Raw genomic sequence first — 230686 nt, forward strand, 5'->3', positions numbered from 1 at the left:
CACCCGCTGGCTCGCCCGTCCGGCCAGCTCGCGGGCCACCGCGCCGATCTGGGCGGCCAGTCGCCCCGTGCGCCGCTGGTAGCGTTCGAGCACCCCTGTGACCTGCTCACGGAAGGTCCGACGCGGGCACTCGGCGTTCTCACACCGCAGACGCCGAACCCGCACCTTCGCGACCACCGGCCGCGCGTCGACCGACACATCGGCCACTGTCCGCTCGCAGAAAGCGTGGACCCTCTCAGCGGCGGTCCCGCAATCAGGGCAGCTCACTGGCCGATCCACCGTCATCGCCTGGATCAGAATGTGATCACCCAGGTCAACCACGCGTTTAAGATCCAGATCAGACAGTCCTGAGAAGACGATTCGTCCGATTTCACTGCTATTACACCAGATCCATCATTCCAGACCACGCTCAGTTACCACCGGATTTGCGACAGAGCCAGTTTATTTGTGGGCCAAGGTGATTGGTTTTGATCGTACTATTACTCGGTTTGGTCAGTGACGCGGTCGCCGAAGTACACGGCGAACTGCTGGAGGGCGCGTTTCCAGCCGGCGGTCTTGCCGACCACGTTCGGGCGGTTCTTGCGGCGGTCGCGGATGACCAGGTAGAGCACTTTCAACGCGGCCTGGTCGGACGGGAAGTGGCCGCGGCGGCGCACGGCCTGACGGAAGCGGGCGTTCATCGATTCGATCATGTTCGTCGTGTAGATGACCCGGCGAATCTCGGGTGGGAAGGCCAGGAACGGTGTGAACTGTTCCCAGGCGTTCTCCCAGGTCTTGACGATCATGGGGTACCGCTCGCCCCAGTCGGTCTTGAATGCCGCGAACTGGCGTTCGGCGGCATCGACCGTCGGGGTGGTGTAGATCGTCCTGAGCGCCTTCGAGATCGGCCCCCAGTGCTGCTTCGCCGCGTATCGCAACGAGGCCCTGACCAGATGGACCACGCACAGCTGGACGATCGCTTGCGGCCAGATCTCACCGATCGACTCCGGCAGGCCTTTGAGGCCATCACAGCAGACGACCAGGACGTCTTCGACGCCGCGGTTGCGCAGCTCGGCCAGGACTCCCATCCAGTGCTTGGCGCCCTCGCCGCCGTCGCCGACCCACAGGCTCAGCACGTCCCGCTCGCCATCCAGGCTGATGCCCACGGCGACATAGACCGGGCGAGACGCGACAGCGCCATCGCGGATCTTGACGTAGATGCAGTCGATCATGACCACCGCGTACACCCGGTCGAGTGGCCGGTTGCGCCACTCGTCGAGTTCGGCGGCCACCGCGTCGGTGATCTTGGAGACCGTCTCGCGCGAGACCTCGGCGCCGTAGATCTCGGCCAGGTGCGCCCGGATCTCGCCGGTGGTCAGTCCTTTGGCGTACAGGCTCACCACGGCCTCGTCGAACCCGCCGATGCGGCGTGCATGCTTGGGCACGATCTTGGGTTCGAACTCGCCGGCCCGATCGCGGGGAACGTCGAGTTCGACCGGGCCCACGCCGGTCTGCACGGTCTTCTTCGAGGTGCCATTGCGGTGATTGCCGTCCCCGGCCGCCGCCGCACCGGCACGGTCGCCCTTCGCATAGCCCAAGTGCTCGGTCATCTCGGCCTCGAGCGCGGCCTGGACGACGTTTCTGGTCACGGCGGCGAGCAGCCCGTCCGGGCCAGTCAGCTCCAAGCCCTCGGCCCGGGCCCTTTCGACCAGCTCCTCGGCGATCCGAACGTCCAGGCCACCAGCGGCAGTGGTCTCGGACTCGATCATGTTGTCGTTCAAAGTAATCCTCTCCCGGCTGAAGCAGCAGACTACTTCAACCTGTCTGGATCACCTTGACCCCCAAAGTTTCTGACAGTCCCGATCCTGTGATCGGAATCGGGGGTGTTTTTGCAGGTCAGGGGGTGGAGCGGGCGACGAGAATCGAACTCGCGTCATTGGTTTGGAAGACCATGGTGGTTACCCTAGACTACCTGCGAGAACGCCTAGTACTCCAGTTGTAAGTTCGGGTTTCATGCAGTCAGGGTGAGTTGTCGCTGGTAGTGGAGCTGTTTCGCGGTGGCTTGGTGGCGGCGTCGCCACCTCGACCAGCGGAGCCGGTGCCGCCAGTCCAGGTCGGGCGTGCTCGCGCTGACCAGGAGGTGCCGTATTTCGTTGCAGGTCAACGGGATCATGGCCGGCTCGTGGGGGCCGGTTTCGCGGGCGCGGGCGCGGGTGGGGGCGAGGAAGGCGTAGGCGAGCATCGCGAGGGTGACCCACCGGTGCCAGGAGGTCCAGGTCCTCACCTGGTGCTCGTCGAGTCCGGCCGGTTCCTTGGCGCCTTGGAAGGTCTCCTCGATCCTCCAACGCCTCCCGGCGACGGTGACCAGCGTCTGGAGCGGGACCGGCGCGGGGGTCCAGGTCAGGTAGTAGGCGAGCTCGCCGGTGCGTCGGTTGCGGCGCGCCAGCAGATGCGCGTGCCCCTCGACCTGGTCGACCAGGTCGATCCATGCCCAGTCATAGAGCCGCCTCCCTTTCGCGCCGTTCCCGGCCGAGCGGGCCTGCCAGGCGATACCGGCCTGCTCGACCGCCCCGGCGGCAGTGGTCCTGCCCGCCTCCACGGTGACCGGGGTGGTGGCCGCGACGGCCAGAACATAGGACAGGCCACGGGCCCGGAGTCGTCCTCGCAGCTCAGGGTTGATGCCGTAGACCTCATCGCCGACGGCGAAGTCGGCGGTGACGCCCGCATCGAGCGCGGCCTCGATCATGTCCCCGGCAAGCTCGGGCTTGGTGGCGAAGACGACCTGCTCGGGCACCCCGGCCGATGCGCAGCGTCCGGGGTCGTCAGTCCAAGACTTCGGCAGGTAGAGCCGGACATCGACCGCCGCGTGCCCGGCCGCGGTCGCGAAGGCGAGGTACACCGCCACCTGGCAGTTCTCGATCCGGCCCGCCGTCCCCGAGTACTGCCGCTGCACCCCGACCGTCGCCTCGCCCTTCTTGAGATCGCCGGTCTCGTCCACGGCCAGGATCCGCAGGCCCGATTCGGCGCTCAGACGCTCGCATGCCCAGGCGCGGATATCGGATCGGACCCGCTCGTCGTCCCAGGCCGCGCGGGCGAGCAGGTGCTGGAACCGCCACGGCCCGGCCTCGCCGGCGTGTTCGGCCAGCGTCCAGCAGTTGCGCCGTTCCAGATGCGCCATCATCGCCTGCGCCAGGCGTTTCGCGTTCCGTCTGGTCTCGATCCGCCGGAACGCCGGAGCCAGACGCGTCCACAGCGCGTCCAGATCCGATCGCCAGCGGCCCACCTCTACACTCGTCTCAACGGTCGTCGTGCTCTTCAGTTGCCTCACAACAACAATGATCACGGCGGCCGTCCCACGTCCAACACCGGCATCCCCGCAGCTCACACCATGAACTCTCACTGGAGTACTAGAGCGGTCGCGAACCCGCCTGGTAGCGGTTGGAGAGGCCAAGGTGTCCAATCGTTGGCCCGAGGTCTTCGGCAGCCTTTGTGTGATCACATCAGAAATCGAAGGATCGACGGGTACAAGGCGATGCATTCACCTTCGAACTGAACGCATTCGAGCTGGGCGACCGAATGTGCCTTGGGTTGCCTGGTCGTCGACAATCGACGCGCTTGCCCTGCCTGATCTCGGACGTTCACCGAAGTCACATAGAAGCGTATCTACTTTCGTCCCTCCATGTCTCCCGGGTAGAGAATCGGCCAAGTGATTCACCGGTCAAATCATGGTAAATAGACCAGTATACGCAAATGCCATATATCAACCAGTCTTCTGATATTCCCAGAGACGCAACCTCCTATGGAGATCGATCGTGTCTATTCCAAGTCTCTGCACCTTCGCTTACCCCAAGGGAACTGAATGAACGACCTCACCCCCCGAGGCCTCTGTCTGACCAACCGAGGCCGAATCAGGTCTACCTCCAGTCCGACGCTGAAGACAGGCACCTGGCGTGCCTCACGGTGCGTCGCCACCGTCGCGGTGTCGGTTTCCGCTCGACACGATGGCTCCGGCCAGTCCTACCGGCTCACTCCTGGCTACCAGACCCGGGCCTACGCTCGTCGAGGCAACGTCGCCGAATCCTCGACCGCTCACCTGTGCGTCACTGCGGACCCACCTGCGAAGAGGGTGACCGAGTCCAATCTCTGCCTTCGCACCGAAACCAGCCGTAATGGGTCGGCCGCAGCCCCAGCCGTTCCGCAGCGACCAGTCGGCCTCAGTGTCCGCGTCTTTTCGCCGACCGCTACCGGAGTCGTTCGATGACGGCCCGCGGTGAACACGCCGCCGTCAGTCTCGAAGGCGACCTGATCTCGCATGAACTGCTCCGCCGTATCGAGACGGGTCGGGAACTGGACGGCGTGAAACCCGCCGACTACGGCGCGGTCGGTCGCCGGAGCGTCTCCGACGAGGCGGAACGGTCCTGGGACTACCTCAAGACCGCGTGGACCGACCTCCGGGGAACGATTTCGGCCGCAGACAGGCCGATCGACACGACCGGCGCGGCGCGGCGGTTGTGGATCGAACCGCTGTTGGCCGAACTCGGCTTCGGCCGTCCGGCATTGACCGGCGGCGGCATCGACTCCGACGACGGTCAGAAGCGCTTCCGGATCGCTCACCAGTGGACGCATGTCCCAATTCACATGGTTGACTGGGGGATCGGGCTGGAGGACCGGCATGCCGGACGGCCGGCGCCGCACTCGGTGCTGCAGGAGTGCCTGAATTCGACGGATCAGCGCCTGTGGGGGATAGTCACCAACGGCCGCGTGGTTCGTTTGCTCCGCGACTCGACGGCCATCGCCGGGACCGCGTACGTGGAGTTCGATCTCGAGACCATCTTCGATCATGAGCTGGTCAACGAGTTCATTCTGCTCTACAGGTTGTTCCACGTCTCCCGGTTCGAGGTCGCCGAGGATGCTCCGCCGTCGAGCTGTTGGCTTGAGAAGTGGCGGGCCAGCGCCATCCAGATCGGCATTCGAGCGCGCGACCAGATGAGGGATGGCGTCAGGGACGCCATCACCACCCTCGGCACCGGCTTCCTGAGCCACCCGGCGAACGGCCGCCTGATCGACGATCTCGACGCCGAACGGTTCCACCGGGCCCTGCTGAGGACGATCTACCGGCTGCTGTTCTGGTTCGTCGCGGAGGACAAGGGTTTGCTGCACCCCCAGGACGCGGCGGCATCGGCCAAGGAGCGTTATCGGAGGTACTACTCGTCGGCCAGGCTGCGGGCGCATGCAAGGCGACGCCGGGGGACGACCCACGGCGATCTGTACCAGGGGTTGAAGCTCGTGCTCGACGCGCTCGGCAGCGAGGATGGGCAGCCGAAGCTCGCACTTCCCGGTTTGGGCGGGATCTTCGAGGCCACCGAGGCCGATGAGGTTCTGGACGGCCTCCACCTGGCGAATCAGGACCTACTTCGGGCAGTGCGAGCGCTGGCGGTCTTGCGGGACAAGAAGACGCAGCGAAACCGGGTGATCGACCACCGTCATCTCGAAGCCGAGGAACTGGGGTCGGTGTACGAGTCGCTCCTGGAGCTGGTGCCGAAGTACAGCCCAGTGGAGAGGCGGTTCGAGCTGGCCGAGCTGGCCGGTAACCAGCGAAAATCCTCGGGGACCTATTACACCCCCGCGAACCTCATCGAGCGCCTGCTCGACATGGCGCTGGACCCGGTCATCGATGCGGCCGTGAAGCGCGGCGAAGCGAGAGTCGAGTCCGATCCGACTATCGCTGTCGCGGAGGAGCTGCTGAAGCTGAAGGTCTGTGACCCTGCATGTGGGAGCGCTCACATCCTTGTGGCCGCGGCACGGCGAATCGCCAAGCGGCTGGCAGCGGTCAGAGAGCGAAACCCTGAGCCGACCCCGAGGGCGCTGAGGTCGGCTCTCCGGGAGGTGATCGGCCGATGCGTCTACGGCGTCGACATCAACCCGATGGCCGTCGAGTTGGCGAAGGTCGCGCTGTGGATGGAGTCGCTGGAGCCGGGGAAGGCTCTCGACTTCCTTGACGCGCATATCAAGAGCGGCAACTCGCTCATCGGTGCCCGCCCGGTGCTCATGGCCGGGGGCATCCCGGATGCGGCGTGGAACCCGATTGAAGGGGATGACAAGACCGCCGCTCGGGAGTTGAAGAAGCGGAACAGGAAGGAACGGGAGAGTCGTGAGCGCGGGGCCGAACGCCTCGACGGGCTCTTCGAGCTGGAGTGCGGGACCGCCCGGTCGAATGTGGTTCTGGGGAGGCGTACTCGCCAGATCCTGGAGGCGCCGTCGGAGAGCGTACGGGACGCGAAGCGAAAGCGGGCCGCTTACCGGCGGCTGCTGACGCTTGGCGAGTACGAGAAGGAGCGGCTTCTCGCGGATACGTGGTGTGCAGCGTTCTTCTGGAAGAAGGAGCCGGGTTCTGATCTCAGTCTCGCCCCTACGGAAGGAACCTACCGGGAGCTTGAGCGGGCCGGATTCGACAACCTGATCGGACAGGCCATCGCGGAGAAGTCGGCGGTGCTGCGGGACGCCAATCGCTTCTTCCACTGGCACTTGGAGTTTCCCGAGGTCTTTCTTACTGACCAGGGCGAGACCGCCAACGGGCTCACCGGGTGGGCCGGCGGCTTCGACGCCGTTCTCGCCAATCCTCCTTGGGACAAGCTCGAATTCGAGGACAAAAAGTACTTCAGTGTCGCTGCCCCAGAGATCGCCGAGATCTCAGGACGCGCTCGGAAGCAGAGGATCGCGGAGTGGGAGCTTCGGAGCCCATCGGGCAGCGCTCAGTATCGCGCGGCGATCCGCAAGGTCAAGGGTACGTTTCAGTTCGCCAGTGCCTCGGGATCATTTCCGCTGTGCCAGAAAGGGCTCACTGTCCCGGGGGTCAACTCGCTCAACACTGACCAGCTGTTCGCCGAGCTGTTCCGTGATCTCGGATCGAGCGGTTCGTGGGTGGGATGCATCGTCCCGAGCAACATCGCCACCGGAGCCGGAGCGCAGTATCTCTTCGCGGATCTCACGGGCAGTGGGTCGCTGGTCAGTATCTTCGATTTTGAGAACGCCCAGAGGAAGTTCTTTCCCGGGGCGGATTCTCGAGTGAAATTCTGCCTCCTGACCGCTACCGGCCGGGGATCACGTGCTGAAGAGACAAGATTCGCCTTCTTTCTCAACGAGGTCGACCAGATCGACGACGCCCGGCGCGTTTACAGCCTCACGCCAGAGGAGCTGCACCTGATCAGTCCGAACACCGGAACGCTCCCGATCTTCCGTGATCCGCGGGATGCCCGTATCACAGCCGAGATCTTCAAACGTGTCCCGGTGTTCTGGAACGAGACGGTCGCGGACGGCAACCCTTGGGGTGTCCGATTCAAGAACCTCTTCAACATGACCGATGACTCGGATCTCTTTCAGGGAAGGGAACGGCTGGAAACTGAAGGCTGGTCACTTCGAGGCAACGTCTACGAACTCGGTGGTAAAGCGATGCTGCCGCTTTATGAAGCCAAGATGGTCGACTTCTTTGACCACCGAACTGCGGATGTAGTGAAGAGCGACACAGCGCTCAAACGGCAGAATCAGCCGAGGTACCTCTCAGCCGCGGAGAAACGTGATCCGGAAAGAAGCGCACAGCCTTTGAGCTGGATAGCGCAAGAATTCGTGGAAGACGAGCTTGATAGAGCCGGTTGGGATAGCGGTTGGATCGCGGGATGGTGCGATGTCACGAGTGCCACGAATGAACGCACGGCGATCCCCTGCTTGATACCGCGAACCGCCGCCGGACACACGTTCCCTGTGATGCTTCCAAGGAGTTCCGCTCGTGAGACGGGAGCGTTGATTGCAGAGCAGAGCTCGTATGTATTCGACTACGTGAGTCGGCAAAAGGTAAGCGATGCGCACATGAAGCTGTTTATCTGGAAGCAGCTTCCTGTGCACCCGCCCGAGATTCTGGCCGGTTGCGACAGCTTCCTGATGCCTCGCGTATCCGAGCTGGTGTATACGGCCGCTGACATGAGGCCGTTCGCCGAAGATCTTGGCGATCAAGGTGAACCGTTCGTCTGGGATGCGGAGCGGCGGTCGGTGATGCGAGCGGAATTGGACGCGCTTTTCTTTCACCTCTACGAAGTTGAGCGGGAAGATGTCGACTACATCATGGAGACGTTCCCCATTGTCAGGAAGAAGGATATCGCCCAGTTTGGAAGCTTTCGGACCAAGGAGCTGACCCTTGAGGCATACGACCAGATGGCGGCGGCGGGGATCTCGGCCGCAAACCCGCCTCTCGACGGTGAGGACTTCGTCTCGCGCTTGGCGCCACCGCCCGGACATGGCCCCCGCCATGCTCCTCGGGTGTGCTGACGGCCATTTCACCTGGTGTGCCGCCGCCTGCGGTGCGGCGCTCGCGAAAAGTTCCTTCGCGCTCGGCTGTGAACCCCATGTCCATCGCCCTGCAATGAAGGTGTGTACTATGTTCACACCAATACGACGAGAATGGGTCTGACGCCTGCTCACGTGGTGAGATCGTCACTGGCTACAGTGATGCCGTTACGGTTTGCGATGGATGTGGAGGACACGTGGCCCGCAACACCCCTGATGTTATCGGCGGCCGATTCGAGCTCCGTCGGCCTCTTGGATCGGGAATGTCCGAGGTCTACGAGGCCGTCGACCTCGAGGCCGCGCCGGATGCGCCCGACCGCGAGGTGGCACTCAAACTCATCACCCTAGACCACGTGCGGACCACGGCCGCCACGCCGAGATTCAACCGGCTCGTCGAGCGGTTCCAGCGCGAGATCGACATCATGAGCCGCATCGACCATCCAGGCGTGCCGCGCTTCATCGGCTCCGGCCACGACGACGCACGCAACCAGCCGTACCTGGCCATGCAGCTCCTCCACGGACCCACGCTCGCCGAGGTCATCGCCGAGGGCGGGGCACTGCCGGTGCGGGCGGTCGCGGGCATCGCGGGCCAGATCGCCGATGTCCTCGCCGTCTCCCACGCGGCCGACGTCCTGCACCGCGACCTCAAACCCGCCAACGTGATCCTCGAAGACGACGGCCGCGCGATGGTCCTCGATTTCGGCGTCGGCCTGCTCATCGGCCCCGACGCCCCCGCGCGTCTCACCTCGACCGGCACGGCTGTGGGGACCCACAAGTACATGTCGCCCGAGCAGGCGACCGGAGGCGAGCTCACCGTGAGCAGCGACCTCTACAACCTCGGCTGCCTGCTGTACGAGCTCCTGTCGGGCACTCCTCCGTTCCCCGAGGGGACCGACCATCAGATCCTCCTCGCCCACGTCCAGCGGGAACCGTCCGGCCTGGAACTCATGCGCGGCGACCTGCCGGGGGCGCTGGCCTCCCTCGTGGACGCTCTCCTCGAAAAGGATCCCAAGGACCGTCCACCGAACGCTCGCTCGGTCGCCGACCGGTTGCGCGCCATCGCGTACGCCGCCCCAGTCGAACCCCTGCCCGCATCGCTCTGCCACGGCGACCCGGCCGAGGTCCTCGGGCCACCCGAGTCGCCCGGCGAGGCGTCGGCGCGCCTTCCCGAAGCGCACCCATCCGCAGCGGCCGACGAATCGGAGCAGCCGATGAACGTCTTCGAGATCCACCGGAAGCTGATCGACGAATACCAGCGCTTCACCTCCGGCGGCGTGATCATCGACGACCCGAGGATCAAGCAGTTCATCGAGCGGGACATGAGCGACGGCACGCAGTGGCCGCACCCGTTCGTCGCCCTCAACCCCTTCTTCGAACCCGGAGGCCGGGTCGACGAGCTCGCCGCCGAAGGGCTGCTCCACCCCGAGTGCGCGAACATCTTCCAGACCGGCAAGCCCGAAGGCGCCCCCGCCTGCGACGGTGACCCCATCGTCCTGCACCGCCATCAGCGCGACGCCATCGAAGCGGCGAAGCGCGGGGAATCCTACGTGCTCACCACCGGCACCGGCTCGGGCAAGTCCCTGGCCTACATCGTCCCGATCGTCGACAAGGTCCTGCGCGAGCGCGACGCCGATCCGGGGCGCCGCGGCATCCGCGCCATCGTCGTCTATCCCATGAACGCGCTCGCCAACAGCCAGAAGCAGGAGCTCGAGAAGTTCCTCAGCCACGGCTACCCCGCCGACGGCGAGCCGGTCACCTTCGCCCGCTACACCGGCCAGGAGTCCGAAAGCGAACGCGAGAAGATCCGCAAGCACCCGCCCGACATCCTCCTGACCAACTACGTCATGCTGGAGCTCCTCCTCACCCGCCCCGAGGAGCGGCGGAAGGTCATCGGCGCCGCCGACGGGCTCCAGTTCCTGGTCTTCGACGAGCTCCACACCTACCGGGGCCGCCAAGGCGCGGACGTCGCCTGGCTCATCCGCCGCGTCCGCAAGGCGTGCGACGCCCCCGACGTCCAGTGCATCGGCACCTCGGCGACCATGGCCACCGAAGGCACCCGCGCCGAGCAGCGCCGCGAGGTCGCCAAGGTCGCCGCCCAACTGTTCGGCCTCGAACGGGAGCCGACGATCATCGGCGAGACCCTGGTGCGGGCCTGCACCGGCGACCCCGACGCCGTCAGCGCCGGACGCATCGCCGCGCCCGCCGCCCCGGCCCGATACCAGGACCTCGCCGCCGACCCGCTCGCCTCCTGGATCGAGCAGCGATTCGGCCTGCGCACCGACGAGACCGGGGACCTGGTGCGCCAGGAGCCGACGACGGTCGAAGACGCCGCCGACGCGCTGGCCGAGCAGACCGGCGTCGACGCCGAAGCCTGCAAATCCGCGATCCGCAAGACCCTCCTGGCCGGCTCCGCCGCCCGCCATCCCCAGACCGGTCGACCGCTGTTCGCGTTCCGACTCCACCAGTTCATCTCCAAAGGCGACCACGTCTACACGACCGCCGAAGACGAGCTGACCCGCCGGTTCACCCGCAACTACCAGATCGAGCTCCCCGGCACCGCCGACGTCTTCGGCCGCGGCAAACGCCTGTACCCGCTCGCGTTCTGCCGCGACTGCGGTCAGGAGTACCTGACCGTCATCCGCACCACCGACACCCGCACCGGCCGCGCCGAGTACCGGGCGCGCATCGACAACGACCTGGTGGAGGACGACCACGTCCAGACCGGCTACCTCTACATCGACACCGAGCGGCCCTGGAGCGCGGACAAGACCGAGCTCATCGAGCACGATCGCCTCCCCGACTCCTGGCTGGAGACCGACGCCTCGGGCAACCGGCTCCTTGCCAAGTCCAAGATGGGCCAGGTGCCGCAAGCCGTCCAGGTGGACCCGACCGGCATGGAAGGCTCCGGCGTCGACGCCGCGTTCATCCGCGGCCGGTTCCAGTTCTGCCTCGCCTGCGGCATCACCTACGAAGGCGCCCGCGGCAAGGACTTCGGCCGCCTCGCCGCGTTCAACCAGGAAGGGCGCTCGTCGGCGACCTCGGTCGTCTCCACCAACATCCTCGAGTCGCTCCGCTCGACGAGCCTGTCGGACCGGGCGAAGAAGCTGCTGGCGTTCGTCGACAACCGGCAGGACGCGGCGCTCCAGGCCGGGCACCTCAACGACTTCGCCCGCGTCGTCCAACTGCGCGGCGCCCTCTACCGGGCCTTGAAGCACACCCCCGACGGTCTCGATGATGAGTCGGTGGCTGCCGCAGTGGTCGCCGAGATGGGCTTGGGCACAGGGGAATACGCCAAGCCGGGCCTGCGCCCGCAGATGGCCGCCCAGGCCCGCCGCACCTTCGAAGAGGTCGTGAACCTCCACCTCCACGTGGACCTGCGCCGCGGCTGGCGGGTCACCATGCCGAACCTGGAGCAGACCGGCCAGCTCATCGTCGACTACTTCGACCTCGATGAGATCGCCAAGGACGACTGGGGCTCCTCGCTGCTGGCGGCCGTCGACACCGCCACGCGCCGCGACCTCCTCAAGACCCTCCTCGACGCGATGCGCCGTTCCCTCGCCATCGACGCCGACTGCCTCGACCTCGAAGCGTTCGACAGACTCCAACGCGGCAGCCGGAACCGCCTGGCCGAAGCCTGGCAGCTCGACGAGACCGAGGACCAGCCCGAGCAGACCACCGTCTATCCGATGGCCGAACCCAAAGGAACCGACAAGACCTGCGTGTTCATGTCGGGCCGCAGCAAGATGGGCCGCTACATCGGCAAACGGCTCGGACAGGTCCACGGCCGCCTGTCCATCGACGACCGCCTCCGAGCCATCGCCGAGATGCTCACGAGACTCGCCGAAGCCGGGCTGCTGACCGAAGTGCCGCCTCCGCCGAAGGGGCGCAGGCCCGGCCGGGGCCCGCGCCGCCCCGACGCGACCGGCTACCGGGTGAACGCCGCCGCCTTCCTCTGGAAGGCCGGCGACGGCCGCAAAGGCATCGACGACCCGCTCAACGTCAGCCGCAAGAGCGGCGAAGGCCCGCCTCCGCACACCTACTTCAGGGACCTCTACGGATCCGAAGAGGCCGCGCTCACCAATCTCCGGGCCAAGGAGCACACCGCGCAGGTCAGCCCGGCCGAACGGCAGGTCCGCGAGGAGCTGTTCCGCTCTGCCGAGCTGCCGCTGCTGTACTGCTCGCCGACCATGGAACTCGGCGTCGACATCGCCGAGCTCAACGCGGTCATGATGCGCAACGTCCCGCCCACGCCCGCCAACTACGCGCAGCGGTCCGGCCGCGCCGGGCGCAGCGGCCAGCAGGCGCTCGTGGTCACCTACTGCGCCACCGGCAACAGCCACGATCAGTACTACTTCGACCGCCGCGACCAGATGGCCGCGGGCGCGGTCACGCCTCCGCGCATCGACCTGTGCAACCAGGACCTCATCGCCGCGCACCTCCACGCCATCTGGCTGTCCCAGCTCGACGATCTCCAACTCGGCAAGGCCGTCGACAAACTGGTGGACACCACTGCGCTCGAAGGCGACCGGCCCGACCTCGACGCCCCGATGCCGCTTTACGACCACGTCAAGGACGCGATCGGCTCGAAAGGGGCTCAGGGGCGCACGCTCGCCATCGCCGGTGGGCTCCTGGCCGAACTCGAGGACGAGCTCAAGCTGACGACCTGGTGGGACCCGGACTGGGCGGCCGACACGGTCCGGCGGATTCCCGACGACTTCAACGCCGCATTCGACCGGTGGCGCACTCTCTACCAGGCCGCCAAGACCGAACGAGAAGAGCAGCACCGCCGCCAGGACGACACCAGTTTGACCCAACGCGACCGTAAGCACGCCGAACGCCGCCGCTGGGACGCCGAGGCGCAATTGCGACTGCTGCGCAATGACACCGGCGACGACTTCAACCTCGGCGCCGACTTCTACCCGCACCGCTACCTCGCCAGCGAGGGTTTCCTGCCCGGATACTCCTTCCCGAGACTCCCGCTGGCCGCCTACATCCCGAGCCGATCCGGCGCCGGACAGGATGGTGACTATCTCCAGCGCGCCCGCTTCATCGCCGTCCGCGAGTTCGGGCCCGGCGCCCTCATCTACCACGAAGGACGCCGCTACCAGGTCAAGCGCATCCAGTTGCCGCCCAACAAGGGCGGAGAGCTGCCGCTCACGGTCTCGCGTCGCTGCCCGGACTGCGGCTGCGGACACGAGGAGGCCGAGAACGCCGACGTGTGCAAGATGTGCGACAGGGGCCTCTCGGACGTCTACGACCGGAAGAACCTGCTGGAGCTGCGAACCGTCTACACCCAGCGCCGCCAGCGGATCACCTCAGACGAGGAGGAGCGGCAGCGGGCCGGCTACCTCCTGGAGACCTCGTACCGCTTCAACGAGAAGGGGACGCGCGGCGGCCGGAACGAATCGGACATCCGTCTGGGAGACGAGAAGCTCGGCCGGATCACCTACGGGGACGCCGCGACCGTCCGCGTCGCCAACCGCCGCCGCCGGATCGCCGACAAGGACGATCCGGACGGCTACTTCCTCGATCCCTCGGTCGGCGAATGGATCAGCAAGCGAGACGCCGAGGAAGCGGTCACCGACGCCTCCGAACTCGCCGACGGCGACGAGGAGACCCGCCTCAAGGTCCGCGTGGTGCCCTATGTCGAGGACACCCGCAACATCGCCGTCCTCAAGCTCGACGACGCCATCGACCCTGACCGGGCGCTGTCGCTGATGTACGCCCTCGAACGCGGCATCGAAGCGGTCTTCCAGCTCGAGGACAGCGAACTGGCCAGCGAACTGCCCACCGGCGACGACGCCCCGACCCAGTACCTGCTCTTCGTCGAGTCCGCCGAAGGCGGCGCCGGCGTCCTCCGCCAGGTCCAGAGCGAGCCCGGAAACCTGGCCCGCGTGGCCCGTCAGGCCTTGGAGATCTGCCACTTCGACCCGGACACCGGCGAGGACCTGCGCAGCGACGACTGCGCCAAGGGCTGCTACAAGTGCCTGCTGTCGTACGGCAACCAGATCGTCCACGACCGCATCGACCGCCACAGCGTCAAAGACGACCTGATGCGCCTCGCCCGGGCCGAAGTCCTGTCCGCGGGCATCGGGAAGTCCCGCACCGACGAGCACCGCCGCCTCGAACAGGGCGCCGACTCCAGCCTCGAACGCGACGTGCTCGCCATGCTCAAGTCCGAGGGCTACCGGCTGCCGGACCGGACCCAGGTCCTCATCAGCGAGGCCCACGCCAGGCCTGACTTCGTCTACGACCTGCGTGACGGCACCTATGCCGTCTTCGTCGACGGACCGGTCCACGACCGCGCCGACGTCGCCCTGCGCGACGCCGAAGCCGAGGAACGCCTGATCGAGGCCGGCTGGATGGTCCTCCGGATCCGCTACGACGAGGACTGGCATGATGTGATCGCCCGCCACCGGAACGTCTTCGGACCCGGCCGATCCAAGTCGGCCGACGACCGTGAGGAACGCCAATGACCGACATCGCCCCCGGCAGTCTCGTCACCACCCGCGGCCGCGACTGGGTCGTCCTGCCCGAGTCCGAGACGGACATGCTCGTCCTGCGACCACTCGGCGGCTCCGACGACGACATCGCCGCGATCTTCCCCGAACTCGAAGGCGTCGAACCGGCCAGCTTCCCGCCGCCGGACCTCGACGACCTCGGCGACGCCGCCTCGGCCTCCCTGCTGCGCACCGCCATGCAGGTCGGCTTCCGCTCCTCGGCCGGGCCGTTCCGGTCGCTCGCCCAGATCGCCGTCGAACCGCGCGCCTACCAGCTCGTGCCGCTGCTCATGGCATTGCGCCAGCAGACGACCCGGCTGCTCATCGGCGACGACGTCGGCATCGGCAAGACCATCGAGGCCGGACTCATCGCCGCCGAACTCCTCGCCTCCGGCGAAGCCAAGGGCCTGGCCGTGCTCTGCTCGCCCGCCCTGGCCGAGCAGTGGCAGGACGAGCTGCGCCTCAAGTTCGGCATCGATGCCGAACTCGTCCTCGCCTCCACAGTCGCCAAACTCGAGCGCGGCCTCGAATCCGGGGAGTCCCTGTTCGACCGCTACCCCAACATCGTCGTCTCCACCGACTTCATCAAGTCCCCGCGCCACCGCGACCTGTTCATCCGCCACTGCCCCGACCTGGTCATCGTCGACGAGGCGCACACCTGCGTCGCCACCGACGACCGCACCGGCAAGGGCCAGCAGCTCCGCTACGAACTGCTGCAACGCCTCGCTGCCGACACCGACCGCCACCTGGTACTGCTCACCGCGACCCCGCACAGCGGCAAGGCCACCGGCTTCCGCAACCTCCTCGGCCTGCTCGACCCGAGCCTGGAGAACGTCGACCTCAAGACCGACGCCGGACGCCGCCGCCTGGCCCGGTACTTCGTGCAGCGTCGCCGCGTCGACATCCGCCGCTACCTCGACCAGGACACCTCCTTTCCCTCCGACCGGGAATTCCGCGAGCAGACCTACCAGCTCACCCCCGCCTACCGGGCGCTGCTCGACGACGCCCTGGCCTACGCGAGAGGCAGACTCACCGCCTCATCCGGCCTGGAACACCGCAAAGCGTGGTGGTCCGCGCTCGCGATGCTGCGCTCGATCGTCTCCTCGCCGCGCGCCGCCGCCCAAACGTGCGCCTCCCGCTCCCGCACCGCCCAGGCCGCGACCATCGACGAGGCCGACGCGCTCGGCCGACCCATTTCCTACGACTTCACCGACGCCGACCGCATCGAAGGGGTCGACGTCTCTCCCGGTGCGGTCGACGACGACCAGGCCGCCGTGCTCGAATCGCTCCGGAAGCAGGCAGAGGCCCTTGAAGGCCCCGAACACGACGCGAAACTCAAAGCCCTCACCAAGCAGCTCAAGTCCCTGCTCAAGGACGGCTACAACCCGATCGTGTTCTGCAAGTACATCGGCACCGCCGACTACGTGGCCGAACAGCTCACCGACTCGCTCGGAAAGAAAGTCCACGTCAAATCCGTCACCGGCACCATCTCCCCGCAGCAGCGCGTCGACCGCATCGAAGCGTTCGCCGCGCTCGCCGCCGAAGACTCCGACGCCCGCCGGGTCCTGGTCGCCACCGACTGCCTCTCCGAAGGCGTGAACCTCCAGCACCATTTCGACGCCGTCGTCCACTACGACCTCGCCTGGAACCCGACTCGCCACGACCAGCGGGAAGGCCGCGTCGACCGGTTCGGGCAGACGACCGACCGCGTCAAGGTCGTCACCGTCTACGGCAAGGACAACGGCGTTGACGGCAAGGTCTTGGAAGTGCTCATCAAGAAGCACCGCCAGATCTACGAGACCCTCGGCTACCGTGTCTCGGTCCCCGACGAGACCTCTTCGGCCGTCACCAACGCCGTCGTCGAATGGGTCCTCATGCGCGGCTCGGGACCCGGCCAGGAGCAGCCGCTGCTCGACGGCATCCTGGAGATCGAAACCGAAGTCGAGCAGGCATGGCAGTCCGCCGCCGAACGCGAGAAGTCCGCCAGGACCCGCTACGCGCAGGAACCCATCCGCACCGACGAGGTCGCCAACGAGCTCGCCGCCGTCCGCGACGCGCTCGGCGCGGCCGACGACATCGCCCCGTTCACCAGACGCGCATTGCACTCCCTCCGCGCCCTGATCACCGAGACGGGTGACGGCTTCCGGGCGGACGTGTCCACCACCCCGGTCGGACTGCGCGACGCGCTCGCCGCCGCACTCGGCGGCGAAGCCGTCGACGGCGGAAAGCCGATCACGTTCCGCACCCAGCCCGCGGTCGCCCGAGGCGAGGCGGCCCTCGTCCGCACCGACCCGGCCGTGGCCGCGACCGCCGACTTCATCCTCAACGGCGCCCTCGACGACACCATCGACCCGTCCGATCGCCCGGCCCGCCGACTCGGCGTCATGCGCACCGCCGACGTCGCCAAGCGCACCACGCTGCTGCTGGCGCGCTTCCGGTTCCAACTGCGGATGCCAGGACGCCACGGCACCCGCCACCTGGTGGCCGAAGACGCCAGGCTCCTCGCCTTCGAAGGCTCGCCGACGAACCCGACCTGGCTCGACGACCAGGTGACCGCCGCGCTCCTGAGCGCCGCACCGGCCGCCAACACCGCCCCCGAGTTCGCCCGCAACGCCGCGAAACTCATCCTCGACGGCCTGCCCGAACTCGACGACCACCTGGACGCCACCGCCGACCGGCTCGCCGAGCGACTGGCCGAATCCCACCAGCGCGTCCGCGCCGAGACCGGCCGCAGGGAGTCGGCCACGCTGGCGGTCACGCCGCAGCGCCCCGCCGACCTTCTCGGCGTCTACGTCTACCTGCCCGTTCCCACCGGAGCCGCCTGATGCCGACCCGCAGCGACTACACTGCCGTCACCCTCGAAGGCGACCTCATCGCCCCCGGGCTGCTCGACCGCATCGCCACCGGCATCGACCTCGACGGCGCCAAGCCCGCCCACTACGGCGCGGTCGGCCGCCGCAGCGTCGCAGACGAAGCCGAACGCGCCTGGGACTATCTCAAGACCGCCTGGTTCGATCTGCGCGAGACCATCCCAGCCTCGGACCGGCCCTCCGACCCGACCGGCACGGCGCGGCGCTCGTGGATCGAGCCGCTGTTCGCCGAACTGGGATTCGGGCGGCTCGCGACCACCGGCGGCGGCATCGCCTCCGACGACGGCCAGAAGCGCTTCGCGATCAGCCACCAGTGGACGCACGTGCCGATCCACATCGACGACTGGGGAACCGGCCTCGAAGACCGCCACGCCGGGCGCCCCGCCCCGCACTCGCTGGTGCAGGAATGCCTTAACACCACCGACAAGCACCTGTGGGGCATCGTCACCAACGGACGGCAGGTGCGACTGCTGCGCGACTCCACGGCGATCGCCGGGACCGCTTATGTCGAGTTCGACCTGGAGACGATCTTCGACAACGAGCTGGTGAACGAGTTCATCCTGCTCTACCGGCTCCTGCACGTCTCCCGCTTCGCCGTCGACGACGGCGCCCCGCCTTCGGCGTGCTGGCTCGAGAAGTGGCGCACCACCGCCATCCAGGCCGGGGTGCGCGCTCTCGACCAGATGAAGACGGGAGTCCGGGATGCCATCACCCTGCTCGGCACCGGATACCTGAGCCACCCAGCGAACGGACACCTCATCGGCAGCCTCGACTCCGAGCAGTTCCACCGGGCACTGCTGCGCTTGACGTACAGGCTGCTGTTCCTGTTCGTCGCCGAGGACAAGGAGCTGTTGCACCCGTACGACGCCGATGAGAAGGCCAAGGAGCGCTACCGCAAGTACTACTCATCTGCGAGGCTGCGGGCTCACGCCAGGCGCAGACGCGGAACGACGCACGGCGACCTGTACCAGGGGCTCAAACTTGTGCTCGATGCCTTGGGAAGCGAAGAGGGGCAACCGAAACTGGCGCTGCCAGGGCTTGGCGGTATCTTCGACCACACCGAGACTGACGAGATCCTGGACGGCTTGCGTCTCTCGAACGAGTACCTGCTGCGGGCTGTCCGTGCGCTGTCGGTAGTGCGCGATAGGAAGACCCGGCGGAATCGGGTAATCGACTACCGACACTTGGACGCCGAGGAACTCGGATCGGTGTATGAGTCGCTGCTGGAACTGGTGCCGAAGTACAGCGTGGCGGAGCGACGATTCGAGCTGGTGGAACTGGCCGGGAACCAGCGCAAGACCACCGGTTCGTACTACACGCCGTCGAACCTCATCGAGCGTTTGCTGGACACCACGATTGACCCCGTGATCGACGCGGCCGTGAAGCGAGGGGAGGAACGAGGCGGAGCCGAACCGGCGCAGGCCATCGAGAAGGAACTGCTGGGGCTGACCGTCTGCGACCCGGCCTGCGGGTCCGGCCACTTCCTGGTGGCGGCGGCGAGGAGGATCGCCAAGCGTCTTGCGGCCGTGAGGGAACAGAACCCCGAGCCGACGCCGAAGGCGGTGAAGGCCGCGCTGCGTGAGGTGGTCGGCAAGTGCATCTATGGCGTCGACATCAACCCGATGGCGGTTGAATTGGCGAAGGTCGCGCTCTGGATGGAGGCATTGGAGCCGGGCAAGGCGCTCGGCTTCCTCGATGCGCACGTCAAGTGCGGTAACTCACTAATCGGTGCCTACCCGGCTCTGATGGCTAAAGGCATACCCGACGAAGCATGGGACCCGATCGAGGGCGACGATAAGGCCACGGCACGGAAGCTGAAGAAACGCAACAAGGACGAGCGGACGAAGCGAGAACACGGTGGGGAGCGCCTTTCAGGGTTTTTCGAGCTGGAGGCGGGGGTGACACACTCGAACGCCGCCTTGGCAAAGCGAATCAGCGCGATCCTCGCAGCACCGGCAGACGGCCTCGGCGACGTCAGGCGGCAGGCCCGCGAGTATGAGCGATTTCAGGAGTCGCCGGAGTACCGGAAAGAACGGTCGCTCGCCGACATGTGGTGCGCGGTCTTCTTCTGGCCCAAGGAGGCGGGAGAAAGCCAGGAGCTTGCGCCCACGGACGGCACCTATTGGGAGCTGGAAGACGCGGGATTCGATAGTCTGGTTGGTCAGGCGATCGCGCGGCACGCCGCTGAAATCGGGGCCGCGAACCGGTTCTTCCATTGGCATCTGGAGTTCCCTGAAGTGTTCCGGACGGGATCCGGAACTAATGCCAACTCATCCGCCGGCTGGGTCGGAGGTTTCGACGCCGTTGTGGGCAACCCGCCTTGGGAACGGATCAAGCTTCAGGAGCAGGAGTTCTTCGCTACGCGCGATGCGGCGATCGCTGAAGCACCGAATGCTGCCGCACGGAAGCGATTGATCGCGCAACTCGAAGAGCTGAGTCCGCGGTTGTATGCGAGTTTCCAAGCAGCCAAGCGTGAATCATCGGGCAGCGCCCACTTCCTCAAGGTCTCTGGTCGGTTCCCGTTCACGGCCACCGGCGACATCAACACGTACAGCGTCTTCGCGGAGACCGATCGAACGATCACCGGTCCACGCGGGCGAACCGGAGTGATTGTCCCGACCGGTATCGCCACAGACGCCACCACGCAGCGGTTCTTCAGAGACTTGGTCGAAACCAGGGCGCTCGCAGCGCTGTACGATTTCGAGAACGCCGCGCCGGTTTTCGCTGATGTCCATCGCTCCTTCAAGTTCTGCCTGCTGTCGATGGCGGGTTCGGCCGCGAGCGAGGAGGAGGCACGGTTTGGCTTCTTCCTCCACGACCCGGCAGAACTCGATGACGCAGGGAAGACCTTCAACCTCAGCCCAGACGAGATCCTGCTGCTCAACCCAAACACGGGCACTTGCCCAGTGTTCCGCAGCCGACGAGATGCTGAGATAACTCTTGCTGTATACCGTCGGCTGCCAGTTCTAGTGCGCAATAAAGGTGCGGATCCAAGCACTTGGAAGATTTCTTACCACTCAAGGCTTTTTCATATGGCCGAAGACTCTCACTTGTTCAGAACGAGCCGTGAACTTCTCGAGGGCAATTGGGAGGATTGCGATCGCTTCTTCGGGAAGGATCCCGAACGTATGCTGCCACTATATGAAGGTAAAATGCTGCACCATTTCGACAATCACTGGGCGACGTACGAACCTGGCGGACGAACTCGTGATATTTCGATACATGAGAAGGAAGACCCGTCCGTCGTAGTCCGGCCACGGTATTGGGTATCGGAGCAAGCCATCGATACTGGAAATCGTGATAGCCGTGGCAATCCGGTCCTCGAGCCCGGCGTATCTGAGCGGCTTCGGGCGAAAGGTTGGCATCGAGAGTGGCTTCTAGGAATGCGGAAGGTGTGCCGCGCAACGGACGAGAGAACCCTGATTTGCTTTCTCTTTCCGAAGGGAGCGGTAGGGGATTCTACAACGTTGATGTTTCCGCTAATTGATAGTGGGCACGGCGGTCTATATGCGGCACTAAGCTCTTTTGTGCTGGATTATATTCTCAGGCAGAAAATCGGGGGTACCAATATCGGACCATACCAGTTGAATCAACTTCCGGTGCCAGATCGCAAGCAGATGCTTGCGCACGAGAGCTTTCTGTATGGCCGAGTACTGGAGCTTGTGTTCAGCTCGTATGACATGAGGCCATTTGCAGTGGACATGGGGGATGAAGGAAGAGCCCCATTTGTGTGGGATGAGGAGCGGCGGTTCTTCATGCGCGCGGAACTTGATGCTCTGTTCTTCCATCTCTATGGGATCGAGCGTGACGATGTTGACTACATCATGGAGACGTTCCCGATCGTCAAGCGCAAGGACATCGCGAAGTTTGGCAGCTACCGAACTAAGGAGTTGATACTTGAGATCTATGACCAGATGGCAGCCGCTGGTGTGTCGGCCGAGAATCCGCCTGTCGATGGGGAGAACTTCTTCTCTCGGTTGACCCCGCCTCCAGGCCAAGGGCCGCGCCACCCGGCTCGTCAGCAGTGACACTGGTTGCGGTGTGTTGGCTCGGCGACTCGGTAGGCGGGTGAACGACTCACCGTGACGTACCGACCGGTCCCGCGAATCGCTGATGTCGGATTGGCGACAGAACTGGGGTTACGGTTCGACTTACGAGCGTTCGTTTGTCGGAAACGCCGTCTCAGTGGTTGTGTCGTGTGTAGTGCTTCTGTCACCATGCGTGTCATGAGCGTGAACCCGTTCCTCACCAGCATCCAGATCGCCCGTCTGCTCGTGCAGTACCGCAAGCGTGCCAAGTACACCCACAAACGGGCAGCAGACGAGCTTGGGATGAGCGTTTCCAAGATCCGAGACCTCGAACATGCCCGCGCTCCTCACGTCAAGTGGGTCGACATGCTCGGCTTCGCCCGCATCTACGGTCTTAGCCCTGAGGAGCAGGAGAACCTGGTCCGGCTCGCTGAAGCTTCAGACACACCGGACATGTTCCACTCGCTCAAGATTCCCTCGGCGTTCTACACCTTCCTCCAAATGGAGCTCACCGCATCCAAGATCATGATCTGCGAGTCAGAGCTGGTTACCGGCCTGTTCCAGACCGAGGACTACAACGACGCCATCCGAGACGACAACGCCCCCAGCCGTAAGGGACCGGCAGGCGCGGCCGGATTCCGGCAGGATCGACAGCGGCAGTTCATGGATCGGCCATGGTTGCCGGAGATCGTCTACCTGAGCTCGGAGGCGGCACTGCGCCGACAAGTCGGCGGTCCTGAGGTCATGGCGAAGCAGGTCGAACACCTCAAGCAGCTCGACCGGGACTTCTCGCTGTTCAAGTTTTTGGTCGTTCCTTTCGAGGCCGGATCGTACCCTTGTGCGGGGACCGCCTTCCGGATCTTCGAGTTCGAGGGCGGGGAGTTCCCCAAGACGGTGTACCTAGAATCGTTGGAAGGGGCTCGTTACCTGGAGGTGCCTGAGATGGTGGTTTCCTTCCAGAACGACTTCGAAGAGTCCGTCAAGAAGGCCATACCGATTAAGGATTTCGATCTGTGAACACAACAGCGAAGTGGCGCAAGTCCAGCCGGTCCGGCAACGGCGACGCTGGCAGCGACTGCGTTGAGGCCCGTGCCACCGAGGCCGGGTTCCAGGTTCGCGACTCCAAGCTCTCCGAGGACTCCCCGGTCTTCGGCCTGTCGCAGGACGACTTCGTCGCCCTGCTGGAGAACGCGAAACGCTGAACCGGCGATCGGCCCCCACACCTCCCGGTGCTGACAACCCGAGCGGGTGCCCGAGGGCCGGGTAACACAGGCAACCAACGGCAGGAGCCGCAAGCGCCAAGTATCCGACAAACCGCATCGATTCAACGGCCGTCGAGACTCGTGAAACACGGGTCCCGCCGGCCGTGGCTTATCCCCGCCACGCCTCACCCAGTGAGACCGCCTCAGCTCCGGTGCCAATGGTCGACACCTCTCGACGATACTGCTCAAGGCTCTTGCTGAACCTGGCCCCTTTGTGCATAGTGCTCTGTTGAGCCGGATTAAATACCAGTTCAAAGGCTTGGAATCATCACCTGGCTCCCTTACGGTCAAGAGGTCGGCGCGCGGTGGGGCGCGTCGATTCGGCGGGAGGGAGCGGCTCGGCGCTGCCGTTGGTGGGGCTCCCTTCCGCCGATCTCGATCGACTCGAACGGAGCCATCTCATGCCGACCACGGAGTCACCGACCGACCCGGCGATCATTCGCCTCGGCCAAATCGACATCGAAGGCCGCCGCGCCGCCGTCACCTGGCCCGGCCTGGGCGACGGCGTGGCCATCGACTTCCTCGACCTACGCTCCCGCTTCGGCGTCGTGGCGGGGCTCGACCGCGACCCGCGGTTGCACCTCGAACCCTGCCACGCCTCCCTGGTCGACCTCGAAGGCCGAATGCTCATCCTCGAACAGGTCGCCGCGCTCTGGATCCGGCACGCCCTGGCCTCGACCCCGGCGGCCCTGCGCTCGAAGGCGCGCCGATGAACCGCCGCCCGACGCCGTCACCGGTCCGCACCGAAGGCCGGCACCGATGGGGGAACACCGTGATCGAAGGCCGCGCCGTCCGCTTCTGGGCCGACCTCCGCAACGGCCGCGTCGTCGTCCAGCTCGACGTCCCCGAACCCACTGACGTGGGTGTGGTCGTCGCAATCGGACCGGAGCCGTCCAGGCCGCTCCTGCTCGTCAACCCGCAGCAACGGCCCTGGGCCGGCACCACCGAGGCCCGAGCCGCCCTGCTGAGCGCGGCCGTCACCTACTACCGCACTGTGGAGGCACGAGCATGAGCACCGATCCGAAGATCCCGCACGAACTCGGCCGGTTCGCCTTCGCGAAGTCGTTGACCTTCACCGTCTTCGGCGACGATCCGCACCACCCGGACCGCGTCACGGTCATGTTGGACGACGGCGTCCAGGAGCCCTACGAGATCCTGGCCGTAGAGTCCCTCGACAGATTCACCCCACCGCCGGTCGCGACCTGGCGCGACGGCTGGATCGCGCCGACCGACTCGTGGACGAGGATCGTCTACGGCAACACCATCGGCGTCATCCGCCAGGCTCGCGCCCGCCTCAATCGAACCTGAACCCGAACAGCCCGCCGCTCTCGTCGGCGTCGGTCAGTCTTGGCTTGAGCAGGTACGGGTCAGGGTTGAATCCCCACTCGCGGCCCTTGTCGAGCACATCCGAGTTGATCGGCACGATGTACTGCAAGCCTTCGGCCTCAGCCACCTCGGCGGCGAGCCGCAGACCGAACGCCACCTGGCGCTGATCGACGCCATCGAAGAGGCGACCGTCATGGACCAGGAAGTCCGGCCCGCGTCCGCCACGATGCGCCATGACCGTACACACGAGGTCGAAGCACAGCATCCGCATGTTCCCGATGCCGTTGCTCTCGTCGTTCTCGATGTGCGGCCGGATCTCCAGATTCTTCGCGCCCTCCTTGATCGTCAGGAAGGCCTCTCGGCTGTCCGAGTAGATCCGGCGGGCGTAGTCGGTGAACAAGTGCGACGCCTCGGAGATGTAGGTGTCGCGGGTGCGGAGGTCGTCGTGGGCGCGGCGCTTCAGCTCCAAGAGCTCGCGCTGCACCTCGTCCTGGATGTTCCGGATACGGTCGAGCAGGTCGGTCTGTTCTCGCAGCGACCTCAGTTGCTCCTCCTTCGAGGCGAGCGAATGCTGGAGCATCTGCAGGCCCTGCAAAGCGCCGCCTTGGTTGAGCCTCCGCAGGATCACCGAACGCTCCTCGTCGCACTCCTCGCGTCGACGGCGCCGCTGCTCGATCCGTCGGCGGGTCTCCTGGAGCTCGTCTCGGAGGAACCGCTGACGGTTGTCGGCGATGACCCGGTGGAACTGCTCCACCTCGTCGTAGCGGCGCTGGACCTCACGGGGCAGCGCCACGCCGAGCTCCTGGAACGCCGTCGGCAGGTAGTCGTCCGAGGGGTGTCGCTCGCGTTCGAGCGAGTCGTGGATGTCGGCTTCGTTGCGCTGGTCGATCTCGTCTTCGCGGGCCAGGCGCTCAATCTCGGTCGTCAGCTCGTCGGCCTGGTTCTTGAGGCGCTCGAACTCGGGGATGACCTGGAATTGCGCTATCTGACCCTGCAACTGCTCGATCTCGTGGCCGAGCAGGCGGGCCCTGCCCTCGATCGTGGCCTGGTCCCCGACGACCTCGCCCAGGTCGAGGCCCTTCAGCGCCTGCTTCAGGGCCGTCACCGAGCTCTGCTTCTCGGCCAGCGCCCGGTACTGGTCGATGAGCTTCGCGTCGAGTCCAAGCAGATAGGCCAGATGCGTCGAGAAGACGGTCTGCTTGATCGCCTTGGTGGAGAACTTGAGCGGGTCCTGGAAGCCACCGTCGCGTTCGCGGCGGATCGCATAGCTCAGCAGGTTGCGTACCGACAACCCCTCGACATCGAGACTCTGCGGATACAGCTCCCGTTGTAGTGCGGACTTCCAGTCGTCCAGACCCGTTATGCCGTGGAATTCCCGGCCTTCAAGCGGCGGAGCGATCTGCACGCGCTTGGCGCCACCACGGCGTCTGACTTCCAGTGCCCCACCGGGTGTGCTCCAGTCCAGTGTCAAGCTGAAGACCATGGAACGGAACACCTCGCGGGAGCAGAGGTGTTTTGCGGCGTTCGCCCCGAGCAGGAAATGCAGGACTTCGATGAGACTGGTCTTGCCGGTGCCGTTGCGGCTGTCGGTCGACTGCGATCGCTGAGTTCGCTCGGCGACGATGAGGTTCATGCCGGGCCTGAACTCGAAGTCCTTGAATTCGGGGTAGTCGGCGCTGAGTCTTTGGAGCATCAGCGCTTCCCGGTGAGACGCAATGTACGGCCGTCGAAGCCCACAAGCCCGAGCGCGTACAGCATGTCGAGTGCGAGCTGGAACCAGCCGAAGGTGATCGGCTGGTCGAAGCCGTTGGCCTCGCGCCACTCTCTGAGCCGGGCCCACGTCTCGGAGACCGTCCGTGGGGCATCGAGCTGAAGGCTGATCTGTGCGGCCACCGACAGCAGGGCTCGCTGCGGGCTGACCGAGCGGTTCGGCAGGAGCATGGGGTCAGCCTCCCCTCATGGCGAAATCAGCAGGCGGATTCTCGAAGATGTGGCAGCGTTCAAGGAAGTACGCCAGGACGATATATGAGGCAAGGTGGTGCTCGGCAGAGGTGGCGCTGCCCGTCACGTAGATTCTCAAGTTCTCCACGATCTTGTTCGGGACCAAGCCGTCAGACCGGAGGCGCCTGTAGCGCGAGCCGAGTGCCTCGGCGGCCAACGGGTCGCGGTGGAGCGCGTAGTAGTCCCGAACCATGCTCGTGTGCTTCCATGATTTCTGCAACCACCGACGCTCCAAACCCGTGATCTCGTTGAAGTCGAGCTTCTCGGGGTTCGGCAGAGGGAGACTTCCCATGTCGTCGGGATCGAGCTCGCTGACGGGCTCCGCGAGATTCTCAAGGAGGTCGGCGACCTCGGTGATGCCGACGCGAGAGAGCAGTACCGCGTCCATGTCGCGCCCGATGACGCGCTCCTGCTGGTGCTGCTCCAGGTCGAGGAAGAGCGTTGTGAGGTGGCCCCGCCCCCAGTTGGTGATCTTGATCGACGGCTGAGCCAGCGCGGCTTGCGCGATCGCGTGAGTGAGGTCGGGGTGTGAGCCTCCGGCGTCGTTGTGCACGAAGACGAACTCGGAGAACTCGCCTGGGCGCTGACGACACGCGCTCTCGAAGTCCTTGCGGAACTTGGCGATGGCCTTGTAGGGGTCGGCGGTGGTCGAGCCGTAGCAGGCGTAGAGCTTGCCGCTCCAGTAGTCCAGACCGTCGGCCCCGTGATCGGCCGACAGACGCACGGGTGCGAAGCCGGGCTCGGCATAGGTCATCAAGCGGCCGAAGAGCACCTCGAACGACGTGTCGGTGGTCGTATCCAGCGTGGTGTGGAACAGCCTTTCTGCGAGAAGGTCGTAGTTCGCTTGACCGGCCATGAGAGACTCCAAACGCGCGGGGGTAGCGTGCTCAACCGGATGCGGAAAGTAATCCCATTGTGGCATGGGGGTTCTGGGCTGTCCAGCGCAAGAATCGGGGCGCCACGGCTTCAGCCTTGGGTGCGGAACGGGTGAATGCGGGAGCCATCGGCCCTTGCCCGGTCAGTCGCTCTCGCGGATCGAGGCGACCGTGATGTGCGTGGCGGGCCGACCGGATTCATCGACGCCGCGGCCGATGTAGTGAACTGCGACGTATCCGGGCACGGTGATGACGAGTTCGTCCTGCTTGCCGGGGTTCGCGTTGGGTTTGGCAGTGACGCCTGCGTTCTCGGAGGGATTCGGCATGCCTCCGAGTATCGCCGTGCCGGTGCCATGACTGTCATGAAGGTCGCTGCTTTCCGTCCCCCGTTCGGGCGACTTCTGGACCTCGGCTGTCACCAGCACCGCGCCGCACGCTCCTTCTGTTGAGCGTGCCGATCAACGCAAGGAGAGTCCAATGGCACCAACCAACACCCCAGCCAAAGCCTCCAAGCCCGAGAACCCGACCGAACCCGCCTCGGTCGTCCAATCCCGAATCAGTGAGGAGGCCGATCCCGAGTCGAACGAGACCGAACCGTTCTGTGTGCGGTGCGAGAGGACCGGCACCGTCCTCGATCGTGATGCCCATGTCGATGGGGCGCTCAGTTGCTCCATCCATGACAGAGATTCGTGGGATTCCTGTCGGCAGATCTTCGGGCCTCACTGCCCGCCATGGTGTGCGATCGACCACATTGGAAAGGACGGCAACGCGATCAAGGAAGGGATGTGGTTCCACTGCTCGGAAGGCTTGGACATGGTCGTCAAGTCAAACGATGGCGCGAGAGCTTCGAACACGGTCCATGTGGACGTATGCGCCTGCGAACACATCGGGGAGGGCATTGAGTCGGTGGACATTTTCCTGGACAACACCATCATGACCTCGACACAGGCCGAGCACCTCGCTTCGGTGCTGAACGCCACGGTTCTGCTCGCCTCCATGTCACGGCCCGCTTCCGATAACAAGTGAATAGGCCGCAACGGCCGGTCATGACGGCGGCTTCAGCGCCATGACCGGCCGGTTGCCGGCAAAGTCCAACCGAGAGGGCCGCTAGACCTTGGTGAGACTCCGCGCCATGCTGCGGATCTCCAGCAGCGACGCGCACAGCTCGCCTTCACATCTCCTCGTCGCGAGGCGGTACGTCGAGGGCCGCTTCCACTTGCTGTCGTGGAGCTCCTTCCGTACGCGCTCGAATTCGCGGTCCCATTCGGTCCAGTCGCGAAGCACCTGCTCCAGGTTGTCGTCCCACGCGAAGAGGCGGTCACCGAGGCGGCCTGCGGGGAAGTCCTGCCGCGCGGTGACCCGGTGATACCTCTGAAGATTGACGTTCTCCCTCCGCGCCTTGTTCTCTTCGGCGACCGCTTCCTCCTCTGCTTTGGGTGTTCCCTTCTTTCGGATCCGGTCGGCGTTGCCTCGGTCGGAGTCGAAGACGGTCATGGCCGGAATGCCGAGGTCGTCCAAGATTGCCTGCGCCAGAATGAGGTTCGACTTCCCATAGGCGTTGATCACGGAGACGCCGAACTTGAAGAGCGGGCCCGCCGTCTCCGTCGACGCCTCCTCGATGACCGCCTTGTCGGTCTCTCCCTCCACCAGAACGACGCCTTCGGAGAAGAAGCCCTCGGCGAACTGCTCGGTGAGCAGCGTGTGGAGCTGGACCTCGATCTGGTCGCGCTCCATGTAGTCGCCGACTCGCTTGAACACCGCGTCAGGGAGCGCCGTCCTGACACGGCTCGCGCAGCTCACGTTCTCGTCCGCGCGCGGTCGGCAGATGCGACGTACCTCCTCGAACCGCAGCGGATCCACGAAGATCGGGCTGTGCGTCGCGAAGACCACCGTGGAGTCGGAGTCGCCGACCTCGGTCGCCCGCCGAAGCGACCAGGCGAGCTGGCGGGACTGCACGTTGCTCTGGTGCGTCTCGGGCTCCTCCAACGCCAGCATGACGGACGGCCCGCCGCTTTGCCGCCCGGCGGACGAGGCGAGCAGCTTCAGGGCGCTGAGCATGACCGTGCGCTGGAAGCCGTGCCCTTGGCGGTCGATGGGGACGTCGATGGTCCCGTCGTCGACCCGCACCTCGATCTTGATGTCCGGTTCTTGCTGGAGCACTCCGGGACGAAGCTTGATCGCATGGCCGGAGCGGAACTCGGCCATCTCATTGCTCAGTCTGGTGCTGATCTCCTCCATCTGCGGCCCGAGGTATTTCTCCACGATCGTGCTGGAGCTGCGATGGGCTCCGGTCATCACGCCGAGCACTTTCTCCGTGGCGGGGGAGCGATCGATCCGCTCGGTCAACCGGCTCAGGATCGTCCTCCTGGTCTCCTTGAGCTGATCGCGGGTGCGGAGGTCGGCGCTGACGAACACGTAGTCGAACCGCCGCCTGAGCTTCCCCTTCGCGATCAGTTCAGTGGCTCTGACCGGTGTCCTGGTGAGCTCCCCGGGATGAGCCAGCTCCCAGTCCCGCAATGAACGGTCCACCTTGGGCGCCGTACCGGCATCGGGGAGACCGAGATCCGGATGCGTCTGCTGAAACTGCTGATACGCCTTCTTCTTTCCGTCCGGAGTCTGCTGGCCGCGGACGTACTCGAACGGCTCGTACGCCATGGCCATGCAAGTGGTCTCCTCCGCGCTGTGGGACCAGGTGCGCCGGAGCGTGAGCGCCTTGCCGTCGTCTGACAGGAGGCGTTCGTCGATCGCCTCGCGATCCTGCTCGTCGAGGTCCGCGAACCGGAGCTCCACCGAGATCGCCGGGTCGTCCTCCTTCGTGTATCGGCAGACGTCCTCGTTGCTCAGATCGCCGGGAGAGCCGTTGAGGCACCAGTCGATCGCTCGCAGCACCGTGGACTTGCCGGCGTCATTGGGACCGATGAGGACGGTGACCTTGTCGAAGTGGATCTCCAGGTCTTGGATGCAGCGGAAGTTGCGGATGTGGACGGCGCTGAGTCGCATCGGCGGACTCTCCTCCCGAGAGGTGGATCAATGCGGGCAAGGTAGCAAGATTTGTGTGTATATAGTGAACCCAGGTTGTGTGATAATGTTTCCCATCACAGGGCGGAATTGCTGCATGCGGGAGGGCAAAGGCGTTGGCGCAGTTCATAGCCGTCGAAGCCCGTCCGGGGCTCGGAGGAGAGGAGCGGTTGGCCGTCGTCACCCGGCTGCTCTCGCGATACGCGGACGCTGCGGGAGGTGTCACCGAACGCGTCCTGACCGGGGTGGCCGAACTGTGCGGCCTCTCGGGAGCCGAGATCGCGACACTGCGGCGCCGCGTGACCGTGGTGCCCGAAGAGGCCGGTCGTTACGAAGCAGCCATCGCGGCGGCCCACCGGGTCATGGACGGAGACCGGCGCCGCAGCCGGCCCGACAGGCGCATCCTGACCGCCGAGGAAGAGGTCGGCCTCAGCATCCTGCTGCGCGGCGGCTCCGAACAGATCCAGATCGAACCCACCAGTGAGGAGCTGTCGAGCCTGCCGCCCGGAGATGTCCGTCGGCGGGCCCTGGACTGCCTCGTGCTCCACAACCAGAAGCTCGTCCACGCCATCTTGAAGTCCTATTCGCACGACTACCCGGCGCTCGGCTACGACGACCTCGCCCAAGAAGGCATGGGCGGCCTCATGAGGGCCGCACGGAAGTTCGACCCCACCCTCGGCAACAAGTTCTCGACCTATGCGACCTGGTGGATACGCCAGTCGATCGAGCGCGCCGTCCACGACAAGGCGCGAACCATCCGCATCCCCGTCCACGCGGCCGAAGACCTCTCGAAGCTCCGCCGCGCCGAGCGACGCCTCGGCCGGGACGGCCACGAACCCGACGTGGCCGAACTCGCGGCCGCCTGCGGCTGGACCGTCGCCAAAGCGGAGGAGGTGCGGCGATTCGACTGGTCGGTGGTCTCGATGGACAAGCCGGTCTCTGACGGCGCCACCCTCGGTGAACTCGTCGGCGAATGGCACACCGACACCGGTGCCGACATCCCGGCGATCGCCAACGCTGAAGCCGAGCGTATTCGACGACTGCTCAGGCTCTACCCGAAACGCGACGAGGCGATCCTGACCCGGAACCTCGGCCTGTTCGACGGCCACGAAGAGACCCTCGACCGGCTCGGCCGAGCCTTCGGCGTCACGCGGGAACGCATCCGCCAGATCAAGGGCTCGGCCCTCAAGAAGCTCCGGAAGGCATACCAGGAATCGCCTGGGAATCCGCACGCCGCGCTCCAACTCCAGCTCGCCAAATCACGCACCGCGAAACCCCGAAAGACCGACCGGAACCGGAAGGACCCCTGTTGAACCCCAGAGACGAACTCACCGAATACCTGCGGCGGCAACTCATCGGGCCCGCCTACGGCGAGCAGGAGACCATCGAGGGGCCGCCGGACAGCCGCTACCTCATGGGCACCCTCTACCCGCAGGACGCCGACCTCCACACCCAACTCGACCGGGCCGCCGAGGTGCTCGACGGCCTCGGAGCCGAACCCGGCCAGGACGACGTCGATCCCGCGACCGACCCCCTCCCCGAATCGAACGTCTGGCTACCCTCGTCCATCGGCATCAGCTTCTACACCGACGCCGAGGATCTCGAGGTCCGCTGCGGCGCGGCCCGATACCGGATCGAGAAGGGGCGTTCACGGCGCTGGCACCGCGAGTCCCTACCTGAGGAGACTTACAAGATCGGTCCCGGGACCTCCCTGCTCGACGTGCTCGGACAGCGCGGCGAGCTCCGCATCGTGCGGCGCCCGTGCGGGTCCGGCGAACTGATCACCGTCTCCCTGGTCAACAGCGCGATCACCGCCGACGGCAAAGACCACTGGGACGACATGCTCTTCCAAGTCACACTCGACGTCGACATCATCGAGGGTCGGCTCCTCGAGTACCCCTCCGCTCGGCTGGTCAGCACCGACCCCGAGGAACACGAGCTCCGGCTCCAGTACCGGCACGTCCGCACCTACGCCGTCGGCAACGGATGCGCCGTCGAGGAACGACCGAACGCCCTCGGCTCCGTCACCGGTCTCTCGGCGACCTTCATGCCCCAGGCGGACGTGCCCGCCGTCCGAGCCGCCGGCGCCGAGAGCCCGGTGCTCGACATCGCCCACCTCGCCGACCCCGCGGTGCCCCTGACGCAGTTGCGTGCCGAACTCGAAGGCTTCGCCGCGTTCTATCGGGACTGGTACCGATGGCAGCGGAAAGCCGACATTCCACCATGGGGCAAAGAAGCGGCCGGGCGCATCCTCGACCGCATCGGCCGGGCCGTGGATCGGATCGAGTCCGGCGTCCGGACCCTCTGCGATCCCTCCAGGCCCGAGGTCCTGCGGGCATTCCGGCTGGCCAACCGCGCCATGGCACTCCAGATGCGGCACAGCAGGGACGACCTCGGCGGAAGCCTGCGCGACCGCACCGAACCGGTCGAACTCGAACCGGAGATCGACGGCGACGCCGCATGGTACCCGTTCCAGCTCGCATTCGTCCTGCTCGCCCTCGACGGCACCGTCGACCCCGGCCACCCCGACCGCGGCGTCACCGATCTGATCTGGTTCCCCACCGGCGGCGGCAAGACCGAGGCGTACCTGCTTCTCGCAGCCTTCACCATGCTGCTGCGGCGAGGCCGACCCGATGGCGGCGGGACCGCCGTCCTCAGCCGCTACACGCTCAGCCTGCTCACCACGCAGCAGTTCCAGCGGACCGCGGCCACGGTCTGCGCGCTCGAGGCCCTCCGCCGGGACGACCCCGCCGTGCTCGGCGACGACGAGTTCTCCTTGGGGCTGTGGGTCGGCGAGCAGACCACCCCGAACACCTACGAACACGCCCGCGAGGCGTTCCACGGCGAACGCAACGCGGTGCAACCCGAGGGACGCTTCATCCTCGACCGCTGCCCGTGGTGCGGCACCAGGATCATGCCCGCGTACCGCTCCGACGACGACCGCGACTACGGCGTGCGAGCCGGAGCGGACTCGTGCGAGTTCTTCTGCCCGAGGACGGAGTGCCGCTTCCACGACCGGCTGCCAATCGCCGTCGTCGACCAGGACCTCTACCGAGAGCCGCCGACCTTCCTGCTCGGCACTGTCGACAAGTTCGCCCGCCTCGCCTGGGAGCACGAGGCCGGGAAGCTGTTCGGGGCCGGAACCGGCAACGCGCCGCCGTCCCTGGTGATCCAGGACGAACTCCACCTGCTGACCGGACCGCTCGGCACCACCGTGGGCCTGTACGAGGCGGCGGTCATGGGGCTGTGCTCGTCGGGAGGCACGCCGCCGAAAGTCGTCGCCTCCACCGCCACGATCCGGCGCGCGGGGGACCAGGTCCGGTCGCTGTACGGCTCCGACGTCCAGCTCTTCCCACCCGCCGGCCTCGACGCCCGGGACTCCTACTTCGCGGTCGAGGACACCGACACGAAGGCACAGGGCCACAAGCCCGGCCGCCGCTACCTGGGAGTCATGGCGCCCGGCCACACCGCCGGTCGAGCCACCGTCGCGATCGCCGCCGCGATGCTCCAAGGCGCCGCCGAGCTCCCTACCGCCCACCGCGACGACTACTGGACCCTCGTCGGCTACCACCAGAGCCTGCGCGAACTCGGACGCACCGTGACCGCGGCCTCCGACGAGATCCCGGCCGAGCTCCGCGGGCTCGCCGAGCACGGGGCCGGGCGAGAACTGCACGAATCGGCGGTCGAGGAGCTGTCCAGCCGCCGCGACCGGTACGAGCAGCCGGGCATCCTCGACCGGCTCTCCAAACCGTGGGACGACCCCCGGGCCGTCTCGTTCCTGCCCTGCACCAACATGCTCTCGGTCGGCGTTGACGTGGGCCGCTTGGCGCTCATGCTCATGCTCGGCCAGCCCAAGACGACCTCGGAGTACATCCAGGCCACCAGCCGCGTCGGCCGCGACCGCGTGCCCGGCCTGGTCCTGACCTTCCTCAACGCCACGCGGCCGCGCGACCGCTCGCACTATGAGTCCTTCGGCGTCTACCACCGCTCGCTCTACCGGCAGGTCGAGCCGACCAGCCTCACCCCCTGGTCGGTGCCTTCGCGCCTGCGGGCCCTGCACGCCGCACTGGTGACACTGGTCCGCCACCGGCTCGGCATGACCGAGGACGAGCAGGCCGGCGAGATCATCGAGCGGATGGACGAGGCGAAGCTGCTCGCGGCCGAGATAGCCGGATGGGCCGCGCAGTCCAGTCCCGACGACGCCGCCGCCGTCCGGACACATCTCGACGATCTGCTCGCCGCCTGGGCCGCCGAAGCGCACCGGGCCCGCGAGGAGGGCCGGAAACTCTACTACCACAGCAAGACCAAGCAGCACCGGAGGCTGCTCAAAGACTTCGAGCAGCCGCTCGGACTCTGGGAAACGCCGCATTCGATGCGCAATGTGGACCGAGAATGCCGAGTCGACGTGATGGAAGGATTCTGGAAATGACCCGCATGCTGCGAGTGAGGCAGTCCCAGACCGTCGTGCCGTTCGGCGTCGGCGCGGTCATCGACATCAACGGCGAGTCCTTCGTCGCCGCCGGAACCGAGCACTGGCCGCGGCCCAAGGAGCCCAACGAGGTCCAGGCGCCGCGCCTGGCCCGGCGCCTGGGCGTCGCCCGGTTCTACGCCGCCCCGCCCACACTCAACGAACGCTTCGATTCCCAGATGACCAAGGGAGCACCCTATGTGCGCTTCCCCGGCTGGCTCTTCTGCCGCGCCTGCCGCCGCATGGTCCGCTGGAGCATCCGCGACGAGACGCCCGGTGTGGCCCCGCAATGCCGTGAATGCCCGGGGACACCGGTCCTGTCGCCCATGCGGTGGGTCCAGATCTGCCGCGACGGCCACCTGAGTGACGTCGACTGGCGCTGGTGGGCACACTGGGACACCGCAACCGGCGCGCCCGTTCGATGCCCGAACCCCAAAGGGCCGCTCAGCTTCACCGTGACCGAAGGCAGGTTCGGTCTCGAAGCGCTCGACATCGCATGCAAGGCGACCGGATGCGGCGCGAAACGGAACCTGCTGGGCATCCTCGGTCGCAGCGGGATGCGCTGCCTCGGCCGCAACCCCTGGGAATACGACGCCGAACCGTGCGACCAGCGAACCTTCGTCGTGCAGCGAAACGCCGGCAACCTCTACTACCCGACCGTCCATTCGGCACTCGACATCCCCGAAGCAGCGGGCCGAGACGTGGGTCCGCATCCGCTCGCCGACAAGGTCCGCGGCCACGACCTGTGGATTCACCTATGCGGCCTGACCAATCCGGGTGGCGTCACCGCACTGCGGGCGACCCTCAGCGCCCAGACCGGCGCCCCCGAGGACCTCATCGACGAACTCCTGGTGCAGGAACGGGGAGAGCTGGCGGCCGACCGCACCCCGAAATCGCCGGCGGACGCGCCGCCCGACTTCAGCCGCGAGGAATGGGCCGCCTTCACCGCAGCCAAGCCCAGGCTCAGCCGCGACTTCGACATCGAGGCCACGGCCTTGGGGCTCGATGCGGCAACAGCACCGATGTGGAGCGAGCTCGACCGCCGCATCGGCCGGGTGGTGCTGGCGAACCGGCTCCGAGAGGTGCGCGTCCTCTCCGGATTCAGCCGGTTCTCCCCGGAATCCAGGCAGGTGCCGGTGAACAGCGCCCGCAGAAGCACCTGGCTGCCGGCGGTCGAAGTCTTCGGCGAGGGGGTGTTCCTCTCGCTCGATCCGGGGCTGCTCGCCGACTGGGAGACCGATCGGGAGGTGAGGAAGCGGGTCGCGTCGATGAGCGAAGACCTCGAACGCTCCTTCCAGATCACCAGGTTGCAGGCCGCCGCGGGACGCTCCTTGGCACCCCGGTTCATCCTGCTGCACACCCTCGCCCACCTCCTGATCCGGACCCTGTCCTTCGAGTCCGGCTATACGACCGCCAGCCTCAGGGAACGGATCTACGGCAGGGCCGAGCAGGGGCAGCACGGCCTGCTGATCTACACCGCGGCCGGCGACGCCGAAGGCACCCTCGGCGGGCTCGTCCGCCAGGGCGAACCGCCGCGTCTGGCCGAGACGCTGCTGCGCACCGTCGAATCCGCCGCCTGGTGCTCGTCCGACCCGCTGTGCCTCGAGCACACCGGGCAAGGCTACGAACGACTCAACCGCGCCGCCTGCCATGCCTGCGTGCTCCTGCCCGAGACCAGCTGCGAGACGGGAAACACCCTGCTCGACCGCTCGCTGCTCATCGGCGGCAACGGCGTACCCGGATTCTTCGAGGGCTTCGCCGACCTCGCCCGAGACGCAGCCGCGCGAGCCGTGGAGTGAAACATGATCCCCCGCCACCTCGACCTCACCGAGCAGCAACGCGGAGTGCTCGACGATCTCAAGTTCGACCGGAACCACCTGGTGACCGGTCCTCCCGGCTGCGGCAAGTCCACGCTCGCGCTGCATTGGACACTCATGGTCGCCATGACCGGAGCAGACGTATTGCTGCTGACCCGCTCGCGCCCGCTGGCCAGATACCTCGAGATCCGTCTGCGCCGGCTCTCCGACCGATCCGGCGTCCGGGCCGCGACGGCACACGAATGGCTCAAGAAGCAGTTCGACTTCGCGTACACCGAAAGCGAGGACGGGTGGCCCGATTGGGACGAGCTCTCCGAGAAAGCGGAGCGGCGAGCGGCGAGATCACGACCGGCGATGGTGATCGACGAGGGACAGGACCTTCCCCCGGAGTTCTACCGCCTTGCCAGATCCCGCAGCTCGACGATCACGGTGTTCGCCGACGAATGCCAGCCACTCGGCGCACGCCAGTCGACACTCGGCGAGATCACGGAACGGATCGATGCGGACGAGCCGATCGTGCTCGGCGGAGGCGAACGGGTCCCGATCGCCTCCGCCGAGTTGCTCGCCTGGCTCGGCATGGTGGAACTGCCCGACAGCGCGCCCGCCGTCGGGGTCCGGCCGCGGATCCACGCCGTCGGCGACGCCGGTGGGCTGGCCGACCTCATCGTCGACCTCCATCGTCACCGCCGGTCCAAGCGTCTGGGCATCGTGTTCGCGACCGCGGCCGGCCAAGAGCAGATGGAGGCCGAACTGCGGCGCCGCGGACGCCATCTCAACCCGCAGAGCTACCGTTCGCAGCCCGGTAGGCCATGCGGGATCGACACCGCACGCCCGGGCCTGTTCCTGTTCAACCGCCGCAGCGTCAAGGGACTCGAATTCGATGCCGTGGTCATCGCCGACACGCATCTCGACTCCGCGAAGGACCCGACGGACGCAGGACTGCGCCTGACCTACTCGATGCTCGCCGCCAGGACCCTCGGCGAGCTGCACCTCTGCTACCAGGGAAACCGGGAACCGCCGCTCCTCGCCCGTATGCCCGAATCGGTCGCCGAGAGGCGGACCAGTGCCGCGAACCGTGCATTGGCCTAGGATTCGGACTGCTGACATGGAAAGAGAGGCCGACATGGACTCCGTAGAGGTGAGTTCGGCAGACATCGCCAGGCTGGCCGGGGTGCGACCCACCGCCGTCAGCAACTGGCGCCGCCGCCACGACGACTTCCCCGCCCCGATCGGCGGCACCGAGAAGAGCCCCCGGTTCAGCCTCGACGAGGTGCTCGCGTGGCTCTCCCAGCAGGGAAAGACCGTCGAAGTCGGTTCTCAGCGCGAGTTCGAGCAGGCGGTCAGCGCCGCCGCGGCGACCACCCCGCTGGCCGAAACCCTGCGCAACGCCCTGTTCGCCTTGCTCGACCACGCAAGCGACACGAAGACCGATGAGCGGGGCTGGCGGGAACGGCTGGAGGTCTCCGCCGACCGGCTTGCGGCAAAGCACCCGGGCCTACCCGGTGCGGCTGAGATCGGCACCGTCGACGCCGCACAGGCGACGATGCTCAATGCGGCGATCGAGGCCGCTGCGGGCCTGCCGGTCGCCGACTTGGCCGTCGAACTCTACGATCAGATCGTCGACAGGCGCCTCGGCAAAGGCGACACGGCCACACCGAGCGAACTCGCCAAGCTGATGGTCGCATTGGCCGATCCCGGAGGCGGACCCCTGTGCGATCTGGCCTGCGGGGCCGGCTCGATCCTCGTCGCCGCTGCCGAGCGCGGCTGCCGCGAGGTGCTCGGCATGGAGATCAACCCGGCGCGGGCGCAACTGGCCGCCCTGCGGCTGGACTCAGGAGGCCCCGAATCCCCGGTCCGGTCGCAGCTCACCAACGACGGAGCCCTGGGCTCCGACCCGTTCGGCGCCGCGAGCGCGGCCGCTGTCGCCACCTACCCGCCCTTCAACGACCGCAATTGGGCCCAAGGCATCCCTGAGGACGAACCGTGGTGGCACTACGGGATCCCCTCCGGCAGAGAGTCCGAACTCGCATGGTTGCAGCGGGCGCTGTTCCAGTTGCGACCGGACGGCACTGCGGTCCTGGTCATGCCCCCGGCCGCCGCCGCACGCCCCTCCGGCCGGCGGATCAGGCGGCGGCTGCTGAGCGACGGCGTCATCCACGCGGTCTTCGCACTGCCACGAGGCAGCCTCTACGGCACTGCGCTCGCGCCGCATCTGTGGCTGCTGCGCCCCGTCTCCGGGACGTCCGCGACCCATTCGGCCCTCATGGCGGACTTCAGTGCGCATGTCACCGACAACCAGCGACCGGACTGGGACCGAATCGAGGCCGACGCCGTCGCCGCCTGGTCCGCCTACCGCCGTGGCGAAACCGCTTCCCGAGACGACACCACCGTCGTCTCCGCCATGGAACTGCTCGAAGGTAATGTCGACCTGACCCCCGGCAGGTATCTGCCGCTGCGGTTCGGCGATGCCGATCTTCATGAACCCGAGCGACGCCGTTCCGAGACCACCGCCCTGCTCGATCGGCTCGCCGACCGGATCGCCGGTCTGCCCGGCGAGCTTCCCGGCCTCAAGGACTCGGTGCGCTGGGCGACGATCGAGACGCTCGAGCAGAACGACGAGGTCAGCCTCCATCGCGGTCTGCCGGTGCTCCGCGAGCCGAGACCGGGAGCCGAAGCGATCAGAGTCGTGCGCGCCCACCGCGCGGCCGACGAGGAATTCGCCGATGTGGAGCCGGGCCAACACGTGCCCCGGGTCCGGGCGGGCGACTTGCTGGCGTCCGTGATCGGCGAACGCGTCTCGGTGCGGCAGACGACAGAGGACGACCTCGACGCCGCACCGGCCTGGGGGACGGTCATCATCCGCACCGATCCCCGGCGGATCGACCCGGCGTTCCTGGCCGGGTTCCTGGCGGGGACGCTAGCTGAGCAGCAGCTCTCACGCGCCTCCTCCTCGCTGGGCGTCAACTCGATACGGGACCTGCGGAGGATTCGCGTCGCATTGCCCGGCATCGACGACCAGCGCCGCTACGCCGGGCTCTTCACGGCACTCGCCGACATCGCCGCCGACTCGTCCTCATTGGCGAGGCGGGCGGAAGCATTGACGCGAGGATGGAGGGACAGCGCGTGGGCCGTCATCGCCGCCCGGACGGACCCCGCAGCGTGACGACGGCACGGCAATGCGCTCACGGATCGGTATGGTGGAGAGCCGACCCTGCCGAACTCCTCGCGTGAATGGGGTGTCCGTGTCCGACAATGCCGACGTCGCCCTCTATCTTCCCAAGCAGCTCAACCGGCGGCTGCGCAAGCTGCCGCCGGAGATTCGGGAGTCGACCACCGGTTTCCTCGCGAAATTCAGCGAGGACTTCCGCCGCAACGCCATCCACCTCGAACCGATCAAGCAGGTCAAGGACCGCAGGCTTCGCACGGCCCGGCTGAACCAGGCCTGGCGGGCGATTCTGCTGCAGGCCGACGACCACGAGTTCGTGCTGCTCGATGTCGCGCCGCACGACGAAGCCTATCGGCGGATCAAGGTCATCAGCTGGGGCGTCAACCCGACGTTCGCGAACTTCGAAGTCAGCTACCTGGACGAGCTCGAGCAGTCCCCACTTGCTGATCGCGGGCCGACGGCGTCCCATGCGCACCCTGGAATCCTGGACCCGTACACCGACGCACAGCTCACTGAACTCGGCATTCGCCCCGAGTTGCTGCCCGCGTTGCGGCCGTTGAACTCCGAGGACGAGGTGCTGGCACTGGCCGAGGGCCTGGACGACCGGATCGCGCAGATCGTCGTCGACCTCGCCACCGGAGTCGACTACGACACCGTCATGGACCAGATCACCCGACCCGGCGCCTCCCGCGACGACATCGACGTCAGCGACATCGCCGCGGCCTTGAAGAACCCCGCATCGCAAGTCACCTCCACTGATGCGGCCGTCGCCCGGATGCTCGACGCCGGATTCGAGGCATGGCAGCTCTTCCTCCACCCCGAGCAGCAGAAGATCGTCGACCGCATCTACAACGGCCCTGCCCGAGTCACCGGGGGGCCGGGAACCGGCAAGACCGTCGTCGCCCTGCACCGGACCGCCCGGCTCGCCCGGAACCTGCCGGTCGGCAGCGAGGGCCGGATCCTTCTGACCACCTACAACAAGCGTCTGAAGTCAGACCTGGAGCGCCGCCTGGCGAAACTGCTCGATCCCGAAGTGCTCGCCCGCATCGATGTGGACAACATCGACCGGCTCGCGCTCGAGATCGCCACGGAGCTGACCGGGGAGCGGCGGCGACCCGTCTGGAACGACGAGGAGCTGCGCGAGCTCTGGCAGCGGGTCCTCGACGAGGCGGGCGAGCCCGACTTCAAGGCCGGGTTCATGCTCGACGAGTGGCGGCAGGTGATCCTGGCCGGGTTCATCACCTCCAAGACCGTTTACTTGGCCGCCGAGCGGCCCGGACGCGGCACCCGCCTCGGCAAGGCGCAGCGGGCCCGCGTATGGGACCTGGTCGAGCGCTACCAGTCGCGGTTGACCGCCGAGGGCATCTGGTCCGGGGAGCAGATCTGCATGGCCGCCGCGCTCGCCGAAGGCGCCCGCGCTTGGACCGGGCGGCGCCGCTACCGCCACATCGTCGTCGACGAGGCCCAGGACCTGTCCGCGGTACACTGGCGGTTGCTGAGGACACTGTGTCCGGAGACTGCCGACGACCTCTTCATAGCGGGGGACAACTTCCAGCGGATTTACCGGGCGCCGCTGCCGATGGCTCCGCTGGGCATCGACATCCAAGGCCGGTCCCGCAACCTCACCCTGAGTTACAGAACCACTCGCGAGATCCTGGGCAGGGCCATGACGCTCATGTCGGGAGCCGAACCCGATGCCTTTGATGAGCATGCGACCGACCTCGCCGGCTACCGGTCGGTCCTCAGCGGAGCCGAGCCTCGATTCATCGCCACCCCTGATGAGCGAACCGAGACACGAGCGGTCGTCGACCAGGTCATGGCCTGGGTCGACGATGGAGCGGAGCCGAACTCGATCGGGGTGTGCATGCCGAACACCAGGGCCATCCCGGGCTACGTCGCGGCGTTGGAAGCGGCGGGCATCTCCGCTCTGGAAGTGCGGGACGAGCTGCCCTCCGAGGAAGCCGTCCATGTCACGACCATCAACGGCCTGAAAGGCACTGAGTACCATCGCGTGGCGCTCACCGGAGTCGGGGCTGACCGATTTCCGCGCCGGTTTGCCACCAAGCTCGCAGGCACCGACTCGGTCGCCTACGCGCAAGCGCTCGAACGGGAGCGGAACCTCCTGTTCGTCGCCCTCACCCGTGCTTGCCGAGAGCTGACCGTGGTCTGGTCTGGCGAACCGAGTCCTCTGTTGCCCCGGCGATGATATGCATGGCCTCTCTGAGGCGAACCTGCAGCTCATCACCAGTCCCATCTGCATTCACCAGGAGGCAAAGGGCAGCCTCGGGTGGAAATTGAATCCCGGACGGCAGGCGCTGCTTGCCCTGAGGCTGCCGGTCGACCTGTGGGACGCTTGCCCGCGCAGGCTGCGGGGGCTGTTGCCCGACTCCACCTGTGCCGAAACCGACCATGTCAACGATCTGTGTCGCCCTGCTTTGGGCTCTCTACCGATGTGAAAGGCATTGGTTGCTGAGACCAATGGCCCGGGCTCAGGGTCGGCGGGGGGGGGGCTAGAGCGCCGGTTGTGGGGGCGGATTTGCGGTCTGTCCACATAGACAGGGTCGAAATTTCCGCCACAAACCAGCCACAGAATTCACTACCGCCCTGGTCACTACTGTCCGATTACCTGGGCGGTTACCCTGACTACCAAAACACCCCCGGTTCGATCCTGTGATCGGAACCGGGGGTATTCTTGCAGGTCATTGGCTTGAGCGGGCGACGAGAATCGAACTCGCGTCATTGGTTTGGAAGACCAAGGCTTTACCATTAAGCTACGCCCGCAGTGGTCGCCTGTGGCGGACCGGGAACGAGTTTAGCGTGTGGGCGTTTGTGCCTGCAAGCAGGTGGGTCAGGTGATGTGGGCCAGGACGCTTCTCAGGGCGTCGGGGCCGGTGAAGGTGTGGACCTGCCAGCCTCGTTCGGCCGCCGCGGCGGTGTTCTCGCGGTTGTCGTCGATGAAGAGGAGCTGGTGGGGAGCCGCGGCGAGGGCGGTGTGGAGGCGCTCCTCGACTTGTCTGTAGGCGGCGGGGTCCGGTTTGCGGGCCTTCAGGCGGCAGGCGAAGTAGCGGTGGCGGAACCATTCGGCGGCCTCGGGGAAGCGCTCGTCGAAGTAGTCGGCGAACAGCGGGCCGTTGTTGGAGAAGATCGCGAGAGGTAGTCCCGCGGCGGACATCGTCTCCAGGGTTTCGTGGGCGAGGGTGAACGCCGAGGTCCATAGGTTGCTGAGTGTTTCGGTGGTGCCTTCGAATCCGGTCATGTCCGCGACTTGGTCGCGGATCTGGTCGGGGGTGAACTCGCCGGCTTCGCATCTTGTTTCGAAGCCCGAGGTGAACAGGCGTTCCTCCAGTTCACCGCGCTCCAGACCCGTTTGTTCGGCCAAGAGGTCGAAGCGGTGCTCGGGGTCGAACTCGAACAGGACCGAGCCGATGTCGGTCACGATGACGCGGATGCCGTCGGCCAAAGGAGCCCCCTTGCTGGAGATAGGCCCTACAGCATAACCCGGGTCGTCTCACTTTTTGGGAAGGACACTTTCCAGTCCGCCGCGGAGGTGACCCAGGAAGGCGGGGTCGGTGTAGGCCGACTCGTCGTGGCCCAGAGCCGTGTAGAAGCACCGGCCGGTCTCCAGCCTGCGGTGCCACGCGAGGGGGTGGGGATCGCCCATCGCCAGGTCAGCGGTGTCGTAGGAGTCCTCGTCGACCTCGAGGAGGACTTCGCTGTCGACGGGGCGCTCGTCGAAGCTGTACCACTCGTCGGTCCAGTGCCACTCTTTCGGCAGGTGGGCCGTGGAGGGGTGCGCATTGACGACTTTGATGCGACCCGGGGTGCAGCCCGGGGGATGGCCGATGAAGCGGGCGCCGACCAGTTCGCGGTAATAAGGCCACGAGACCTCGGCGTTGGCGGCGTTGTGGACGCCCATCCAGCCGCCCCCGCCGGTCACGTAGTCGGCCAGCGCCGCTCGGCCGAGCTCGTCGAGCACGTCGCCCGAGGTCGACAGCCACACGACCGCGTCGAACTCGGCGAGCTGTGAAGGGTTGTAGACGTCGGCGTCCTCGGTGTGCTCGGCGCGGTACCCCAGGTCGGTGGCGATGGTTTCGAATGCCTCCACGCCGGCGGGGATCGAGGCGTGCCGGAAACCGGTGGTCTTGGTGAACAGCAGGATCGCAGGGGATGACATCGGTGTCGCTCCGGTTCCGGGTCGGTGAAGGGTTCCTGGACAGCGGTTGCTCGGCGTAGTTTACGACGCCGCGTCCCGCCTTCCCCAGTCTGCACTCACAGTGACCCCCGGCGATATCTGCCACACCCGCCGGGGTGCGCCGCCCGCGACGACCTAGACTCGGTCCGAGCGGGGGTGGATGCTGTCCTGTCGTCGGGCTTGAAGCCCGCCGGGACCGGGAACCCCTGCGTTGACGCACCAATGAAGCGAACTTGATCTAGGAGCACGTCTGTGAAGAGCACTGTCGAGACCCTGAGCCCGACCAGGGTGCGGCTGTCGGTCGAGGTGCCGTTCGAGGAGCTGGCGCCGTACATCAACGAGGCGTACAAGTCGGTCGGGCAGCAGATCCGCGTCCCCGGTTTCCGTCCCGGCAAGGCGCCCCGCCCGGTCATCGACCAGCGCGTCGGCCGCGAGTCGGTCTACGCCCAGGCCATGGACCCGGCGGTGCAGGCCAACCTGAACAAGGCCGTCACCGACAACGACGTGAACGCGCTGGGCCGCCCGGAGCTGACCGATGTCAAGCCGATCGAAGAGGGCAAGCCGTTCGAGTTCGTCGTCGAGACCGACGTGACGCCCGAGTACGAGCTCCCCGACTTCGCGACGCTGAAGGTCACCGTCGAGGCCGACGACGTCTCCGAGGAGGACATCGACGCGGACCTGGAGTCCCAGCGCCTGCGCTTCTCCTCGCTCAAGACCGTCGAGCGCGCCGCCGCCGAGGGCGACTTCGTCGTGATCGACCTCAAGGCCACTCAGAACGGTGAAGAGGTCGAGGGCGGCTCGGTCACCGGCATGAGCCACGAGGTCGGCTCGGGCAACCTGCTCGACGGCCTGGACGAGGCCCTGGTCGGCATGAGCGCCGAGGACGAGAAGACCATCCAGTCGACCCTCTCGGGCGAGCAGGAGGGCGAGACCGCCGACGTGGAGGTCCGCGTCCAGCAGGTCAAGGAGCGCGAGCTGCCCGAGCTCGACGACGAGTTCGCCGAGATGTCGAGCCCGTACGACACGCTCGAGGAGCTGCGCGACGCCACCCGCGAGCGCCTGGAGCAGCAGGCCGTGGCCGGCAAGGCCACCGAGGCCCGCTCGAAGACCCTCGACGCGCTCATCGAGGCCGTCGACCTGCCGCTGCCGGAGAAGACCGTCGAGGAAGAGATCGAGCACACCCGCGGTCACCTCGAGGAGCAGGTCGTGCAGATGGCCGGGAGCTTCGAGGAGTACCTGGCGGCGATCGAGAAGACCGCCGAGGAGTTCGAGGCGGACCTGCGGGGGGACGTCGAGTCGAACCTGCGCCAGTCGATCATCCTGGGCCGCATCGCCCGCGAGAAGGAGGTCGAGGTCTCCGGCGAGCTCATGACCTCCGAGGTCGTGCGCCAGGCGCAGCAGCGCGGCGTCCCGCAGGAGCAGTTCCAGCAGTTCGTCGACCAGCTGCGCGAGAACGGCGGCCTCCAGCAGATCGCCTCGCAGCTGCGCCAGCAGCTGGCGCTCGAGGAGGTCGTCAAGGCCGCGACGATCGTCGACGGCAAGGGCAACGAGCTGACCGAGGACGACCTGTTCCCCGGCCGCGCCGAGGCCGAAGCCGCCGAGGAGGAGTCCACCGAGGAGTAGTCTCCGACCGGATTCGTCTGGGGCCCATCGCGAAAGCGGTGGGCCCCATTTCGTCGCGCTCCCGAAGGAAATTTTCACTACTGACGGGTAGAGATGCAATTCACCATCATCTATGGTAAGCATCTAAGCTCTTCGATGAAGTAGACGACCGCACTCGGGAGTGCCCATATGATCCCCCGTCTCCGTCCCGCGGGTCAGCAGTCTGTTCGCTCAAACGCGCAGCGGTATTGCCTTGCCGCGGTGCTCGCCATTGCCGCCTTGTCGTGGCCGAGCGGCGCCGCCGCGCAGGACGATGCGGCCGGTGAGGAAATACAGTTCGAATACGGCATCGACGGCGTCTCCTGGTATTGGAGCCGCCAGATCGACGAGACGCTCGAACTGGGACAGGTGGTGCAGCCCATCGAGCTGCCCAACCCGCAGGCGGCGACGACCATGCCCGTCGCCGTCGAGTTCGGCGAGGCCTCGAAAGTCGCTGCGCTCCAGTTCAACCTGGCCGAGCGCGGCGTCCCCGAGGGCGCGACCGTCACCGACTTCACCCTGACCGTCGCCGAGGGCGACGACGCGGGCGACTCGCCCACCTTCAACCCCGCCCAGCACCTCGTCCAGGCCTGCCCGATCACCGAGGCGTGGAGTTCCGGAGAGGCCGAGATGTGGGACGTCCGGCCCCCCGTAGGCGACGATTGCGTCAAAGGGGAAAGGGCCGAACCCGACCCCGAAGCGGTGGCCGAGGCCGAAGGCCTCGAAGACTTTCAGGTGCCACTTCCGACATGGACATTCGATCTCTCCGAATCGGCCAAAGACTGGGCCCTCGACCCATTCGCCAATTACGGCGTCATGTTCATGCCGGTCCTCGACGACGCCACTCCGATCGACCTGTGGCAGGTCAACCTGAAGCTGCCGCTGCGCGACGCCAGCGAGACCCCCACCGACGAGTACGAGGCCACCGTCGACCGGCTCAGCGCCACCTTCGCCTACGAGCCGCCGACGGCGACCGCCCCGACCGAACCGGCCGGCGGCACCGGCGGCGACCTCTCCGGCGGCGCGACCGGCGGCTCCTCCGGAGGAGGCGGCGGAGGCGGAGGCGGCGGTTCGACCGGCGCCGACCCCGAACCCGAGGCGGACGAAGCGGCCTCCACCGAGGCGATCACCCCGGCCGCCTTCGAACCCGTCGAACCCCGCATGCCCTGGTACGTGTGGACCCTGATCCCCGCCGCCCTCGTCGGCGCCTACCTCCTGCACACCCTCATGGGCACCACCACCGCGGCGACCACCGGCGGGGGCGCGATCGACCGCATCCGGGCCCACAACCTCGCGCGGCGCGGCTGGGCCCTGCCCGTCCCCGCCGGGCTCCTCGCGCGACTGACCGGACGCGGCGACCGGGAGGCCGGATGATGCGTGCTCTCGCGCGGCGCCGCGCGGCCGTCGTCCTGCCGGCCGCGCTCGTCCTCCTCGTGTCCGCCTGCGGCCAGTACGACGGCGTCCACGACCAGTTCGTCGCCGAAGGCGGCTCCAACCCCGGCGTCGACTCCGGCACCGATGACGGCACCGCCGGCACTACCGGCAACGGAGGCACGGACGGCACGACCGGCGACGGCACCGACGGCTCGGGAAGCGGCGGCTCAGGAGACGGCGGCGGCTCCGGCGCCGACTCGGGCGGCGACGGCACCGTCGGCAACGGCGACACCACCGGCGTCACCGACGACACCATCACCATCGGCATCCACGCGCCCCTGACCGGCGCGGCCCCGCTCCGGCAGGACTCCTTCGAGACCGGCAAGGACCTGTACTGGCAGTACGGGAACGACGGCGGGCCCGTCGAGATCTACGGCCGCACCGTCGAGACCGTCTTCGCCGACGACCAGTACCGGCCCTCCACCGCCCGCCAGGTCTGCCAGACCATGGCCGAGGAGCAGGAGGCCTTCGCGCTCATCGGCGCCGGAGGCACCGACCAGATCCAGGCCTGCGCCCAGTACGCCGCCAGCGAGGGCGTCCCGTACCTGTCGACCGGCGTCACCGAGACCGGCATGGGCTCGCTCGACACCTACTTCGCCGCTTCTATGACCTACCGCCAGCAGGCGCCGATGCTGGCCGACTACATCAGGAACGAGCTGGGCGTCACCGACGCCTCCCGCGTCGCCGCCGTCATCACCAACACCCCGAACTTCGACGACGCCGTCTCGGGCTTCACCGACGCCTTCCCCGGCGTCGAGGTCTTCCGCCCCGACAAGAACGAGCGCGGCTCGTCATCGGCGGGGAACCTGTGCACCGGCACCGCCAAGAACTACGACGTCGTGTTCGTGCTGACCGCCCCCACCTTCTACCTGGAGATGGCCGCCGCCGCGGCCTGCCGCCCCACCTACGTGGGCGTCGGGGTCAGCATGGGCCTGGACCAGGTGGCCTCCACCGGGTGCAGCATCGGCGGCGGCACCGAGAACGCCCGCTTCTTCAACCCCACGCCCGCCTTCGCCGACGCGGGGGACTACGACCCCGAGTTCCTGGCCGCCGCCGACGCCGCGGGAATCGAACCGGACGACGTGGTCTGGATGATGTGGGGCCAGTCCAAGGTCCTCCACCAGATGCTCGAGAAAGCGGGGGAGCACCTCGACCGCGGCGCCTTCCTCAACGCCGTCTCCGGCTCGACGTTCAGCACCGGCGTCTTCCCCGATCTCGACTACGGCAACGGCCGCTTCGGCGCCACGCAGGTCAGCGTCCTGCGCAACGTCTGCGACGGCGGCGGCCACTACGTGACCGACTACGCGTTCGTGAGCAGCTTTTGAAAGGGCACGGCTAAGTGGGCGCCTTCTTCGCACTGGGCCTGTTCCAAGGCGCGGTCTACGGCCTTTTGGCCGTCGGCATCGTCCTGGTCTACAAGGCCAAACGGGTCTTCAACTTCGCCCAAGGCGAGTTCGGCGGCGTCGCCGCGTTCTGCGCCTTCTACCTCACCGTCTCCCTCGGCCTGCCCTACTGGATCGGCGTCGTGGGCGGCCTGGCCGCGGCCGTCGCCATGGGCCTCGCGGTCGAGCGGGTCATCGTCCGGCCCCTGGAGTCCTCGTCGCGGACCATCATGCTCGTCGCGCTCGTCGGCGTCGCCCTGTTCGCCATCGCGGTCACCGTCCTCGTGGCCCGGCCGATCCCGCGCGTCATGCCGCCGATCGTCGAAGGCGGGACGGTCGACATCCTCGGCGCGGCCATCCTGCCCCAGCAGCTGATCCTCCTCGCCGTCCTCGCGGTCCTGGCCGCGGCCATGGCCTGGTTCTTCAGGACCGACCTCGGCCTGGCCGTCCTCGCCTCCTCCCAGGACCTGCGGGCGGCCCAGGTGGTGGGCATCGGTCCCACCGCGGTCTCGCGCCTGGTCTGGGGCATGGCGGCCCTGCTCGGCGGCGTCGCCGGGCTCCTGTACGCGCCGGTCGGGATCTTCACGCCCGGCTTCATGACCTTCACGATGCTCGTGCCCGCCTTCGCCGCCGCCGTCCTCGGCGGCATGACGAGCCTGCCCGGCGCGTTCATCGGCGGGCTGGCCATCGGCGTGGTCCAGAACCTCGGCATCTACCTGCTCGGGCAGCAGCTCGCGGTGCCGGGCGCGGCCGAACTCAGCGTCTTCGCGCTGCTCGTGCTCGTCCTCCTCATCCGCCCGCAGGGCCTATTCGGGAAGGAAGCCTGATATGGCGACGGCAACCCTCGTCCTCACCCGGGTCCGCATCCGCGGCCGCATCGGCCTGGTCCTGCGCGTCGCGCTCGTCCTCGCCGCCCTCGCCCTGGTGGCCTACCCGCTGCTCTACGGCGGCGACGTCTGGGCCCAGCGCATCAGCCGCGCGGCCATCTACGCGATCATCGGCCTGTCGATCAACACGCTCACCGGCCACGCCGGGCAGATCTCCCTCGGCCACCAGGCGTTCGTCGGCATCGGCGCGTTCTTCGCGGCCTTCACGGCCTCCCGGCTCGGCGCGCCCCTCGGCTTCGGCCTGGCCGCCGCCGCGCTCGCCGGGACCGTGACGGCCCTGCTCGTCGGCATGGTCGCCCTGCGCGTCACCGGCCTCTACCTCGCGCTGGTGACCCTCGCGTTCGGCCTGACCGCCGAGACCACGATCTTCAACTGGCGCGAGTTCACCGGCGGCGGCGCCGGGGCCTTCGCCCCCCGGCCCGCGCTGGTCGAGACCGACTTCGCCTACGCGGTCCTGTGCCTGGGCGTGCTCGCGCTGGTCCTCTACGCCGACTGGCGCCTGGTCTCGACCAAGGCAGGCCGCGCCCTGGCCGCGGTCCGCAACGACGAGGACATCGCCGCCACCCTCGGCGTCAACGTCACCGGCTACAAGCTCGGGGCGTTCTGCCTCTCGGGGCTGATCGCCGGGCTCGCCGGCGGCCTGTTCGCGTACTGGAACCAGGTCGTCCAGGCCCTCGACTTCGAGTTCCAGGTGGCGCTCGTGTGGGTGCTCATGACCGTCGTCGGCGGCCTGCGTTCGCGCCTGGGTGTCGTCATCGCCTCCTCGTTCTTCGCGCTGCTGCCGCTGACGCTGCCGAACTTCCTCTCGGGCCTGCCCTGGCAGCCGCCGTTCCTCAACGAGGCCGTCTACCACGTCCTGCCGCCGTTCATCGTCGTCGTCATGCTCCTGGTCGTCCTCCGGTTCTTCCCCGGCGGCCTCGGCCAGCTCCTGGCGCCGGTGACCGGACCGGCGACCCGCGGCAGCAAAGGAGCGAGGCGATGAAGCGCACCGGACGCCAACTGCTCAAGGTCGAGGGCCTCGGGCTCCGCTTCGGCGGCCTCCAGGTCCTCGACGACCTGTCGCTGACCGTCGGCGAGGGCCGGATCGTCGGCCTCATCGGCCCCAACGGCGCGGGCAAGACCTCCTGCTTCAACTGCCTGACCGGCGTCTACCGGCCGCAGCAGGGCCGCGTCTTCTTCGACGGCCGCGAGGTCTCGCGCCTGCCGACCCACCGCCGCGCCCGGCTCGGCATGGCCCGCACCTGGCAGAACCTCGGCGTCATCGAGTCGCTGACCGTCACCGAGAACGTCATGCTCGCCCAGCACCAGCGCACCGGCTACTCGGCGCTCGCCGGGCTCCTCGGCCTGGCCGGGACGTGGGGCCGCGAGAGGGAACTGCGCCGCGACGCCGATGAGATCATCGACTACTTCGGACTCGCCGACGTCGCCGACGAACGCGTCGGCGAGCTGCCCTACGGCGTCCGCAAGACCTGCGACATGGCCATGGCCCTGGCCTCGGACCCGAAGCTGCTCCTGCTCGACGAGCCCGCCTCCGGCCTGAGCCCGGAGGAGGCGCTCGGCCTGGCCGACACGCTGCGCGAGCTGCGCGACCGGCTGCGGCTGACCATCCTCATGATCGAGCACCACGTGCCGCTGGTGGCCGAGGTGTGCGACCACGTCTACGTCCTCGACTTCGGGCGGCTGCTCACCGAGGGCGGCCCCGAGGAGATCCAGCGCCACCCCGAAGTGATCACCGCCTACCTGGGAGGCAGCCATGGCACTGCTTGAGGTCGCGGACCTGCGAGCCGGATACGGCTCGGTGCCGGTGCTCCACGGGGTCACCATGAGCGTCGAAGAGGGCTCGAACGCGGTCCTCTTGGGCCTCAACGGCGCGGGGAAGTCGACCACGCTCATGGCGCTCGCGGGGCTGCTGCCGGTCGCCGGCGGCGAGATCCGCTACGACGGCAGGCCGCTGACCGGCCCGCCCGCCGCGCGCGTGCGGGACGGCATCGTCCTGGTCCCCGAGGGGCGGCACGTCTTCCCGGCACTGACGGTGCGGCAGAACCTGCGCCTGGGCGCGTGGACGATCCGCCGCGACTCGCGCCGGGTGCGCCGGAACCTCGTCGACGTCCACTCGATCTTCCCGCGCCTCGAGGAGCGCGCCGACCAGCCCGCCGGGACGCTCTCGGGCGGCGAGCAGCAGATGCTGGCGATCGGCCGCGGCCTCATGGCCGGGCCGCGCCTGCTGCTCATCGACGAGGCCTCGCTGGGCCTCTCGCCCAAGCTCACCGAGCAGGTCTTCGAGGCCGTGCGGCTGATCAACGGGCGCGGCGTGACGGTCCTGATGGTGGAGCAGAACGCCGGTGTGCTCGCGCAGGCCGACACCGCGTTCGTGATGCAGCAGGGCCGCATCACGGTCACGGGCTCGGGCGCGCAGACGCTGGAGGACGAGGCGGTCCGGGCGGCCTACTTCGGGTCCTGAACGGCCTCGGCGCGCTCGCGCTCCGCTTCCCCGACCGCCGCCTCGGCCTCTTCGGCGGCGGCCTTGAACAGCTCGGCGGCGCGCTGGGCGGTGCGCTCGCCCGCGTCGAGGACGGCCGCGGCGAGGACGAGGGTGGAGCCGACGATGATCAGGCCGAGACCGGCGGCGCCGCCCGAGAGGACGTAGGGCAGCTGGCAGTCGACGCAGGCGACCTCGGCCATGCCCATCCAGCCGAAGGTGATGACCGCTCCTCCGGCGAGCCAGAAGAGCATGCCGACGAGGCGCAGACGCGTCGTGGGGGAACCGGACACAATTCACTCCATTGTGATATGAGAATTATTCTGGTCGCATTGCCGCGAGGTAACCAAAGCTATCAATATACCGATGCGATGTGACAGGCGCCATAGCCCGTCGGCGCGGCAGCCGACCCCCGGCCCGGCTGATCCCCGCCGGGCCGAGCGCGTCGGAGGCCGCCCCGCGCGGCCGCGGCCACGCCGACTGCTGCCGTCGTTCCGGACGACGCGTCCGCTCTGCGCCGCCGCGGCGCGGTGCGGCGAGGAGTGCTTCGGCGGCGGCTGGTTCGTGTCCGCTCCGCGCGGCCGAGCCGCGGCGCAGACCGGCCCGTCGCACACCGAGTGCGAGGCCCGCGCGGGGGTACACCAGAGGATGGATCCCGGGCCGCCCGTCCGGCTCCGCTGGAAGCGAACACGGAGCCCAGGCGCGTCCGATCGTCGCCGCGACGGGTTAAGGTCTGGGAGGTAACCGCAAAGCCCAGTGCATATCGCCGAGACAGAATGAAGGTGCAAGCTATGGAGCATTCGATTCCATTCTCCTCGCAGCTGGAGAGGAACGTCTTCCTCCCCTCCGCCAGGCGCGGCGGCGGCCAGGGCTCGCCCGGCCTGGACGACATGGTGTTCGACCGCCTGCTCCAGGAGCGGGTGATCTTCCTCGGATCCGAGGTCAACTCCGAGATCGCCAACCGTCTGTGCGCGCAGCTCATCCTGCTCGAAGCCGAAGACCCCGAGCGCGACATCAAGCTCTACATCAACTCGCCCGGCGGCTCGGTGTACGACGGCATGGCCATCTACGACACCATGCAGTACATCAAGAACGACGTCGCCACCGTCGCCATGGGCATGGCCGCCTCCATGGGCCAGCTGCTCCTGTGCGCCGGCACCGCCGGGAAGCGCTACGCCCTGCCCCACGCCCGGATCATGATGCACCAGCCCTCGGGCGGCATCGGCGGCACGGCCTCCGACGTGGCGATCCTGGCCGAGCAGATGCTCTACACCAAGCAGATGTTCCAGGAGCGCGTCGCCCACCACACCGGGCGCACCGTCGAGGAGATCGAGACCGACTCCGACCGCGACCGCTGGTTCACCGCCTCCGAGGCGAAGGACTACGGCTTCATCGACCACGTGGTCCAGCGGGTGACCGAGCTCCCCGCCGAGGCCCAGTAGAGAACGAGGGGAAGCATCACGAACATGGATTACCGCATGCCGTCCGGCCACGCCCAGCACCAGCCGCAGGCCCGCTACATCGTCCCGTCGTTCACCGAGAAGACCTCGTACGGGGTCAAGGAGATGAACCCGTACAACAAGATGTTCGAGGACCGGATCATCTTCCTCGGGTCTCCGGTCGACGACACCTCGGCCAACGACATCATGAGCCAGCTGATCGTCCTCGAGGGCAACGACCCCGAGCGCGACATCATCATGTACATCAACTCGCCCGGCGGCTCGCTGACGGCGCTCATGGCCATCTACGACACGATGCAGTACGTGCGTCCCGACATCCAGACCGTGTGCATGGGCCAGGCCGCTTCGGCCGCCGCCGTGCTCCTGGCCGCCGGGACGCCCGGGAAGCGCACCGCGCTGCCGAACTCGCGCGTGATCATCCACCAGCCCGCCACCGAGGGCACCTTCGGACAGGCGTCCGACATGGAGATCCAGGCCCGCGAGATCATGCGCATGCGCGAGCAGCTGGAGAAGGTCCTCGCCCGCCACACCGGCCAGGACCTGACGCAGGTGCGCAAGGACATCGAGCGCGACAAGATCTTCACCGCCGAGGAGGCCGTGGCCTACGGCTTGGTCGACAACGTGCTGAACTACCGCAAGAAGAACGCGCTGCCCGCCGAAGCGGCGGCCTGAGCTCCAACTCAATAGAGAAGGAGGCGCGACGCGCCGGCGGACCACCCGCGGAGCCGTCGGTCCGCCGCGCCTCCGCATCACGGCCTGGCCGGCAACCGCGGCTCGCCAAGCGGGCACGGATTGCAACTCACGGCTCGCGGGCCGGCGGCCGTGCCCGAATCGCGGTTTGCGAGCTCGCAGCCGGGGTAATGCACGGCTCGCAAGCGTCGCCGCTGAGTTCCGGCACGGCTCGCAAGCTCGCCGTGATGGAACCTCGTCTCTGGACGATCGCTTCACTTTGTCGTCCGCCCGGGGTACCGTGGCGCTGGCACCGAGAGGACCGCTTGCCACGGCCCCCGCGGCGCCGGAACGCCGAAGCGCCGGACGGCCCGCAGCCGTCGCCGTGGGTGGCGTTCAGGCCACAAATACGAAATAATCGATTGAGACACCGGTTCGTCCAGAATCAACCGAGCGCACAAGACAACCTCATCCCCGCAAGCAGCCTCGGCGGCTTGCAGGCCGTACATGGGACTCGCCAAGGAAGGGAGCTACTGCGATGGCGCCACGCCTCGGAGACAGCGAGATCTTGAAGTGCTCGTTCTGCTCGAAGTCGCAACGGCAGGTCAGGAAGCTGATCGCGGGACCGAACAACGTCTACATCTGCGACGAGTGCATCGATCTGTGCAACGAGATCATCGAAGAGGAGTTCGCGGAGGCGGCCGACGTGGCCTGGGAGGATCTCCCCAAGCCCAAGGAGGTCGTCGAGTTCCTCGACCAGTGGGTCATCGGACAGGACGACGCCAAGCGCTCCCTGGCGGTCGCGGTCTACAACCACTACAAGCGCGTCCAGCTCGACGAGCTGGGCTCCACGAAGGCCGGCGTCGAGCACGTCGAGCTCCAGAAGTCGAACATCCTCCTCGTCGGCCCCACCGGCTCGGGCAAGACCCACCTCGCCCAGACCCTCGCCAGAATGCTCGACGTGCCGTTCGCGATCGCCGACGCCACTGCCCTGACCGAGGCCGGCTATGTCGGCGAGGACGTCGAGAACATCCTCCTCAAACTCATCCAGGCCGCCGACTTCGACGTCAAGCGCGCCGAGAACGGCATCATCTACATCGACGAGATCGACAAGGCCGGCAGGAAGGCCGACAACCCCTCGATCACGCGCGACGTCTCAGGTGAAGGCGTGCAGCAGGCGCTGCTGAAGATCCTGGAGGGCACCGTCGCCTCGGTGCCGCCGCAGGGCGGGCGCAAGCACCCCCACCAGGAGCACATCCAGATCGACACGACGAACATCCTGTTCATCTGCGGCGGGGCGTTCGCCGGGATCGAAGAGATCATCAAGAACCGGATCGGCAAGCGCACGGTGGGCTTCACCGCGCCGCTGCGGTCGGTCGAGGACGACGCCGCCGACGCGCTCGTCTCCCAGGTCATGCCCGACGACCTGCTGAAGTACGGGCTCATTCCCGAGATGGTCGGGCGGTTGCCGGTGCTGACGACCGTGAACCACCTCGACAAGGCGGCGCTGCTGCGGATCCTCACCGAGCCGAAGAACGCGCTGGTGAAGCAGTATCAGCGCCTGCTCGAGCTCGACGGCGTGGAGCTGGAGTTCGCCGAGGACGCGCTGGAGCCGATCGTGGAGTCGGCGATGCTGCGCGGCACCGGCGCGCGCGGGCTGCGGGCGATCCTCGAGGAGGTGCTGCAGCCGGTGATGTTCGAGATCCCGTCGCGGGCCGACGAGGTGGCGAAGGTGCGGATCACCGCGGACGTGGTGCGCCGCAATGTCAATCCCACCCTGGTGCCGAGAACGAAATCGACTCCGCGCCGCACGCCGCGCACCCGTCGAGAGAAGTCGGCCTGACTCCGCTCAGGTGGGAGGCGGCACGCACCCCGCGCCGCCCACCGCCGATGCGGCGAAGCGCCACCCCACGCGCCGACGGCCGTGAACGCTCGGTCGGTTCGGCCGGGAACCCCGCGCCCCGCATGACGTGTCTCGTTGATCTGCCGAAACGCCACCTGACGAGTCGACGGCCGGGAGCACTCGACCTTGAGCTCTGCGAGGCGTGCCCGCCGAACCGCGAAACGCCGCCCCACGAGCGGTCCGGTCTCGAGCGCTCGGAACATCGGGAGAGGCCAACGCCGCTGCGGCGGCGCTGGCGCAGTGACCATCGCGGCGCGGTGCGATCGGCGGATGCGTTTCAGCGGAGCGCGCACGAAAAAGGGCCGGGCGTCGCCCGGCCCCTCGATGTCGTCTGCTCAGTCCTCTTTTCGCTCGTCGTCGCGCAGCTGGCGGTCGAGGTCCCGCAGGAAGTCCGGGTCGTCGTCCGGTGCGACCGGCCCGCGCGGCCGCCTCGGGCCGCCGCCCGCGCCGCCGTTCGGCCGTCCTCGTCCCTGTTGCCGGCCTTCGGGTCTGGCGCGGCCCGTCAGGAACCACAGCACCGCGCCGGCGACCGGCAGGAGCACGATGATCAGCACCCACCAGGGGCGCGAGAGCCGCCGGGGCGCCCGCTCGCCGCCGAGGCAATCGGCCACTGCGGCGATGAGCAGCGCCAAGTGGACGAGGAACAGGAAGACCGCAACCCGGATCATGTCCCAATCATGCCTGTCCGACTCGGCTGGGACAACAACGGCTCGGTGAGTTACTCGTTAGTAACTTCGTAAGATATAGTTCAGGTCAGTACGCACCTACCCTGCGGAGGTTGTCGATGAACATCGTGGTTCTGGTCAAGCAAGTCCCCGACTCGGGGCTCGTGAGACAGCTGGACGCCCAGTTGCGGGTCGACCGCAACGGCGCCAACAACGTCATGGGGGAGCTCGACGAATACGCCGTCGAAGCCGCCCTCCAGCTCAAGGAGGCCCACGGCGGCGAGGTCACCGTCCTCACCCTCGGCCCCGACCAGGCGACCGAAACCGTCCGCAAGACGCTCGCCATGGGCGCCGACAAGGCCGTCCACGTCAGCGACGAGGCCGTAGCCGGCTCCGACGCCCTCGCCACCTCCAAGATCCTGGCCGCCGCGCTCGGCCGCCTCGAATGGGACCTCGTCATCGCCGGTGCCGAGTCCACCGACTCCGGCATGGGCGTCATGCCCCACCTGCTCGCGGCCCGCACCGGTGCCGCGGCCGCCACCGGCGCCCGCAAGATCGAGATCGACGGCGACGCCATCACAGTGGAGCACCAGCGGGACGACGGCTACGACGTCCTCACCGCGGCCCTGCCCGCGATCGTCTCCGTCTGGGACACCATCAACACGCCGCGCTACCCCTCGCTCAAGGGCATCATGGCCGCCAAGCGCAAGACCGTCGAGACGCTCACCGTGGCCGACCTCGGCATCGACCCGGGCGAAGTCGGCGCGGGAGCCGCCACCACCGAGGTCCTCACCGCCACCGACCGGCCCGAGCGCACCGCCGGCCAGATCGTCACCGATGAGGGCGAGGGCGGACGCCGCCTCGCCGAGTTCCTCGCCGCCGAGAAGTTCATCTAGGAGACCGCCATGGCTGACATCCTCGTCTACGTCCCCGAGGCCGGCAAGCACGCCGCCGAGGTCCTCACGCTCGCCCGCTCCCTCGGCGACGTCACCGCGATCGCCTTCGACGACCGGTCCGCCTCGCTGGCAAGCGAATACGGCGCCGCCAAGGTCTACCGCGCGAGCGCCGAAGGCGCCGACGACCACTTCGTCGACCCGAAGGCGGCCGTCCTGACCGACCTCGCCCGCAAGGCCGAACCGGACGCGTTCCTGCTGCCGAGCACCGACGAGGGCAAGGCGCTGGCCGCGCGCCTCGCCGTCGCCCTCGACAACGGCTTCCTGACCGACGTGACCGGCCTGGACGCCGAGGGCACCGCCACGCAGGAGATCTTCGCCGGTGCCACCGTCACGACCTCGAAGGTCACCAAGGGCTTCACGCTCGCCACGGTCAAGGCCGGGGCCGCCGCCGCCGAGCCCGCCCCGAGCGAGCCGGTCGTGGAGACCGTCGAGGCCGAGACCGCCGAGGCCGACAAGCGCGTCCGCGTCGTCGAGCGCGTCGACGAGCCCGCGGGCGACCGCCCCGGCCTGTCCGAGGCCGACGTGGTCGTCTCCGGCGGCCGCGGCGTCGGCTCGGCGGAGGACTTCGCGCTCATCGAGCGCGTCGCCGACGCGCTCGGCGGCGCCGTGGGCGCCTCCCGCGCGGCGACCGACGCCGGGTACTACCCGCACAAGTTCCAGGTCGGGCAGACCGGCACCACGGTCAGCCCGCAGCTGTACGTCGCCGCCGGGATCTCCGGCGCGATCCAGCACCGGGCCGGGATGCAGACCTCCAAGGTCATCGTCGCGGTCAACAAGGACGCCGACGCCCCGATCTTCGGCATGGCCGACTTCGGCGTCGTCGGCGACCTGTTCGCGGTGCTCCCGCAGGTCCTCGAAGAGGCCGAGAAGCGCAAGTAACCGATGCCGCGGCGGCTCGCGCGCCTGACCAGGCGCGCGAGCCGCCGCTGCCGTGTCCGCGGACGGGACGCGGGCCACACGGCCCGTCATTCGGCCGAGGCGACGGTGCGTTACGCTTCGAGGCAGCCGCTCGTTATGAGAAACCTACAGATGATGTTGGAGGAATCCGCAATGGCCGCCCCAGCAGCCGCGCTTCCCGCGCCCAGGGTCCTTGCCGACCTGCTCCCTGCCGCCTCGCGTGCGAGCGCGATCGCCCGCGACGCCGTCCTCGTCCTCGCCGGTGCCGGCCTCGTCGGCGCCTCGGCCCAGGTCGCGTTCACGATCCCGCAGATCAGCCCGGTGCCGTTCGTCCTGACGACCTTCACCGTGCTGCTCCTCGGCGCCGCCTACGGCCCGCTGCGCGCCGGGCTCGCCATGGCCGTCTACCTCGCCGCGGGCGTGGCGGGCATGCCGTGGTTCACCGACGGCACCTCCGGCTACGCGATGCCCAGTTTCGGCTACATCCCCGGCTTCCTCGTCGCGGCCGTCGTGGTCGGCTGGCTCGCCGGTCGCGGCGGCGACCGGACCGTGCCGCGCACGATCGGCCTCATGGTCCTCGGCAACGTCATCATGTACGCCTTCGGCGTCCCCTACCTGGCCTTCGCGGCGGACATGGACGCCGTGACCGCCATCGAGAAGGGCGTGCTCCCGTACCTGGCGGGCGACTTCGTCAAGCTCCTCGCCGCCGCGGCGCTCCTGCCCGGCGCCTGGTGGGCGGTCAACCGCTTCCGCTCCGAAGAGCGCTAGCGCGCGGCGACAGGGGCGCCTCCGGTCTCCGGAGGCGCCCCTGTCCGCGTGTCTCAGGCGTCCCAGCCGATGCCCAGCGCGCCCGGCCTCGGCACCGGCTCGGCCAGCGCCACCGTCCGCCCCGGCCCCAGCTGCAGATCCCCGGTCTCGCGCTTCTCGCGCTGGAGCGAGGACTGCGCGAACCGGTAGACCCGCCTGGGGACCGCGTCGGGGGAGAAGCGGACCTGGAGCGAGTAGTGGTCCACCGGGTAGCGGAACGCGTTGCCGTGCCCGGTCGAGACCCCGCCGTCGCCCTGCACGACGATCTCGAACAGGTGCGTCGCCCCGCGCGGCAGCGGCTGGTCGAAGACGATCTCGGCCAGCGCCACCGGCGCGTCGGGGTGGCGCAGCACGTTGGGGACCGTGCAGTCGCGAACCGGCTTGAACTCGATGTCGTCGATGTCGCAGCCCTTGTCGCCCCGGTAGAGCAGGATGTAGCGGTCGACGTCGTCGCGCCGGGCCCGCACGAGCATCGACAGCTCGAACACCGACTCCTGGAACCGGGAGTCGACGTGGACGATGACCTGCTGGCTCATGATGTCGAGGGTGTGCTCGCGCGAGGCCGGGACCTGGTCGCACAGTTCGCGCACCGCATCGCCGCCGAGGACCGCGTCGGGGCGGGGGAGCTGGCCGCGGATCGACCTGGGCCCCCTGGCCCGCTTGGGGCCGAGCAGCGCCCGCAGCGAACCGGCGGGCAGTTCGAGGAGGTCTTCGAGTGCGGTGACGGCCGCGAGCGACTCGGCGCGCTCGGGACGGGAGCGGCCGGACTGCCAGTAGCTGAGGCTGGTCGTGGACACGGTGATGCCGCGCGTCGAGAGCCGGTGGCGGATCCGGTCGAGGCCGAGACCGCTGGACTGGATGGCGACACGCAGGGCAGTGTGGAACGGCCCTGCGCGCAACGCTTCGGCGAGTTCGGGCGACATCGGCACACTTCCTTCAAGGGCCCGGTCTTTAAAAGACCTGGCGTGGGAAAGACCCGGCCTTCGGGGGTATGGAGACTCCGTGACCGAAAAGGTTACGAAGATTTGTCAGATTCTATCCTGAGCACGCCATGTTCATTTACGGCTCCGCGAGCGTCGCCGTGGGTGCCCATTTACGGCTCCGCGGCCGGAGCTGTAGGTATGCGCTTGCTGCTCCGCGGGCCTCCCCGTGAAGACGCCTCCACGCCCCCGTGTGCTCCGGCACTCGCGCGCCGTCTCACTCTGGTCGGACAGCCCGATCCGCGCCGTAGACTGGAGGAGCCATGGCCTATCTCGATCACGCCGCGACCACGCCGATGCTGCCCCGAGCACTCGACGCCTACGTGCGGACCGCACGCGAACTCGGCAACGCCTCCTCCCTCCACGCCTCCGGGCGCGCCGCCCGCCGCACCGTCGAAGAGGCCCGAGAACGCATCGGCGACGCCCTCGGCGCCAAACCCAGCGAGGTCGTCTTCACCGGCTCGGGCACCGAGGCCGACAACCTCGCCGTCAAGGGCCTCCACTGGGCCCGCCGCGCGCCCGGCCGCGACCGCATCGTCACCACCGCCATCGAGCACCACGCCGTCGCCGACGCCGTCGCCTGGCTCGGCGACCACGAGCGCGCCGACGTCACCGAGCTCCCCGTCGACAAGCTCGGCCGCGTCCGCGTCGACGCCCTCGCCGAACTGCTCGACGAGCACCCCGACGCGATCACCGTCATCACCTGCATGTGGGCCAACAACGAGGTGGGCACCCTCCAGCCCGTCGAGGAGATCGTCGCCCTCGCCGCGCCGCACGGCATCCCCGTCCACACCGACGCCGTCCAGGCCGTCGGCCACACGCCCGTCGACTTCGCCGCCTGCGGCGCCGACGCCCTGACCCTCTCGGGCCACAAGCTCGGCGGCCCCGCCGGCATCGGCGCGCTCCTGCTGCGCCGCGACACCAAGCTCACGCCGCTGCTCCACGGCGGCGGCCAGGAACGCGAGATCCGCTCCGGCACCCTCGACGTGCCCGGCATCGCCGCGCTCGCCGAGGCCGTCGCCCACGCCGTCAGCACCGAGGAGGCCGAGTCGCGGCGCCTGGCCGTGCTGCGCGACCAGCTCGTCGCGCGCGTCCGCGAGGCCGCGCCCGACGCGGTCTACAACGGCGACCCCGAGCACCGCCTGCCCGGCAACGCCCACTTCTCCTTCCCCGGCTGCGAGGGCGACGCTCTGCTCATGCTCCTCGACGCCGCCGGTGTCGAATGCGCCACAGGTTCGGCCTGCTCGGCCGGGATCGCCCAGCCCTCCCACGTGCTCCTCGCGATGGGCACCGGCGAGGACGACGCCCGCTCCTCCCTGCGGTTCACCCTCGGCTGGTCCACCACCGAGGCCGACGTCGAGGCCCTCGCCGCATCACTCCCCGAAGCGGTAGAGCGCGCGCGAAACGCCGGCTTGGCGTGACGAGGCACGCCAACCACTCTCAAACCCGGAATTGGAAGACTGCCAGCTAAGGTTGGGGGCGTGAAACTGCGAGTACTGGCCGCCATGAGCGGCGGAGTCGACTCGGCGGTCGCCGCCGCGCGGGCCGTCGAGGCCGGGCACGACGTCACCGGCGTCCACCTGGCGCTGTCCAAGAATCCCCAGACCTACCGGACCGGGGCCCGCGGCTGCTGCACCATCGAGGACTCCCGCGACGCCCGCCGCGCCGCCGACGTCATCGGCATCCCCTTCTACGTGTGGGACATGGCCGAGCGCTTCCACGAGGACGTCGTCGAGGACTTCTACGCCGAGTACGCGGCCGGGCGCACCCCGAACCCGTGCCTGCGCTGCAACGAGAAGATCAAGTTCGCCGCCGTCCTGGACCGGGCCGTCGCGCTCGGCTTCGACGCCGTCGCCACCGGCCACTACGCCCGCAAGGGCGACGACGGCCTGCTGCGCCGCGCCGTCGACCCCGGCAAGGACCAGTCCTACGTCCTGGCCGTCCTCACGCCCCAGCAGCTGGCCCACTCGATGTTCCCGCTCGGCGACACGCCCAAGGGCGAGGTCCGCATCGAGGCCGAGGAGCGCGGCCTGGCCGTGGCCCGCAAGCCCGACAGCCACGACATCTGCTTCATCGCCGACGGCGACACCTCCGGATTCCTCAAGAACCGGCTCGGCTCGCAGGACGGCGACATCGTCGACGCCGCCACCGGCGAGGTCCTCGGCAACCACGACGGCGCCCACCAGTTCACCGTCGGCCAGCGCCACGGCCTCGGCCTCAAGCGGCCCGCCGCCGACGGCAGGCCCCGCTACGTCCTGTCGATCACGCCGGTCGACAACCGCGTCGAGGTCGGCCCCCGCGAGGCGCTGCGCATCGACCGCATCCGCACCGGCGCTCCCGTCTGGCTCGGCCCCGAGCGCACCGACGCGTTCGAGTGCGAGGTGCAGCTGCGCGCCCACGGCGAGGTCTACCCGGCCACCGTCACCGCCGACGCAGGCGGCCTGACCGCGAAGCTCCACAAGCCCGCCTACGGCGTCGCCGCCGGGCAGGCCCTCGTCGTCTACGACCCCGACGCCTCGGACGGCGACGCCGTCCTGTGTTCCGGCACCATCGACGCCACCACTGCCGTTGAGGCCGCCGGTGTCTGACCAGGAGCTCCCCGCCGGGGTGGCCACCGGCGTCGGCTCGCTGCCGGGCCTCGACATCGACGAGGCCGTCCGCACCGTCTTCGGCGAGTTGCCGGACTGGCCCTACCTGCCCGAACTGCCCGCGCGCGGCCTCGGCGCCGACATGATCGGGCGCGGCGCGGCCCTCCTCGAAGGGCTCCCGGTGCAGTGGTGGGCCTCGGGCTGGCAGATCGCCGACCTGCCGGGACGCGACGCCCGCCGCGCCGCCGACTTCCTCGAACGCGACCTCGACGCGCTCCACGCCGTCGCCGACACCACCGATGGGCCCGTGCGGCTCACCGCCGTCGGCCCCTGGACGCTCGCGGCGAACCTGTGGCGGCGCACCGGCGGGGCGATGATCGCCGACCACGGCGCATCCGCCGATATCGCGGGCGCCCTCACCGAAGGGCTCCGCAACCTCGCCACCGCCGCGCAGGCGCGCCTGCCGAAGGCGCGACTGTCGATCCAGCTCGACGAGCCCGCGCTCCCGGCCGCGCTGGCCGGACGCGTCCACACCGAGTCCGGCCTGGACTTCTACCGCCGCGTCCCGCCAGAGGTCGCCCGCGACCGGCTGCGGGAGGTGGTCGACGGCGTCGGCGTGCCGGTCGTCGTCCACTGCTGCGCCGCCGACGTGCCGCTGCGGCTCCTCGCCGAGGCGGGCGTGCGCGCGGTGTCGCTGGACCTGACGCTGCTCGACCTCGACGACGTGCCGGCAGTGGACGCCTTCGGTGAGTACCTGGACGGTGCCTTCTCCAACAGTGGCGGCGAGCTGATCGCGGGCGTCGTGCCCGCCACCGGCGCGGCCCGCCCTGACCTCGCCGAGCGGGCCGCGGGTCGGATCACCGGCCTGTGGAACCGGCTCGGGCTCGACCCCGAGCGCCTGCCCGAGCAGGTGAGCGTCTCCACGACCTGCGGCATGGCCGGGGCGAGCCCGGCCTACGCGCGGGCCGCGATGGAGGCCTGCCGCGAAGCCGCGAGGCGCCTCCACGGCTGAGGGCGGCTACGGCGTGCCGGTGGCATCCATCCTCTCGCGGGCGCGTGCGTTGAACTCGTCGGTGGAGTTCAGGTGCGGGAAGGGCTCGTCGGGGACGGGCAGGCCCAGCGCCTCGCACAGCGGGCCCCAGCCCGCCCCGGTGTGGAACTCGACGAGCCGCTCGGCGGGGACGGTCGCGCGGACTCGCTCGTGGTACCGGTCGTACGCCGCCTCGACGGCCGCCGCGTCGTCCATCGCGGCGTCCCCGAAGACGCGGGCCCACAGGCCGTGGACCATCGCGACCCACCGGTCGCCGCCGGGGGTGTCCAGGTGGTCGAACCGGTTGAGGATGGTGTTGTTCATGCTGGTCCACCACGTGTCGAAGCTGTCTCTTCTGGACAGCACGACGACGGCGTCCGGGTAGTGGTCGGCGAGCTCGCCGTAGAAGGCCGAGGACGGCCAGTCGACGGCGGCGGCGTAGCCCTCGAAGAGCGCGTCCCAGTCCGGGAAGTCGCCCGCGGCGGCGGCGCTGAAGGCCGGGACGTCGATCTCCGGGCGCCCGAAGACCTCCGCCATGTGATGGCAGGGCTCGCCGAGCAGGGTTTCGAGCGCGTTCTTGAGCGTCATGGTTCCGGTGCGCGGGAGTCCCGCGCCGATTACACGCAACATAGCCTGAAAGTATTCGGCCGCAACGGCTCCGGCAAGTTGATCATGGACTGTCGTCTATGGTCTGCTCTGTCGGAGATGCCCCGTTGCGGCCTTACTCCAGGTTATTATGGTCGTCGTATCAGTGATGTGACATTGGGCATTCGATCAGGCAAGCTCTTGATAAAGGGTGCGCAGCTGATCGGCGAGACCCGCGCAGACCTCCCGGGCGCCCTCGTCGGTCGGGCCCGCCATGATGCTCACCCCGTACACCAGGTCCTCCTCGACGAACGAGTACTTGAGCTCCGGGTACGTCTCGCTGTTGGAGACCGCGGTGAACCCCTCCGCGCCATCCAGATCGGCGACCGTGTAATGACTGCGCTCGCGGTCGTCGCGGTCCTCGGCCAGGACGGCCTGCGCCCCCTCGGAATCCGACCACTGCTTGACCTCCATGCGCAGGTAGCTGGCGCCAGAGCCGTAGTAGGCGCATTCGAGATAGGCGTAGGGCGTCTCATCGTCGGCGAGCTCGGCGCCGAAGACCCCTCCGGTCTGGTGCGCCTCGTCCGGCATGACGCCGTAATCGCCCTTGGCAGAGGTTCCGAACAGCTCCTCGGCGGCGGTCAGATCGAGCAGATCGCAGGTGTCCCAATGGAAGTAGCCCGCACCGGCCGCCGGTCCGGTGTCGGTGGCCGGCGCAGTCGGCTCCTCGCTCCGGTCCGGCTCCGTGTACGGATCCTGCTGCGAATCCAGCGGATCATCGGACCCGTACTCGTCGATGCCGTCGATGCTGTCGAGGTGGACGCATTCGGCTCCGACGGCGTTCGTGTGCGTTTCGGCCAGCCCGTGGCCGTGCCCCCACCCGTAGTTCCACGCCAGCGCGGGCCGGTCGTCGTCCCCCCAGTCGGCGCGGTCGAAGACGCACTCGCGTTCGTCGTCGGGCAGCTCGGCCAGCGCGTCCGCGGCGTCGGCCGACAGCCCGGCCGCGTAGTACGGGTCGAACTTCCCCGTCTCCTCGAAGCGGTCCACGTTGTACCCGGCGATGAACCCGTCCGGGTTGATCGCCGCCAGGCCCAAGAGCACCGCCGCGCCCGAGCCGAGGATCGCCCGCGGCAGCCACGTCGCGCGCAGCTTCCAGCAGCACACCAGGACCAGCACGAACAGGATCGCCAGCCAGATCTCGACGGTGAACACCCACAGCCGCAGCCGCGTCAGCCCGAACGACTCGAAGTAGCGGCTCATGCGGAACATCGCCGAGGCCACGATCGCCAGCGACATCACGCACAGCGCGCCCAGCAGGATCCTGGCGACCCACCGGTCGGCCCGCTCCCGCCTCGGCGCCTTCCACGCGGCCACCGCGATGACCCCGAGCGCGAGCACCGCGACCACGCTCAACTGCCAGAACCCGCTCCTGGCGTACTCGGCCATCGTCAGGCCCGCGGTCTCCATGACGTACTCGTCGCCGCCGAACAGCACCCGCGCCTGGAGCGCGATGAACGCCGCGAACAGCAGGTTCAGCGCCCCCAGCGGCACCGCGACCTCGAAGCGCGAGGCCGGCTTCGGCTCGTCCGGCTCCTCGGGGTCGTAGCGGGGCTTCGCGATCGACACGTACGCCCACAGCAGGACCAGCCCGAACAGTATGACCGTCAGCACGGTGCGCCAGAACAGCGAGAACAGGTTGATCTCGGGCACCAGGTCCGCCACGATCGCGGCGAAGTTCGAGTCGGCCGCGACGAACAGGCCGCCGAAGACCACCAGCAGGCCCACCGTGATCGCGACGACCCGCAGGTTGCGCATCGCGTTGCCCGTCTCGGTCGGGCGCCGGTAGCCCCGGTTCGCCCACCGGAACGCACCGGCCAGGCCGCCGAGGTACCCGAAGGCCGCCGAGGCGATCCCGGAGAACCGGGAGTGCGGCGCGAGGACCAGCGGCGTCAGCAGCAGCGCGGTGAACGCGCACAGCGTCACGATCCAGCCCGCGTCGCGGACGGCCGCGACCGACCACAGGCCCGCCACCAGGACGGCCCCGGGGATGCGGACGGACAGCGCCTCCCGGCCGCCCACCAGCAGCGGCACGACCGTCATCGCGAGGCCGGTGAGCGCCAGGCCGATCCCGACGCCCTCGCTGTGGAACGCGGCCCAGCCGCCGAACAGCGCCACCACCGCGCAGGCGAGGGTGATGTACTGCGGCGCACCGGCCTCGGGGATCCGCCACCGCTTGCTCGGGACCCTGACCGCCACCGGGTAACCGAGGATCTGGACCTGTCCTGTGTACGGGTGGTACCCGTACTGCAGCGCCTGGGGTGGCGGTGCCATCGGCTGGGGTGCCATCGGCGGCGGCTGCGGCGCCATCGGCTGCGGCTGCTGCGGTGGTGGCGGTGGCGGCGCCGCCCGCTCGGTATCCGCCGGTGCCGCCTCTCGGGGTGTCGCTTCCGCAGTCGGTTCATCGACCGGACGCCCCTCGGCGTCCTCCGGCGTCTGCGGCGCGGGGGATTCTTCGTCAGTGCTCATGCGAAGCCTTCTCGTCGGAGGATCAGAAGAATAACGCATACCGGCTCGTCCGCGGCTGCCCCGCATGTGAACCGCCACCTCAACGCCGGGAATACCGCCCACAGTGGTGCAATCGAGTCACGGCTCCGCGCCGCTCTCACTCGGTGTGCCCGAGCCGATCCTGTGGTTCACTGGAGTCGTGGTGGCAGGCGACGACACAGGGCCGAGCATGCTCGGCAACCGGCTCAACTGGCTGCGCGCCGGAGTGCTCGGCGCGAACGACGGCATCGTGTCCACCGCTGGGATCGTCATCGGCGTCGCGGGAGCGACCACCGACCGCGCCACGATCATGGTCTCGGGCCTCGCGGGCCTCGTCGCCGGTGCCCTGTCCATGGCGGGCGGCGAGTACACCTCGGTCTCCACCCAGCGCGACACCGAGGCGACCCTCGTCGACGCCACGCAGCGGGAGCTGGCCGAGAACCCCGAGGCCGCCGAGGGCGAGCTGGCCGAGAGCCTGGAGTCCAGGGGCCTGTCGGCGCCGACGGCGCGCCTGGTCGCCCGCGAGCTGTCCGAGCGCGACCCGCTCCGGGCCCACTCCCAGGTCGAGTTCGGCCTCGACCCCGACGACCTCACCAGCCCCTGGCAGGCGGCGCTGTCGTCGTTCGTGAGCTTCACCTGCGGGGCGCTGCTGCCGCTGGTGGCGATCGGCCTGCTGGGGCCGGGCGTCCGCGTCCTCGGCTGCGCGCTCGCGGTGGTCGCGGCGCTGGCGCTGACCGGCTACACCTCGGCCGTGCTCGGCGGGGCCCCGCGCCTGCGCGCGACGCTGCGCGTCATGGCCGTCGGCGCGGCCACGATGGCGATCACGTACTCGGCCGGCTCCCTCTTCGGGATCGCCACCGGCTAGGGAGCCAGGTGCTGCACCGGCATCGTCAGGTACCGGTCGATGGTCGGCCCGATGGTCTCGGCGAGCTCTTCGACGCCGAGCGAGGCGATCGGTTCGAGCTTGAGGATGTAGCGGGCCACCACGAGCCCGAATATCTGGGAGGCGATGAAGCCCGCGCGGACGCGGAGGTTGTCGACCTCGCCGCCGAGGACCTCCTCGATGGTCTTGACGATCCGGTGCTCGAACATCTGCTTCATGATGAACGAGCTCGCCGGCCTGGACAGGCTGGTGCGGACGACCGCGATGAGCTTGTCCGAGTGCGGCCCGTCCCAGACGGCGACGAACGCGCGCATGAGCCGCTCTCCCGCGTCCTCCACACTGCCGCCGCGCAGCACGGCCGCGACTTCGGGAGCGGGGTCCAGCGGCAGCTCGACGGCGGCGAGGAACAGGTCGTCCTTCGAGCCGAAGTAGTGGTGGATCAGCGAGGGGTCGACGCCGGCCTGGGCGGCGATGCGCCGCATGCTGACCGACTCGTACCCCTCGTCCGCGAACATGGCGCGGGCGGCGGCCAGGATCTCCGCCCTCGTGTCGGGCTTGCCTGACCGCCGTCCGCTTCGCTTGGCTCTGACCACAGGCGGAGCCTAACCGGTCCGCCGTCGCAGCGTGGCGGCTCCGAGCACGGTTGCGACGACGACCGCACCGGCCACGATGCCGAGGTCGCCCCACAGCTCGGCGGTGAGCTCCGAGGACGTCTGCACCTGCTGGAGTGCCTTGACGGAGTAGGTGAGCGGCAGCGCGTCGGAGACGCCCTGGAGCCACCCGGCCATCTCCTCGCGCGGCCAGATCAGTCCGCACAGGAAGATCTGCGGGACGATGAGCACCGGCATGAACTGGACGGCCTGGAACTCGGTGGCGGCGAACGCGGAGACGAGCAGGCCCAGCGCCATGCCGAACACGGAGGTGACGATCGCGATGAAGGCGACCATCCAGGCCGAGCCGACGGTGTCGAGGTCGAGCCACAGGTAGGCCACGGCGGCGGCGACGCCGGTCTGCGCGGCGGCGCAGACCCCGAAGGCGATGGCGTAGCCGCCGACGAGGTCCATCTTGGCCGTCGGGGTGGTCATCAGCCGCTCCAGTGTCCCGGCCGTGCGCTCGCGCTGCATCGTGATCGAGGTCAGCAGGAACATGATCGTGAACGGGAAGACGGCCAGCAGGATGAGCCCGACGCGGTCGAACATCTGCGGCGAGGCGTCCATGATGGCGCTGATGAGCGCGATGATGAGCGCCGGGACGGCGAGGATGAGGGCGATGGTGCGCTTGTCGTTGAGCAGCTGGCGCAGGATCCGCGCGGCGGTGATGAACGTGATGCGAAGCGACATGTCAGCTGGTCCTCTCCAGTTCGCGGATGAGGTGGAGGAACGCGTCCTCCAGGTTGTCGGTGCCGGTGGACGCGCGCAGCTGGGCGGGCGTGTCGTCGGCGATGAACCGGCCCTCGCGCACCAGCAGGAGCCGGTCGCAGCGGTCGGCCTCGTCCATGACGTGGCTGGAGACGAGGAGGGTGCGCCCGGCGGACGCGAGGTCGCGGAACTGGCTCCACAGCTCTTCGCGGATGACCGGGTCGAGTCCGACGGTCGGCTCGTCGAGGACCAGGACCTCGGGCTCGCACACCAGCGCGCACGCCAGCGAGGTGCGGGTCTTCTGGCCGCCGGAGAGGTTCCCGGCCAGCTGGTTCGCGTGGTCGTGCATGCCGACGGCGTCGATGGCGGACATCGCCTCCTTGCGGCTGCGGCCGTACAGCGAGGCGAAGTAGGCCACGTTGGACTTGACGCTGAGGTCGGGGTAGATCGAGGCGTCCTGGGTGACGTAGGCGACGCGATTGCGCAGGGGCTTGGACCCGGCGGGCTCGCCCAGGACGGTGACGGTGCCGGACTTGACCTTCTGGGTGCCGACGATGGACCGGATGAGGGTGGTCTTGCCCGAGCCCGACGGGCCGAGCAGCCCGGTGACCGACCCGGCCGGAATGGCGGTGGAGACGTCGAGCAGCACCGTCCGGCCGCCGCGCTCGACGACCAGGTGCTCCACGACGACGGCTGGGTTGTCGGGTGGCATGGGAGCCTCCAATAATTCAACGACTGATGAATTCAATCTACCACAAGAATTCACCGATCAATGAATTATCCTGGGTCAAATCCGGCCGAGCGGTGATGCGGAGCCGTTATTCATTCGTTTCGATACGCTGCCGTATTGCCCGTACGCTTAAGCGCGATTGTCCACAAACGAATCTAGAACGGATGGCTGCGCCAAGATGACGCAACTTGATGAGATGGTGTCCGGAGCGAAGCGGTTGCTGGTGGTGGGCGGGGTCGGCCTGTTCGCCGCCTTCGGGCTCGCCGCCTGCGGTGCTGAAGAGGACGGCGGCGACGGGTCCGCCGGGACCTCGGAGTCGACCGCCGCCGAGGAGACCGAGGCCGCCGAGGACGCCGCCGGTGACGCCGCCGCGGCGTCCTACGGGGACGGCACCGCCCCCGAGGCTCCGCTGGAGCCCGGTGCCAGCGCCGAGATCGGCGACTGGTCCGTCGCGCTCGGGGAGGTCGTCGTCGACGCCGCCGACGTGATCGCCGAGGTCGATCCGACCAACACCGCGCCCGCCGAGGGCAACATCTTCATCATGATCGAACTCCAGGCCACCTACAACGGCGCCGACGCCGGCGACCCTTACATGGACCTGGCCTGGAGCGCCTGGGACGGCAGCGCTGACGTGGGAGAGGAGCCGTTCCTGCTCGCGCCCGAGGACCTGTCGCTGGTCGGGAACGTCGCCTCCGGCGAGACGGCCTCGGGGAACGTCGTGATCGAGGCTCCCGAAGGCGATTACTCGACCGTGGCGGTCGGCGAGCTCATGGGCGACCAGTTCTACTTCGCCATCGGTTAGACGGAAAGATCCGGCCGCGTGACGGGACGGGTGTCTCGCGGCCGGATCTTCTGGTCGCCGGTCTGGAGGTCCGGCGGTCGGGAGGCGTGTTGTCCGAGTGTGGGCTCAGGAGGATGCCTTCCAGACGAGGGGGTGGCTCGCGGAGAACTTTCCCGTGTGAGATGAGGGCTTGATCTCTTGACACCGGATCTCTTGACACCAGTTGAGGAGACGTCTTCCGCAAGCCCGATCTCTCAAGAACTTGCGCCTGGTTTTATGGGGCATAGAGCCTTTCGAGGTCGATCAGTGCCAGATCGGGGCGGTGCTCGGCGGTTGTTCGCAGCTCTGGGGTGAAGCCGGTGCGGGAGAAGACGCCGAGCACTGCGTCATCGCTGCGGTATTCGGTGGCGGCGATCAGCGCTTTGATGTGCTCGAGTCGTTCGAGCGCGCGGATGCCGGGCCGGTGCACGGTCGCCTTGGCCTCCCCGATGAACGTGATCTGCTTGCCGTCCATTGCCAGCACATCGATCTCGTGTTTGGCTCTGCCGGTTCGATCGTGGACGTTCGCCGTGCCGATCGCGCCGAAACCCTCGGGGCGGCCCAGTTCATCCGGCGCGAACCGGTGCACCCATTCTCGGCAGAGCTCCTCGAGGTGCGGCCCGAGGATCTGCGACAGGAAGGTGTGCCGCATGCCCTGCCATACCTGCTCGGACCGGCCCAAGTCGAGCTGCCCGAGCCGCGGAGCGGTGATGAGCCGGTCGAAGCGGATGATCGGGTCGCACACGGTGAGCGTGCCCCTGCCCCGCAGGAGATCGGTGTTCTCCGAGAGATAGCCGGCCGCCTTGAGCGTCCTGACCAAGGGCCGCACCGCATCCTTGCTGCGTCCGGTGACGGCCCCGATCTTGGACAGAGAAGTGGAGCCGTGCGCGATCGCGCCGAGCACGTCGTAGTAGGCGGAGCGGTCGCTGATGCGGGGGTCTTCGCGAAGCAGGTAGTCGACCTCGGCAGTGGTGAAGATGCCCAAACCCTTGCTCAGCAGCGTCTGGGGAATCCACTGCTCGAACTCCGCGGCGGTCTGCGGTGTCCGGTCGATCAGCCGCCGGTAGCCGGGATAGCCGCCGACGCAGGCGTGGACCTTCAGGGCGGTCTCGGGATCGGCGATGCCCCACAGGCTTCGAGCCTGCCGGTAATCCAGCGGGCCGAGTTGCAGGTCCACCGTCGCCCGGCCCCGCAACGGTTTGGTGCCGGAGAGCAGATCGCGCATGACGCTCAGCGCCGATCCGCACAGCAGGATCCGCCCACCGGGGCCTTCCCCTCGCTGTGACCGGTCGTAGAGAAGCTGGAGCAGTCCCGGCAGCTCGGGGGCCTTTGCCAGCGCGTACGGGAATTCGTCGATGACCACGAGCGGTGGCCGGCCCGGTGCCGCGACCCGCTCGGCCACCTCCAGTGCGCTGGTGAGCAGCTCCTCCCACGTGCCGGGCTCGGCGATCAGCCCTCCCAGGCCGCCATGAGCCGCGATGGCCGACGCGAAGCGAGTTCTCGCCGCCAGGTCGCCCTCGTCCTGCACGCACATGTGGTAAAGCCCGTCCACTGCCTTGCAGGCCGCTGTCAGCAGGAAGGTCTTGCCCACCCGTCGACGGCCCGAGACGATCCCGATCTGGAGGGTGCTTTCGCCGTCGGCGCGGAGCAAGCGTTCCAGCACGTGCCACTCGAGATCTCTGCCGATGACTTCGTCGGGTTTCTTCATGCGTCCTCCAGGGTTTCGTGCACCGCTGCTACCGCGAAATTCGTGTAATTGAAAGTACACGATAATCGTGTAATTCTGCCTACACGATACTCTCGCCGCTTGAACGATCGGGACAGAGAGATCCGGCCGCGTGACGGGACGTGTGTCATGCGGCCGGATCTTCTGGTCGCCGGTCTGGAGGTCCGGCGGTCGGGAGGCGTGTTGTCCGAGTGTGGGCTCAGGGGGTCACAGCACGCCGTTGTCCCAGGGGCCCCAGATGGCGATGGTGCGGCCCGGTTCTAGGGTCGGGTCGGCCGGGTCGCCCTCGGTGGCGCCCTGGAGGTCGATGAACAGGACCTTTCCGTCGGGGGAGAACGTCGCCCCGCACCATTCGGTGCCCCCCTCGTGGTACACGAACGGGAAGACCTCGCCCGAGCGGGTCAGCCCGCGCACTGCCGGGAGGTCGCGGCCGGTGTCCTCGCACAGCAGCAGGTTCCCGCTCGGAGTGACGGTGATGCTGTCCGGGCAGGACAGCAGTGCGGCGTCGGGCGACTCGAAGACGAGCCGCAGGCGGCCCTCGCCCGGGGTGTACTCCCAGATCTGGCCCTCGCCCTCGTCGCCGCCGGAGGTCGAGGCGATGTAGACCGCGCCGTCGCCCCACCAGCAGCCCTCCAGGCGCCCGAACACGGCCGCGCCGCGGGCCCAGCCCTGGTTGAACACCGCCAGCGGCACCGCCTCGGCGTCGGCGGGGTCGGCGTCGTCGATGTCCACCCACTCGACCGGGATGGACTTCCGGGTCCGCTGGCCGGTGCGGGTGTCGTGGTTCCATTCGCCGACGACCTTCAGCATCTGCAGCCGCCCGCCCGCGGCGAGCTCGCCGGGGACGTTCGGCAGGAACCGGTAGAACCCGGCGGTGCTCTGGTCCTCGGTCTCGTACACGATCCCGGTGCCCGGGTCGACCGCGACGGCCTCGTGCACGAACCGGCCCATCGCCTTCAGCGGCACCGGCGCGACCTCCCGCGTCGCGCCGGAGGGCACCTCGAAGACGTAGCCGTGCTCGGCGCCCCAGCCCGCTGCGGTCCCCGCCGTGGTCTCCTCGCACGAGAGCCATGAACCCCACGGCGTCGGCCCGCCCGCGCAGTTCGCGATCGTGCCCGACAGGGACTGCCACGCCCGCTCGAACACCGGCGCCCCTCGCTCCCAGCGGATCAGCATCGTGGTGGTGCCGCCGCCGCCCAGCGGGTCGTAGCGGTCGTCCGCTCCTCCCGAGGGCACCGCCTCGCCGGGGCCGGAGCGCTCCTCATGGTTGCGGACGATGCGCCACACGTCCGGCTCGCCGGTGGCGAAGCAGGCCATCGCGTCGTGCCCGAGCGGCACCGTGTTGCCGTCCGGCATGCGGCCGCCCGCCGTCGAGAACACCCTGAAGTCGAACCCCTCGGGCAACCACAGGCGCTGCTCGAAGCCCGACTCGGGGTCGGTGCGGGTCAGCTCGCGCAACTCGCCGTAGCCGCCGTTGTCGGCGCAGGCCTTGTCCTTGCCGCCCTCCTTCGCGGAGGCGGCGCGGATGGTCATGCCCTCCATGGCCGCGACGGCGAAGCGGTCGCGCGCTCCGCGGCGCGGGCGGCGGTTCGGGCGGGCCTGCTTGCTCGGTGAACGAAGTTGACTGGTCAAGAGCGTGCTCCTTCGGCGAGCCCGGTTGCGTCGCTGTCAGTTCGAATGTTCCCGACCGCAGGGGAGGGCAAGGGAAGCGGAACATGAACGGCAGTTGACCACCTGCATAAGCCTTCACCGCCTCCGGAATGTCGGACCAAGCTGCCACAATAGGTCCCGTGAGCACCGAAGACACCGATTTCGACAAAGACCGCGCACGCCACGAGGCTTTGTCCTCCGAGATCACCGAGCACCGCCGCCGCTACTACGTGGACAATGAGCCGACGGTCTCCGACGCCCAGTTCGACGAGCTCATGCACGAGTTGGTCGACATCGAGACCCGCCGTCCCGAGCTGAAGAGCTCCGACTCGCCCACCGAGCAGGTCGGCACGTTCTCCGAGGCGTTCACCCCCGTGCGGCACCTGGAGAAGATGCTCAGCCTCCAGGACGTCTTCAGCGAGGAGGAGGTCCGGCTCTGGGCCGAGCGGGTGTCGGAGGAGGCCGCGGGGGCCCAGTACCTGTGCGAGCTCAAGATCGACGGCCTCGCCGTCGACCTCGTCTATGAGCGCGGCCAACTCGTCCGCGCCGCCACCCGAGGCGACGGCACCACCGGCGAGGACGTCTCGGCGAACGTCGCCACCATCGCCGCCGTCCCTCAGCGGCTGCGGGCCGCCGAGGGCTTCGACGTGCCCGAGCTGCTCGAGGTCCGCGGCGAGGTCTACTTCCCCAGCGCCGACTTCGAGAAGCTCAACGAGGCCCAGGTCGCCGCGGGCAAGGCGCCTTTCGCGAACCCGCGCAACGCCGCCGCCGGATCGCTGCGCCAGAAGGACCCGGCCAAGACCGCCGAGCGCCCCTTGAGCTTCATCTCCCACGGCCTGGGCGCGCTGCGCGGCTTCCGGCCCGAGTCCCAGTCCCACTCCTACGCCGCCCTGGAGGCGTGGGGCCTGCCCACGAGCCCCTACTGGCGCGTGGTCGACACCATGGACGAGGTCTTCGGCTACCTCCACGAATTCGGCGCCAAGCGCCACGAGCTGGTCCACGAGATCGACGGCGTCGTCGTCAAGCTCGACGACATCGCCTCGCAGCGCCGCCTCGGGGCCACCTCTCGCACGCCCCGCTGGGCCGTCGCCTACAAGTTCGCGCCCGAGGAGGTCAACACCAAGCTCCTCGACATCAAGGTCTCCATCGGCCGCACGGGCCGCGCCACCCCCTACGCGGTGCTCGACCCCGTCCGCGTGGCCGGGTCCGAGGTCGAGTTCGCCACGCTTCACAACGCCGACCAGGTCAAGGCCAAGGGCGTCAAGATCGGCGACACCGTCGTCGTGCGCAAGGCCGGGGACGTCATCCCCGAGGTCGTCGCGCCCGTCGACGCCGCCCGCGACGGCTCCGAGCGCGACTTCGCCATGCCCGAGACCTGCCCCGAGTGCGGCTCGACCCTCGCGCCGGCCTCCGAAGGCGACGTCGACCTGCGCTGCCCCAACGCCCGCTCCTGCCCCGCGCAGCTGCGCGAGCGCCTGTTCTACCTCGCCGGCCGCCACTGCTTCGACGTCGACCGCATGGGCTACATCGCCTGCACCGCCCTGGTCCAGCCCCTGGAGGCCGAGCCGGTCCTCAAGGACGAGGGCGGCGTGTTCGACCTGAACATGGACGAGCTGAAGCCGATCAGGGTCGTCGTCCGCGATCCCGATTCGGGGCTGCCGAAGGTCGACAAGAAGACCGGCAAGGACAAGATCGCCACGCCCTTCGCCAAGCAGCCGCACAAGAAGACCGGGGTGATCGATCCGCGCAAGAACGCCGAGGAGATGCTCCAGAACCTCAAGAAGGCCAGGTCGCAGCCGCTGTGGCGGGTCCTCAACGCCCTGTCCATCCGCCATGTCGGGCCCGTCTCGGCCCAGGCCCTCGCCGAGCACTTCGGCGATCTCGACCGCATCATCGAGGCCGATGAGGCCGAGATGGCCGACGTCGACGGCGTCGGGCCCATCATCGCCGCCGCGGTCAAGGACTGGTTCGCCGTCGAGTGGCACCGCGAGATCATCGAGCGCTGGCGGGCCGCGGGCGTGCGCATGCGGGACGAGGCGCCCTCCGGTGCCGACGCCGTGGCCAAGACCCTCGTCGGCGCCACCGTCGTCATCACCGGCGCGATCCCCGACCACACGCGCGAGAGCGCCGCCGCGGCGGTCAAGGCCCGCGGCGGGAAGGTCACCGCCTCGGTCTCGAAGAAGACCAGCGCCGTCGTCGCGGGCGACAAGCCAGGCTCGAAATATGAAAAGGCGGTCGAATTGGGCGTCCGTGTGGTGCCGGGCGAGGAGTTCGAACGGATGCTCGAGGCGGGCCTGAGTGAAGGTGTCGAGTCCGATCCTGAATGATCACAAATGAATAACGATCCGTATTCCCCACCAGGGGTGCCCTCGTTACAACAAGGCAGAGTCATTGCGTGGAATCGTCCCGCACCGCTACGCCGGGTCATCTCGTCTCGCCCCGCGCGGCCGCCAGGCGTGTGCGCGCCGGGGCCGAAGCCGCCGCGAACGAGTGGATAACGGTTTCTGTCACGGGCATGTCGCGCCTGGTCATAACTGTGCCGCATGCGCTCCCGGCGTTGTCTGGGAGCGAAATTCGCGATATGACAGAGGAGTCGGTCACGGCCGTCCAACGGTGATTCTGGCGCGTCACCGTCCAAAGCCGTGGCAGTGGGAGGAGCGATATGGCCACGACGCTCATGCGCAACACTGCGCCTCGAGAGCATCCGGGCCGGTATTACGGCTACCTGGCAACGGTGGCCGTGTGCTCGATCGTGGCCGCCGTCCTGACGGCGGCCTACGCGGGCAGTCCCGATACCGGGTGGTTCAGCGTGCCCTTCGCGCTGTGGCTCACCGCCGGCCTCGCCCTCGTCGCCGAACTCCGCCCCGCCCGCTGGGCCGGACTGCGCATGTCGCCGATCGCGATGGTCTCCCTGACCTACGTCTACGCCACCATGGTCACCTGGGGCTTCCTGCCCGCGCTCATCATCCAGTGCGCGGCCATGACGATCCTGTTCGCGCAGCTCGGCTCGTCGGTGTGGCGCTCGGCGTTCAACCTCTCCCAGATGGGCATCGCCCTGTGCGCCGCCTGGTGGACGTGGACGGTGATCTCCGGCGGCGGCCCGTGGGACTCCACCCCGGCGCAGATCATCGGCCTCCTCGCCGCCGGAATGGTCTGGAGCGTCGTCTCCACCTCCCACGTGGCCACCGCGATGAAGTTCCGCGTCGGCGGCTCCTGGCCCGGCCACTTCTGGGACTGGTTCAGAAGCGAGTGGGCCCTGCGCCTGACCCTGACCGCGATCTCGCCGCTGCTGGCGATCGCCGCCACCACCTCCTGGTGGCTGGTGGCCGTCTCCGCCATCCCCATCTTCAGCGTCTACCGCATCCTCCAGACCGCCGCCGCCCGCGAACGCGAGGCCGAGCGCGACCCCCTCACCGGCCTGCTCAACCGCAAGGGCTTCCAGCAGGCCGTCGAGCGCAAGCTCGTCGACGCCGAGGAGACCGGCACCGACGTCGCCGTCTTGATCCTCGACCTCGACCGCTTCGCCGACGTCAACTCGGCGCTCGGCCACGACGTCGGCGACAAGCTCCTGATGGAGCTCGCCGACCGCTTCCTCGCCGACAAGCCCCCCGGCAAGGCCATCGCCCGCCTCGGCGGCGACGAGTTCGCGTTCGTCTGGGCCGAGCTCGACGGCATGACCGACCCGCTCGAATGCGCCCGCGAGATCCGCGCCAGGCTCGACAAGGCCATCGTCCTCGACGACGTCTCCATCGAGGTCGACGGCTCGGTCGGCGTCGCCGTCTTCCCCCACGACGGCCGCGACTACCAGACGCTGTTCCGCCACGCCGACATCGCCATGGACGAGTCGAAGAAGCGCGCCGCCACCTACGCCCGCTACGCGCCCGAGTTCGACCACCACTCGCCCGAGCGGCTCATGCTCCTGGGCGACCTGCGCCGCGCCCTCGACCGCGCCGACGCGCCCGGCGTGAACCTCTACTACCAGCCGCAGGTGTGCCTCAGGACCGGCGAGGTCGTCGGCGCCGAGGCGCTGCTGCGCTACCACCACCCCGAGCGCGGCATGGTCAACCCGGCCGAGATCATCGCCACCGCCGAGCACTCCTCGGTGATGCGGATGCTCACCGAACGCGTCATCGACATCGCGCTGCGCCAGCTCAGGCGCTGGAACGACGCCGGATTCCAGCTGCGCATGGCCGTCAACGTCAGCGTGCGCGACCTCCAGTCCCCCGAGTTCGCCGACTACCTCACCGACCGGATCGAGACCTACGGCGTGGACGCCTCCCGCCTCCAGCTGGAGATCACCGAGAGCGCCCTCATGGCCGACGCCAGGCGCGTGGTCGACAACGTCCAGCGCCTCTCCGACCTCGGTCTGGGCATCAGCCTCGACGACTTCGGGACGGGCTTCTCGTCCATGCAGCACCTGCGGCGGCTGCCGGTCACCGAGATCAAGATCGACAAGACGTTCGTGACCAACCTGATCGAGCGCGCCGACAACGCCGCGATCGTCTCCATCACCATCGACCTGGGGCGGGCACTGGACGTCGGCGTCGTCGCCGAGGGCGTCGAGGACGAGAAGGTCCGCCAGCAGCTGGAGGACTGGGGCTGCGGACTCGCGCAGGGCTGGCACTTCGCCAAGCCGATGAGCGCCGACGACTTCGACCGCTGGCTCGCCCAGCACCGCGCCACCGCCGACCACTGACCGACCCCGCTGGGCCACATAGGAACCCTCGTTTGCCCAGCGCATGAGCCGGGCGAGGGCACGAGGATCGCTCGCACTTGTCGTACCCGTGTGGAATCGTATCGGTATGAACGACGTGCTCAAGTCCTTCGAGCCGCACCGCCGCGAGCTGTGCGCCTACGCCTACCGGATGCTCGGATCGTCCTTCGAGGCCGAGGACGCGGTCCAGGAGACCTTCACGCGCGCCTGGAAGTCCTACGAATCCTTCGAGGGCCGCTCGAGCCTGCGCTCGTGGCTGTACCGCATCGCCACCAACGTGTGCCTGGACATGCTCAAGGGCCCGCAGCGCCGCGCCCGCCCCATGGACCTGGCCCCCGCCTCCGACGCCGGGACGCCGCTGCCCGCTCCCGAACCCGACTACGTGTGGGTCGAGCCGATTCCCGACTCGATGGCCTTCGGCGCCGACCCCGCCCAGCACGCCGAGGCCAAGGACTCGCTGCGCCTGGCGTTCGTCGCCGCCGTCCAGCACCTGCCCGCCAAGCAGCGTGCCGTGATGCTCATGCGCGAAGTGCTCCGCTTCTCCGCGGCCGAGACCGCCGAGACCCTCGAGATCAGCCCCGCGTCGGTCAACAGCGCCCTCCAGCGGGCCAAGGCCACCATGGCGAAGGTCCGGCCCACCCCCGCCGACGAGTACACGGTCGACGACGCCGACCTCAAACGCCTCGTCGACGGCTACGTCACCGCGTTCGAGTCCTATGACATGAAGGCGCTGACCGCCCTGCTGCACGAGGACGTGGCCCTGTCCATGCCGCCGTTCCCGATGTGGTTCCGCGGCCCCGGCAGCGTCGTCGAGTTCATGCTCGGCCCCGGCTCGGCCTGCCGCGACTCGAAGCTCGTCCCCGTCGGCGCCAACGGCATGCCCGCGTTCGGCCACTACAAGCCGAGCGAGGAGCCGGGCGTGTGGGAGCCGTGGTCGGTCACCGTCCTGGAGACCGAGGGAGGCCGCATCACCGGCCTGAACTACTTCCTCGACACCGCCACGCTCTTCCCGCTGTTCGGCCTCCCCGGCGAACTGCGCGAGGGCGCCTGAGAGCCGGGCCGACGACGAGACGGCCGCCCCGCTCGGGGCGGCCGTCTCGCGTCCTGGGTCTCCTGCGAAGGCTCGTCTCAGGCGGCGCCCGAGTAATCCATGAAGAACGGCTCCCATTGGTGGCCGTCGAGGTCCTGGAAGGCCCGGCCGTGCATGCCGACCTCGGACTCCTGCGCCCGCTTCTGCTCGTTGAACTCCTCGGTGCCGCCGGCCTTGACCGCGGCCTCGGTCAGCTCGTCGACGGCCTCCCTGCTCTCCAGCGACAGCGCGTACAGCGCGCCGGTCGCGGCGACGGTGTCGGCGATCGGCCGCTTGGTGAACGTGGCGTAGAAGTCCTTGCTCAGCAGCATCAGGCAGATGTTGTCGTCGACGACCACGCAGGCGGCGTTCGCGTCGGTGAAGGCCTGGTTGATCGACCAGCCGATCGCCTCATAGAACTGCTTGGAGCGGTCCAGGTCCGCCACCGGAAGGTTCAGGAAGATCATCTTGCCGCCCATGCTCGGCACCTCTCTCGTATCGTTGCTTCACCAGTACTGACGAGCGCCGCTTCGCGGATTCATCGCTTCCGGCGGGTTTTCCTTCCGACCGCCTCGCAGCGACTCCTTCGACCGCCCCGAGCGCTTCCCCTCGACCGCCGGCCAGTGCTGTCCCTCGACCGCCCCGGCCAGTGCTGTCCCTCGACCGCCGGCCAGTGCTGTCCCTCGACCGCCGGTCGACCGCTCGCCGACCGCTCACCGCAGGCCCGGCGCAGAAACCGGACGCCCGGCGACATGCGTTACATCGACACTTCTCACTGGCAGGCCGGGGCCTTACCTTCTTCGTAATGCACGTCACCGTGCGGTCGGGCGCGGGACGCGCGACCGGCACGGCACCCCCTTCAAGGAGGAAGGCCCGATGACTACGACCCCGATGCGCGACGGCCCACCGCCCCCGGTCACCGACGACGACCTCGCCGCCATGTACGACGACCCCCGCTTCACCGAGCTCAAACGCCGCCTGTTCCGATTCATCGTCCCCGCCACCATCGGGTTCTTCGCCTGGTACCTGCTGTACGCCCTCCTGTCCGCCTACGCCCGCGACTTCATGGGCACCGTCCTGTTCGGCAACATCAACGTCGCCCTGGTGTTCGGCCTGCTGCAGTTCGTCTCCACCTTCGGCATCGCCTGGGCCTACTCGCGCCACACCGCGCGCGAATTCGACCCCCAGGCCGCCGAGCTCCACGACGAGCTCCACTACGGCGAGGAGGACGCCCGATGAACCTCCTCGCACAGCAGACCGAGACCGGCCGCACCCTCACCCTCGTGCTCTTCCTGCTCATGGTCGTGGCCACCATCGTCATCACCATCTGGGCCAGGAACCACACGCGCGACGCCACCGACTTCCACTCCGGCGGCCGCGGCTTCAAGTCCTGGCAGAACGGCTTCGCGATCGCCTCCGACTACATGTCGGCCGCCTCGTTCCTCGGCATCGCCGGCATCATCGCCCTGTCCGGCTACGACGGCTTCCTGTACTCCATCGGCTTCCTCGTCGCCTGGCTCGTGGCGCTGCTCCTCGTCGCCGAGATGCTCCGCAACTCCGGCCGGTTCACCATGGCCGACGTCCTCTCATTCCGGATGCGCCAGCGGCCCGTCCGCACCGCCGCCGCCGTCTCCACCATGAGCGTCTCCATCTTCTACCTGCTCGCCCAGATGGTCGGCGCCGGAGCCCTCATCGCACTCCTGCTGGGCATCAAGGAGGGCGAGACCTTCCTCGGCATGAACGCCGAGGTCGCCAGCAACGTCGGCATCGTCTTCGTCGGCCTGCTCATGATCGTCTACGTCGCGCTCGGCGGCATGAAGGGCACCACCTGGGTCCAGATCTTCCAGGCCATCGTGCTGCTCGGCGGCGCGGCCCTGCTCGCCGTGCTCGTCCTCGCCGAATACAACTTCAACCTCTCCTCGCTGCTCGGCGATGCCGCCGACGCCTCCGGCATCGGCGCCGGATTCCTCGAACCGGGCCAGCGCTACGGCGTCGACGTGCCCGGCGACGCCATGCAGACGCTGTGGAACAAGCTCGACTTCATCAGCCTCGCCCTCGCCCTGGTCCTGGGCACCGCGGGCCTGCCCCACGTCCTCATCCGCTTCTACACCGTCCCCGACGCCAGGACCGCCCGCAAGTCCATCAACTGGGGCATCGGCCTCATCGGCTCGTTCTACCTGCTCACCCTGGTGCTCGGCTTCGGCGCCGCCGCCATCGTCGGCGCGGAGGCGATCACCGCGCAGAACGCCGCAGGCAACACCGCGGCGCCCCAACTGGCGCAGGTGGTCGGCGACAACCTCGGCGGCTCCACCGCGGGTGCCGTCATGCTCGCCATCATCGCCTCGGCCGCGTTCGCGGCGATCCTGTCGACCGTGGCGGGACTGGTCATCGCCTCGTCCTCGTCACTGGCGCACGACCTGTACAACAGCGTCATCCGGCGCGGCGCCGCCACCGACCGCGAAGAGGTCGCCGTCGCCAAGATCGCCGCGATCGGCGTCGGCGTCGTCTCGATCGTCCTGGCGATCTTCGCCCAGAGCCTCAACGTCGCCTTCCTGGTCGCGCTGGCCTTCGCCATCGCCGCCTCGGCGAACCTGCCCACCCTGCTGCTGAGCCTGTTCTGGAAGCGGTTCAACACGGCCGGCGCGGTGGCGGGCATCTACGGCGGCCTCATCGCCGCCGTCGGACTGGTGGTCTTCTCACCGGTCTTCTCGAGCACACCCAATTCGCTGCTCGGCGAAGGGGTCGACATCGCCTGGTTCCCGATGTCGAACCCCGGCTTGGTGTCCATCCCGCTGGGGCTCGTCTGCGCCGTGGTCGGTACGTGGACGTCCCCCGAGTCGAGGCCCGACAGATTCGCAACTCTCCAAGTGAGGGCCTTGACGGGTGCCGGCTCCGAGCGAGCCGTCAGGCACTGAGTCCACTCAGGCGGGGAGGGCCAACCCTCGGCCCTCCCCGCCCCTTTATGTGCCCCACGTTACAGTTGGCTGGTGATCGCGAGATCCCCCCACCAGCAGCTGCGCCGCCGCGGCTCGAACGCGGCGACGCTGGCCGCCTTGCGACTCACCCGCCAGATCGGCGAGGCCCTCGCCGACGGCCTCCACGGCAAGCACGCCGACGACGCCGCCCGCCGCCTCGCCCGCCTCCTCGGCGCCGACGCCGTCGCCCTCGCCGACGGCGACCGCATCCTCGCCGCCTGGGGCCGCCTCGACCCCGCCGCCACCGCCCAGATCCTCGCCGAGGCCCTCGACGAACTCGACACCGTGACCGACCCGCCCCTCAGAGCCGCGCCCCTCATCGTCTCCGACGACCTCGCCGGAGGCCTCATCGTCGCCGGGGACGTCACCGACGCCGAGGTCGCCGAGGCCGCGCTCCTCGTCGCCACCGCCCTCGACCACGCCGACCTCGCCCGCGCCCGCGAGCGCATCGCCGCCGCCGACCTGCGCACCCTCCGCGCCCAGATCTCGCCCCACTTCATGCACAACGCGCTCGCCGCCATCTCGGCCCACACCCGCACCGACCCCGAGCGCGCCCGCGAGCTCCTCTCCGACTTCTCCGACTACCTGCGCTACTCCTTCGCCGCCACCGGCGACTACGCCACCGTCGCCGACGAGCTCCAGGCCGTCCAGACCTACCTCGAACTCCAGCGGGCCCGCTTCGACGACCGCCTCGACATGACCGTCCAGATAGCGCCGGAGGTGCTCCCCGTCGCCATCCCCTTCCTCGTCGTGCAGCCCATCGTCGAGAACGCCATCCGCCACGGCTTCGAATCGCGGCCCGGCGTCGGCCACATCGCCGTCCGCGGCTTCTCCGAAGGCCCGCTGTGCGTCATCGAGGTCGAGGACGACGGCGACGGCATGGACCCCGAACACGCCAAGGCCGTCCTCACCGGCACCAGCGGCACCAACGGCACCGGCGGCATCGGCCTGGCCAACGTCGACCGGCGCCTGCGGGCCGTCTACGGCCCCGAATACGGCCTCCTGCTCGACACCGCCCCCGGCGCGGGCACCAAGGCCACCGTCCGCATACCCCGCTACGCCCGAGGAGTCATCGCCCAGTGAAACGCCTCCGCGTCCTCGTCGTCGAGGACGAGCCCTCCACCCGCGCCGAACTCGCCGGCCAGCTCGCCGAGCAGGCCGCCGTCGGCGACGTCGTCTGCGCCGACGGCGGCAGCGAGGCCGTCCGCCTCCTCGGCTCCGGCAGCTTCGACGCGGCCTTCCTCGACATCGCCATGCCCGGCATCGACGGCATGGACGTCGCCCGCGTCCTCACCCGCCTCACCGACGCCCCCGCCATCGTCTTCGTCACCGCCTACGACAACCACGCCGTCGAGGCCTTCGGGCTCGGCGCCGTCGACTACCTCCTCAAGCCCTTCCGCCCCGAACGCCTCGCCGAGGCCGTCGCCCGCATCGACCACCACCGCTCCGGGCCCGCCTCCACCGGGGAGAAGGCCGACGACCTCGCCGTCGTCCAGGTCGAACTCGCCGGGCGCACCGTCTTCATCCGCCGCGACGACATCGCCTACGCCGAGGCCCACGGCGACTACGTCCGCCTCCACATCGGACCCGAATCGCGGCCGCCCGCGGCGCACCGCCCCGGCCCGGCCGGGCGCGAATCGGTGCTCCTGCGCCAGTCCCTCACCTACCTCGAACAGGTCTGGGACGCCGCCGGATTCGTCCGCGCCCACCGCTCCTACCTCGTCAACCTCGCCGCCATCACCGAACTGCGCGTCACCTCCACCGCCGGACTCGTCGCGCTCACCGGCGCGGGCGAGGTCCCCGTCAGCCGCCGCCACTCGCGCCTGCTGCGCGAACGCCTCCTCCAGGCCGCCAGGAGCAACGACCGGAGCCGCCCCTGAACCCGCGCCGCCCGGCGGCGCCCGACCCCGACCGGAGTGAACGCCGATGAACCAACGGGTCCGCATCACCAGCCCTCAGACCCGCCTGGCGCTCAGGCGCCGGACCGACGCCATGCGGCCCGGCGGCCGCCGCGCCGGCAGGCCTCCGATCGCCTCCACCGCCATCGACATCGACGCCGCCGAACGCGCCCTCCGCAGGCAACGGCGCCTCGCCGTCCGCACCGTCCTCTCCCTCGGCGGCGCCCTCGCCGCGCTCCTCGTCGCCGCCGACCTCGCCGCCGGGCGCCTCGGCTGGGCCGTCCTGTTCTTCGCGCCCTACCCCGTCCTGCTCGCCCTCGCCGCCGTCCACGTGCGGCGCGCCGAACGCATCGAATCGGACTCCTGATGCTCGGCCTCGCCTCGATCAGCCTCGTCCTCGCCGCCAGCATCGTCATCGGCGTGTGGGGCGTCAAGGCCGCGCGCTCCACGCCGGATTTCCTCGTCGCCTCCCGGCGCATCGTCCCCGGATGGAACGCCCTGGCCATCGCGGGGGAGTACGTCTCGGCCGCCTCCGTCCTCGGCCTGGCCGGGCTGCTGGTCAAGAACGGCGTCGGCGCCATGTGGTACGCCGTCGGCTTCACCGCCGGGTACGTCCTCGTCGCCGCCCTCGTCGCCGGGCCCATGCGACGCAGCGGCGCCTACACCGTGCCCGACTTCGCCGAGTACCGCCTCGGCTCGCCCCGCATCAGGCGCATGTGCGGCCTCGTCGTCCTCGTCATCATGCTGCTCTACCTCATCCCGCAGTTCAAGGCCGCGGGCGTCGTCCTCGAACTGGTCAGCGGCATTCCCTACTGGATCGGCGTGGTCGGCGCCGGGCTCGTCGTCGCCTCCACCATCGCCGTCGGCGGCATGCGCTCGGCCACCTACGTCCAGGCCTTCCACTACCTGCTCAAGCTCGCGTTCATCGCCGGGCCCGCCCTCTTCCTCATCATCCTGGCCGGGCCCGAGCGCCGCCACGCCGCGATCCACCCCGCCGAGGTCGACGCCGACTGGATGCGCCCCATGCTCGACCTCGGCGATTCCGGCCACCCCGTGCTCGCCACCGTCTCGGTCCTCCTCGCCACCACCCTGGGCGCCATGGGACTGCCCCACGTCGTCATGCGCTTCCACACCGTCGCCGGAGCCCGAGCCGCCCGCCGCGTCGCCGTCAGCGTCATCGTCCTGCTCAGCGCCTTCTACCTGTTCCCCGTCGTCTACGGGCTCCTCGGCCGCGTCGTCGCGCCCAGCCCCTCCGAGACCGACGTCATCCCCGTCCTGGTGCCCGGCGCCATCGCCCCCGGCGCCGTGGGCGCCGTCCTCACCGCGCTCGTGGCGGCCGGGGCCTTCGCGGCCTTCCTCTCCACCTCCTCGGGACTCCTGCTCGCCCTCGCCGGGGGCCTCTCGCACGACCTGTTCGGCGGCTCCCTGCAACGGCTGCGGCTCGGCGTCGCCGTCGGCACCGGCCTGGCCGTCGCCCTGGCGCTCCCGTCCGAGGAGGTCGACATCAACGTCTTGGTCGGCTGGGCCTTCGCGGTGGCGGCCTCCACGTTCTGCCCCCTGCTCGCCCTCGGCATCTGGTGGCGCGGCCTGACCGCCACCGGCGCCACCGTCGGCCTCCTCATCGGCGCGGGCTCCTCCACCGGCGCCGCCCTCACCTCGGTGTTCATCGACATCGAACCGGGGGCCGTCGCGATCCTGCTGGCACAACCAGCACTGTGGACGGTTCCGTTGGCGTTCGCGGCCATGATCCTCGCCTCGCGGCCCTCGTCCGTCCCCGAATGGGCCTCCGAGGCGGTCCTGCGCCTCCACCTGCCCGGCCGCTACAGCGCCGAGCCCCCGCGGCCGCGAAAACCGCTCGACGCCCCCGGCGAGGCGCAGGCTCCCTTGCCCCGCAGCGGACTCGGGCCGACCGAGGGCCGCGGCGATGGCGGGGACGCGATACGGTGAGGAGCGCCGGGTCCGACACCCCCTTTGGAGACCGCCATGACCGAGGCCATGTGGATCGAGCTGATCCGCGTCCTGCCCACGCTCATATGGCTCGGGTTCGCCGTCGCCGCCCTCGTGGTCGCCCGCCGCGTCCTCACCCGCGAATCCCACCGCATAGCCAGGGTCGAGACCCCGTTCGTCTCGGTGGAGCTCGCCCGGGAGGCCATCGAGCTGGCGTCCCGCAGCCGGGCGGAGGACCCCGACGCCGCCGTCACGGCCCCGCCGTCGTCGAGCGATCCGCGCCCGGCTGACGGGGTTTCACAGCGGGGCATCTTTATAAGCGGTGACACCCACACCGCTGCCATAGGTTCCATCGATAGCGTATCCATCCAAGGCAGGTCACGTCCGCCGAAAGACCCGGACTCGGCCACCGCCGACATGGAGGACGACCCCGACGAGAGAGCGCCGGTCGAGACCGAGGCGCCACCCGCCGAGGAGACCCCGCCGCAGCGCATGTACCCGCCGGTCCCACCCGAGCAGCGCTTCCCGGTGCTGAGCGACCCGTACCACTCCACCACCGAGCCCGTGCCCGAGCTCCCCCCGACCGACCCCCGGCCGTCCTACCGGACCCGCCCCTCGCTGCCCGGCCCCGCCGAGTCCCAGCGCGGGCTCAGGGCCGCCACGCGGCTCGCACTCTCCACCGACCTGCTCCAAGGCGGCGCGATCCTGTGGGTCGACGACCACCACGAGTGGAACGAGTCCCTGGTGCGGCTCTTCCGCACCGCCGGAATCAAGGTCGACACCGTCGCCTCCACCGAAGAGGCCATGCGCGCCATGAGGACCGCCTCCTACGACCTCGTCATCACCGACATGCGCCGCGACAACGAGCCCGCTGGCGCCTCGGCGGGCATGACGCTGCTCGACCACATGGTGAGCGCCGGGATCCCCACGCCCGGGATCTTCTTCAGCGGTTCGAACGGGACCGCCGCCGCCGTCCACCCGCGCGCCGTCTGCGCCACCAGCAGCCCCGAGGAACTGGTGAACCAGGTGATCGACGTCGTCGGGCAGCGCCGCCACCAGCAAGGCGAGGGAGCCTCGCGTCGGCTCCTGTGGGGACAGCGGTGACGAGCGGCGGTTAAACGATTGCCGATACGGTCGCGCCGCCGTTACCGTTTGGCGAGTGAACCCCTTGCGAGCCCCTGACCTCCCCGTCGCCGATCCACTCTGGCCGCACGGGGCGAAGCCGAAAGCCTCGCCGACGCCGCCGCCGTCCACCCCGTGGCGCCTGTTCTGGTGGCTCGCCACCCGCCGCAAAGCCCTCGCCGCCAGCGTCTGGATCTCCGCGGTCTTCTCGCTCGGCCTCGTCCCGGTCATGCCGATCTTCCTCACCGGCGCCGTCGACGACGGCATCACGCGGCACGACTGGGGCGCGCTGGCCGCCTGGGTCGGCGCGCTCGTCGCCGCCGGATCGGTCGTCGCCGTCAGCATCGTCGTCCACCACCGCATGACCGTGTGGTGGCGCCAAGACGCCTCCTACCGCGCCCAGCAGCTCACCGTCGCCAAGGTCGGCCGCCTCGGCGCCCGCCTGCGCGCCCACGCCACCACCGGCGACGTCGTCAGCGTCGGCATCACCGACATGCGCGCCATCGGCCGCTCCATCGAGGCGCTCGCCCCCACCGTCGGGTGCGCCGGAGGGATCATCGCCGTCGCCGTCCTGCTGTTCACCACGTCGGTCTCGCTGGGGCTGGCGGTCTTCATCGGGGTCATCGCCGTCGCCGTCCTCACCGGGCCGCTGCTGGGCCGCCTCCAGCGCCGTTACCGCTCCTACCGCGAGCACGTCGGCGCCATCACCACCCGCTCCTCCGACATCGTCGCCGGGCTCCGGGTGCTGCGCGGCGTCGGCGGCGAGGACGCCTTCAACGAGTCCTACCGCCGCGACTCCCAGGACCTCAAGCGGGCCGGGCTGCGCATCGCCGCGCCCGGCGCCTGGATCGACACGCTCGCCGCCGGGGCGCCCCTCATCCTCCTCGGCGCGGTCGTGTGGCAGTCGGCCCGCCTCGCCGCCTCAGGCGAGATCACCGTCGGCCAGATGGTCGCCGCCTACGCCTACACCGCCGCCCTGCTCCAGCCGGTCCGCTGGCTCATGGGCACGGCCATGACCCTCATGCAGGGACACGTCGCCGCCGCCAAGATCTGCGAACTGCTGAACCTCCCCGAACCGCCGCGGCGCACCGACACCCGCCCCGGGCCGGACACCGGCGCCGAACTCGCCGACCCCGACGCCGGGCTGCGCCTGAAGCCGGGCCTCACCGCCATCGCCGCCGCCGACCCCCGGTCCGCCACCGGCCTGTTCGACCGGCTCGCCGGGCTCGCGCCCGCCGAGACCGCCTTCGGCGGCGTCCCGGTGTCCGACATGGACCCCGAGGAGCTGCGGCGCCGCGTGCTCGTCGCCGACCACGACGCCTACCTGTACGCCGGGACTCTCGAAACCGTGCTCGCCGGGGCGGTGGGGGAGGACCGCGTCGCCGAGGCCGTCACCGCCGCCTGCGCCGACGACGTCGTCGACGCCCTCCCCGACGGGATCGCCACCGACCTCGGCAACCAGGCCCGCACCGTCTCCGGCGGCCAGCGCCAGCGCCTCCGGCTCGCCCGCGCCCTCGCCGCCGAGCCCGAAGTGCTGCTCCTCCACGAGCCCACCTCGGCGGTCGACTCCCACACCGAATCGCGCATCGTCGAACGCGTCGCCGCCCTCCGCAAGGGCCTGACCACCGCCGTCGCCTCCACCTCGCCGCTGTGGCTCGGCCGCGCCGACACCGTCGCGTTCGTCCAGGACGGCAAGGTCGCCGCCACCGGCACCCACGCCCACCTCATGGCCGCAGCGCCCGACTACCGCGCGCTCGTCGCCAGGGAGCTGACATGACCACCGAACTGCCCGTCGCGGGGACCCGCCAGGTGCGGGCCGCCTTCGTCTCCCTGCTCGGCGCCGAACGCCGCCGCGTCCTCCTCGGCGTCGCCCTCCACGTCGCCGCCGCCGGAGCGGGCGCCGCCGCGCCGCTGCTCATGGGCCGCATGATCGACGACCTCACCGCCGGGGCCACGATCGACGACATGGACCGCCTCGCGCTCGGCCTGGCCGCCGCCATCGCCGCCGCGCTCGTCCTCACCTGGGCGGCCGGGTACACCGTCGACCGCGTCGGCGAGCTGCTCTCGGCCCGCCTGCGGGAGGACTTCATCGCCCGCTGCCTCAGATTGCCCCCGCACCTGGCCGAGCAGGCCGGCTCGGGCGACCTCATGACCCGCTCCACCATCGACGTCCCCGAGGCCGGGAACCTCGTGCGCGACACCGCCCCCTGGGCGGCCACCGCCGTCCTCACCTCACTTGTCTACATCGGAGCGATGGCGTGGGCGAGCCCGCTGCTGGCGCTCTGCGTCCTGCTCGCCGCGCCGCCGATCGCCGTGGGCGCCCGCTGGTACCTGGGGCGCGCCCGCGCCGGGTACCTCGCCGAGCGCCGCGCCGAGTCCGCCATGGGCGACGCCGTGGCCGCCACCGCCGACGGCGCCCGCACCGCCGAGCTCTACGGCCTCGCGCCCAATCGCCGCCGCGTCGCCCACGACGCCATCTCCCGCCACTGGGGCGCCACCCGGTACACGCTCTACCTGCGCAGCATGTACTTCCTGAGCCTGGAGAGCTCCTACGTGCTGCCCACCGCCGGCGTCCTCGTGTTCGGCGCGGCCCTGTACTTCGGCGACGCGATCACCATCGGCGCGGTCGCCTCCTGCGCGGTCCTGTCCCGCCAGGCGGTCGCCCCGCTCAACAACCTGCTCATGATGGTCGAACGCGTCCAGCGCGGCTTCGCCTCGCTCGCCCGCGTCGAAGGCGTCGGCCAGGCCCTCGCCGACGAGCCGCGCGCCTCCGAGGCCGAACCGTCCGGCGGCGAGGTCGCCCTGCGCGGCGTCCGCTTCGCCTACCCGGGCGGCCGCGACGTCCTCCACGGCGTCGACCTCACCGTCCCGGTCGGCGAGCGCCTCGCCGTCGTCGGCCCCTCGGGCGCCGGGAAGTCCACGCTGGCGCGTCTCATCGCCGGGATCGACCCGCCGGGCTCCGGCGCCGTCGAGGTCGGCGGCGCCGACATCGCCGCGATGCCCCTCGACCGGCGCCGCCGCCACGTCACCCTCGTCACCCAAGAGCACCACGTGTTCACCGCGACGCTGCGCGAGAACCTCGCCCTGGCCAGGCCGGGCGCGTCCGACGCCGAACTCGAGGCGGCGCTCGACGCGGTCGGCGCCGCCTGGGCCACGGCCCTGCCGGAAGGGCTCGACACCGAGCTGGGCGGCACCGCCGACGAGCTCGACGCCGCCTCGGCGCAGCAGATCGCGCTGGCCCGCATCGTCCTGGCCGACCCCGACGTGGTGATCCTCGACGAGGCCACCGCCATGCTCGACCCGCGCGCCGCCCGCGACACCGAACGCGCCCTCGCCGCCGTCCTCGACGGCCGCACTGTGATAGGCATCGCGCACCGGCTCCACACCGCCCATGACGCCGACCGCATCGCCGTCGTCGAGGACGGCCGCGTCACCGAGCTCGGCAGCCACGACCAGCTCCTCGACCGCGGCGGCGCCTACGCGCGGCTGTGGCACGGCTGGCAGGGGAGCGGGTCTCCGCCCGCGGCTTAATCGTTTGTGGGATGTCGGAGGCGTACTTTACGGTCGTCAAGTGAGGTTCCTCCGCGCTCCCGATCTCCCACTCGAAGACCCCGAATCCCCGGACGGTTCGAGCGGTGTTCCCACGCCGAACGGAGTGAGGCGTACATTGGCACGGCGCCCGCCGCCGACGACGCCGTGGCGGTACTTCCTGTGGCTCGCCACCCGCCGCAAGGGGCTCATGGCCGCCGCGCTGGTGACCTCCGCGATCGCCCTCGGCGGGCTGCCGATCCTGCCGTACTTCCTCACCGGCGCGGTCGACAACGGCCTCGCCGAGCGCGACTGGGGCGCCCTCGCCGCCTGGACCGGCGGCCTCGTCGGCGCCGGGTTCGTCTCCGCCGCCGCGATCGTGTGGTCGCACCGCCTCACCGTGTACTGGCGCATGGACGCCGCCTACCGGACCCTCCAGCTCGCCACCCGCAAGGTCAACGGCCTCGGCGACGAGCTGCGCCGCAAGGTCACCACCGGGCAGGTCGTCTCCGTCGGCGCCACCGACGTCCGCCGCATCGCCGAGGCCGTCGACGGCCTCTCGCCGCTCGTCGGCTGCGCCGTGGGCCTCATCGCCGTCGGCCTCCTGCTGTTCAACACCTCGGTCACCCTCGGGCTGACGATCTTCATCGGCGTGTTCGCCGTCGGCCTCATCACCGGGCCGCTGCTCACGCGGCTCCAGGCCCGCCAGCAGGCCTACCGCGACCGCATCGGCGACATCACCGACCGCTCCTCCGACATCGTCTCGGGCCTGCGCGTCCTGCGCGGCATCGGCGGCGAGCGCCGCTTCAGCGCCTCCTACCGCGTCGACTCCCAGGAGCTGCGCAAGGCCGGATACAAGGTCGCCGGGCCCCAGGCCTGGCTCAATGCCCTCGGCGAGGGCACGCCCGCGATCCTCCTCGGCGTCGTCGTCTGGATCGCCGGGCGCCAGGTCGCCTCCGGCCAGATCACGCCCGGCCAGATGGTCGCCGCGTTCGGCTACACCAGCGCCATGCTGCTGCCCGTCCACTGGCTCATCGGCACCTCCTACCGCATCATCGAGGGCCGCGTGGCCTGCGGCAAGGTCTGCAAGCTCCTCAATGTGCCCTCCCGGCCCGCCCCCGAGCACCCACAGGCGGGGCCCGAGGCCGGCGCCGACCTCCACGACCCCGAATCGGGGCTCACCGTCGGCGGCGGGGAGCTGATCGCCGTCGCCTCCGCCGAGTCCGGCCAGGTCGCCGACCTGTTCGACCGGCTCGGCGGCTACACCGACGCCGAGGCCCGCTTCGGCGGCGTCCCGGTGTCCGACATGGACCGCGACGAGCTGCGGCGTCGCGTCCTCGTCGCCGAGCACGACGCCTACCTGTTCGCCGGGACGGTCGCCGCCGTCATCGGCGCGCGTGAGGGCGCCGACCGCGTCGCCAAGGCCGTCGACGCCGCCAGCGCCGGTGACGTCGTCGAGGCCCTCCCCGACGGCCTCGACACCGAACTCGACAACCAGGTGAGGACCCTCTCGGGCGGGCAGCGCCAGCGGCTGCGACTCGCCCGCGCCCTCGCCGCCGACACCGAGATCCTGCTGCTGCACGAGCCGACCTCGGCCGTGGACTCCCACACCGAGGCCCGCATCGCAGGCCGGCTCGCGGCCGCCCGCACCGGGAAGGCCACCGCCGTCGCCACCACCTCGCCGCTGTGGCTCGGCCGCGCCGACAAGGTCGCGTTCGTCCAGAACGGCAAGGTCGTCGCCGTCGGCACCCACCACGAACTGGACGAGCAGCGGCCCGACTACCGCGCGCTCGTCACCCGGGAGGCCGAATGAGCACCGCCAGCGTGAGCACCAGAACCGCGCCGCCGATGAAGAGCGGACGGCTCCCGGTCGCGGGGCGCGCCGAGACGAGGCGCGCGTTCGCGCAGCTGCTGCTGTCCGAGAAGGGCCGCGTCGCCGGGGCCATCGGCCTCCACCTCGTGGCCGCCGTCGCCGCCGCGGTCGCCCCGCTGCTGCTCGGCGAGATCATCGACGGCCTCGCCGCGGGCGGCGGCGTCGAGGGCGTCGACCGGCTCGCCGTCGGCATCGCGGTCTCCTGCGTCGCCGTCGTCGTCTTCACCTGGGCCGGGACGTACGTCGCCCACCGGCTCGGCGAGCGGCTCTCGGCGCGCATGCGGGAGCAGTTCGTCGACCGGTGCCTGCGCCTGCCGATGCCCGTCGTCGAGCGCGCCGGCTCGGGCGACCTCATGACCCGCTCCTCGGCCGACGTCCCCGAGGCCGGGGCCCTGTTCCGCGACGGCGTCCCGCAGGTCACCGTCTCGATCCTCAAGGTCCTCGTGTTCCTCGGCGCGATGTTCTGGGTCAGCCCCCTGCTGGGACTGTGCATGCTGGTGGCCGTCCCGCCGATCGCCACCGGCACCCGCTGGTACCTCAAGCGCGCCAGGCACGGGTATCTCCGCGAGCGCGAGACCGAGTCCGAGATCGGCGACACCATCGCCGCCTCCGCCGACGGCGCCCGCACCACCGAGGCCTACCGGCTCGAAGACCAGCGCCGCCGCGCCGGTGACGACACCGTCGCCGCGTCGTGGGGCGCGGTCCGGTACACGCTGTTCCTGCGGACCGTGTTCTTCCCGTTCCTGGACGGCACCTATGCGCTCCCGACCGCCGCGGTCCTGCTCGTGGGCGGCGCCTTCTACTTCGACGGCGCCGTCAGCCTCGGCATGGTCGCCAGCTGCGCCGTCCTGACCCGCCAGATCATGTTCCCGCTGGACCACATCCTGATGTGGATCGAGCGCGTCCAGCGCGGCGCCGCCGCCCTGGCCCGCATCGAAGGCGTCGCCGACGCCGAAGGCTCCGAGGACGGCGCCACCGCCGAGCGGCCCGCCGACGGGACCGTGGAGCTGCGCGGCGTCCGCTACGCCTACCCGACCGGCGGCGACGTCCTCCACGGCGTGAGCCTCCACGTCCCCGCCGGAGAGCGCTTCGCCGTCGTCGGGCCCTCGGGGGCGGGCAAGTCCACGCTGGCGCGGCTCGTGTCCGGCGCGGACGTCCCCCGCGAGGGCACCGTCCACATCGGCGGCGTCGACGTCGCCGCGCTTCCGCTGGACGTGCGGCGCGGGCGCGTCACGCTGGTGACCCAGGAGCACCACGTGTTCACGGCGACCCTGCGCGACAACCTCGTCCTCGCCAAGGACGAGGCGGGCGACGACGAGCTGGAGTCCGCGTTGGCCGCCGTCGGCGCCGACTGGGCCTTCGACCTGCCCGAGGGGCTCGACACGCGGCTGGGCGGCACCGCCAGGGAACTCGACGCGGCCTCGGCGCAGCAGATCGCGCTGGCGCGGATCATCCTGGCCGACCCCGACGTGGTGATCCTCGACGAGGCGACGGCGATGCTCGACCCGCGCGCCGCCCGCGACACCGAGCGGGCGCTGGGCGCGGTCCTGGAGGGCCGCACCGTCATCGCGATCGCGCACCGGCTCCACACCGCTCATGACGCCGACCGCATCGCCGTCGTCGAGCAGGGAGTCGTGGCCGAACTGGGCAGCCACGACGAGCTCATCGCCCGCGACGGCCACTATGCGGATCTGTGGAGGGCCTGGCATGGGGAGCCTGTGAGCCATGAATTGGCTCAGGATGGGGAACCGGTGAGCCATGAATTGGCTCAGGATGCCGAGCCCGTGGGCCATGAGCTGGGCGAGGACGCCGCGACCGCCCGCTGAGACGAAATCGGGCCCCGAGCTTTCGCCCGGGGCCCGTCACTGGCTCGAGAACACCACCACAAGTCGGAACACCCACCGACTCGTTATTAGCAAGGAAACAGAAAGGAAACCAGGAAACCCGTTCCGAACCAGTGATAGCAATCATAGACCACGATCGGAGCATTTTGAAGGGGCCTCTGGTCCCCGTTTCAGCATGCGGTCTTCGCGCTGGTCGACGGCCCGAGACCCGTGAGCGCGGCACTGCTGCGCGATAGCCGGCGGGGCCTTGCCTCCCAACGGAACCGGTGGTCGAGGGACCGGGACATCGGTTGCACACCGATCGGTAACAGTTCGGTATCGCACGTTGCGCGGGCCACGTTTTCGCGGCTCGAAGCGGTGAGCCCAAAACCACATAATTCGCGAACCGCGATGAAACGCCCGTGTCGTCTGAGGCGGATGGGGCCGGTCTCGGCTCTCCCGTCACATCGGTCACAGCGAGTGAGGGTTGCGCCGTGCCGCGGCGCCCTCCGCAGCGGCCCCGATCCGACCGTGCCGCCGTACGGCGCACCGTTTCCGCCGCGCGGCGCGGCGGCTCGCCGCCTTCCGCTCGGCGGCGAGCCCGGGGCCGCTTCCGCCGCCGCGCCGCATTGCGGCTCCGCCGCTGCGCAACGCGGCTCCTCCGCGACCAGGGCCGCCGACCGACTCCGCCGCGCACGACCTAGACTCGATAAGTCTTCCCGCAGCTAGAAACCGTTAGGAAACACCTGTCGTGAGTACGATTTCACGCGAGGAAGTCGCGCACCTGGCGCGACTGGCCCGCCTCGAAGTCACCGATGACGAACTCGACGCCTTCGCCGGGCAGCTCGACGTCATCCTCGAATCGATGAAGACCCTCGGCGAGGTCGACACCGAAGGCGTCCAGCCGACCTCGCACGCGGTGCCCCTGGTGAACGTGTTCCGGGAAGACCAGCCTCGGCCATCGCTGCCGCGCGACGCCGTCCTCGCGGGCGGTCCCGACACCGTCGAGGACCGCTTCCGCGTTCCGCGCATTCTGGACGAGGAGGAGTAGACATGGGCGACCGCACCATCGACCAGACCGCCGCGCACATGGCCGAGGCCATCCGCACCGGCCGTGCCACCTCCTACGAGATCACCGAGGCGCACCTCGACCGGATCGACGCCGTCGACGGCACGATCAAGGCCTTCCTCCACGTCGACCGCGAAGGCGCCCTCGCCACCGCGCGCGAGGTCGACGAGGCCATCGCCCGCGGCGAAGAGCTCGGACCGCTCGCGGGCGTCCCCATCGCCATCAAGGACGTCGTCGTCACCAAGGGCCTGCCGACCACCGCGGCCTCCAAGATCCTCGAAGGCTGGATCCCGCCCTACGACGCGACGATCGTCGAGCGCATCAAGGCCGCCCGCATGCCGATCCTCGGCAAGACCAACATGGACGAGTTCGCCATGGGCTCCTCCACCGAGTACTCGGCCTACCAGCGGACCGCCAACCCGTGGGACACCGGGCGCATCCCCGGCGGCTCCGGCGGCGGCTCCGCGGCCGCCGTCGCCGCCAAGATGGCCCCGCTCGCCATCGGCACCGACACCGGCGGCTCCATCCGCCAGCCCGGCGCCGTCACCGGCACCTTCGGCGGCAAGCCCACCTACGGCTCCAACTCCCGCTTCGGGCTCATCGCGTTCTCCTCCTCGCTCGACACCCCCGGCCCGGTCTCCCGCAACGCCCTCGACGCCGCGCTGCTGCACGAGGTCATCTCCGGGCACGACCCGCGCGACTCCACCGCCATCGACGCCCCGGTCCCGCCCGTCGCCGAGGCCGCCCGCCTCGGCGCCACCGGCGACCTCTCGGGCGTCAAGCTCGGCGTCGTCAAGGAGTTCGCCGAGGGCTCGGGCGCCGCCGAGCCCGGCGTCGTCGAGGCCTACCAGGCCGGTGTCGAGCAGCTCGTCAAGCTCGGCGCGCAGATCGTCGAGGTCTCCTGCCCGTCGTTCGTCTACGCACTGCCGACGTACTACCTCATCGCGCCCTCGGAGGCGTCCTCGAACCTCGCCCGATACGACGGCGTCCGCTACGGCCTGCGCACCGGCGACGACGGCAAGCGGAGCCTCGAAGAGGTCATGAGCCTCACCCGCGAGGCGGGCTTCGGCCCCGAGGTCAAGCGCCGCATCATCCTCGGCACCTACGCGCTGTCCGCCGGGTACGTGGACGCGTTCTACGGCAAGGCCCAGAAGGTCCGCACGCTCATCAAGCGCGACTTCGAGGCCGCGTTCGAGCGGGCCGACGCGCTCATCAGCCCCACCACGCCGTTCACCGCCTTCAAGTTCGGCGAGCGCACCGGCGACCCGTACCAGATGTACCTGGCCGACCTCTACACGATCCCGTCCAACCTCTACGGCGGGCCGGGCGTCTCGGTCCCGGTCGGGCTCTCCGAGGGCATGCCCGTCGGACTCCAGGTCATGGGCCCGGTCATGGGCGACGACATCACCTACCGCGTCGCGGCGGCGCTCGAGTCGGCGCAGGAGACCCTGCTGGCCGACACCGCGCCCGAAATTGAGGGGAAGTAGTAGCCGAGATGACGAAACTCAACACCTACGACGCCGCCGTGGCCGCCTTCGAGCCGGTCCTCGGCCTGGAGACCCACGTCGAGCTCGACACGGCCACCAAGATGTTCTGCGGCTGCGCGACGACGTTCGGCGCCGAGCCCAACACGCAGGTCTGCCCGGTCTGCCTGGCCCTGCCCGGCGCCCTGCCGGTGGCCAACAAGGCCGCCGTCGAGGCCACCATGAAGATCGGCCTCGCCCTGAACTGCCGCATCGCCGAGTGGACCCGGTTCGCCAGGAAGAACTACTTCTACCCGGACATGCCGAAGAACTTCCAGACCAGCCAGTACGAGGAGCCGCTCTGCGAGGACGGCTACGTCGACGTCGTCGTCGAGGGCAAGCCCTACCGCGTCGAGATCGAGCGCGTCCACCTCGAGGAGGACACCGGCAAGACCCTCCACGTCGGCGGCGCCACCGGGCGCATCCACGGCGCCACCGAGTCCCTCGTGGACTACAACCGCGCCGGGATCCCCCTGGTCGAGATCGTGACCAGGCCCGTGCCGGGCACCGGCGCGCTCGCCCCCGAGGTCGCGCGCGCCTACGTCACCGAGCTGCGCGACATCGTCCGCTCCCTGGGCGTCTCCGACGTCCGCATGGAGCAAGGATCGATGCGCTGCGACGTCAACGTCTCGCTGAACCGTCCCGGCGACGAGTGGGGCACCCGCACCGAGACCAAGAACGTCAACTCGCTGCGCAGCGTCGAACGCGCCGTGCGCTACGAGGTCCGCCGCCAGTCCGCGCTGCTGGAGGCGGGGGACAAGATCCTCCAGGAGACCCGCCACTTCCACGAGACCACCGGCGAGACCAGCCCGGGTCGCTCCAAAGAGGAGGCCACCGACTACCGGTACTTCCCCGAGCCCGACCTGGCCGTCATGGAGCCCTCGCGCGAGTGGGTCGAGGAGCTGCGCTCCAGCCTGCCCGAGCCGCCGCGCGCGCGCCGCGAGCGCCTCCAGGCCGCTTGGGGCCTGGGGGACAAGGAGATGCAGTCGGTGGTCAACGCCGACGCCGTCGCGCTCATCGAGGCCACGATCGCGGCCGGTGCGAGCGCGTCCGGCGCCGTCAAGTGGTGGCTGGGCGAACTCTCCCGGCGCGCCAACGAGTCCGGCGCCGAACTCGGCGAACTGGCCATCACCCCGATCCAGGTCGCCGAGCTCCAGGGCATGGTCGAGGACGGGCGGCTCAACGACAAGCTCGCCAGGCAGGTCATCGACGGCGTCCTCGCCGGGGAAGGCGGCCCGGCCGACGTCGCGGCCGCCCGCGGCCTGGAGGTCGTCTCCGACACCGGCGCGCTCGAGGCGGCCGTCGACGAGGCGATCGCCGCCAATCCCGCTGTGGCCGAGAAGATCCGCGGCGGCAAGCACGCCGCCGCGGGCGCCCTCATCGGCGCGGTCATGAAAGCCACCAAGGGCCAGGCCGACGCCGGGACGGTCCGCCAGATCATCCTCGACAAGCTGAGCTGACCGCACGCGCGACTGGGCCGGATCACCAGATCCGGCCCTTTTGCGTTCACCGTCCGTTCAATCCCGGTGTGACCCGCGAGTCTCCGGGAACCCCGAGGAGCGACATTGTTCACAGGATGTTGCTACCCTTGACCGCGCTAGGCGGCCGCGACCGGAGGAGGTGAGGGCCATGGGCGACGACCCCGGATCCAGTCGAGATACCGACGCGTTCCTCCCATTTTCCCTTGACCGTGCCTCGCGTCCTCTTATATTGGAGCGGACGGGCTGACCTGCCCTTCCTACGCGGGCTTGAGGGCACGGCCCTTTCCTCGTGTTAGGAGGTGGCTGCCATGGCCCAGGTCATCCAGCCCATTTCGCCCGCGGCGGTGAACGAGCTCGCGGCGCTCCGCCTCGAACTCGCCGACACCTCGACCGTCGAACTCGCCGAAGAGCTGCCCCGCATGGACCTCGCCGAGCAGGCGCTGCGCTTCCGGCTGCTGCCGAAGGACCGCGCGCTCGCCGTCTTCGAAGAGCTCGACACGGTCCACCAGCAGGAGCTCATCGACGGGCTCAAGACCGACACCGTCCGCGAGCTGCTCGACTCCATGGAGGCCGACGACCGGGCCAAGCTCTTCGACGAGATGCCCGCCAAGGTCGCCACGCGCTTCCAGTCCCAGCTCAGCGCCGCCGACCGGCGCACCACCGCCCAGCTGCTCGGGTACGACCCCGAGTCCGCCGGGCGCATCATGACCCCCGACTTCGTGTCGCTGCGCGCTTCGATGAGCGCCGCCGCCGCGATCGAGCGCATTCGCCACCTGCGCGAACGCCCCCGCCACCTCGACGTGCTGCCGGTGACCGACGGCCACCGCAGGCTCCTCGGCACCGTCACCCTCGCCGACCTCGTGAGCGCCGACCCGGACACGCCCGTCCACGACCTCATCGCCGACGAGCACTACCAGGTCTCCACCGACACCGACCAGGAAGAGGCCGCCCGGCTCATCCAGGAGGCCAACCTCATCGCGCTCTCCGTCGTCGACCACGAAGACCGGCTCGTCGGGCTCATCACCTGGGACGACGCCATGGAGGTCCTGGAAGCCGAGGACACCGAGGACGCCGCCCGCGCCGGTGCGTCCGAACCGCTCGAGCGCCCCTACCTCTCGGCGGGCGTGTTCGTGCTGGCGCGCAGCCGCGCCGTGTGGCTGCTCATCCTGGCCGTCTCGGCCTCGCTCACCGTCACGGTGCTCAACTACTACGAGTCCTACCTCGCGAACGTCACCGTCCTCGCGGTGTTCGTGTCCCTGCTGACGGGCACGGGCGGGAACTCGGGCTCGCAGGCGTCGGTGACGATCATCCGCGCCATGGCCGTCGGCGAGGTCCGCTTCTCCGACGCCCTCAAGATCACCTGGCGCGAATCGCGGGTGGGCTTCCTGCTCGGCGCGATGCTCGCCATCGTCGGCGGGCCCGTCGTCGCCTTCGTCTACGGACCCGACATCGGGCTCATCATCGCGGTGACGCTCCTGGCCGTCTGCACCTGGTCGACCTTCGTCGGCTCGCTGCTCCCGCTGGTCGCCAAGAAGGTCGGCATCGACCCGGCCCTCGTCTCCGCGCCGATGGTCTCGACCCTGTGCGACGCCACCGGCCTGCTCATCTACTTCTCGATCGCGGCCCTGGTCCTCGGACCGGCCCTCACGGGCTGAGCCTCGAGCCGCCTACGCGGCGGGGGCCGCTTCAGCGGCCTCGCCGCGCCGGTATCGGCCCGGCGAGATCCCCTGGGACCGCTTGAACGCCTTGGCGAACGCGAACTCCGACGTGTAGCCGACCTCTCTGGCGACGGTGGTCAACGGCGCGTCGGATTCGCGCAGCCGCTTGGCTGCCAGCAGCATGCGCCACCGGGTCACGTACGCGAGCGGCGGCTCGCCCACCATCGCCGTGAAGGTCCGCGCGAACCCCGCGCGGGACATGCCCGCCTCCCGGCCCAGTGCGTCGACCGTCCAGGCCAGGCCCGGTTCGGCGTGCACCGCCCGCAGCGACGCGGTGATCCCCGGGTCGTTCAGCGCCGCCGCCCAGCCCTCGCGCTCGGTCGCCTCCTCGAACCACGCGCGCAGCACGTAGATCAGCAGCGAGTCCAGCATCGCCGGGATCATCGCGTCCCGCCCGTGCCGGTCGCTCTCCAGCTCCCGACCCAGGAGGTCGACCACGGCCCGCAGCTCGGGGTGCCGCCCGACCCGGGTCGGCAGGTGGATGACCGCCGGGAGGGCCTCGATGAGCGGGTGCGTGAAACGCCGGTCGAACTGGTAGCCGCCGCACAACCACACACTGCGCGGCCCGTCGCCCTCGACCGGCCGCCGCGGCTCACCCCGCCGCAACTGCTCGAACAGCGGCGTCGTCGGGCTGTCGGCGAGCCCGTGCCCGCGATCGAAGCAGAACATCGCGACGTCGCCCGCGTTCATCATGACCGGCTCGCCCTCGTTCGGCAGCAGCCAGCACGAGCCCTCCGTCGACACGTGGAACCCGACCCCGTAGACCCCTTCGTAGTGGCGGCCCCACGGGGCCTTCCGAGAGAGCACCGAGGCCTCGGGCGCACCGACCCGCAATGCGGTGATGACACTGCTGAGCACATCCATGGAACAATCGTATCCGACCCTCTCCACGACGAGACGAACAGACAGGAATCTGAGACTTAGTGACATAGGAAGTCTCACCATACGGTCGTACTGTCGGCACAGCGTCGCGACTGCGTCGCCCGGATGCCTCGCACAGGAGTGATTCCCTTGTCCCACAGTGTTCTCGACCCCGAGACCGCGGCCGCCCCGGTTCGCGGCCACCGCCGCGCCGCCCTCGCGGCACTGCTGACCATGCAGCTCATGGTCGCGCTCGACGTCACCGTCGTCTCCGTCGCCCTCCCGAACCTCAAGGTCGAACTCGGCTTCAGCGCCACCGGCCTCTCCTGGGTCGTCAACGCCTATCTGATCGCCTTCGCGGGACTGCTGCTCCTTTCGGGACGCCTCGGCGACTTCTTCGGCCCCAAACGCATGTTCATCGCGGGCACCGCCGTCTTCACCGCCGCCTCGGTGGCATGCGCGCTCGCCGCGACGCCCGCCATGCTCGTCGCCGGGCGCTTCGTCCAAGGGCTCGGCGCCGCGATGGCCTCGGCGGTGATCCTCGCGATGCTGGTGCGCCTCTTCCCCGACCAGGGCGAGCAGGCTCGCGCCATGGGCGCGTACGGGTTCACCCGAGCCGCCGGCGCGCTGCTCGGCCTTGTCGCGGGCGGCGTCCTCACCCAGACCCTCGGCTGGGAGGCAGCGTTCTGGATCAACACGCCGATCGGCTTGGCCGCCCTGGCACTCGCCACCCGCTTCGTCGAAGCGACGCCGAGTCCCGCCCGCGCCGCCCGACCCGACGTCATCGGCGCGGTCCTGGTGACCGCCGGCCTCTCGCTCGGCGTGTACGCGATCGTCCTCATCGGCGAGCCGAACGGGGCGCCGCTCGCCTGGGGCGCGGTCTCGGCGGCGCTCCTCACGGCATTCCTGCTGCGCCAAGCCAAGGCCGCCAACCCGCTGATGCCCCTGCGGCTCTTCCGCAACCGCTCGCTGGCGACCGGAAACGCCGCGTTCGCCCTGCTGTACGCCGCCGCCACCGGATTCCAGTTCATGACCGCGCTCCTCCTCCAGCAGGTGCTCGGCCTGAGCGCCGTGGAGACCGGTCTCGCGTTCGTCCCGACCCCGGTCGGCGTCGGCGTGGTCTCACTGGTCTTCAACGCCCGGCTCACCCGCCGATTCGGCGCGGTGGCGGTCATGCGCACGGGACTGGTGCTGCTCGCCTTCGGCGTCGCGCTGCTGGCGCTGGCCCCGACCGACGGGAACTACTGGACCGATGTCCTTCCGGCCCTGGCGATCCTGGGTATCGGCCAGGGCATGGCGATGCCGACGACGATGATGCTGTCCATGTCGGGCGTCCCCGCGGCCGACCGGGGCCTGGCCTCCGGGCTGAACAACACGGCCCAGCAGATCGGCGGCGCGGTGGGGCTCTCGGTTATGGCCGTGGCGGCGGCCGCGGTGACGGCCGACGGTGAGGCCGCGGGCCTGGACCGCCTGGCCGCCCTCCACGGCGGCTACGCGGCCACCTACTGGATCCAGGCCGCGATGGTGCTGGTCGCGTTCGGCCTGGCGACCGTGACCTTGCGGACGTCGAAGCGCTGAGCGAAGGGGTGAGCGGGTCCGCGCCGCGGCGCGGACCCGCATTCGGCGAGTGCCGTCTCCAGGAGCTCGGTGCGCCGCCGGACCGTCGCCCGCAGCGTCTCGACCGCTTCGAGGGCGGCGAAACCGGTCCCGATCATTCGTCGGTGGGCGAGGGCGAAGACGGGGAGGACGGCGACGAGGACGAGGACGGCAGCGGGCTGGGGACGTCCTCGACCCCGGCCCCGTTCACCGCCGCGTGCTTCTGCTCGTCGATGGGGATGACGGTGCGGTCCAGCGTGATGTCGGACGCGCCGACGGTGCCGACCGAGATCGAGTCGTACGCCGTGAGCGCCTTGGTGTCGGGGTCGAAATAGAGCACGTCGAGCTCCATCTTCATCGGCGTATCGCTCTCGAAGATCCGCAGCCCGGCCGCGCCGGTCGAGCCCTCCACCATGAGCGTCGTCCCCTCGCCGAGGTCCTGGACGGCCCGCTCGTGCGTGTGCCCCGACAGCACCAGCGGCACGACGCCGGTGAGCGGCACCGCCATCGCCGGCTCGTGGACCATCGCCACGTCGGCCCCGCCCGCCTCCTCGATGTCCTCGCGCAGCCGCTGCCCGGACTGGGCGAGCATCTGCTGGGCGTAATCGGTGGAAGGCTGGCTGCCCTTGTCGGGCGTGAAGCGCGGATCGGCGACCCCGGCGAACCGGAGCCCGGCCACCTCCCGCACCTCGCCGTCCAGGATCACCGTGTTGTCGTAGGCGGAGAGCGCCGCGATGGTGGTGGCCGAGTCGTGGTTGCCCTTGACGAACACGTACGGCACGTCGATCTGGGTCACTCCCTGCGAGAAGACGTCGGCCTCCTGGGACGAGCCCCAGTCGTTCATGTCGCCGGTGTCGGCCACCGCGTCGATGTTGAACTGGTCGACCACCGACTCCATGAGGTGCCACGCCGACGGGTTGAGGTGGAGGTCGGAGACGTGGAGGATCCGGATCGTGTCGTCGTCGACGCCGATGTGCGGCAGGTCCGTCGCGAACGCGTAGAACCCGGAGATGTTCGTGACGAACTTCTGGAGGTTGGTGACGTACTGCTCGTAGTTGTCGGCGATGTCCTCGGCGTCGCCCACCACCGAAGGGGCGTAGGAGAGCAGGCCCTCGTAGCGCGGCTGGGAGATCGACTCCGGTCGCATGGTGACGGCGGCGTACCCCAGGAGCGCCGCGGTCATCGACAGCGACGCCAGCCCGGTCAGCATGGTGCGCCGCATGGTGCGGAAGGCGAGCGCGCCGACCAGCAGCCCGCACAGCGTCACGATCGCCAGCGCCTCGACCGCGACGCGCACCACCGCGTCGGTGACCTCGGAGGCCAGGTCCTCGGAGGCGGCGGTGACCCCGCCGGGGGTGTTGATGATGGCCCGGGCCTCTTCGGGGTCCACCGAGTCCAGGCGCAGGCTCATCCCGATCGGGCCGTCGTGGCTGTCGAAGACCACCTGGCCGAGCGGCGGGATGGTCACGATCGTCTCGCCGTGGATGTCGGGGTGCAGCGCCATGGTCGTGTGGAACGGGCCGATGTGGGCGCTGGTGTCGCCCACCAGGATCAGCCCGCCCGAGGCCGCGGCGACGCCGACGGCGAGGATCGCGACGGCGGTCGCCAGCCCGCGGGCGACGGGGGAGGCGCGCAGACGCCGCCACAGCGACCCGGCACGGCGTTCCCCGCGCGCGACCGCCCGCGAGCCGCGGCTCGCGACGGACTTGAGGCGCTGTGGGAACGGGGCGTGCCGGTCCGGCATAAGACTCTTCCTTCGGCGGCGTAGGAGGTGGAGAAGCGGAGGAGGCGGTCGTCGGCCTCGTCGATGACGCAACCGCTGTCCTCTTCGCAGCGGCCGTCGCGGTTCGAGGTGGTCACCCACAGCATCCCGTCGGGGCCCATGGCGATCGATCGTAGCCGACCGAACTCGCCCACGAGTGCCGCTTGCGGCTCGCCGGCGGGTTCGCCGTTCGAGTCGAACTCGACGATCCACAGCCGCTGGCCGCGCAGGCACGCCGTGATGAGGGTCTGCTCGACGAAGACCGCGCCCGAGCAGGAGGCCTCGAACGGCTCCCAGGAGAGCACCGGGTCGATGTAGTCGGGGTCCCCGGCGGGGCCCTCGTACAGCGGCCAGCCGTAGTTCCCGTCCGCTTCGATGCGGTTGACCTCGTCGGCGATGTCGGCGCCGAACTCGGTGGCGTACAAGACGCCTGCTCCATCCCACGCCAGGCCCTCGACGTTGCGGTGGCCCATGGAGTAGACCGGCGAGTCGGGGTCGGGGTTGTCCTCGGCGGGCTCGCCGGAGGCGTCGATGCGGAGGATCTTGCCCGAGAGGGAGTCCGCGTCCTGGGCGCTGCCCGCCTCGCCCGCGTCGCCGGTGGCGGCCCACAGGTAGCCGTCGGGGCCGAAGGCGAGCGCGCCGCCGTTGTGGTTGGAGGCGGCCGGGATGCCGGTGAGGATCGGCTCGGGCTCGGCGTCGGAGCCGAGGTCGATCGACGCGATCCGGTTGTCCTCCTCGGTGGTGTAGTAGGCGAAGACCGTCGAGTCCTCCTCGAAGTCGGGGGAGACGGCCAGGCCGAGCAGGCCGCCCTCGCCGCGGGCGTCGACCTCGACGGTGCGGACCTCCTCGGGTTCGGCGGCGGTGCCCTCCGCGTCGACGCCGATCGAGAGGATGCGGCCGGATTCGCGCTCGCCGACCAGGGCGGTGCCGTCGGGCAGGAACGCCAGCCCCCACGGCACCTCGAGCCCCTCGGCGACGACCTCCATGAGCGTCGCGGGCGTCTCGGGCGCGCCCCCCGAGGGCGTGGGCAGGTTCGGCGGCTCGCCGCCTTCCGGCTCGGGCGGCTCCCCGAAGGAGCACGAGGCGAGCATGAGCATGACCGCGGCCGTCACAGCCGCCGATGTCGTCGATCGGCGCATGGTCACAAGACTAATGGTGCATTAGTCTTTTCCGAGTGAAGGTATGGATCGCTCATGAGGAAGGACGCGAACTGCTCGGGCCGCTGCCCGACGGCGTCGACGTCGAGGTGTACTCGGGGCGGGACGGCTACCCGTCCGACCCGGCGGGCGTCGACTTCTGGGTGCCGCCGTTCCTGGCGCAGTCGAAGGTCACCGCGCCGCTCGGCGACATGACGTCGCTGCGGGCGATCCAGCTGCTGAGCGCGGGCGCCGAGGTGTGGGCGCCAGTGGTGCCCGACGGCGTGACTCTGTGCGACGCCCGAGGCGTCCACACGGGAGTGACGGCCGAGTGGACGATCGGCGCGATCCTCGCGTCCATGCGCGGCTTCGACGTCTTCGCCCGCCGCCAGAGGCACCACGAGTGGCGGGTCCGGTGGCAGACCACGGTCTGCGACAAGCACGCCCTCATCGTCGGCGCCGGCGACATCGGCGAGAAGGTCGCCGAAGTCCTCACTGCTCTGGGCACGACGGTGACGAAGGTGGCCCGGCGCGCCCGCCCCGGCGTCCACGCGATCGACGAGCTCGACGCGCTGCTGCCCGAGGCCGACGTCGTCGTCCTCATCCTGCCGCTGACCGACGCGACCCTCGGCATGGTCGACGCGAAGTTCCTCGCGCGCATGAAGGACGGCGCGCTGCTGGTGAACGCCGCCCGCGGCCCGATCGTGGACACCGACGCGCTCGTCGCCGAGGTGGCCTCGGGCCGCCTGCGCTGCGCGGTCGACGTGGTCGAGCCCGAGCCGCTGCCCGCCGGCCACCCGCTGTGGGACCTGGAGGGCGCCCTGATCACCCCGCACGTGGGCGCCTCGGTCGACGGGATGGTGCCGCGCGCCTACCGGCCGGTGGGCCCGCAGATCCGCCGCTTCGCCGCCGGGGAACCGCTCGAGAACGTCGTGTCCGACGGCTACTGAGCCTTGAGCCTGCGTAGCTCGTCTCGGCGCCTGCACGTGAAGTAGAGCTCCGCGGCGATCGTGGCGACCGCCAGCAGGGCCGCGAGCACGAAGGGCACCCACAGCGGTATGTAGTGGTGGATCTTGGAGCCGCACTGGATCGTGTTGGTGAGCAGGAGCGGCGACTCGGCCTCGCCGCGGAATCGGCCGTTGTCGAAACCCTCCTGGCCGCCGTGCATGAGGCAGTAGTCATCGGGGAAGAACGGATCGAGGTTCATGAACAGGGCCGTGGCGTAGCCGAAGGCGAACATCATCGAGGAGGCGAAGGCGATCCGGCCCGAGATCTTCCGGGCCGCGAGCGGCACGCGGTCCACGGCGTCCGCGCCGAGCTTGAGCAGGATCCCCACGGCGATGAGGACCGGGCTCAGGCAGCAGAGGACGCCCAGCAGCGACACCTACTGCTCCTCGTCGCCCTCCTCGCGCAGCTCCTGGCCGCCGATCTCCAGGACCTGCGGCAGGTTCTCGGGGCGCAGCGGGTCGAGGCGCACCTGCGACTGGTCGTCCAGTATCGCGGCCACGCCGTCGCTGTCGGTCACGAAGCCGTCGATGTGGCGCCATTCGAGCAGCCGCTCGGAGAACATGCCCTTGACCGTGACGCCCTCCTGCGTCACGTCCACGCCCGAGCGCCACGCCCAGCTCGAGACGCCGAGCGGGGCGGCGAGCATCGCCGCGCCGATCACGACCGAGAACCATCCCCACAGGGGCCGCTCGGCGATCAGCGCCAGCGCCAGCGGGGCGACGGCCAGCCAGGAGACGAACGCGGCCACGGTGACCGCGGCGGAGCGGCGAATGCGCAGGCGCGGCGAGGAGGCGGGTTCGCGCTGTGTCAACGTGCCGCTCCCAGGGTCGCCGTGAGTTGTCATGGTCCGATCCTGACATACCCGGTGCGTGCGGCCGTCTCCAGTGTGGTCCGATTTCCGGGGGATTGTCGCCCGCTGTACCCCCTGTCGGGCAACGGGACCGCGAAGCCGGGCGGGCGGCGGCGGCGCGGCCGTCAAGATCACATTTCGTCCGCCGCCCGCGAAGGCGGCGGCGAGGCCCCGGCGGGTGGGTCCAAAGTCTCCGAAAGTTTCGGTCTTGACCGCTCGGTAACCCCTGGAATACGATTGCCATTCGTGACCGTATCGTAATCCCGGCTGCGACTCACCTGCCTTGACGCTGTTTTAGTGTTGCCGTAGTCTCACCGATGTCGCCGAAAGTTTTCGGAGAAGTTCCGGAAATTCAGCAAGCGCTTTCGGTGACTGACGGGGTCGAGTGGGCCCCGTCGGACCCCTTGGCCGCCCCACGGCCGCGACCGACCTTTGGAAGGAGCGCTCGCCGATGAGCACTCGCAACCCCCAGTCCAACCCGTTCGAAAAGCGATCTCGGTCCGTCGTGTGGCCGGACCCCACCGTCTCCCGGCGCAGCCTGGTCATCACCGGCGCCACCGCCCTGACCGCGTCCGCCGCCGGATGCGGCTTCTTCTCCACCGACTCCGACTCCGACTCGGGAGGCGGCGGCGAGAAGGGCCCCGAGGCCCCGATACTCGCCGAGCGCGTCGAGGCCGGCGACCTCCCGCCCGTCGAGGAGCGCCTGCCGAAGGAGCCCCTCGAGATCGCCGTCACCGAAGACCTGGGCGTCTACGGCGGCACCTGGAACACCGTCTGCACCGGCGCCGCGGACGGCCCCTGGCTGTGGCGCACCATCAACGACGGCCACCTGCTCGAACGCTCCCGCGACTGGACCGAGATCAGGCCCAACGTCGCCACCTCCCTGGAGGCCAACGAGGACGCCACCGAGTTCACCATCACCCTCCGCGAGGGCATCAAGTGGTCCGACGGCGAGCCGCTGACCACCGCCGACGTCGAATTCGCCTTCAACGACGTCGCCCTCAACAAGGACCTGACCACGGCCGTCCCCACCGAGCTCAGCAGCACCGACGGCACGCCGATCGAGCTCGAGATCGTCGACGACTACACCTTCGTCGTCCGCTTCAACAGCCCGAAGCCGCTGTTCCGCGACGACATGGCCGCCGGCACCTCCGGCCAGCGCTTCACCATGTTCCCGCGCCACTACCTCGAGCAGTTCCACATCGACTACAACGAGAACGCCGACCAAGAGGCCATCGACGAGGGCTACGACGGCTGGGTCGCCCGCTTCACCGCCCTGGGCAACCTGTGGAACTTCATGTGGGAGAACCCCGACCTGCCCACCCTGCTGCCCTGGATCTGCAAGAAGCCGATCTCCGACGCCCAGTACGCGCTCTTCGAGCGCAACCCGTACTACTGGAAGGTGGACGAGGAGGGCAGCCAGCTGCCCTACATCGACGAGGTCCGCTTCGACATCACCACCGACGTCGAGACCATGTTCGCCCACGCCATCAACGGCGACTACGAGTTCCACTCGCGGCACTTCAACGACAACGCCCACCGCGCCGACGCGGTCGACAACGAGGCCGCCGGCGAGTACACCGTCGTCGAGCTGGCGTCGACCTACTCCAGCGACATGAACATCGGGTTCAACATGAACCACCGGGACGCGGGCCTGCGGGAGGTCTTCCAGGACAAGCAGTTCCGCATCGCCATGTCGCACGCGATCGACCGGCAGGAACTCATCGACGTGCTGTGGAGCCGCGTCGGCGAGCCCTCCCAGCCCGCGCCCCGGCCCGAGTCGCGGTTCTACGACGAGGAGTTCGCCACCCAGTACCTGGAGTTCGACCTCGACAAGGCGAACCAGATCCTCGACGACGCCGGATACGCGCTGTCCGGCGACAAGCGCACCGCATCGAACGGCACGCCGCTGGAGTTCACCGTCGCCGTCGCCGACGACGCCCTCCTGGGCACCATCTGGATCGACGCCCTGGACATGATCAAGGGCATGTGGGCCGAGGTCGGCGTCGTGCTGAACATCAACAGCCAGCCCCGCGAGAACTGGCAGAACCTGGTCAACGAGTTCGACTACGACCTGACCGTCTGGACCGGCGACGGCGGCTACATCGACGAGACCCGATCGGTCTACTGGTACATGGCCGCCGGGCCCGGCGGCGGGGCCTTCTTCGCCCGCCAGTGGTCGGAGCTCTACACCAACGGCACCACGCAGGAGGCGCTGGTCGAAGAGCCCCCCGCGCACATCACCGAGCAGTGGGACCTGTACGACCAGTTCCTCTCCGAGCCCGACGAGGCCGCCCGCGACGAGATCTTCAAGCAGATCCTCGCCATCGCCAAGGAGCAGTTCTACGCGATCGGCACCGTCCAGGGCCAGGGCTCGTGGGCGGTCGTCGCCGACCGGCTCCACAACGTCGGCGGCTCCATGCCGGCCAACCCCACGTACGGGACGCCGGGACCGGCCGCGCCCGAGCAGTGGTACATCACCGACGACAAGTAGGTCGAGGAGAACAGTGGTTCGATTCCTAGGGCGCCGTGCGGTCTACATGGCGGCGACACTGCTGGCGATCTCGCTGGTGGTGTTCGTGATCGTCAGTCTGCCGCCCGGCGACTTCGTGACCGCCCTCGAGGCGAGATACGCGGTGCAGGGCCAGCGGCTGACGCTGGCCGAAGTGGCGGACCTGCGGGTGCGATACGGCCTGGACGGCAACATCCTCCAGCAGTACTGGCACTGGTTCACGCAGATAGTGCTGCACGGCGACCTGGGCATGTCCTTCGAGCACCAGAAACCGGTCAGGGAGGTCATCGGCTCCCGGCTCGGCGCCACGCTCGGCATCTCGGTCATCACCCTGCTGGTGAGCTGGGGCATCGCCTTCCCCATCGGCGTCTACTCGGCGGTCAGGCAGCGCTCGGTCGGCGACTACGCCGTCACCACCGTCGGCTTCCTCGGGCTGGCGACCCCGAACTTCCTCATCGCGCTGATCTTCATCTACTTCAGCGTCTCCTGGTTCGGGTCGGTGCCCTCGGGGCTGTGCTCACCGGAGTGGTGCGACGCCTCGTGGAACCTCGGCAAGCTCCTCGACCTGTTCGGGCACCTGTGGATCCCGATGATCGTCATAGGGACGGCCGGCGTGGCCGGACTGGTGCGCATCATCCGCAACAACCTGCTCGACGAGCTCCACCGCCCCTACGTCACCGCCGCCCGCGCCCGGGGCGTCCCCGAGCGGCAGCTGCTGCGCCGCTACCCGCTGCGGGTGGCGCTCAACCCGTTCGTCTCGACCATCGGATGGGTGCTGCCGCTGCTCCTGGTGGGCGACATCGTGGTCGGCCAGATCCTCGGACTGCCGACGCTCGGCCCGATCCTGCTGGGCGCGCTCAAATCCCAGGACATGTACCTGGCCGGGTCCATCATCATGGTCCTCAGCGTCGTCACCGTCATCGGCACGCTGATCTCCGACATGCTGCTGGGCTGGCTCGACCCCCGCATCCGACTCGGACATCAGAGGTGAGCAGTCGATGACCCTCAAAGAGAAGCAAGACCGTCCGGACGAGGCCCCGGCCGAGACCGGTCGGGCCGAGACCGGCGACGGCGAGCGCGCCACCGCCTCCCAGCGCCAGCTGGTGTGGTGGGCGTTCAAGAAGCACCGGCTCGCCCTGGTCTCGGCCTGGCTGCTCGGCGCCATGCTGATCGTCATCGTCCTGTGCGAGTTCATCGCCCCGTTCGACGACCGCCACCGCGACTCCGAGTACACCACCGCCCCGCCGCAGGTCCTCAAGCTCTGGGACACCGACGGGCCCGAGGGCTTCCAGTGGGGCCTCCACGTCGACGGCTACACCTCCACACAGGACCCGCGGAGCCTGCGGATCACCTACGAGCCCGATCCGGCCGACCGGGTCGACATCGGCTTCTTCGTCAAGGGCGAGGAGTACAAGCTGTTCGGCCTCATCCCGTGGGACCGGCACCTGCTCGGCCCCGAGGACCCCGACGACCCGATGTACCTGCTGGGCACCACCACCGACGGCCAGGACCTGCTGAGCCAGCTCGTCTACGCCACCCGCGTGTCGATGTCGGTCGGCATCATCGGCGTCCTGCTGGCGTTCCTGCTCGGCATCGTCCTGGGGGCGGTCTCGGGCTACTTCGGCGGCTGGGTCGACAACGTCATCCAGCGCGTCATCGAGCTGTTCATGGCGGTGCCCGCGATCCCGCTGTGGCTCGGCCTCGCGGCCGCGCTGCCGCCCGACATGGGGTCGGTGACCAGATACTTCATCATCACCACCATCCTCGCGCTGGTGGCGTGGACCGGTCTGGCCAGAGAGGTGCGCGGCCGGTTCCTCGCGCTGCGCAGCGAGGAGTTCGTGACCTCGGCGCTGCTGGACGGGTCCAGCCGCGGCCGGGTGATGTTCCGGCACATGCTGCCGTCGTTCTCCTCGCACATCATCGCCGCGCTCAGCCTCTCGATCCCGACCATGATCCTGGCCGAGACCTCCCTGTCGTGGCTCGGCCTGGGCCTGCGGCCCCCGGCGATCTCCTGGGGCGTGCAGCTCCAGGACGCGAGCAAGTGGAGCGTGCTCTCGGGCGCGCCGTGGCTGCTCATCCCCGGCCTGGTCGTGGTGATCGCGGTACTGGCGTTCAACTTCGTCGGCGATGGCCTGCGCGACGCCGCCGACCCGTACAAGCATTAGGTGACCGATGACTGAACCACACAGCGCACAGCCGCTGCTCGAGATCTCGGGGCTCAAGACCGCCTTCGACACCCACGACGGGAAGGTCCGCGCCGTCGACGGCGTCGACCTCACCGTCCACGCCGGCAAGACCCTCTGCGTCGTCGGCGAGTCCGGCTGCGGCAAGTCGGTCACGGCCCGCTCCGTCCTGCGCCTGGTCGAGGCGCCGGGCCGGATCGAGGGCGGCACCGTCACCTGGCACGGCGACCTCCTCGACGGCACCGGCGAGTCGTTCGACGTGCTCTCGTTGAACAACGACGACGAGCGGCTCCAGCGGCTGCGCGGCGGCGACGTCGGCATGATCTTCCAGGAGCCGGCCGCCTCGCTGCTGCCGCTGCGCACCGTCGGGGCGCAGCTGATCGAGACCCTCCGCATCCACACGGGCATGGACAAGAAGGCGGCCCGCAAGCGGGCGATCGAGCTGCTCGACGAGGTCGGCATCCCGGGGCCCGCCGAGCGCGTCGACGCCTACCCCTTCCAGCTGTCGGGCGGCATGTGCCAGCGCGTGATGATCGCGATCGCGCTGTGCGCCAAGCCGTCGCTGCTCATCGCCGACGAGCCGACCACGGCGCTCGACGTCACCACCCAGGCCCGCATCCTCGACCTGATCCGCAGCCTCCAGGCCGAGCACCGCATGGCGGTCATGTTCATCACCCACGACCTCGGCGTGGTGGCCGAGATCGCCGACGAGGTCGCCGTCATGTACCTCGGCGAGGTCGTCGAGCGCGCCGGCGTCGAGGAGATCTTCGCCGACCCCAAGCACCCCTACACAAGACAGCTGCTCCGCTCCGTGCCCGTCCTCGGGCGCGACCGGGGCCGGGACCTGCCCACGATCCCCGGGACGGTGCCGAACCCGCTGCACCGGCCGAAGGGCTGCTCGTTCCACCCGCGCTGCGCCGAGGCCATCGCCGGGCGCTGCGACCTCGACGAGCCGCCCGAAGTGGTCTTCGACGGCGGCCGCACCGCCCGATGCGTCCTCTACGACCAGACCGAAGGAGACCGCGCATGAGCGAGCCGATGCTCGAGATCAACGACCTCCACGTCCGCTTCCCTGTGCGGCGCAACATGTTCGGCCGCGTCACCGTCGAGAACCACGCCGTCTCCGGCGTCGACCTGACGCTCATGCCGGGGGAGACCCTCGGCCTGGTGGGCGAATCCGGCTGCGGCAAGACGACGCTGGGGCGGACCATCGTCGGCGCCCAGGAGGCCACCAGCGGCTCGATCCGCTACGACGGCCAGGACCTCACCCAGCTGAAGCACCGCCAGCGGGGCCGCTACCGGCGCCAGATCCGCATGGTCTTCCAGGACCCGTTCTCCTCGCTCAACCCGCGCATGACCCTGCGCCAGATCATCGGCGACCCGCTCGTCACCACCGGCGAGGCCAAGGGCTCCGAACTGGAGGACCGCGTCGCCGAGATGATGCGCCGCGTCGGGCTCTCCCCGGAGTACATGGACCGGTATCCGCACGCGTTCTCCGGCGGGCAGCGCCAGCGGGTGAACATCGCCAGAGCGCTCATCGTGCGGCCCAAGCTCGTCGTGGCCGACGAGCCGGTCAGCGCCTTGGACGTGTCGGTGCGCGCCCAGATCCTCAACCTGCTGCGCGAGCTCCAGGAGGAGTTCGGGTTGACGTACCTGTTCATCTCGCACGACCTGTCGGTGGTGGAGAACATCGCCGACCGCGTCGCCGTCATGTACTTCGGGAAGATCGTCGAGCTGGCCGACACCGCCGAGCTCTACGAGCGTCCCTCGCACCCGTACACCGAGGCGCTCATGTCGGCCGTGCCGATCCCCGACCCGAGCAGGCGCGGGCGCACCGGCCGCGTGCTGCTGCCCGACGACCTGCCCGACCCGACGAACCCGCCGCCGGGCTGCGCCTTCGCGAGCCGCTGCCGGTACGCCGAGGCCGGGCGGTGCGACGCGGGCACCGTCGAGTTCGAGGACGGCGTGCGCTGCGTCCGCACCGGGGAACTCGAACTCCAGGGCATCGTCAAGACCGACGGCGTGCACTGAGCGGCGCCGCGCCCGCCCGTTTGCGGGCCCGGCGCGGCGCCGATATGCTGGCCTCCGGTAAGCAAGCGCTATCCAACGACACTGGTCAACACCGTTGCCGAACAGCCGAGGTGCGGCCCGGCCGCACGAGAGGGAACACCGCATGACCGACATCGTGCCCACCGTCGAAGGCCTCGCCTTCGGCGGCGACTACAACCCCGAGCAGTGGCCCAGGGAGGTCTGGGACGAGGACATCGCGCTCATGCGCGAGGCCGGGGTGAACCTGGTCAGCGTCAACATCTTCTCGTGGGGCCGGATCAACCCCGGCCCGGGCCGGTGGCACTTCGACGAGCTCGACGCCATCATGGACACCCTCGCCGAGGCCGGCATCAAGGCCGACCTGGCGACCTCGACCGCCTCGCCGCCGCCGTGGTTCTCCCAGCTCCACCCCGACACGCTCCCGGTCGACCCCGAAGGGCACCGACTCAACTACGGCGCCCGCGCCGAGTACTGCCCGCACGCCCCGGCCTTCCAGGACGCCGTCGTCGAGATGGCGTCCAAACTGGCCGAACGCTACGCCGGGCACCCGGCGCTCGCCATGTGGCACATCGGCAACGAGTACTACCGGTCCTGCTACTGCGACCTGGCCGCCGAGGCGTTCCGCGCCTGGCTCGCCGAGCGCCACGGCGACCTCGACGCCCTCAACGACGCCTGGGGCACCACGTTCTGGTCCCAGACCTTCACCGACTGGGAGCAGGTGCTGCCGCCGCGGATCTCCGCCGAGACCCCGAACCCGGGACACCTGCTCGACTTCAAGCGGTTCAGCTCCGACGCGCTGCTGAAGCTCTTCCGCTCCGAGGCCGAGGCGGTCGAGCGCCACTCGCCCGGCGTCCCGATCACCACCAACCTCATGGTCACCGGCGACTTCTCGGGCCTGGACTACCACAGGTGGGGCGAACATCTCAATGCCGCCGACCGGCTCATCGCCACCGACCACTACCTCATCCCCGAAGGCCCGATCGAGCCCGAGGCGCAGGTCGCCTTCGGCGCCGACGCCTCGCGCGGGCTGGCCCGCGGCGGCCCGTGGCTTCTGATGGAGCAGGCCGCCAACTCCTCGGCCTGGCGCGGCGGCTACTTCGCCAAGAAGCCGGGGGAGCAGCTGCGCCACTCGCTGTCCTATGTGGCGCACGGCTCCGAGGGCGCCATGTACTTCCAGTGGCGCGCCTCGCGGTACGGCACCGAACGCTGGCACTCGGCGATGCTGCCCCACGGCGGGCCCGAGACCAAGACCTTCCGCGAGGTCAAGACGCTCGGCGGCTGGCTCAAGCGCCTGGCCGAGGTCAAGGGCTCGGTCGTCCAGTCGAAGGCGGCGATCCTGCTCGACTTCGAATCGGTCTGGGCCGCCGCGAACCCAGGCCAGCCCTCGGGCCACATGGCCTCCTATCCGGAGCTGCGGCGCTGGCACGCGGCCCTGTGGCGCCGCGGCGTCACCTGCGATCTCGCCAACCCCGCATGGGACCTGTCGCGCTACGCCGCGGTCTTCGCCCCGTCGCTGTACCTGCTCGAGGACGACGCGAACCTGCGCCGCTACGTCGAGGGCGGCGGCACGCTCGTCGTCGGCCCCTACTCGGGGATCGTCGACCGCAACGACCACGTCCACCCCGGTCTGCCCGGGGCGCTGCGCGACCTCCTCGGGGTCCGCGTCGAGGAGTTCGCGCCGCTCCACGAGGGCGAGACGATCGCCCTCGACGACGGCACCGAGGGCCACGCCTGGAGCGAGATCGCCAAGGCCGAGGACGCCGAGGTCGCCGCCCGCTTCATCGGCTACCCCTCGACCGGGGCGCTCTTCCACCGCGGGCTCGGCGACGGCGAGGTCTGGTACCTCTCGACCAGGCTCACCGACCTCGACCCGTTCCTCGACCGCCTGAATCTGACCCCCACGGTCCCCGGCCTGCCCGCCGGCGTCGAGACGGTCCGCCGCGCCCACGAGGACGGCCGCACCTACCTCTTCGCGCTCAACCACACCGACAGGCCCGTCACGATCCCGACCGAAGGCACCGACCTCCTGACGGGAGCGACCTGGACCCCGAAGACCCACCTCCACGGCAACTCGGCCGCCGTCGTCCGAGAGCGGTGACCGCTTCAGGCGTCAGGCGACAGCAGGGCGGCCGTGTCCAAAGGGGCCACCTTGACCGAACGCAGGCGGTCGATCGGATCCGGCAGCCGCGGCCGCTTGACCCGCAACGCCTCCAGATCGGTCCGGTCCTTCGCCCGATCGAGGTACTTCTTGTAGAGCTGGACGGTCTCGAGTCGGAAATACCGCAGGCCGCCGATGACGTCGGCCTCGTCGATGAGCTCATCGGCGCTGATGGTCGGCAGCACCCAATGGTCGCCGACCTCCACACGGTCACCGAACAGCCGAATGACCTTCGCGTGGTCGACCGAACCCTCGCCGAACAGCGCTTCGCCGCGGAGCGCCATGTCCCATGCGCGTTCCCACGTGGCACCGCGCGCGACCACATCGAGGTCCGATACCTCGCGGATATAGCCGTCGATCCACAATCGTGCGCTGCCGGCGATGACGAAGTCGGCCGGTTCGAAATCCCGCTCGTAGACGAGCTGCCATATGAGTCCGACAAGGTCGGCGCCGTCGTAAGCCGGCCGCCTCTGCGGTTGCAATCTGTGTTCCCTGCAATTCGAGATGAATGAGATTCGCCTATGGTGGTCAGGTGGAACACGGCCCCGGGTGAGGGCTCAGGAGTCAGGGCTTTCGCGACGACGCGCCGCTCGGATGATGCGGGCGCGTTCGGCGGGCGTGCAGTCCTTGAGGAGCCTGTGGAGACGTTCGGTCTTGGCCCGCTCTCGGATGCGCTCGGTCTTGGCGGCCTCTCGGACCTTGGTGGTCCGATGGCCGATCCAGGCTCGGACGACCAGTGCGATCGAACCGATGACCGGGACGAGTAAAGGGAGCCCCACGGCGTCGATGGACCACATGGCCGCTCACCCCGCCCTTTCTCTTCCAGTGGTTCCGTCGCGCTCCGCGAGCTGCGCGATGACGTCCATGTTGCGCACCGTCAACCGCTCGCGGCCGGTGGAGACGGCGCCCATGTCGCGCAGCCGCCCCAGCACGGCAACGGTCGATTCCCGCGACACCTTGGCGATCTCCGCCAGGTCGCGTTGCTTGAAGCCGCTGATCACCAGGCCGTCGTCGGTCTCGACTCCCAGTCCGCTCGCGGCGAGTCTCAGGATAGCCCTGGCCAAGCGGCTCTCACTGCTGGTCAAGGACAATCCCTTGGCGTTGTCGCTCTTGAGCAGCCGTTCGGCCAGCCGCGAGTAATGGGCGCACGCCGCTCGCACGTTCGAGGTGATGAACTCGCGCCACACCCGGCCGGGCACCAGGAGCGCTTCGACGTCGGTCATGGTCACCACGTCCGCCGAACGGGGGGAGGCGGTCAAGGAGGACAGCTCGCCGACCAGGTCGCCGGCCCGATGGATCTCCACCACGGCCCGGGCGGACGGCAATACCGCCTTCATATTTCCTTTTGCCAGGTAGAGCACAAAATCCGACTGGTCCCCTTGGCGGATCACCACCGTGCGCGCGGGATACGTGACCATATGGCCCTGCGCCGCGAGCTCGGCGAACTCCGCATCCGTGAGGAGATCGCCCCAGGCGCCAGTGGAAACTTCCATACTCTTAAGTGTAAAAATACGCACACCAAGATCGCAGCTCCGACACGCCTTTGTCGGAAACCCGACATTGCTGTGATCAAACGGGTGCACATCAACGCCACTTGAGTGAACATTGCGGCCTCAGGGCCTCAGTCTTCCGGCGGCCCCTGCGGATGGCGGAGGCCCGGGTGGTCGTTCGGGAGGAGGGCCTTCATCGCCGCTCCCGAGACCACCAGGCACAGGGCCAGGAGCGGCCAGGAGAGGAGGACCTGGGCCACGCCTCCCCCCACCACGGCGAAGTCCTCGTGGTCGGAGAGCCAGAACGGGGTCAGGACCACCACTCGCAGCGCGTACATCGCCACCCATGTCCACGAGGCGGCGCTGTAGGCGCGCAGGAGCGCCGGGTCGGACCGCCAGCGGGCCCTCTGGCCGAGCAGGGCGCCGACGACGACGCCCAACAGCGGCCAGCGGAAGACGATCGAGCCGGCCCACACCAGGGCGCTCGCGGCGTTCGAGAGGACGCGGGGGAGGAGGATGTCCGCCGCCCGTCCTGTGTAGAGGACGATGATGCCCGCGACGCAGACGCTCAGCAGGCCCAGCAGCACGGCCCTCGGCTTGGCCCGCTGTCGGAGCCGCACGAGTGCGATCACCGCGGCCGCGACGAGCGACGCTCCCACGCCCCAGCCGATCGAGCGCCCCGCGGCCAGCCAGGTGAGGATGAACACCACGAGCGGGGCGGTGGCGTCGAACGCCCCGCGCCTGCCGCCTAGTAGGCTGACAAGCGTGTCTTGCCGCACAGTATCGGACCCTGTAGACAAACCGCCGACCTTCACCCTCGAGACGCCGTTACGACAGGCAAGGCTACCCTGACCAAAGCGAGCCGACCGGCATCCGCCCGGCTCGGCTCGACCCACGGATGGATTGGCGCAGTACCTGATGCTCGGCACACACCGGATCAGCGAATCGCAGCTCGTTGAGCTTCTTCGTCGTGCCCGGCAGACCGATTTCGGGCGGTGGAGCAAGAGCGATCTGCAGCGGGCCATGACGGGCCTCGGCTGGCAGGTCCGCTCCGCCGAGGTCGACATCGGCATGTGGCGCGCCGAGACCGGCTACGACACCGGCAACGCCATCGCCGACTCCGTCCCGCCCCAGACGCCCCTGTCGGGCCGCGCCGACTTCTACTCCATCGAGGTCATGGTCCTCAGGTCCGCCGAGCGCGGCCGCCAAGGCGAGAACCACCGCACGATCGTGTTCCGCGAAGTGCTGCGCACCATGATGAACGAGCTCGGCGCTCCCGAGGTGCGCGGCGGCGACGGCGGCCCGTGGATCCGCTGGTACCGCGACGGCCTGATCTTCGAGCTGCACCTGCGCCGCTTCCACGGCGGCGTGACCCTCCGGCTGCTCTCCCCGCAGGTGTTCGAGCAGCTCGAGGCCCACGCGGTCGGCAAGGGCGACGTCTCCGGCTGGCAGGCCTTCGCCCGCAAGGGCGAGCGCCCGCCCGAGCCGGCCTGCTACGACATGGGCGAGTTCACCGAGCGGCTCTCCTCCCTCCTGGGCGACATGGCCGCCGACGTCCCCACCATCGACACCGCCGGGACCGTGCTGCTGCGCACCGGCGACTGGTCGGCCCGCTACGTCGCCGCCTTCGTCGACGGCGGGCTCCGCGTCGAGGCCTCCGCCGCCGTCAAGGGCAACTGGCGCGCGGGCCTGTCGAACCTGCCCGGCATGGGCTACCGCGCCCCCAGCGGCGGCCAGCCGAACTGGTCGCGCACCTTCCCCTCGACGGACCGCGCCGCCACCACCCAGGCCGCCCACATGATGGTCGACGCCCTGCGCGCCTTCGGCATCCAGGACCTGTTCGACATCGTCTACGACGGCTTCACCGCCGACGGCGAACGCATGTACCTGCCGGTCCTCGGCATCGGCAACGGCGACAACCCCTACTGACGGGGCCCGAGTAGGGTCGGGGCATGATCGTCGACCTGCGCTCCGACACCGTCACCCGCCCCGGCCCGGCCATGCTCCAGGCCATGATGAACGCCGAGGTCGGCGACGACGTCTACGGCGAGGACCCGGCCGTGAACGCCCTCGAAGCCGAGGCCGCCGCGCTGCTCGGGCACGAGGCCGCCGTCTTCACGCCCACCGGCTCCATGGCCAACCAGATCGCCCTGCAACTGCTGGTGCCGCCCGGCGAGGAGCTGCTGTGCGACGCCAAGGCGCACGTCGTCAACTTCGAGATGGGGGCCGCCGCGGCGCTCGGCGGCATCTCGACGCGCACCTGGCACGCCCCGAGCGGGCGCCTCGACGTCTCGCTCGTCGAGCCGATGGTCAACCCTCCGCATCCGTACGCCACCACCACGCGCGCCATCGCCGTGGAGAACACCCACAACATCGGCGGCGGCACCGTCCAGCCCCTCGATCAGCTGCGGGCGCTGCGCGAGCTCGCCGACGCCGGCGGCCTCGCCCTGCACCTGGACGGGGCGCGGCTCTGGAACGCGCACGTCGCCACCGGCGTCCCGCTCCACGAGTACGGCCGCCTGTTCGACACCGTCTCGGTGTGCCTCTCCAAGGGCCTCGGCGCCCCGGTCGGCTCGCTGCTGGTCACCGACGCCGAGCGCGCCGAGCGCGGCCGCGTGATCCGCAAGCGCCTCGGCGGCGGCATGCGGCAGGCCGGGTACCTCGCCGAGGCCGGCCGCTTCGCACTGGCGAACAACATCGGGCGGCTCGCCGACGACCACGCCCGGGCGAAGCGCCTGGCCGAGGCGCTCGAGCCCTTCGGCGTCTGCGACGCCGCCCAGGTGGAGACGAACGTGGTCCTGCTGCGGATTCCCGAGATCGCGGCGGTGGCCGCCGCCGCGGCGGAGCAGGGCGTCCGCATCTCGGCGCTCGGGCCCGACTGGGGCCGCCTGCTCACCCACCTCGACGTCGACGACGCCGGGATCGACCACGCCGTCAAGGTCCTCGGCGAGCTGGTCCAAGGCCGCGCCGTCTGAAGCGTCATTGTTCGAAACGGCGCTGTCTGAGATGGCATTGTCCGTTAGGCCGGGATCGTCCCACCGTTCGGAGGTTGCCGCCCCGCCGGAACCGAGAGTAGGTTAGGCATGCCTTTATTAGCCAAGCCTAAGCTCCCGGAGGTCTCGGGATGTACGCATGCATCTGCCACGGGGTCCACGACCACGAGGTCCACGACTGCATCCGTGCCGGTGCGCGCACCGAAGACGAGATCGGCGACGCCTGCGACGCCGGGACCGGCTGCGGCAACTGCCGCCAGCGCCTGGCCGACATGATCGAGCGCTACTTCGCCGAGGAGTCCGTCCCGGCCGCCTGAGCCGCGATCGGCGCGCCATGCGAGCCCGGAGTTAGGCTAGCTTGTCCTATTTTAGGTATTCCTGACTGGAAATCCGGCCCCACCTCGGCATACGCTGGGGCCGCCGGTCGGCGGACCGGCCGCGATCATCTGGGAAGGACAGCGACATGCAGGGCGACAAGCGGGTCATCGAATTCCTCAACGAGCAGCTGAGCGCCGAGCTCACCGCCATCAACCAGTACTTCCTGCACGCCAAGATGCAGGAGAACTGGGGCTACACCAAGCTGGCGAAGTACACCCGGGCCGAGTCGCTCGATGAGATGCGCCACGCCGAGATCCTCACCGACCGCATCCTCTTCCTCGAAGGGCTGCCGAACTACCAGCGGCTCTTCCCGCTGCGGATCGGGCAGAGCGTGCCGGAGATCTTCCGCTGCGACCGGGAGATCGAGGTCGAGGCCATCGACCGCCTCAAGCGCGGCATCGAGTACATGGAGTCGGTCAAGGACTACGTCTCGCGCGACCTCTTCGAGGGCATCCTCAAGGACGAGGAGCACCACATCGACTACCTGGACACGCAGCTCGACATCGTCGAGAAGATCGGCGAGGAGCTGTACATCCAGTCGCTCATCGAGCAGCCGAGCGAGGCGTAGCGGCGCCGCGGAGTGCTCGGTTGCGGAGGTGCTCGACGCTGGGGCGGTAGTTCCGTTCGGTGAGAGAGAACATCTACCGGCCGAGCGAGTGCTCTCGGCGCCGGGGCCATGGAACTTTCGGCGCGGTTATCGGACGCGGAGCCGCTCGCCGCGGGTGCGGCGGAGGCTTCGCCTCCGGTGACGACAGGCGTCCATCGGACATGGCAGAGGGGGCCGGCGGCAGCCGGCCCCCTCTCCTTTTGCGGTAGAGCCCCTCACATCTCCACCACAGTGGTATGCCGTCGCTGGTCTTGACAGCGTCGACCATGGGATCGTAACATATCGATACTTTGAATGAAAGTTTCGCGAAACTTTCAGTCAGAACTTCTGAGAACACGTCCGGATCGACCTGATACAAGAGGGATAGCGGGGCGGAGCGCGAGCCGGGCGCTCCGCCCCTTCCGCGCCGAACTCCCGTATGCCCTTCCCGCACGGGACGGGTGCCGGACGCTCGGGCAACGCCGACTGACCCGCGCCTCTTCACCAGGTCGCAGTCCGCTCGCTCACTTGCCACGCCGCAGCATCGGGACGTGCGGGATGCCGTCCTCGACGAACTCCTCGCCGTGCTCGGCGAAGCCGTACCGGCGGTAGAACCCGGCCGCATAGGACTGCGCGTCGAGCGCGACGTCGGCCTCCGGCCCGGCCGCTTCGAGCGCGGCGGCCATGAGCGCCCCGCTCAACCCCCGCCCGCGCTCGCCCTGGGCGCAGCAGACCCGCCCGATCCGCCACCCGCCGCCGTCGCGCAGCAGCCGCAGGCAGGCGACGGCGCGGGCGCCCTCGCCGATCCAGAAGTGGACGGTCTCCGGCTCGGTGTCGCGGTCGTCGAGGTCCGGATAGGCGCACTCCTGCTCGACGACGAACACCTCCTGCCGCAGCCGCGCCAGGCCGAACACCGTCGCACCGTCGAGGTCGGCGAACCGGCCGTGTCGTATGTCGCGCATGAGGGCAATTAGAGCAGGGGCGCGCGCCGCCGAAGCGGCACACGCCCGCGATGTGGTCTTCTCTAAAGCGCGGCCCAGCCCTAAGCCGCGACCAGTCGGCGCTGCCACCATTCGATGGTCTCGGCGAGCGCCGCCTCGGTGCCGGTCGGCTCGTCGCCGAACGTCTCGGTGAAGTCCGAGGACTCCATGACGTACGGGCCGTCCCACTGGTGGCGGGTCTCGGTGATGCCGCGCATGGCCGGCTGGAACGTCCCGATCACCCTGATCAGGAGCCACCACGGCAGCCGCCTGACCGCGACCGCGTCGCGCCCGAGGAGCCTCGCCAGCGCCTCGGCCATCTCGCGCTGCGACCGCGCCGGGGCGGTCGGGACGTGCCAGGGCCGTCCCCACGCCCGGTCGTCGCCGCCGAGCCGCACCAGCGCGTTCGCCACGTCGGGGATGTAGGTGAAGCTGTGCGGCGCGTCCGGGTCGCCGAACACCGAGAGGTTCTTACCCTCGATGACGGGCCGCACGAACCGCTCGCCGAGCATGGCGTCGGCCAGGGCCCCGGGCCCGAAGTAGTCGGAGCCGCGCGCCTCGGTGAAGCGCAGGTCGCCGGCGCGGTGCAGCGCCATCGCGTCCTCCCACATCTTGATGCGGATCTGCCCCTTGTGGCCGGGGGAGCGCAGCGGGGTCCGCTCGGTCATCGGCTCGCTGACGGGCCCGTAGACGTAGAGGTTGCCGGTGTTGACCAGGCTCGCACCGTGGGCCTTGGCGGCGGCGAGGATGGCGGCGAACATGGGCGGCCACTCCTCGGCCCACTGGTGGTACCCGGCGGGGTTGGCGCAGTTGTAGATGACATCGGCCCCGGCGGTGGCGGCGGTGAGCGCCGCGGCGTCGCGGGCGTCGACCTTGGCGTGTTCGATGCCTGGGGCGTCGGTGCCGCCGGAGCGGCTGAGCACCCGGACGCGCTCGCCCCGGTCGGCGAGGATGCGGGCGACGGTGGAGCCGATCTGGCCTTTGCCGAGGATCACGTGGTCGGTCATGGGGGTTCCCTTCTCGCGATTGAGAGCGGTGCTCTCGTCATGAATCAACGATCGCACGCTGAAGCGAAACTGTCAAGAGCACTGCTCTCTTTTTTGTGCAGTGATCTACGACGCTTCGGCGAGAAGGGAACCCCGAAGCCGCTCAGGCGTACTCGTCGGCGATCTCCCGCGCCCGGTCGCGGGCCGCCTCGACCGCGTCGGTCACCGCCGAGCGCACCCGGTGGTTGTCCAGCTGGCGCACCGCGCTGATCGTCGTCCCCGCCGGGGACTCCACCGCCTCGCGCAGCTCGGCGGGGGAGGCGTCGGCCTCGCTGACCATCCGCGCCGCCCCGAGCGCCGTCTGCGCCACCAGCTCGCACGCCACCGCCCGCGGCAGCCCCATGAGGACGCTCGCCTCGGTCATCGCCTCGGCCAGGTAGTAGAAGTAGGCCGGGCCCGAACCCGAGATCGCGGTGACCGCGTCCTGGTGCTTCTCCTCGACGATGAGCGTGCGGCCCAGCGGCGTGAACAGCTCCTCGACCGAGGCCAGGCACGCCGCGTCGGCGTGGGTGCCCGCCGAGAGCACCGTCATCGCCTCGTCGACCAGCGCCGGGGTGTTCGGCATCGCCCGCACCACCGGCGTCGAATCGGGCAGGCGCTTCTCGAAGAACGCCGTCGGCAGCCCCGCGCAGATGCTCACCACGGGCACGCCCGCGACGAAGACGCCGTGCAGCTCCTCCAACAGCGCCGCCGCGTCCTGCGGCTTGACCGCCACCACGACCACGTCGGCGCGCCGCACCGCCTCGGCGTTCGGCTCCACGGCCACGCCGTAGGCCTCGCGCAGCTCCGCGGCGCGCTCGGCGCTGCGCGCCGTCGCCACCACCGAGCCGTGCTCCCAGCCCGCGCGCAGCAGGCCCGACAGGATCGCCTGCCCCATCTTCCCGGCTCCCAGTACCGCCACCGTCCGCATGGCCGCTCCTCTCGAAATCGGTTGCCCCACCGATTGTGCCCCCTCCGGCGTCCCCGCACACCGCCCGAAGGCCCCCGTACCGGCACATGGACCATGCGCGGGGGCCGATCCCGATATGGTCGTGACGTGAGCGCTTCCGAAGAATCCAAGTCGGGCAACGCCCAGCGGCCGGCGGACTCCGGCCCCGACGACTACGCCGCCAACTTCGTACTCCTGCTGGCCTTCGCCGCGGTCGTCATCTCCCTCTTCGTCTTCCACGCCGGCATCGCGCTCGCCGCCATCTGCCTCAGCGTCATCGGCGTCGGCCTCAAGATCGCCGGAGCGGTCCGCCACGCCGCCGGGCGCCGCCTCTGAGAGGACTGCTGCGGTTGGCGGTTCGGCCACTTTTCTGACACTATTTCGTCACCTGCCCGTGGCCCGCCGCCCGGACGGGCGTCAACGGTCAGGAGGCCCCCGTGTCCGCAGGCGTCGAAGCGCTCGAACCGCGCCGGTTCTTCGCCGACCTCTCCTCCGGCCACCTCCTGCACGACTCCCAGATCCGGCCCGCCTACGCGCTCGCGGCCCCCACCCCGCTCGAAGTGTGGCGGCGCAACCTCGACATCGTCGCGGCGGTCCTGGGCGCCGTCGGCGTCGACTGCTTCGCCGTGCCCGGCCGCAGCCTCACCCGCCCCGTCGTCGGCGTCGACGCGCTCGACCGCCACCGCGTATGCGCCGCCCTGGCGATGCTCTGCGACACCACCGGCGGCCGCCTCTCGGTCCCCGAGCCGTCCGCATCGCACGACATCGGCGACGTCCCGGTGGTGCGCGCCGACTGGCTGTGGACCGAGCCCACCCGCAGCCTCGTCTTCGGCGCCGAGTACGGCTGCGACGTCGAGTTCTGGACCGAGACGGCCGACGGCTGCCTGCTCGCGCCGCGCCACAACCGCGTCAGCCCGATCGTCCGGCAGGGCGGCGCGCCCGTGACCGCCCCGGCCGGGCTGTTCACCGCGCTCGCCGCGGGTCCGCGCGATGACGTGCCCGGCGTCGTCACCCGCCCCGAGTTCGCCGTGCCCGGCCCGGACCACGTGGACTTCCCGATCGACGTCGTCTACACCTGGGTCGACGGCGCCGACCGCGCCTGGCGCCGCCGCCGGGAGGCCGCTCGCCCGCCCTACCACCCCGACTCGGCCAGCGAGGCCCGCTTCGCCGACCGCGAGGAGCTGCGCTACTCGCTGCGCTCGCTGCACCTGAACGCCCCGTGGGTGCGCCGCGTTCACCTCGTGACCGACGCGCAGCGGCCCCGCTGGCTCGACACCGAGGTCCCCGGCCTCACCGTCGTCGACCACACCGAGCTGTTCGACGACCCCGGACGCCTGCCGACGTTCAACTCCCACGCCATCGAGACGCAGCTGCACCGCATCGAAGGGCTCTCGGAGCACTTCCTGTACCTCAACGACGACATGTTCGTCGGCCGCCCGCTCGGGCCGCGGACGTTCTTCGAGCCGGGCGGGATCGGCCGCTTCTTCCCGGCCGAGGCGTTCGTGGGGCCCGGCCCGGCGAGCGCGGCCGACGCGCCGCCGAACGCGGCCTTCAAGAACGACCGGGCCCTGGTGGAGCGGGCGTTCGGGCGGACGGTCTCGCAGATGATGAAGCACGCGCCGTACCCGATGCTGCGCAGCGTGCTCGCCGAGGTGGAGAAGGAGTTCGGCCCGGCCCACGCCGCGACGGCGGGCAGCGCCTTCCGCGACGTCGACGACGTGTCGGTGGTGACCCTGCACCACTACTACGCGCTCCTGACCGGCCGCGCGGTGGCGGGCGACGTCCACGACGCCTACCTCGAACTGGGATGGCCGGACCTCGCCGAGCGCCTGGCGGTGCTGCTGGAGCGCAGGGACCGCGACACGTTCTGCGTCAACGACGACGGCGCCACCGACCCGGCCGACGAGCGGCAGGCGGCGCTGCGGGCGTTCCTCGATGCCTACTTCCCGGTGCCCTCGCCGTACGAGCGCTGAGTGCGCCCGTGCGAATCCTCCGCCGTGAGGTGTGGCCCCGCCCGTGCCGGGGCACTCCCGGGCCCGGAGGGAACGCGCTGCGCGCGTCCGCGACGCCGAGGGGGAACCGTGCTGCAAATCGTCGAACTCAACGACCAGGTCATCAACGAGGTCTCCTGGAAGACCCCGATCGAGCTGCACACCGGCGGCGGCTGGACGCTCGACATCGAATCCGAAGTGGCGGTGACCGACACCGGCGGCGATCGCTTCACCTTCGCGGGCGACGACAAGGCCGCCCCGAGCTCGCTCCAGCCCGAGCTGTCGGGCCGCATCATCGAGGAGGCCGTGGTCGGGGCGCCGACCGGCCTGCGCATCGACTTCGGCGGCGGGGTGCAGCTCACCGCGCCCGCGGCCCCCGACTTCGAGGCGTGGCACCTGACCGGCCCCGAAGGCCAGCGGATCGTCTGCCTGCCCGGCGGCGAGGTCTCGGTGCAGGGCGGCAGCCGCCCCGTTTGAAGCACGAAGACGGTGCCTTGAAGTGCAAAGACGGTGCCTTGAAGTGCAAAGACGGCGCCTTGAAGTGCAAAGACGGCGCCTCGAAATGCAAAGACAGCGCTTCCAAATGCAGAGACGGCGCCGGGCTCCCTGTCCCGCCCGGCGCCGACGATCAGCGCCTCACTTCAGGCCGCGGCGCTCCAGCAGCGGCTCGATCTCGGCGTCGCGGCCCCGGAAGCGCCGGTAGGACTCCATCGGGTCGATCGACCCGCCCTTGCTCAGCAGGAACTCGCGGAAGTGGTCGCCGTTCTCCCGCGTCAGCCCGCCGTGCTCCTTGAACCACTCCACCGTGTCGGCGTCGAGGATCTCCGACCAGATGTAGGAGTAGTAGCCGGCCGAGTAGCCGCCCGCGAAGATGTGCGCGAAGTAGCCCGAGCGGTAGCGCGGGGCGATCTGCTCCATCGCGATCCCGGCGTCCTGGAGGGCCCGGCGCTCGAAGGCCTCCACCGCGGCCGCGGCGTCGTCGCCCGCCTCCGGCACGTCCTCGGGCGCGAGCCGGTGCCACGCCTGGTCGAGGATCGCCGCCGCCAGGTACTCGGTCGAGGAGAAGCCCTCGCCGAAGGAGCCCGACGCCTCCCACTGCTCCAGCAGCTCCGCCGGGGCGGCCTCGCCGGTGACGTGGTGGCGCGCGTACTCCGCAACGACCTCCGGCCACAGGATCCACATCTCGTTGACCTGCGAGGGGTACTCCACGAAGTCGCGCGGCGTCGAGGTCATCGACGTCTTCGGGTAGCGGCAGGCCGAGAACAGCCCGTGGAGGGCGTGCCCGAACTCGTGGAACATCGTCCGCACATTGTCGACGGTGACCAGCGCGGGCTCGCCCGCGGGCGGCTTGACGATGTTGAGGTTGTTGACCACCACCGGCCGGTCGCCGGTCAGCTCCGACTGGACGACGATCGGGTTCATCCACGCGCCGCCCTTCTTGGAGTCGCGCGTGAAGAAATCGGCCAGGAACAGCCCCAGCGCCGTCCCGTCCGCGTCGAAGACCTCGAAGACCCGCACGTCCGGGTGGTAGCCGACGAGGTCGTCCCGCTCGGTGAACGTCAGGCCGAACTCGCGGCCGGCGGCGGCGAACACGCCGTCGAACAGGACCCGGTCGAGTTCCAGGTACGGCCGCAGCGCGTCGGCGTCGAAGCCGTACTTGGCCCGCCGGACCTTCGCGGCGTAGTAGGACCAGTCCCAGGCTTCGAGCGGGAAGCCGCCGTCCTCGGCGTCGACGAGCTCTTGGAGTTCGGCGGCCTCGGCGCGGGCGTTGCGCACCGACGCGGCCGCGAGCCCGGCGAGGCGCTCGGCGATGATCCCGGCGTCGCCCGCGGTCTGGTCGGCGGCGATGTAGTCGGCGTGGTGCTCGAAGCCGAGCATCCGGGCCTTCTCGGCGCGCAGCCGCACCATCGCCAGCAGCGTGGCGGCGTTCTCCGCGCCGCGGGAGGTCGACGCCTTCCACAGCCGCTCGCGCAGGCCGCGGTCGCTCAGCTGCTCGAGCTGCGGGTGGTTGCTGAACAGGCTCTGGGTGAGCAGGTAGCCCTCCAGACCGCGGTCGGAAGCGGCCGCGGCGGCGGCCTTGACGGCCGCCTCGCCCAGCCCGTCGAGCTCGGAGGAGTCGGTGACGTGGACGGCCGCGTCGTTGATGTCGGCCAGGACCTGCTGGTTGTACTTCGCCGACAGCTCGGCCAGTTCGGCGTTGATCCGGGACAGGCGCGCCTTGCCCTCCTCGTCGAGCGCGGCGCCGCCGCGGACGAACTCGGAGTGGTAGCGCTCGAGGAGGCGGTCGTCCTGCTCGTCGAGGCCGAGCTCCTCGCGGCGGCGCCACAGGGCGTCGACGCGGGCGAACAGCGCGGCGTCGAGGAGGATCCTGTCGCGGTGCTCGGCGAGCCTGGGCCCGATCTCGGTCTCGACGGCCTGGTGGTCCGCGTCGGTGTCGGAGGTGTTCTTGTTGTAGAACGCCATGCTGACGCGGGCGAGGACGCCCGTCCCGGCCCGCTCCAGGGCCACGACGGTGTTCGCGAAGGTCGGCTCCTCGTCCTGGGCGGTGATGGCCGCGACGGCGGCGAGCTCCTCGGCCATGCCCGCCTCGAAGGCCGGCAGGTAGTGCTCGACGGCGACGTCCTCGAACCGGGGGAGATGGTAGGGCAGATCGGAGACGGTCAGAAACGGGTTGTCGGTCACGGAGGTTCCCTCTCGACGAAGCTTGCGGGTAGGCCCATTGTCGTCCGGGCCCGCGGCCGCGCGTCGCGAATCCCGGCGCCGGTGCCCGGCGGTGGCCGAATCCTATTCCGGCTACCTGCCGACCGGCAAGTTCATTGGCGGCGGCCGGCAGCGCCCGACAACCTCACCCGCTGCGGCCGTGCCGCATTACTATCGAGGCCATGTCTGATTCGAGTCCGCTGTTCGTGGCCAGTGACGTCCACGGCCATTACGATGCGCTCGTCAGGGCGCTGCGCGACCGCGGACTGGTCGGCGAGGACGCCGAGTGGACCGGCGGCGACGCGCGGCTGTGGATCCTCGGCGACCTGTTCGACCGCGGCGCGGACGGCGTGGCGGTGGTGCGGCTGCTGCGCGGTCTCGCCGAGGCCGCCGCCGCCGAGGGCGGGAGCGTCGACACCCTCATCGGCAACCACGAGATCCTCGTGCTGGGCTCCAAGCGCTTCGGGGACCGCGGCTTCACCGACGTCGACGGCCTGGAGCGGCAGTTCCTGCACTGGTGGGTCCTCAACGGCGGCTTCGAGGAGGACCTGGAGAAGCTGACCGAGGACGAGGTCGAGTGGCTGCGCACCAGGCGCGTGATCCACCTGGCCGACCGGTCGCTGCTGATGCACTCCGACACCGAGGCCTACCTCGGTTACGGGCGCAGCGAGGAGACCGTGAACGCGGCGGCGCGCGAGGTGCTCGCCTCGGACGACCCCGAGGAGTGGTGGCAGCTGTTCCGGGAGCTGACGCGCCGCCACGAGTTCATGGGCGCCGACGGTCCGGCGCGGGTGCGCGCGATGCTGCGCTCGTTCGGCGGCGAGGAGCTCGTCCACGGCCACTCGACGATTCCGGACACCACCGGCGTGGACCCGAGCGAGGTGACCGAGCCGCGGCGCTACTGCGACGGCATGGTGCTCAATGTGGATGGCGGCGTGTACCAGGGCGGCCGTTCGCTGGTGGTGCGGCTGGGCTTAACCGCCGCCCCCGCAACGGCGCCGCGGTTGCGGCGAAACTCCTTTGTGTCAGGTATCCGACACAATGCCCTGACCACGCGAATCGGCATTCCGCATGTCCGCGCCTCCCGCGAACGAGGGTCGTAAAACCGTCATATCGATACGTAACGCTCATATCCGAGCGACGGCGGAACGATACTGTAGGGAAACCCCGGCGGAGTGTCACAAAGCCCGCTCACGGCCGTTGTGCCGCGGGCGAAAAGCCTGTAGACACATAGTTGGTCGGAATCGGCCGAAAGCGGTGCGTGTGGGCGCGGCTCAAGGCTTATGACCGCTTCGACCGGAGCGGCCCCGACGGACGGCGGTCGCGGAGGCGACCGCCGCCGTCCGCGCCGCGAGACCGACTGCACGACACCGACTGCACGCCAACTGCACAGCACCAACTACGCAATGCCAACTACACAGTGCCGATCACACAACGAGAAACCCGATGAATTGCGTTTAACTCCTATAAGGACGGTGGGGTCTGATGGAGTCCGAAACACAGCCCATGGGGCGGCGAGTGGCGTATTGGCGCCACCGCCGCGGCATGTCGCAACAAGTATTCGCCGATCGCATCGGCAAGTCCAAGAGCTGGGTCGACAAGATCGAGCGGGGCGTCCGACGCCTCGACAAGTACTCGGTCATCACCGAGCTCGCCGAAGCCCTCAGCATCGACGCCGGGCAGCTGCTCGGCCGCGAACCCAAACGCCGACCCGGACTGGGCGGCTGCCTCGACCAAGTGGAGGTCGAGTCCATCCGCCAGTCCCTCGAACGATACGAACGCCTCGGGCGCTTCCTCGAAGCCGCCCCGATCGAGCCGACCCCGATACCCGAACTCCGCGGCGCCGTCACCTACGCGTGGCTCGCCTTCGAGAAGGGCCACTACCCGGTCGTCGCCCGATCGCTCATCCAGCTCCTGCGCGACACACCCGTCGCCGAGGACAACCCCGTCGGCGGCACCAGCGCCGACGCCGCCGAACTGCTGACCCAGGTCTACCAGATCGCCTCGACGGTGCTGCGCAAACTCGGCGAGGCCCAGCTCGCCTGGCTCGCCGCCGACCGCGCCATCAGCGCCGCCCAGAGGGGCAACGATCCGCTCCTGGCGGGCATCGCCACCACCAGAGTCGCCAACGCGCTCCGGGCGCTCGGCCGCTACCAGGCCGCGCTCGACCTCAACGTGCAGGTCGCCCACGGGCTCATCAGCGACACCGGCGGCGAATCGGCCAGCCCCCAGGCCATCAGCGTCTACGGGGCGCTCCTGCTCCAGGGCGCCATGGCCGCCGCACTCGCGGGCGAGAGCGCGACCAGCTCCGACCTGCTCGACAGCGCCGACCGCGCCGCCGCCATCCTCGGCCGCGACGCCAACCACTACTACACCTCGTTCGGACCGACGAACGTCCTGCTGCACCGCGCCGCCGCGCTCGTCGAGCTCGGCGAGGGCGCCGACGCGCTCGCCGTCCACGACGGCATCGACCAGGCCGCGCTCGCCGACCTCGTCGCCGAGCGGCGCGCCCACCACTACCTCGACATGGCCAGGGCCTGCGTCCAGGTCGGCGACGTCGAACGGGCGGGCAGGGCCCTGACCGCCGCCGAGCGCACCGCCCCGGCCGAGATCCGCTGCCGCCCCATCGCCATCGAGCTCATCGACCAGATCCTCCACCGCACCAGGGGCGAACCGACGCCCGAGATGCGGCGGCTGGCCGAGCAGGTCGGCGCCCTGAACTGACCGGCCGCGCGTGGAAGGGGCGCGCCCTGGCACGCCCCTTCCGCGCCCCGCCGGCGGTCAATAGACTCCTAGGCATGCCGACGCTGAGTGAAGTGACCGCCGCGCTCGACCGGATCTATCCGCGCCACTGGGCCCAGGACTGGGACCGCGTCGGCGTCGTCTGCGGCCGAGGCGACATCGCGGTGCGGCGCGTCCTGTGCACCGTCGACGTCGTCCCCGAGACCGTCATCGAGGCCATCGAACGCGGCTGCGACCTCATCGTCGCCCACCACCCCCTGCTGCTGCGCGGCGTCTCCAGCCTCGACCCGGCCGAGGACTACAAGGGCGACCTCGTCCACACCCTCATCGAGCGCAGCGTCGGCCTCTACGTCGCGCACACCAACGCCGACGTCGCCGACCCCGGCGTCTCCGACGCCCTGGCCGACCGCCTCGGCCTGCGCGACACGCGCCCGCTGCGCCCCCTCGAAGGCCCCGAGCACGAGGGCACCGGCAGGGGCATCGGCCGCATCGGCACCATCCCTGCGACCACCTTCGCGGCATTCGCCGAGCACGCCGCGAAGGCCCTGCCACCCACCGCCTGGGGCGTGCGCGGCGCGGGCGAGCCCGGCCGGACCGTGCGCTCCGTGGCCGTGTGCGGCGGCGCGGGCGACGCCTACCTCGCCGACGCGGTCGCGGCCGGGGCCGACGTCTTCCTCACCGCCGACCTCAGGCACCATCCCGCGAGCGAGCACCTCGCCCGCGGCGGCCCGGCCCTCGTCGACGCCGCCCACTGGGCGACCGAGCGCCCCTGGCTCGATACTGTTGCGGGACAACTGTCGGATCTCGCAGACGACGTGACCGTCTCCGACATCGACACCGATCCGTGGACGATCCATCAGAATTCCGGGGTGAACCGAGTTGAAAGCTGACCTGTTCGATCAGCGCCGACTGCTCGACCTGCAAGCCGTCGACACCACGCTCACCCAGCTGGAGCAGCGGCGCCGCAGACTCGACGCCGACACGACGGCCGCCGACGCCCGCCGCCGCCTCCAGGCTCTCGCGGACCGGGCCGCGTCCCTCACCGGCGACATCGCCGACCTCGACCGCGACATCAAGCGGATCGAGCAGGAGGTCGAGCTGGTGACCAAGCGCGCCGCCGCCGACCGCGACCGCATGGCCTCCGGCGCGGCGGGCGCCAAAGAACTCGAAGGACTCCAGAGCGAGCTCGAATCGCTCGCGCGCCGCCAAGGCACCCTGGAGGACGACGAGCTCGAGTTCATGGAGCGCCGCGAAGGGCTCGAAGCCGAGGCCGAGGCCGCCCGCGCCCAGTCCGTCGAGGCCCAGAACGCCGTCGACGACGCCGAGGCCGCACGGGAGCGGGCGCTCGCCGAGATCGACGCCGAGACCGCCGACGCCGAGTCCGACCGCGTCGCCCTGACCGTCTCGATCCCCGACCGGCTCGTCGAGCTCTACGAGCGCATCCACGCCAAGCAGCCGATCGCCGCCGCCGAACTGGTCGGGCGCCGCTGCGGCTCGTGCCGCATCGAGAAGTCCCCGGCCGACATGATCCCCATCCGCCAGGCCCCCATCGACGAGGTCCTGCGCTGCGAGGAGTGCGGCGCCGTCCTCATCCGCACCGAGCTGCCCTCGACCGGCTCGAAGCCCAGCGCCTCCGAGGAAGAGCTCAAGAAGTACACCTAGACGCGAGGCGAGGGGCGGACCGGCCGGTCCGCCCCTCGCCTCGATGTCTTGAGCGCCCTCAGGCCTCGCCGACGCGCTTACTGAAGTCTGCCCAGCGCTCGACCAACGCCGTAGCGGCGCCGTCGTCGACCGCCTTCGCGGCCTTCTTCAGCCCCGCCTCCAGCATCGCCCGCCTGCGGGCCACGTCGTGCAGGTCCGCGCCCTGCGCCAGGCCCTCGCGCGAGGCCAGCGCCGCGGCCGCGTTGATGAGCACCGCGTCCCGCACCGGCCCTGCCGCCCCGGCGAACACCTCGCGGGCGACGTTCGTGTTGAACTCCAGGTCGCCGCCGCGCAGCGCCTCCTGCCCGGCCTTCACCAGGCCGAACTCCTCGATGTCGATGCTTCCTTCGGAGACCCGACCGCCGGAGACCACCCATTCGGTGGTCGTCGACGACGTCGAGATCTCGTCCAGGCCGTCGTCGCCGCGGACGACGAACACCGAGGCGCCGCGCTCGGCGAACACCTGCGCCATCAGCGGCGCCATCTTCGGGTCCGCGCAGCCGATGAGCCCGGCCTTCGGCTGGCCCGGGTTCGTCAGCGGACCCAGCACGTTGAACACGGTCGGGATGCCCAGCGCGGCCCGCACCGGGCCCGCATGGCGCATGCCGGGGTGGAACGTCCTGGCGAAGCAGAAGCCGATGCCGACCTCGCGGACCGACGCCTCGACGCGGTCGGCCGAGGCCTCCAGGTCCACGCCGAGGGCCTCCAGCAGGTCGGCCGAGCCGACGCTCGACGAGGCCGAGCGGTTCCCGTGCTTGATCACCGGCACGCCCGAGGCGGCCACGATGATCGCCGCCATCGTGGAGATGTTCACGCTGTTGGAGCCGTCGCCGCCAGTGCCGACGATGTCGACCGCGACGCCCAGGTCGGTCAGGTCGATCCGCGTCGTCTCGGCGAGCATCCGCCCGGCGATCGCCGCGATCTCGGCGGCGGTCTCGCCCTTCGAGCGCAGCAGCACCGCGAACGCCGCCAGCTGCGCCGGGTCGGCGTTGCCGGCCATGATCTGCGCCATCGCCCAGTCGGCGCTGGCCTCGTCGAGGTGGTCGCCGCCCGACAGGCGCGCGAGGACGTCAGGCCAGGTCGGGACGGCCTGCGCCCCGGCTGCGGCGACGGCGAGGGAAGGGTGGGCCGGATCGGTCATGGAGACTCCAAGAGCTCATGCTCGGCGCACGGGGTCCGCCGAGGTCGAAAGCGGCGCTCAGGCGGCGCGCTGTGCGGGCACCGCCGCCGAGCGGCGGTCGACCAGCAAGTCTACTACCGTCTGCCCGGTCGTCACGGGGTTGAGCGGGTGGCTCAGGACGGCGTCGGCGCGCGACCAGGCCGCGAGCCAGCGGTCGGCGGCGCGCGCCACCACCACGGCGAGGAGGGGGACTTGCGGAAGCTTCGCTTCCTCCGGTTTGGGGGAAGACGTCGCTTGCGACGTCGGCGGGTGGGGCGACGGGCGCGGGCCGAACTCGTCGCGGAGCTGGCGGGCGATGCCGAGTCCTCCGGCGGGCTGGGCCTCCCCGTCGAGCAGGACCAGGTCGATCTCATAGCGGTCGATCAGGCCCACCGCGTCGTCGTAGTCGCCGGCCACGGCGTACTCGATCCGGACGCCCTCGACGGGCTCGTCCCCGATCGCGGAGCGCATCTGCTCGATCACGGCGGGTCGGTGGCTGTAGAGCAGCACCGCGTACTCGGTCGTTGAGGTAGTCACGCCTCGCATATTAAACCGGCCACACTCAAATGGAAAGACCGGAGGCGGCCACTTCCGCGACTCACTCCGCCCACAGTGGGCAAACCATGGGTGACCTGCGGACTCGATGAAAAGGGACCCGAGCCTACCTCCGGCCGACACGCGGGAAAAACACACCCCATGCACAGGTTGCGAGTGCCGAGCCGTAATAATGTGCCCGTGACTGCCGCCGAAGCAACTATCGACCCCAGCCGGATCCACTCACTGACAAGGCCCAATGTCGTCAGTGTCGGCACCATCGTGTGGTTGAGCAGTGAACTGATGTTCTTTGCCGGCCTGTTCGCGATGTACTTCTCCATCCGCGCCGCCGCACCGGAGCTGTGGGAAGAGCAGACCGAACACCTCGAGATCCCCTACGCGCTCGTGTTCACCGTGATCCTCGTGGCCTCCTCGATCACCTGCCAGCTCGGCGTCTTCGCCGCCGAGAAGGGCGACGTCTACGCGCTGCGCAGGTGGTTCGCCATCACCTTCGTCATGGGGCTCGTCTTCGTGCTCGGCCAGGTCAACGAGTACCGCAACCTCGTCGGCGAGGGCCACACCATCGCCGAGAACGGCTACTGGTCGATGTTCTACCTGACCACCGGCTTCCACGGACTCCACGTGACCGGCGGCCTCGTCGCGTTCATCATCTTCCTCATCCGCACGACGATGGGCCGGTTCACCCCCGCCCAGGCCACCGCCTCCATCGTGGTGTCCTACTACTGGCACTTCGTCGACGTGGTGTGGATCGCGCTGTTCGCGATGATCTACTTCCTCCAGTAACGAGACGGGCCGAAGGCGACCACCGTCGCATCCGGCCGCAATACAGTCAAAGCCCCGGCCCCGCGCCGAGGCGATATCCGAGAAGGCGACGGCCGTCCCCCGGAGACGGCCGCCCGACCGGGCGGAGGCTCCACAGCCCCCACCGGTCTGAGAGCTAGATAAAGGTGAGGCAACAACCGTGGCTGCATCAGCGAAACGCCGCCGAGGCTGGCGCAAGCGCCTCGGCGCGCTGGCCAGGTTCACCGGCGCGTTGGTCATCGTCGGCGGGCTCTACTCGGTGTTCTCGCCGAGTCTGTACGCCCAGGAAGCCGACGACAGCGCCAACGCCGTCGATTCGGAGGTCGTCAAAGGCCAGGAGCTCTACGACACCAGCTGCATCAGCTGCCACGGCGACAACGGCGAGGGCATCGACGGACGCGGACCGAGCCTCATCGGCGTCGGTTCGGCCGCCGTCGAGTTCCAGGTGAACACCGGCCGCATGCCGCTGGCCGCCCAGGGACCCCAGGCCCCCGCCGGGCAGCCCTCCTTCACCGAGGAGGAGGCCGAGTGGATCGGCGCCTACGTCGAGTACCTCGGCGGCGGCGGCACGGTCCCCGACGACCTCGCCGCGATGGTCGAGGACGCCGACACCGCCGAAGGCGGCGACCTGTACCGCGTCAACTGCTCCTCGTGCCACGGCTACGCCGGCGGCGGCGGGGCGCTCTCCTCCGGCGCGCACGCCCCGAGTCTCGACGGCGTCACCGACGAGGAGCTCTACCAGGCGATGCTCATCGGCCCGCAGAACATGCCGACCTTCGCCGACAACGAACTCACCCCTGAGCAGAAGGCCGACATCATCGCCTACGTCCAGTACGTCGTCAACGACGACAGGGACCCCGGCGGGGTGTTCGCCCTCGGACGCTTCGGCCCGTCCACCGAAGGACTCGCCATCTTCCTGGTCGGCATCACGTCGCTGCTGCTGGCCACGCTCTGGATTGCAGGTAAATCGTGAGTGCCCACAACGATGACAAGCGGCCCGACGAGGTCGACCTGAGCGACCCGAAGCTCTCGCGCTTCGACGTCTACCGCGAGGGCCTGCGCCGCGACGACATCGAGATCCTCCACTACGAGCCGCGCTACGCCAAGCCCGGCTCGAAGGTCGAGAAGCGCATGGAGCGCATCGTCGCCTCGATGTTCCTCGGCTCCGGCCTGTTCGCGACGCTGTTCGTGGTCGCCTACATCTGGTGGCCCTGGGAGTACGAGGGCGCCGCCACCTGGCGCGACCCGCAGACCTGGTACACGCCGATCCTCGGCGTCACCCTCGGCCTGTCGCTGCTCCTGATCGCCCTCGCCGTCCTGACCTGGGCCAAGAAGCTGCTGCCGGTCGAGGAGCTCGTCCAGGACCGCCACGACGGCGGCTCCAGCCCCGACGACCGCCGCTTCGCCGAGTCCACCGTCGACACGGTCGTGGACGACATGGGCCTCAAGCGCCGCCCGTTCCTGGTGAAGGCCGCCCTCCTCGGCGCCGCCCCGCTCGGCCTGGCCGCGGTCGCGCCGCTCGGCGGGCTCATCAAGGACCCCGGCGACATGCTCACCGTCACCGGCTGGAACGCCGAGAAGCACAACGACGGCGAGCCCGTCCGCATGATGATGAAGGACGGCGCGCTCGTGCGCCCCGACATGGTCGCGACCGGCGGGCAGATCACCGTCTACCCGGCCATCGAGGGCGGCGCCTCCAACGAGTTCGCCTCCTCGCCGACGCTGCTCATCCGCCTGCGGGCCCAGGACGCGGAGACCCTCCGCGACAACCTGTTCCCGATGTACCAGGACGTCGACGCGCTGTGGGGCGACTTCGTCGCCTACTCCAAGATCTGCACGCACGTCGGCTGCCCGGCCAGCCTCTACGAGCAGCAGAGCCAGCGCCTGCTGTGCCCGTGCCACCAGTCGCAGTTCAACGTGCTCGACAACGCCACCCCCGTCTTCGGCCCGGCGGCCCGGCACCTGCCGATGCTGCCGCTCGGCGTCGACGACGAGGGCTTCTTCTACGCCAAGTCGGACTTCCTGGTGCCCCCAGGGCCGGCGTTCTGGAACCGCCCGTCCCTCCCAGAGGAGGATGAACAGTGAAGCGCCGCAAAGGCACTAGCGAAAGCCTGATGACCAAGGCGGGCGGGGAGCTCGACGACCGCTTCAAGCTCGCGGGACCGGCCCGGAACATCATGAACAAGGTGTTCCCGGACCACTGGTCGTTCCTCTTGGGCGAGATCGCGCTGTTCTCGTTCATCCTGCTGCTGCTGACCGGCACCTTCCTGGCGCTGTTCTTCGAGCCGTCCATGACTCACGTGGTCTACGACGGCTCGTACGTGCCGCTCCAGGGCGTGGGCATGTCCAAGGCCTACGAGTCGGCCCTGAACCTCTCCTTCGAGGTCCGCGGCGGGCTCATCATGCGCCAGATGCACCACTGGGCGACGCTGCTGTTCATGGCGTCGATCCTGGTCCACATGCTGCGCATCTTCTTCACCGGCGCGTTCCGCGCGCCGCGCGAGACCAACTGGATGATCGGCATCCTGCTGTTCTGGCTGGGCTTCTTCGAGGGCTTCATCGGCTACTCGCTGCCCGACGACGGCCTGTCCGGCACCGGCCTGCGGATCGCCGAGGGCATGACCGAGTCGGTCCCGTTCGTGGGCCCGTGGGTCTCGGCCGCGCTGTTCGGCGGCGCCTTCCCCGGCGACGAGGTCATCGCCAGGTTCTACATCATCCACGTGTTCCTGCTGCCGCTCGGCCTCTTGGCGCTCATCACCGTCCACGTCGCCCTGGTGTTCGTGCAGAAGCACACCCAGTGGCCGGGGCCGGGGCGCACCGAGCACAACGTGGTCGGCTTCCGCATGTTCCCGAACTACATCATGAAGCAGGTCGGCTTCATGCTGCTGATCTGGGGCGTGATCACGGCGATGTCGGGCCTGTTCCAGATCAACCCGATCTGGCTGTTCGGCCCGTACGAGGCCTCGATCGTCTCCTCGGCGTCGCAGCCGGACTTCTACGTCATGTTCATGGACGGCCTCATCCGGCTCTTCCCGTCCTGGGAGTTCCGCGCGGCGCCGTACTTCACGCTCCCGGCGGTGTTCTGGCCGGGCATCGTGGGCATGGGCCTGTCGGTGATGCTCCCGCTGCTCTACCCGCTGCTGGAGCGCCGCTTCGCCAAGGACCGCGGGCACCACAACCTGCTGCAGCGCCCGCGCGACAACCCGGCCCGCACGAGCCTGGGCGTCATGGTCGTGGTCCTGTGGGTCGTCGGCGTCGTCTCCGGCGGCAACGACGTGTTCGCCCACGCGTTCCACATCAGCCTGAACGCGATGACGTGGGCCGGCCGCATCGGGATCGTCGTAGGGCCGATCGTGGCCTACTACCTGACCTACCGGATCTGCCTGGGCCTCCAGCAGCACGACCGGGAGGTCCTGGCGCACGGCCTGGAGACCGGCATCCTCATGCGCGACCCGGACGGCCGCTTCTACGAGGTGCACCAGCCGCTGGCCGAGCCCGACGAGCACGGCCACACCGAGCTGGAGTACAGCGGCTCGTGGGTGCCGAAGAAGATGAACCGCGTCGGGGTCCTGGAACCGACCGACCGCGGCTTCTTCAAGTCGATCGAGGAACCCGAGGACAACGGCGCTCGCAAGGGCGAGCGCCGCGACGAGATCGAGGCCGGCAAGCAGTAAGGCCGGCAGCACGGCGGGGCCGCACCGAGCGTGCGGCCCCGCCGTTCGCATGTCCGCCGAAAGCGACCTGTCCGCCGTCGGCGCCCACGGCTCTCGACGATGGGCGCCGCGTGAGACGGACCGGCCCGCCGCCGGATGCTCAGAACCGGTCGTCAGAACCTGTCGACCGTGGTGATGAGCTTCTCGGCCAGCTCGTCGGGGTCGAGCTTCTCCCTGGCCAGCGCCAGGTACATCGAGTCGAGGTCCGGGAAGCCCAGCGACGACGCCACGCCGTGCAGCGGCTGGTCCCCGGCCAGGCCCCGCCCGCGGGCGATCAGCGAGCGCCACAGCCGGTTCTTCCCGGCCTTCAGCTCGTCCTCGAACCGCTGCATCGGGATGATCGGGAGCTCGCCGGTGCTGTCGAGGTCGTCGACGCCCCGCGAGTCGAACCAGTCGTTGATGTGCAGCTGCGCCTCGGGGGTCTTGGCGTGCTCCAGCCACTGCTTCGACGGCCCGTACGGCTGCTCGCCGGTCAGGACCAGCTCCACCGAGTCGCCGTCCCGCAGCGACTGCGACAGCGGCGCGATCTCGCCGTTGACGTAGGCGGCGATGAGCCGGTGGCCCTTGGCCGGACCGGCGCAGTACGCGACGTCGACCGGCGTCGACGCCCGTGGCACCATGACCTGCTCGCCGTCGCCGGTGAACACCAGGATGTCCTGGTCGGCCAGGTCGCAGCGCAGCGAGTCGAGGAACTGCCCGGAGTCGGCGATCTCGTTCTGCCATTCGAGCAGGCGCCGCAGCCACGGCAGCTGCACCTGCGCGGGGTCCGAGCCCGGCTTCCCGAGCCCGGCGACGATCCCGATCTCGGCGGTCTGGTGCATCTCCCGGGTGCGGATGAGGAACTCCACCGGAGCGCCGCCCGGCCCGTTCACCGCGGTGTGCAGCGACTGGTACAGGTTGAACTTCTTGGCCGCGATGAGGTCCCGGAACTTGCCGCCGATCGGCTTCCACAGCTGATGGATCGCCCCGAGGGCCGCGTAGCACTCGGTGGCGGGGCCGTCGACGACGACGACCAGGCGCGGCGGGTCGCTCGGACCGGTCCCGGGGTGCTTCTGCATCTCCCGGTACACCGAGTACGGGTGCCGCGGCCGGTCGAGCAGCTTCGCGGTGACCTTGTAGCCGCGCAGCGCCCGCCGCACCTGCGGGACGATCTCGGCGACCTGCCGGTTGCGGTCGGTGTCGGAGCCGAGGTGCTCCCTGATCCGCTGGAACACCTCCGGTTCGAGCGTCTCCAGGACGATGTCCTCGAGCTCGCGCTTGATGATGTAGAGGCCGAGCCGGTCGGCCAGGGGGATGAGGACGTCCTTGGTGGCCTCGGCGATGCGGATCTGGGAGGCGCGCTTCTTGAACTTGATGGTCCGCATGTTGTGCAGCCGGTCGGCCAGCTTGATGACCATGACGCGGATGTCGCGCCCGGCGGTGAGCACGAGCTTGCGGAACGTCTCGGCCTCGGCGGCCGAGCCGAGGTGGATCTTGTCGAGCTTGGTGACGCCGTCGACCATGACCGCGATCTCGGAGCCGAAGTCCGAGCGGAGCGCCTCCAGCGAGTAGCTGGTGTCCTCGACGGTGTCGTGGAGGAGCCCGGCGGCGATGGTGGCCGTGTCGACGCCGAGGCCCGCGAGGATGGTGGACACCTCGATCGGGTGGGTGATGTAGGGCTCGCCGGACTTGCGGGCCTGGCCGCGGTGCATCTGCTCGGCGATGCGGTAGGCGCGCCTGACCAGGAGGAGGTCGGGTTGCTCGCAGTGCGCGCGGTGGGTCGACTCGAGCTGCGCGACGCGCCCCGCCAGGTCCCACGGGTCGTCCTGTTTCGCAGACCGAGTAGCCGAAAGCAATGCGCGCAACATAGAAGCCTCCGATGCCCAAGGTTGATCGCATTCTAGATGTACAACGAACGGCCGTGAGAATCGACACTGATGACTGTCGGATTTCAGCACCTCCGCCCCGCTGGGGCGCAACCGCTCTGACCGCCGAGGCACGGCGCGGCGGGCCCGATGGCGCCCGTTCAGGGGCCTTACCAGGCCCTACGAGGTCCCGCGCCACTCCGGCGCGGCCACCGGGACGGCCCCGGCCCACCGCTCGGCGCCGTCGACGGGGCACGACCACTCGGACTCGACGGACACCAGCCGCACCTCCGGCCGCGCCAGCCATTCGAGCAGCAGCCGCGCCTCGGCGGCGTGCGCGGCGTCCACGACGTCGGCCACCGGCTCGACGACCCGGGCGGTCTCCTTCAGCCGCGTGATGTGCGGCATGGGGTCGGCGCGCGGCGGCGTCCGCGCGGCACCGGCCAGCAGCCCGTGGCGGATCACGGCGAGCTCCCAGCCGCCGCCCTTGGCCCGGCCCGCCGCGACGATCTCCCCGGCGCCCACGAGGCCCCTGAGGCGCTGCGTCGCGGCCGCCAGCGCCAGGAACGCCCCCAGCTCGTCGCGCTTGGCCGCGGCCGCCTCGAACCGCTCGCCCTCGGACAGCTCGGCGAGCCGCGCGGCGACCGCCTCGGCCACAGGCGTCGGATCGCCCTCCATGGCCGAGGCCGCGTCGCGCGCGATCGCGGCGTACTCCTCGACGCCGACGGCGTGGCGGCACGGCTCGGGGCAGCGGCCGATCTCGCCGAGGATGCACGAGGGGGAGACCCGCTTCGGCGAGAGCCTCGTGCGGCACTGCCGGATCGGCAGCGCCTCCTCGATGGCGCCGATCGCGGCCTGCGCCTGCGTGCCCGAGGACGGCCCGAGCCGCGCCTCGCCCGGCGCGGGCGGCTTGCGCGAGACCGACAGGCGCGGGTACGGCTCGTCGGTCAACCGCACCCAGCTGCGGTGCTCGGGGAACTTCGCGGCCCGGTTGTAGGGCGGCTTGCCGCCGCCGATGAGCCGCAGCTCGGCCACGCCCGCCTCCAGGCGGTGCGCGCACTCGATGACCTCGACGCGCTCGGCAGAGGCGAGCATGTCCCGCAGGCGGCGGCGCTGCTCGGCAGCCGAGAAGTAGCTGCGCACCCGCGCGGCGACGTCGACCGAGACGCCGATGTACAGGGCCCGGTCGTCGGCGTCGCGGAAGATGTAGACGCCCGGCACGTGCGGCAGGCCGTCGGCGAGGTGCCGCTTGCGCCGCTGGAGCTCGGAGGGGATCGCCCGGCAGAACTCGGCCAGGTCCGCGTCGGTGGCGACGCCGTGGCCGGTGGCCCGCTCGATGAGCCCGTGCAGGACCGCGACGGTGGCGCGGGCGTCGTCCAGCGCCCGGTGGTTCGGCGTCACCGGCGAGCCGAAGAGCCGCGCCAGCGTGCCCAGGCGCCGGTTGGGGACCTCGCTCTTCTCGGTGAGGCGGCGGGCCAGGACGACCGTGTCGACGACCGGCGGGCGCGGCCAGCGCGTGTCGCACAGCTCGCAGGCGTGGCGCAGGAAGCCGATGTCGAACCCGGCGTTGTGCGCCACCAGCGTCGCCCCCGAGGCGAACTCCAGGAACGAGGGCAGCACCGCCCCGATCCCCGGGGCCCCGGCGACCATGTCGTCGGTGATGCCGGTCAGGCGCGTGACGCGCGGGTCGATCGGCTCGCCCGGGTCGACCAGTGTGGAGAACTCGCCGACGACCTTGCCGCCCTTGACCTTCACCGCGCCGATCTCGGTGATCCCGCACGCGTCGGCGGCCAGGCCGGTGGTCTCCAGGTCCACCACGCAGAACGTCACCTCGGACAGCGGGGTGCCCAGGCTCTCCAGCGTGGGCTGCGTATAGCCGGCACTCGCTCCGCTCTCATACACGGCTGACAGACTACGGGCGTCCTGTGACAGCCTCGTCGCCGCCGCCGTTCGAACGGCGCGGCCAAGGGGCCTTGGCGCGCAAGTCGGTCAGGCGCACCGCCGCCCGCCCCCGCTGCTCGGTCAGCCGCTCCGCCAGCGAGGCCGGCCACAGCCGCGCCCGGAGGCGGCGCCTGCCGCCCGCGGCCCGGTGCAGCGAGGCGCGCAGGTCCGTCGCCGCCACGGGCAGCGCCGTCGTGTCGGCGCCCCTCCCCGAGTAGCGGTCGAACTCCACGGCCGAGGCGAGCGCCCCGACGGCCTCCCCGGTGGCCGGGACCGCCGCGCTGATCGCCGCGGCCGTCTGTCTGGGCGTGAACGAGTCGTGCAGTTCCAGGCCGTAGTCGACGGCGAGGTCCCGCGTCTCGTCCCACGCGCTCTGGGCGCTGAGCCGCCTCGGCCCCAGCCGGGAGCGCCGCAGCCCCGAGCGCCACAGCGCGGGTATGAACGGCACCGCGAGCACCAGCAGCAGCGCCAGCCACGCCGGATCGACGCCGCCGTCCTCGCGCGCCGCGGCCTCCGCCTCGGCCTGCTCCTGCCCGCGCGGGTCGAGCTCCTCGGCGAGCGTCGGCCCCTCGCTCGGCGCGGCCGTGCTCGGCGCGTCCTCGGGATCGGTGCCCGGCTGGTCGACCGCGCCGCCGTCCTCGGACGGCTCCTCGGCCCACGGGAAGCTCACCGAGCTCGCCACGCCCTGCGAGGGCGTCGGGTCGAAGGTGATCCAGCCGAGCCCCCCGTAGTAGACCTCCACCCAGGCGTGGAAGTTGCTGCTGGAGACGGTCCACACGCCCCCGGAGTAGGTGCCCTTGGTCAGGCCGATGGCGACGCGGGCGGGCACGTCGGCCTCCCGCAGCATCCAGGCCATGGTCGCGGCGTACTGCTGGCAGTAGCCCTTCTTGGTCTCCAGGAAGTCGAGGACGGCCTCCTCGTTGCCCGCGTCGGCGGTCTCCAGGCTGTAGGTGAAGCCGTTCGCGGGGGAGAGGAAGTCGAGGATCGCCAGGACCTTCTCGTGGGTCGTCGCGGCGCCGCTCTGGGCCATGATGCCCTCGACCGCCTCCGTCAGCTCCGGGACGTCCGGGTGCTCGGTGTTGCGCTCGAACACGGGGTCCTCGGGGGACACCGCCCCGGCCGCGGCCAGCACGCCCGGGTCCCAGTCCTGCTCGGTGTAGTGGACGGTGTAGGCCTCGACGTCCTCCAGGCTCGACTCCTCGGTGGCGATGACCCCGGTGTCGGGGTCGACGCCCCACTCGTCGCCGAGGCCGATCTCGGTCGGCTGTCCGTAGACCGGCAGCACCTGGTCGACCAGCGCGAGGTTCTCCACCTCCGCGGTGAAGACCTCGCCGCCGCCGTCGAGCGAGTCGAGCGAGTCCAGCTCGCCGTAGTCGCCGGGATGGAACCCGTCGTTGGTGAGCACGTCGGCGACGTGCATCCGCAGGTAGCGCGGCGTCGGGTCGTCGGTGGTGACGCGCAGGACGTCGAACGGATCGGGCCGGTGGAGCGAGCCTGAGAGCTGCGCCCACGGGTCCAGGCTCCCCAGATCGCCCTCGCCGCCGGGGCCCTCGCCGTCGCCGTAGCCCTGCGCGACCTGGTCGACCAGGCCGGAGGTGCTGACGGGGATCACCGCGAGCAGCAGCAGCGTCAGCGTCACGAACACGGCCCCGGTCACGCGGGCGGTGACCGCCAGCGGGGAGGGGAAGCGCGGCCCGACGAGTCGCCCCGAGCCGGTGAAGCGGTGCCCGAAGCGCGAGACGCGCCGCAGGTTGTCGTCGCCGAGGATCCACAGGTAGGCCACGGCCGGGAGGATGAACCAGAACCAGGCCGTCGCGTCGGGCGCGACCGATACCGGCACCAGGTACATCGTCAGCAGCGTCAGCCCGGCCAGCGCGGGGGTGCGCAGCCCCACGATGAACATGTCGTGCAGGATCGCGACGACGCCCACGCCCATCATCGTCAGGAACAGGATCCCGCCGTCGGCCTCCACCGGCGGGGTCATCGTGATGATGTCGTTGATGCCGTGGCCGACGAGGCCCAGCCAGTGCGCGAACGTGTCCGGCGTGGGGATGATCAGCGCGATCGCGGTGCCGCCGTTGAACAGCGTGGTCATGAGTACCATCAGCGCGGCGACCATCGCGAGCGTCTGGAGGCCCTGCCCGCGGCCCGCCGAGCGCATGAGCGACCCGGCCACGGCCACGACCGCCACCACCAGCAGCACCGGGACCGTCCACCCCAGGCCGTCGAAGATTCCCGCCAGCGGCGTCAGCGTCAAGCTCAGGCTGACCGCCGCGATCATCGTCGCGTGCCGCTGCCCGCTCATACTCCGGCCGCCTTCCACATGCCCAGGCCCGTCCACACCCGCCGCAGCTCAGAGCCTGAGACCACCGGGATGACCTGCCAGCCCGCGCTCATCAGCGCCGCCGCCGCGGCCCGGTGCTGGGCGGCGAACGCCAGCTCCCTCGGGTCGTTCGGGTTCGCGCCGTGGGCCCACCGCGTCGGGTCCAAAAGCAGCGCCGTGCAGTGGCCGCCGCGCCGCGCCAACCGGCCGAGCGCCCCGGCCTCCTCCGGCGTCACGTGCCCCAGGAGCGCCACGATCGCCGAGACCGACCTGGCCCGCTGCGCCTTCTCGACCACCCGCGACAGCTGCGCGCCCGAGGTGGCCGACACCGTCGCCAGGTACCGCATCGTCTCGCTGTAGTCGCCGCGGCGGCACTCGAACTCGGAATGCGCCGTCACCAGCCGCGGGGCCATGCCGTCGCGCGCCAGGCGCACCGTGGCCGAGGCCGCGGCGTTCACCATCCACTCGAAGCTCGACATCTCGCCCTCGCCGCGGTGCGCACCGCGCCGCAGGTCGAGCAGGACCGCCGCCGAGTTCTCCCACGGCTGCTCCTCGCGCCGCACCATCAGCTCCCCGCGGTGCGCGCTGGCCTTCCAGTGGACGCGGCGCAGGTCGTCGCCGTGGCGGTACTCGCGCACCGCGATGTCGTCGTTGCCGGTGATCGACACGGCCTGCGCCTGGGAGTCGCCCGAGGACAGGCCCGCCCCGCCCGGCAGGCGCAGCGTCGGCAGCGGCTCGATGCGCGGGGTGACGATCAGCCGCGTCGTCATCGGGAACTCCTGGTTGGACACCGCGAGCCCGAACGGGTCCGAGCAGCGCACCCGCAGCGGCCCCAGCTCGTAGGCGCCGCGCGATCCCGGCACGATCGTGTAGTTCACGACGCTGCGCGCCCCGGGCGCGAGGCGCTCCAGCACCAGGCGCGGCCGGTTGCCCAGCCGGTAGGGGATCCGGTCCTCCAGCATCAGCGCCGGCGGGCGGCGCCTGCCGGTGTTCTGGATGCCCAGGCGCACCTGCGTGGGCTGCCCGGCCTCGATCTGCGCCGGGTTGAGCACCCGGTTCGACTCCAGGGCCGGGCGCGTCCACGCCAGCAGCGCCAAACCGCCGATCGGCGCGATCGCCGCGAGCATCGCCGCCCGCAGCAGGTCGCCCTCGCCCACCACCAGGGCGGTGAGCCCGACCGCGGCGCTCACCGCCAGCAGCGTCTTGCCGCGCCCGGTGAGCTCCACGGCTAGTACCTTCCCGGCTGCGACACCACCGGGACGTGCCGCATGATGTCGGCCACGATCGAGGCGGTGTCGCCGCCGCCCATCGTGGTCTCGGTGGTGGGGATGAGCCGGTGGGCCAGCACCGGCACCGCCAGCTGCTGGACGTCGTCGGGCAGCGCGAAGTCGCGCCCGTCCATCGCCGCCAGCACCCGCGCGCACCGCAGCAGCTGCAAGGTGGCGCGCGGGCTCGCGCCGAGCCGCACCTGCGCGTTCGTGCGCGTCGCGGACACGATGTCGACGGCGTAGCGCTTGAGCTCCGGCGCCAGGTGCACCGCGCGGGCCGTGGCGACCATTCGGGTGATCGTGTCCCCGTCGCACACCGGCTTGAGCGCTTCGAGCGGGTTCACCTCGCCGCGGTGGTCCAGCATCGCCAGCTCCGCGTTCACGTCCGGGTAGCCGATCGCCAGCCGGGCGGTGAACCGGTCGCGCTGCGCCTCGGGCAGCGGGTAGGTGCCCTCCATCTCGACGGGGTTCTGCGTCGCGATGACCATGAACGGGCTGCGCAGCTTGTACGTGTTGCCGTCGATGGTGACCTGGCGCTCCTCCATGCACTCCAGCAGCGCGGCCTGCGTCTTGGGGCTCGCCCGGTTGATCTCGTCGCCCAGGATCAGGTTCCCGAAGATCGCGCCGGGCTTGAAGACGAAGTCGCGCTTCTCGGGGTCGAAGATGCTCACGCCGGTCACGTCGGAGGGCAGCAGGTCCGGCGTGAACTGGATGCGGCGCACCGAGCAGTCGACCGACCTGGCCAGGGCCTTGGCCAGCTGCGTCTTGCCCACCCCGGGCACGTCCTCCAGCAGCAGGTGGCCCTCGGCGAGCATGACCGCCAGCGCCAGGCGGATCGTGGGGGACTTGCCCTCGATGACCCATTCGACGTTGGTCAGGATCGCCTCGGCGGTGGCCTTGAACTCCTGCGGGCTCAACGGCCCCGGCTGCCGCACCTGCCGCGCTGGGGATGACTCGAACGCCAATGGTCCTCCCGGGGAAGAAATCTGAGGGTGGGATCGCGCCGTGAACGCCGCTTGCCCGCAATCCTACTCGGAGGTCACCAAAGGCGGCGCCTCGCCGAGCGGGCCGTGCGACCTGCGGACGCATCCGCTACACTGAACCCATGCCTCGGCGTTTCGAGCTTCTGCTTACATAGCCGTGCGGATCGGATCCCCGCGCGGCGCCCCTGCATGTGTCATATGCCAGGGGTTTTTTGCTGTCTGAGGGTCTGTACCCGCGAAACGCCGTTCGAATCCCGCAAAGCACCGAATCCACAGGACGACCCATGAGCGAACCGAACTTCCGATACGACGCACGCCTGGCGAACGAGATCGAGCCGCGCTGGCAGGAGCGCTGGGCCGAGGAGCGGACCTTCCGCGCCCCCAACCCGACCGGCGCGCTCGCCGAAGCAGGCCACCCCCGCGCCGGCGCGCCCAAGAAGTTCGTCATGGACATGTTCCCCTACCCATCGGGAGCCGGGCTGCACGTCGGCCATCCGCTGGGATACATCGCCACCGACGTGTACTCGCGCTACCTGCGCATGGCCGGATTCAACGTGCTGCACCCGATGGGCTTCGACGCGTTCGGCCTGCCCACCGAGCAGTACGCGATCGCCACCGGCCGCCAGCCCGCCGAGATCACCGCGGAGAACATCGACCGCTACCGCGACCAGCTGCGCCGCCTGGGCATGGGCTACGACACGCGCCGGGAGTTCGCCACCACCGATCCCGACTACTTCAAGTGGACGCAGTGGATCTTCCTGCAGATCTTCAACTCCTACTACGACACCGAGGCCGACCGGGCCAGGCCGATCGCCGAGCTGATCGCATCGTTCGAGTCCGGTGAGCGCCCCGCGCCCGACGGCCGGGCCTGGGCCGATTTGAGCGAGGTCGAGCGCCGCCGGATCGTCGACGGCCACCGCCTGGCCTACGTCACCGAGGCGCCCGTGAACTGGTGCCCCGGCCTGGGCACGGTGCTGTCCAACGAGGAGGTCACCGCCGAGGGCCGGTCCGAGCGCGGCAACTTCCCGGTCTACACGCGCACGCTGAAGCAGTGGATGCTGCGCATCACCGCCTACGCCGACCGGCTGCTGCGCGACCTGGAGGACCTGGACTGGACCGATTCGCTGAAGTCCATGCAGCGCAACTGGATCGGCAAGTCCACCGGTGCTTACGCCGACTTCGCGACGTACGCGGGGGACATCCGGGTGTTCACCACCCGGCCCGACACGCTGTTCGGCGCCACCTACATGGTCCTGGCCCCCGAGCACGGCCTGGTGGACGCGCTGACCGCCGAGACGTGGCCGGCCGACGTCCCCGAGGTCTGGACCGGCGGCCACGACACCCCGGCCGCCGCCGTCGCCGCCTACCGCGCCGCGGCCGCCGCGAAGACCGACGTCGAGCGCCAGGCGGACGCCAAGACCAAGACCGGCGTGTTCACCGGCGGCTACGCCACCAACCCGGTCAACGGCGAGCGCATCCCGGTCTTCATCGCCGACTACGTCCTGGCCGGCTACGGCACGGGCGCGATCATGGCCGTCCCGGCCCACGACGAGCGCGACTTCGCGTTCGCCAAGGCCTTCGACATCCCGATCCGCCAGGTCGTCGCCGGTGACGAGGAGTGGGACGGCGAGGCCGCGTACACGGACAACGTCAAGGGCCGCTGCGTCAACTCCGAGTTCCTGGACGGCCTGGCCGTCCCCGAGGCGAAGGAGCGCATCGCCGCCTGGCTGGTCGAGCACCGCCGCGGCGAGGCCGCCACGACCTTCCGCCTGCGCGACTGGCTGTTCAGCCGCCAGCGCTACTGGGGCGAGCCGTTCCCGATCGTCTACGACGAGACCGGCCTGCCCGTCGCGCTGCCCGAGGACCGGCTGCCGGTGGCGCTGCCCCACATGGAGGACTTCTCGCCGAAGACCTTCGACCCCGACGACGCCGACACCGCGCCCGAGCCGCCGCTGGGCCGCGCCAAGGACTGGGTCGAGGTCGAGCTGGACCTGGGCGACGGCCCGAAGACGTACCGCCGCGAGGTCAACACCATGCCCAACTGGGCCGGGTCGTCCTGGTACGAGCTGCGCTACACCGATCCGACGTCCGAGGACCGGATCGCCGACCCGGCCAACGAGTCCTACTGGATGGGGCCGCGCGATTCGGACGACATCGGCGGCGTCGACCTGTACATCGGCGGCGTCGAGCACGCCGTGCTGCACCTGCTGTACGCCCGGTTCTGGCAGAAGGTCCTGTTCGACCTGGGGCACGTCTCCAGCCGCGAGCCGTTCCGCCGCCTGTTCAACCAGGGCTACATCCAGGCCTGGGCCTACACCGACGCCCGCGGCGTCTACGTCCCGGCCGACGAGGTCACCGAGGTCGACGGCGCCTTCTACTACGAGGGGGAGCGGGTCGAGCGCGAGTACGGCAAGATCGGCAAGTCGCTGAAGAACGTCGTCACCCCCGACGGGGTGTGCGCCGAGTACGGCGCCGACACCTTCCGCGTCTACGAGATGTCGATGGGCCCGCTGGCCGACTCCAAGCCGTGGGAGACCCGCGCCATCGTCGGCTCGCAGCGCTTCCTGCAGCGCCTGTGGCGCAACATCGTCGACGAGGAGACCGGCGAGGTCACCGTCTCCGGCGCCGCGCCGTCCGAGGCGACGCTGAAGGAGCTGCACAAGACCATCGCCGGGGTGCGCGAGGACTACGAGCAGCTGCGGATGAACACGGCCGTGGCCAAGCTGATCACGCTGAACAACCACGTGACCGGCCTGGAGGAGGTGCCGCGCGCCGTCGCCGAGGCCCTGGTGCTCATGGCCGCGCCGGTCGCCCCGCACATCGCCGAGGAGCTGTGGGAGCGCCTGGGGCACTCCGGCGGCATCGCCTACGCCGACTTCCCGGTGGCCGAGGACCGGTACCTGGTCGAGGCGACCGCGACGTATCCGGTGCAGATCAACGGGAAGGTCCGCGGCCGCGTCGAGGTCGGGGCCGACGCGGGCGAGGAGGCCGTGCGCGAGGCCGCGCTGGCCGACGAGCGGGTGGCGGCGAACCTGGCCGGCAAGGACGTCAAGAAGGTCATCGTGATCCCCGGCCGCATGGTCTCGATCGTCGCCAAATAGCCGACCGCATCGGAAGCGTGAGGGCGGCCCCGGGCATTCCGGACCCGCCCTCGTCAATCGTCGGGCCAGTCCATGGCTCTGCCTCTGTAGGTGTATCTCTCCGCCTTCTCGGCGCGCAGCAGGAAGAACAGGATGAGCACGACGCCGATGCCGGTGAAGGACGGCGCGGCGACGCCGGCGACGAGGCCGCTGACGGAGGCGACGGCGCCGGTGAACAGGCACATGCCGGACCCGATGCGCCGCGCCCAATCCATGCGCGCGGCGATGCACACGGCCACGGCGACCTGGACGACCACGGCCAGGGCTGTCGCCACGAGCGGCCAGAGCATCGCCTCCCGGCCGTCTTCGATCCGCGAGTCGTAGTCGACCCACAGGAGGGCCGCGAGATAGGCCAGGGACAGGAGAGAGGCGCCGATGAGCACGAGTGCGACGACGATCTGCCAGGGAATCGGGTGGTGGTAGGCGGGTTTCGAGCGAGGGAACTCCATCTTGGAATGATAGGACTCCTGCGCACCCTGCCTCGTCCGCCATCGTCGGCGGCACGCATCATCATTGACATACATAGATGTTTCTATTAGTCTGTCACCACTTATGGGAGCGCTTCGCTTCCTGTTCTGACCAATGCCTCGTCCCCTCACGCGCGGCAGAAGCCTGAGGAGCAATCGTGTTGCAAACTCGCACCCGCCGTCGAGCATGGCTAGCGGGACTCACCACCGTCGTCATGGCAGGCGCAGGCCTGGCACTGTCGACGCAATTCGCCCACGCCCAATCGACCCTCCGAGCCGGGGCCGACGCCCAGGGCATCGACATCGCCGTCGCCGTCAACGACAACCTGTTGCAGAACGACTCGACGTACCGCAACACCATCGCCACCCAGTTCAACTCGGTCACGGCCGAGAACGTCATGAAGATGGACGCCGTCGAGCCCTCGCAGGGCAACTTCAACTTCGCCCCCGGCGACCGCCTCGTCCAGTTCGCCCAGCAGAACGACATGTCGGTCCACGGCCACACCCTCGTGTGGCACAACCAGAGCCCGAACTGGATCAAGAACCTCTCCGGCTCCGCCATGCGGCAGGCGATGGAGAACCACATCACGACGACGATGAACCACTGGGAAGGCGACATCGCCGGCTGGGACGTCGTCAACGAGGTCGTCGACGGCGGCCAGCTGCGCAACTCGTTCTGGCTCCAAGCCATGGGCCCGGACTACATCCAGTGGGCCTTCGAGGCCGCCCGCGCGGCCGACCCGAGCGCCGACCTCTACATGAACGACTACTCGATCGAGGGCATCAACTCGAAGTCGGACAAGTACTACCAGATGGCCCAGGACCTGGTCAGCCAGGGCTTGCTCGACGGGATGGGCTTCCAGTCCCACCTCATCCTCGGCCAGGTGCCCGGCAACATGGAGCAGAACCTCCAGCGCTTCGCCGACCTCGGCCTGAAGGTCCGCATCACCGAGCTCGACGTCCGCATCCAGATGCCCGCCTCGCAGCAGGAGCTCCAGCAGCAGGCCCAGGACTACCAGCGGGTGATCGACATCTGCACGAGCATCGCCGACTGCTCGGGCGTCACCGTGTGGGGCCTGCGCGACGGCGACTCGTGGGTGCCCGACGTCTTCAGCGGCTACGGCGCCCCGCTGCTCTACAACGACAACTACACCACCAAGCCCGCCTACGACGCGGTCCTGGAGGCCCTCGGCGGGACCCCGCCGGACGACGACACCACCCCGCCCGATGACGACACGACGCCTCCGGACGACGACGACACCACGCCGCCGCCCACCGGCGACGGCGACTGCACGGCCGTGATCGACGTGGTCAACGACTGGGGCTCGGGCTGGCAGGGCAACGTCATGATCACCGCGGGCGACAGCGCGGTCAGCGGCTGGACGCTCAACTGGACATGGCCCTCGGGCCAGTCGATCACCAGCTCGTGGAACGCCGACATCAGTTCCAGCGGCTCGTCGGTGACGGCCAGCGATGTCGGCTGGAACGCCGATATCGCGGCCGGGCAGACGATGAACGCCTGGGGCTTCGTCGGCTCCGGCTCCAGCGCCTCCCCGCAGGTGACCTGCACGGCGGGCTGATCTTCTCTTCCACGCACAGAGAACACGACGACCGGACCGGGAACGGCAGTCCCCGGCCCGGTCGCCGTGCGTTCTGGGGCCCTAACCGAGCTCGGCCTGGAACATCCAGGACTGCTTCTCCAGCTCGGCGGTGATGCTGATGAGGATGTCCTGGGTGACCGGGTCGGCCGTGTCGGTGGCGTCGATGCGCTCGCGCATGTTGCTGATGATCGCGGTGTAGGCCTCGATGAACAGCGACACCACTTCGGTGTCGGCGATCTGGCCGGCCTCGATCTTCGGCACCGAGGAGTCCGCGGCGATCGTCGAGGCGCGGCCGTCGGCGCTCACGCCGATGGCGATGGCCCGCTCGGCGACGGTGTCGGCGGCGTTGCGCGCCGTGCTCACGGTCTCGTCGAGCTGGAGGTGGAGCGATCGGAAGTGCTTGCCGTAGATGTTCCAGTGGGCCTGCTTGCCGATGAGCGACAGGTCGAGCAGGTCGACCAGCGCTCCCTGGAGCGCGCCGGCGGTGATATCGCGGTTCTCATCGGTCAGGGTGGAGCGGACGGTCGACATGTCGTTACCTCGCAAGGAACTCTCGTTTCTCTCGGGCTGCTCTGGTCAGCGTAATAGGCTGGTACCCGCGCGCGCCGAAAGTAAGCCAAAGCCCCGTGATGCAGTTTGTTGGATTAGTCGATAAACTAAAGACTGTCGCGCACGGACCCGCCTCGGGCGGCGCCAGACGCAGAGCAAGCACCGAACACCCGAACCGCAGGAGTCACGAATGCCTTACCGCCCACCGCTGGTCGCACGCGAGTTCTTCGTCGCCGACCCGCCGGAACTGCCGCAGCGCGCCGTTGGTGAGCAGGGCCTGTCGGCCGTCAAGGCCGCCGAGGTCGTCGAGACCGGCGCCTCCTCGGTGACCCTCAAGGCCACCACCTCCGCCGGGGAGGAGCTGTACGTCGGCCTCGGCGTCGCGGGCGAAGGCGTCATCCGCACCCGCCTGTCCGCCGACCCCGCCGCGCGCCCCGCCGCCGACAAGGCCCTCGCGATGGTCCACCCCGGCTCCTTCGACGGCGCCCGGGTCACCGCCGACGGCGACACCCTCACCGTCGATGCCGGTTCGGTGCGCGCCGTCGCCACCCTCGCCTCCTGGTCCCTGCGCTACACCGACGCCGAGGGCCGCACGCTCGTCGGCCAGAACCCCGGCGAGAAGGACATCTCCGGGCGCCTGCGCACCCTCCCGTTCGGCCGCTCCCTCGTCGACGGCGCACCCGCCGCCTACCACGAGTCCTTCACCGCCGCCCCCGACGAGGCCTTCGCCGGCTTCGGCGAGCGCTTCGCGCCGCTCAACGCCCGCGGCCAGCGCCCCCTGATGTGGAACTTCGACGCCTTCGGCTCCGAGTCCATCCGCGCCTACAAGAACGTCCCGTTCTACATGTCCGACCGCGGCTACGGCATCGTCGTCAACTCCGGTGCGCCCGTCGAGTTCGACGTGGCCCAGCAGACCCACGCCGCCGTCGAGATCCTCGTCCCCGACGACGCCCTCGAATACTTCGTCATCGCCGGGCCCACCCCGGCCGAGATCCTCGACCGCTACGATCGGCTGACCTCCCGCCCCGTGCTGCCCCCCAAGTGGGCCTTCGGCACCTGGATCTCCTCGGGCTTCTTCGTCGACAGCCACGAGCGCGTCATGGACCGCGCGAAGAAGATCCGCGAGCGCGGCATCCCCTGCGACGTCCTCCACCTCGACACGTTCTGGCAGTACGAGCCGCACTGGTCCGACATGCAGTGGGACTCGGCCAACTTCCCCGAGCCCGAGAAGATGCTCGCCGACCTCGCCGGGCAGGGCTTCAAGGTCTGCCTGTGGATGAACTCCTACATCTCGGCCAAGTCCCCGGTCTTCGCCGAGGGCGACGAGCGCGGCTACTTCCTCAAGAACGCCGAGGGCGAGACCTACGTCGCCGACGTCTGGCACGGCTCGCACGAGGCCAGCGGCATCGTCGACTTCACCAACCCCGACGCCGTCGAGTGGTGGAAGGACCTCCTGCGCCCGCCGCTCCAGGCCGGAGCGGCCCTCTACAAGACCGACTTCGCCGAGGGCGTCCCGGCCGACGCCGTCGCCCACAACGGCATGACCGGCACCGAGCTGCACAACGTCTACACGCTGCTGTACAACGACGCGGTGTGCGAGGTGACCCGCGAGATCCGCGGCTACGAGTTCGTGTGGGCCCGCTCGTCCTTCCTCGGCGGCCAGCGCCATTCCGCGCAGTGGTCCGGCGACGTCCAGACCAGCTGGGCCGCCCTCGGCGGCACCATCCGCGGCGGCCTGTCCCACGGCCTGTCCGGCATCCCCTTCTGGTCCCACGACACCGGCGGCTTCCACGGCAGACCCGAGGACGACCTGTACATCCGCTGGGCCCAGTTCGGCGCGCTCTCGCCGCTGCTGCGCTACCACGGCACCACCACCCGCGAACTGTGGGAGTTCTCCGAGGAGGCCGAGCGCCTCGCCACCGAGTCGCTCAAGCTGCGCTACTCGCTCATGCCGTACATCTACTCGGCGGCCGTGCACTCCTCGCGCACCGGCGAGCCGATGCTGCGCGCCCTCAGTGTCGACAACCCGAACGACCCGGTCGCCTGGAACGCCGACCAGGAGTACCGCTTCGGCAAGGACCTGCTCGTCGCCCCGGTCAACGACCCGTCCGGGCGCCGCAAGGTCTACCTGCCCGAAGGCCAGTGGATCGACTACTGGACCAAGGAGGTCGTCACCGGCGGGCGCTACATCGACACCGAGCACGGCCTGGAGACCTTCCCGGTCTTCGTCCGCTACGGCGCGATCCTCCCGCGCGTCGCGTCCGGCGACGTCATCGGCGACGGCCCGTTCGCGGCGATCACCCTCCAGGTGTGGGGCACGCCGGACCGCGGCGTCACGATCGCCGACGTGAACGGCGACACGGAAGTTTCGGTGGAAGTTTCCGAGAATTCCGTGACCCTTCTCGCGAGCGGCCCGGCCGACATCGCTAAGGTGGAGCTCATCGATGTCACCGGCAAGCCCGAGAAGGTCGCACTGGAGCGCAAATGACGCTAGTCGCGGGGATTGACTCCTCCACGCAGTCAACGAAAGTCCTGTTGGTCGAGGCCGAGACCGGCGAGATCGTCGACTCGGGCAAGGCCCCGCATCCAGGCGGCACCGAATGCCACCCCGACCACTGGTGGGACGCCCTCCAGCGGGCCGGGGAGGGCCTCCTCGACCGCGCCGAGGCGGTCGCGGTCTCGGGCCAGCAGCACGGGATGGTCGCCCTCGACGACAACGACGAGGTCGTCCGCCCCGCGCTGCTGTGGAACGACACGCGCTCGGCCCCGCAGGCCAAGCGCCTCATCGCCGAAGGCGGCGGCCCCGAGGCCTGGGCCGCCGAGACCGGCCTGGTCCCCGTCGCCTCCTTCACCGTCACCAAGCTCGCCTGGCTCGCCGAGCACGAGCCCGACAACGCGCGGCGCGTCGCCTCGGTCATGCTCCCGCACGACTGGCTGACGATGAAGCTCCGCGGCGTGGCGGCCGCCGAGGCGGCCACGGACCGCTCCGACGCCTCCGGCACCGGCTACTGGTCGCCGAAGACGGGGGACTACCTGCCGGGCAAGCTCATCGGGGCCCTCGGCCACGACGCGGCCCTGCCGCGCGTCGCCGCCCCGAACGAGATCGTCGGCCGCACGCCGAGCGGCGCGGCCGTGGCGCCCGGCACCGGCGACAACGCCGGGGCCGCGCTCGGCCTCGGCCTCGGCGCGGGCGACGTCGTGGTCTCCCTCGGCACCTCCGGCACCGTCTTCGGCGTCTCCGAGGTCCCGGCCGCGGACGTCACGGGCACGGTCGCCGGGTTCGCCGACGCCACCGGCCGGTTCCTGCCGCTGACGACGACCCTGAACGCCGCACGCGTGCTCGACACCTTCCGGAACCTGCTCGGCGTCGAGCACGGCGAGTTCGACACGCTCGCGCTCACGGCCGCGCCCGGCGCCGGGGGCCTGACCCTGCTGCCGTACCTCGACGGCGAGCGGACCCCCAACCGCCCGGGCGCCAACGGCGTCCTCAGCGGCCTGACCACCGCGGCCTCCCGGGAGGACCTTGCCCGCGCCGCCGTCGAAGGCATGCTCTCGGCCCAGGCCGACGGCATCGCCGCCATGACGGCGCAGGGCCTGGAGGTCGGGCGCGTCCTCCTCATCGGCGGCGCCTCCGCCTCGGAGGCCGTGCGGCACATCGCGCCGACGGTCTTCGGCGTGGACGTGGAGGTCCCGCCATCGGCCGAGTACGTGGCCCTCGGCGCGGCCAAGCAGGCCGCCTGGGCCCTTTCCGGCCAGGCGGCCCCGCCGCAGTGGAATGTAGGCGACACTGCCCAGTACAGCGGCGCGGCCGCGACCGCGGTGTCCGAGCAGTATTCGACGCTCCGAGACGAGACGGCCTCGTGGGCGTCCCATCAGTAAGCAGCAAAGGACAAGCATTATGAGCGACAAGTACTCGCCGGTGCCCGAGGACAAGTTCTCGTTCGGGATCTGGACTGTGGGTTGGGCGGCGCAGGATGTGTTCGGGTCGGCGTCGCGGGCGCCGATGGCGGCCGATCGCGCGGTCAGGAAGCTGGCCGAGATCGGCGCCTATGGGGTGAACTTCCACGACAACGACGTGTTCGACTTCGACGAGTCGGATCGTGAGCAGAACATCGCCGCGTTCAAGAAGGCGCTGGACGAGACGGGTCTGAAGGTCACCACGGCGACGACGAATCTGTTCGGGCACCCGGTGTTCAAGGACGGCGGGTTCACGCACAACGACCGCGACGTGCGCCGCTTCGCGATCAGCAAGGTGATGCGCAACATCGACCTCGCCGCCGAGCTCGGCGCGAAGGTCTATGTCGCCTGGGGCGGGCGCGAAGGCGCCGAATCCGGCGGCTCGAAGCACGTCCAGACGGCCATGGCCCGCATGAAGGAGGCCTTCGACATCCTCGGCGAATACGTCACCGACCACGACTACGACATCCGCTTCGCGATCGAGCCGAAGCCGAACGAGCCCAGGGGCCACATTCTCCTCCCCACGATCGGGCACGCCCTCGCCTTCATCAACGAGCTGGAGCGTCCCGAACTCGTCGGCATCAACCCCGAGATCGGGCACGAGGAGATGGCCGGGCTCGACTACGCCGCGGGGATCCGCCAGGCGCTGTGGCACGGGAAGCTGTACCACATCGACTTGAACGGCCAGACCGGTCCGCGGTATGACCAGGACCTGCGCTTCGGTGCCGGGAATGTCGGTGGGGCGTTCTGGGCGGTGGACGCGGTCGAGGAGGGGATCGCCAAGGGCCAGTACACCGGTCCGATCCACTTCGACTTCAAGCCCCCGCGCACCGAGGACGATGAAGGGGTCTGGGTCTCGGCCGCGGCCTGCATGCGCAACTACCTGATCCTGCGCGACAAGGTCAAGGCGTTCCGGTCCGACCCCGAGGTCCAGGAGGCGATCAAGGCCGCCCGCGTCGACCAGCTCGCCGTGCCCACGCTCGCCGCGGGCGAGACGTGGGAGGACGTGAAGGGCGTCGAGATCGACGTCGAAGGGCTCGCGGCGAAGGGCATGGCGTTCGAGCGCCTCGACCAACTCGCCCTCGAACACCTCTACGGCGTCCGCTAAGACGCACAGTCGACGGGGCCCGGAGCCGCCTGCTCAGTCAGCGGCTCCGGGCCCCGTCGTCATCCCACACACCCGACATTCAGACCATCAGGTCTTGGCGAGCGAATGTCGAGCCGGTGCCTGCTCTCGTTCGCTCATGAGGGGAACACTACGGACGCAGGTTCGGGATTCCACGCGAAAATCATCAGAGGTTCATTGGAAGCGCCTAGGCGTCGGCGGGGAGGGTGGGCTTCGGCGGGTCGTCGAGGGCCGCCAGGTCGCGCTGCCAGATGCACACGTCGCGCCATTCGCCGTGCTTGTATCCGGCGGCGCGGATGGTGCCGACCCGTTCGAAGCCGAAGGCGGCGTGCAATGCCTCACTGCCGGGGTTCGGCTGCGTCACCTGCGCCATCACGCTGCGGAAGCCCTGCCGCTCCAGGCGCTCGAACAGCTCGCCGTAGAGCAGTGAGCCGACCCGCTTCCCGCGGTGGCCGTCGGCGACGTACACCGTCGCCTCGGCGGTCCAGGCGTAGGCGTCGCGGGGGTTCCAGGGCCCGGCGTAGGCCACCCCGGCCACCTCGCCGCCGGACTCGGCCACCAGCCACGGGTACCGGCCGCCGTAGGTCTCCAGCAGCGCCGACCACTGGTCGGCCAGATACGGCTCGGTCCGGAAGTTCGCGGTGCTGTGCGCGATGTAGTGGTTGATGATCGCGCAGATCGCGGGCACGTCGTCGGGCCGGGCGGTGCGCACGGTGACAGCCTCGATGTCGCTCATGATGAGCAAGCTTAGCGAGGCGGAGGCGTCACCAGATCGTGCTGGGCCGCCACGCCACGAGCGAGGGGCGCAGGCCGCCCGTCGCCCGGAAGTCCTCGACCGCGCGGGCCAAGGTGCTCAGGGCGATGTGGGAATCGGAGGGGAAGACGCCGGCCGAGTCCATGTCGCGGTAGAGCTTGACCTCGGGGTGGCGCTCGACCGCCGAGTAGGAGACCCAGGCGCCGGGGCCGTAGTCCTCGCCGCCGGGGCCGTAGTAGGCGAGGGCGCCGATCTCCGTCTCCCGGTCGGCGGCGATCTTGAGCCCGTGGTCGGGGCGGCCGCCGGGCTCGTACCCGGGGCGGTCGCGCACGAGCGCGGTGGGGACCTGGGCCAGGTTCACGGCCATGATGGTCGCTATGGCGGCGGCGACGCCGTCGGGGTCGCAGGCGAGGAGTATCTGCGGTCCGCTGTCGGTGGTCTGGAGCCTGAACTCGGCGCAATAGCCCGCGATATGGGCGCTCGTTGGTCCAGTGCTCATCGGTGGTTCTCCTTCCGCGAGCGGGGTGACTTGCGTGAGGGAGTGGGATTCAAGACGGATAGCCATGGTGGACACCGCACCTCATCATGTCGGGTTTTGGGAACGACAGTACGTGCGCGAACGGGCCATATGAGCGATGAGTCGGGAAATTGACACTAATGCGCAGATTCGTTGCGGCAACCTGCCTGTGCAAATAGCAGATTCCACTGGGGAGTGATCGTCGAGCGCCGAGCGACATGACCGACGGTCGCCGCCATTGCGCGCCTTGCGTTCCATTCCAGTCTCCTCGAAGCGCCGATAGGACCGAAGCGCCATTTCACCCACTCGGTGCTCACGGACTGTCCGATTGGCGACACGATTTCCGATCGCGCTCATCCGACGGATGCTTCAGTTCATCGCCGAAGGCCCGTCGGGCAAGATTGGGGCATGCGTGTAGAGCTGCTCGGACCGCTCCGGGTCCTCGACGACTCCGGGGCCGAGACCGCCGTGCCCGCCGGGAGGCAGCGCACCCTGCTCACCCGCCTCGCCGTCGACCCAGGACGCCTCGTCCCCGCCGCCGCGCTCATCGACGCCCTCTGGCCGGACGCGCCGCCCGCCAACGCCTCCGGGGCGCTCCAGACCCAGGTCTCGCGCCTCAGGCGCCTGATCGGCGACCGCCTCCGCTCCGACTCCGGCGGCTACCGCCTCACCGACGCCACCACCGACATCGCCGACTTCGAGCGCCTCGCGTCCGAATCAGCCACTCCGGGCGCCGCCGCGGGCACCGTCAGGCAACGCTGCGAGGAGGCCCTCGCGCTGTGGCGCGGCCCCGCCCTGGCCGACGCCGCCGAATCCGCCTTCGCCGACACCGAGACCACCCGGCTCACCGCGCGCCGCGAGTCCGTCGCCTCCCGGCTCGTCGAGGCCCGCCTCGAACTCGAGGGCGCCGAAGCCGTCCTCGCCGAACTCGCCGCCCGCAACGCCGCCGACCCGCTCTCCGAGACCGACGCCGGGCGCTACATGCGCGCACTGGCCGCCGCGGGCCGCCAGGCCGAGGCGCTGGCCGTCTACGAGAAGACCCGCTCCCGCCTCGCCGACGAGCTCGGCGTCGACCCCTCGCCCGCCCTCGCCACCGCCCACCTCGACATCCTGCGCGGCGTCGAGGCGGCCCCCGCCCCGCAGCGCACCAGCGCCCTCCCCGAACCGCTCACCGCCTGCATCGGCCGCGAACGCGACCTCGACGCCATCGGCGGCCTCATGGACTCGGGCCGCCTGGTCACGCTCACCGGCCCCGGCGGCACCGGCAAGACCAGGCTCGCCATCGAGGCCGCCCACCGCGCCGAGGACCGCGGCGAGACGGTGCGGCTGGTCGAACTCGCGCCGCTCAGCGACCCGCTCCAACTGCCCGACCTGGTCTTCGAATCGCTGCGCATCGGCGAGTCGATCCTCGCCCGCCGCCCCGACGACGCCCGCGACCGGCTCGTGGAGGCCCTGCGCGGCCGCGAACTGCTCCTCGTCGTCGACAACTGCGAGCACCTGATCGGGCCGGTCGCCGACCTCACCGCCCACCTGCTGGCCCGCGTCCCCGGCCTCCGGGTGCTCGGCACCAGCCGCGAGGCCCTCGGCATCACCGGCGAGGCCGTGTACCCGCTCGGCCCGCTCGCCCTCCCCGCGGACGGCACCGCGGCTCCGGAGGCGTACTCGGCCGTCCGGCTGTTCGCCGAGCGGGCCCGCCAGTCCGACCCGTCCTTCGCGCTCACCGGCGCGAACGCCGCCCTGGTCGCCCGCACCTGCGCCGCGCTCGACGGCCTGCCGCTCGCCATCGAGCTCGCCGCCGCGCGGCTGCGCTCCATGACCCTCGACGACCTCGCCGCCCGACTCGACGACCGGTTCGCCCTCCTCACCAGGGGCGACCGCACCGCCGCCCCCAGGCAGCGCACCCTCCGCGGCGTCGTCGACTGGAGCTGGGACCTGCTCGAACCCGCCGAGCGGCGCGTCCTGGCCCGCATGTCGGTGTTCAACGGGGGAGCGGACCTCGCGGCCGTCACGAAGGTGTGCTCGACCTCGGTCGACACCGTCGCCGGGCTCGTCGACAAGTCGCTCGTCCAGCGGCTCCCCTCCGGCAGGTACCGGCTGCTGGAGACCGTCCGCGAGTACGCCGCCGAGCGGCTCGCCGAGGTCGGGGAGACCGCCGCGATGTACCTCGCCCACTGCGAGCACTACGCCGACCGCGCCGCCGAGGCCGGGCCGCATTTCGCGGCGGCCGAGCAGGTCGAGTGGCTCGACCGCCTCGGCGCCGACCACGGCAACGTGACCGCGGCGGTCCGCCGCATGATCGCCGCGGGGAACGCCGCCGCCGCGCACCGCATCATGGGGCCCCTCGCCTGGTACTGGTGGATGCGCGGCTACCGCAAGGAGGGCCAGGAGCTGGCGTTCCAGGTGCGGGCCATGGAAGGGGAGGCCGACCCCCTCGACCGGGCCCTGGTCTGCATGTCGGGCACCTGGGGCCTGTGGGCCGGCCAGCTCGACCCCTCCGACATCGCCTCGGGGTGGGAGGAGGCCGGCAGGCTCGCCGAAGAGCACGACCTGTTCGACCGGTTCCCGACGCTGAAGCTGGTCCCGGCGCTGCTGGGCATCCTCGCGGACGACGAGGAGGCGGTGCGCCGCACCTTCGACGGACTCGACGGCGAGGAGGACCTCCAGTCCAGGGGCATCGTCCTGCTGTTCTGCTCCGGCTATTCGGAGCGGGCGGGCGACCTCGACCGGGCGGAGGCCGAACTGACCGAGTGCAACGCCGTCTTCGAAGTGCTCGGGGAGCGCTTCGGCCTGCTCATGTCGCTCCAGGCCCTGGCCGGGATCAGCGAGGCCAAGGGCGATTACGCCGAGGCCCGCCGCCTGCTGACCCGCGCGCTGCGGATCGAGTCCGAGTTCGGCGCCGACCTGGCCGACTCGGTCATCACTGAGAGCCTGTGGCGCCTCGACGCGACGTACGGCGACGACCCGGAGGCCGTGCTCGCCCGCCTGCGCACCGAGCAGGCCCGCGCGGCCCGCTCCTGGAGCTCCGAGAACGTCATGGCGGCGCGCGTCTCCGCCGCCGTGTGCCTGCGCCGCCTCGGACGGCCCGAGGATGCCCGCGACGAGCTGCTCGCGGCCGAGGCCGACCGCCCGGAGTACGTCAAGTTCTCCGACGTCGCGCAGCGGCTCTACCGGCAGCTCGCCGAGGTGGCGAGCGAACTCGGCGACCGCGACTTGGAGCGTCGGGCCGCCGAGATGCGCATCGACGAGGGCTGGCCGTTCAGTTCATGAGCTTGCGGCGGTAGGCCCGCAGCGACAGCGGCACGAACACCGCCAGCGTTCCGGCGCACCAGGCGGCCAGGGACAGCAGGTAGCCCCCGGAGACGTCCCCGGCGAGGACGCCGCGCACCGATTCGGCCACCGCGGTCACCGGGTTGACCCTGGCGACCCATTGGAGCGCGTCCGGCAGGGTGTCGATCTCGATGAACGCCGTCGAGATGTACGACAGCGGCATCAGCAGCGCGATCATCCAGGTCTGGATCTGGTCCTCGGTCTTGGCGGTGAGGCCGACCAGGACCATCGTCCAGGAAGCGCAGAAGAGGAAGGCCAGCACGATCGCGGCGGCCGCGATCACGTCGGCGGCACCGGCCTCGGGCCGGTAGCCGATCGCGAAGGCGACCCCGCCGACGACCAGCAGCGCCCAGGCGTGCTTGACCATGTCGGCCGCCACGCGGCCGCCCAGCAGCGCGAACCGGGACACCGGCATCGCCGTCAGGCGGTCGAACACCCCGGACTTGAGGTCGGCGTGCAGACCGAGGCCGGTGGTCGGGATCGCGAAGAACAGGCCCATGACGATGATCGTCGGCCCCGCGTACTGCAGGAAGTCCTGCCAGCTGCCCATCATCTGGCCGCCCATGAAGAACGTGATGGACAGCAGGATCATCAGCGGGATCATGAAGAACTCGATCAGCGTCGCCGGGTTGTTCCTGATCGAGGCGAGCGAGCGCGCCGCCATCGACGCCGTCTGCGCGAACGTGCCGCGGCGCGTGTTCCAAGTCGTCGCCGTCATGCCGCGACCTCCTCTTTCTCATCGTTCGACTCGGCCCTGTGGCCGGTCAGGGTCAGGAACACCTCGTCGAGCGTGGGCTCGTCGAGTCCGAACGAGGCCAGGTCGACCCCGGCCTGCGTCACGCGCGACATCACCGCCGTGGCCTCCCCGGCGTGGGCGACCGGCACGACCGCCTCGCCCTCCTCGATCTTGGCCGCGGCGCCGATCGTCCCGTCGGCGAGGACGACCAGCTGCGGCAGGGCCTCGGGCCGCACCGGCCGCATGCGCAGCACGAGGCCGCCGACCATCCGCTTGAGCTCGGCCGGCGCGCCGGAGGCGATGACGCGCCCGGCGTCGATGACCGCGATCGAGTCGGCCAGCTGGTCGGCCTCCTCCAGGTACTGGGTGGTCAGGAGCACCGTGGTGCCCTCGGCCACCAGGTCGCGGACGACGTCCCACAGCCCGCCCCGGCTCTTCGGGTCCAGGCCGGTGGTCGGCTCGTCCAGGAACAGCACCTCGGGGCGGCGGACGACGGACGCGGCCAGGTCCAGGCGGCGGCGCATCCCGCCGGAGTACTTGCCGGCGGGCCGACTCGCCGCGTGGACGAGGTCGAACCGCTCGAGCAGCTCGGCCGCCCGGGCCTTCGCCTGGGGGCGGGAGGCGCCGAGCAGGCGGGCGATGAGCACGAGGTTCTGCTCGCCGGTCAGGTTCTCGTCCAGACCGGCGTACTGGCCGGTCAGGCCGATGCGGTCGCGGACCTCGTCGGCCTTCGCGACCACGTCGAGCCCCAGGACGCGGGCGGTGCCGGCGTCGGGGTGGGTGAGGGTGCTCAGGATCCGGACCGCGGTGGTCTTGCCGGCGCCGTTGGGGCCGAGGACTCCCAGGACCGATCCGGCGGGGGCGGTGAGGTCGACGCCGTCGAGGGCGCGGACGTCGCCGAATGCCTTCACCAGCCCTCTGACCTCGATCGCGTGTCGCATGGCATGCCTTTCCGGTTTCGTCTTGCTGTGACGAGACCAGCGTGCGGGCGCGTTCTTTCACCGCGCTCGCACTGGCCTTGCACCGCGCTTGCACCGCGCCGCGGGAAGCGAAAGGGGCCGCACCCCCGACGGGATGCGGCCCTGGTGAAGGGAGGGATCAAGCCCCTTGCGGCGATGTCCGCGAGCCGTAAATTAACCCTTGATGGCCCCCGTGATGACGGCCTTGGTGAAGTGCTTCTGGATGAACGGGTACATGATCACGATCGGCACGATCGTGCAGACCACGACGGCCATCTTGAGCGCCGCCGTGGGAGCGGCCGCGGTCGACTGGTACTGCGCGGCGTTGGAGGCCGCTCCCGGCAGGCCCTGCGTCGACATGAGCATCCGCTGCAGCACCACCTGGATCGGCTGCGTGTCCAGGCCCGGCGTGTACAGCACCGCCTGGAAGTAGATGTTCCAGTAGCCGACGGCGTAGAACAGCGCGATGACCGCCAGGATCGCCTTCGACATCGGCAGCACGACCCGGAACAGGATCCGGAACTCCCCGGCGCCGTCCATCTTCGCCGCGTCGATGAGCTCGCCGGGCACGCTGGTCATGAAGAACGAGCGCAGCACGATGAGGTTGAAGGCGTTGAGCGCCATCGGCAGGATCAGCGACAGGTAGTTGTCGAACAGGCCCAGCTGCTGGACCACCAGGAAGCTCGGGTACATGCCGGGGGCGAACAGGAAGGTGAACAGGATCAGCATCAGCAGCGGGCGGTGCCCCAGCGATCCGGGCCGCGAGAGCCCGTAGGCCGCGCCGATGGTGAGCACCATGCTGATCGCGGTGCCGCCGACGGTGAGGATGATCGTCAGGAGCAGCGAGTCGGTGAGCGCCCCGCCGCTGAAGATCTCCTGGTAGGCCCGGAGACTCAAGTCGGTGGGGAGGATCAGCAGGTTCCCGCCGGCGCGGTTGAGCGCGTCCTCGCTGGCGAAGCTGGTGGCCACGACCGCCCACAGCGGGATGATGATGGCCGCCGCGTAGCAGATCAGGAACGCGGCCTTGGTCAGCTTCCCGAAGAGCGACGGCTCCTCGTCCCAGGAGGGCCGCCGGTTCTTGACTCGCGGCTTTTGGAGGCGGATGTCGGTGGTGCTCATGACTTCTGGTAGATCCCTTGCTCTCCGAGGCGGTGGGCGATGTGGTTGGCGGCCAGGACCAGCAGCAGCCCGATGATGCCCTTGAACAGGCCCGCCGCGGTGCCGAGCGACTCGCCGTTGGAAGACAGGATCGTCCGGTAGTAGACGAAGGTGTCGAGCACTTCGGTGGTCTGGTAGCCGACGGCCTCACGCTGGAGCTGGTACTGCTCGAAGCCGACGGTGAGGATGGTGCCGATCTGGAGGATGAGCAGGAGCACGATGACCGGCCTGATGCCGGGGAGGGTGATGTGCCACATGCGGCGCCAGCGGCTCGCCCCGTCGACGGCGGCGGCCTCGTAGAGGCTGGGATTGATCGACGAGAGCGCGGCCAGGAAGATGATCATGCCCCAGCCCGCGTCCTTCCACGTCCACTGCATCCAGGCCAGGAACATGAAGCTGTCGGGGTCGGCGGTGACGTTGAGCCTGTCGCCGCCGAAGCCCAGCATCCAGTTGCTGACCAGGCCGTCGGCGCCGAGCATCTGGATGAACACGGTGACGACCAGGACCCAGGAGAAGAAGTACGGCAGGTAGACGATCGACTGGAAGACGCTGCGGACCCGGGTCGAGATGACGCTGTGCATGACCAGGGCGAGGAAGATCGACAGCGGGAAGACGAGGGCCAGCTGCGCCAGCGCGAACTGGAGCGTGTTGACCAGCGCGGGCATGAAGTACGGGTCGGAGAACAGCCGCCCGAACCAGGCGAAGCCCACGAACGGGTTCTCCCAGAAGGGCCGGTACGGACTGTAGTCCATGAACGCGATGATGTTCCACGACGAGGGCCAGTAGAAGAACACCGAGAGTTGGGCCAGCGCCGGGAGGGTCATGATCAGCAGGGGCCAGTCGTGGCGAAGCCGCTGCGACACCGTCTGCTTGCGGACGATGCGAGGCCTGTCCGGAGCCCCGCCTGCGGCCGGAGGCGCTGAGGTCTTGAGTGCTGCCATTGCTTTTGAGAATCCAGTCGTGAGTCCGGTGGAGGGTCGGGGGAACGGCGACGGCCGGACGACCGCGAGGCCGCCCGGCCGGTCGGTCAGCCGTGGAGGGCCTTGTACGCGGCCGTGTAGTGCTCGCGACCGGCCTCGCCACCGTTGTTGAGGAACGTCTCGACCATCTCGGGGATCGCCGAGAGGTCGGCGCGTCCGTAAGCGATGTCGTCCTGCTGGTCGATCAGGGTCTGACCGGCGGTCTTGAAGTCGGCCGGGCCCTCGACCCGCATGCCCTCCCAGATGTTGACCTCGGCGTAGTCCTTGACCGACGCGTTGTAGTCGAACTTCGCCTGGACGAAGTCGGGGGCGCCGGTGAGGAAGGTCTGCACCTGGCCCGAGAAGGTCTTGAAGTTGACCGGGGCCTGGACGACCTCGGTGCCGACCTCGGTGTGGACCGGGGTGCCGTCCTCGCCGTACTCGAACTGCTCGCCCTCGAAGCCGTACCACAGCATCTCGTACTCTTTGGTGCCGTACGGGGCGGAGCACCAGTTGGCGACGTCGAGGATCTCCTCGACCTGCTCCTGGTCGAGGTCCTTGCTGAGGAACAGCCAGCCCTCCACGCCGGTGCCGACGTGGACCAGCGGGGTCCGGCCGTTCGCGGCGAGCGCGCCGACCGGGGCGATCGCGCCCTCGACCTGGCCGCCGGCGGCCTGGGTGGAGTAGTCCTGCCACCACGACATGTTGTCCTGCTGGAACAGGATGGTGCCGGCCTTGTGCAGTTCCTTGCCGTCGAGCGTGCCGCTGGGGGCGTCGGGGTGGACGAGCTTCTCGTCCCAGGCGGTGCGGCGGAACTCCAGCCACTCGGTGTACTCGGGCCGCTCGCAGTTGTGGATGAGCTTGTCCTGCTCCTCGTCCCAGTACCAGCCGTCGCCGCTGGCCAGGTTGAACCACTGGGGCGAGATGTAGTCGAGGCCGAGGAAGGCCCAGCGCCCGGCCGCGTCGTCGGACCAGGTGCGGGCGACTTCGAGGAGCTCTTCGACCGAGGTCGGCATGGCCAGGCCGTCGGCCTCGAGCAGGTCGGTGCGGGCGAGCAGGCCGTTGCCGGGGCCGCCCCAGATGCTGCCGGGGACGCCGAAGATGCGGGCGGACTCGGGGTCCTCCGGGTCGGTGGACCACACCGACTGCCCCCAGGCGGCGGTCTGGCGCCCGGCCAGCAGCGGCCAGCGGTCGGCGATGTCGCCCTTGAGGATGTCGGTCAGGTCGTAGAAGCTGTTGACGACCGTCTCGCGGAAGTTGCTCTGCGAGGAGAGCATCCAGCTGAACAGGTAGATGCCGTTGCCGAACTCGTTCGCCTGGATCCACTGCGCGGAGGTCTCCGCGTAGGTGTTGCCGTCGGCCTGGCGCAGGTTGATCTCGGTGCCGCCCCATGCCTCGTGGAGGCCCGCGTAGTACGGGTCGTCCGCGGAAGGAACCGTGCCCCAGACCGGCATGGTGATCTCGTAGGTGCCGCTGCCGGAGGGCAGATCGGTGACCGCCTGGACCGGCTCGGGGTAGCTGGTGAACCCCGAGGGGTGGTTCGGCGGCTCGCCGACCAGGTCGGGCTCGAACGGGAGGGGCCATTCCTTGTAGGTGGGCAGGAAGTCGAAGCCCTCGGTGGTCTGGGAGGTGCCGCCGCCGGATTCGATGTCACTGCAAGCGGCGATCATGGGCAGGCCCGCGGCTCCTGCGGCGCCGAGGCCGGCTGCCTTGAAGAGGGAGCGGCGCCTGAACGGCGACCTGCGGGAGGGAGTAGCCACGTTGCGGTCCTTTCGGTCAAGTATTCGTGAGGGTTGAGAGGTGTGAGAGCCGGTAGTTAGTTCGGCTGCTCGATAAACTAAAGTAGCGCACGGTGATAACCGCTACAAGCGAGGGGTCCGGGCGAATCCATCGCGGATTGATCACGATTCGGGAAAGGCGTCGCCGGACGGGGCCTCGTGACGACCGGTTGTCGCCATCGAAGACAATTCCATCTACGGCTCGCAAGCTCTGCCGTGGAGGCCGATCCGCGGCTCGCAAGCGTCGCCGTGGAGGAGCCACAAGTTCAGCAGGAGGTAAGAATGGCGATGCGCATAGCGGCGAAGACCCCCGGCCAGGGCGTCGGCGCCGAGGGGGGGACCGGCCGCGCCCGGCGAGCCGACTTCACCGACGTGCGCGCCAACAACCTGGGCTACGTCCTGCGCCAGGTCCGCGCCGAGGGGCGGTGCTCGCGCGCCGACCTGGCGGCCAAGACCGGCTTGAACAAGGCCACCGTCTCCAGTCTCGTCGCCGAGCTCATCGAGCGCCGCGTCCTGCGCGAGTCCGGATCGGTCATCGGCAACATCGGACGGCCCGCCGTGCTGCTGAGTGTGGACACCGGCTACTACGCCTCACTCGGCGTCGAAGTCAATGTGGACTACATGACGCTCGTCGCGGTCGACTTGGCGGGCAACCGGCTCCTCAGCTGGCGCCGCGCCCACGACGGCGCCGGGTCCACCGCGGGCAAGTCGGTCTCGGCCCTGGCCGGCCTCGCCAAGCGCGCCGTGGACAAGATGGACGCCGAGGGCCGCCAGATCCTCGGCCTCGCCGTCGCCGTGCCCGGCATGATCGACAACGACGGCGTCGTCCAGCGCGCCCCCATGCTCGGCTGGGACGACTTCGACCTCACCGCCCGCCTCCACGCGGCCATGCGCGATCCGAAGTACGCCGTCTCGGTCGACAACGACGCCAACCTCGGCGCCGTCGCCGAGCAGCGCTTCGGCGCCTACGCGGGGGTCGGCAACATGATCTACCTGACCGGCGAGGTCGGCCTCGGCTCGGGGCTCATCGTCGACGGCGAGCTGCGCCGCGGCGCCACCGGCTTCGCCGGGGAGATCGGCAACCTCCTCATCGAGATCGACGGCCGCACCGGCCGCGTCGAGGACCTCGCCAGCGTCAGCGCCGTCCTGGCCGAGCTGGCCGAGACCGACCAGATCGCCGGGGCCGAAGTCGAGGCCGAAGTCGAGGACATCGTCACCCGCGCCCGCGCAGGGGAGGCCGACGTCGCGGCGGCCCTCCAGCGCATCGGGCGGGCCCTCGGCGCGGGCATCGCGCTGGCCGTGGACCTGCTCAACCCCGAGGCGGTCGTCCTCGGCGGCCACTACCAGGCCCTGAGTCCGTGGATCGTCCCCGCCGCCGAGGCCGAGCTCGCCGCGCGCGCCCACGCCTCGGGCGCCGGAGGCACCGAGATCGTCGTCTCCGCCCTCGGCCACGAGGCCCCCGCACTCGGCGCCGCCACCGGCATCCTCAACGACATCGACGCCGGTCTCATGCCCACCCCGCTGGGCTCTTGACCGCGCTTCGTCCGGGCTCCTGACCGGCTTCGTTCCCCAACTGTTACCTCGGCCGTCGCCGCAGGTCCCGGGCCTGCGGCGACGACCGCACCGCCGCTCGGCCCCCGCCCGCCTTGACGGGCGAGGGAGCGCCGGTGTAGAACACTTCTATTCCTTCAATCGAAGCGCTTCGAAAGCCGTAACCAGGTTTTCTGTTTCCGTAATCGAAGCGCTTCGACAAGACAGCGGCGTCCAAGCTAGGAAATCACGATGACCCACACCCGTCGCCCCGCCCACACCCCGAACCGGAGTGAACGCGGCGCTTTCCACACTGACGAAGCCCAGCCCGCCTTCCGCGACCCCTCCCTGCCCCGCGCCGAGCGCGTCGCCGACCTCCTCGGCCGCCTCACCCTCGACGAGAAGGTCGGCCTGCTCCACCAGTACCACCGCCCCGTCGAACGGCTCGGGATCGGCCCGTTCAAGACCGGCACCGAGGCCCTTCACGGCCTCGCGTGGCTCGGCGAGGCCACCGTCTTCCCGCAGGTCGTCGCGCTCGGCGCCACCTGGAACCCCGAACTCGTCCAGTCCGTGGGCGCCGCCGTCGCCGACGAGGTCCTCGCCTACCACCACCGCGACCCGGCGGGGGCCGGGCGCAACGTGTGGGCCCCCACCGTCAACCCGCTGCGCGACCCGCGCTGGGGCCGCAACGAGGAGGGCTACTCCGAGGACGCCTGGATGACCGGCCTCATGGGCGCCGCCTACGCCCGCGGCCTCAAAGGCGAGGGCGAGGTCTGGAAGACCGCGCCCACCGTCAAGCACTTCCTGGCCTACGGCAACGAGGCCGACCGCTGCACCACCTCGTCCAACATGCCGCCGCGCGTGCTGCGCGAATACGAGTTCGCCGCCCACCGCCCGGCACTGGCGAGCGGTGACGCCGTGGCGGTCATGCTGTCCTACAACCTCGTCAACGGCCGCCCCGCGCACGTCTCCCCGCTGGTGAACACCGAGCTGCGCACCTGGACCGCGGACGAGGTCCTCATCGTCTCCGACGCTTACGCCCCCAACAACCTCGCCGGTCTCCAGGGCTACTTCGACGACCTGCCGACCGCCTACGCCCACGCCGTCAAGGCCGGGCTGGACTCCTTCACCCAGGACGACGACAAGCCCGAGGCCGTCCTCGGCCACATCGAGGCCGCCCTCGAACGCGGCCTGCTGGGCGAGGACGACGTCGACACCGCCGTGCGCCGGGGCCTCACCGTCCGCTTCGGGCTCGGCGAGTTCGACCCCGAGGACCCGTACGCGGCCATCGGCGACGAGGCCGTCGACTCCGAGTCGCACCGGGCCCTCGCCCGCGAGGCCGCCACCCAGTCGATCACCGTCCTCAAGAACACGGGGATCCTGCCGCTGCGGGAGCCGAAGACGATCGCCGTCATCGGCCCGCTCGCCGATGTCCAGTTCGAGGACTGGTACTCCGGCACGCTGCCCTACGCCGTCACCGCCCGCGCGGGCCTCGCCGAGCGCGCCGAAGTGCGCTGCACGGAAGGCGTCGACCGCGTCCGCCTGCGCCACAAGAACGGCTACGTCACCGCGTCGTCCGACGGCTCGTCGGTGAGCATCGCCGAGTCCACCGGCGCCGCCGCCCAGTTCGACCTCTTCGACTGGGGCGGCTGGTCGTACGCGGCCCGCAACGTCGCCACCGGCAGGTTCATCGCCGGACGCGTCGACGGCACCGTCACCGCCGACTCCAAGGGCCCCAGCGAATGGGACGTCATCGAGACGTTCAAGATCGTCGAGGTCGAGGGCGGCAAGATCACCCTCCGCCAGATCCACAAGGAGGAGGGCGCCGAGACCGGCAAGTGGTTCGCCATCGGCGAGGACGGGCGCCTGACGCTGAGCGGGGACGCCGCGAACGCGGCCGCGTTCGACTTCGAGTTCGTCTCCAAGGGCCACGACGCCGCCGCCGAGCTCGCCGCCGCCGCCGACGTCGCCGTCGTGGTCGTCGGCGACCACCCGCTGGTCAACGGCCGCGAGACCGAGGACCGCACCGACCTCAACCTCCCCAATGCACAGGAATGGCTCCTGCGCCGGGTCTGCGAGGCGAACCCGAATACCATTCTGGTCATGTCCTCGTCCTATCCCTTCGCCCCCGCCTGGGCCGCGCGGCACGCGCCCGCGGTGGTGTGGTCGGGCCACGGTGGACAGGAATGGGGCCACGCCCTGGCCGACGTCCTCTTCGGCGACCGCGACGCCGAGGGCCGCCTGCCGCAGACGTGGTACACCGACGCCGCCGAGCTTCCCGCGATGCTCGACTACGACATCATCGCCTCCGACGCGACCTACATGTACTACCTCGGCCAGCCGCTGTTCCCCTTCGGGCACGGCCTGTCCTACGCCGACTTCACTTACGCGAACCTCACCGTCGACCGCACCCTGGCCGCCGCCGGGGACGAGCTCGCCGTCACCGTCGACGTGACCAACGCCTCCGAGCGCGACGGTGTCGAAGTCGTCCAGCTCTACTCCCACCAGTGCGGCTCGCGCGTCAAGCAGCCGCTGCGCCAGCTGCGCGGCTTCGAGAAGCTCCGCCTGGCCGCGGGCGAGACGCGGACCGTCTCGTTCACCGTCGCCGTATGCGACCTCGCGCACTGGGACAACGTCACCGGCCGCATGATCGTCGAGAAGAGCCGCCAGCGGCTCATGATCGGCCGCTCGGCCACCGACATCGTCCTCTCGGCGTCGGTCCGCGTCGACGGCGAGGTGGTCGGCCCCCGCGACCTCACGACCCCGCTCGCCGCGGCCGCCAACGACGCCTACTCCGGCGTCCTGTGGCGCGACGAGGACCAGGTGTCCGGCGACGTCATCGCCGCCGAGGAGGCCGGAGGCTGGATCATGCTCGGCGACTGCGACTTCGGCGACGCCGCATACGCGACCGTGACCGCCCGCGTCGCCGGGCAGCCTTCCCAGCTCACCCTGCGCGTCGACGACCCGCTCGACGGCGACGTCCTCGCCAAGATCGACACCCCGGCCACCGGCGGCGTCTACGACTACACCGACGTCACCGTCGAACTCGGCCGCGCCGAGGGCGTCAAGGACCTCTACGTCAGCTTCGAGAGCGGCCGGGTCCGCCTGGCGTCGCTCGGCTTCGGGCGGGCCGAGCGGTGAACGGCTCCCGCGGCGTCACCATCGCCGACGTGGCGGCGCGGGCCGGAGTCGCCGCGAGCACCGTCTCATACGTCCTGAGCGGGAAGCGGTCGATCTCGCCCGCCACCGCCCAGCGCGTCATGGACGCGGTGGCCGAGCTCGGCTACCACCCGCACGCCGGGGCCCGCTCGCTCGCGTCCCGCCGCGCCGGGGTCGTCGCCATGATGCTGCCGCTGCGCGACGGCATGCACCTGCCGGTGCTGATGCAGTTCGCCTCCGGCGCGGTCACCGAGGCCCGGCGCCACGACCAGGACGTGCTGCTCATGACCGCCGACGAGGGCCCCGCCGGGCTCGCGCGCGTGGCCGCCTCCTCGATCGTCGACGGGCTCATCCTCATGGACGTCGAGGTCCGCGACCCGCGCGTGGAGGCCCTGCGCCGCCTCGGCCTGCCGAGCGTCCTCATCGGGTTCCCCGCCGACGCCGCCGGGCTGACCTGCGTCGACCTCGACTTCACCGCCGCCGGCCGCGAATGCGCCGACTACCTGATCGGCCGCGGCTGCCGCGACATCGCCCTCCTGGGCGCCTCGGAGGCCGTCTACGAGCGGCGCACCGGCTTCGCCGAGCGGGTCCGCGCGGGCTTCCTCGGCCGCCGCGAGGCCTGCGACCGCGCCGAGACCAAGCCAATTTACGGCCTCGCGAACTCGGCCGTGGCCGTGCCGTGCCCGGACGACCCGGTCTCGGTGCAGCGGACCGTCAAGGAGCTGCTGGCCTCCCGGCCCGGTCTGACCGGCCTGGCCGTGCACAACGAACCGGCCGTCCCGCACGTGATGCACGCGCTGTCCGACGCCGGGAAGCTGGTGGGGGAGGACTTCCACGTCGTCGTCATCGGCCCCGACGAGGTCGGCGAGCGCGTCCACCCCCGGCTCCCCTCGGTGCTGGTCCCGGCCGAGCGGCTCGCCGAGATCGCCGTGGGCCACCTGATGCGCAAGCTCGACGGCCTCGACGTCCCCGAATCGACGCTCGTCGAACCGCAGCTCACGGTCCGTTGACGAACGGGGGCCGCGCGGGGGCCGTGTGGCAGAATGGCCGCGTGTTCACAGAGCAGCGGGTCGTGGTCTCGGCGGCCGAAGAGTCGCTCCCCCTGGCGATCCGGGAACTCGAGCTCGAACTCGGACCCGAGGCCGCGGTGGAGCCGATCGGCCCCGAGACGGTCGTCGTCACCGCTCCCGGCCTCACCGCCCAGGAGGTCGCCGACCGCTGCGAGGAGGCCCCGCTGGTCTTCCCCAGGCACCTCACCGTCGAGTCGGCGCTGCTCGCACCGGACGCGGACCTCGACCGGATCGCCGACGCCGCCCTCGAAGCGGTGCGCGAGGCCGGCGTCGAGAGCGACATCGCCGTCCAGTCGTGGGTGAGCGGCCGGTCCGGCTACGACTTCGGGCCCGCCCAGGCGTTCGCCGCCGTCGCCGACCGCCTCCGCGGCGCCGGCTACGAGGTGGCCAGGTCCGGCCGGTTCCACACCCTCTCGTGCTGCCTCACCGACCGAGGGGTGCTCTTGGGCGTCAACGAGACCCGCGACAGCCTCAGCGACTGGCCCGGCGGCGGCGTGCGCCTGTCCAAGAGCCGCGACCAGATCTCCCGCGCCGAGTTCAAGCTCGAGGAGGCGATCGGGGAGTTCGGCCTCGAGCTGCCCGAGGGCGGCAGGGCCGTCGACTTCGGCGCCGCCCCCGGCGGCTGGACCCGCATCCTGCGCCTGCACGGCCTGCGCGTGTGGGCCGTCGACCCCGGCGACCTGGACGAGCGCCTCGACGGCGACGACGGGATCAGGCACCTCGCGCTCACCGCCGGGAGGTTCCTGCGCAGCAACCGGACCGTCTTCGACGTCGCGGTCAACGACATGCGCATGGACCCGGACCTCAGCTGCGACCTGATGGTCCGCGCCGCCGAGACCCTCGCGCCCGGCGCGCTCGCGGTCGTGACGCTCAAGACCGGCAGCCGGGAGGTCCTCGAGACCGTCGACGCCGGTCTGCGGCGGCTCGGCGAGGCCTACGAGATCCTGCACGCCCGCCAGCTGCGCCACAACCGGCATGAGATCACCGTGATCGCCCGCAAGCGGTCCGGGGCCCCGTCCTAGGGCCGGGCCCCGGTCGGGCGCCGCCCTCGGTCACGTGTCGTTTTCGGGTGGCACCACGCCGTGGTCTTCGAGCCACGGGAGCGGGTCGACCGGCACGCCGTGGATGCGGACCTCGAAGTGCAGGTGCGGACCGGTCGAGTGGCCGGTGTTGCCGGTCAGGGACACCTTCTCGCCGGGGTCGACGTCCTCGCCGAGGTTGACGAGGATCTCGTCGGCGTGCCCGTAGGCGGTCTCGATGCCGCCGCCGTGGTCGATCACGACGAAGTTGCCGTAGCCGCTCACCCAGCCGGTGAAGGTGACCGTCCCGTCGCCGATGGCCAGGTTCGGCTCACCGGGCTCGTTCGCGAAGTCCAGCCCCTCGTGCATCCGGCCCCAGCGCTCGCCGAAGTCGGAGGAGATCTCGTCGTCGGAGGGGGTGACCCAGTGCGGGTGCGCCGCCTCGTACGCGGCCGCCTCGGCGGCCTCGCGCTCGGCTTCGGCCTGGACCTCCGCCTCGGCCTCGTCGAGCGCCCGCTTCTCGGCCTCGGCGGCGGCGCCCACCTCGACCGCCGAGCGCGCGGCCTCGCGCTGCACGGCGATCTCGTCGAGCACCGTTTCGACCGGCCAGGCGGTCTGTGGCGAATTGAGCGCTTCGGCGGCCCGTTCGGACCGGGCCTCGGCGGCCTGACCGCAGGCGGTCGCCAGCACCACCCCGGTGGTGATCGCGGTGACCAGGCCCGCGGTCACGAGACGACGGGTGTGACGTTCGCGACGGATCCGGCGCAGTCGCTCCACGGCCCGGAGGCGGCGGCTGGAGGATTCACGGTCGGGGTGCTTGTCGGAAAGATCGTGTATGCCCATAGCGCGGGGAAATCTACCCGGTCCGATCCGGACACATGGTCCATGACCAGGTGATACAACGCCCCAAGTGGTCCGCTTTCCAGGCTTTTAGGACTTCGCGGTCGGCGAGCGCTCCTACGAAAGGATGAGGGTGTTCACGTTCAGTGATCGAACATGTCCACGCAGTGTTCTCGGCTATATCGGGATGACCGTGACGCGCGCCGCCGCCTAGACTTGACGGGTCTGCCCGCTCGGGCAATCGAATCAATGTCTTGGGGGAGTGCCATGATCACCGCCACCGGTCTCGAGCTGCGCGCCGGTTCGCGCATCCTCCTGTCCGGGGCCGATCTGCGAGTGCAGCCCGGTGACCGGATCGGCCTCGTCGGCCGCAACGGCGCCGGCAAGACCACGACGATGAACGTCCTCGCCGGTCTCACCCAGCCCTACGACGGCCGCATCGAGAGCAACGGGCCCTTCGGCTACCTGCCGCAGGACCCGCGCTTCGCCGACCTCTCCCAGACCGCCGCCAACCGCGTGCTGTCGGCGCGCGGCCTCGACCGGCTGCTCGCCGACCTCCAGAAGACCGAGGCCGAGCTCGCCGAGACCGTCGACGACGCGTACCGCGACAAGCTCGTGCGCCGCTACTCCCGCCTCGAAGAGCAGTTCGCCGCCCGCGGCGGCTACGCGGCCGAGGCCGACGCCGCGCGCATCTGCTCGAACCTCGGCCTGGAGGACCGCATCCTCGGCCAGTCGCTGGCGACCCTCTCCGGCGGCCAGCGCCGCCGCGTCGAGCTCGCCCGCATCCTCTTCGCCGACGACGGCGACGGCATCCTCCTGCTCGACGAGCCCACCAACCACCTCGACGCCGACTCCATCAACTGGCTGCGCGGCTTCCTCGCCGGGCACAAGGGCGGCCTGGTGCTCATCACGCACGACGTCGAACTGCTCGACGAGGTCGTCAACAAGGTGTGGTTCCTCGACCCCACCCGCTCGGTCATCGACGCCTACAACCTCGGCTGGAAGGCCTACCAGCGCCAGCGGGCCGAGGACGCCGAGCGGCGCCGCCGCGAGCGGGCCAACGCCGAGAAGAAGGCCACCGCCCTCACCAAGCAGGCCGCCAAGCTCGGCGCGAAGGCCACCAAGGCCAAGGCCGCCAAGAACATGCTGCGCCGCGCCGAGGCCATGATCGACGACCTCGAAGACGACATCCTGACCGAGAAGGTCGCCGACGTGCGCCTGCCCCAGCCCGCCTCGTGCGGGAAGGTCCCGCTCACCGCCGCCGGCCTGTCCAAGCACTACGGCTCGCTGGAGATCTTCTCCGGGGTCGACCTGGCGATCGACCGCGGCTCGCGCGTGGTCATCCTCGGCCTCAACGGCGCGGGCAAGACAACGCTGCTGCGCATCCTGGGCGGGTCGCTCGAACCCGACACCGGCGAGGTCACCCCCGGACACGGGCTGCGCATCGGCTACTTCGCGCAGGAGCACGACACGCTCGACCACACCGGGACCGTCCTGGAGCAGATGCAGTCCGCCGCCTCCGACTCGGGCGCGGACCTGCCGGACGCCGAACTGCGCAAGATCCTCGGCGCGTTCCTGTTCCCCGGCGAGGACGTCCACAAGCCCGTGCACGTCCTCTCCGGCGGCGAGAAGACCCGCCTGGCGCTGGCCAGCCTCGTCTGCTCGGGCGCGAACGTGCTGCTGCTCGACGAGCCGACGAACAACCTCGACCCGGCGAGCCGCCAGCAGGTGCTCGACGCCGTCGACGGCTTCGCCGGGGCGATCGTCATGGTCACCCACGACCCGGGCGCGGTGGAGGCCCTGCGCCCCGAGCGGGCGATCCTCCTGCCCGACGGCGACGAGGACCTCTGGTCCGACGACCTGATGGAACTCGTCGAACTCGCCTGAGGACCGCTCAGGAGTACATCATCACGATCGCGGCGCACGCCCCCGCGGCGGCCGACGCCATCAGCGGCACCCTGATCGACCGGCCGCGCCGCTCGGCGGCCCTCGAACCGTGCCGCGACGCGGTGGCCGCCACGACCAGCCACGGGCACAGCGCCACCCAGCCGTACTCGGGCCGATCGGGGTTCGCGCCGCTCAGCGGCGCCAGCAGCAGCGCCATGATCGGCCCGGCCATGAGCGGCCACGCCGAACCGGTCCCGAAGCGCCGCAGGCTCTCCACGATCGCCGGGCCGCACGCCGCGCACACCAGCGCCGGCATGAGCAGCAGCCACCACAGCTGCCCCGGATGCGCCGCGATCTCGCCGACCGCCGCGTCGTACGTGTCGATCAGCCCCGCGGGCCACGAATTGCCGAACGTCGCCGCGAACGCCAGCACGCCCAGGGCCGCCGCGGCGGACGTGAGGATGTGCCAGGGGCGGCGGCGCGCGAAGTACAGGCACAGCAGCGAGACGGCGAACCAGGCCGCCCCGTAGGACAGCAGCGCCGCGATCCCGAGCAGGCCGCCGGTGGCCGCCGCGCCCCAGAACGCGCGGCCGCCCTTGACGCGCCGCTCGGAGGTCACCGCGCCCGCGGCGAGGACCGCGGCGCACGCGGCCGCGGCGACGCCGTCCATGCCCAGGGTGGTCCAGGCCGCCCACGGGCCGAGGATGAGCACCGGCGCGAGCGCGCGGGCCGCGACCGGCCCGCACACCGATCGGACCGCCACGAGCGTCAGCGGCACCGCCAGGCACGAGAGCGCCGTGACGGTGATGGCCAGGCCCGCCTGCGAACCGGTGTAGGCCACGAGCTGCCCGATGGCGGCGACCGAACCGGGCGTATCGGTCGGAGTGGTGGTGGGGTCGACATTGGTGTGCAGCGCCCCCGACCACGTCAGCGAGGCCAGATAGGACAGCACCAGCAGGTTGTGCCACGACATCCGCGCCGCCGCGGGCCGGTGCGCGGCCCACAGCACCGCCGCGGCCGTCAGCGGCGCGACCACCATGCCGGCGGTGACGTGCAGCGACAGGTTCTGAGACGGCCACCACGGCAGCGTGGAGGGCCCCACCACCTCGGAGAAGGACACGGCCACCGAGGCCAGCGTCAGCGTCGCGACCAGCAGCGACACCCAGATGACGATGTCACGCCACTGCTGGTGGCGCACCCGGCTCTCGGCGAGGGCGTCCACCGAGCCGGTTAGCGGAGTCTGCGGCGCGGTCACGTCACGAAACTATCGGGTATCCGACAGAAGTGACCGCCAGGCAGCGGAACTCCGGCAAACTTCACAAGACACGTTGATCACCGTCCGTACTCAAGGAAGGACAAATGAACCCCGACGCTCCCGCACCCCGCAGTGACCTCGACGCAGGCACTGCTCCAGGCACCTCCAGAACCGATCCGAACCGGCAGGTCCGCGGCGACGAACGCCGCGAGCTGACCGAGCACGTCACCGCCGAATACCTGAAAGGGCAGAGCATCCGGGACATCGCCTCAACCATAGGACGCTCATACGGGTTCGTGCACCGCCTCCTCAGCGAAGGTGGCGTCAAGCTCAGAACCCGCGGCGGCGCCCGCAAGGCGCGCGGGCGCTGACACGGCGCGCCGCGTCCCGCACCCTCACGCGGGACCGGGGCCGCCGACCCGCGCGAGCGGCGCGTCTTCGCCGCCGGACGGCCGCCGACGCGATGCCGAGCCCGCCATCGGCACTCCCGCGCCCCGCGTGCCCGCCGCGCGAGTCTGAAGCCGTCCGGCCAGGCCCGCGTCACTCGCGGCGGCCGTGAAATAAACGCCGGACCTCCCTGCGTTGATAATCGGTGGCGCGATCACGCGCAGCACGACCAAGCCCAAGCCCCGCCGACCGCAGACCCTTGGGCGCCTGACGTTCGGGAGGCCAAGTGTCATCAATGGGAGCCGGGGGATGGGACGCCATGCGCTCCCTGCGGCGAGGCGACGACCTCAAGGGCGTCAAGCTCACCCGCGGCGTCAAGCGCCGCATCCTCCGCTTCGCCAGGCCCTACGCCCGCGACATCGTGATCTTCCTGATCCTGGTCACCGCCATCGCCGCGATCGGCGTCGCCACCCCCGTCCTGGCCGGCGACATCGTCAACGAGCTCACCGCCCCCGGCGGCACCCAGCGCGGCGTCCTGACCTTCGCCGCCATCATCGCCGCGCTCGCCCTCGTCGAAGGCGTCGTCTCGCTCTTCATGCGCTGGTACGGCGCGAAACTCGGCGAAGGCATCATCCTCGACCTGCGCCGCGCCGTGTTCGACCACGTGCAGTCCATGCCGGTCGCCTTCTTCACCCGCTCGCAGACCGGCGCGCTCGTCTCCCGGCTCAACAACGACGTCATGGGCGCCCAGCGGGCCTTCACCTCCACCCTCTCGGGCCTGGTCTCCAACGGCATCGCCGTCGCGCTCACCCTCGGCGTCATGTTCTTCCAGTCCTGGCAGATCACCCTGCTCTCGCTGGTCCTGGTGCCCGTCTTCATCATCCCCGCCAAATGGGTCGGCAGGCGCCTCGCGGCGCTCACCAAGGAGAGCTTCGACCTCAACGCCGCCATGAACACCCAGATGACCGAGCGGTTCAATGTGGGCGGCGCGATGCTCGTCAAGCTCTTCGGGCGCCCCGAGACCGAGTCCGACGAGTTCAGCCAGAAGGCCGACCGCGTGCGCGCCATCGGCGTCACCACCGCGATGTACGCGCGGACCTTCATCGTCGCGCTCACCCTCGTCGCCGGGCTCTCGCAGGCCCTCGCCTACGGCCTGGGCGGCTCGCTCGTCTTCGGCGGCACGCTGACGGCCGGGACGGTCGTCACCCTCGCGCTGCTGCTCACCCGCCTCTACGGGCCGCTGACGGCCCTGTCGAACGTGCGCGTCGACGTGATGAGCGCGCTGGTGAGCTTCCAGCGGGTCTTCGAGGTCCTCGACCTCAAGCCGCTGATCCAGGACGCCGAGGACGCTAAGGAGCTGCCCGACGGCGCGTCGTCGATCGCCTTCCGCGGCGTGGAGTTCCGCTACCCGGGCGCCGCGGAGGTCTCGCTGGCGAGCCTGGAGGACCTGGCGCGGCCCGACCGCAGCGACAACGGGCGCACCGTCCTGCACGACGTGTCGTTCACCGTCGAGCCGGGGGAGCTGGTGGCGCTCGTCGGGCACTCGGGGTCCGGCAAGACCACCACGGCGAGCCTGGTGCCGCGCCTGTACGACGTGACCGGCGGCGCGGTCGAGATCGGCGGGATCGACGTGCGCGAACTCCAGCAGGCCTCGCTGGCCGCCCACATCGGGATGGTCACCCAGGACGCGCACCTGTTCCACGACACGGTCCGCGAGAACCTGCGCTACGCCAGGCCGGAGGCGAGCGACGTCGAGATCTGGGAGGCGCTGGAGCGCGCGCAGATCGGCGACGTGGTGCGGCGCCTGGAGTCCGGGCTCGACACGGTGGTGGGCGAGCGGGGCTACCGGTTCTCCGGCGGCGAGAAGCAGCGCCTGGCGATCGCCAGGGTCCTGCTCAAGGCCCCGCCGATCGTGATCCTCGACGAGGCGACGGCGCACCTGGACTCGGAGTCCGAGGCGGCCGTGCAGGACGCGCTCGACACGGCCCTGGAGGGCCGGACGTCGCTGGTGATCGCCCACCGGCTGTCGACGGTGCGCCGGGCGGACAAGATCCTGGTGCTGGAGAACGGCCGGGTCGTCGAGACGGGTGCCCACGAGGACCTGGTGGCCCGCGGCGGCCTCTACGCGGAGCTGTACCGGACGCAGTTCGAGGAGCGCAGCGGAGCGAACCGGATGTAGGGCGCGGAGCGCAGCGGAGCGAACCAGGTGTAGGGCGCGGGGCGCAGCGGAGCGAACCGGATGTAGGGCGCCGAGCGCAGCGGACCGCGTGTAGCAGCGCTGAGCGCAGCGGAGCGCGCGCCCAACGCTGAGCGAGGCGAAACGGTCCGGATGCACAGAGCGCCGGACGAAGCGAGACGGTCGGCGTGCGACAGCGCCGACCAGAACCGGCGCCGACCGCCCCGCCCCTTCCCGCCTCGGTGAAGCTGGGACGGGAGGGGCGCGCATCGCCGAGGGAGGCGGAATCCAGACCGAAAACCGGGTATGCACACGGTGCAAACCCCCGCAAAACGCTCCGGTTTCAGTGAGTTGGCCCATATCAGCTGGAAGCAAACACGGATAATCCCTGCTCAGGTCGCTCGATGCGAGGATTTTTTCGTGATGCCCGGTTACACGGAGGCGAAAGTGCTGTAAGGTCCAATAGCCACCCCGGTCAGGCAACTGCCGGGTTGGTGAAGCGCCAGTAATGGCGGCACATCTCAGATCAAACAACGGTCCGGTTCTACTAGGTCTTCAACCCCCTGGGACGACCGGCCGCCGATCTGAAAATCAACATCGCAAGGATAGTAAGTAATGGCGCAAGGCACCGTGAAGTGGTTCAACTCTGAGAAGGGCTTCGGCTTCATCGCTCCCGATGGAAACGGCCCGGACGTTTTCGTCCACTTCTCCGCTATCAGCGGAAACGGCTACCGTTCCCTGGAAGAGAACCAGCGGGTGGAATTCGACGTCGAGCAGGGCAAGAAGGGTCCGCAGGCCGCTAACCTGCGCACCATCTAGTCCCGTCTCTTAGCACACGAAGCCGCTGCCCTTCAATGCGAAGGACAGCGGCTTCTATGCTGCCCGCAGCCGGACAGCGCAATGGCCGATTCCCATTGCGCCCGGTCGGCTGGCCGCCCCCTCGCACGGAAATCCGGTTGAGCGTGTCGGATCCGCCGACCACACTGAACGCCATGCAGATAACCGAGTTCGACGCCTCCGATCCCGACCGCATCGCGGGCGCCTTCGACGTCCTCACCGCCGCGCACGCCGCCGACACGCCGGAGAACCCGGTCCCGGTGCGGCGCTTCTTCGAGACCACCTTCACCCATCAATGGCCCGGCCGCGCCAGGCGATGGTTCGCCGCCGAAGAGGAAGGCCGCGTCGTCGGTCACCTGTCCGTCACCTTCCATCTCGACTCGAATCCGCACCTCGCCCAATTCCGACTGCACGTCCACCCCGACCACCGCAAGCGCGGCATCGGCTCGGCGCTCCTCGACCAGGCCGTCGAGCTCAGCCGGGAGGAGGGCCGCACCACGCTCAACACCGAGGCCCCGCTCTTCTGGGAAGGCGGCCCGGTCCGCTCCGAGGCGGGCGCGAGGTTCCTCGAGAAGCGCGGGTTCTCGCGGGCGCTCACCTCCGTCAACCGCCGCTGCGCGGTGGACGCGATCGAACCGTCCGAAGAGGACCGCATGTTCGCCGAGGCACTCGATGCCGCGGGCGACGCCTACGAACTGCGCCAGTGGATCGGCCGCACCCCCGACGACCTCGTCGTCTCCCTGTGCCGCATGGACACGATGATCCTCAGTGAGGTCCCGCTCGGCGAGCTCGACGTGGAGCCCGAGGAGTCCGACGTCGAGAAGATCCGCGCCGCCGAGGCCGTCAACGAGGCCGAAGGCCTCATCATGGTCGACAGCGTCGCGGTCGACAAGGCCACCGGCGAGATCGTCGCCTGGAGCGGCATCGGCGTGGACGAGGGCCCCTACACCGCCGCCCACCAGGGCATCACCATCGTCGACCCGGCGCACCGCGGCCACCGCCTCGGCCTGCTGACCAAGCTCGCCAACCTCCGGCAGCTGCGCGAGCGCTTCCCGAACGTGCGGACCATCTGGACCGACAACGCCGACGTCAACGCCCACATGATCGCCATCAACGTCGCGCTCGGCTACGAGACCGTCGACGCCGTGGGCGAATACCAGCGCAAGCTCGAAGCCTGAGGAGCACCATGGAGATCCAACGCCTCGATCCCACCGACGCCGACCAGGTCGACCGCGCCTGGGCACTGCTGGAACGCGTCCACCGCGCCGATACGCCCGAGCTGCCTCGCGGGCCGAAGCGCTACTTCAGCGACGAGCTCGCGCAGCCCCTGCCGCACGCCGAGCTGCGCGGCCACCTCGCGGTCGACGGCGAGCAGGCGCTCGGTTATCTGCGCGTCTACCTGCCGATGAAGGAGAACGCCCACTACGCCGAGGCCGAGATATCGGTCCACCCCGAGCACCGACGCCGCGGCGTCGGCACGGCCCTGCTCGAGCACCTGCTGGAGACCGCCCGCACCGAATCCCGCACCGAAGTCGTCGTCGTCGCCCGCGCCACCTGGAAGGACGGCCCGGTCCGCTCGACTGCCGGACCGGAGTTCCTGGAGAAGCACGGCTTCACCGCAGCGCTCACCGAAGTGCACCGGCGTCTGGAGGTCGCGGCCTTCGACGCCGCGACCGAGCGGCGCCTCCGATCTGAGGCCGAGGCGGCCTCCGGCGATGACTACGAGCTCGTGTGCTGGGCCGGGCGCACCCCCGAGCGGTACCTGGAGCAGCTGGGCCGCATCGACTCCATGATCTTCGACGAGATCCCGCTCGGCGATGTGGACCTGCGCAGCCGCGAGATCGACGTCGACCACGTCCGCGCCCGGGACGACCGCGATGAAGGCGTGGGGGTGACGTGCCTCCGCGCCGTGGCCGTCCACAAGGGCAGCGGCGTCATGGCCGCGAACTCGGCGCTCTTCGCCCTGAAGGACGACACCGACGCCTACCAGGGCATCACCATCGTCGACCCGGCGCACCGCGGACACCGGCTCGGCCTGCTGACCAAGCTCGCCAACCTGCGGCAGCTGCGCGAGCGCTTCGGACACGTCACAGCGATCTGGACCGGCAACGCCGACGTCAATGCGCACATGGTCGCCGTCAACGAGCGCCTCGGCTTCGAGCCGGTCGACGCCCTCGTCTCCTACAAGCGCACATAGGAGCGTTGACCCCCTGGGAGCGACCGGTTAATTCGATTGCTCCCGGGCCGTCGACTCGCGACACTGAACCCCATGGAAATCATCGAACTCGATCCCGCGGACGGCGACCTCGTCTCCGGCGCCTTCGACGTCATGCGCGCCGCCCACGCGGCCGACGCCCCCGAGCACGCGCCGCCCCACAAGGGCGTGTTCGTCAAGTGGCTCGCCCACCCCAGCCCCGATGCGGACGAAACCATCTTCGTCGCCGTCGAAGGCGGCACCGTGGTCGGCAAGCTGGACATCGGCCTCCCCAACCGGGACAACCTGCACTTCGCCGGGGCCGACCTGATCGTCCACCCCGACCACCGCCGCCGGGGCATCGGCACGGCGCTGCTGGAGCAGTTCATCGAGCACGCCCGCGCCGCAGGACGCACCGAATTGTCCACCGCAACCCACATGACCTGGGAAGACGGTCCCGAACGCAGTGAAGCGGGGCGGCGCTTCCTTGAGAAGCACGGCTTCAAGCTCGCTCTGACCTGCGTCATCCGCCGCTGCGCGACCGACGCGATGAGCCCCGAAGCCGAGCAGGCCCTCCTGGACCGGGCCGTCGCCGCCGCGGGCGAGGAGTACGAGGTCATCTCCTGGCTCGGCCGCACCCCGGCCGAACTGGTCGACACCATGTGCCGCCTGGACTCCATGATCCTGTCCGAGATCCCGCTGGGCGACCTCGAACTCGAGCCGGAGACCATCGACGCGGAACTCAAGGAGGCCAAGGCCGTCCGCAATGAGGCCGTGGGCGTCATCCCGGTCACGACCGTGGCGCGCCACCGCGCCTCCGGCGAGGTCGTCGCCAACACCGTCATCGGCGTGTTCGACGACCCGGACTTCCAGCACGGCTTCCAGTGGATCACCATCGTCGACCCCGGACACCGCGGCCACCGGCTCGGCACGCTCACCAAGGTGGTCAACCTGCGCCTGCTGCGCGAGCAGTTCCCGAACGTGGGGACCATCTGGACCGACAACGCCGACGTCAACGCCCACATGATCGACATCAACGTCAAAATGGGCTACGAGACCGTCGACGCCTCAGGTGAATACATACGCAGACTCGACGCCTGAGAAGGTGTCGCTACCCACAAGCCGGCCATGGCGGTGGCGTGAGCTCCTCATGGTCGGCTATTGTCAATAGTCGGCCCGTCAAGTGGCCCGATCAGGCGCGTCCCGCCCCCATCACCGTCGGCTCATGGTGAAATCAAAGCATCCGCGGAACGTGCATCGCACATGTCCTCGCGGAAGGCGAACCATGACCATTGAACCGACGTCGTCGGATGCTGCCGTAGAACAGCCCGACACCCCGAACGAAGCACCTGAGACCACCACCGAGGCCCCCGCGGCCGCCGCCGAGAGCGGCGAGGCGACCGTCCAGGCCGAGGCATCCGAAGCCGAGGCACCCGAAGCCGAGGCGTTCACCGTCGAGACCGACGAAGTGAACCCCGAATCGGACCAGCCCGCCTTCGAAGACCTCGGACTCCCCGAGAAGATCACCGCGGCACTCGCCGAGCGGGGCATCGAGACGCCCTTCCCGATCCAGGCCGCCACCATCCCCGACGCGCTCGCCGGGCGCGACGTCCTCGGCCGCGCCCAGACCGGCTCGGGCAAGACCCTCGCCTTCGGCCTGCCCGCCCTCGCCCGCCTCGCCGCGGGCGGACGCACCAAGCCGAAGCACCCGCGCGCGATCATCCTGACCCCCACCCGCGAACTCGCCATCCAGGTCGCCGACTCGCTCCAGATCTTCGGCGACGCCGTCGGCATCGAGATGAAGGTCGTCTGCGGCGGCACCGCGTTCTCCCGCCAGATCGACGCGCTCCGCGCCGGGGTCGACATGCTCGTCGCCACCCCCGGCCGCCTGCGCGACCTGATCCGCCGCGGCGAATGCTCCCTGGACTCGGTCGAGCTCGCCGTCCTCGACGAGGCCGACCAGATGGCCGACATGGGCTTCCTGCCCGAGGTCGAGGAGCTGTTCGACCAGCTGCCCGAGGGCGGCCAGCGCATGCTGTTCTCGGCCACGCTGGAGAACGAGATCGACGTCCTCGTCCGCAAGTACCTGTCCGAGCCCGTCGAGCACTCGGTCGACCCGTCGGCCGGCGCGGTCACCACCATGACCCACCACCTGCTGCTCATCGGCCCGCGCGACAAGGCCACCATGACCGCGGCCGTCGCCGGACGTCCCGGTCTGACCATGGTCTTCGTGCGCACCCAGCTCGCCGTCGACCGCATCGCCGACGAGCTGCGCGAGGCCGGCGTCAACGCCGAGGGCCTGCACGGCGGCATGTCCCAGCAGGACCGCTCCAAGGTCCTCGACCGGTTCAAGAACGGCCGCCTCGACGCGCTGGTGTGCACCGACGTCGCCGCGCGCGGCATCCACGTCGACGGCGTCGACATGGTGCTCCACGTCGACCCGCCGAAGACCCACAAGGACTACCTGCACCGCGCGGGGCGCACCGCCCGCGCGGGCCAGTCCGGCGCCGTCGCCACCCTGGTGCTCCCGCACCAGAACCGCAGCATGTTCAGCCTCATCGAGCGCGCCGGCATCGAGGCCAAGCGTCACTTCGTGAACGACAACTTCGACGCCGAGCTCGCCGAGCTGCTCGGGGCGCGGAACTTCACCGACCTGCGGGCCGCCCGCGCCGAGCACCAGGCGACCCAGAACGAGGCCGAGGTCCAGCGCATGGAGCGCCAGATCGAGCGGCTCCGCGAGGACGTCGAAGGGCTGAAGGCCGAGGCCGTGCGCCTGCGCGAGCAGGCCGAGCGCGAGCTCGTCGAGGGCCCGTCCAAGCGCGATCGCCGCGACAAGGGCCCCAGGCGCGACCGCGACGACCGCGGTGGTCAACGCGGCGGCGGACGCGGCGGCTACGGCCGCGGCGGACAGGGCGGCGACCGCCGGGGCGGCGGCTACCGGGGCAGCCGCGACGACCGCGGCGAGCGCGGCGGCTACCGCGGGGGCCGTGACGGCGACCGCCAGGGCTACCGGGGCGACCGCGAGGGCGGTTACCGGGGCCGTGACGACCGCGGCGGCTATCGCGGCAACCGCGACGGCGACCGCCAGGGCTTCCGCGGCAATCGCGATGACCGCGGCGGCTACCGCGGCAACCGCGACGGCGACCGCCAGGGTTACCAGGGCAACCGCGATGACCGCGGCGGCCGGGGCGGCGGCTTCCAGGGCAACCGGGACCGTCGCGACCGCTGGGACGGCGACCGTCGCGACCGCGACGACCGTCCGCGCCGCAGCTGGTAGCACCACATAGACGAACGCCGGACGGCCCCGAGGAGCACCGCTTTTCGGGGCCGTCCGCTGCTGTCATCTAAGATATATATCGACAACGAGGCATCCGGTTTCGTGGATCACGGCCCCGCCTCGACCGGGGCGCTCACACCTCACTAATGACGGCGCACCGCGTCCTCGACGAGCCCGAGGATCCGCGTGATCTCCAGATCCTCGCGGCCGGCGGCCAGGTAGTGCGTCAGGCCGTCGTAGACCAGCTGCAGGAACCCCGCCAAGACCTCGATGTCGATGTCGGTGCGCAGGACGCCGAGCTCCCTCTGGTGCTCCAGGCGCTCCCTGCTGGCCTCGGCGATCGCCTCGCGCCGGCGCCCCCACGCCTCGGCGAACTCCGGGTCGGTGCGCAGCCGCCGCGCCACCTCGAGCTGGGTGCCGAGCCAGCCCGCCGTCTCGGGCTTGTCGGCCGCGGCCGTCAGATCCTGCATGACGCCGACCAGGCCGCGCTCGCCGACCGTCGCGGCCATCTCGGCCGCGTCGACCGAGGCCACGGCCAGGAACAGCGCGTCCTTGTCGCGGAAGTGGTGGAAGATCGCCCCGCGCGAGAGCCCGGTGGCCTCCTCGAGACGCCGCACCGTGGCCCCCTCGTATCCGAAGCGGGCGAAGCAGGAGCGGGCGCCGTCCAGGATCTGCTGGCGGCGCGAGTCGAGGTGTTCTTGGCTGACGCGAGGCACGCGGCAATCTTGCCATCCGCCTGCGACCGCGGGCCAGTGTGTCGCCTACCGTAGGGCCATGATCCAGCATTCATTCGAGTCCGGGCCGGAGGTGGGCGGCCGATGAAGCTCAGCGACTTCTGGGAGCGCATGGACGAGACCTTCGGCGCCGGATACGCCCGCAGCGTCGCCTCTGACCACTCCATCGGCATGCTCGGCGACCGCACCATCGACCAAGCGCTCGCCCAAGGCGAGAACGCGAAGGCCGTGTGGATCGCGGTGTGCCGGACCTGGCCCGACCGCGTGCCCGCGCGCCTCGTCCGCTGAGGCCCCGCCGGACGCGTCCGGCGTGTGCTTCGTCGCTGCGAGATGCGCCTTGTTCGAACAGGCCGTTGCCCTAGGTTGTCGGTCGAGGGGACTACCGTATTCGACATGGCGAAGCAAACTGCATCTAAAGGGGGCGGCATGGCGAACCCACAGGACAAGGGCAAGGCGCTCGATCTCGCGCTGGCCCAGATCGACAAGCAGTTCGGCAAGGGCTCGGTCATGCGACTGGGGGAGAAGCCCAAGCAGAACATCAAGACCATTCCGACCGGTTCGATCGCGCTCGACGCCGCGCTCGGCGTCGGCGGCCTGCCGCAGGGCCGGATCGTGGAGGTGTACGGCCCGGAGAGCAGTGGTAAGACCACGATCGCGCTGCACGCTATGGCGAACGTCCAGGCCGAAGGCGGCATCGCGGCGATGATCGACGCCGAGCACGCGCTCGACCCGATCTACGCCGAGGCCCTCGGCGTCAACGTCGACGACCTGCTCGTCAGCCAGCCCGACACCGGTGAGCAGGCCCTGGAGATCGCGGACATGCTGGTCCGCTCCGGCGCGGTCGACCTCATCGTGATCGACTCCGTCGCGGCGCTCGTGCCCCGCGCGGAGATCGAGGGCGAGATGGGCGACTCCCACGTCGGCCTCCAGGCCCGGCTCATGAGCCAGGCGCTCCGCAAGATCACCGGCGGTCTGAACAACACCGGCACCACCATGATCTTCATCAACCAGCTGCGCGAGAAGGTCGGCGTGATGTTCGGCTCGCCCGAGACGACCTCGGGCGGCAAGGCGCTGAAGTTCTACGCCTCCGTGCGCTTGGACATCCGCCGCATCGAGACGCTGAAGGACGGCGGCGAGGCCGTCGGCAACCGCACCCGCGTGAAGGTCGTGAAGAACAAGGTCGGATCGCCGTTCAGGCAGGCCGAGTTCGACATCCTGTACGGGCACGGCATCTCCAGGGAGGGCTCGCTCATCGACATGGGCGTCGAGCACGGCATCGTCAAGAAGTCCGGCGCCTGGTACACCTACGAGGGCGACCAGCTCGGCCAGGGCAAGGAGAAGGTCCGGCTCAACCTCAAGGAGAACCCGGACCTCGCGCTCGAGATCGAGAAGAAGATCAAGGAGAAGCTCGGCGTCGGCGCCGATGTCACCGCCGAGGCCGCGGGTGAGGCGGAGAGTGAAGAAGCCGCAGTCGACTTCTAAGCCGGACGATCCGGAGGCCGCCCGGCAGTACTGCCTCAGACTGCTGTCGGGGCGGCCCCGGACGCACTCCGAGCTCGGTGACGCCATGCGCCGCAAAGGCTTCACCGAGGACGTCGTGGCCGACATCCTGGAGCGCTACTCGGAGGTCGGCTTGATCGACGACGCGCTGTTCGCGCGGGCGTGGGTCGACTCGAGGCACCGCGGCCGGGGGCTCTCGAAGCGGGCGCTGGCGGGGGAGCTGCGCCGGAAGGGCGTCGACGCCGAGTACGTGGAGGCGGCGGTCGAGGCGGTGAGCGACGAGGACGAGCGCGAGGCGGCGTTGGAGCTGGCCAGGAGGCGGTACCGCAGCCTGGCGGGCCAGGAGCCGGAGGCCGTCCTCCGCAAGCTGGTGGGGATGCTCGCCAGGAAGGGCTACGGCGCCGGTGTGGCGATCCCGGTGGTGAAGCAGGTCCTGGCCGAGGCCGATGAGGAGGCGGCGGAGCTGCTCGACGAGGAGTCCCACTTCGAGTGAGCTCGACGAAGCGGTGGGGCTGAGCGATCATGTCGCCGCGCCTCGCGCCTCGCGCCTCGCGCCTCGCGCCTCGCGCCTCGCGCCTCGCGCCTCGCGCCTCGCGCCTCGCGCCTCGCATTTCACCCGAAATCGTGACCTCGCTCCCCTCTCCGTAAGATTTCCGCCATAGTGCGCCCGGTCATTCACAACGTCCTCGCTGCGTGGGAACCGTGTTCCAGAGTTTGGACGGTCGCCGGTCCGTGAGGAGCTGTTAACGCGATCGACATACGATGGGCCACGACGACGCAGCGCCGCGCCCGGTCCTTTCGTCTCTCCTTACCTTTGCGAGGTATCCATGACCGAACCGAAACCCGTCGTGGTGGTAGCAGACCCACTCGCGCCCGCAGCGATCGAAGTGCTCTCCGGAGACTTCGACGTCCGGGAGATCGACGGAACGGACGTCAGCTCCCTCCACGCCGCGCTCGCCGACGCCGAGGCCGTCATCGTCCGCTCCGCCACCAGGATCGACGCCGCGGCCCTCGAAGCCGCGCCGAAGCTCAAGGTCGTCGCGCGCGCGGGCGTCGGACTCGACAACGTCGACCTCCCCGCCGCCACCCAGCGCGGCGTCATGGTCGTCAACGCGCCGACCTCCAACATCGTCTCGGCCGCCGAGCAGGCCATCACGCTGCTGCTCGCGGGCGCGCGCCACACCGCGCGCGCCGACGCCTCGCTCCGCGCGGGCCGCTGGGACCGCAAGAAGTTCACCGGCGTCGAGATCCAGGGCAAGACCCTCGGCGTCATCGGCTTCGGCAAGATCGGCCAGCTGGTCACCACCCGCATGCAGGCGTTCGACATGGACGTCGTCGCCTACGACCCGTACGCGCAGCCCTCGCAGGCCGCGAAGCTCGGCGTCAAGCTCGTCAGCCTCGACGAGCTGCTCGCCGCATCGGACTTCATCACCATTCACCTGCCGAAGACGCCCGAGACCCTCGGTCTCCTCGGCGAGGACGCGTTCACCAAGGTCAAGCGCGGGGTGCGGATCGTCAACGCCGCCCGCGGCGGCCTGGTCGACGAGGCCGCACTCGTCGCGGCCCTGAAGGACGGCCGCGTCGCGGGCGCGGGCATCGACGTGTTCGACTCCGAGCCGTGCACCGACTCGCCGCTGTTCGAGCTCGACAACGTCGTGGCCACCCCGCACCTGGGCGCCTCCACCCGCGAGGCCCAGGACAACGCCGGGCTGGCCGTCGCCAAGAGCGTCAAGCTCGCGCTGTCGGGCGAGTTCGTGCCCGACGCCGCGAACGTCCAGGCAGGCGGCGTCGTCGCCGAGGACGTGCGCCCGCTCCTGCCGCTGGCCGAGCGCCTCGGCAAGACCTTCACCGCGCTGGCCGACAGCGCCGTCCAGTCCGTCACCGTCGAGGTCCGCGGCGAAGTGGTCGCCAACGACGTCTCGGTGCTCCAGCTGGCCGCCTCCAAGGGCCTGTTCGCCGAGGTGGCCGACTCGGTCACCTACGTGAACGCGCCGCTGGTCGCCGAGCAGCGCGGCGTCGAGCTGGGCCTGTACACCTCGACCGAGTCGCCGGAGTTCCAGACCCTGGTCACCCTGCGCGGCGCGCTGGTCGACGGCACCACCCTGACGGTGTCGGGCACGCTCAGCCCCGGCCCGCACGAGACGCGCAGGCTCACCCAGGTCGACGGCTTCGAGGTCGACATCGACGCCGAGGGCTCGCTGCTGTTCCTGCGCTACACCGACCGCCCGGGAGTGGTCGGCCTCATCGGCGGCACCCTGGGCGACCTGGGCATCAACATCGCCGCGATGCAGGTGGCCCGCAAGGCCGCCGGAGGCGACGCGTTCATGGTGATGGCCACCGACGCGCCGGTTCCGTCCGAGGTGCTCGGCCGGATCAAGGAGACCGTCGGCGCCTCGGCCGCCAGCGCGGTGACGCTCGAGGACTGACGCGGGGCCTCCGCTGACGTGGAGATCCACCGCCTGGTTCCACTTGCTGAGAGCCATTCGTCGGAATGCGGGACGGGTGCGTTAAGGTGAACGCACCCGCCCGCATTCCGCGTTTCCGGGCCGATCGGCCCTCTGTGAAACTCGCGAACCGCAGCTCGTGGCGGGAATCAGGTGCGGTGCGTCAGTTCACTCCACCGCATCGAGGATCGAAACGCGTCAGCGCGCTGAGGAACGAAATCAGAGAGGCAGCATGAGCAGGATCGCGGTCATCCCCGGCGACGGGATCGGGCAAGAGGTCATCGCCGAGGCCCGGAAGGTGCTCGACGTGGCCCTTCCCGGTTACGAGGCCACCGAGTACGACCTCGGCGCGCGCCGCTACAACGCCACCGGGGAGGTGCTCCCCGAAACCGTGCTGTCCGAACTCGACGAACACGACGCGATCCTCCTGGGCGCCATCGGCGACCCGTCGGTCCCGCCCGGCGTGCTCGAGCGCGGCCTGCTGCTGAAGCTCCGCTTCGAGTTCGACCAGTACGTGAACCTGCGGCCCAGCCGCCTCTACCCGGGCGCGTCCACGCCGCTGGCCGACGTCAAGCCCGGCGACATCGACTTCGTGGTGGTCCGCGAGGGCACCGAGGGCCTCTACACCGGCGCGGGCGGCAACCTCCACACCGGCTCGTCCGCCGAGATCGCCACCGAGGAGAGCCTGAACACCCGCTACGGCGTCGAGCGGGTCGTCCGCGACGCCTTCGAGCGCGCCAAGCGACGAGGCGGCCGCCTCACCCTCGTCCACAAGACCAACGTGCTCGTCCACGCGGGCGGCCTGTGGCAGCGGGCCTTCAACGACGTCGCCGAGGAGTACCCGGACATCACCACCGAGTACCAGCACGTCGACGCCGCCGCCATGTTCCTGGTCAGCCGCCCCCACACCTTCGACGTGATCGTCACCGACAACCTGTTCGGCGACATCCTCACCGACATCGCAGCCGCCGTCACCGGCGGCATCGGACTGGCCGCCTCGGGGTGCGTCAACCCCGACCACACGCACCCCTCGACGTTCGAGCCCGTCCACGGCTCGGCTCCCGACATCGCCGGGCAGGGCATCGCCGACCCGATCGCCGCGATCTCCTCGACCGCGCTGCTGCTCGAGCACCTGGGCCGGGCCGACGCCGCCGCCGCGGTGAACGCCGCGGTCGAGCGCGAGCTGTCCGGGCGCGACGCGGGCGCCAAGGTCCGCACCGCCGAGGTAGGCGAGCGAGTAGCCGCCGACGTCGCCGGACAACTGAGCTAGCGAGCCACCAGCTCTGACTACGCCCGGCGAGTGACACTCGCCGGGCGTTTCCGTGTCGTTCGCGACCCGAACACGACCTGCCTGACAACCTGAACGAGCGGTAAGTTAGGCACAGCACCCATGTACAGCACAGGCATTGACGAAGGACTTCCCATGACCACCGATGGTCTTCCCGACCTGCGGCGCGAGCCGCACCCGAACCCGATCCCCGCCGCCGAGCGCGAGCGCTTGATCGCCGACCCCGGGTTCGGCTCCCTGTTCACCGACCACATGTTCACCATGTCGTACCACGCCGACCGCGGCTGGCACGACGCCCGCGTCAGGCCCTTCGCGCCGATCACCCTGTCCCCTTCGGCGGCGGTGCTGCACTACGCGCAGGAGATCTTCGAAGGGCTCAAGGCCTACCGCTACCCCGACGGCGGCATCGGCCTGTTCCGCCCCGAGGCCAACGCCAGGCGCATGAACCTCTCGGCCGAGCGGATGGCGATGCCGCACCTGCCCGAGCAGTGGTTCCTCGACTCCATCGCCGAGCTGCTCGCCGTCGACGGCGACTGGGTGCCCGGCCAGGAGGAGGCCAGCCTGTACCTGCGGCCGTTCATGTTCGCCTCCGAGCAGTTCCTGGGGGTGCGTCCGGCGAAGGAGTACCAGTACCTGGTCATCGCCTCGCCCGCGGGGGCCTACTTCAAGAACGGCCCGCAGCCGCTCACGCTGTGGGTCTCCGAGGAGTACAACCGCGCCGGGCCCGGCGGCACCGGCGCCGCCAAGTGCGGCGGCAACTACGCCGCCAGCCTGCTGCCCCAGTCGGAGGCCATCGAGCACGGCTGCGACCAGGTGGTGTTCCTCGACGCGGTCAACTACGAGTACGTCGACGAGCTCGGCGGGATGAACCTGTTCTTCGTGTACGAGAACGAGCGGGTCGTCTACACCCCGAAGCTCGGCACGATCCTGCCCGGCATCACCCGCGACGCGATCTTCACGCTGGCCTCGGAGTCCGGCTGGGAGGTCCGCGAGACCGACTACGCGCTCACACGATGGAGGGACGACGCCGAGTCCGGGGCGCTCACCGAGGCGTTCGCCTGCGGCACCGCCGCGGTCATCACCCCGATCGGGACGGTCAAGAGCCGCAAGGGCGAGTTCACCGTCGCGGGCGGCGAGGCCGGCAAGTTCACCATGCAGCTGCGCCAGGCGATCCTCGACATCCAGCACGGCCGCGCCGAGGACACCCACGGGTGGACGACGCGGATCGCCTAGGGGAGGCCCTTCGGGGCAGCGCCGAATCCGAGTCCGTTTGTCTACTCGCAGTGCTGTTTTATGGCTCGAAATCCTTTTGGTGTGGCCGGTTCGCGGCTCGCGAGCCGGCCACACCAAAAGCCCGGCAGCGCAGTGAACGGGCCGGACACGGCCCCGGTCCGGCCCGAAGGACATCCCCAAACCGGGGGCGGGCCCGGGTTTCCTCCCCGTACCCTTGTAGTGCACGCGCGGAGGGCGACTGACGTCTCCGCGTCTGCGGCGACTCGGGGAGGGGACTCTTGGGCGAGGCCACCATACGGTTGAACCGGATCGGCCTGGAACGCGGACACCTGTGGCAGACCGTCCTCGTCACCGTCGCCATCGTGCTGCCGATGGCGCTGTGGACCGGGCTGGAGCGCGCCGTCGGCGACACCACCGAGAAGCTCGTGCCGGGGGAGACGATCACCCTCGAGTCGTACCCGGTGTCCGACGCGAAACTCCAGTTCCTGCCCCCCGGCAGCGGCTGGAGCGCCGGGCTGAACCTGTCGCGGCACCGCATCGAGCTCACCCGCGGCAAGGTCAGCGCCATCGTCCAGGTCGACACCGCTGTGACCAACCTTCGACGGCTCCTCGACCGCCGGGTCGACCGCCTCACCACCACGCAGCCGGGCGTCGAGGCCTCCAACGTCCGCGAGTACCGCAACCAGATCAACGGCCTGGAGGGCTACCGCGCCGACCTCTATGGGCGCAACATCGCCGGAACCATCATCGTGGTCGGCGACAACGGCGGGGCCGCCGCCACCGTCATCACGATCGCGCCCGCCGGCCGGCTCGACGACAGCACGGCAGGCGCCGACGACTTCCTCTCGAGTTTCGTGCTGAGCGGCACATGAGCGTCGCCACCGAACGCGTGATCGTCGAGAACCAGGGCGCCTTCATCCGCGTCAGGCGCCCCGCCTACTGGATCTACGTCGCCTGCCTGATCTTCGGGCTCATCGGCCTGGGCCGGGTCCTGTCGCCCGAGTACAGCGACATCGCCGGGGCCCTGTGGGGCTCGATCGCCATCAACGCGGTCCTGGCGGCGGTGTTCCTGTGGATCCTCGCCCGCCTCGACCTGTTCGAGAGCGAGCCGGTCACCGTCAGGGCCGCCGCCATGTGCTGGGGCGGCCTGGCCGCCGTCTCGTTCTCCATGACCGCCAACGACGCCGCCCTGGTCGTCCTCGCCGAGCTCAACGACGCCGAGTGGGCCCGCACGTGGGGCCCGGCGATCGCCGGGCCGCTCAACGAGGAGTGGCTCAAGGCCCTCGGCGTGGTCATGCTCGTCCTCATCGTCCGCGAGCACTTCGACCGGTCCATCGACGGCCTCATCTATGGCGCCCTGGTCGGCCTGGGCTTCCAGGTCGTGGAGAACCTCACCTACGCGATCAACTTCGCCGTCATCAACCCCAACTCCGACTGGGCCGGGTCGATGACGGTCACCTTCACGCGCATCCTGGTCGCCGGGCCCTGGTCCCATCCGCTGTACTCGGGCACGGCCGGGCTCGGCATCGCCTACCTCGTCACGCAGGTGCGGCGGCCGATGCGGGTGCGGGTCCTGGTCGCGGTCGGCCTGTTCCTGCTGGCCATGGCCATGCACGCGCTGTGGAACCTGCCGGGTGTGCCGGGCCTGGACCCGCGGCTGTCCCTCCCGCTGGTCTACGGCAAGGGCCTGATCATCCTGGGCCTGTTCCTGGTGCTCTACCACTTCGCGGCGCGCGCCGAGTGGCGCTGGTTCGTCACCACCATGTCCGACCAGCCCGAGGCGGTCGTCACCACCGAGGATCTGACGACGATGCGGTCGCTGCGCAGCCGCCGCAAGGCCCGCAACCAGGACGCGAAGCGCTGGGGCAAGCCCGCCGGGCACCTGCGGGGCCGTCTGCAGCGCGAACTGATCCGGCTGGCGGCGATCCTGGCCCGCGAGCAGCGCCGCGACGCCGACGCCGACGACGCGCCCGACGTGGCCGCCGTCAAGCGCAACATCGCCGCGATCCGCGCCGAGCTCGCGGAGCTCAACGACCCGGCCGAGGTCGACGAGGCGACCGTCGCGCCCCGCTGAGGCTCATTCGCCGATCGGCGTCTTGGTCGGCGTCGGCGACGCCGAAGGGGTCTTCGTGGGGGTCGGCTGCTCGGTGGGCGTCCCGCTCGGGGACGGCTCACTCGTCGTCGTCGGCGTCTCGCTCGGCTCGGGTTCGGTCTCGGGCGTCTCGGTCGCGGCGGCGTCGCTCTCCTCCGAGGCCGGACCGCCGGGCTTCTCGATCGGCGTCAGCCCCGGCGTGGCCTCCGGCGCCCCGGCCTGCGTGTCCGTCTTGCCCGCCTCGGCACTCGGCGCCCCCTGGCCCGCCGCGGAACCGGTCGCCTCGCTCGGGGCCGGGACGCCGCCCGACGCCTCCGGCGATGCCTCGGCGTCCTGCGCCTGCGTGCCCGCGCCGTGTCCGGACCAGCCGCCGGTGACGTCCGATCCGTCCTGGTCCGCCTCTACGCCGATCAGTTCGGGGACCGGCGTGCGCACCAGCAGCCCGGTGGCCATCACGCCGCCCGCGACCGCGGCCACCGCCAGCACACCGAGCTGACGGAACCGTTTCGAATGGTGCACATCGTAGTTGAATGATCGAATCGCGCCCTTGGTCTCGCGCCCGATGGCGCCGAAGAGTCCCACAGAAGTCCCACCGTTCGTCCATATCTCCTATGGGGATCAACGAGCGGGCATCCGAGAGGTAACCGTGAGTCACCCGTGCGAGGGGCGAGGCCACACGTTCGAATGATCCGGCGTGTCTAGAAGTCGCGTTTGACCGCGCCCACGAGCAGCCCGGCGAAGACCTCCAGCGCGGCCGGGTCGACGTCGCCCCTCGATGACTCCAGCGCCGCCTCGGCCTGCGCCGCGAGCACCTCGATCCGGTGCTCGGTGTCGGCCAGCGCCCCGGTGTCCATCAGGATCGCCCGCAGCCGCTCCACGCCCGCCTCGTCGAGGCCCGGATTCCCCAGCCCCGCGTCCAGCGCCGCGCGCTGCGCCCCGTCGGCCGCGGCCCAGGCCCGCGCCACCAGGAACGTGTGCTTGCCCTCCCGCAGGTCGTCACCGGCGGGCTTGCCGGTCTGCGCCGGGTCGCCGAAGACGCCGAGGACGTCGTCGCGCAGCTGGAACGCCTCGCCCAGCGGCAGGCCGATCCCCGAGTAGTGCGCGCGGACCGCCTCGCCCGCCCCGGCCAGGGACGCGCCGATGAGCAGCGGCCGCTCGATCGTGTACTTCGCGGACTTGTAGCGGGCGACCTTCGCGGCGGTGTCCTCCGAGACGTCGCGGCGCACCTCCGAGAGCACGTCCAGGTACTGCCCGGCGCTGACCTCGGTGCGCATGAGGTCGAAGTCGGCCCTGGCCGCGGCCACCGCCTCGAACGGCATCCCCGCCGAGCACAGCAGCTCGTCCGACCAGACCAGGCACAGGTCGCCCAGCAGGATCGCCGCGGCCTCGCCGAACTCCTCGGGACGCCCCGACCAGCCCTCGCGCTCGTGCATGGCGGTGAACCGGCGGTGGATCGACGGCGCCCCGCGGCGCGTGTCCGAGCCGTCGATGAGGTCGTCGTGCATCAGCGCCGAGGCCTGGAGCAGCTCCAGCGACGACACGCACGCCACCAGCGCCTCGGAGTCGGCCAGGCCCGCGCCGCGCGCCCCCCAGTAGGCGAACACGGGACGGATCCGCTTGCCGCCGCCCAGCACGAAGGCGCTGACGGTCTCGGCGTACACGCCCAGGCTGTCGTCGATGCCGCGGATCACGGCGGCCTGCCGGTCCAGGAACGCGGCCAGGGCGGCGTCGATGCGGTCTTTGAGCTCCACGCCCCGACCCTAGGAGACCCTCGCGCCGTCCCAACTAGTGGGTGGTCCCGCATGCAGGTCAGCACACGTGTTCCCGAGTCGTTACCGTTGGCTCATGACCCTCGGAGTCGCCTCAGTGATGCCGCAGCAGAGCGCCAAGATCGGCGACCTGCTCCGTTCGGGCACCCCGAGGTTCTCCTTCGAGATGTTCCCGCCCCGCTCTACGACGGACGAGGCCACCCTGTGGCGCACCGTCCGCGCCCTGGAGAGCCTCGGCGCCGACTTCGTCTCGGTCACCTACGGCGCGGGCGGCTCGACCAGGGTCAAGACCGTCGAGACGACCGAGCGGATCGTCTCCGACACGACGCTGCTGACGATGGCGCACTGCACCGCCGTCGACCACTCCGTGGCCGAGCTGCGCAACCTCATCGGGCACTTCGCCAACGTCGGGGTGCGCAACATCCTCGCCCTGCGCGGCGACCCCCCGGGCGACCCCAGAGCCGAATGGGTCAAGCACCCCGAGGGGCTGACCCACGCGCGCGAGCTGGTCGAGCTCATCAAGGCCTCCGGCGACTTCAGCGTCGGCGTGGCGGCCTTCCCCGAAGGCCACCCCCGGGACGTCGACTGGGAGACCGGCGTGCGCCACTTCGTCGCGAAATGCCGCGCCGGGGCCGACTTCGCCATCACCCAGATCTTCTTCGGCGCCGAGGACTACCTGCGGCTGCGCGATGCGGCGGCCGCCGCCGGGTGCGACATCCCGATCGTGCCGGGCATCATGCCGGTGACCAACATCAAGCAGATCGAGCGGTTCGCCGTCCTCACCGGCATGGGCTTCCCCGCCGAGCTCGCCGAGCGGCTGCGGGCCGTCGCCGACGACCGCGACGCGATCCGCGACATCGGCGTCGAAGTCGCCACCGAACTGGGCGCGAGGCTCCTTGCCGAAGGCGCGCCCGGCCTGCACTTCACGACTTTGAACCACTCCAGGTCCACCCGCCGGGTCTGGCAGAACCTCAACGGCGCCAAGACCGGTCCGAACCGCTAACGCTCGACGTCCCCAGTGTCGGGTGCGCGACCGAACCGTTGCCGTGGCCATCCGGACACGTAGAGTGCTCTATTATGTCCGATGCTGCGCGAACGGCCGTGATGCCGTCTGCTACAACAAGTCCCATGCGCACGCGCCTGCCCGCCGACTCCCTGCTCGGCCGGGCCATCATCTCGACGCGGCTGCGACCGGGGGCCGCCGTCGGCCTCGGGCTGGTCGCGAGCCTCTTCGTGCCCCTGACCGCCCTCATCGGAGGCTCGGCGATCCTCATCGCCCTGCCGCTCATCGGCCTCACCGCCCTCGCCGACGCCGCGTACACGCTCCTGGCCGCCCGCACGGACGGCCTGTCGCGGCGCGTCATCGTGTTCGAACCCCTCGCCGGACGGCTCACCGAGGCGTTCTGGCTGCTCGCCCTGTGGTTCCTCGGCGCGCCCGGCTGGGCCGTCGCCGTCACCGGCGCGCTGTGCTGGATCTACGTCCAGACCCGCTCGCGCGCCCGCCAGGTCGGCCTGCGGGACCTCGGCATGGTCACGCTGGGGGAGCGGTCGGTGCGGACCGTGACCGTCGCGCTCGGCTTCGCCGTGGCCGGCGTCGTCGCCATCGGTGGCGGCGAGGAGTACACCACGTGGGTCTCCGGGGCCGTGACCGTCGCCGTCACCGCGTGGCTGCTCATGGCCGCCCTCGGGCTGCTCCAGCTGGTCATCGTCGTCTCGGCGGCGCTGCGCAACGAATGACCGGCCGCATGGAATGCGCGGCGCGGCGCGCGCGTTGCACCCGGAATGCGCATTGAAGTATGGGCCGACGTCTTCTCGCCGGAGACCAATTCGGCCAAGGAGCAGCTCCGGGCCGCGCTGGCCGACCGCACCGACGTCGAAGTGGTCTGGCGGCCGCACCCGGTCGACGACACCGACGCCCAGCGGCTCATCCACCTCGCCTACGACGACGGCGGGCCGGACCTCCAGGACGCCGTGGTGTCCGCACTCGTGGCGGCGCGCCACGAGCACGACGCCGACCTCGACGACCTCGAGGTCCTCGGACGCCTGTCCGAGGAGGCGGGCTTCGCCCAGGGCGCCGCGATGCTGCGCACCGACGCCGGCAAGCGCGGCGTGAGGGAGCAGCGACTGCGCGGCGAGGCGATCGGCGTGAACACCGTGCCGACGTTCACGCAGGCCGATCGCGTCCTCGAAGGCGCCGACGCCGACGATCTGGCGGCGTTCCTGGACGCCGACGAGGAGCGGGCGGTGCCCGAGGAGACGCAGCGGCTGCGCCACGCCGAGGAACTGCTGGGACAGCGCGACCCTGTGGGGGCGCTGCGCCTGATCGAGCCGCTCATGCGCGACCACCCCGACCATCCGGACGTGGTGCAGTTGGCGGCGCGGGCCTACTTCAAGTCCGCGCAGCTGAACAAGGCGCTGGTGCTGGCCGAGGCGATGGTCGAGGTCAACCCCGCCGACTTCTACGCCAGGCGGCTGCTGGGCCGGACCCTGGAGCGGCTGGGACGCCGCCACGAGGCCCGCGCGCACCTGCGCCTGGTCGACGAGATCGTGGAGGAGTGACCGCCCGCGTGGCCTAGATGACAGCGAGACGCCGCACGCCGACCGGTGTGCGGCGTTTTTCGTTGGACGGCAAAGCATCAGCTGTCAGATTGAAGACAATCCGTAGTGTTCTGCTGCTTTGGCGTAGTGATGGGGGTTCAAAATGTCGGACCGGTGTGGTTCCATAAACCTCGAACGCAAGTTCGAACAAGGTTATGGAGGCCCTCATGGCAGCTTCTCGACCGGGAGGCACCCGAACCGGTCCCCGTCTCGTGCAGGCGGGGACCGTCAAGAACGCCCGTCTGCGCATCCCCGCCGACCAACTCCCCAACCGCTCGCCGCTGCAACTGCTGGCCACGGCCCGCACCGACCTCGACGACGCCGCCGAGCAGGTGCGCCCGGGCCAGCGCTACGCCGAGGCGCACATGGCCGCGCTGCGCGTGGCGGCCGCGGTGCTCGCCGTCAGGGCGGGCGACGTCGCGGGCCGCAGGCGGCCCGGGCGGCCGTCGAGCACGTGGGAGCTGCTGGCGGGTGCCGCGCCAGAGCTGGAGGAGTGGGCGTCCCACTTCTCCCGCACGGCCCGCAAACGGGTGTTGGCGCAGGCCGGGATCCCCGACATCGTGACGGCCGAGGAGGCCGACGCGATCGTGGCCGACGCCCGCCGCTTCCTCGACGTGGTGATCCGCCTGCTGGGCTTCAGCGCGCTTGCGCGCTGAAGGATGAGCACAGCAGCGCGTTTGCGCGCTGAAGAGTGAGCACAGCAGCGCGTTTGCGCGCTGAAGAGTGAGTTCAGTAGCGCGGTTACGCGCTGAAGCATGAGCTCGGCAGTGCACTGACCTGCCCGCCCCCGTGGCGACGGCAGCGGATACGAACGGGTGTTCCCATTCGGTCCAAAAGCCGGCCTGAGGCCCCCTCAAGGCCACCCTCGCGGCCGACCCTTCCCATTTCGGCCGAAACGGAGCACCAGCGACCCCCGTCACCTGGCCGAACGGCAACATGCACGGATCGGTGTCCGCCTCGATCCGACGCCGAACGCGTTGCCCCGATCGGTCTCGAACACGGGCGCATCGGTGACCGGCGACACTGCCGCTGCCGCTTGGAACGAGCCGCTCGGCACGCCCGCGGAGCTGGTGAAGCGGCGGTTATACGATTGCTGACGGCGCTGGGCATTCGCGAGAATGAACCCGGCCACGGCGAAGCTCGCGAGCCGTGAGCCGATCCAGCCGACAATCGTCTACCCAACACTCCCGAGGAGTATCGAGCCCGTGTATCGGACACACCTCGCCGGCACGCTGAGTGCCGCTGACGTCGACCAGCAAGTCACCCTCGCCGGATGGGTGGCCCGACGCCGCGATCACGGCGGGGTGGAGTTCATCGATCTTCGCGACGCCTCGGGCGTCGTCCAGGTGGTCTTCCGCGACTCCGAGGCCGCCAAGGCCGCCCACGAGCTGCGCAGCGAGTTCTGCATCGAGATCACCGGCGTCGTCTCCCGCCGCCCCGAGGGCAACGAGAACCCCGAGCTCCCCACCGGCGAGATCGAGGTGACCGCCGACTCCCTCACCGTGCTGTCCGAGTCCGCGCCGCTCCCGTTCCAGATCGACGACCACATCGACGTCTCCGAGGACATCCGCCTGCGCCACCGCTACCTCGACCTCCGGCGCACCGGCCCCGCCCAGGCCATCCGCCTGCGCTCCAAGGCCAACCAGATCGCCCGCGACCTCCTCCTCTCCGACGGCTACATCGAGGTCGAGACGCCGACGCTCACCCGCTCCACCCCCGAGGGCGCCCGCGACTTCCTCGTCCCCGTCCGCCTCCAGCCCGGCTCCTGGTACGCCCTGCCGCAGTCCCCGCAGCTGTTCAAGCAGCTGCTCATGGTCGGCGGCTTCGAGAAGTACTTCCAGATCGCCCGCTGCTACCGTGACGAGGACTTCCGCGCCGACCGCCAGCCCGAGTTCACCCAGCTCGACATCGAGGCCTCCTTCGTCACCCAGGAGGACGTCATCGACCTCGGCGAGCGCATCACCGCCGCCCTGTGGGGCGAGCTGGCCGGCTACGAGCTGCCGCGCCCCCTGCCTCGGCTGACCTGGCACGAGGCCATGGACCGCTACGGCTCCGACAAGCCCGACCTGCGCTTCGGCGCCGAACTCGTCGAGCTCACCGACTACCTCCGCGGCACCGCCTTCCGCGTCTTCGCGGGCGCGATCGACGCGGGCGGCTACGTCGGCGCGGTCGTCATGCCCGGCGGCGCCTCGCAGACCCGCAAGGAGCTCGACGGCTGGCAGGACTGGGCCAAGGCGCGCGGCGCCAAGGGCCTCGCCTACATCACCTTCAACCCCGAGACCGGCGAACCGAAGGGCCCGGTCGCCAAGAACCTGTCCGAGGAGCACCTCGCCGGGCTCGCCGACGCCGTCGGCGCGGGGGCCGGGGACGCGGTCTTCTTCGCCGCCGGGGCCGACCGCCGCGAGGCCCAGGAACTGCTCGGCGCCGCCCGTCTCGAGATCGGCCGCCGCGCGGGCCTCATCGACGAGGACGCCTGGGCGTTCTGCTGGGTCACCGACGCGCCCATGTTCGAGCCCACCGACGAGGGCGGCTGGACGGCCATCCACCACCCGTTCACCTCGCCCAACCCCGAATGGGTCGACAAGTTCGAGACCGACCCGGGCAACGCGCTGACCTACGCCTACGACATCGTCTGCAACGGCAACGAGCTCGGCGGCGGGTCGATCCGCATCCACGACCGCAAGGTCCAGAGCCGCGTCTTCGACGTCCTCGGGCTCAGCCACGAGGAGGCCCAGGAGAAGTTCGGGTTCCTGCTCGAAGGCCTCAAGTACGGCGCCCCGCCGCACGGCGGCATCGCCCTCGGCTGGGACCGCGTCTGCGCGATCCTGGCGAAGGCCGACTCGATCCGCGAGGTCATCGCCTTCCCCAAGACCGGCGGCGGCTACGACCCGCTGACCGGGGCCCCGACGCCGATCACGCCCGAGCAACGCGCGGAGGCCGGGATCGACTACGTGCCCGAAACCGACGACGAGACGGTGGACGAGTAGTTCTACGATGCGTATGGAGCGGCTCGAGCGCAGGCTCGGGCCGCGCGTCATTTCCTGCATCGCAGGATGAGCCCGGTTGCCCCTCAACGCTTCCAACCGGTAGGAGTCAGGTGGGCTGTGGCCGCGCCCGAACGCATGACTGATATATGTAACACCCGGCCGACGCAGGAATAAGAGGAGCGGTTCGACGTGCAGAGCGGGACCTTGGTGGCAGGTCGCTATCGATTGGATGAACGACTTGCCGCCGGTGGCATGGGCGAAGTCTGGAAGGGCTTCGACACCAGGCTGGGCCGCAACGTCGCCATCAAGATACTCCACGCTGGACTCTCGAGCAACGACAAATTCCGCGCCCGCTTCCAACTCGAGGCCAGGGCCGTGGCGGCCCTCCAGTCGCCGGGCATCGTCGCGCTCTACGACTACGGCGAGGAGACCGGCGACGAGGGCCTCGTGTCGTACCTGGTCATGGAGCTGGTCGCGGGCCGCTCCCTGGCCGACATCCTGCGGGATCGCGGCACGCTGCCGCCCGACGAGGTCATGAAGATCGTCGCCACCGCCGCCGACGCCCTCGAGACGGCGCACCGCGCCGACATCATCCACCGGGACATCAAGCCCGCGAACCTCTTGGTCGACGAGAGCGGCACGGTCAAGATCGTCGACTTCGGCATCGCCTCGGCCCGCGGCGCCTCGGGCCTGACCGAGACCGGCACGGTCATGGGCACCCTCGCCTACGCCTCGCCCGAGCAGCTCAACGGCGCCGAACTGACCGGCGCGACCGACCTGTACTCGCTGGGCATCGTCGCGTATGAGGCCCTCATGGGCCAGCCGCCGTTCGTCTCCGACACGCCGGTGGCGGTCATGAACGGCCACATGACGCAGGCGCCGCCGCCGCTCTCGCGCGACATCCCGCCGGGGGTCGCGCAGGTCGTGCTGCAGGCCCTCCAGAAGGACCCGAAGGCCAGGTACACCTCGGCCTCGGAGATGGCCCGCTCGGCCCGCGAGGGCAGGGTCGTGACCGGCGGCATCCCGGTATCGCCGCCGTCCACGCCCGCGGATGGCTCGACGCAGCTCATCGGGGCCGACGCCACGCACATGCTCGGCGGTGGGAACACGCCGCGAAGCATCACCGCGGCCCAGCCGACCGGTGCGATCGGCCCGGACGGCGGAGACACGGGCAACCGAGCGGTGCCGTGGCTCATCACCGGCGGCGTCACGCTGGTGGTCATCCTCATCCTGGTGCTGATCTTCGGGCCGTGGGGAAAGGATGACCCCGGCGGGGAGATCACCGATACCGAGACGACGAGTACGCCCGCGGAGACCGACAGCCCCTCGCCCACCGAAGACGAGACCACTGAGGCCGAAGAGACGAAGAACTGGGACGACGACAGCGACTGGGAGCCCACGACCGACGAGCCGATGACCGATGACGAGTCAACGCCTGCTGAGGACGAGTCGACACCGGCGGACGAGGAGTCGACGCCAGCTGGTGACGAGTCAACGAACCCAGATGACGAGTCGACACCCCCTGGCGGCGAGACAACACCCCCTGATGACGAGACGACACCGGCGGACGGGGGTACGACCCCGGCGGGCGGCGGCGAGGGGTGATGGCCGCGGCGCAGGGTTCGCCTAGCTAACCTTCCTGCTCATCGAGGGCCGGGAACCGCATCAGCACATCGCCGCCCGAGCCGTTCGACGTGGCGACCCACAGCCAGCCGTCCGGTGAGACCTCGACGGTCCGGATCCGGCCGATCTCGTCGACCAGCACCGCCTCAGGCTCGCCGCCCAGCTCGCCGCCGAGCACCGGCACCGTCCACAGCCGCTCGCCGCGGAGCGCGGCGATGTACGCGACGTCGTCGACGATCTCGACGCCCGAAGGCGAGGCCTCCGCGGTGGTCCAGGTGGTCAGCGGGTCGACGTACTCGGGCTCCCCGCCCGTGCCCTCGACGACCGGCCAGCCGTAGTTCGCGCCCGCCTCGATGTGGTTGAACTCGTCCCAGGTGTTCTGGCCGAACTCGCTGGCGTACATCTCGCCTTCCGAGTCCCACGCCATCCCCTGGACGTTCCGGTGCCCCAGCGAATAGACCAGCGACCCTTCGAACGGGTTGTCCTCGGGGACCGACCCGTCCGGGTCGGCGCGGAGGATCTTCCCTCCCAAACTGTCGAGGTCCTGCGAGTTGGCGCTGTCACCAGCGTCCCCTGTGGAGACGTACAGCTTCCCGTCAGGGCCGAAGGCGAGCCTGCCGCCGTTGTGGTTGAGCGCCGAGGGGATGCCGGTGATGATCGGCTCGGGGTCGAAGTTCTCGATGGTGAAGCGCACCACTCGGTTGTCCTCGTCGGTCGAGTGGTAGGCGTAGATGTAGCCGTCCTCTTCGTACGTCGGGGAGACGGCCAGGCCGAGCAGTCCGCGCTCGTCGAATTCGCCCTCCTTCGGCGGGACGCTGATGCCGCCGACGACCTCGGGGGCCCCGAATCCCTTGTAGAGCATGACGGCGCCGCTGTTGCGGTCGGAGACCAGGGCCTGGCCGCTGGGCAGGAACGCGAGTCCCCACGGGATGGAGAGCCCCTGGGCGATCGTCTGCCCGTCGCCGAAGTCGAACCCGACTTCCTGCGCCGGCTCGACCTGGCTCGGGTCGTCTTGGGCCACTGCGGTTCCGATGCCCAGGATCATGGCTGCGAGCGTCGCGCCCACGACCGTCAGCTTCCGTCGCATGGCTGCTCCTTGTCTGTTCTCGGTCTGAAATGGAATCGCTCCCACGAAGCAAGGCCATTTAAATCGATGGATATCTATGCGATTGCCATAGTAGGCATGGTTTGCCCGCCATGTCCACTTATGAACGGTGCGTTGTCAAATGCTCACCCAATCGACGTGTTTATTTATGTCGATGCATGAGCTATGCTGTCCGAAACCATCCCCTGGTTACCGATCACTCAGGCCTCCACCTGCGCGATCGGCCCGAAGAAGTTAGGTGAGACAGTGACGTCCAAACGCCTTCTGGGAACCGTCCTGGCCGCAGCGGCCGTGGCGCTCCCCGCCTCAGCGGCCGTCGCCGCGACGGCCGACGCTCCCCTCCTCTGGTACCAATTCGACGAGACCGACGGCACCGTCGTCCACGACTCCTCCGGCAACGGCCACGACGGCACCGCTGTCGGCGGCGTCTGGGGCGACGGCCTCGAACTCGATGGCGTCGACGACCACGTCGACATGCCCGACGACCTCATGGCCGGCCTCGACGCCATCACCGTCACCGCCGAAGTCTGGATCGACCCCGACCAGGCCGGCCCCTACTTCGTCTACGGCCTCGGCAACACCAGCGGCTCCTGGGGCGACGGCTACCTGTTCACCACCGGGAACCAGTACCGCACCTCGCTGAGCACCTGCCACTGGACCTGCGAGCAGAACACCGCCGCCGGCTTCGACCTCGCCCGCGGCACCTGGAACCACCTGGCCTTCACCCTCGCGGGCGGCACCGGCGTCCTCTACCTCAACGGCCAGGAGGTCGCCCGCAACGAGGACGTCACCATCGCCCCCGGCGAGATCGGCGGCGGCGCCACCGCCGCCAACTACCTCGGCCGGTCCCTGTACCCCGGCGACCGCCACCTCCACGGCAATTTCGCCGACTTCCGCATCTACGACGGCGCCCTCAGCGCGGCCGAGATCGGCGACATGGCCGCCCACATCAGCGCCGACAAGGCCGCCGCCGACGCCGCCGCGATCGACCTCGGCGACACGAGCGCCGTCACCGACGACCTCGCGCTGCCCGAGCAGGGCGCGAACGGCTCGGCGATCGCCTGGAGCTCCAGCGACCCGGCCGTCATCGACCAGGTCGGCGCCGTCACCCGCCCCGCCGCCGACGAGGCCGACGAGGCCGTCACGCTCACCGCGACCGTCACCCTCGGCAGCGCGCGGCTGCAACGCGCCTTCACCGCGACCGTCCTCGCCGAGTACGACGACGCCGAGGCGGTGGCCCTCGACGCCGCCGCGCTCGCGATCCCCAACCTCGACGACGTCCGCTCGGCGATCCACCTGCCCACCGAGGGCGCCAACGGCACCACCATCACCTGGAAGTCCAGCAAGGACGCCGTCATCGCCACCGACGGCCTGGTCAACCGCGACGAGCCTGGCGGCAAGACCCACAAGGTCAAGCTCAAGGCCACCGTCGAGCGCGGTGGCGAGAAGGAGAAGCGCACCTTCACCGCCCTCGTCCCGCCCCTGCCCGAGCAGGCCGAGTACACCGGCTACGTCTTCACCTACTTCACCGGCGAGGGCACCGCGAACGGCGAGCAGGTCTACGCGGCCCTCAGCGACGGCAACGACCCGCTCGCGTGGAACGAGCTCAACGGCGCCCAGCCGATCCTCACCTCCGACCAGGGCGAGGGCGGCGTGCGCGACCCGTTCGTCATCCGCTCGCCCGAAGGCGACCGGTTCTACCTCATCGCCACCGACCTGAAGATCCACGGCAACGGCGACTGGGACGGCGCACAGCGCCACGGCAGCCGCTCGATCATGGTCTGGGAGTCGACCGACCTGATCGACTGGGGCGAAGGGCGCCTCGTCGAGGTCTCGCCCGAGGCGGCGGGCAACACCTGGGCGCCCGAGGCGTACTGGGACGACGAGCTCGACGCCTACGTCGTCTTCTGGGCCTCCAAGCTCTACGAGACCGAGGACCACACCGACGACACGTACAACCGGATGATGTACGCGACCACCCGCGACTTCGTGCACTTCTCCGAACCGCAGGTGTGGGTCGACGCCGGCTACTCGACGATCGACTCCACGGTCATCGAGCACGACGGCGTGTACTACCGCTTCACCAAGGACGAGCGCTCGAACACCTCCGGCTCGCCGTGCGGCAAGTTCATCATGGGCCAGACCTCGACGTCGCTGACCGACACCGACTGGGACTTCCTGACCGAGTGCATCGGCGCGGGCGCGATCAGCCGCGGCGAGGGCCCGCTGGTGTTCAAGTCCAACACCGAGGACAAGTGGTACATGTTCATCGACGAGTTCGGCGGACGCGGCTACGTCCCGTTCGAGACCACCGACCTCTCCAGCGGCGAGTGGACCGTAGCGGAGGCGTACGACCTGCCCGCGAGCCCGCGCCACGGCACGGTGCTCCCGGTGACCGCCGATGAGTACGAGCGGCTCCAAGCGGCCTGGTAGCAGGCGGCCGCGGCCCCGGCGGCGACGCCCGCCGGGGCCGCGGCCGGAGCGGTGAATCGGTTCTGCGTTCGAATGCGCGGAATGCGCACATGTAGGCTGGGAAAACGGAAACCCGACCCTCGACGAACGGGAGGACGCTGATGTCTACCACCACCCGCCGCCTCATCGGCGCCGCCGCAGTTCCCGCGCTGGCCTTCGGGCTCGCCGCGTGCACCTCCGACGACTCCGGCTCCGACGGCGACGACGCCGCGGCGCAGCGCGGCGCCCACGAGATGGTCCTCGCCGCGTACGAGGACCTCGACGGCAGCTCCTACACCATGGAGTCGACGGTGACGGTCAACGACCTCGACCTCATGAACATGAGCACCGTCGTCGACGGCGAATCCACGCACTCCACTCAGGACATCTCCATGAGCGCCATCATCGACGCCATGGGCGAGGACTACTCCGAAGACCCGGAGATGGCCGAGATGATGGAGTCCATGTTCGCCGACATGCACACCGAGGCGATCCTGGTCGACAAGGTGATCTACATGCAGTTCGCCGGCGGCATGTTCGACGCGATGTCCGAGGACTTCGGCGAGGACGCCTGGTTCACCCTCGACCTCGCCGAGGACAGCCACCTGGGCGACATCTACCGGCAGTTCGGCAGCTTCGACCTCGCCGAGCAGACCGAGCTCATGCTCACCGACCTCGCCGACGTCGAGGAGACCGGCGACGGCGTCTACACCGGCACCCTGAGCCCCGACTCGGAGGCCATGCAGTCCCTGCTCGGCGCCACCGGCGGCATGGCCAACGGCGTCGAGATCCCCGAGGACATCGAGGTCACCATCACCCTCGACGACGACGACCTGCTCAAGACCATCGAGATGACGCTCCCCGAGACCGAGGGCATGGTCATCGACATGGTCTCCGAGGTCACCGAGATCGGCGGCGACTACGCGATCGCCGCCCCCGAGAGCGACAACCTGCACTCCTTCGAGGAATTCGCGGGCGCGATGCAGTAGTGACGGGGTCCGGTCGCGGCGCCAGTGCCGCGACCGGACGACCGGTCTACTTCGCGGCCTCCTCTTCCAGATCCTCCGAGTCCTCCGACGGCGCCGGTCCGGCCGGCCCCTCCCGGTCCTTCCAGGCCGCGAGCAGCGCCCGGGCGGCCTCGACGATCATCCAGACCGCCAGCACGAAGATGACGGCGTCCAGCGGCGCCAGCACCCACTCGTCGGCCTCGACGAAGTTCCGCAGGTTGACGATGAGCGCCCACGTCGTCATCCCCACCAGGAACACCAGCGGGACGAGCAGCGCCAGCGGGTTGGCCCGCCGCTTGGTCACCCACACCGCGATCACCGCCAGCGCCAGGCCCGCCAGCAGCTGGTTGGTGGTGCCGAACAGCTGCCACAGCACCCCGAACGCGTAACCGGCGTCGTCGCCGCCCGGCAGGAGCGCCAGGACGAGCGGGATCGCCACGGCGATGGCCGTGGCCAGCGTCAGGTGGTTCGCGATCCTGCGCCATCCGGCCAGCTCGGCGATCTCCTGCACCACGTAGCGCTGCAACCGGATGCCGGTGTCCATCGTGGTGGCCGCGAACGAGATCACGACGACGGCCGCGAAGATCACCGCGTAGTCCATCGGGATGCCGATGTTGCTGGCGAATGAGGCCACGCCGTTGACGAAGTTGCCCACGGCGCCGCCGGAGGCGGTGGCGAAGTCGGTGTAGAGCCCGTCCCACTCGGCCTGGGTGGCGGCCACGCCCGCGGACACCGCGAGCACCGAGCACAGCGCGAGGACGCCCTCGCCGATCGCGCCGCCGTAGCCGACGTAGCGGGCGTCGGTCTCCTTGTCGAGCTGCTTGGCCGTGGTGCCCGAGGACACCAGGCAGTGGAAGCCCGAGATCGCGCCGCACGCGACCGTGATGAACAGGAACGGCAGGATGCTCGGGCTGTCCTCGGGGACGGTGTTGATCGCGGGGGCGACGATCGCGTCCCAGCCGACGCCGACGCCGAGCAGCACGACCGCCAGCGCCACGTACAGCTGGTGGGAGTTGATGTAGTCCCTTGGCTGCAGGAGCACCCACACCGGGATGCGCGCGGCGACGAAGGTGTAGACGAACAGGATCACGATCCACACGTTGCGCGGGTTGTCGACGCCGATCGCGTCGGCGAAGCCGGTGATGTCGACCGGGACCTCCATGCCGACCCAGATGAGCAGGTACAGCAGGGCGACGCCGAGCAGGCTGGGCACCAGCGCGGCGCCCCGCTTCTTGTAGACGTAATAGCCGATGGCGATCGCGATGGGGATCTCCGCGAAGATCGGGATGACCGCCCCCGGGTTGGACACCAGGAGGTTGCCGATCACCACCGCGAACACGGCGTTGACCAGGGTGAGCAGGAAGAAGATGATGACCAGGAACAGCGTCCCGGCCCTGGTCCCGATCACGTCCTTGGTGAGGGTGCCGATGCCTCTGGCGCGGTGGCGCACCGACAGCGCCAGCGCGCCCATGTCGTGGACGCCGGCGGCCACGATGGTGCCGATGACGATCCACGTGAGGGCGGGCAGCCAGCCCCAGAAGACGGCGATGGCGGGGCCGACGATGGGCGCGGCGCCCGCCACCGAGGTGAAGTGGTGCCCGAAGAGCACGTGCTTGTTGGTGGGGACGAAGTCGACGCCGTCTTCGAACCGGTGGGCGGGCGTGACATAGGCCGGGTCGAGGCGGTAGACCTTCGATGAGAGGTAGCGGGAGTAGTAGATGAAGCCGCAGGCGAACAACGCGAGGACCGTGATCGCCAGTACGAATGCAGGCATGGGCTGGCCTCCTATGGGAAATGTGACGTACGCAACTCAACGGCATTTCCACCGTAAAGCCCGCGAAACAGGCGTGTCAATGCCTCAATGCCTCAATGCCTCAATGCCGCAAAGACCCTCGACGACGCGTTTGGAGCGCTCCCCTCAGGTTCCGGGCATGACCGGATCCCACGAGTGCGACCTGCGCATGCACATGGCTTAGGCTGGATTCGATGGACGCACCAGGGTTGTTCGAATTGGCTCAGCCGCCCGAGCCGCAGGGATCCGGTGTTCTCGGAACCGGCTCGGCCTCCGGCGACGAGCCCCTGGCCGTCAGGATGCGGCCCCACGGCCTCGACGAACTCGTCGGCCAAGGCCACCTGCTCACGCCAGGCTCGCCGCTGCGGCAGGTCGTCGAGGGCCACCAGCCGATGTCGGTCATCCTGTGGGGGCCGCCCGGCTCGGGCAAGACCACCATCGCCCACCTCGTCGCCCAGTCCGGCGACCGGCGCTTCCGCGCCATGTCCGCCCTCAACTCCGGCGTCAAGGACGTCCGCGCCGCCATCGAGGAGGCCAGGCGCGTCCGCCGCACCGGCGGGCCGCAGACCATCCTGTTCATCGACGAGGTCCACCGCTTCACCAAGACCCAGCAGGACTCCCTGCTCGGCGCCGTCGAGGACCGCACGATCACCCTCCTGGCCGCCACCACCGAGAACCCCTACTTCTCCGTGGTCGCCCCGCTGGTCAGCCGCTGCGTCCTGCTCACGCTCCGCGAACTGGGCGACGCCGACGTCGCCGCCGTCGTCGACCGCGCGGTCGCCTCCCCGCGCGGCCTGGACAAAGCCGTCGAGCTCACCGACGAGGCCCGCGACCACCTCGTCCGCACCGCGGGCGGCGACGCCCGCAAGGCCCTCACCGCGCTCGAAGCCGCCGCCGCGACAGCCGAGGCCGAAGGCGACCCGAAGCTCACCCTCGCCCGCGTCGAGGCCGCCATCGACACCGCCGCCGTCCGCTACGACCGCGACGGCGACGGCCACTACGACGTCGCCAGCGCCCTCATCAAGAGCCTGCGCGGCTCCGACGTCGACGCCGCGATGCACTACCTCGCGCGGATGATCGTCGCCGGAGAAGACCCCCGCTTCATCGCCCGCCGCCTGGTCGTCTTCGCCTCCGAAGACGTCGGCATGGCCGACCCGACCGCGCTCCAGACCGCCACGGCCGCCGCCACCGCCGTCGAGCGCATCGGCCTGCCCGAAGCCCGGATCAACCTCGCCCAGGCCGTCGTCCACCTCGCGACCGCCCCCAAGTCCAACGCCGTCATCACCGCCATCGACGAGGCCATCGGCGACGTCCGCGCCGGCAAGGTCGGCCCCGTCCCGCCCGACCTGCGCGACGGCCACTACAAGGCGGCTGCTCGGCTCGGCCACGGCACCGCCTACGTCTACCCGCACGACGACCCGCGCGGCGTGGTGCCCCAGCGCTACGCCCCCGACGCCGTCGCCGGACGCGACTACTACCGCCCCACCAGGCACGGCGCCGAAGGCGAGGTCGCCGACCGGCTCGAGAAGCTGCGCCGGATCGTGCGGAAGCCCCGCGATGAGTGACGGCCCGCTCCCGCGCCGCCCCTCCGACCGGCTCGCCGCGGCGCTGGCGTCCACCGGCTCGCGCATCGAGCGGCTGCGCATGACCGCCCTGGCGGTCGCGTGCGCGGCGGTGCTGCTGGTGTGCGCGGTGCTGTGGTTCGGCAGGGCCTTCACCATCGACCCGACCCGCCGGGCCGTCGACGAGCTCGACGTGCCCGCGTGGGCGGCCGTCGACGCCGACGACGAGACCTACGGGAGCCGCTGGTGCGTGGGGGAGTGCCGGGTGCGGGTGCGCACCTGGGCCTCTGAGGGCACAGTGGAGGACACCGGGAGCGAGTACCGGCGGACGGTGCTGGCGAACGGCTGGATCCCCGCCGACGAGGCGCTGTGCGTCGGCGGCGAGGGCGGCACCGGCTGCTACGTGCGCGACGAGCTGTTCCTGGAACTGTGGGTGGTGCCGGTGACCTGCTCGGACCGCTACGAGCTGTGCGTGGGCTCGGAGGTGACCGCGGTGGTCACCTCGCAGGCGGCGCTGCCCCGCCTCGCCGAGTACCGCCGCACGGCCGACGCGGATTAGGCCACCGCCCCGTTGCGCTTTCTGTCCTTATCTGCAAGGTAAGGTCAGGGCTGCGTTGCTCATACGCGAGAGCCGGGAATCACCTTGTAACCGCACCAGTGCGGTCAATTCTTCGTCGAGGGGGAAGCTGTGTCGGAGGAGACGTTGGCGTTGGAGTTGAATGACGGATGGGATCTGTTCGCGGCATTGACCGGGGTAGGCATCCTGATCCTGTGCGTGGTCCTGAGTTTCGTGCTCATCAGTCTGCGCAACAAGATCGTCGTCAAGGCCGGGCGTACCCTCGACAAGGTCGACCGTGAGGTCGGGCCGCTCCTGCAGAACCTCAACACCACGGTCACCAGCGTCAACACGAACCTGACGCAGGTCGAGGGCGAACTGGAGAAGGTCGGGCACATCACCGACAACGCCGCGCACGTCTCGTCGAACGTCGCCAACATCACCACCATGGTCACCGCCGCCATCGGCTCGCCGCTGGTCAAGGTCGCGGCGCTCGGCTTCGGTCTGCGCTCGGCGGTCAAGCGGCGCAACCAAGAAGCCGACGAAGAGCAGGTCCGCCGCATGGTCGAGGCCTCCAGGCAGAGCAAGAAAGAGCGCAAGCAGGCGCGCAAGGCCCGCAAGCGGCAGAAATAGCTTGAGGAGTTCCAATGTTCAAGCGGATGATCTGGGTAGGCATCGGCGTGGTCGTCGGCGTCGTGGTGGTCAGGAAGCTCACCAAGGCAGCCGAGTCGGTCACTCCGGGTGGGGTCGCCGACCGCATAGGCGGCGCCGGTGCTGAGATGAGGGAATCGTTCAAAGCGTTCTGGGCCGACGTCTCCGAGGCGAAGCGGGCCAAGGAAGCCGAATTGTTCGATGCCATGGAGCGCGGCGAGGACATCACCCCGCTGCTCTCCGATGAAGAAGACGACACCCAGGCCCAGCCGGGCCGGTAGCAGCACTGAAGGAGGTGCCCCATGGAGACCGCTGAAATCCGACGCCGGTTTCTGAAGTTCTTCGAGTCCAACGGCCATACGGTGGTCCCCAGCGCACCGCTGCCGGCCATCGACGACCCGAACTTGCTGTTCATCAACGCGGGCATGGTCCAGTTCGTGCCCTACTTCCTCGGCCAGACCGCGCCGCCGTGGAAGACCGCGACCTCGGTCCAGAAGTGCCTGCGCACGCCCGACATCGAAGAGGTCGGCAAGACCTCCCGCCACGGCACGTTCTTCCAGATGAACGGCAACTTCTCCTTCGGGGACTACTTCAAGGAGCAGGCGATCCGCTACGCCTGGGACCTGACCACCGGCTCGGTCGAGAACGGCGGGCTCGGCCTGGACGGCGAGAAGATCTGGGCGACGGTCTACCTCGACGACGACGAGTCGATCGACATCTGGCACAAGCAGATCGGCCTCCCGCTCGAGCGCATCGTGCGCCGCGGCCAGGCCGACAACATGTGGTCGATGGGCATCCCCGGCCCGTGCGGGCCGTGCTCGGAGCTGTACTACGACCGCGGCCCCGACTACGGGCCCGAAGGCGGCCCCGAGGTCGACGAGGACCGCTACCTCGAGTTCTGGAACCTCGTGTTCATGCAGCAGGAGCGGGGCCCCGGCCCGGCGAAGGAGAACTACGAGATCCTCGGCGACCTGCCGAAGAAGAACATCGACACCGGCATGGGCCTGGAGCGCATGGCGTCGATCCTCCAAGGCGTCGACAACATGTACGAGATCGACCAGGTCCGCCCGCTGATCGACAAGACCTCGGAGCTGACCGGCCGCCGCTACGGCGTCTCGACCTCGCACACCGCCTCCGAGTCGCACCCCGACGACGTCCGCTTCCGGATCGTCGCCGACCACATCCGCTCCAGCCTCATGCTCATCGGCGACGGCGTCGTGCCCTCCAACGAGGGCCGCGGCTACGTGCTGCGCCGCATCATGCGCCGCGCGATCCGCGCCGTGCGCCTGCTCGGCTACGACAAGCCCGCGCTGCCCGAGCTGCTGCCGGTCGCGCGCGACTGCATGAGCCCGTCCTATCCCGAGCTCGCCGAGGACTTCGAGCGCATCTCCTCCTACGCCTACAACGAGGAGGAGTCGTTCCTGTCGACGCTCAAGCGCGGCACCGAGATCCTCGACATGGCGGTCACCAGGACCAAGCGCTCGGGCGGGACGTCCCTGGAGGGCGCGAAGGCGTTCGAGCTGCACGACACGTACGGCTTCCCGATCGACCTGACCCTGGAGATGGCCGAGGAGCAGGGCCTCGCGGTCGACGAGGAGGGCTTCCGCCGCCTCATGGGCGAGCAGCGCCGCCGCGCGAAGGCCGACGCCGAGGCCCGCAAGACCGGGCACGTCGACCTGTCGGTGTACCACGAGATCCGCGACGACAACGGGCTCTCGCAGTTCACCGGCTACACCGAGGACGCCCGCGAGACCGACGTCCTGGCGATCATCGGCTCCGGCGGGCGCGTCAGGGACGCCGAGGCCGGCGACGAGGTCGAGATCGTCCTCAAGGCCACCCCGTTCTACGCCGAGGGCGGCGGCCAGCAGGCCGACACCGGCCTGATCACCGTCGGCTCCGGCGAGATCGAGGTCTACGACGTCCAGTCGCCGGTCGCGGGGCTCGTCGTCCACAAGGCCAAGGTGGTCAGCGGCGGCATCGTCGAGGGCGACAACGCGTACGCCAGGATCGACCGGCGCCGGCGCGGCGCGATCAGCCGCGCCCACACCGCGACCCACCTGGTGCACACCGCGATGCGGAACTTCCTCGGCGAGTCGGCCACCCAGGCGGGTTCGATGAACGCGCCCGGGCGGCTCCGCTTCGACTTCCACACGCCGAACCAGGTGCCCGAGTCGGTGCTCACCGACGCCGAGCAGCAGGTCAACGAGATCCTCGAGCACGACCTGGAGGTCAAGGCGTTCACCACGTCGATGGCCGAGGCCAAGGCGCTCGGGGCGATGGCGCTGTTCGGCGAGAAGTACGGCGACGAGGTGCGGGTCGTCGAGGTCGGCGACTACGCGCGCGAGCTGTGCGGCGGCACCCACGCGGGCCGCTCGGGGCAGCTCGGCGTCGTCAAGTTCCTCTCCGAGTCCTCCATCGGCTCGGGGGTGCGCCGCGTCGAGGCGCTCGTGGGCATCGACGCGTTCCACTTCCTTGCCAGGGAGCACGCGCTCGTCAACCAGCTCGCCGGGCTCTACAAGGTGCCCTCCGAACAGGTCCCAGGCCGCGTCGAAGGGACGATCGCGCAGCTCAAGGACGCCGAGAAGGAGCTCGCGCAGCTGCGCAGCCAGATCGTGCTGTCCAAGGCCGCCGACTACGCGAACGAGGCGAAGCAGGTCGGCGCGGTCAAGGTCGCCGGTGTGAAGGCGCCCGACGGCACCAAGGGCGGCGACGTCCGCCGGCTGGCGATGCAGATCCGCTCGCACCTGCCCGAGTCCGAGCCGGGCGTCGCGGCGGTCGTGGCGACGGCGGGCGGCAAGGCGAGCGTCGTCGTGGGCGTCAACGCCGCGGCGAAGGCGCGGCACATCAGCGCGGCCGACCTGGTCAAGGGGGCCCTGTCGGGCCGCGGCGGCGGCAACGACGACATCGCCCAGGGCGGCGGCGTCCCCGCCGAGCAGGCCGACCGGCTGCTCGACGACATCGTGCGCGCGCTCGCCGAGTAGGCGACTGTGGACAACGAACGATCCGGCCCCGCCGTCACCGAGTGGCGGCGGGGCCGTCGTCTCGGCGTCGATCTCGGCAAGGCCCGCACGGGCATCGCCGTGTGCGATCCGGACGGCATCCTGGCGACTCCCGTGGCGACCGTCCGTCGTGACATGAGGACCGGCGGCGAGGAGATACCGAACGATATTCGCGAAATCGCTGAAATTGCCGCCGATTACGATGTGGTGGAGATTGTCGTCGGCCTACCCGTTACCCTTTCCGGTGAGGAGGGGTTGGCCGCCGAACACACCCGGACCTGGGTGCAACGGCTTTCCGACCGTGTCTCACCCGTGCCGGTAACGCTGACCGACGAGCGGCTCACCACTGCCGTCGCCACCCGCAGGCTCAACGAGGGAGGCGTCCGCGGCAAGCGGAAGCGCTCCGTCGTCGACCAGGCCGCCGCGGTGGAGATCCTCCAGCATTGGTTGGATCAGCGGCGAAGGATATGACGCATGCTCGGCGATCTCGATTCACAGGCGGAACACGCGGACGCTCCCAGGCGGCACCGCCGCCGTGAATCCGGCAGCTCCCTCATCGCCATGACCCTCGTCGTGGTCCTGTTCGGCGTCCTCGGCGTCGGCGGCTGGTGGGCCTACAACAACGTCATCAAGGACTACTTCATCGCCGAAGACTACGAGGGCACCGGCAACGGCACCGAGGTCGCGGTCGTGATCGAAGAGGGCTGGTTCGTCGCCGACATCGCGAACGAACTCTACGACCAGGGCGTGGTCGCCTCCGCGAAGGCCTTCACCGACGCCTCGTCGGACGACGGCGACAGCGGCACCACCATCCAGCCGGGCACCTACAACATGCAAGAGGAGATGTCGGCCGCCTCCGCGCTCGCCTTCCTCACCGACCCGGCGAACAGGATGACCGACGCCGTCACCATCCCCGAGGGCTTCACCTCGATGGAGGTCTACGCCAAGCTCTCCGAGCACACCGGCGTGCCCGTCGAGGAGTTCGAGGCCGCCGCCGAAGACCCCGAGGCGCTCGGCGTCGATCCACTGTGGTTCGAAGGCTTCGGCGACCGGCAGGTCAAGTCCATCGAAGGCTTCCTGTTCCCGGCCACGTACGAGTTCGACGAGGAGATGACCGCCGAGCAGATGCTCTCGGCGATGGTCGCCAAGTTCAACGAGACCGTCGCCGACATCGGCTTCATCGACAAGGCCGCCCAGATCCAGGACCCCGACCCGGACTACGACCCCGGCGCCTACTCCATGCCCGACCAGATCTTCAACCCGCCCACCAACGGCGAGTTCAAGATCTACCCGTGGATGGCCCTGCAGATCGCCTCGATCGTCCAGTCCGAGTCCGGCGTTCCCGAGGACAACGCCAAGATCGCCCAGGTCATGTACAACCGGCTCTACCTCAACTGGTTCGAGCACGCCCAGACCCGCTGCAACTGCCTGCACAGCGAGGCCATCTGGAACTACGGGCGCCAGCTCAACGGCGAGGAGCCCATCACCTCTGGCGAGGACATCGAGTGGGAGACGCTCATGATGGACGGGGAGAACCCGTGGGCTCCCAACGCCAAGGAGAACGCCGGGTACTTCCCCAGCGCCATCGCCAACCCCGGAGTCGCCGCGCTGGAGGCCGCCGTCAACCCCGAACCGGGCGACTGGCTGTACTTCGTGACCGCCTACCAGGACGGCCGGGCGCTGTTCGCCGAGACCCTCGACGAGCACCGCGACAACATCCGCGTCGCCGAGGACAACGGGATCCAGTGATGCAGGCAGCCGTCCTGGGCAAGCCGATCGGGCACTCGCTGTCCCCGGTCATCCACAGCGCCGGATTCGCCGCGGCCGGGCTCCGCGACTGGACGTACGGCCGCCACGAGTGCGACGAGACCGGCCTGGCCAACTTCGTCGACCGCCTCGACGACACCTGGGCCGGGCTCTCGCTCACCATGCCGCTCAAGGAGATCGCCCTCGTCGTCGCCGACGAGGTCACCGACGTCGCCGAGGCCATCGGCGCGGCGAACACGCTCGTCCTGCGCGGCGGGAAGCGCCTGGCCGACAACACCGACGCGCCCGGCATGGTCGACGCGCTCGCCGAGATCGGCCTGACCGAGGCGAAAGAGGTGGCCGTCCTCGGCGCGGGCGGCACCGCCCGGGGCGCCCTCGGCGCCGCGCGGCAGCTCGGGGCCGAGACCGTCACCGTCTTCGCGCGCCGCCGCGAGGCCGTGGCCGAACTCGAGCCCGTCGCCGAGCGCCTCGGCCTCGACCTGCGCTCGGCCGGCTGGGACGAGGCCGTCGTCGCCGGACGCAGCGACCTGGTCGTCTCCACCGTCCCCAAAGGCGTCACCGACGGCCTGCGCGTCGACTGGCGGCCCGGCACCGTCCTGTTCGACGTCCTGTACGACCCGTGGCCCACGCCGCTCGCCGCGGGGGCCGAACGCGAGGGCGCCAGGGTCCTCGACGGCCTGGCGCTACTGTTGGCCCAGGCGGTCCGGCAATGGACCCAGTTCACCGGGCTCGACGAGGCCCCGGTGGCGGCGATGCGTGAAGCGCTCTACACGGCGGCGAGGCGGCGATGAGCAGACCGGTCTTCCTCTACGACGGCGACTGCGCGTTCTGCGGCCGGTGCGCGGACTTCATCGAACGCCGCGTGCGGACCGACGCCGAGGTGAAACCGTGGCAGTGGGCCGACCTCGCAGCGCTCGGCGTCGAGCGGCAGGCCGCCGAGGAAGCGGTGCAATGGGTCGAGCACGGCCTTGCCAAGGCCGGACCGGACGCCATCGCGGTGCTGCTGCGCCGCGCCCAGTGGTACTGGAGACCGCTGGGCCGGATCGCCTCCCTGAGGCCCGTCTCGCGGCTGCTGTGGCCGGTCTACCGGCTCGTCTCCCGCAACCGGCACCGCATGCCCGGCGGCACCGCCGCCTGCGCACTCCCGCGAGCGCGGACCTGAAGGGCCGAGGCGCCCGTCCCCGCAGCTGAGAAAACGAGTGGCTCCATGTCGGAGCGAGCCCTTATGGTCGCATCATGCCGATCCTCGAGGCCCGATCCCTCAGCAAACGCTTCCGCCGCCCCGACAAGGGCTCCGGGTTCAAAGGCGCCCTGAAACACCTGGTCCAGCGCAAGTACAAGAACTTCACCGCCGTCGACGCCATCGACCTGTCGATCGAGCCGGGCGAATCGGTGGCCTACGTGGGCCCCAACGGCGCCGGGAAGTCGACCACGGTCAAGCTCCTGACCGGGATCCTCCAGCCCACCGAGGGCACCGTCCGGGTGATGGGCCGCGACCCGCACACCGAGCGGATCGCCAACGCCCACGACATCGGCGTCCTGTTCGGGCAGCGCACCCAGCTGTGGTGGGACCTGCCGGTCGAGGAGAGCCTCAAGCTCCTCAAGCACATGTACGGCGTCTCCGAGGCCGACTACAAGGCCCGCATCGAGAGGTTCGACGAGCTGCTCGGCCTCGGCGAGTTCATGCCCGCGCTCGCCCGCACCCTCTCGCTCGGCCAGCGCATGCGGGCCGACCTGGCGTGCGCGCTCATCCACGACCCGAAGATGGTCTACCTCGACGAGCCCACCATCGGCCTCGACATCTCCGTCAAGGACCGGCTGCGCGCCTTCCTGCGCCAGCTCGTCGACGACGGCACCACCCTGCTGCTCACCAGCCACGACCTGGCCGACATCGAAGAGGTCTGCGAGCGCATCGTCGTCATCGACGAGGGGAGGATCGCCTACGACGGCCCCATCGAGCAGCTCAAGGCCCACTACATCACCACCAAGGCCGTCAACCTCATCCTCGACGGCCCGGCCGACGCCGAGGCGCTCGCCGAGAAGTTCCCCCACTACGAATGGAGCGCCGGGGAAGCGTCCAGCGAGGTCACCGCCACCTACGAGTCGTCGCGGTTCACCACCGCCGAAGTCCTCGGCGACCTCACCGCCCAGCTCGCCCCGCGCGATTTGTCGCTGTCCGAGCCGAGCATCGAGGACGTCATCAGGCGCTTGTACGCGGGGGAGCTCACCAAGTGAGCCGCCCGCACCCGTCGCCCCGCCCAACCGCTCGCTTCCCCGAACCGGAGTGAACGCATGACTCATACGTTGGCGGTCGACCGCGCCTTGGCGGTCATCTCGCTGAAGCGGCGCCTGGCCTACAAGGCCAACTGGGTCTTCGCGATCATCCTCGGCGGCGGCGCCATGCTCTCGGGCCTCGCCCTGTGGCGCAACCTCCTCGGCGACGGCACGCTCGGCGGCTACGACTGGGACTCGATGCGGGCGTACATGATCATCGGGTTCTTCACCGCCACGCTCGCGTTCGGCGGCGCCGACTGGGCGATCGCCGACAGGATCCTCGACGGGCTCATCGCCGTCGACCTGACCAAGCCGATGGACTTCCAGCGCGCCCGCGCCGCCGAGTTCGTCGGCAGCATGGTCTCGACCGTCCCCACCGCCGTCGTCGGCTCCGCCATCGCCTGGCTGGTGTTCTCGCCGCCCGCGCCCGTCTCGCCGCTCGCCGGGGCGCTGACGGCGGTGAGCATCCTGTTCATCTTCCCGCTGGCGTTCGAGATCACCTACCTGTCGGTGCTCGTGTGCTTCTGGACGAGGCGGTACCTCGGCATCATGTGGGCGAGAGAGGCCGTGCTCTCGTTCTTCTCGGGGATCATGGTCCCCTTGGCGCTCATGCCCGCCCCGCTTCAGATCGCGGCCTGGTGCCTGCCGTTCCCGCACTTCACCACCACGCCGTCGAACATCTACCTCGGCAGAGTCGACACCCCCGGCGCGCTCGGGCTCATCGCCGCCGAGGCCGCCTGGGTCGTCGTCATGTGGTTCGCGGGCCGGCTGGTCTTCAACCACGCGGTCAAGAAGGTGACGGTGCACGGTGGCTGAGACGACGATCGACATCCGGACGGCATCACCGGTGCGGCACGCCGCCGAAGTGTACCGGCGCAGCCTCGTCGCCCACCTACGGTCCATCGTGGAATATCCCGCGGACTTCTGGGTGATGGCCTCCTCCGGCGCACTGTGGCAGATCCTCCAGTTCGCGTTCATCGCGATCCTGTTCGCGAACGTCTCGGCCGTCGCCGGGTGGGGCTACCACGAGATGCTGCTGCTGATCGGATTCCTGACCCTGACCGGCGGCACGACCGCGATGCTCTGCGACGGCGTCTGGAGCATCGGCAGCATGGTCATCAAGGGCGAGATCGACTACCGGATCACCAGGCCCGCCCCGGTCATCGTCCAGGTCGCCTCCACCCACGTCGGCATGCAGGCGTTCGGCGAGGTGACCCTCGGGGCCGCCATGTTCGTCTACGGCTGGATCGGCGCCGGGCTGAGCCCGGCCCTGATCCCGGTCGCGCTGCTCCTGCTGGCCTGCGGCCTGGTCATCGAGATGGCGCTGATGACCGCCATGTGCGCGGTGAACTTCTGGGTCAAGGGCACCGCGTCGATCTTCGGGTTCATCCTGGTCGACCTCCAGGAGAACGTGATGCGCTTCCCGCTGGGAATCTACCCGGCGGCGGTGCGCGTGGTGGCCACGTTCGTCGTTCCCCTCGGGTTCGCCAGCTTCGTCCCGGTGCAGATCCTCACGAGCCGACTCTCCGCATGGTGGCTCATCGGCCCGCCGGTCGCCGCGGCGGCCACCGTCGCCGCCGCGGCCCTGGTCGTCCGCGCCGGTCTGCGCTCCTACGACTCGGCGGGGCACTGACATGGCCGACGCGATCGCCGCCCCGCGCGGGCACCGCTTCGCGGCCGACCGCGCCCTCGCGCTCATCTCGTTCAAGCGCCGACTCGCCTACAAGACCACCTGGCTGTTCTCCATCACCTTCGGCGGCTGGCAGCTGCTGGTCGGGATCGTGGTGTGGGAGCACATCATCGGCGCCGGATCGGTGGGCGGCTACGACTGGGACGCCATGCGCGCCTACCTCCTCATCGGGTTCGTCACCTCCACCATCGCCTGGGGTGGCGCGGACTGGCAGATGGCCAACCGGATCCTCGACGGGCTCGTGGCGATCGACATGACCAAACCGGTCGACTTCCAGCGCGCCCGCGCCGCCGAATACGTCGGCGGCGCGGCCTCGGTGCTGCCGACCGCGGTCCTCGGCGCGGTGGCGGCCTGGTTCCTGTTCGACCCCCAGCTTCCGGTGACGCCGCTCGCCGGAGTCTTGACCGTGGTGAGCATCCTGTTCATCTTCCCGATGGCGTTCGGGGTCGGCTACCTGTCGATCATGCTGTGCTTCTGGACCCGCCGCTACCTCGGCATCCAGTGGGCCAAGGACGGGTTCGTCGCGTTCTTCTCCGGCATGATGGTGCCGCTGGCGCTCATGCCCGGCTGGCTCCAGGTCCTGAGCTGGTGCCTGCCGTTCCCGCACTTCACCACGACGCCCGCGGCGATCTACCTCGGCCGCGTCGACACGCTCGGCGCGCTCGGGCTCATCGCCGCAGAAGCGGCATGGGTCGTCGTCATGTGGGGCGGCGCGCGCCTGATCTGGCGCCGGGCGATCAAGAAGGTCACGATCCATGGAGGTTGAGCATGCGGCACGCCTTCGCCGTTTACCGGCGCTCCCTCGGCGCCCACTTCCGCTCCATGCTGGAGTACCCCGCCGACTTCTGGGTCATGGCGAGCACGGGCACCGTCTGGTCGTGCATCCAGTTCGGCTTCGTGACCATCCTGTTCGCGAACGTCAACGCGATCGGCGGCTGGGGCTACCACGAGATGCTGGTCCTCGCCGGGTTCCTGACGGTCGCGGCCTCGACGAACGCGATCTTCTGGGACGGCATGTGGGGCCTCGGCAGGCAGATCATCAACGGCGGCATGGACTACCTGATCATCAGGCCCGCCCCGGTCGCCTCCCAGCTCGGGGCCAGCCACGTCGGCATGCAGGCCTTCGGCGAGATCACGCTCGGGCTGACGATGCTCGTCTACGGCTGGGTCGGCGCCGGACTGAGCGCCGCGATGATCCCCGTCGCGATCGTGATGCTCGCCTCCGCCGTGGTCATCGAGATCGCGCTGCTGACGGCGGCGAACGCGGCGAACTTCTGGATCAAGGGCCACTCGCCGGTGGTGGCGTTCATGCTGCTGGACATGCAGACCGAGGTCATGCGCTTCCCGCTGACGATGTTCCCGTTCGCCGTCCGGCTCCTGCTGACCTTCGGCCTGCCCGTCGCCTTCGCCAGCTTCATCCCGGTGCAGGTCCTCACCGGCCGGCTCTCCGCGGGGTGGCTGATAGGCCCGCCCGTGGCAGCGGCGGCGGCCGTGGCGTTCGCGGTATGGGTCTTCCGCGCGGGCCTGCGCGCCTACGACTCGTCCGGTCACTGATGCACATTGAGCATGCTCAACGCATGCTATGCTCGTGGCATGGTGTTCATTCAGGTACGGAACGTCGATGAAGGGCTTCGCGAGTCGGCCAAGCGCCGGGCTGCGGAACTTGGAGTGGATTTGTCAACTTATGTCCGAAATCTAATCCAGCGTGATGTTGCCCGCCCCAGCATCAATGCATGGCTCGACGAGGTCCTAGCTGATCCCATCGGCGACCCGTTCGATGCCGCTGAAGCCATTGCCGACGCACGCGCCGACCGCGAATCCGAGATCCGGCGGTCGCTGGGAGACTTCGCGTGCTGATCGTCGACGCTTCTGTCATCACCGCTCTCCTTACCGGTCATTCCGCGAAGGCGTCGATCGCCGAGCACCTCCGGCGTGATCCGGAACTCGCGGCACCGGCCCACCTCGACGTCGAGGTGCTCTCTGCGCTCCGCGGGCGCATGCTGGGGCGACACTTGACCATGGCCGACCTGCGGGTAGCCGCTGCGCGGCTCGCGGCCCTGCCGGTGCAACGGGTGCCGTTGGGGAACACCCGGCTGCTGTTGGAAACGGTGCGCTGGTTCCACAACCTCTCGGCTTACGACGCCTGCTATGCCGCCCTGGCAAAGGAGCTCGACGCACTGCTGCTGACCGGTGACAAGGGCCTGGCCGACACCGCGACCCGAGCGCAGATCGCATGCGCGCATGTCGACTGCTCCGCATGACCGGATGAGCCGTGCCCGATTAATGGGTTGCGCGGGTGCGTGGGGGCCGCTAGAGTCGCTCCCGTCGCCCGAGGTCTGCAAGCCCGGGCCCGTAGAGCGTTTGGAGGTGTGTACACATGGCTGTCGTTGTCTTTCGTCTTGCCTCGATTACCAGTTCACCTCCCGTCGGCTCGCTCTGACCCGTTGTCGCGTGCCGCCGGATTCTCTGCACAGGAGCACACCCGCAGTGGCACGCAAGTCCAACAACACTTCCACCTTCGAGTCCACCCGTCGCCGCAAGTCGCTCGGCGAGGACGAGGTCTTCTCAGCCGAGGACCAGGCCCGTTTCGAGGCCATGCGGTCCGAGGACTTCGACGAGGGCCCGGTCGACGACGGCCCGCCCACCGGCGACCGCTGGTCCACCTGGGACGACTCGGAGGCACTCCAGCGCGGCCCCAAGCCGTGGCCCGAATGGATCATCACCGACCTGGGCGCCGTCGACTACGAGCTCGGCGTCCTCAAGACCGGCAAAGAGGCCGACGTCTTCCTCATCGAACGCGCCGTACCGGACACCGACCGGGCGGTGCTCATGGCCTCCAAGCGCTACCGCTCGGCCGAGCACACCCAGTTCAACCGCGCCGGCGACTACACCGCCGGGCGCACGGCCAGGCGCTCGCGCGACCGCCGCGCCATGGAGAAGCGCACCAAGTTCGGCCTCGAGCAGGCGGCGGGCCGCTGGGCCGCCACCGAGTTCGACGCGCTCAAGCGGCTCTACGTCGCCGGGGTGGCCGTGCCGTACCCGGTGCAGATCCTCGGCACCGAGGTGATCATGGAGTTCATCGGGACCGGGCGCACCGCCGCGCCGCGCCTGGCCGAGACCCGGCCCGACGAGGCCGAACTCGAGAGCCTGTGGGAGCAGGCCTGCGAGAACCTCCGGCTGATGGCCGAGCAGGGCTTCGCCCACGGCGACCTCTCGTCGTACAACACGGTCGTCCACGAGGGCCGCCTGGTGGTGCTCGACCTGCCGCAGATCGTCGACATCTACGCGAACCCGAAAGGGCTCGAATTCCTGACCAGGGACGTCGAGAACCTCGGCGGCTGGTTCACCGCCAGGGGCGTGGACCGCCAAGAAGTCGACGACCTGCGCGTCGAGCTCATGGCCCTGGCGGGACTCCGCTGAACCGCACCTCGGGCCGGACCGCACGGCGGCCCGGCCCGAGGCCCGATGCCTGTCCCACCCCCGATATAGCCTTGTGGGCGTGAGCGTTGATTACCGTCCCGCGCCGGGCACGATTCCCACCCAACCCGGTGTCTACCGCTTCCGGGACCGCGACCGGCGGGTCATCTACGTCGGCAAGGCCAAGAACCTCCGCAACCGCCTGAACTCCTACTTCGCCGACGAGACCCGCCTCCACGAGCGCACCCGCCGGATGGTCAACACCGCCCGCAGCGTCGAGTGGACCGTCGTCGGCACCGAGGTCGAGGCCCTCCAGCTCGAGTGGACCTGGATCAAGGAGTACGACCCGCGCTTCAACGTCATGTTCAAGGACGACAAGTCCTATCCCTGGCTTGCCGTCACCGTCGGCGACGAGTTCCCCCGCGCCCAGGTCATGCGCGGCAACCGACGCAAGGGCGTCCGCTACTTCGGGCCCTTCGGCAGCGCCTGGGCCATCCGCCAGACCCTCGACCTGCTCACCCGCGTCTTCCCCATCCGCACCTGCTCGGACACGGAGTTCAAGCGCTGCAACCGCATGGGCCGCCCGAACCTGCTGGCCGACATCGGCAAGTGCTCGGCCCCCTGCGTCGGACGCATCTCCGCCGAGGACTACCGCGAGCTGGTGAACAGCTTCTGCTCCTTCATGTCCGGCGACACCGCCCCGGTCCGCAGGCGCCTCATCGCCGAGATGCAGGCCGCCTCCGAGGCCCTCGACTTCGAGAAGGCCGCCCGGCTGCGCGACGACCTCGGCGCGCTCGACAAGGTCCTCGAACAGCAGGTCGTCGTCCTCGCCGAGGACGTCGACTGCGACGTCATGGCCGTGGCCGACGACGAACTCCAGGCCGCCGTCCAGGTCTTCCACGTCCGCGGCGGCCGCATCCGCGGCCAACGCGGCTGGGTCATCGAGAAACCCGAACCGGTCGACCTCGCCGGCATCGTCGAGCGCTTCTGCACCCAGTTCTACGGCGAGCAGGGCGAAGTCGTGCCCCGCGAGGTCCTCGTCCCGGCCCTGCCGGGCGACGCCCCCGCGCTCACCGAGTGGCTCTGCGAGCAGCGCGGCGCCAAGGTCGACCTGCGCGTGCCCCGCCGCGGCGACAAGCGCGCCCTCGCCGAGACCGTCGAGAAGAACGCGGGCGAGTCCCTCCAGCGCCACAAGCTCAAGCGCGCCGGGGACCTCACCGCCCGCTCCAAGGCCCTCGAAGAGCTCGCCGACGCCCTCGACCTCCCCGAGGCGCCGCTGCGCATCGAGTGCTACGACGTCTCGCAGTCCCAAGGCCAGGACGTCGTCGCCTCCATGGTGGTCTTCGAGGACGGCCTGCCGCGCAAGAGCGAGTACCGCCGCTTCGTCATCAAGGGGGAGAAGAAGGACGACCTCTCCTCGCTCCAGGAGACCCTGCGCCGCCGCCTTTCCAAACTGGACGAACAGCCCGCCGGTTCACCCATGGAGGAGGACGAGGAGCCCCGCAAGGGCTTCCACTACCCGCCCCAGCTGCTCGTCGTCGACGGCGGCCAGCCGCAGGTCGCCGCCGCCGAGGCCGTCTTCGCCGAGATGGGGATCG

The 230686-nt window shown here is 69.8% G+C and carries 183 protein-coding genes, 1 tRNA gene and 1 pseudogene (1 of these 185 cut by a window edge); 127 read left to right on the forward strand and 58 right to left on the reverse strand.

Features of this window, described 5'->3' with window-relative positions:
• The 3 genes from H613_RS0104535 to H613_RS0104550 form a co-directional block, all read right to left on the reverse strand.
• Positions 1-285, reverse strand: a 285-nt coding sequence (locus H613_RS0104535; protein WP_245598485.1) for a transposase family protein, incomplete at its 3' end; no start/stop codon positions are given.
• 194 nt (positions 286-479) lie between these two features.
• The gene (locus H613_RS0104540; protein WP_026922881.1) at positions 480-1748 is read right to left on the reverse strand and encodes an IS256 family transposase; all 1269 of its coding nucleotides are present in this window, start codon (positions 1746-1748) and stop codon (positions 480-482) included.
• A 242-nt stretch (positions 1749-1990) separates the two neighbouring features.
• Positions 1991-3262 (reverse strand): IS701 family transposase, encoded by a 1272-nt coding sequence (locus H613_RS0104550; protein WP_035736227.1) that lies wholly within the window; start codon positions 3260-3262, stop codon positions 1991-1993.
• 974 nt (positions 3263-4236) lie between these two features.
• On the opposite strand from H613_RS0104550, the gene H613_RS0104555 reads away from it, so the two are divergent.
• From H613_RS0104555 to H613_RS0104595, 9 genes are all read left to right on the forward strand, one after another.
• Complete coding sequence (locus tag H613_RS0104555) at positions 4237-8298, forward strand: Eco57I restriction-modification methylase domain-containing protein (protein ID WP_026922883.1); 4062 nt, start codon at positions 4237-4239, stop codon at positions 8296-8298.
• A gap of 215 nt (positions 8299-8513) precedes the next feature.
• Entirely contained in the window at positions 8514-14792 is a 6279-nt protein-coding gene (locus H613_RS24355) for a protein kinase domain-containing protein (RefSeq protein WP_281171172.1), read from the forward strand.
• Positions 14789-17641: a DEAD/DEAH box helicase gene (locus H613_RS0104565; protein ID WP_026922884.1), complete on the forward strand. Its 2853-nt coding sequence runs from the start codon at positions 14789-14791 to the stop codon at positions 17639-17641. Before H613_RS24355 ends, H613_RS0104565 begins: the two co-directional genes overlap by 4 nt.
• A complete protein-coding gene (locus H613_RS0104570; RefSeq protein ID WP_035736236.1) occupies positions 17641-21714 on the forward strand; it encodes an Eco57I restriction-modification methylase domain-containing protein in 4074 nt (1357 codons plus the stop codon). Before H613_RS0104565 ends, H613_RS0104570 begins: the two co-directional genes overlap by 1 nt.
• A 198-nt stretch (positions 21715-21912) precedes the next feature.
• On the forward strand, positions 21913-22731 hold the full coding sequence (locus H613_RS0104575; RefSeq protein WP_026922886.1) for a helix-turn-helix domain-containing protein: 819 nt from the start codon (positions 21913-21915) through the stop codon (positions 22729-22731).
• Positions 22728-22916: a DUF397 domain-containing protein gene (locus tag H613_RS24360; protein ID WP_035736238.1), complete on the forward strand. Its 189-nt coding sequence runs from the start codon at positions 22728-22730 to the stop codon at positions 22914-22916. The genes H613_RS0104575 and H613_RS24360 overlap by 4 nt, the downstream gene beginning before the upstream one ends.
• A 461-nt stretch (positions 22917-23377) precedes the next feature.
• Positions 23378-23689: a hypothetical protein gene (locus H613_RS0104585; RefSeq protein WP_026922887.1), complete on the forward strand. Its 312-nt coding sequence runs from the start codon at positions 23378-23380 to the stop codon at positions 23687-23689.
• A complete protein-coding gene (locus tag H613_RS0104590) occupies positions 23686-23988 on the forward strand; it encodes a hypothetical protein (protein WP_026922888.1) in 303 nt (100 codons plus the stop codon). The genes H613_RS0104585 and H613_RS0104590 overlap by 4 nt, the downstream gene beginning before the upstream one ends.
• Positions 23985-24284, forward strand: coding sequence for a hypothetical protein (locus H613_RS0104595; RefSeq protein ID WP_026922889.1), 300 nt, complete (start codon positions 23985-23987; stop codon positions 24282-24284). The genes H613_RS0104590 and H613_RS0104595 overlap by 4 nt, the downstream gene beginning before the upstream one ends.
• Here the strand turns inward: H613_RS0104595 and H613_RS0104600 are convergent.
• From H613_RS0104600 to H613_RS0104615, 4 genes are all read right to left on the reverse strand, one after another.
• Positions 24271-25935: an ABC-three component system protein gene (locus H613_RS0104600; protein WP_156925823.1), complete on the reverse strand. Its 1665-nt coding sequence runs from the start codon at positions 25933-25935 to the stop codon at positions 24271-24273. The genes H613_RS0104595 and H613_RS0104600 overlap by 14 nt on opposite strands.
• A gap of 59 nt (positions 25936-25994) precedes the next feature.
• Positions 25995-26243, reverse strand: coding sequence for an ABC-three component system middle component 6 (locus H613_RS0104605; RefSeq protein WP_026922891.1), 249 nt, complete (start codon positions 26241-26243; stop codon positions 25995-25997).
• 4 nt (positions 26244-26247) lie between these two features.
• Positions 26248-27159: an ABC-three component system protein gene (locus tag H613_RS0104610; protein WP_026922892.1), complete on the reverse strand. Its 912-nt coding sequence runs from the start codon at positions 27157-27159 to the stop codon at positions 26248-26250.
• A gap of 162 nt (positions 27160-27321) precedes the next feature.
• Complete coding sequence (locus H613_RS0104615) at positions 27322-27603, reverse strand: hypothetical protein (RefSeq protein WP_026922893.1); 282 nt, start codon at positions 27601-27603, stop codon at positions 27322-27324.
• Positions 27604-27655: 52 nt separating this feature from the next.
• Between H613_RS0104615 and H613_RS30645 the strand changes: the two genes are divergently transcribed.
• Positions 27656-28204 carry a hypothetical protein gene (locus tag H613_RS30645; RefSeq protein ID WP_156925824.1) on the forward strand — a complete coding sequence of 183 codons (549 nt, stop codon included), beginning with the start codon at positions 27656-27658 and terminating at the stop codon, positions 28202-28204.
• Positions 28205-28285: 81 nt separating this feature from the next.
• On the opposite strand, the gene H613_RS0104625 is transcribed toward H613_RS30645, so the two are convergent.
• Positions 28286-30178 (reverse strand): ATP-dependent nuclease, encoded by a 1893-nt coding sequence (locus H613_RS0104625; RefSeq protein WP_026922895.1) that lies wholly within the window; start codon positions 30176-30178, stop codon positions 28286-28288.
• Between the two features lie 134 nt (positions 30179-30312).
• Here H613_RS0104625 and H613_RS24365 point away from each other — a divergent pair, with 134 nt between their 5' ends.
• The 6 genes from H613_RS24365 to H613_RS24370 all read left to right on the forward strand — a co-directional run bounded on the left by H613_RS24365 (position 30313) and on the right by H613_RS24370 (position 41853).
• Complete coding sequence (locus H613_RS24365) at positions 30313-31509, forward strand: sigma-70 family RNA polymerase sigma factor (RefSeq protein WP_156925825.1); 1197 nt, start codon at positions 30313-30315, stop codon at positions 31507-31509.
• Positions 31506-34625, forward strand: coding sequence for a helicase-related protein (locus tag H613_RS0104635; protein WP_026922896.1), 3120 nt, complete (start codon positions 31506-31508; stop codon positions 34623-34625). The genes H613_RS24365 and H613_RS0104635 overlap by 4 nt, the downstream gene beginning before the upstream one ends.
• Positions 34622-36463 carry a DUF1998 domain-containing protein gene (gene drmB / locus H613_RS0104640; RefSeq protein WP_026922897.1) on the forward strand — a complete coding sequence of 614 codons (1842 nt, stop codon included), beginning with the start codon at positions 34622-34624 and terminating at the stop codon, positions 36461-36463. The genes H613_RS0104635 and drmB overlap by 4 nt, the downstream gene beginning before the upstream one ends.
• Before the next feature lie 3 nt (positions 36464-36466).
• Positions 36467-37570, forward strand: coding sequence for an AAA family ATPase (locus H613_RS0104645; RefSeq protein ID WP_026922898.1), 1104 nt, complete (start codon positions 36467-36469; stop codon positions 37568-37570).
• A 34-nt stretch (positions 37571-37604) separates the two neighbouring features.
• Entirely contained in the window at positions 37605-39644 is a 2040-nt protein-coding gene (locus H613_RS0104650) for an SAM-dependent methyltransferase (RefSeq protein ID WP_026922899.1), read from the forward strand.
• Positions 39645-39723: 79 nt separating this feature from the next.
• On the forward strand, positions 39724-41853 hold the full coding sequence (locus tag H613_RS24370; RefSeq protein WP_169731950.1) for a UvrD-helicase domain-containing protein: 2130 nt from the start codon (positions 39724-39726) through the stop codon (positions 41851-41853).
• Positions 41854-42357: 504 nt separating this feature from the next.
• Here H613_RS24370 and H613_RS0104660 read toward each other — a convergent pair.
• From H613_RS0104660 to H613_RS0104670, 3 genes are all read right to left on the reverse strand, one after another.
• A tRNA-Gly gene (locus H613_RS0104660) sits at positions 42358-42428 on the reverse strand.
• Between the two features lie 67 nt (positions 42429-42495).
• Positions 42496-43107: an HAD family hydrolase gene (locus H613_RS0104665; RefSeq protein WP_026922900.1), complete on the reverse strand. Its 612-nt coding sequence runs from the start codon at positions 43105-43107 to the stop codon at positions 42496-42498.
• 48 nt (positions 43108-43155) lie between these two features.
• Positions 43156-43821, reverse strand: a complete 666-nt coding sequence (locus tag H613_RS0104670; protein WP_026922901.1) for a ThuA domain-containing protein — start codon at positions 43819-43821, stop codon at positions 43156-43158.
• Between the two features lie 270 nt (positions 43822-44091).
• Between H613_RS0104670 and tig the strand changes: the two genes are divergently transcribed.
• The 7 genes from tig to H613_RS0104705 all read left to right on the forward strand — a co-directional run bounded on the left by tig (position 44092) and on the right by H613_RS0104705 (position 51644).
• Positions 44092-45462, forward strand: coding sequence for a trigger factor (tig, locus tag H613_RS0104675; protein ID WP_026922902.1), 1371 nt, complete (start codon positions 44092-44094; stop codon positions 45460-45462).
• Between the two features lie 240 nt (positions 45463-45702).
• The gene (locus H613_RS31625; protein ID WP_026922903.1) at positions 45703-46854 is read left to right on the forward strand and encodes a hypothetical protein; all 1152 of its coding nucleotides are present in this window, start codon (positions 45703-45705) and stop codon (positions 46852-46854) included.
• Positions 46851-48239 carry an ABC transporter substrate-binding protein gene (locus tag H613_RS0104685; RefSeq protein ID WP_026922904.1) on the forward strand — a complete coding sequence of 463 codons (1389 nt, stop codon included), beginning with the start codon at positions 46851-46853 and terminating at the stop codon, positions 48237-48239. The genes H613_RS31625 and H613_RS0104685 overlap by 4 nt, the downstream gene beginning before the upstream one ends.
• A 14-nt stretch (positions 48240-48253) precedes the next feature.
• Positions 48254-49123 carry a branched-chain amino acid ABC transporter permease gene (locus H613_RS0104690; RefSeq protein ID WP_026922905.1) on the forward strand — a complete coding sequence of 290 codons (870 nt, stop codon included), beginning with the start codon at positions 48254-48256 and terminating at the stop codon, positions 49121-49123.
• A gap of 1 nt (position 49124) precedes the next feature.
• The gene (locus H613_RS0104695) at positions 49125-50165 is read left to right on the forward strand and encodes a branched-chain amino acid ABC transporter permease (RefSeq protein WP_026922906.1); all 1041 of its coding nucleotides are present in this window, start codon (positions 49125-49127) and stop codon (positions 50163-50165) included.
• On the forward strand, positions 50162-50950 hold the full coding sequence (locus H613_RS0104700; protein ID WP_026922907.1) for an ABC transporter ATP-binding protein: 789 nt from the start codon (positions 50162-50164) through the stop codon (positions 50948-50950). Before H613_RS0104695 ends, H613_RS0104700 begins: the two co-directional genes overlap by 4 nt.
• Positions 50937-51644: an ABC transporter ATP-binding protein gene (locus tag H613_RS0104705; RefSeq protein ID WP_026922908.1), complete on the forward strand. Its 708-nt coding sequence runs from the start codon at positions 50937-50939 to the stop codon at positions 51642-51644. Before H613_RS0104700 ends, H613_RS0104705 begins: the two co-directional genes overlap by 14 nt.
• Here H613_RS0104705 and H613_RS24380 read toward each other — a convergent pair.
• Complete coding sequence (locus H613_RS24380) at positions 51629-51955, reverse strand: hypothetical protein (RefSeq protein WP_035736250.1); 327 nt, start codon at positions 51953-51955, stop codon at positions 51629-51631. The two genes, H613_RS0104705 and H613_RS24380, sit on opposite strands and share 16 nt — an antisense overlap.
• A gap of 498 nt (positions 51956-52453) precedes the next feature.
• Here H613_RS24380 and H613_RS0104715 point away from each other — a divergent pair, with 498 nt between their 5' ends.
• The 3 genes from H613_RS0104715 (at position 52454) to clpX (ending at position 55634) form a co-directional block, all read left to right on the forward strand.
• Positions 52454-53104, forward strand: coding sequence for an ATP-dependent Clp protease proteolytic subunit (locus H613_RS0104715; protein WP_084546358.1), 651 nt, complete (start codon positions 52454-52456; stop codon positions 53102-53104).
• Between the two features lie 36 nt (positions 53105-53140).
• On the forward strand, positions 53141-53794 hold the full coding sequence (locus H613_RS0104720) for an ATP-dependent Clp protease proteolytic subunit (protein WP_026922910.1): 654 nt from the start codon (positions 53141-53143) through the stop codon (positions 53792-53794).
• Positions 53795-54329: 535 nt separating this feature from the next.
• Positions 54330-55634 carry an ATP-dependent Clp protease ATP-binding subunit ClpX gene (gene clpX / locus H613_RS0104725; protein WP_026922911.1) on the forward strand — a complete coding sequence of 435 codons (1305 nt, stop codon included), beginning with the start codon at positions 54330-54332 and terminating at the stop codon, positions 55632-55634.
• Positions 55635-56029: 395 nt separating this feature from the next.
• On the opposite strand, the gene H613_RS24385 is transcribed toward clpX, so the two are convergent.
• Positions 56030-56362: a PLD nuclease N-terminal domain-containing protein gene (locus H613_RS24385; RefSeq protein ID WP_051392949.1), complete on the reverse strand. Its 333-nt coding sequence runs from the start codon at positions 56360-56362 to the stop codon at positions 56030-56032.
• Positions 56363-56478: 116 nt separating this feature from the next.
• On the opposite strand from H613_RS24385, the gene H613_RS0104735 reads away from it, so the two are divergent.
• The 3 genes from H613_RS0104735 (at position 56479) to H613_RS0104745 (ending at position 58980) form a co-directional block, all read left to right on the forward strand.
• Positions 56479-57255: an electron transfer flavoprotein subunit beta/FixA family protein gene (locus H613_RS0104735; protein ID WP_026922912.1), complete on the forward strand. Its 777-nt coding sequence runs from the start codon at positions 56479-56481 to the stop codon at positions 57253-57255.
• A gap of 9 nt (positions 57256-57264) precedes the next feature.
• Positions 57265-58194 carry an electron transfer flavoprotein subunit alpha/FixB family protein gene (locus tag H613_RS0104740; RefSeq protein ID WP_026922913.1) on the forward strand — a complete coding sequence of 310 codons (930 nt, stop codon included), beginning with the start codon at positions 57265-57267 and terminating at the stop codon, positions 58192-58194.
• A gap of 171 nt (positions 58195-58365) precedes the next feature.
• Positions 58366-58980 (forward strand): biotin transporter BioY, encoded by a 615-nt coding sequence (locus H613_RS0104745; protein WP_026922914.1) that lies wholly within the window; start codon positions 58366-58368, stop codon positions 58978-58980.
• A 53-nt stretch (positions 58981-59033) separates the two neighbouring features.
• Here H613_RS0104745 and H613_RS0104750 read toward each other — a convergent pair whose 3' ends face one another.
• Entirely contained in the window at positions 59034-59942 is a 909-nt protein-coding gene (locus tag H613_RS0104750; RefSeq protein ID WP_035736253.1) for a hypothetical protein, read from the reverse strand.
• A gap of 320 nt (positions 59943-60262) precedes the next feature.
• Between H613_RS0104750 and H613_RS0104755 the strand changes: the two genes are divergently transcribed.
• From H613_RS0104755 to H613_RS0104765, 3 genes are all read left to right on the forward strand, one after another.
• Positions 60263-61420 (forward strand): cysteine desulfurase family protein, encoded by a 1158-nt coding sequence (locus H613_RS0104755; RefSeq protein ID WP_026922916.1) that lies wholly within the window; start codon positions 60263-60265, stop codon positions 61418-61420.
• A gap of 66 nt (positions 61421-61486) precedes the next feature.
• The gene (gene mnmA / locus H613_RS0104760) at positions 61487-62587 is read left to right on the forward strand and encodes a tRNA 2-thiouridine(34) synthase MnmA (RefSeq protein WP_035736364.1); all 1101 of its coding nucleotides are present in this window, start codon (positions 61487-61489) and stop codon (positions 62585-62587) included.
• Complete coding sequence (locus H613_RS0104765) at positions 62580-63599, forward strand: uroporphyrinogen decarboxylase/cobalamine-independent methonine synthase family protein (protein WP_026922918.1); 1020 nt, start codon at positions 62580-62582, stop codon at positions 63597-63599. The genes mnmA and H613_RS0104765 overlap by 8 nt, the downstream gene beginning before the upstream one ends.
• A 6-nt stretch (positions 63600-63605) precedes the next feature.
• On the opposite strand, the gene H613_RS0104770 is transcribed toward H613_RS0104765, so the two are convergent.
• Together H613_RS0104770 and H613_RS28905 are read right to left on the reverse strand one after the other, a co-directional pair.
• On the reverse strand, positions 63606-64247 hold the full coding sequence (locus H613_RS0104770) for a sulfotransferase family protein (protein ID WP_026922919.1): 642 nt from the start codon (positions 64245-64247) through the stop codon (positions 63606-63608).
• A gap of 144 nt (positions 64248-64391) precedes the next feature.
• Positions 64392-66533, reverse strand: coding sequence for a DUF4153 domain-containing protein (locus tag H613_RS28905; RefSeq protein ID WP_051392951.1), 2142 nt, complete (start codon positions 66531-66533; stop codon positions 64392-64394).
• Positions 66534-66936: 403 nt separating this feature from the next.
• Between H613_RS28905 and H613_RS0104780 the strand changes: the two genes are divergently transcribed.
• Positions 66937-67611 carry a VIT1/CCC1 transporter family protein gene (locus H613_RS0104780; protein WP_051393006.1) on the forward strand — a complete coding sequence of 225 codons (675 nt, stop codon included), beginning with the start codon at positions 66937-66939 and terminating at the stop codon, positions 67609-67611.
• Here H613_RS0104780 and H613_RS0104785 read toward each other — a convergent pair.
• The 3 genes from H613_RS0104785 to H613_RS0104795 are packed head-to-tail and all read right to left on the reverse strand — an operon-like array spanning position 67608 to position 69699.
• Complete coding sequence (locus tag H613_RS0104785; protein WP_026922921.1) at positions 67608-68222, reverse strand: TetR/AcrR family transcriptional regulator; 615 nt, start codon at positions 68220-68222, stop codon at positions 67608-67610. The two genes, H613_RS0104780 and H613_RS0104785, sit on opposite strands and share 4 nt — an antisense overlap.
• A gap of 9 nt (positions 68223-68231) precedes the next feature.
• Positions 68232-68969, reverse strand: a complete 738-nt coding sequence (locus H613_RS0104790) for an ABC transporter permease (protein ID WP_026922922.1) — start codon at positions 68967-68969, stop codon at positions 68232-68234.
• Position 68970: 1 nt separating this feature from the next.
• Positions 68971-69699, reverse strand: coding sequence for an ABC transporter ATP-binding protein (locus H613_RS0104795; RefSeq protein ID WP_035736258.1), 729 nt, complete (start codon positions 69697-69699; stop codon positions 68971-68973).
• Between the two features lie 196 nt (positions 69700-69895).
• Between H613_RS0104795 and H613_RS0104800 the strand changes: the two genes are divergently transcribed.
• Positions 69896-70519: a hypothetical protein gene (locus H613_RS0104800; protein WP_156925826.1), complete on the forward strand. Its 624-nt coding sequence runs from the start codon at positions 69896-69898 to the stop codon at positions 70517-70519.
• 253 nt (positions 70520-70772) lie between these two features.
• Here H613_RS0104800 and H613_RS0104805 read toward each other — a convergent pair whose 3' ends face one another.
• Together H613_RS0104805 and H613_RS24395 are read right to left on the reverse strand one after the other, a co-directional pair.
• A complete protein-coding gene (locus tag H613_RS0104805; protein ID WP_026922925.1) occupies positions 70773-72245 on the reverse strand; it encodes an ATP-binding protein in 1473 nt (490 codons plus the stop codon).
• A gap of 225 nt (positions 72246-72470) precedes the next feature.
• Positions 72471-73895 carry an alkaline phosphatase PhoX gene (locus tag H613_RS24395; protein WP_211234704.1) on the reverse strand — a complete coding sequence of 475 codons (1425 nt, stop codon included), beginning with the start codon at positions 73893-73895 and terminating at the stop codon, positions 72471-72473.
• A gap of 128 nt (positions 73896-74023) precedes the next feature.
• On the opposite strand from H613_RS24395, the gene ligA reads away from it, so the two are divergent.
• From ligA to H613_RS0104825, 3 genes are all read left to right on the forward strand, one after another.
• Positions 74024-76240, forward strand: coding sequence for an NAD-dependent DNA ligase LigA (gene ligA / locus H613_RS0104815; RefSeq protein WP_051392953.1), 2217 nt, complete (start codon positions 74024-74026; stop codon positions 76238-76240).
• 335 nt (positions 76241-76575) lie between these two features.
• Entirely contained in the window at positions 76576-78609 is a 2034-nt protein-coding gene (locus H613_RS0104820) for a putative bifunctional diguanylate cyclase/phosphodiesterase (protein ID WP_026922927.1), read from the forward strand.
• A 106-nt stretch (positions 78610-78715) separates the two neighbouring features.
• A complete protein-coding gene (locus tag H613_RS0104825; RefSeq protein ID WP_026922928.1) occupies positions 78716-79678 on the forward strand; it encodes a sigma-70 family RNA polymerase sigma factor in 963 nt (320 codons plus the stop codon).
• Between the two features lie 77 nt (positions 79679-79755).
• Here the strand turns inward: H613_RS0104825 and H613_RS0104830 are convergent, their stop codons facing one another.
• Positions 79756-80175: a VOC family protein gene (locus H613_RS0104830; protein WP_026922929.1), complete on the reverse strand. Its 420-nt coding sequence runs from the start codon at positions 80173-80175 to the stop codon at positions 79756-79758.
• Positions 80176-80572: 397 nt separating this feature from the next.
• Between H613_RS0104830 and H613_RS0104835 the strand changes: the two genes are divergently transcribed.
• The 15 genes from H613_RS0104835 to mgtE all read left to right on the forward strand — a co-directional run bounded on the left by H613_RS0104835 (position 80573) and on the right by mgtE (position 100590).
• Entirely contained in the window at positions 80573-80935 is a 363-nt protein-coding gene (locus H613_RS0104835) for a DUF485 domain-containing protein (protein ID WP_026922930.1), read from the forward strand.
• Entirely contained in the window at positions 80932-82611 is a 1680-nt protein-coding gene (locus H613_RS0104840) for a monocarboxylic acid transporter (RefSeq protein WP_026922931.1), read from the forward strand. The genes H613_RS0104835 and H613_RS0104840 overlap by 4 nt, the downstream gene beginning before the upstream one ends.
• Before the next feature lie 138 nt (positions 82612-82749).
• Positions 82750-83754, forward strand: a complete 1005-nt coding sequence (locus tag H613_RS0104845; RefSeq protein WP_026922932.1) for a histidine kinase — start codon at positions 82750-82752, stop codon at positions 83752-83754.
• Complete coding sequence (locus H613_RS0104850) at positions 83751-84551, forward strand: LytR/AlgR family response regulator transcription factor (RefSeq protein WP_026922933.1); 801 nt, start codon at positions 83751-83753, stop codon at positions 84549-84551. Before H613_RS0104845 ends, H613_RS0104850 begins: the two co-directional genes overlap by 4 nt.
• 46 nt (positions 84552-84597) lie before the next feature.
• Entirely contained in the window at positions 84598-84936 is a 339-nt protein-coding gene (locus H613_RS31295; RefSeq protein WP_026922934.1) for a hypothetical protein, read from the forward strand.
• Positions 84936-86516 carry a sodium/solute symporter gene (locus H613_RS24400; protein ID WP_084546360.1) on the forward strand — a complete coding sequence of 527 codons (1581 nt, stop codon included), beginning with the start codon at positions 84936-84938 and terminating at the stop codon, positions 86514-86516. Before H613_RS31295 ends, H613_RS24400 begins: the two co-directional genes overlap by 1 nt.
• Before the next feature lie 36 nt (positions 86517-86552).
• Positions 86553-87620, forward strand: a complete 1068-nt coding sequence (locus tag H613_RS0104865) for a response regulator (protein WP_026922935.1) — start codon at positions 86553-86555, stop codon at positions 87618-87620.
• A gap of 55 nt (positions 87621-87675) precedes the next feature.
• A complete protein-coding gene (locus tag H613_RS0104870; RefSeq protein WP_156925827.1) occupies positions 87676-89415 on the forward strand; it encodes an ABC transporter transmembrane domain-containing protein in 1740 nt (579 codons plus the stop codon).
• Positions 89412-91169, forward strand: a complete 1758-nt coding sequence (locus H613_RS0104875) for an ABC transporter ATP-binding protein (RefSeq protein ID WP_026922937.1) — start codon at positions 89412-89414, stop codon at positions 91167-91169. Before H613_RS0104870 ends, H613_RS0104875 begins: the two co-directional genes overlap by 4 nt.
• A 136-nt stretch (positions 91170-91305) precedes the next feature.
• Positions 91306-92979 (forward strand): ABC transporter transmembrane domain-containing protein, encoded by a 1674-nt coding sequence (locus tag H613_RS0104880; RefSeq protein WP_026922938.1) that lies wholly within the window; start codon positions 91306-91308, stop codon positions 92977-92979.
• Positions 92980-92990: 11 nt separating this feature from the next.
• The gene (locus H613_RS24405) at positions 92991-94865 is read left to right on the forward strand and encodes an ABC transporter ATP-binding protein (RefSeq protein WP_245598466.1); all 1875 of its coding nucleotides are present in this window, start codon (positions 92991-92993) and stop codon (positions 94863-94865) included.
• A gap of 748 nt (positions 94866-95613) precedes the next feature.
• Entirely contained in the window at positions 95614-95913 is a 300-nt protein-coding gene (gatC, locus tag H613_RS0104890; protein WP_026922939.1) for an Asp-tRNA(Asn)/Glu-tRNA(Gln) amidotransferase subunit GatC, read from the forward strand.
• Between the two features lie 2 nt (positions 95914-95915).
• Entirely contained in the window at positions 95916-97418 is a 1503-nt protein-coding gene (gene gatA, locus H613_RS0104895; RefSeq protein ID WP_026922940.1) for an Asp-tRNA(Asn)/Glu-tRNA(Gln) amidotransferase subunit GatA, read from the forward strand.
• 8 nt (positions 97419-97426) lie between these two features.
• Complete coding sequence (gene gatB / locus H613_RS0104900) at positions 97427-98914, forward strand: Asp-tRNA(Asn)/Glu-tRNA(Gln) amidotransferase subunit GatB (protein WP_026922941.1); 1488 nt, start codon at positions 97427-97429, stop codon at positions 98912-98914.
• A 329-nt stretch (positions 98915-99243) separates the two neighbouring features.
• The gene (mgtE, locus tag H613_RS0104905; RefSeq protein WP_156925829.1) at positions 99244-100590 is read left to right on the forward strand and encodes a magnesium transporter; all 1347 of its coding nucleotides are present in this window, start codon (positions 99244-99246) and stop codon (positions 100588-100590) included.
• A 12-nt stretch (positions 100591-100602) separates the two neighbouring features.
• Here mgtE and H613_RS0104910 read toward each other — a convergent pair whose 3' ends face one another.
• Positions 100603-101517, reverse strand: a complete 915-nt coding sequence (locus tag H613_RS0104910; protein ID WP_026922943.1) for an AraC family transcriptional regulator — start codon at positions 101515-101517, stop codon at positions 100603-100605.
• A gap of 138 nt (positions 101518-101655) precedes the next feature.
• On the opposite strand from H613_RS0104910, the gene H613_RS24410 reads away from it, so the two are divergent.
• A complete protein-coding gene (locus tag H613_RS24410) occupies positions 101656-103092 on the forward strand; it encodes an MFS transporter (RefSeq protein ID WP_439330237.1) in 1437 nt (478 codons plus the stop codon).
• A gap of 133 nt (positions 103093-103225) precedes the next feature.
• Here H613_RS24410 and H613_RS31945 read toward each other — a convergent pair whose 3' ends face one another.
• On the reverse strand, positions 103226-104854 hold the full coding sequence (locus H613_RS31945; protein ID WP_051392955.1) for a metallophosphoesterase family protein: 1629 nt from the start codon (positions 104852-104854) through the stop codon (positions 103226-103228).
• A gap of 5 nt (positions 104855-104859) precedes the next feature.
• Positions 104860-106011 (reverse strand): annotated as a pseudogene (locus H613_RS31950) (PQQ-dependent sugar dehydrogenase); the annotation flags it as partial.
• A gap of 35 nt (positions 106012-106046) precedes the next feature.
• On the opposite strand from H613_RS31950, the gene H613_RS0104935 reads away from it, so the two are divergent.
• Positions 106047-106958: a 2-hydroxyacid dehydrogenase gene (locus tag H613_RS0104935; protein ID WP_026922945.1), complete on the forward strand. Its 912-nt coding sequence runs from the start codon at positions 106047-106049 to the stop codon at positions 106956-106958.
• Here H613_RS0104935 and H613_RS0104940 read toward each other — a convergent pair.
• Together H613_RS0104940 and H613_RS0104945 are read right to left on the reverse strand one after the other, a co-directional pair.
• The gene (locus tag H613_RS0104940; RefSeq protein WP_026922946.1) at positions 106952-107392 is read right to left on the reverse strand and encodes a hypothetical protein; all 441 of its coding nucleotides are present in this window, start codon (positions 107390-107392) and stop codon (positions 106952-106954) included. The two genes, H613_RS0104935 and H613_RS0104940, sit on opposite strands and share 7 nt — an antisense overlap.
• Positions 107393-107860: a hypothetical protein gene (locus H613_RS0104945; RefSeq protein ID WP_156925830.1), complete on the reverse strand. Its 468-nt coding sequence runs from the start codon at positions 107858-107860 to the stop codon at positions 107393-107395.
• 457 nt (positions 107861-108317) lie between these two features.
• Between H613_RS0104945 and H613_RS0104950 the strand changes: the two genes are divergently transcribed.
• The 6 genes from H613_RS0104950 (at position 108318) to H613_RS0104975 (ending at position 116708) form a co-directional block, all read left to right on the forward strand.
• Positions 108318-110360, forward strand: coding sequence for an ABC transporter substrate-binding protein (locus tag H613_RS0104950; protein ID WP_084546364.1), 2043 nt, complete (start codon positions 108318-108320; stop codon positions 110358-110360).
• A 13-nt stretch (positions 110361-110373) separates the two neighbouring features.
• Positions 110374-111369: an ABC transporter permease gene (locus H613_RS0104955; protein ID WP_026922949.1), complete on the forward strand. Its 996-nt coding sequence runs from the start codon at positions 110374-110376 to the stop codon at positions 111367-111369.
• 7 nt (positions 111370-111376) lie between these two features.
• Positions 111377-112543, forward strand: coding sequence for an ABC transporter permease (locus H613_RS0104960; protein WP_026922950.1), 1167 nt, complete (start codon positions 111377-111379; stop codon positions 112541-112543).
• Positions 112544-112550: 7 nt separating this feature from the next.
• Positions 112551-113591: an ABC transporter ATP-binding protein gene (locus tag H613_RS0104965; protein WP_026922951.1), complete on the forward strand. Its 1041-nt coding sequence runs from the start codon at positions 112551-112553 to the stop codon at positions 113589-113591.
• On the forward strand, positions 113588-114592 hold the full coding sequence (locus tag H613_RS24425) for an ABC transporter ATP-binding protein (RefSeq protein WP_035736264.1): 1005 nt from the start codon (positions 113588-113590) through the stop codon (positions 114590-114592). Before H613_RS0104965 ends, H613_RS24425 begins: the two co-directional genes overlap by 4 nt.
• Before the next feature lie 142 nt (positions 114593-114734).
• The gene (locus H613_RS0104975; RefSeq protein WP_026922952.1) at positions 114735-116708 is read left to right on the forward strand and encodes a beta-galactosidase; all 1974 of its coding nucleotides are present in this window, start codon (positions 114735-114737) and stop codon (positions 116706-116708) included.
• A gap of 5 nt (positions 116709-116713) precedes the next feature.
• Here the strand turns inward: H613_RS0104975 and H613_RS0104980 are convergent, their stop codons facing one another.
• The 4 genes from H613_RS0104980 to H613_RS0104995 all read right to left on the reverse strand — a co-directional run bounded on the left by H613_RS0104980 (position 116714) and on the right by H613_RS0104995 (position 119037).
• Positions 116714-117250 (reverse strand): hypothetical protein, encoded by a 537-nt coding sequence (locus tag H613_RS0104980; protein ID WP_026922953.1) that lies wholly within the window; start codon positions 117248-117250, stop codon positions 116714-116716.
• Positions 117251-117325: 75 nt separating this feature from the next.
• The gene (locus H613_RS0104985) at positions 117326-117565 is read right to left on the reverse strand and encodes a hypothetical protein (protein ID WP_026922954.1); all 240 of its coding nucleotides are present in this window, start codon (positions 117563-117565) and stop codon (positions 117326-117328) included.
• Positions 117566-117571: 6 nt separating this feature from the next.
• On the reverse strand, positions 117572-118261 hold the full coding sequence (locus tag H613_RS0104990; protein ID WP_026922955.1) for a Crp/Fnr family transcriptional regulator: 690 nt from the start codon (positions 118259-118261) through the stop codon (positions 117572-117574).
• A gap of 128 nt (positions 118262-118389) precedes the next feature.
• The gene (locus H613_RS0104995; protein WP_245598467.1) at positions 118390-119037 is read right to left on the reverse strand and encodes a DUF3159 domain-containing protein; all 648 of its coding nucleotides are present in this window, start codon (positions 119035-119037) and stop codon (positions 118390-118392) included.
• A gap of 139 nt (positions 119038-119176) precedes the next feature.
• Here H613_RS0104995 and H613_RS0105000 point away from each other — a divergent pair, with 139 nt between their 5' ends.
• The 4 genes from H613_RS0105000 (at position 119177) to bfr (ending at position 122197) form a co-directional block, all read left to right on the forward strand.
• On the forward strand, positions 119177-120187 hold the full coding sequence (locus tag H613_RS0105000) for a TY-Chap domain-containing protein (RefSeq protein WP_169731948.1): 1011 nt from the start codon (positions 119177-119179) through the stop codon (positions 120185-120187).
• Positions 120188-120213: 26 nt separating this feature from the next.
• Positions 120214-121233, forward strand: a complete 1020-nt coding sequence (locus H613_RS0105005; RefSeq protein WP_026922958.1) for a GntG family PLP-dependent aldolase — start codon at positions 120214-120216, stop codon at positions 121231-121233.
• A 149-nt stretch (positions 121234-121382) separates the two neighbouring features.
• Entirely contained in the window at positions 121383-121568 is a 186-nt protein-coding gene (locus H613_RS0105010; RefSeq protein WP_026922959.1) for a (2Fe-2S)-binding protein, read from the forward strand.
• A 146-nt stretch (positions 121569-121714) separates the two neighbouring features.
• Positions 121715-122197 carry a bacterioferritin gene (gene bfr / locus H613_RS0105015; protein WP_026922960.1) on the forward strand — a complete coding sequence of 161 codons (483 nt, stop codon included), beginning with the start codon at positions 121715-121717 and terminating at the stop codon, positions 122195-122197.
• Between the two features lie 542 nt (positions 122198-122739).
• Here bfr and H613_RS0105020 read toward each other — a convergent pair.
• The 3 genes from H613_RS0105020 to proC form a co-directional block, all read right to left on the reverse strand.
• Positions 122740-123177 (reverse strand): GNAT family N-acetyltransferase, encoded by a 438-nt coding sequence (locus H613_RS0105020; RefSeq protein ID WP_026922961.1) that lies wholly within the window; start codon positions 123175-123177, stop codon positions 122740-122742.
• A gap of 80 nt (positions 123178-123257) precedes the next feature.
• Entirely contained in the window at positions 123258-124202 is a 945-nt protein-coding gene (locus H613_RS0105025; protein WP_026922962.1) for an NAD-dependent epimerase/dehydratase family protein, read from the reverse strand.
• A gap of 142 nt (positions 124203-124344) precedes the next feature.
• Positions 124345-125151, reverse strand: coding sequence for a pyrroline-5-carboxylate reductase (proC, locus tag H613_RS0105030; RefSeq protein WP_026922963.1), 807 nt, complete (start codon positions 125149-125151; stop codon positions 124345-124347).
• A 126-nt stretch (positions 125152-125277) separates the two neighbouring features.
• Between proC and H613_RS0105035 the strand changes: the two genes are divergently transcribed.
• From H613_RS0105035 to H613_RS28910, 3 genes are all read left to right on the forward strand, one after another.
• Positions 125278-125505: a hypothetical protein gene (locus H613_RS0105035; RefSeq protein ID WP_026922964.1), complete on the forward strand. Its 228-nt coding sequence runs from the start codon at positions 125278-125280 to the stop codon at positions 125503-125505.
• A 101-nt stretch (positions 125506-125606) separates the two neighbouring features.
• Entirely contained in the window at positions 125607-127142 is a 1536-nt protein-coding gene (locus H613_RS0105040) for a stealth family protein (protein WP_156925832.1), read from the forward strand.
• 108 nt (positions 127143-127250) lie between these two features.
• A complete protein-coding gene (locus H613_RS28910) occupies positions 127251-127637 on the forward strand; it encodes a DUF6188 family protein (protein WP_051392957.1) in 387 nt (128 codons plus the stop codon).
• A 159-nt stretch (positions 127638-127796) separates the two neighbouring features.
• Here the strand turns inward: H613_RS28910 and H613_RS0105050 are convergent, their stop codons facing one another.
• Positions 127797-129842, reverse strand: a complete 2046-nt coding sequence (locus H613_RS0105050; protein ID WP_026922966.1) for a M3 family metallopeptidase — start codon at positions 129840-129842, stop codon at positions 127797-127799.
• A 200-nt stretch (positions 129843-130042) separates the two neighbouring features.
• On the opposite strand from H613_RS0105050, the gene H613_RS24435 reads away from it, so the two are divergent.
• From H613_RS24435 to H613_RS24440, 4 genes are all read left to right on the forward strand, one after another.
• Positions 130043-130963 carry a metallophosphoesterase gene (locus tag H613_RS24435; RefSeq protein WP_051392958.1) on the forward strand — a complete coding sequence of 307 codons (921 nt, stop codon included), beginning with the start codon at positions 130043-130045 and terminating at the stop codon, positions 130961-130963.
• A 382-nt stretch (positions 130964-131345) separates the two neighbouring features.
• A complete protein-coding gene (locus H613_RS0105060) occupies positions 131346-132584 on the forward strand; it encodes a helix-turn-helix domain-containing protein (protein WP_035736271.1) in 1239 nt (412 codons plus the stop codon).
• 74 nt (positions 132585-132658) lie between these two features.
• Complete coding sequence (locus H613_RS0105065; protein WP_026922968.1) at positions 132659-133492, forward strand: Nif3-like dinuclear metal center hexameric protein; 834 nt, start codon at positions 132659-132661, stop codon at positions 133490-133492.
• Positions 133482-134264, forward strand: a complete 783-nt coding sequence (locus tag H613_RS24440) for a zinc ribbon domain-containing protein (RefSeq protein WP_051392959.1) — start codon at positions 133482-133484, stop codon at positions 134262-134264. The genes H613_RS0105065 and H613_RS24440 overlap by 11 nt, the downstream gene beginning before the upstream one ends.
• Before the next feature lie 58 nt (positions 134265-134322).
• Here H613_RS24440 and trpD read toward each other — a convergent pair whose 3' ends face one another.
• Positions 134323-135444, reverse strand: a complete 1122-nt coding sequence (trpD, locus tag H613_RS24445; RefSeq protein ID WP_051392960.1) for an anthranilate phosphoribosyltransferase — start codon at positions 135442-135444, stop codon at positions 134323-134325.
• Positions 135445-135501: 57 nt separating this feature from the next.
• Positions 135502-135933 (reverse strand): hypothetical protein, encoded by a 432-nt coding sequence (locus tag H613_RS0105080; RefSeq protein ID WP_342673008.1) that lies wholly within the window; start codon positions 135931-135933, stop codon positions 135502-135504.
• Between the two features lie 264 nt (positions 135934-136197).
• Between H613_RS0105080 and ctaE the strand changes: the two genes are divergently transcribed.
• The 4 genes from ctaE to qcrB all read left to right on the forward strand — a co-directional run bounded on the left by ctaE (position 136198) and on the right by qcrB (position 140492).
• Complete coding sequence (gene ctaE / locus H613_RS0105085) at positions 136198-136800, forward strand: aa3-type cytochrome oxidase subunit III (protein ID WP_026922970.1); 603 nt, start codon at positions 136198-136200, stop codon at positions 136798-136800.
• Between the two features lie 178 nt (positions 136801-136978).
• A complete protein-coding gene (gene qcrC, locus H613_RS0105090) occupies positions 136979-137791 on the forward strand; it encodes a cytochrome bc1 complex diheme cytochrome c subunit (RefSeq protein ID WP_026922971.1) in 813 nt (270 codons plus the stop codon).
• A complete protein-coding gene (gene qcrA, locus H613_RS0105095) occupies positions 137788-138903 on the forward strand; it encodes a cytochrome bc1 complex Rieske iron-sulfur subunit (RefSeq protein WP_026922972.1) in 1116 nt (371 codons plus the stop codon). The genes qcrC and qcrA overlap by 4 nt, the downstream gene beginning before the upstream one ends.
• Positions 138900-140492 (forward strand): cytochrome bc1 complex cytochrome b subunit, encoded by a 1593-nt coding sequence (gene qcrB, locus H613_RS0105100; RefSeq protein WP_026922973.1) that lies wholly within the window; start codon positions 138900-138902, stop codon positions 140490-140492. The genes qcrA and qcrB overlap by 4 nt, the downstream gene beginning before the upstream one ends.
• A gap of 152 nt (positions 140493-140644) precedes the next feature.
• Here qcrB and H613_RS0105105 read toward each other — a convergent pair whose 3' ends face one another.
• From H613_RS0105105 to H613_RS24460, 5 genes are all read right to left on the reverse strand, one after another.
• Complete coding sequence (locus H613_RS0105105; RefSeq protein ID WP_245598470.1) at positions 140645-142366, reverse strand: RelA/SpoT family protein; 1722 nt, start codon at positions 142364-142366, stop codon at positions 140645-140647.
• A gap of 189 nt (positions 142367-142555) precedes the next feature.
• Positions 142556-144277: a DEDD exonuclease domain-containing protein gene (locus H613_RS24450; RefSeq protein WP_051392962.1), complete on the reverse strand. Its 1722-nt coding sequence runs from the start codon at positions 144275-144277 to the stop codon at positions 142556-142558.
• A 10-nt stretch (positions 144278-144287) separates the two neighbouring features.
• Complete coding sequence (locus H613_RS0105115) at positions 144288-146621, reverse strand: transglutaminase TgpA family protein (RefSeq protein ID WP_026922975.1); 2334 nt, start codon at positions 146619-146621, stop codon at positions 144288-144290.
• Positions 146618-147865 (reverse strand): DUF58 domain-containing protein, encoded by a 1248-nt coding sequence (locus H613_RS24455; protein WP_051392963.1) that lies wholly within the window; start codon positions 147863-147865, stop codon positions 146618-146620. Before H613_RS24455 ends, H613_RS0105115 begins: the two co-directional genes overlap by 4 nt.
• Before the next feature lie 2 nt (positions 147866-147867).
• Positions 147868-148872 (reverse strand): AAA family ATPase, encoded by a 1005-nt coding sequence (locus H613_RS24460; protein ID WP_211234708.1) that lies wholly within the window; start codon positions 148870-148872, stop codon positions 147868-147870.
• Between the two features lie 302 nt (positions 148873-149174).
• Between H613_RS24460 and leuS the strand changes: the two genes are divergently transcribed.
• The gene (gene leuS / locus H613_RS0105130) at positions 149175-151991 is read left to right on the forward strand and encodes a leucine--tRNA ligase (protein WP_026922976.1); all 2817 of its coding nucleotides are present in this window, start codon (positions 149175-149177) and stop codon (positions 151989-151991) included.
• Between the two features lie 53 nt (positions 151992-152044).
• On the opposite strand, the gene H613_RS0105135 is transcribed toward leuS, so the two are convergent.
• Entirely contained in the window at positions 152045-152479 is a 435-nt protein-coding gene (locus tag H613_RS0105135; RefSeq protein WP_026922977.1) for a hypothetical protein, read from the reverse strand.
• Between the two features lie 233 nt (positions 152480-152712).
• On the opposite strand from H613_RS0105135, the gene H613_RS0105140 reads away from it, so the two are divergent.
• On the forward strand, positions 152713-154077 hold the full coding sequence (locus tag H613_RS0105140) for an endo-1,4-beta-xylanase (RefSeq protein ID WP_051392965.1): 1365 nt from the start codon (positions 152713-152715) through the stop codon (positions 154075-154077).
• Between the two features lie 81 nt (positions 154078-154158).
• Here H613_RS0105140 and H613_RS0105145 read toward each other — a convergent pair whose 3' ends face one another.
• Positions 154159-154629 (reverse strand): Dps family protein, encoded by a 471-nt coding sequence (locus tag H613_RS0105145; RefSeq protein WP_026922979.1) that lies wholly within the window; start codon positions 154627-154629, stop codon positions 154159-154161.
• Positions 154630-154837: 208 nt separating this feature from the next.
• Between H613_RS0105145 and H613_RS0105150 the strand changes: the two genes are divergently transcribed.
• From H613_RS0105150 to xylA, 3 genes are read left to right on the forward strand one after another with little or no spacing between them, the layout of a single operon-like run.
• Positions 154838-157135, forward strand: coding sequence for a TIM-barrel domain-containing protein (locus H613_RS0105150; protein ID WP_026922980.1), 2298 nt, complete (start codon positions 154838-154840; stop codon positions 157133-157135).
• Positions 157132-158526, forward strand: coding sequence for a xylulokinase (gene xylB / locus H613_RS0105155; protein WP_026922981.1), 1395 nt, complete (start codon positions 157132-157134; stop codon positions 158524-158526). Before H613_RS0105150 ends, xylB begins: the two co-directional genes overlap by 4 nt.
• A 19-nt stretch (positions 158527-158545) precedes the next feature.
• Positions 158546-159712: a xylose isomerase gene (gene xylA / locus H613_RS0105160; protein WP_026922982.1), complete on the forward strand. Its 1167-nt coding sequence runs from the start codon at positions 158546-158548 to the stop codon at positions 159710-159712.
• Between the two features lie 205 nt (positions 159713-159917).
• Here the strand turns inward: xylA and H613_RS0105165 are convergent, their stop codons facing one another.
• Entirely contained in the window at positions 159918-160466 is a 549-nt protein-coding gene (locus tag H613_RS0105165; RefSeq protein ID WP_026922983.1) for a GNAT family N-acetyltransferase, read from the reverse strand.
• 28 nt (positions 160467-160494) lie between these two features.
• Positions 160495-160983: an Imm1 family immunity protein gene (locus H613_RS0105170; protein ID WP_026922984.1), complete on the reverse strand. Its 489-nt coding sequence runs from the start codon at positions 160981-160983 to the stop codon at positions 160495-160497.
• A gap of 426 nt (positions 160984-161409) precedes the next feature.
• Between H613_RS0105170 and H613_RS24465 the strand changes: the two genes are divergently transcribed.
• Positions 161410-164268, forward strand: coding sequence for an AfsR/SARP family transcriptional regulator (locus H613_RS24465; RefSeq protein WP_051392966.1), 2859 nt, complete (start codon positions 161410-161412; stop codon positions 164266-164268).
• Here the strand turns inward: H613_RS24465 and H613_RS0105180 are convergent.
• From H613_RS0105180 to H613_RS0105200, 5 genes are all read right to left on the reverse strand, one after another.
• Positions 164258-165046 (reverse strand): ABC transporter permease, encoded by a 789-nt coding sequence (locus H613_RS0105180; protein ID WP_026922985.1) that lies wholly within the window; start codon positions 165044-165046, stop codon positions 164258-164260. The two genes, H613_RS24465 and H613_RS0105180, sit on opposite strands and share 11 nt — an antisense overlap.
• Entirely contained in the window at positions 165043-166005 is a 963-nt protein-coding gene (locus H613_RS0105185; protein ID WP_026922986.1) for a daunorubicin resistance protein DrrA family ABC transporter ATP-binding protein, read from the reverse strand. The genes H613_RS0105180 and H613_RS0105185 overlap by 4 nt, the downstream gene beginning before the upstream one ends.
• A 192-nt stretch (positions 166006-166197) precedes the next feature.
• Positions 166198-167142 carry a carbohydrate ABC transporter permease gene (locus H613_RS0105190; RefSeq protein ID WP_051392967.1) on the reverse strand — a complete coding sequence of 315 codons (945 nt, stop codon included), beginning with the start codon at positions 167140-167142 and terminating at the stop codon, positions 166198-166200.
• A complete protein-coding gene (locus H613_RS0105195) occupies positions 167139-168122 on the reverse strand; it encodes an ABC transporter permease (RefSeq protein WP_026922988.1) in 984 nt (327 codons plus the stop codon). The genes H613_RS0105190 and H613_RS0105195 overlap by 4 nt, the downstream gene beginning before the upstream one ends.
• An 86-nt stretch (positions 168123-168208) precedes the next feature.
• A complete protein-coding gene (locus H613_RS0105200) occupies positions 168209-169900 on the reverse strand; it encodes a type 2 periplasmic-binding domain-containing protein (protein WP_156925834.1) in 1692 nt (563 codons plus the stop codon).
• A 300-nt stretch (positions 169901-170200) separates the two neighbouring features.
• On the opposite strand from H613_RS0105200, the gene H613_RS24470 reads away from it, so the two are divergent.
• The 4 genes from H613_RS24470 to H613_RS0105220 all read left to right on the forward strand — a co-directional run bounded on the left by H613_RS24470 (position 170201) and on the right by H613_RS0105220 (position 176699).
• Positions 170201-171451 (forward strand): ROK family transcriptional regulator, encoded by a 1251-nt coding sequence (locus H613_RS24470; RefSeq protein WP_211234709.1) that lies wholly within the window; start codon positions 170201-170203, stop codon positions 171449-171451.
• 249 nt (positions 171452-171700) lie between these two features.
• Positions 171701-174589 (forward strand): glycoside hydrolase family 3 protein, encoded by a 2889-nt coding sequence (locus H613_RS24475; RefSeq protein WP_084546366.1) that lies wholly within the window; start codon positions 171701-171703, stop codon positions 174587-174589.
• Positions 174586-175617 (forward strand): LacI family DNA-binding transcriptional regulator, encoded by a 1032-nt coding sequence (locus H613_RS0105215; RefSeq protein WP_026922990.1) that lies wholly within the window; start codon positions 174586-174588, stop codon positions 175615-175617. The genes H613_RS24475 and H613_RS0105215 overlap by 4 nt, the downstream gene beginning before the upstream one ends.
• Before the next feature lie 41 nt (positions 175618-175658).
• Positions 175659-176699: an SAM-dependent methyltransferase gene (locus H613_RS0105220; RefSeq protein ID WP_211234710.1), complete on the forward strand. Its 1041-nt coding sequence runs from the start codon at positions 175659-175661 to the stop codon at positions 176697-176699.
• A gap of 30 nt (positions 176700-176729) precedes the next feature.
• Here H613_RS0105220 and H613_RS24480 read toward each other — a convergent pair whose 3' ends face one another.
• Positions 176730-177539 (reverse strand): M23 family metallopeptidase, encoded by an 810-nt coding sequence (locus H613_RS24480; RefSeq protein ID WP_169731951.1) that lies wholly within the window; start codon positions 177537-177539, stop codon positions 176730-176732.
• A gap of 264 nt (positions 177540-177803) precedes the next feature.
• Between H613_RS24480 and H613_RS0105230 the strand changes: the two genes are divergently transcribed.
• The gene (locus H613_RS0105230; protein WP_026922992.1) at positions 177804-179423 is read left to right on the forward strand and encodes an ABC-F family ATP-binding cassette domain-containing protein; all 1620 of its coding nucleotides are present in this window, start codon (positions 177804-177806) and stop codon (positions 179421-179423) included.
• 7 nt (positions 179424-179430) lie between these two features.
• On the opposite strand, the gene H613_RS0105235 is transcribed toward H613_RS0105230, so the two are convergent.
• Positions 179431-180678, reverse strand: coding sequence for a hypothetical protein (locus H613_RS0105235; RefSeq protein WP_156925835.1), 1248 nt, complete (start codon positions 180676-180678; stop codon positions 179431-179433).
• Between the two features lie 104 nt (positions 180679-180782).
• On the opposite strand from H613_RS0105235, the gene H613_RS24485 reads away from it, so the two are divergent.
• From H613_RS24485 to H613_RS24505, 7 genes are all read left to right on the forward strand, one after another.
• Complete coding sequence (locus H613_RS24485) at positions 180783-181049, forward strand: helix-turn-helix domain-containing protein (protein ID WP_051392969.1); 267 nt, start codon at positions 180783-180785, stop codon at positions 181047-181049.
• 311 nt (positions 181050-181360) lie between these two features.
• Positions 181361-183244, forward strand: coding sequence for an ABC transporter ATP-binding protein (locus H613_RS0105245; RefSeq protein ID WP_035736278.1), 1884 nt, complete (start codon positions 181361-181363; stop codon positions 183242-183244).
• 612 nt (positions 183245-183856) lie between these two features.
• Positions 183857-184060 (forward strand): cold-shock protein, encoded by a 204-nt coding sequence (locus H613_RS0105250; protein WP_026922995.1) that lies wholly within the window; start codon positions 183857-183859, stop codon positions 184058-184060.
• A gap of 173 nt (positions 184061-184233) precedes the next feature.
• Positions 184234-185256 carry a GNAT family N-acetyltransferase gene (locus H613_RS24490; protein WP_169731952.1) on the forward strand — a complete coding sequence of 341 codons (1023 nt, stop codon included), beginning with the start codon at positions 184234-184236 and terminating at the stop codon, positions 185254-185256.
• 8 nt (positions 185257-185264) lie between these two features.
• Positions 185265-186275, forward strand: a complete 1011-nt coding sequence (locus H613_RS24495) for a GNAT family N-acetyltransferase (protein ID WP_051392971.1) — start codon at positions 185265-185267, stop codon at positions 186273-186275.
• 36 nt (positions 186276-186311) lie between these two features.
• Positions 186312-187373, forward strand: a complete 1062-nt coding sequence (locus H613_RS24500; protein WP_281171174.1) for a GNAT family N-acetyltransferase — start codon at positions 186312-186314, stop codon at positions 187371-187373.
• A gap of 184 nt (positions 187374-187557) precedes the next feature.
• Positions 187558-189549, forward strand: coding sequence for a DEAD/DEAH box helicase (locus H613_RS24505; RefSeq protein WP_051392973.1), 1992 nt, complete (start codon positions 187558-187560; stop codon positions 189547-189549).
• A 143-nt stretch (positions 189550-189692) separates the two neighbouring features.
• Here the strand turns inward: H613_RS24505 and H613_RS0105275 are convergent, their stop codons facing one another.
• Positions 189693-190265, reverse strand: a complete 573-nt coding sequence (locus H613_RS0105275; RefSeq protein ID WP_026922996.1) for a TetR/AcrR family transcriptional regulator — start codon at positions 190263-190265, stop codon at positions 189693-189695.
• 102 nt (positions 190266-190367) lie between these two features.
• On the opposite strand from H613_RS0105275, the gene H613_RS0105280 reads away from it, so the two are divergent.
• The 8 genes from H613_RS0105280 (at position 190368) to H613_RS24510 (ending at position 198822) form a co-directional block, all read left to right on the forward strand.
• A complete protein-coding gene (locus H613_RS0105280) occupies positions 190368-190571 on the forward strand; it encodes a DUF3046 domain-containing protein (RefSeq protein ID WP_026922997.1) in 204 nt (67 codons plus the stop codon).
• 138 nt (positions 190572-190709) lie between these two features.
• Positions 190710-191765, forward strand: coding sequence for a recombinase RecA (recA, locus tag H613_RS0105285; protein ID WP_026922998.1), 1056 nt, complete (start codon positions 190710-190712; stop codon positions 191763-191765).
• Complete coding sequence (locus H613_RS0105290) at positions 191740-192276, forward strand: regulatory protein RecX (protein WP_026922999.1); 537 nt, start codon at positions 191740-191742, stop codon at positions 192274-192276. The genes recA and H613_RS0105290 overlap by 26 nt, the downstream gene beginning before the upstream one ends.
• 334 nt (positions 192277-192610) lie before the next feature.
• Positions 192611-194209, forward strand: a complete 1599-nt coding sequence (gene serA, locus H613_RS0105295; protein WP_026923000.1) for a phosphoglycerate dehydrogenase — start codon at positions 192611-192613, stop codon at positions 194207-194209.
• 250 nt (positions 194210-194459) lie between these two features.
• Positions 194460-195497, forward strand: coding sequence for a 3-isopropylmalate dehydrogenase (locus H613_RS0105300; protein ID WP_026923001.1), 1038 nt, complete (start codon positions 194460-194462; stop codon positions 195495-195497).
• A gap of 153 nt (positions 195498-195650) precedes the next feature.
• Complete coding sequence (locus tag H613_RS0105305; protein ID WP_051392974.1) at positions 195651-196748, forward strand: branched-chain amino acid aminotransferase; 1098 nt, start codon at positions 195651-195653, stop codon at positions 196746-196748.
• A 278-nt stretch (positions 196749-197026) separates the two neighbouring features.
• Entirely contained in the window at positions 197027-197620 is a 594-nt protein-coding gene (locus tag H613_RS0105310) for a hypothetical protein (RefSeq protein WP_026923003.1), read from the forward strand.
• The gene (locus tag H613_RS24510; protein WP_035736282.1) at positions 197617-198822 is read left to right on the forward strand and encodes a PrsW family intramembrane metalloprotease; all 1206 of its coding nucleotides are present in this window, start codon (positions 197617-197619) and stop codon (positions 198820-198822) included. The genes H613_RS0105310 and H613_RS24510 overlap by 4 nt, the downstream gene beginning before the upstream one ends.
• A gap of 3 nt (positions 198823-198825) precedes the next feature.
• On the opposite strand, the gene H613_RS0105320 is transcribed toward H613_RS24510, so the two are convergent.
• On the reverse strand, positions 198826-199422 hold the full coding sequence (locus H613_RS0105320) for a hypothetical protein (RefSeq protein WP_026923004.1): 597 nt from the start codon (positions 199420-199422) through the stop codon (positions 198826-198828).
• A 116-nt stretch (positions 199423-199538) separates the two neighbouring features.
• Positions 199539-200591: a polyprenyl synthetase family protein gene (locus H613_RS0105325; protein WP_026923005.1), complete on the reverse strand. Its 1053-nt coding sequence runs from the start codon at positions 200589-200591 to the stop codon at positions 199539-199541.
• 94 nt (positions 200592-200685) lie between these two features.
• Between H613_RS0105325 and metF the strand changes: the two genes are divergently transcribed.
• From metF to H613_RS24520, 6 genes are all read left to right on the forward strand, one after another.
• The gene (gene metF / locus H613_RS0105330) at positions 200686-201612 is read left to right on the forward strand and encodes a methylenetetrahydrofolate reductase [NAD(P)H] (RefSeq protein WP_026923006.1); all 927 of its coding nucleotides are present in this window, start codon (positions 200686-200688) and stop codon (positions 201610-201612) included.
• A 125-nt stretch (positions 201613-201737) separates the two neighbouring features.
• On the forward strand, positions 201738-202346 hold the full coding sequence (locus H613_RS0105335; protein WP_026923007.1) for a hypothetical protein: 609 nt from the start codon (positions 201738-201740) through the stop codon (positions 202344-202346).
• A 45-nt stretch (positions 202347-202391) separates the two neighbouring features.
• The gene (locus H613_RS24515; RefSeq protein WP_051392975.1) at positions 202392-203168 is read left to right on the forward strand and encodes a DsbA family protein; all 777 of its coding nucleotides are present in this window, start codon (positions 202392-202394) and stop codon (positions 203166-203168) included.
• Positions 203169-203374: 206 nt separating this feature from the next.
• Positions 203375-203863 (forward strand): SAV_6107 family HEPN domain-containing protein, encoded by a 489-nt coding sequence (locus H613_RS0105345; protein WP_169731953.1) that lies wholly within the window; start codon positions 203375-203377, stop codon positions 203861-203863.
• 549 nt (positions 203864-204412) lie between these two features.
• Positions 204413-206194, forward strand: a complete 1782-nt coding sequence (gene aspS, locus H613_RS0105350; protein WP_026923009.1) for an aspartate--tRNA ligase — start codon at positions 204413-204415, stop codon at positions 206192-206194.
• A 225-nt stretch (positions 206195-206419) separates the two neighbouring features.
• Entirely contained in the window at positions 206420-207799 is a 1380-nt protein-coding gene (locus tag H613_RS24520; protein WP_156925837.1) for a serine/threonine-protein kinase, read from the forward strand.
• A gap of 25 nt (positions 207800-207824) precedes the next feature.
• Here H613_RS24520 and H613_RS24525 read toward each other — a convergent pair whose 3' ends face one another.
• Positions 207825-208904, reverse strand: coding sequence for a PQQ-dependent sugar dehydrogenase (locus tag H613_RS24525; protein ID WP_051392977.1), 1080 nt, complete (start codon positions 208902-208904; stop codon positions 207825-207827).
• A gap of 264 nt (positions 208905-209168) precedes the next feature.
• Between H613_RS24525 and H613_RS0105365 the strand changes: the two genes are divergently transcribed.
• Complete coding sequence (locus H613_RS0105365) at positions 209169-211355, forward strand: immunoglobulin-like domain-containing protein (RefSeq protein ID WP_026923010.1); 2187 nt, start codon at positions 209169-209171, stop codon at positions 211353-211355.
• 140 nt (positions 211356-211495) lie between these two features.
• Positions 211496-212362 (forward strand): hypothetical protein, encoded by an 867-nt coding sequence (locus H613_RS0105370; RefSeq protein ID WP_026923011.1) that lies wholly within the window; start codon positions 211496-211498, stop codon positions 212360-212362.
• A 46-nt stretch (positions 212363-212408) separates the two neighbouring features.
• Here H613_RS0105370 and H613_RS24530 read toward each other — a convergent pair whose 3' ends face one another.
• Positions 212409-214154: a carbon starvation CstA family protein gene (locus H613_RS24530; protein ID WP_035736287.1), complete on the reverse strand. Its 1746-nt coding sequence runs from the start codon at positions 214152-214154 to the stop codon at positions 212409-212411.
• 212 nt (positions 214155-214366) lie between these two features.
• On the opposite strand from H613_RS24530, the gene H613_RS24535 reads away from it, so the two are divergent.
• From H613_RS24535 to uvrC, 18 genes are all read left to right on the forward strand, one after another.
• Entirely contained in the window at positions 214367-215737 is a 1371-nt protein-coding gene (locus H613_RS24535) for a replication-associated recombination protein A (protein ID WP_035736289.1), read from the forward strand.
• Positions 215730-216293, forward strand: coding sequence for a hypothetical protein (locus H613_RS28915; RefSeq protein WP_051392978.1), 564 nt, complete (start codon positions 215730-215732; stop codon positions 216291-216293). The genes H613_RS24535 and H613_RS28915 overlap by 8 nt, the downstream gene beginning before the upstream one ends.
• Positions 216294-216443: 150 nt before the next feature.
• Positions 216444-216923 (forward strand): DUF948 domain-containing protein, encoded by a 480-nt coding sequence (locus H613_RS24545; protein WP_169731954.1) that lies wholly within the window; start codon positions 216444-216446, stop codon positions 216921-216923.
• A 14-nt stretch (positions 216924-216937) separates the two neighbouring features.
• Complete coding sequence (locus H613_RS0105395; protein WP_026923012.1) at positions 216938-217222, forward strand: hypothetical protein; 285 nt, start codon at positions 216938-216940, stop codon at positions 217220-217222.
• A 21-nt stretch (positions 217223-217243) separates the two neighbouring features.
• Entirely contained in the window at positions 217244-219922 is a 2679-nt protein-coding gene (gene alaS / locus H613_RS0105400) for an alanine--tRNA ligase (protein WP_026923013.1), read from the forward strand.
• Positions 219923-219928: 6 nt separating this feature from the next.
• A complete protein-coding gene (ruvX, locus tag H613_RS0105405; protein WP_026923014.1) occupies positions 219929-220411 on the forward strand; it encodes a Holliday junction resolvase RuvX in 483 nt (160 codons plus the stop codon).
• A gap of 3 nt (positions 220412-220414) precedes the next feature.
• Positions 220415-221689 (forward strand): endolytic transglycosylase MltG, encoded by a 1275-nt coding sequence (locus H613_RS24550; RefSeq protein ID WP_051392980.1) that lies wholly within the window; start codon positions 220415-220417, stop codon positions 221687-221689.
• The gene (locus tag H613_RS0105415) at positions 221689-222498 is read left to right on the forward strand and encodes a shikimate dehydrogenase (protein WP_026923015.1); all 810 of its coding nucleotides are present in this window, start codon (positions 221689-221691) and stop codon (positions 222496-222498) included. Before H613_RS24550 ends, H613_RS0105415 begins: the two co-directional genes overlap by 1 nt.
• The gene (locus H613_RS0105420; RefSeq protein ID WP_026923016.1) at positions 222495-222869 is read left to right on the forward strand and encodes a thiol-disulfide oxidoreductase DCC family protein; all 375 of its coding nucleotides are present in this window, start codon (positions 222495-222497) and stop codon (positions 222867-222869) included. The genes H613_RS0105415 and H613_RS0105420 overlap by 4 nt, the downstream gene beginning before the upstream one ends.
• 74 nt (positions 222870-222943) lie before the next feature.
• Positions 222944-223942, forward strand: coding sequence for an ABC transporter ATP-binding protein (locus H613_RS0105425; RefSeq protein WP_026923017.1), 999 nt, complete (start codon positions 222944-222946; stop codon positions 223940-223942).
• A gap of 57 nt (positions 223943-223999) precedes the next feature.
• The gene (locus H613_RS0105430) at positions 224000-224797 is read left to right on the forward strand and encodes an ABC transporter permease (RefSeq protein ID WP_026923018.1); all 798 of its coding nucleotides are present in this window, start codon (positions 224000-224002) and stop codon (positions 224795-224797) included.
• On the forward strand, positions 224790-225614 hold the full coding sequence (locus H613_RS0105435) for an ABC transporter permease (RefSeq protein ID WP_156925838.1): 825 nt from the start codon (positions 224790-224792) through the stop codon (positions 225612-225614). The genes H613_RS0105430 and H613_RS0105435 overlap by 8 nt, the downstream gene beginning before the upstream one ends.
• Position 225615: 1 nt before the next feature.
• Positions 225616-226437 (forward strand): ABC transporter permease, encoded by an 822-nt coding sequence (locus H613_RS0105440; RefSeq protein ID WP_051392982.1) that lies wholly within the window; start codon positions 225616-225618, stop codon positions 226435-226437.
• 2 nt (positions 226438-226439) lie between these two features.
• Positions 226440-227225, forward strand: coding sequence for an ABC transporter permease (locus H613_RS0105445; protein ID WP_026923021.1), 786 nt, complete (start codon positions 226440-226442; stop codon positions 227223-227225).
• Between the two features lie 39 nt (positions 227226-227264).
• A complete protein-coding gene (locus H613_RS30655) occupies positions 227265-227528 on the forward strand; it encodes a hypothetical protein (RefSeq protein ID WP_156925839.1) in 264 nt (87 codons plus the stop codon).
• Entirely contained in the window at positions 227522-227932 is a 411-nt protein-coding gene (locus tag H613_RS24555; protein WP_051392983.1) for a type II toxin-antitoxin system VapC family toxin, read from the forward strand. The genes H613_RS30655 and H613_RS24555 overlap by 7 nt, the downstream gene beginning before the upstream one ends.
• A gap of 226 nt (positions 227933-228158) precedes the next feature.
• On the forward strand, positions 228159-229091 hold the full coding sequence (locus tag H613_RS0105455; RefSeq protein WP_035736291.1) for a serine protein kinase RIO: 933 nt from the start codon (positions 228159-228161) through the stop codon (positions 229089-229091).
• 79 nt (positions 229092-229170) lie between these two features.
• Positions 229171-230686 carry the 5' portion of an excinuclease ABC subunit UvrC gene (gene uvrC, locus H613_RS24560; protein ID WP_245598472.1) on the forward strand. Its footprint extends 368 nt past the window's final position, so 1516 of the gene's 1884 nt are visible here — the first part of the coding sequence; its start codon is at positions 229171-229173; its stop codon lies off the right edge, out of view.

The organism is Glycomyces arizonensis DSM 44726 (assembly GCF_000482705.1).
GTDB lineage: Bacteria > Actinomycetota > Actinomycetes > Mycobacteriales > Micromonosporaceae > Glycomyces > Glycomyces arizonensis.

Coding starts and splice junctions, on each gene's coding strand:
- H613_RS0104790 (WP_026922922.1), bottom strand. CDS start 68,969: ATGTCGCTTCGCATCACGTTCATCACCGCCGCGCGGATCCTGCGCCAG.
- H613_RS0104735 (WP_026922912.1), top strand. CDS start 56,479: ATGAACATCGTGGTTCTGGTCAAGCAAGTCCCCGACTCGGGGCTCGTG.
- H613_RS0104825 (WP_026922928.1), top strand. CDS start 78,716: ATGAACGACGTGCTCAAGTCCTTCGAGCCGCACCGCCGCGAGCTGTGC.
- mgtE (WP_156925829.1), top strand. CDS start 99,244: ATGGCCCAGGTCATCCAGCCCATTTCGCCCGCGGCGGTGAACGAGCTC.
- alaS (WP_026923013.1), top strand. CDS start 217,244: ATGGAGACCGCTGAAATCCGACGCCGGTTTCTGAAGTTCTTCGAGTCC.
- H613_RS0104965 (WP_026922951.1), top strand. CDS start 112,551: ATGACTGAACCACACAGCGCACAGCCGCTGCTCGAGATCTCGGGGCTC.
- H613_RS0104540 (WP_026922881.1), bottom strand. CDS start 1,748: ATGATCGAGTCCGAGACCACTGCCGCTGGTGGCCTGGACGTTCGGATC.
- H613_RS0104795 (WP_035736258.1), bottom strand. CDS start 69,699: ATGCCACCCGACAACCCAGCCGTCGTCGTGGAGCACCTGGTCGTCGAG.
- H613_RS0104770 (WP_026922919.1), bottom strand. CDS start 64,247: ATGTTGCGTGTAATCGGCGCGGGACTCCCGCGCACCGGAACCATGACG.
- H613_RS0105140 (WP_051392965.1), top strand. CDS start 152,713: ATGGCAGGCGCAGGCCTGGCACTGTCGACGCAATTCGCCCACGCCCAA.
- H613_RS0105395 (WP_026923012.1), top strand. CDS start 216,938: ATGTTCAAGCGGATGATCTGGGTAGGCATCGGCGTGGTCGTCGGCGTC.
- H613_RS0104565 (WP_026922884.1), top strand. CDS start 14,789: ATGACCGACATCGCCCCCGGCAGTCTCGTCACCACCCGCGGCCGCGAC.
- H613_RS0105420 (WP_026923016.1), top strand. CDS start 222,495: ATGAGCAGACCGGTCTTCCTCTACGACGGCGACTGCGCGTTCTGCGGC.
- H613_RS0105345 (WP_169731953.1), top strand. CDS start 203,375: ATGGCAGCTTCTCGACCGGGAGGCACCCGAACCGGTCCCCGTCTCGTG.
- H613_RS0105025 (WP_026922962.1), bottom strand. CDS start 124,202: ATGACCGACCACGTGATCCTCGGCAAAGGCCAGATCGGCTCCACCGTC.
- H613_RS0105145 (WP_026922979.1), bottom strand. CDS start 154,629: ATGTCGACCGTCCGCTCCACCCTGACCGATGAGAACCGCGATATCACC.
- H613_RS0105115 (WP_026922975.1), bottom strand. CDS start 146,621: ATGAGCGGGCAGCGGCACGCGACGATGATCGCGGCGGTCAGCCTGAGC.
- H613_RS0104570 (WP_035736236.1), top strand. CDS start 17,641: ATGCCGACCCGCAGCGACTACACTGCCGTCACCCTCGAAGGCGACCTC.
- H613_RS0104820 (WP_026922927.1), top strand. CDS start 76,576: ATGGCCACGACGCTCATGCGCAACACTGCGCCTCGAGAGCATCCGGGC.
- H613_RS0105300 (WP_026923001.1), top strand. CDS start 194,460: ATGAGCAGGATCGCGGTCATCCCCGGCGACGGGATCGGGCAAGAGGTC.
- H613_RS0104605 (WP_026922891.1), bottom strand. CDS start 26,243: ATGCTCCTGCCGAACCGCTCGGTCAGCCCGCAGCGAGCCCTGCTGTCG.
- H613_RS0104840 (WP_026922931.1), top strand. CDS start 80,932: ATGAACCTCCTCGCACAGCAGACCGAGACCGGCCGCACCCTCACCCTC.
- H613_RS0104650 (WP_026922899.1), top strand. CDS start 37,605: ATGGACTCCGTAGAGGTGAGTTCGGCAGACATCGCCAGGCTGGCCGGG.
- H613_RS0105250 (WP_026922995.1), top strand. CDS start 183,857: ATGGCGCAAGGCACCGTGAAGTGGTTCAACTCTGAGAAGGGCTTCGGC.
- H613_RS0104805 (WP_026922925.1), bottom strand. CDS start 72,245: ATGAAGAAACCCGACGAAGTCATCGGCAGAGATCTCGAGTGGCACGTG.
- H613_RS24475 (WP_084546366.1), top strand. CDS start 171,701: ATGACCCACACCCGTCGCCCCGCCCACACCCCGAACCGGAGTGAACGC.
- H613_RS31945 (WP_051392955.1), bottom strand. CDS start 104,854: ATGCCGGACCGGCACGCCCCGTTCCCACAGCGCCTCAAGTCCGTCGCG.
- H613_RS0104600 (WP_156925823.1), bottom strand. CDS start 25,935: ATGAACCTCATCGTCGCCGAGCGAACTCAGCGATCGCAGTCGACCGAC.
- H613_RS24550 (WP_051392980.1), top strand. CDS start 220,415: ATGCTCGGCGATCTCGATTCACAGGCGGAACACGCGGACGCTCCCAGG.
- H613_RS0104745 (WP_026922914.1), top strand. CDS start 58,366: ATGGCCGCCCCAGCAGCCGCGCTTCCCGCGCCCAGGGTCCTTGCCGAC.
- xylA (WP_026922982.1), top strand. CDS start 158,546: ATGAGCGACAAGTACTCGCCGGTGCCCGAGGACAAGTTCTCGTTCGGG.
- H613_RS0105370 (WP_026923011.1), top strand. CDS start 211,496: ATGTCTACCACCACCCGCCGCCTCATCGGCGCCGCCGCAGTTCCCGCG.
- H613_RS0105230 (WP_026922992.1), top strand. CDS start 177,804: ATGATCACCGCCACCGGTCTCGAGCTGCGCGCCGGTTCGCGCATCCTC.
- H613_RS24470 (WP_211234709.1), top strand. CDS start 170,201: ATGGCGATGCGCATAGCGGCGAAGACCCCCGGCCAGGGCGTCGGCGCC.
- H613_RS0105425 (WP_026923017.1), top strand. CDS start 222,944: ATGCCGATCCTCGAGGCCCGATCCCTCAGCAAACGCTTCCGCCGCCCC.
- H613_RS0105445 (WP_026923021.1), top strand. CDS start 226,440: ATGCGGCACGCCTTCGCCGTTTACCGGCGCTCCCTCGGCGCCCACTTC.
- H613_RS0104670 (WP_026922901.1), bottom strand. CDS start 43,821: ATGTCATCCCCTGCGATCCTGCTGTTCACCAAGACCACCGGTTTCCGG.
- H613_RS24530 (WP_035736287.1), bottom strand. CDS start 214,154: ATGCCTGCATTCGTACTGGCGATCACGGTCCTCGCGTTGTTCGCCTGC.
- H613_RS0105305 (WP_051392974.1), top strand. CDS start 195,651: ATGACCACCGATGGTCTTCCCGACCTGCGGCGCGAGCCGCACCCGAAC.
- H613_RS24425 (WP_035736264.1), top strand. CDS start 113,588: ATGAGCGAGCCGATGCTCGAGATCAACGACCTCCACGTCCGCTTCCCT.
- H613_RS24525 (WP_051392977.1), bottom strand. CDS start 208,904: ATGCGACGGAAGCTGACGGTCGTGGGCGCGACGCTCGCAGCCATGATC.
- H613_RS0104865 (WP_026922935.1), top strand. CDS start 86,553: ATGACCGAGGCCATGTGGATCGAGCTGATCCGCGTCCTGCCCACGCTC.
- H613_RS31295 (WP_026922934.1), top strand. CDS start 84,598: ATGAACCAACGGGTCCGCATCACCAGCCCTCAGACCCGCCTGGCGCTC.
- H613_RS28915 (WP_051392978.1), top strand. CDS start 215,730: ATGAGTGACGGCCCGCTCCCGCGCCGCCCCTCCGACCGGCTCGCCGCG.
- H613_RS28905 (WP_051392951.1), bottom strand. CDS start 66,533: ATGGCACCGCCACCCCAGGCGCTGCAGTACGGGTACCACCCGTACACA.
- H613_RS24505 (WP_051392973.1), top strand. CDS start 187,558: ATGACCATTGAACCGACGTCGTCGGATGCTGCCGTAGAACAGCCCGAC.
- proC (WP_026922963.1), bottom strand. CDS start 125,151: ATGCGGACGGTGGCGGTACTGGGAGCCGGGAAGATGGGGCAGGCGATC.
- H613_RS0104700 (WP_026922907.1), top strand. CDS start 50,162: ATGAAGCGCACCGGACGCCAACTGCTCAAGGTCGAGGGCCTCGGGCTC.
- recA (WP_026922998.1), top strand. CDS start 190,710: ATGGCGAACCCACAGGACAAGGGCAAGGCGCTCGATCTCGCGCTGGCC.
- gatA (WP_026922940.1), top strand. CDS start 95,916: ATGGGCGACCGCACCATCGACCAGACCGCCGCGCACATGGCCGAGGCC.
- H613_RS0104685 (WP_026922904.1), top strand. CDS start 46,851: ATGATGCGTGCTCTCGCGCGGCGCCGCGCGGCCGTCGTCCTGCCGGCC.
- H613_RS0105135 (WP_026922977.1), bottom strand. CDS start 152,479: ATGGAGTTCCCTCGCTCGAAACCCGCCTACCACCACCCGATTCCCTGG.
- H613_RS0105010 (WP_026922959.1), top strand. CDS start 121,383: ATGTACGCATGCATCTGCCACGGGGTCCACGACCACGAGGTCCACGAC.
- H613_RS24435 (WP_051392958.1), top strand. CDS start 130,043: ATGTCTGATTCGAGTCCGCTGTTCGTGGCCAGTGACGTCCACGGCCAT.
- gatB (WP_026922941.1), top strand. CDS start 97,427: ATGACGAAACTCAACACCTACGACGCCGCCGTGGCCGCCTTCGAGCCG.
- drmB (WP_026922897.1), top strand. CDS start 34,622: ATGACCCGCATGCTGCGAGTGAGGCAGTCCCAGACCGTCGTGCCGTTC.
- H613_RS0104945 (WP_156925830.1), bottom strand. CDS start 107,860: ATGACAACTCACGGCGACCCTGGGAGCGGCACGTTGACACAGCGCGAA.
- H613_RS0104585 (WP_026922887.1), top strand. CDS start 23,378: ATGCCGACCACGGAGTCACCGACCGACCCGGCGATCATTCGCCTCGGC.
- H613_RS0105020 (WP_026922961.1), bottom strand. CDS start 123,177: ATGCGCGACATACGACACGGCCGGTTCGCCGACCTCGACGGTGCGACG.
- H613_RS24385 (WP_051392949.1), bottom strand. CDS start 56,362: ATGATCCGGGTTGCGGTCTTCCTGTTCCTCGTCCACTTGGCGCTGCTC.
- H613_RS0104975 (WP_026922952.1), top strand. CDS start 114,735: ATGACCGACATCGTGCCCACCGTCGAAGGCCTCGCCTTCGGCGGCGAC.
- H613_RS0104740 (WP_026922913.1), top strand. CDS start 57,265: ATGGCTGACATCCTCGTCTACGTCCCCGAGGCCGGCAAGCACGCCGCC.
- H613_RS0105000 (WP_169731948.1), top strand. CDS start 119,177: ATGCTCGGCACACACCGGATCAGCGAATCGCAGCTCGTTGAGCTTCTT.
- H613_RS24510 (WP_035736282.1), top strand. CDS start 197,617: ATGAGCGTCGCCACCGAACGCGTGATCGTCGAGAACCAGGGCGCCTTC.
- H613_RS0104800 (WP_156925826.1), top strand. CDS start 69,896: ATGACGCAACTTGATGAGATGGTGTCCGGAGCGAAGCGGTTGCTGGTG.
- H613_RS24490 (WP_169731952.1), top strand. CDS start 184,234: ATGCAGATAACCGAGTTCGACGCCTCCGATCCCGACCGCATCGCGGGC.
- H613_RS0105060 (WP_035736271.1), top strand. CDS start 131,346: ATGGAGTCCGAAACACAGCCCATGGGGCGGCGAGTGGCGTATTGGCGC.
- H613_RS0104705 (WP_026922908.1), top strand. CDS start 50,937: ATGGCACTGCTTGAGGTCGCGGACCTGCGAGCCGGATACGGCTCGGTG.
- H613_RS24485 (WP_051392969.1), top strand. CDS start 180,783: ATGAACCCCGACGCTCCCGCACCCCGCAGTGACCTCGACGCAGGCACT.
- H613_RS0104575 (WP_026922886.1), top strand. CDS start 21,913: ATGAGCGTGAACCCGTTCCTCACCAGCATCCAGATCGCCCGTCTGCTC.
- xylB (WP_026922981.1), top strand. CDS start 157,132: ATGACGCTAGTCGCGGGGATTGACTCCTCCACGCAGTCAACGAAAGTC.
- H613_RS0105170 (WP_026922984.1), bottom strand. CDS start 160,983: ATGAGCACTGGACCAACGAGCGCCCATATCGCGGGCTATTGCGCCGAG.
- H613_RS0104755 (WP_026922916.1), top strand. CDS start 60,263: ATGGCCTATCTCGATCACGCCGCGACCACGCCGATGCTGCCCCGAGCA.
- H613_RS0105440 (WP_051392982.1), top strand. CDS start 225,616: ATGGCCGACGCGATCGCCGCCCCGCGCGGGCACCGCTTCGCGGCCGAC.
- H613_RS0104625 (WP_026922895.1), bottom strand. CDS start 30,178: ATGCGACTCAGCGCCGTCCACATCCGCAACTTCCGCTGCATCCAAGAC.
- H613_RS0104715 (WP_084546358.1), top strand. CDS start 52,454: ATGGAGCATTCGATTCCATTCTCCTCGCAGCTGGAGAGGAACGTCTTC.
- H613_RS24465 (WP_051392966.1), top strand. CDS start 161,410: ATGCGTGTAGAGCTGCTCGGACCGCTCCGGGTCCTCGACGACTCCGGG.
- H613_RS0104875 (WP_026922937.1), top strand. CDS start 89,412: ATGACCACCGAACTGCCCGTCGCGGGGACCCGCCAGGTGCGGGCCGCC.
- H613_RS30645 (WP_156925824.1), top strand. CDS start 27,656: ATGGCACCAACCAACACCCCAGCCAAAGCCTCCAAGCCCGAGAACCCG.
- H613_RS0104750 (WP_035736253.1), bottom strand. CDS start 59,942: ATGTCGCCCGAACTCGCCGAAGCGTTGCGCGCAGGGCCGTTCCACACT.
- ligA (WP_051392953.1), top strand. CDS start 74,024: ATGTCGGACCAAGCTGCCACAATAGGTCCCGTGAGCACCGAAGACACC.
- H613_RS0104960 (WP_026922950.1), top strand. CDS start 111,377: ATGACCCTCAAAGAGAAGCAAGACCGTCCGGACGAGGCCCCGGCCGAG.
- H613_RS0105185 (WP_026922986.1), bottom strand. CDS start 166,005: ATGCGACACGCGATCGAGGTCAGAGGGCTGGTGAAGGCATTCGGCGAC.
- H613_RS0104910 (WP_026922943.1), bottom strand. CDS start 101,517: ATGGATGTGCTCAGCAGTGTCATCACCGCATTGCGGGTCGGTGCGCCC.
- H613_RS0105430 (WP_026923018.1), top strand. CDS start 224,000: ATGACTCATACGTTGGCGGTCGACCGCGCCTTGGCGGTCATCTCGCTG.
- H613_RS0105180 (WP_026922985.1), bottom strand. CDS start 165,046: ATGACGGCGACGACTTGGAACACGCGCCGCGGCACGTTCGCGCAGACG.
- H613_RS0104990 (WP_026922955.1), bottom strand. CDS start 118,261: ATGGAAGTTTCCACTGGCGCCTGGGGCGATCTCCTCACGGATGCGGAG.
- H613_RS0104950 (WP_084546364.1), top strand. CDS start 108,318: ATGAGCACTCGCAACCCCCAGTCCAACCCGTTCGAAAAGCGATCTCGG.
- H613_RS0104610 (WP_026922892.1), bottom strand. CDS start 27,159: ATGGCCGGTCAAGCGAACTACGACCTTCTCGCAGAAAGGCTGTTCCAC.
- leuS (WP_026922976.1), top strand. CDS start 149,175: ATGAGCGAACCGAACTTCCGATACGACGCACGCCTGGCGAACGAGATC.
- H613_RS0105195 (WP_026922988.1), bottom strand. CDS start 168,122: ATGGCAGCACTCAAGACCTCAGCGCCTCCGGCCGCAGGCGGGGCTCCG.
- H613_RS24515 (WP_051392975.1), top strand. CDS start 202,392: ATGCGCATTGAAGTATGGGCCGACGTCTTCTCGCCGGAGACCAATTCG.
- H613_RS0105280 (WP_026922997.1), top strand. CDS start 190,368: ATGAAGCTCAGCGACTTCTGGGAGCGCATGGACGAGACCTTCGGCGCC.
- H613_RS0105415 (WP_026923015.1), top strand. CDS start 221,689: ATGCAGGCAGCCGTCCTGGGCAAGCCGATCGGGCACTCGCTGTCCCCG.
- H613_RS24535 (WP_035736289.1), top strand. CDS start 214,367: ATGGACGCACCAGGGTTGTTCGAATTGGCTCAGCCGCCCGAGCCGCAG.
- H613_RS24495 (WP_051392971.1), top strand. CDS start 185,265: ATGGAGATCCAACGCCTCGATCCCACCGACGCCGACCAGGTCGACCGC.
- H613_RS0105065 (WP_026922968.1), top strand. CDS start 132,659: ATGCCGACGCTGAGTGAAGTGACCGCCGCGCTCGACCGGATCTATCCG.
- H613_RS0104555 (WP_026922883.1), top strand. CDS start 4,237: ATGACGGCCCGCGGTGAACACGCCGCCGTCAGTCTCGAAGGCGACCTG.
- serA (WP_026923000.1), top strand. CDS start 192,611: ATGACCGAACCGAAACCCGTCGTGGTGGTAGCAGACCCACTCGCGCCC.
- clpX (WP_026922911.1), top strand. CDS start 54,330: ATGGCGCCACGCCTCGGAGACAGCGAGATCTTGAAGTGCTCGTTCTGC.
- H613_RS0104590 (WP_026922888.1), top strand. CDS start 23,686: ATGAACCGCCGCCCGACGCCGTCACCGGTCCGCACCGAAGGCCGGCAC.
- trpD (WP_051392960.1), bottom strand. CDS start 135,444: ATGACCGATCCGGCCCACCCTTCCCTCGCCGTCGCCGCAGCCGGGGCG.
- H613_RS0104720 (WP_026922910.1), top strand. CDS start 53,141: ATGCCGTCCGGCCACGCCCAGCACCAGCCGCAGGCCCGCTACATCGTC.
- H613_RS0104645 (WP_026922898.1), top strand. CDS start 36,467: ATGATCCCCCGCCACCTCGACCTCACCGAGCAGCAACGCGGAGTGCTC.
- H613_RS0104780 (WP_051393006.1), top strand. CDS start 66,937: ATGCTCGGCAACCGGCTCAACTGGCTGCGCGCCGGAGTGCTCGGCGCG.
- H613_RS0105190 (WP_051392967.1), bottom strand. CDS start 167,142: ATGAGCACCACCGACATCCGCCTCCAAAAGCCGCGAGTCAAGAACCGG.
- H613_RS0105080 (WP_342673008.1), bottom strand. CDS start 135,933: ATGCGCTCCGCGATCGGGGACGAGCCCGTCGAGGGCGTCCGGATCGAG.
- bfr (WP_026922960.1), top strand. CDS start 121,715: ATGCAGGGCGACAAGCGGGTCATCGAATTCCTCAACGAGCAGCTGAGC.
- H613_RS0104835 (WP_026922930.1), top strand. CDS start 80,573: ATGACTACGACCCCGATGCGCGACGGCCCACCGCCCCCGGTCACCGAC.
- H613_RS0105165 (WP_026922983.1), bottom strand. CDS start 160,466: ATGAGCGACATCGAGGCTGTCACCGTGCGCACCGCCCGGCCCGACGAC.
- H613_RS30655 (WP_156925839.1), top strand. CDS start 227,265: ATGGTGTTCATTCAGGTACGGAACGTCGATGAAGGGCTTCGCGAGTCG.
- H613_RS0104595 (WP_026922889.1), top strand. CDS start 23,985: ATGAGCACCGATCCGAAGATCCCGCACGAACTCGGCCGGTTCGCCTTC.
- H613_RS24400 (WP_084546360.1), top strand. CDS start 84,936: ATGCTCGGCCTCGCCTCGATCAGCCTCGTCCTCGCCGCCAGCATCGTC.
- H613_RS0104830 (WP_026922929.1), bottom strand. CDS start 80,175: ATGGGCGGCAAGATGATCTTCCTGAACCTTCCGGTGGCGGACCTGGAC.
- metF (WP_026923006.1), top strand. CDS start 200,686: ATGACCCTCGGAGTCGCCTCAGTGATGCCGCAGCAGAGCGCCAAGATC.
- H613_RS0104695 (WP_026922906.1), top strand. CDS start 49,125: ATGGCGACGGCAACCCTCGTCCTCACCCGGGTCCGCATCCGCGGCCGC.
- H613_RS24480 (WP_169731951.1), bottom strand. CDS start 177,539: ATGGGCATACACGATCTTTCCGACAAGCACCCCGACCGTGAATCCTCC.
- H613_RS0104985 (WP_026922954.1), bottom strand. CDS start 117,565: ATGTGGTCCATCGACGCCGTGGGGCTCCCTTTACTCGTCCCGGTCATC.
- H613_RS0105245 (WP_035736278.1), top strand. CDS start 181,361: ATGGGAGCCGGGGGATGGGACGCCATGCGCTCCCTGCGGCGAGGCGAC.
- H613_RS0105150 (WP_026922980.1), top strand. CDS start 154,838: ATGCCTTACCGCCCACCGCTGGTCGCACGCGAGTTCTTCGTCGCCGAC.
- H613_RS0105335 (WP_026923007.1), top strand. CDS start 201,738: ATGCGCACGCGCCTGCCCGCCGACTCCCTGCTCGGCCGGGCCATCATC.